Source organism: Pilimelia columellifera subsp. columellifera, assembly GCF_039532605.1.
Taxonomy (GTDB): domain Bacteria; phylum Actinomycetota; class Actinomycetes; order Mycobacteriales; family Micromonosporaceae; genus Pilimelia; species Pilimelia columellifera.
On sequence record NZ_BAAARY010000006.1, the window covers coordinates 1 to 169701 of the forward strand.

The 169701-nt window shown below is 71.8% G+C and carries 165 protein-coding genes, 1 tRNA gene and 4 pseudogenes; 113 read left to right on the forward strand and 57 right to left on the reverse strand.

The window, feature by feature from the left end; genetic code table 11:
* Positions 1-107: 107 nt before the first annotated feature.
* From ABD287_RS08740 to paaN, 8 genes are all read left to right on the forward strand, one after another.
* Complete coding sequence (locus ABD287_RS08740) at positions 108-1628, forward strand: NAD-binding protein (protein WP_344171044.1); 1521 nt, start codon at positions 108-110, stop codon at positions 1626-1628.
* 10 nt (positions 1629-1638) lie between these two features.
* Positions 1639-2355, forward strand: coding sequence for a phosphatase PAP2 family protein (locus ABD287_RS08745; RefSeq protein ID WP_344171047.1), 717 nt, complete (start codon positions 1639-1641; stop codon positions 2353-2355).
* A gap of 132 nt (positions 2356-2487) precedes the next feature.
* Complete coding sequence (locus ABD287_RS08750; RefSeq protein WP_344171050.1) at positions 2488-3273, forward strand: DeoR/GlpR family DNA-binding transcription regulator; 786 nt, start codon at positions 2488-2490, stop codon at positions 3271-3273.
* A 68-nt stretch (positions 3274-3341) separates the two neighbouring features.
* A complete protein-coding gene (locus ABD287_RS08755) occupies positions 3342-4289 on the forward strand; it encodes an ABC transporter ATP-binding protein (protein WP_344171053.1) in 948 nt (315 codons plus the stop codon).
* Entirely contained in the window at positions 4286-5290 is a 1005-nt protein-coding gene (locus ABD287_RS08760) for an ABC transporter permease subunit (protein WP_344171056.1), read from the forward strand. The genes ABD287_RS08755 and ABD287_RS08760 overlap by 4 nt, the downstream gene beginning before the upstream one ends.
* The gene (locus tag ABD287_RS08765) at positions 5280-5618 is read left to right on the forward strand and encodes a DUF3263 domain-containing protein (RefSeq protein ID WP_425565550.1); all 339 of its coding nucleotides are present in this window, start codon (positions 5280-5282) and stop codon (positions 5616-5618) included. The genes ABD287_RS08760 and ABD287_RS08765 overlap by 11 nt, the downstream gene beginning before the upstream one ends.
* A 567-nt stretch (positions 5619-6185) precedes the next feature.
* The gene (locus tag ABD287_RS08770) at positions 6186-7202 is read left to right on the forward strand and encodes a GNAT family N-acetyltransferase (protein WP_344171059.1); all 1017 of its coding nucleotides are present in this window, start codon (positions 6186-6188) and stop codon (positions 7200-7202) included.
* 23 nt (positions 7203-7225) lie between these two features.
* Positions 7226-8884: a phenylacetic acid degradation protein PaaN gene (paaN, locus tag ABD287_RS08775; RefSeq protein ID WP_344171062.1), complete on the forward strand. Its 1659-nt coding sequence runs from the start codon at positions 7226-7228 to the stop codon at positions 8882-8884.
* 43 nt (positions 8885-8927) lie between these two features.
* Here the strand turns inward: paaN and ABD287_RS08780 are convergent, their stop codons facing one another.
* Complete coding sequence (locus ABD287_RS08780) at positions 8928-9455, reverse strand: GNAT family N-acetyltransferase (RefSeq protein WP_344171065.1); 528 nt, start codon at positions 9453-9455, stop codon at positions 8928-8930.
* A gap of 25 nt (positions 9456-9480) precedes the next feature.
* A complete protein-coding gene (locus ABD287_RS08785) occupies positions 9481-10398 on the reverse strand; it encodes a hypothetical protein (RefSeq protein ID WP_344171068.1) in 918 nt (305 codons plus the stop codon).
* 162 nt (positions 10399-10560) lie between these two features.
* Between ABD287_RS08785 and ABD287_RS08790 the strand changes: the two genes are divergently transcribed.
* From ABD287_RS08790 to ABD287_RS08800, 3 genes are all read left to right on the forward strand, one after another.
* Complete coding sequence (locus ABD287_RS08790; RefSeq protein WP_344171071.1) at positions 10561-10764, forward strand: cold-shock protein; 204 nt, start codon at positions 10561-10563, stop codon at positions 10762-10764.
* A gap of 455 nt (positions 10765-11219) precedes the next feature.
* Positions 11220-12842, forward strand: coding sequence for a chaperonin GroEL (gene groL, locus ABD287_RS08795; RefSeq protein ID WP_344171074.1), 1623 nt, complete (start codon positions 11220-11222; stop codon positions 12840-12842).
* A 151-nt stretch (positions 12843-12993) separates the two neighbouring features.
* Complete coding sequence (locus ABD287_RS08800; protein ID WP_344171077.1) at positions 12994-14133, forward strand: dipeptidase; 1140 nt, start codon at positions 12994-12996, stop codon at positions 14131-14133.
* 15 nt (positions 14134-14148) lie between these two features.
* Here the strand turns inward: ABD287_RS08800 and ABD287_RS08805 are convergent, their stop codons facing one another.
* Positions 14149-16608, reverse strand: a complete 2460-nt coding sequence (locus ABD287_RS08805; RefSeq protein WP_425565551.1) for a S8 family serine peptidase — start codon at positions 16606-16608, stop codon at positions 14149-14151.
* 39 nt (positions 16609-16647) lie between these two features.
* Between ABD287_RS08805 and ABD287_RS08810 the strand changes: the two genes are divergently transcribed.
* From ABD287_RS08810 to ABD287_RS08825, 4 genes are all read left to right on the forward strand, one after another.
* The gene (locus tag ABD287_RS08810) at positions 16648-18459 is read left to right on the forward strand and encodes a glycerol-3-phosphate dehydrogenase/oxidase (RefSeq protein ID WP_344171083.1); all 1812 of its coding nucleotides are present in this window, start codon (positions 16648-16650) and stop codon (positions 18457-18459) included.
* Positions 18460-18481: 22 nt separating this feature from the next.
* Positions 18482-19009 (forward strand): hypothetical protein, encoded by a 528-nt coding sequence (locus tag ABD287_RS08815; RefSeq protein WP_344171085.1) that lies wholly within the window; start codon positions 18482-18484, stop codon positions 19007-19009.
* 23 nt (positions 19010-19032) lie between these two features.
* Positions 19033-20556 (forward strand): PrsW family intramembrane metalloprotease, encoded by a 1524-nt coding sequence (locus tag ABD287_RS08820; protein ID WP_344171088.1) that lies wholly within the window; start codon positions 19033-19035, stop codon positions 20554-20556.
* A gap of 82 nt (positions 20557-20638) precedes the next feature.
* Positions 20639-21904, forward strand: a complete 1266-nt coding sequence (locus ABD287_RS08825) for a serine hydrolase domain-containing protein (protein ID WP_344171090.1) — start codon at positions 20639-20641, stop codon at positions 21902-21904.
* On the opposite strand, the gene ABD287_RS08830 is transcribed toward ABD287_RS08825, so the two are convergent.
* Positions 21895-22233 carry a GroES family chaperonin gene (locus tag ABD287_RS08830; RefSeq protein ID WP_344171092.1) on the reverse strand — a complete coding sequence of 113 codons (339 nt, stop codon included), beginning with the start codon at positions 22231-22233 and terminating at the stop codon, positions 21895-21897. The two genes, ABD287_RS08825 and ABD287_RS08830, sit on opposite strands and share 10 nt — an antisense overlap.
* Before the next feature lie 86 nt (positions 22234-22319).
* On the opposite strand from ABD287_RS08830, the gene ABD287_RS08835 reads away from it, so the two are divergent.
* Positions 22320-23570 (forward strand): AI-2E family transporter, encoded by a 1251-nt coding sequence (locus tag ABD287_RS08835; RefSeq protein ID WP_344171094.1) that lies wholly within the window; start codon positions 22320-22322, stop codon positions 23568-23570.
* A 60-nt stretch (positions 23571-23630) separates the two neighbouring features.
* Here ABD287_RS08835 and ABD287_RS08840 read toward each other — a convergent pair whose 3' ends face one another.
* Positions 23631-25676, reverse strand: coding sequence for an ATP-dependent DNA helicase (locus ABD287_RS08840; protein WP_425565553.1), 2046 nt, complete (start codon positions 25674-25676; stop codon positions 23631-23633).
* Between the two features lie 94 nt (positions 25677-25770).
* Between ABD287_RS08840 and ABD287_RS08845 the strand changes: the two genes are divergently transcribed.
* The 5 genes from ABD287_RS08845 to ABD287_RS08865 all read left to right on the forward strand — a co-directional run bounded on the left by ABD287_RS08845 (position 25771) and on the right by ABD287_RS08865 (position 29494).
* Positions 25771-26277: a DUF402 domain-containing protein gene (locus tag ABD287_RS08845; RefSeq protein ID WP_344171096.1), complete on the forward strand. Its 507-nt coding sequence runs from the start codon at positions 25771-25773 to the stop codon at positions 26275-26277.
* 253 nt (positions 26278-26530) lie between these two features.
* The gene (locus tag ABD287_RS08850) at positions 26531-27157 is read left to right on the forward strand and encodes a DUF47 domain-containing protein (protein WP_344171098.1); all 627 of its coding nucleotides are present in this window, start codon (positions 26531-26533) and stop codon (positions 27155-27157) included.
* A gap of 4 nt (positions 27158-27161) precedes the next feature.
* The gene (locus tag ABD287_RS08855; protein WP_344171100.1) at positions 27162-28163 is read left to right on the forward strand and encodes an inorganic phosphate transporter; all 1002 of its coding nucleotides are present in this window, start codon (positions 27162-27164) and stop codon (positions 28161-28163) included.
* Positions 28164-28352: 189 nt separating this feature from the next.
* A complete protein-coding gene (locus ABD287_RS08860) occupies positions 28353-28583 on the forward strand; it encodes a hypothetical protein (RefSeq protein ID WP_344171102.1) in 231 nt (76 codons plus the stop codon).
* Positions 28584-28687: 104 nt separating this feature from the next.
* Positions 28688-29494, forward strand: coding sequence for an NUDIX hydrolase (locus tag ABD287_RS08865; RefSeq protein ID WP_344171355.1), 807 nt, complete (start codon positions 28688-28690; stop codon positions 29492-29494).
* Between the two features lie 152 nt (positions 29495-29646).
* On the opposite strand, the gene ABD287_RS08870 is transcribed toward ABD287_RS08865, so the two are convergent.
* The 8 genes from ABD287_RS08870 to ABD287_RS08905 all read right to left on the reverse strand — a co-directional run bounded on the left by ABD287_RS08870 (position 29647) and on the right by ABD287_RS08905 (position 36562).
* Complete coding sequence (locus ABD287_RS08870) at positions 29647-30132, reverse strand: metal ABC transporter solute-binding protein, Zn/Mn family (RefSeq protein WP_344171104.1); 486 nt, start codon at positions 30130-30132, stop codon at positions 29647-29649.
* Between the two features lie 125 nt (positions 30133-30257).
* Positions 30258-30584: an SCO4225 family membrane protein gene (locus ABD287_RS08875; RefSeq protein WP_344171106.1), complete on the reverse strand. Its 327-nt coding sequence runs from the start codon at positions 30582-30584 to the stop codon at positions 30258-30260.
* A gap of 199 nt (positions 30585-30783) precedes the next feature.
* Entirely contained in the window at positions 30784-31653 is an 870-nt protein-coding gene (gene pstB, locus ABD287_RS08880; protein ID WP_425565566.1) for a phosphate ABC transporter ATP-binding protein PstB, read from the reverse strand.
* Between the two features lie 53 nt (positions 31654-31706).
* The gene (pstA, locus tag ABD287_RS08885) at positions 31707-32618 is read right to left on the reverse strand and encodes a phosphate ABC transporter permease PstA (RefSeq protein WP_344171108.1); all 912 of its coding nucleotides are present in this window, start codon (positions 32616-32618) and stop codon (positions 31707-31709) included.
* A complete protein-coding gene (gene pstC, locus ABD287_RS08890) occupies positions 32615-33562 on the reverse strand; it encodes a phosphate ABC transporter permease subunit PstC (RefSeq protein ID WP_344171110.1) in 948 nt (315 codons plus the stop codon). Before pstC ends, pstA begins: the two co-directional genes overlap by 4 nt.
* A 1-nt stretch (position 33563) precedes the next feature.
* Positions 33564-34520 carry a PstS family phosphate ABC transporter substrate-binding protein gene (locus tag ABD287_RS08895; protein WP_344171112.1) on the reverse strand — a complete coding sequence of 319 codons (957 nt, stop codon included), beginning with the start codon at positions 34518-34520 and terminating at the stop codon, positions 33564-33566.
* Between the two features lie 348 nt (positions 34521-34868).
* Positions 34869-35861 carry a mycothiol synthase gene (gene mshD, locus ABD287_RS08900; RefSeq protein WP_425565567.1) on the reverse strand — a complete coding sequence of 331 codons (993 nt, stop codon included), beginning with the start codon at positions 35859-35861 and terminating at the stop codon, positions 34869-34871.
* Positions 35861-36562, reverse strand: a complete 702-nt coding sequence (locus ABD287_RS08905; RefSeq protein ID WP_344171116.1) for a winged helix-turn-helix transcriptional regulator — start codon at positions 36560-36562, stop codon at positions 35861-35863. The genes mshD and ABD287_RS08905 overlap by 1 nt, the downstream gene beginning before the upstream one ends.
* A 105-nt stretch (positions 36563-36667) precedes the next feature.
* Here ABD287_RS08905 and ABD287_RS08910 point away from each other — a divergent pair, with 105 nt between their 5' ends.
* From ABD287_RS08910 to ABD287_RS08920, 3 genes are read left to right on the forward strand one after another with little or no spacing between them, the layout of a single operon-like run.
* Positions 36668-37771 carry a hypothetical protein gene (locus tag ABD287_RS08910; RefSeq protein ID WP_344171118.1) on the forward strand — a complete coding sequence of 368 codons (1104 nt, stop codon included), beginning with the start codon at positions 36668-36670 and terminating at the stop codon, positions 37769-37771.
* A complete protein-coding gene (locus ABD287_RS08915; protein WP_344171120.1) occupies positions 37764-38573 on the forward strand; it encodes an LmeA family phospholipid-binding protein in 810 nt (269 codons plus the stop codon). Before ABD287_RS08910 ends, ABD287_RS08915 begins: the two co-directional genes overlap by 8 nt.
* The gene (locus ABD287_RS08920; RefSeq protein ID WP_344171123.1) at positions 38570-39358 is read left to right on the forward strand and encodes a hypothetical protein; all 789 of its coding nucleotides are present in this window, start codon (positions 38570-38572) and stop codon (positions 39356-39358) included. The genes ABD287_RS08915 and ABD287_RS08920 overlap by 4 nt, the downstream gene beginning before the upstream one ends.
* 11 nt (positions 39359-39369) lie before the next feature.
* Here the strand turns inward: ABD287_RS08920 and ABD287_RS08925 are convergent, their stop codons facing one another.
* On the reverse strand, positions 39370-39744 hold the full coding sequence (locus ABD287_RS08925) for a DsrE family protein (protein WP_344171125.1): 375 nt from the start codon (positions 39742-39744) through the stop codon (positions 39370-39372).
* Positions 39745-39791: 47 nt separating this feature from the next.
* On the opposite strand from ABD287_RS08925, the gene mtfM reads away from it, so the two are divergent.
* Together mtfM and ABD287_RS08935 are read left to right on the forward strand one after the other, a co-directional pair.
* Positions 39792-39917 (forward strand): small membrane protein MtfM, encoded by a 126-nt coding sequence (mtfM, locus tag ABD287_RS08930; RefSeq protein WP_344171127.1) that lies wholly within the window; start codon positions 39792-39794, stop codon positions 39915-39917.
* A 42-nt stretch (positions 39918-39959) separates the two neighbouring features.
* The gene (locus ABD287_RS08935; protein ID WP_425565556.1) at positions 39960-40547 is read left to right on the forward strand and encodes a heme-binding beta-barrel domain-containing protein; all 588 of its coding nucleotides are present in this window, start codon (positions 39960-39962) and stop codon (positions 40545-40547) included.
* Here the strand turns inward: ABD287_RS08935 and ABD287_RS08940 are convergent, their stop codons facing one another.
* Complete coding sequence (locus ABD287_RS08940; protein WP_344171131.1) at positions 40548-41987, reverse strand: M20/M25/M40 family metallo-hydrolase; 1440 nt, start codon at positions 41985-41987, stop codon at positions 40548-40550.
* A gap of 64 nt (positions 41988-42051) precedes the next feature.
* Here ABD287_RS08940 and ABD287_RS08945 point away from each other — a divergent pair, with 64 nt between their 5' ends.
* On the forward strand, positions 42052-43266 hold the full coding sequence (locus ABD287_RS08945) for a cytochrome P450 (protein WP_344171133.1): 1215 nt from the start codon (positions 42052-42054) through the stop codon (positions 43264-43266).
* A gap of 47 nt (positions 43267-43313) precedes the next feature.
* On the opposite strand, the gene ABD287_RS08950 is transcribed toward ABD287_RS08945, so the two are convergent.
* Entirely contained in the window at positions 43314-44165 is an 852-nt protein-coding gene (locus ABD287_RS08950) for an aminotransferase class IV (RefSeq protein WP_344171359.1), read from the reverse strand.
* Between the two features lie 59 nt (positions 44166-44224).
* Here ABD287_RS08950 and ABD287_RS08955 point away from each other — a divergent pair, with 59 nt between their 5' ends.
* Together ABD287_RS08955 and ygfZ are read left to right on the forward strand one after the other, a co-directional pair.
* Positions 44225-44635: a Fur family transcriptional regulator gene (locus ABD287_RS08955; protein ID WP_344171135.1), complete on the forward strand. Its 411-nt coding sequence runs from the start codon at positions 44225-44227 to the stop codon at positions 44633-44635.
* Between the two features lie 2 nt (positions 44636-44637).
* Positions 44638-45762 carry a CAF17-like 4Fe-4S cluster assembly/insertion protein YgfZ gene (gene ygfZ / locus ABD287_RS08960; protein ID WP_344171137.1) on the forward strand — a complete coding sequence of 375 codons (1125 nt, stop codon included), beginning with the start codon at positions 44638-44640 and terminating at the stop codon, positions 45760-45762.
* On the opposite strand, the gene ABD287_RS08965 is transcribed toward ygfZ, so the two are convergent.
* Both ABD287_RS08965 and ABD287_RS08970 read right to left on the reverse strand, forming a co-directional pair.
* A complete protein-coding gene (locus ABD287_RS08965; RefSeq protein WP_344171139.1) occupies positions 45759-46517 on the reverse strand; it encodes an SDR family oxidoreductase in 759 nt (252 codons plus the stop codon). The genes ygfZ and ABD287_RS08965 overlap by 4 nt on opposite strands.
* Positions 46514-47002, reverse strand: coding sequence for an SRPBCC family protein (locus tag ABD287_RS08970; protein ID WP_344171141.1), 489 nt, complete (start codon positions 47000-47002; stop codon positions 46514-46516). The genes ABD287_RS08965 and ABD287_RS08970 overlap by 4 nt, the downstream gene beginning before the upstream one ends.
* Positions 47003-47086: 84 nt before the next feature.
* Here ABD287_RS08970 and ABD287_RS08975 point away from each other — a divergent pair, with 84 nt between their 5' ends.
* From ABD287_RS08975 to ABD287_RS09010, 8 genes and pseudogenes are all read left to right on the forward strand, one after another.
* Entirely contained in the window at positions 47087-47638 is a 552-nt protein-coding gene (locus ABD287_RS08975) for a TetR/AcrR family transcriptional regulator (protein WP_344171143.1), read from the forward strand.
* Between the two features lie 5 nt (positions 47639-47643).
* Entirely contained in the window at positions 47644-48924 is a 1281-nt protein-coding gene (locus ABD287_RS08980; RefSeq protein ID WP_344171361.1) for a protoporphyrinogen/coproporphyrinogen oxidase, read from the forward strand.
* Between the two features lie 111 nt (positions 48925-49035).
* Positions 49036-49881 (forward strand): beta-keto acid cleavage family enzyme, encoded by an 846-nt coding sequence (locus ABD287_RS08985; RefSeq protein ID WP_344171145.1) that lies wholly within the window; start codon positions 49036-49038, stop codon positions 49879-49881.
* A 28-nt stretch (positions 49882-49909) separates the two neighbouring features.
* Complete coding sequence (locus ABD287_RS08990; RefSeq protein WP_344171147.1) at positions 49910-50869, forward strand: asparaginase; 960 nt, start codon at positions 49910-49912, stop codon at positions 50867-50869.
* A gap of 115 nt (positions 50870-50984) precedes the next feature.
* Positions 50985-51362: pseudogene (locus ABD287_RS08995) on the forward strand (helix-turn-helix domain-containing protein); the annotation flags it as partial.
* A gap of 47 nt (positions 51363-51409) precedes the next feature.
* Positions 51410-51859, forward strand: a complete 450-nt coding sequence (locus ABD287_RS09000) for a hypothetical protein (protein ID WP_344171149.1) — start codon at positions 51410-51412, stop codon at positions 51857-51859.
* 9 nt (positions 51860-51868) lie between these two features.
* Entirely contained in the window at positions 51869-52231 is a 363-nt protein-coding gene (locus ABD287_RS09005) for a DUF2516 family protein (protein WP_344171151.1), read from the forward strand.
* On the forward strand, positions 52228-53115 hold the full coding sequence (locus ABD287_RS09010) for an alpha/beta fold hydrolase (RefSeq protein WP_344171153.1): 888 nt from the start codon (positions 52228-52230) through the stop codon (positions 53113-53115). Before ABD287_RS09005 ends, ABD287_RS09010 begins: the two co-directional genes overlap by 4 nt.
* Positions 53116-53169: 54 nt before the next feature.
* On the opposite strand, the gene ABD287_RS09015 is transcribed toward ABD287_RS09010, so the two are convergent.
* The gene (locus ABD287_RS09015; RefSeq protein ID WP_344171155.1) at positions 53170-53934 is read right to left on the reverse strand and encodes a maleylpyruvate isomerase family mycothiol-dependent enzyme; all 765 of its coding nucleotides are present in this window, start codon (positions 53932-53934) and stop codon (positions 53170-53172) included.
* A gap of 78 nt (positions 53935-54012) precedes the next feature.
* On the opposite strand from ABD287_RS09015, the gene ABD287_RS09020 reads away from it, so the two are divergent.
* Positions 54013-55074 (forward strand): UDP-N-acetylmuramate dehydrogenase, encoded by a 1062-nt coding sequence (locus ABD287_RS09020; RefSeq protein ID WP_344171157.1) that lies wholly within the window; start codon positions 54013-54015, stop codon positions 55072-55074.
* Here ABD287_RS09020 and ABD287_RS09025 read toward each other — a convergent pair.
* Together ABD287_RS09025 and ABD287_RS09030 are read right to left on the reverse strand one after the other, a co-directional pair.
* Complete coding sequence (locus ABD287_RS09025) at positions 55058-55864, reverse strand: class I SAM-dependent methyltransferase (RefSeq protein ID WP_344171159.1); 807 nt, start codon at positions 55862-55864, stop codon at positions 55058-55060. The two genes, ABD287_RS09020 and ABD287_RS09025, sit on opposite strands and share 17 nt — an antisense overlap.
* Positions 55861-56625: an SDR family oxidoreductase gene (locus ABD287_RS09030; protein WP_344171161.1), complete on the reverse strand. Its 765-nt coding sequence runs from the start codon at positions 56623-56625 to the stop codon at positions 55861-55863. Before ABD287_RS09030 ends, ABD287_RS09025 begins: the two co-directional genes overlap by 4 nt.
* 190 nt (positions 56626-56815) lie before the next feature.
* Here ABD287_RS09030 and mshA point away from each other — a divergent pair, with 190 nt between their 5' ends.
* From mshA to ABD287_RS09045, 3 genes are all read left to right on the forward strand, one after another.
* Entirely contained in the window at positions 56816-58174 is a 1359-nt protein-coding gene (gene mshA / locus ABD287_RS09035) for a D-inositol-3-phosphate glycosyltransferase (RefSeq protein ID WP_425565557.1), read from the forward strand.
* 29 nt (positions 58175-58203) lie between these two features.
* On the forward strand, positions 58204-58749 hold the full coding sequence (locus ABD287_RS09040) for a type III secretion system chaperone family protein (protein ID WP_425565558.1): 546 nt from the start codon (positions 58204-58206) through the stop codon (positions 58747-58749).
* 327 nt (positions 58750-59076) lie between these two features.
* The gene (locus tag ABD287_RS09045; RefSeq protein WP_425565559.1) at positions 59077-59838 is read left to right on the forward strand and encodes a phosphoglyceromutase; all 762 of its coding nucleotides are present in this window, start codon (positions 59077-59079) and stop codon (positions 59836-59838) included.
* A 117-nt stretch (positions 59839-59955) separates the two neighbouring features.
* Here the strand turns inward: ABD287_RS09045 and phoU are convergent, their stop codons facing one another.
* The gene (gene phoU / locus ABD287_RS09050) at positions 59956-60612 is read right to left on the reverse strand and encodes a phosphate signaling complex protein PhoU (RefSeq protein WP_344171167.1); all 657 of its coding nucleotides are present in this window, start codon (positions 60610-60612) and stop codon (positions 59956-59958) included.
* Between the two features lie 201 nt (positions 60613-60813).
* Between phoU and ABD287_RS09055 the strand changes: the two genes are divergently transcribed.
* Both ABD287_RS09055 and ABD287_RS09060 read left to right on the forward strand, forming a co-directional pair.
* A complete protein-coding gene (locus ABD287_RS09055; protein ID WP_425565568.1) occupies positions 60814-62127 on the forward strand; it encodes a sensor histidine kinase in 1314 nt (437 codons plus the stop codon).
* Between the two features lie 13 nt (positions 62128-62140).
* A complete protein-coding gene (locus ABD287_RS09060; protein WP_344171169.1) occupies positions 62141-62824 on the forward strand; it encodes a response regulator in 684 nt (227 codons plus the stop codon).
* Between the two features lie 48 nt (positions 62825-62872).
* On the opposite strand, the gene ABD287_RS09065 is transcribed toward ABD287_RS09060, so the two are convergent.
* Positions 62873-63040, reverse strand: a complete 168-nt coding sequence (locus ABD287_RS09065; protein WP_344171171.1) for a hypothetical protein — start codon at positions 63038-63040, stop codon at positions 62873-62875.
* Between the two features lie 239 nt (positions 63041-63279).
* Between ABD287_RS09065 and ABD287_RS09070 the strand changes: the two genes are divergently transcribed.
* Both ABD287_RS09070 and ABD287_RS09075 read left to right on the forward strand, forming a co-directional pair.
* Positions 63280-63489 carry a type II toxin-antitoxin system Phd/YefM family antitoxin gene (locus ABD287_RS09070; RefSeq protein ID WP_344171173.1) on the forward strand — a complete coding sequence of 70 codons (210 nt, stop codon included), beginning with the start codon at positions 63280-63282 and terminating at the stop codon, positions 63487-63489.
* The gene (locus ABD287_RS09075) at positions 63486-63860 is read left to right on the forward strand and encodes a type II toxin-antitoxin system death-on-curing family toxin (protein WP_344171175.1); all 375 of its coding nucleotides are present in this window, start codon (positions 63486-63488) and stop codon (positions 63858-63860) included. The genes ABD287_RS09070 and ABD287_RS09075 overlap by 4 nt, the downstream gene beginning before the upstream one ends.
* Here ABD287_RS09075 and ABD287_RS09080 read toward each other — a convergent pair.
* A complete protein-coding gene (locus ABD287_RS09080; RefSeq protein WP_344171177.1) occupies positions 63840-64685 on the reverse strand; it encodes a DUF3109 family protein in 846 nt (281 codons plus the stop codon). The genes ABD287_RS09075 and ABD287_RS09080 overlap by 21 nt on opposite strands.
* A 54-nt stretch (positions 64686-64739) precedes the next feature.
* Between ABD287_RS09080 and ABD287_RS09085 the strand changes: the two genes are divergently transcribed.
* The 3 genes from ABD287_RS09085 to ABD287_RS09095 are packed head-to-tail and all read left to right on the forward strand — an operon-like array spanning position 64740 to position 67510.
* Positions 64740-65681 (forward strand): Ppx/GppA phosphatase family protein, encoded by a 942-nt coding sequence (locus tag ABD287_RS09085; protein ID WP_344171179.1) that lies wholly within the window; start codon positions 64740-64742, stop codon positions 65679-65681.
* 56 nt (positions 65682-65737) lie between these two features.
* Positions 65738-66580 (forward strand): sugar phosphate isomerase/epimerase family protein, encoded by an 843-nt coding sequence (locus ABD287_RS09090; protein WP_344171181.1) that lies wholly within the window; start codon positions 65738-65740, stop codon positions 66578-66580.
* Between the two features lie 9 nt (positions 66581-66589).
* Complete coding sequence (locus tag ABD287_RS09095) at positions 66590-67510, forward strand: proline dehydrogenase family protein (RefSeq protein WP_344171183.1); 921 nt, start codon at positions 66590-66592, stop codon at positions 67508-67510.
* Between the two features lies 1 nt (position 67511).
* Here the strand turns inward: ABD287_RS09095 and fabG are convergent, their stop codons facing one another.
* Positions 67512-68246: a 3-oxoacyl-ACP reductase FabG gene (gene fabG / locus ABD287_RS09100; protein WP_344171185.1), complete on the reverse strand. Its 735-nt coding sequence runs from the start codon at positions 68244-68246 to the stop codon at positions 67512-67514.
* A 240-nt stretch (positions 68247-68486) separates the two neighbouring features.
* Between fabG and ABD287_RS09105 the strand changes: the two genes are divergently transcribed.
* The 4 genes from ABD287_RS09105 to ABD287_RS09120 all read left to right on the forward strand — a co-directional run bounded on the left by ABD287_RS09105 (position 68487) and on the right by ABD287_RS09120 (position 71003).
* The gene (locus ABD287_RS09105) at positions 68487-68699 is read left to right on the forward strand and encodes a helix-turn-helix domain-containing protein (protein WP_344171187.1); all 213 of its coding nucleotides are present in this window, start codon (positions 68487-68489) and stop codon (positions 68697-68699) included.
* A gap of 221 nt (positions 68700-68920) precedes the next feature.
* Positions 68921-69022, forward strand: a complete 102-nt coding sequence (locus ABD287_RS09110; protein ID WP_007465623.1) for a 30S ribosomal protein bS22 — start codon at positions 68921-68923, stop codon at positions 69020-69022.
* A 51-nt stretch (positions 69023-69073) separates the two neighbouring features.
* Complete coding sequence (locus ABD287_RS09115; RefSeq protein WP_344171189.1) at positions 69074-70144, forward strand: NAD-dependent epimerase/dehydratase family protein; 1071 nt, start codon at positions 69074-69076, stop codon at positions 70142-70144.
* A complete protein-coding gene (locus tag ABD287_RS09120; protein ID WP_344171191.1) occupies positions 70137-71003 on the forward strand; it encodes a lysophospholipid acyltransferase family protein in 867 nt (288 codons plus the stop codon). The genes ABD287_RS09115 and ABD287_RS09120 overlap by 8 nt, the downstream gene beginning before the upstream one ends.
* Before the next feature lie 22 nt (positions 71004-71025).
* On the opposite strand, the gene ABD287_RS09125 is transcribed toward ABD287_RS09120, so the two are convergent.
* The 4 genes and pseudogenes from ABD287_RS09125 to ABD287_RS09140 form a co-directional block, all read right to left on the reverse strand.
* Positions 71026-72189: a hypothetical protein gene (locus ABD287_RS09125; RefSeq protein WP_344171193.1), complete on the reverse strand. Its 1164-nt coding sequence runs from the start codon at positions 72187-72189 to the stop codon at positions 71026-71028.
* A complete protein-coding gene (locus tag ABD287_RS09130; RefSeq protein WP_425565569.1) occupies positions 72186-72923 on the reverse strand; it encodes an HAD family hydrolase in 738 nt (245 codons plus the stop codon). The genes ABD287_RS09125 and ABD287_RS09130 overlap by 4 nt, the downstream gene beginning before the upstream one ends.
* 355 nt (positions 72924-73278) lie before the next feature.
* Positions 73279-74373, reverse strand: a complete 1095-nt coding sequence (locus ABD287_RS09135) for a DUF5667 domain-containing protein (RefSeq protein ID WP_344171197.1) — start codon at positions 74371-74373, stop codon at positions 73279-73281.
* 172 nt (positions 74374-74545) lie between these two features.
* A pseudogene (locus ABD287_RS09140) lies at positions 74546-75437 on the reverse strand (ECF subfamily RNA polymerase sigma factor, BldN family).
* Between the two features lie 452 nt (positions 75438-75889).
* Between ABD287_RS09140 and ABD287_RS09145 the strand changes: the two are divergent.
* The 9 genes from ABD287_RS09145 to ABD287_RS09185 all read left to right on the forward strand — a co-directional run bounded on the left by ABD287_RS09145 (position 75890) and on the right by ABD287_RS09185 (position 84748).
* Complete coding sequence (locus ABD287_RS09145) at positions 75890-77236, forward strand: class I adenylate-forming enzyme family protein (protein ID WP_344171199.1); 1347 nt, start codon at positions 75890-75892, stop codon at positions 77234-77236.
* Complete coding sequence (locus ABD287_RS09150) at positions 77233-77481, forward strand: glutaredoxin family protein (protein WP_344171201.1); 249 nt, start codon at positions 77233-77235, stop codon at positions 77479-77481. The genes ABD287_RS09145 and ABD287_RS09150 overlap by 4 nt, the downstream gene beginning before the upstream one ends.
* A gap of 68 nt (positions 77482-77549) precedes the next feature.
* Complete coding sequence (locus ABD287_RS09155) at positions 77550-78131, forward strand: HAD family hydrolase (protein ID WP_344171367.1); 582 nt, start codon at positions 77550-77552, stop codon at positions 78129-78131.
* A 303-nt stretch (positions 78132-78434) separates the two neighbouring features.
* Entirely contained in the window at positions 78435-79187 is a 753-nt protein-coding gene (locus ABD287_RS09160; protein WP_344171203.1) for a redox-sensing transcriptional repressor Rex, read from the forward strand.
* Positions 79184-80569: a glutamyl-tRNA reductase gene (locus tag ABD287_RS09165; RefSeq protein ID WP_344171205.1), complete on the forward strand. Its 1386-nt coding sequence runs from the start codon at positions 79184-79186 to the stop codon at positions 80567-80569. The genes ABD287_RS09160 and ABD287_RS09165 overlap by 4 nt, the downstream gene beginning before the upstream one ends.
* Positions 80566-81591, forward strand: coding sequence for a hydroxymethylbilane synthase (gene hemC, locus ABD287_RS09170; protein ID WP_344171207.1), 1026 nt, complete (start codon positions 80566-80568; stop codon positions 81589-81591). Before ABD287_RS09165 ends, hemC begins: the two co-directional genes overlap by 4 nt.
* Positions 81588-83198 (forward strand): bifunctional uroporphyrinogen-III C-methyltransferase/uroporphyrinogen-III synthase, encoded by a 1611-nt coding sequence (locus ABD287_RS09175; RefSeq protein WP_344171209.1) that lies wholly within the window; start codon positions 81588-81590, stop codon positions 83196-83198. The genes hemC and ABD287_RS09175 overlap by 4 nt, the downstream gene beginning before the upstream one ends.
* A complete protein-coding gene (gene hemB, locus ABD287_RS09180; RefSeq protein WP_344171211.1) occupies positions 83195-84205 on the forward strand; it encodes a porphobilinogen synthase in 1011 nt (336 codons plus the stop codon). The genes ABD287_RS09175 and hemB overlap by 4 nt, the downstream gene beginning before the upstream one ends.
* Before the next feature lie 174 nt (positions 84206-84379).
* Positions 84380-84748 (forward strand): hypothetical protein, encoded by a 369-nt coding sequence (locus ABD287_RS09185; RefSeq protein ID WP_344171213.1) that lies wholly within the window; start codon positions 84380-84382, stop codon positions 84746-84748.
* A gap of 42 nt (positions 84749-84790) precedes the next feature.
* On the opposite strand, the gene ABD287_RS09190 is transcribed toward ABD287_RS09185, so the two are convergent.
* Complete coding sequence (locus tag ABD287_RS09190) at positions 84791-85780, reverse strand: GNAT family N-acetyltransferase (protein ID WP_344171215.1); 990 nt, start codon at positions 85778-85780, stop codon at positions 84791-84793.
* 60 nt (positions 85781-85840) lie between these two features.
* Positions 85841-86812 (reverse strand): lytic transglycosylase domain-containing protein, encoded by a 972-nt coding sequence (locus tag ABD287_RS09195; RefSeq protein ID WP_344171217.1) that lies wholly within the window; start codon positions 86810-86812, stop codon positions 85841-85843.
* A 228-nt stretch (positions 86813-87040) separates the two neighbouring features.
* Between ABD287_RS09195 and ABD287_RS09200 the strand changes: the two genes are divergently transcribed.
* The 3 genes from ABD287_RS09200 to ABD287_RS09210 all read left to right on the forward strand — a co-directional run bounded on the left by ABD287_RS09200 (position 87041) and on the right by ABD287_RS09210 (position 92621).
* Complete coding sequence (locus ABD287_RS09200; protein ID WP_344171219.1) at positions 87041-89737, forward strand: ATP-binding protein; 2697 nt, start codon at positions 87041-87043, stop codon at positions 89735-89737.
* A gap of 62 nt (positions 89738-89799) precedes the next feature.
* Positions 89800-91503, forward strand: coding sequence for a hypothetical protein (locus ABD287_RS09205; RefSeq protein ID WP_344171221.1), 1704 nt, complete (start codon positions 89800-89802; stop codon positions 91501-91503).
* Between the two features lie 23 nt (positions 91504-91526).
* A complete protein-coding gene (locus ABD287_RS09210; RefSeq protein WP_344171223.1) occupies positions 91527-92621 on the forward strand; it encodes a hypothetical protein in 1095 nt (364 codons plus the stop codon).
* 41 nt (positions 92622-92662) lie between these two features.
* Here the strand turns inward: ABD287_RS09210 and ABD287_RS09215 are convergent, their stop codons facing one another.
* Positions 92663-93694: a 2-oxoacid:ferredoxin oxidoreductase subunit beta gene (locus ABD287_RS09215; protein ID WP_344171225.1), complete on the reverse strand. Its 1032-nt coding sequence runs from the start codon at positions 93692-93694 to the stop codon at positions 92663-92665.
* Positions 93687-95615, reverse strand: coding sequence for a 2-oxoacid:acceptor oxidoreductase subunit alpha (locus ABD287_RS09220; protein WP_344171369.1), 1929 nt, complete (start codon positions 95613-95615; stop codon positions 93687-93689). The genes ABD287_RS09215 and ABD287_RS09220 overlap by 8 nt, the downstream gene beginning before the upstream one ends.
* A gap of 490 nt (positions 95616-96105) precedes the next feature.
* Here ABD287_RS09220 and ABD287_RS09225 point away from each other — a divergent pair, with 490 nt between their 5' ends.
* The 3 genes from ABD287_RS09225 to ABD287_RS09235 all read left to right on the forward strand — a co-directional run bounded on the left by ABD287_RS09225 (position 96106) and on the right by ABD287_RS09235 (position 100197).
* On the forward strand, positions 96106-97866 hold the full coding sequence (locus tag ABD287_RS09225) for an alpha/beta fold hydrolase (protein ID WP_344171227.1): 1761 nt from the start codon (positions 96106-96108) through the stop codon (positions 97864-97866).
* Positions 97867-97951: 85 nt separating this feature from the next.
* The gene (locus ABD287_RS09230; RefSeq protein ID WP_344171229.1) at positions 97952-99733 is read left to right on the forward strand and encodes an alpha/beta hydrolase; all 1782 of its coding nucleotides are present in this window, start codon (positions 97952-97954) and stop codon (positions 99731-99733) included.
* Between the two features lie 89 nt (positions 99734-99822).
* Positions 99823-100197 carry an NADH-quinone oxidoreductase subunit A gene (locus ABD287_RS09235; RefSeq protein ID WP_344171231.1) on the forward strand — a complete coding sequence of 125 codons (375 nt, stop codon included), beginning with the start codon at positions 99823-99825 and terminating at the stop codon, positions 100195-100197.
* A 13-nt stretch (positions 100198-100210) separates the two neighbouring features.
* On the opposite strand, the gene folP is transcribed toward ABD287_RS09235, so the two are convergent.
* Positions 100211-101080, reverse strand: a complete 870-nt coding sequence (gene folP / locus ABD287_RS09240; RefSeq protein WP_344171233.1) for a dihydropteroate synthase — start codon at positions 101078-101080, stop codon at positions 100211-100213.
* 69 nt (positions 101081-101149) lie between these two features.
* Between folP and ABD287_RS18530 the strand changes: the two are divergent.
* The 3 genes and pseudogenes from ABD287_RS18530 to ABD287_RS09255 all read left to right on the forward strand — a co-directional run.
* Positions 101150-101731, forward strand: a pseudogene (locus ABD287_RS18530) (DivIVA domain-containing protein); the annotation flags it as partial.
* Positions 101732-101913: 182 nt separating this feature from the next.
* The gene (locus ABD287_RS09250; RefSeq protein WP_344171235.1) at positions 101914-102396 is read left to right on the forward strand and encodes an SRPBCC family protein; all 483 of its coding nucleotides are present in this window, start codon (positions 101914-101916) and stop codon (positions 102394-102396) included.
* A gap of 57 nt (positions 102397-102453) precedes the next feature.
* Positions 102454-102648, forward strand: a pseudogene (locus ABD287_RS09255) (hypothetical protein); the annotation flags it as partial.
* Positions 102649-102761: 113 nt separating this feature from the next.
* On the opposite strand, the gene ABD287_RS09260 reads toward ABD287_RS09255, so the two are convergent.
* Both ABD287_RS09260 and ABD287_RS09265 read right to left on the reverse strand, forming a co-directional pair.
* Positions 102762-103553, reverse strand: a complete 792-nt coding sequence (locus ABD287_RS09260) for an enoyl-CoA hydratase-related protein (protein ID WP_344171237.1) — start codon at positions 103551-103553, stop codon at positions 102762-102764.
* Between the two features lie 2 nt (positions 103554-103555).
* On the reverse strand, positions 103556-104350 hold the full coding sequence (locus tag ABD287_RS09265; protein WP_344171239.1) for a PaaX family transcriptional regulator: 795 nt from the start codon (positions 104348-104350) through the stop codon (positions 103556-103558).
* A gap of 174 nt (positions 104351-104524) precedes the next feature.
* On the opposite strand from ABD287_RS09265, the gene ABD287_RS09270 reads away from it, so the two are divergent.
* Positions 104525-104692, forward strand: a complete 168-nt coding sequence (locus ABD287_RS09270) for a DUF3117 domain-containing protein (RefSeq protein WP_344171241.1) — start codon at positions 104525-104527, stop codon at positions 104690-104692.
* 149 nt (positions 104693-104841) lie between these two features.
* Entirely contained in the window at positions 104842-106296 is a 1455-nt protein-coding gene (locus ABD287_RS09275; RefSeq protein ID WP_425565562.1) for a leucyl aminopeptidase family protein, read from the forward strand.
* Positions 106297-106351: 55 nt separating this feature from the next.
* Here ABD287_RS09275 and ABD287_RS09280 read toward each other — a convergent pair whose 3' ends face one another.
* The gene (locus ABD287_RS09280) at positions 106352-106960 is read right to left on the reverse strand and encodes an O-methyltransferase (RefSeq protein ID WP_344171243.1); all 609 of its coding nucleotides are present in this window, start codon (positions 106958-106960) and stop codon (positions 106352-106354) included.
* 135 nt (positions 106961-107095) lie between these two features.
* Here ABD287_RS09280 and ABD287_RS09285 point away from each other — a divergent pair, with 135 nt between their 5' ends.
* Positions 107096-108328, forward strand: a complete 1233-nt coding sequence (locus tag ABD287_RS09285) for a S1C family serine protease (protein WP_425565563.1) — start codon at positions 107096-107098, stop codon at positions 108326-108328.
* 46 nt (positions 108329-108374) lie between these two features.
* On the forward strand, positions 108375-108833 hold the full coding sequence (locus ABD287_RS09290; RefSeq protein ID WP_344171246.1) for a twin-arginine translocase TatA/TatE family subunit: 459 nt from the start codon (positions 108375-108377) through the stop codon (positions 108831-108833).
* 54 nt (positions 108834-108887) lie between these two features.
* Here the strand turns inward: ABD287_RS09290 and ABD287_RS09295 are convergent, their stop codons facing one another.
* From ABD287_RS09295 to ABD287_RS09305, 3 genes are read right to left on the reverse strand one after another with little or no spacing between them, the layout of a single operon-like run.
* Positions 108888-110036: an Mrp/NBP35 family ATP-binding protein gene (locus ABD287_RS09295; protein ID WP_344171248.1), complete on the reverse strand. Its 1149-nt coding sequence runs from the start codon at positions 110034-110036 to the stop codon at positions 108888-108890.
* 36 nt (positions 110037-110072) lie between these two features.
* A complete protein-coding gene (locus tag ABD287_RS09300; RefSeq protein WP_344171250.1) occupies positions 110073-110594 on the reverse strand; it encodes a DUF1003 domain-containing protein in 522 nt (173 codons plus the stop codon).
* A complete protein-coding gene (locus tag ABD287_RS09305; RefSeq protein WP_344171252.1) occupies positions 110587-111879 on the reverse strand; it encodes a magnesium transporter MgtE N-terminal domain-containing protein in 1293 nt (430 codons plus the stop codon). The genes ABD287_RS09300 and ABD287_RS09305 overlap by 8 nt, the downstream gene beginning before the upstream one ends.
* A gap of 46 nt (positions 111880-111925) precedes the next feature.
* Between ABD287_RS09305 and ABD287_RS09310 the strand changes: the two genes are divergently transcribed.
* Together ABD287_RS09310 and ABD287_RS09315 are read left to right on the forward strand one after the other, a co-directional pair.
* Positions 111926-112804 carry a PhzF family phenazine biosynthesis protein gene (locus tag ABD287_RS09310; RefSeq protein ID WP_344171254.1) on the forward strand — a complete coding sequence of 293 codons (879 nt, stop codon included), beginning with the start codon at positions 111926-111928 and terminating at the stop codon, positions 112802-112804.
* A gap of 115 nt (positions 112805-112919) precedes the next feature.
* Positions 112920-115379, forward strand: coding sequence for a hybrid sensor histidine kinase/response regulator (locus ABD287_RS09315; RefSeq protein ID WP_344171256.1), 2460 nt, complete (start codon positions 112920-112922; stop codon positions 115377-115379).
* Here ABD287_RS09315 and ABD287_RS09320 read toward each other — a convergent pair.
* The 3 genes from ABD287_RS09320 to ABD287_RS09330 all read right to left on the reverse strand — a co-directional run bounded on the left by ABD287_RS09320 (position 115356) and on the right by ABD287_RS09330 (position 117422).
* Positions 115356-115883, reverse strand: coding sequence for a hypothetical protein (locus ABD287_RS09320; protein ID WP_344171258.1), 528 nt, complete (start codon positions 115881-115883; stop codon positions 115356-115358). The genes ABD287_RS09315 and ABD287_RS09320 overlap by 24 nt on opposite strands.
* Before the next feature lie 38 nt (positions 115884-115921).
* Entirely contained in the window at positions 115922-116629 is a 708-nt protein-coding gene (locus tag ABD287_RS09325; protein WP_344171260.1) for an HAD family hydrolase, read from the reverse strand.
* 133 nt (positions 116630-116762) lie between these two features.
* A complete protein-coding gene (locus ABD287_RS09330) occupies positions 116763-117422 on the reverse strand; it encodes a DUF4190 domain-containing protein (protein WP_344171262.1) in 660 nt (219 codons plus the stop codon).
* Positions 117423-117569: 147 nt separating this feature from the next.
* Here ABD287_RS09330 and ABD287_RS09335 point away from each other — a divergent pair, with 147 nt between their 5' ends.
* Positions 117570-118406, forward strand: coding sequence for an SDR family NAD(P)-dependent oxidoreductase (locus ABD287_RS09335; protein WP_344171264.1), 837 nt, complete (start codon positions 117570-117572; stop codon positions 118404-118406).
* Between the two features lie 23 nt (positions 118407-118429).
* On the opposite strand, the gene ABD287_RS09340 is transcribed toward ABD287_RS09335, so the two are convergent.
* Together ABD287_RS09340 and trxA are read right to left on the reverse strand one after the other, a co-directional pair.
* Complete coding sequence (locus ABD287_RS09340) at positions 118430-119302, reverse strand: hypothetical protein (RefSeq protein WP_344171266.1); 873 nt, start codon at positions 119300-119302, stop codon at positions 118430-118432.
* Between the two features lie 107 nt (positions 119303-119409).
* Positions 119410-119769, reverse strand: coding sequence for a thioredoxin (trxA, locus tag ABD287_RS09345; RefSeq protein ID WP_344171268.1), 360 nt, complete (start codon positions 119767-119769; stop codon positions 119410-119412).
* 136 nt (positions 119770-119905) lie between these two features.
* Here trxA and ABD287_RS09350 point away from each other — a divergent pair, with 136 nt between their 5' ends.
* From ABD287_RS09350 to ABD287_RS09400, 11 genes are all read left to right on the forward strand, one after another.
* Positions 119906-120322 (forward strand): thiol-disulfide oxidoreductase DCC family protein, encoded by a 417-nt coding sequence (locus tag ABD287_RS09350; protein WP_344171270.1) that lies wholly within the window; start codon positions 119906-119908, stop codon positions 120320-120322.
* 443 nt (positions 120323-120765) lie between these two features.
* Entirely contained in the window at positions 120766-121338 is a 573-nt protein-coding gene (locus ABD287_RS09355; RefSeq protein ID WP_344171373.1) for a TrmH family RNA methyltransferase, read from the forward strand.
* 16 nt (positions 121339-121354) lie between these two features.
* Entirely contained in the window at positions 121355-122044 is a 690-nt protein-coding gene (locus ABD287_RS09360) for a DUF6758 family protein (protein WP_344171272.1), read from the forward strand.
* Between the two features lie 140 nt (positions 122045-122184).
* The gene (locus ABD287_RS09365) at positions 122185-122343 is read left to right on the forward strand and encodes an HMG-box domain-containing protein (RefSeq protein WP_344171274.1); all 159 of its coding nucleotides are present in this window, start codon (positions 122185-122187) and stop codon (positions 122341-122343) included.
* Between the two features lie 8 nt (positions 122344-122351).
* Positions 122352-123227 (forward strand): PH domain-containing protein, encoded by an 876-nt coding sequence (locus ABD287_RS09370; RefSeq protein WP_344171276.1) that lies wholly within the window; start codon positions 122352-122354, stop codon positions 123225-123227.
* 48 nt (positions 123228-123275) lie between these two features.
* Complete coding sequence (locus ABD287_RS09375; RefSeq protein WP_344171278.1) at positions 123276-123890, forward strand: MarC family protein; 615 nt, start codon at positions 123276-123278, stop codon at positions 123888-123890.
* Positions 123887-124648, forward strand: a complete 762-nt coding sequence (modA, locus tag ABD287_RS09380) for a molybdate ABC transporter substrate-binding protein (protein ID WP_344171280.1) — start codon at positions 123887-123889, stop codon at positions 124646-124648. Before ABD287_RS09375 ends, modA begins: the two co-directional genes overlap by 4 nt.
* Positions 124645-125439 carry an ABC transporter permease gene (locus ABD287_RS09385; protein ID WP_344171282.1) on the forward strand — a complete coding sequence of 265 codons (795 nt, stop codon included), beginning with the start codon at positions 124645-124647 and terminating at the stop codon, positions 125437-125439. Before modA ends, ABD287_RS09385 begins: the two co-directional genes overlap by 4 nt.
* The gene (locus ABD287_RS09390; RefSeq protein WP_344171284.1) at positions 125436-126494 is read left to right on the forward strand and encodes a sulfate/molybdate ABC transporter ATP-binding protein; all 1059 of its coding nucleotides are present in this window, start codon (positions 125436-125438) and stop codon (positions 126492-126494) included. The genes ABD287_RS09385 and ABD287_RS09390 overlap by 4 nt, the downstream gene beginning before the upstream one ends.
* Before the next feature lie 170 nt (positions 126495-126664).
* Positions 126665-127516, forward strand: a complete 852-nt coding sequence (locus tag ABD287_RS09395) for a RecB family exonuclease (RefSeq protein ID WP_344171375.1) — start codon at positions 126665-126667, stop codon at positions 127514-127516.
* 31 nt (positions 127517-127547) lie between these two features.
* Positions 127548-128009 carry a DUF2231 domain-containing protein gene (locus ABD287_RS09400; RefSeq protein WP_344171286.1) on the forward strand — a complete coding sequence of 154 codons (462 nt, stop codon included), beginning with the start codon at positions 127548-127550 and terminating at the stop codon, positions 128007-128009.
* Positions 128010-128016: 7 nt separating this feature from the next.
* On the opposite strand, the gene ABD287_RS09405 is transcribed toward ABD287_RS09400, so the two are convergent.
* A complete protein-coding gene (locus ABD287_RS09405; RefSeq protein WP_344171288.1) occupies positions 128017-128349 on the reverse strand; it encodes a hypothetical protein in 333 nt (110 codons plus the stop codon).
* Positions 128350-128413: 64 nt separating this feature from the next.
* On the opposite strand from ABD287_RS09405, the gene ABD287_RS09410 reads away from it, so the two are divergent.
* On the forward strand, positions 128414-128620 hold the full coding sequence (locus ABD287_RS09410; protein WP_425565564.1) for a hypothetical protein: 207 nt from the start codon (positions 128414-128416) through the stop codon (positions 128618-128620).
* 21 nt (positions 128621-128641) lie between these two features.
* Here ABD287_RS09410 and ABD287_RS09415 read toward each other — a convergent pair whose 3' ends face one another.
* Positions 128642-129031: an FmdB family zinc ribbon protein gene (locus tag ABD287_RS09415; RefSeq protein ID WP_344171290.1), complete on the reverse strand. Its 390-nt coding sequence runs from the start codon at positions 129029-129031 to the stop codon at positions 128642-128644.
* Positions 129032-129090: 59 nt separating this feature from the next.
* Positions 129091-129729, reverse strand: a complete 639-nt coding sequence (locus ABD287_RS09420; RefSeq protein ID WP_344171292.1) for a 5-formyltetrahydrofolate cyclo-ligase — start codon at positions 129727-129729, stop codon at positions 129091-129093.
* Positions 129730-129878: 149 nt separating this feature from the next.
* On the opposite strand from ABD287_RS09420, the gene ABD287_RS09425 reads away from it, so the two are divergent.
* The 6 genes from ABD287_RS09425 (at position 129879) to ABD287_RS09450 (ending at position 135999) form a co-directional block, all read left to right on the forward strand.
* Positions 129879-131969, forward strand: coding sequence for a GGDEF domain-containing protein (locus ABD287_RS09425; RefSeq protein WP_344171294.1), 2091 nt, complete (start codon positions 129879-129881; stop codon positions 131967-131969).
* A gap of 165 nt (positions 131970-132134) precedes the next feature.
* Entirely contained in the window at positions 132135-133022 is an 888-nt protein-coding gene (locus ABD287_RS09430) for a UTP--glucose-1-phosphate uridylyltransferase (RefSeq protein ID WP_425565570.1), read from the forward strand.
* Complete coding sequence (locus ABD287_RS09435; RefSeq protein ID WP_344171298.1) at positions 133019-134281, forward strand: molybdopterin molybdotransferase MoeA; 1263 nt, start codon at positions 133019-133021, stop codon at positions 134279-134281. Before ABD287_RS09430 ends, ABD287_RS09435 begins: the two co-directional genes overlap by 4 nt.
* Positions 134281-134955 carry a GNAT family N-acetyltransferase gene (locus tag ABD287_RS09440; protein ID WP_344171300.1) on the forward strand — a complete coding sequence of 225 codons (675 nt, stop codon included), beginning with the start codon at positions 134281-134283 and terminating at the stop codon, positions 134953-134955. Before ABD287_RS09435 ends, ABD287_RS09440 begins: the two co-directional genes overlap by 1 nt.
* Positions 134956-135125: 170 nt before the next feature.
* Positions 135126-135842 (forward strand): divisome protein SepX/GlpR, encoded by a 717-nt coding sequence (gene sepX / locus ABD287_RS09445; protein WP_425565565.1) that lies wholly within the window; start codon positions 135126-135128, stop codon positions 135840-135842.
* 83 nt (positions 135843-135925) lie between these two features.
* Positions 135926-135999 (forward strand) — tRNA-Ala (locus tag ABD287_RS09450).
* 308 nt (positions 136000-136307) lie between these two features.
* On the opposite strand, the gene ABD287_RS09455 is transcribed toward ABD287_RS09450, so the two are convergent.
* Positions 136308-137102 (reverse strand): alpha/beta fold hydrolase, encoded by a 795-nt coding sequence (locus ABD287_RS09455; RefSeq protein WP_344171304.1) that lies wholly within the window; start codon positions 137100-137102, stop codon positions 136308-136310.
* Between the two features lie 94 nt (positions 137103-137196).
* Here ABD287_RS09455 and ABD287_RS09460 point away from each other — a divergent pair, with 94 nt between their 5' ends.
* Positions 137197-137952 carry a death domain-containing protein gene (locus ABD287_RS09460; protein ID WP_344171306.1) on the forward strand — a complete coding sequence of 252 codons (756 nt, stop codon included), beginning with the start codon at positions 137197-137199 and terminating at the stop codon, positions 137950-137952.
* 119 nt (positions 137953-138071) lie between these two features.
* Here the strand turns inward: ABD287_RS09460 and ABD287_RS09465 are convergent, their stop codons facing one another.
* A complete protein-coding gene (locus ABD287_RS09465; protein WP_344171308.1) occupies positions 138072-138710 on the reverse strand; it encodes a peroxiredoxin in 639 nt (212 codons plus the stop codon).
* A 595-nt stretch (positions 138711-139305) separates the two neighbouring features.
* On the opposite strand from ABD287_RS09465, the gene ABD287_RS09470 reads away from it, so the two are divergent.
* From ABD287_RS09470 to ABD287_RS09485, 4 genes are all read left to right on the forward strand, one after another.
* On the forward strand, positions 139306-142485 hold the full coding sequence (locus tag ABD287_RS09470; RefSeq protein ID WP_344171310.1) for a M20/M25/M40 family metallo-hydrolase: 3180 nt from the start codon (positions 139306-139308) through the stop codon (positions 142483-142485).
* Between the two features lie 132 nt (positions 142486-142617).
* Entirely contained in the window at positions 142618-143253 is a 636-nt protein-coding gene (gene bluB / locus ABD287_RS09475) for a 5,6-dimethylbenzimidazole synthase (protein ID WP_344171311.1), read from the forward strand.
* Between the two features lie 106 nt (positions 143254-143359).
* Positions 143360-143728, forward strand: a complete 369-nt coding sequence (locus ABD287_RS09480) for an MCP four helix bundle domain-containing protein (protein ID WP_344171313.1) — start codon at positions 143360-143362, stop codon at positions 143726-143728.
* Between the two features lie 71 nt (positions 143729-143799).
* Positions 143800-143940 carry a hypothetical protein gene (locus ABD287_RS09485; protein ID WP_344171315.1) on the forward strand — a complete coding sequence of 47 codons (141 nt, stop codon included), beginning with the start codon at positions 143800-143802 and terminating at the stop codon, positions 143938-143940.
* Positions 143941-144073: 133 nt separating this feature from the next.
* Here ABD287_RS09485 and ABD287_RS09490 read toward each other — a convergent pair whose 3' ends face one another.
* Both ABD287_RS09490 and ABD287_RS09495 read right to left on the reverse strand, forming a co-directional pair.
* Positions 144074-145210: an RICIN domain-containing protein gene (locus ABD287_RS09490; RefSeq protein WP_344171317.1), complete on the reverse strand. Its 1137-nt coding sequence runs from the start codon at positions 145208-145210 to the stop codon at positions 144074-144076.
* Between the two features lie 378 nt (positions 145211-145588).
* Positions 145589-147070, reverse strand: a complete 1482-nt coding sequence (locus ABD287_RS09495; RefSeq protein WP_344171379.1) for a dolichyl-phosphate-mannose--protein mannosyltransferase — start codon at positions 147068-147070, stop codon at positions 145589-145591.
* A gap of 171 nt (positions 147071-147241) precedes the next feature.
* On the opposite strand from ABD287_RS09495, the gene rsmI reads away from it, so the two are divergent.
* Both rsmI and ABD287_RS09505 read left to right on the forward strand, forming a co-directional pair.
* Positions 147242-148099 (forward strand): 16S rRNA (cytidine(1402)-2'-O)-methyltransferase, encoded by an 858-nt coding sequence (gene rsmI / locus ABD287_RS09500; RefSeq protein WP_344171319.1) that lies wholly within the window; start codon positions 147242-147244, stop codon positions 148097-148099.
* A 95-nt stretch (positions 148100-148194) separates the two neighbouring features.
* Positions 148195-149049, forward strand: coding sequence for a serine hydrolase (locus ABD287_RS09505; RefSeq protein WP_344171321.1), 855 nt, complete (start codon positions 148195-148197; stop codon positions 149047-149049).
* 24 nt (positions 149050-149073) lie between these two features.
* Here the strand turns inward: ABD287_RS09505 and ABD287_RS09510 are convergent, their stop codons facing one another.
* A complete protein-coding gene (locus tag ABD287_RS09510) occupies positions 149074-149829 on the reverse strand; it encodes a hypothetical protein (protein ID WP_344171323.1) in 756 nt (251 codons plus the stop codon).
* Between the two features lie 141 nt (positions 149830-149970).
* On the opposite strand from ABD287_RS09510, the gene metG reads away from it, so the two are divergent.
* Both metG and ABD287_RS09520 read left to right on the forward strand, forming a co-directional pair.
* Positions 149971-151755, forward strand: coding sequence for a methionine--tRNA ligase (gene metG / locus ABD287_RS09515; RefSeq protein ID WP_344171325.1), 1785 nt, complete (start codon positions 149971-149973; stop codon positions 151753-151755).
* Between the two features lie 129 nt (positions 151756-151884).
* On the forward strand, positions 151885-154305 hold the full coding sequence (locus ABD287_RS09520; RefSeq protein WP_344171327.1) for a carboxypeptidase regulatory-like domain-containing protein: 2421 nt from the start codon (positions 151885-151887) through the stop codon (positions 154303-154305).
* Positions 154306-154315: 10 nt separating this feature from the next.
* On the opposite strand, the gene ABD287_RS09525 is transcribed toward ABD287_RS09520, so the two are convergent.
* Positions 154316-155359: a hypothetical protein gene (locus ABD287_RS09525; protein ID WP_344171329.1), complete on the reverse strand. Its 1044-nt coding sequence runs from the start codon at positions 155357-155359 to the stop codon at positions 154316-154318.
* A 151-nt stretch (positions 155360-155510) separates the two neighbouring features.
* Here ABD287_RS09525 and ABD287_RS09530 point away from each other — a divergent pair, with 151 nt between their 5' ends.
* From ABD287_RS09530 to ABD287_RS09560, 7 genes are all read left to right on the forward strand, one after another.
* Positions 155511-156254, forward strand: a complete 744-nt coding sequence (locus ABD287_RS09530) for a Clp protease N-terminal domain-containing protein (protein WP_344171331.1) — start codon at positions 155511-155513, stop codon at positions 156252-156254.
* 83 nt (positions 156255-156337) lie between these two features.
* A complete protein-coding gene (locus ABD287_RS09535) occupies positions 156338-157228 on the forward strand; it encodes a TatD family hydrolase (RefSeq protein ID WP_344171333.1) in 891 nt (296 codons plus the stop codon).
* Positions 157225-158085 carry a 16S rRNA (adenine(1518)-N(6)/adenine(1519)-N(6))-dimethyltransferase RsmA gene (gene rsmA, locus ABD287_RS09540; RefSeq protein ID WP_344171381.1) on the forward strand — a complete coding sequence of 287 codons (861 nt, stop codon included), beginning with the start codon at positions 157225-157227 and terminating at the stop codon, positions 158083-158085. The genes ABD287_RS09535 and rsmA overlap by 4 nt, the downstream gene beginning before the upstream one ends.
* 164 nt (positions 158086-158249) lie before the next feature.
* Positions 158250-159197, forward strand: coding sequence for a 4-(cytidine 5'-diphospho)-2-C-methyl-D-erythritol kinase (locus ABD287_RS09545; RefSeq protein ID WP_344171335.1), 948 nt, complete (start codon positions 158250-158252; stop codon positions 159195-159197).
* A gap of 85 nt (positions 159198-159282) precedes the next feature.
* Positions 159283-161106, forward strand: coding sequence for an ABC-F family ATP-binding cassette domain-containing protein (locus tag ABD287_RS09550; RefSeq protein ID WP_344171337.1), 1824 nt, complete (start codon positions 159283-159285; stop codon positions 161104-161106).
* Between the two features lie 138 nt (positions 161107-161244).
* Positions 161245-161796 carry an EF-hand domain-containing protein gene (locus ABD287_RS09555; RefSeq protein WP_344171339.1) on the forward strand — a complete coding sequence of 184 codons (552 nt, stop codon included), beginning with the start codon at positions 161245-161247 and terminating at the stop codon, positions 161794-161796.
* A gap of 141 nt (positions 161797-161937) precedes the next feature.
* Positions 161938-163572, forward strand: a complete 1635-nt coding sequence (locus ABD287_RS09560) for a copper resistance CopC/CopD family protein (protein WP_344171341.1) — start codon at positions 161938-161940, stop codon at positions 163570-163572.
* 63 nt (positions 163573-163635) lie between these two features.
* Here the strand turns inward: ABD287_RS09560 and ABD287_RS09565 are convergent, their stop codons facing one another.
* Positions 163636-164061, reverse strand: coding sequence for an MmcQ/YjbR family DNA-binding protein (locus tag ABD287_RS09565; protein ID WP_344171343.1), 426 nt, complete (start codon positions 164059-164061; stop codon positions 163636-163638).
* Between the two features lie 103 nt (positions 164062-164164).
* A complete protein-coding gene (locus ABD287_RS09570) occupies positions 164165-165973 on the reverse strand; it encodes a class I SAM-dependent methyltransferase (RefSeq protein ID WP_344171345.1) in 1809 nt (602 codons plus the stop codon).
* A gap of 268 nt (positions 165974-166241) precedes the next feature.
* Between ABD287_RS09570 and ABD287_RS09575 the strand changes: the two genes are divergently transcribed.
* Complete coding sequence (locus tag ABD287_RS09575; RefSeq protein ID WP_344171347.1) at positions 166242-166628, forward strand: hypothetical protein; 387 nt, start codon at positions 166242-166244, stop codon at positions 166626-166628.
* Between the two features lie 11 nt (positions 166629-166639).
* On the forward strand, positions 166640-168763 hold the full coding sequence (locus ABD287_RS09580) for an NACHT domain-containing protein (protein ID WP_344171349.1): 2124 nt from the start codon (positions 166640-166642) through the stop codon (positions 168761-168763).
* A 78-nt stretch (positions 168764-168841) separates the two neighbouring features.
* Here the strand turns inward: ABD287_RS09580 and ABD287_RS09585 are convergent, their stop codons facing one another.
* Complete coding sequence (locus ABD287_RS09585) at positions 168842-169288, reverse strand: RICIN domain-containing protein (protein WP_344171351.1); 447 nt, start codon at positions 169286-169288, stop codon at positions 168842-168844.
* Positions 169289-169701: the final 413 nt, after the last annotated feature.

Here is a 169701-nt window from a genome sequence, read left to right on the forward strand (position 1 = left end):
GCATTCGTTGCTGCTGCATGCGCTGTCATCTGCTACCGCCGCGCCGTCCGCCTCGACCTGTTGACCAGCAACAACCCCAACTGACACACGGTCTAAGGGGGGTCCGGGTGGTGCGGTGCGAGCGGGTTGACGAGGCCGCGCTGCGGGCGGCGGGTCTGGAGACCGCTGAGGCGATCGCGGTGACGGAGCCGGACGACGCGGGGAATCTGCACATCGCCCTGTGCGCGCGGGAGGTCAACCCCACGGTGCGGTTGGTGGTGCGGATGTTCGACCCGCAGCTGGCGCAGGGCGCCCGGGAGCTGCTGCCGGACTGCGCCGTGGTCTCCGACGCCGCGATGGCGGCGCCGACGTTCGTGGCGGCCGCGTTGGGCGAAGTGGAGCCGACGCATGTGCGCCTGCTCGGCCGTACGGTGGTGGTGGCCCGCCGCGCGGAGGCGCGTCCGCGTGACGTGATCTGCGGTCTTGCCGCGCACGGCCCGGACGGGTCGGCCCGCGTGTTGCCGTCGGTCGAGGACGACGCTGATCTGGTGCTCGCCGAGGCGACGGGCCCGGCGGCGACTTCAGCGGCAAGGTGGCGTCGGGCACGTCCGCGACGGCGACGTCTGATCATGTCGACGTGGTTGGCGGTGCGTGCGTTGTTGCGGCTGCGGACCGGGATTGCCCTGGTGCTGGCGTTGTCGACGGTCGCCGTGGCCGGCACGACCCTGGCGATGATCAAGCACCTCGGTTGGGCGGAGGCGCTCTATCTCGTGTTGGCGACCGCCGCCGGCGGCGCGGAGCCGGAGCCGGGGACGGTCGACGCCGCGAAGGTGGCGCAGGTGGTGTTGGCGGTGGCCGGGCTGGCCCTGGTGCCGTTGTTCACGGCGGTGGCGGTCGAGACGATCGTCAACATGCGGTTGGCTCGGGAGACCTGCCAGCTGAGGAAGCCGTGGGCGGACCACATTGTGGTGGTCGGGGTCGGAAACGTCGGCATCCGGGTCATCCGCGAGTTGCGGGACCTCGGTCTGGACGTGGTCGCGATCGAGAAGGACCCGGCGGCCCGGGGGCTGGATGTGGCCCGTCGGCTCGGCATCCCGGTGATCATCGGGGACGGCACCCAGCAGGATGTGCTGGAGCGGGCGTGGGTCGGCCGGTGCCGCTCGTTGGTGGTGTTGTCGACTGACGACAAGGCGAACCTTCAGGCGGCGCTGGCGGGCCAGACGTTGCGCCGTGACCTCCGGGTGGTGTTGCGGCTCTTCGACCACGACTTTGCGGCCCGGGTGCAGCGGGCGTTCCGGACGACGGTGTCCCGGAGCGTGGCCGCGGTGTCCGCGCCGACCTTCGCCGACCAGATGATGAACCGCGAGATCCGGGCGACGATCCCGGTCGAGCGGCATGTGCTGCTCATCGTCGACGTGCCGGTCGATCCGGGCTCGGCCCTGGCTCACGCGACGGTGCGTGACGCGGGTCGGGCCGGGTTGGTCCGGGTGGTGGCGGTGCGGTCGGCCGACGGCGCCGCGGTGTGGAATCCCGGGCCAGGCCGGCCGCTCGCCCCTGGCGACCGGGTGGTGGCGGTGGCGCGTAGAGCCGGCTTGGCCTGGTTGACGGGTCAGGCCACCGCCTCGGACGGGGCGGCGCCGGCCGGCTAGCGTGGGCTGAATGGTGCGGTGGGTGCGTCCGGCTGGGGTGTGGTGGTGGGTGGCTCAGGTGGCGCTGCTGGCGGCGGTGGCGGCGCTGACGGGCGCGCTGGCGGCCGGGTCGCTGCTGGATCTGGACGTGGCCGTCCGAAACTGGATCTGGGACCACCGCCCGCCGGCGGTGTTCAACGTGGCCACCGTTCTCAACTATCTGGGCCAGGGTGGTTGGGTGTTGCTGCCGTTGGCGACGCTGCTGGCGGCGGCGTTGGCGCGGCGGACCCGTTCGGTCCGGCCGCTGCTGCCGGTGGCCGGGGCGTTCCTGGTCACCGGCCTGACGATCGGTCCGATGAAGCTGTTGCTGGATCGCGGCTTCCCGGGCAACGACAAGCTGGCACACCCGGAGCGGCTGTTCAGCGATCCGATCAGGGGCCTCGCCTACCCGTCGGGCCACGCCGCGAACGCCGTCGTCTGGTACGGGGTGATCGCGTTGCTGGTGGCGGGGTTGTTCCGGGCCGCCGGGCGTGAGCTGCCGGCGGAGGCTGGTTGGTTGATCAGGGTGGTTCCGCCGCTGGTCGTGGTGTGTACCACCACCCTGTTGACCCATCACTGGCTGACGGATGCCGTCGCGGGGGTGCTGCTGGGGGTGTTTCTGGACGGGCTGCTGCGCCGGGTGGACTGGGACGCGGTCCCGTTGCCGGCCCGGCTCGGTCCGTGGCGGGGGTCCGCGAATCTGTCGTAAGGCTGCTCGAAGCCCCGGTGTTTCACGCAGGTGACGTTTGCCTTGCTGTTGTTTCGCGCACTAGGCTGCGCGATCAGTCATCGTTGCAGCAGGTAGCGTCCCGTGCCTGTCGTTGGTCGGCGGGGGAGCCGGATGGACCGTTACGCGCGTTGGAACTCGCTGCTTGAGCTGCTTGCCGAGCATGGCCGGATTACCGTCGAGGACGCCGCCGAACGGCTCGTGGTGTCCCAGGCCACGATCCGCCGGGACTTCGACCAGCTCGCCCAGCAGCAGATGATCACGCGGACGCGGGGCGGCGCCGTCGCCAACGGCGTCTCCTACGACCTGCCGCTGCGGTACAAGACGGCCAAGCACTCGGCCGAGAAGCAGCGCATCGGCGCGGCGGCGGCGTCGCTGGTGAACCCGGGCATGGTCGTCGGCCTCAACGGAGGCACCACCACCACCGAGGTCGCCCGGGCGCTGGCTGCCCGCCCCGATCTGGCCAGCGGCGCGGAGACCACGCCGTTGACGGTCGTCACGAACGCCCTCAACATCGCCAACGAGCTGTTGATGCGATCGCGGATGAAGGTCGTCGTGACCGGCGGCGTCGTCCGGCCGCAGTCGTTCGAGCTGGTCGGGCCGTTGGGGGGCGGCATCCTGCGCGAGGTGACCCTCGACGTCGCGCTCCTGGGGGTGGACGCCTTGGACGTCTCCCTCGGCGCCGCCGCCCACCACGAGGGCGAGGCGGCGATGAACAGCCTCATGGTGGCCCGGGCCCGCCGGGTTGTGATCATCGCGGACTCCTCCAAACTGGGCGGTCACGCGTTCGCCCGGATCTGCCCGGTGGACCGGATCGAGACGCTGGTGACCGACTCCGGCGCGCCGGCGTCCGTGGTGGACCGGTTCGAGGCCGCCGGCGTCCGGGTGCTCAGGGCGTGACCCCCGAACATTGACCGACGCCGGTAGAGTCCGGCGGGTGTCCATCCGCGGCTGATCGGGGGAAGCGCGTGACCGGCGTTCTGGAGATAACCGATCTTCGCAAGACGTACCGGAGCCGTCGTCGCGGCCGGCGGCAGGCGCTGGACGGGTTCTCGATGAGCGTCGAGCCTGGTCAGGTGCACGGTTTCCTTGGCCCCAACGGCTCCGGCAAGACCACCACGCTGCGGATCCTGCTCGGTCTCGTCGCCGCCGACAGCGGCGAGATGACCGTCCTGGGCGAACGGCTTCCTGACGCGCTCCCCCAGGTCATCGGCCGGGTCGGCGCGTTGGTGGAGAGCCCGCAGTTCTTCCCCAACTTCACCGGTCGCCAGACGCTGTCGCTGCTGGCGACCGCCGGCGGCGTCCCCGCCCGGCGGGTCGACGACGTGTTGGAGCTGGTCGGGCTGGCCGACCGGGCCGGCGACCGGGTCAAGGGCTACTCGCTGGGGATGCGGCAGCGGCTCGCGGTGGCGTCCACGCTGCTCAAGCAGCCGCAGGTGCTCATTCTGGACGAGCCCGCCAACGGCCTGGACCCGAGCGGCATCCGGCAGATGCGTGAGCTGATGCGCTCGCTGGCCGGCGCCGGCATGACGATCGTGCTGTCCAGCCACATCCTCGGTGAGGTCCAGCAACTGTGCGACTCGGTGACGATCATCGCCGCCGGGCGGCGGGTGGTCAGCGGGACGGTGGCCCAGGTGCTGGCCGCCAACACGGCGGACGCGCTGCGGGTGAGGCTGGCGCGCGAGGAGCTACCTGGGGCGGCGGCGCTGCTCACGGCAGCCGGGGCCGTCGTGAACAGCTACCACGACCACCTTGTCGTCACGGGAATCACGACGCCCGAATGGATCACGCGGACGCTCGCTGAGCGGCAGATGTACGTCTCCGAGCTGACGCCGCTCCCGGTCGACCTGGAGAGCGTTTTCCTCCAGCTCACCGGCGACCCCGCAACGGCTTCTACGACTGAGGTGTCCCAGTGAGGTTGGCCCAGGCGGAGCTCCGGCGGCTGTTCCTACGGCGGTTCACCCGCTGGATGTTGCTGATCGCCGTCCTCGTGTTGTCCGGCGTCGCGGTGACTGCGGCGGTGAGCAGCACGCCGAACACCCCGCAGACGCAGGCGGCGGCGCAGGTGCAGGCTGAGCAGCAGGCACGGGAGATGGCTGAGCAGCACCGTCGGGACGTCGCCGAGTGTGAGGCGGCCCGCGCCCGCGGCGAGGACGTTACCCAGAGCTGGCCGCCTGACTGCGACATCTACGACTACAGCGGCGAGGTCCAGGCGAGTTGGTTCCTGCCGTACGAGTTCGTGTTCCGGCAGGAGTTCGGCAGCTACCTCGCGGTGTTCTTCGGGGTGCTGACGCTGGTCGCCTTCCTGGTCGGCGCGTCGTTCGTCGGCGCCGAGTGGAGCAGCGGGGCGATGACGAACCTACTGCTGTGGCAGCCCCGCCGACTGCGGGTGCTGTTCACGAAGCTGGGTGTGCTCCTGGCGGCCATGACCACGCTGACTCTCGCCTCAGGGGCGTTGTGGACGGCCGGGTTCTGGCTGGTCGGCCGCTTCGGCGGGCGGCTCGGAGAGTTGACGCCCGGAGCCTGGCGTTCGTTCGGGCTCGACGGGCTGCGCGGTCTGACGTTCCTGCTGCTGGTGACCGTTGCATCGTTCGCGATCGCGTCGATCGGCCGGCACACCGCGGCGGCCCTGGGCGCGGTCGTCGGGCTCGGCATGATCAGCGAGGTGGGCGTCCGCATCCTGGTCGAGTCTCTTGAGACGCCGTTCGGCGAACGGTACGTCCTGTCCAGCTACCTGTTGGCTTGGGTACAGAAGTCGTACACGATCGTCGACTACTTCGGCTGCCCGGACGGCGCCGCCTGTCCGGAGCGGACGCTGGTGTTGACCTGGCATGACTCGTTGCTGGTGTTAGGCGTCGGCGCGGGCCTGACGGTGCTGGCGGCGGCCTTGTCGATGCGGCGGCGCGATGTCGCCTGACCTGCGCGCGACGCAGCCCTCCGGGCCGGCTGAATCATCCTGTCCGGTCGAGCCGCCGGGGCCGACCGAACTGTCGGGACACGCTGATCTGTCCGATCGGGACGTGCGGATTCTGGACTTCGAGCGGAAGTGGTGGCGGCATCCTGGCGCCAAGGAGCAGGCTATCCGTGACGAGTTTGATATTTCAGGCATCAGGTACTACCAGTTGCTCAACCGGCTTCTCGACGATCCCCGGGCGCTGGCGCACGATCCGGTGTTGGTTGGTCGGCTACGCCGGCTACGCGCCGGCCGACTGCGGCCACGAGCCGCGGACGCCGCCCTGAGTTGACGCGTGCGGCTCGCGCGTTGCTGGCTGTCGTCGACAAAACGATATGTGATACTAAAAGTAGTTTGCCGAAACTAGGGCATTCGCCCCATGACATCCTCCGAATGGTTTGTCAGTATCCTCCAAACACAGGAGGTTAGGTTGCGCTGTGTGAGGATGATTTTGCCCTGCGTTGAGAAATGGCCCCTAAAAAGTCTTGACGGGCGTTTCGGGGGAGCGCAGGATGGATCTGCGGGAGGATGCATCGCCGTAACACTTTCCGAAGCTGAGCCTTCAGAAGTAGCACGACCCCAGCGCCGACGAGCCCCGCGCCGAAGGTGCTGAGCGAGCATCCTCCCGACCAAACGTCACACCGCACGGCCTCCCCCTCGCGCGACCCGGACGGGTCGCGCGAGCCGTCGTTTACAGGCCACTTCGGCGTTGCGCCCCCTCCAACATCCCTGCTGCGTCAGCGGGCCTCCCCGCGCTCATGGTCCGCAGCGGGCCGCGCCGCGCTGCGCTGCGCATCTCGGGTCGCGCCGCGCCGTAAATCGGTTCCGCGGCTGCCCGCGGTCCGCCCATGATGCCGCCATGACAATCGCGCTCCGCCCGTTCGATGCCACCGACCCTGACGCCGTCGCTGACGCCCATCGGATCATGGCCGCCAGCTGGGCCCATGACGCGCCGGACCTGCCGGCGATCGACCTGGAAACCTTCACCCGGTTCCGGAGGCATCAGCGGCCGGGCTGGGAAGCCGTGCTCATGCTGGCTGAACTGGACGGTCGTCCAGTCGGCTTCCTCGACGTCGGTCTGCCGATGGTGGACAACCGGTCCATCGCCGATGTCACCGCGCTGTTGGTCCTGCCCGAGCACCGTCGGCGGGGCGTGGGGGGCACGCTGTTCGGCGCCCTGCGGGGCATAGCCGCCGAACGTGGACGCACGACCGTCATCCATTCGGTCGCGGCCCCGCTCGGCGACCAGGAGAACTGCCCGGCGAGCCGGTTCGCGCGCGCGATGGGCGCCGCCCCGGCGCAGCACGACCTGCGCAGCCGATTGGACGTCGTCGCGGTCGACCACGGCGAGCTGACCCTTCGGCTGGCGCAGGCATGGTCACATGCCTCGGGGTACTCGGTCGTGACGTGGCAGGACGCGACGCCGGACGAGTTCGTAGCGGACGTCGCCTACCTGGAGGGCCGGCTTCTCGCTGACGCCCCGATGGGTGATCTGGCGTTGGAGCCGCATCGCGTCGACGCCGACCGGATTCGAGCGATGGAGGATCGAGCACGCCTGGTGGGTCGCCGCAGTTACCACGCCGGAGCGCGACACGACGCCTCCGGCAAGCTGGTCGCCTGGACGCTACTCACCCGCGACCGCCTGATCGACTGGCATGCCTGGCAGCAGATCACCCTGGTCGACCCGGAGCATCGCGGGCACCGGCTCGGCACGATTATCAAGATCGAAAATCTGCGGCAGACGGTCGTCGCCGAGCCTGGGCTGAGGTTCATCGACACCTACAACGCCGAGGTCAACGAGCACATGCTCGCGGTGAACCGGCTGCTCGGCTACCGCCCGGTCGAGGCGAGCATCGACTGGCAGCTCATCTTCTGACCCGGCTGCGGCATGATGGCCTCATGACGCACCCGTTCTTCACGGCCCACGCCGACACGCTGAACCGCGCCCTGACCGCGATCGCCGAGCGGACGTACTGGTCGGCCTATCCGGAGTCGCCCAGCCCCCGCGTCTACGGGGAGACCGCCGCCGCCGACGGGCAGGCCGCCTACCAGGCGCACCTTGGCGTCCGGTTCGCGATCGACCAGCCCGGCGCCGGCGATTGGGTCTCGACCGAACGCAGTCCGTTCGGCGTCGAGCTGAACGTCAGCTACCCGCACAGCTCCGTCGACGCGCTCGTCGACGCCGCCTCGGCAGCGCTGCCGGGCTGGCGGGACGCCGGGCCGCAGACCAGGGTCGGGGTGTGTCTGGAGGTGCTGCACCGCATCCACCAGCGGATCTTCGAGCTGGCCAACGCGGTGCAGTTCACCACCGGCCAAGCGTTCGTCATGGCGTTCCAGGCCGGCGGGGCGCACGCGTTGGACCGGGCGCTGGAAGCCGTCGCCTACGCGTACGCCGAGCAGACCCGGCACACCGCGACCGCCCGCTGGGAGAAGCCGGCGGGCAAGGGCGACCCCCTGGTCATGAACAAGACGTTCCACGTCGTGCCGCGCGGCGTGGCGTTGGTGATCGGATGCCGGACCTTCCCGACGTGGAACTCGTACCCAGGTCTGTTCGCGTCCCTGGCCACCGGCAACCCGGTGATCGTCAAGCCGCACCCGGGCGCGGTGCTGCCGTTGGCGCTGACCGTCCAGATCGCCCGTGAGGTGCTCGCCGAGGCCGGCTTCGACCCGAACCTGGTGACGCTGGCCGCCGAGGCGCCGGGCGAGGGCATCGCCTCCGCGCTGGCGACCCGGCCAGAGATCAAGATCGTCGACTTCACCGGCTCGACCGAGTACGGCGACTGGCTGGAGGACCACGCCCGCCAGGCGCAGGTCTACACCGAGAAGGCCGGCCTCAACGCGATCATCATCGACTCCACCGACGACTTCGCCGGCCTCTGCCGCAACCTCGCCTTCACGCTGTCGCTGTACAGCGGCCAGATGTGCACGACCTCGCAGAACATCTTCATCCCGTCGGCGGGCATCGCCACCCCCGACGGCGTGAAGACTTTCGACGAGGTCGCCGCCGGGATCACCGGGGCGGTCGCCAAGCTCACCGGCGACGCCGCACGCGCCGTCGAGCTGATCGGGGCGATCGGCGACGAGCGGGTGCTGGAGCGGATCGAAGCCGCCGGCAAGACGGGCGAGACGCTGCTGGATTCGAAGGCGCTGGAGCACCCGGCGTTCCCGGACGCCGTCGTCCGGACGCCGGTCATCGTCAAGCTCGGGGCCGACGCGGACGCGGTGTACGGCGACGAGTGGTTCGGGCCGATCACCTTCCTCATCGCCACCGACGACACCGAGCAGAGCATCGCGCTGTTCCGGAAGACGGTCGGCGCCAAGGGCGGCCTCACCGCCGGGGTGTACTCGACCGACGAGTCGGTGCTCGACGCCGTCGAGCGGGCCGCCATCGACGTCGGTGTCCACCTGTCGTGCAACCTCACCGGCGGGGTGTTCGTCAACCAGTCCGCGGCGTTCTCCGATTTCCACGGCTCCGGCGCCAACGCCGCCGCGAACGCGGCGCTGACTGACGGCGCCTACGTGGCGAACCGGTTCCGGATCGTGCAGTCCCGTCGCTGATCCTGACGCTGGTCTGACGCGCCACCGGATCCCGGGTGGCGTGTCAGACCGCGCGGCGGTCTCCGGCGGCGCGGCGCAGCCGCGTCTCGGTCAGCCCGGGGATCACCGGATGCGGCAGACCGGTCTCGGTGACGACGAAGCCCAGCTTCTGGTACGCCCGTAACGCCCGGTCGTTGCCGTCGACCACCTCGAGCCGGAGCCGGCCGCGTCCAGCGCCGCGGGACCACGCGGCAACCGGTTCGACGAGCTGCCCGAGCAGCCCGGCGCCCCGGCAGTCCGGCGCGATGTAGACGGCGGCGACCACCGTCTCGCCGGGGTCGCTCGTGGCCAGCCCGACCACCTGGGCTACCAGCTGGCCGTCGTTCTCGGCGACGAAGGCGGCGCTGTCCGGGCCGCTCGCGTTGCGCACGCAGCGGTCGACGTAGAGCTGCCGGGGCGCCGCCGCGGCGTCGGCCAGGGTCTCCAGAAACGCCAGCGGGGTGTCGGCCAGCATCTGAAGCCGGAGCGACCAGACGGCGACAGCGTCCTGTTCCCGGACCCGCCGCACGACGAAACCACGATGCTGGGTCATAGCGGATGATCGTGCCACAGTCGGGTCAGCCGCCCACCAGTTGCGCCCCCACGGACCGGCACAGGCTCTTGCCGTAGCCCAGACCCAGACCGGCCGGGTAGCGGGCGAGCACCCCCACCACCCACCGTTGCCCCACCGCGAGGCAGCTGATGTGCCAGTTGCCGTCGCCCTCCCGCAGAATCCACCCGTTCTTGACGGCCACCGTCGTGGCGACCTTGGGCGGCAGCGCGGTGCGCAGCCCGAAATCCCCGTCGCCGCGCACGGATCGCATCTGGATCAATACCCAGTCGGTCCACCGTGGCCCGGCCGCCCGGCCGTCGGCGATGCACAGGCCGATCCGCACCGTGTCCCGAGCGGAGACGACCGTGTTGCTCCACAACGCGCCGGACGGCCGGCTGTCGGTGAGGTCGCACAGCGCCACCATGCGTCGGATCGACGCCTCCTGCCCCAGCTCGGCGTACAGCTGGTACGTGGTGCTGTTGTCGCTGTCGCGAAGGATCGCCTGGAGGACCCGGAGCCTGGTCGCTGCGGGCTGCCGGTCCCGGGCGAACGCCAGACGGAGGTAGTCGGCGACCAGCCATGCCTTGACCATGGACATGGTGTCGCTGGGCGCTGCCACATTCGCCGACCCGGTGACCCGCCCGGTCTGACGGTCGAGGAATGCCCAGGAGAGGAATCCCTGGCTGCGTACCGACACCGGCCCCGGGCTGAACGGGGCGTGATCGAACGTCGGACGCGGCGAGCCTGTCGGAACGGTCGCCGGGGCGCCGACCGCGTCCGGGTTCGCCGACCGCTCGGCCGCCGGCGTTCCGAAATAGACACTGGCTCCGATGCCGACGGCGATGACGCACAGCAGCGCGAGGGCGCCGTGCAGGGCCTGGTGGGGGAATCGGCGCTGATGAGCGGGATGGCGGTGCGCGGGGGAGTGGTAAGCCGTTGACACATTGGCCTAACGAGCCGTGGCCCCAGGGGCCACGGTGTCCGATTTGTGGGAGTGCGTGAGCTGTGGGCCTCGTGTAGCGTGCGAGTTCGGTTGGCCCGGCTCACGAAGGCATGAGCCGGGGGTCGGCGACGACCCGGCACGATCGAAGTGAGGAAGTGCACCGTGGCGCAGGGCAGTGTGAAGTGGTTCAACGGCGAGAAGGGCTACGGCTTCATCGCGGTCGACGGCGGGCAGGATGTCTTCGTTCATTTCTCGGCGATCGAGATGGACGGTTACAAGTCCCTTGAGGACGGGCAGCGAGTCGAGTTCGAGATCGCCCAGGGCCAGAAGGGCCCGCAGGCTGAGCACGTTCGGCTGATCGCTTGAGCTTCCGTCCGTAGTTTCGGACGAGATCGACAAGACGCTGGGTCTGGGGTTGTCCCCCGCCTGGCGTCTTTGCCGTCTCCGGGCTGGTCAGCGGTCCGGTCCCGGCGGTCCAGCGGGGTTCCGCGCCGCTCATGGACGTCACTGGGCGAGCCGCGACGGGCGGCGCGGGTTGGGTCTCTGTCGTGAACGGCACCCTCCCGCGCGCTTGCACTCGCATGGCGTGAGTGCTAAACAAGGTACTGGCACTCGTTACTGCTGAGTGCCAATTCCATGGTCGGGACGGTGGGGCCACCACGCCGGCGCCTTCGGGCGTCAGCGGGAGTGGCCGGTCGTCGCGGGCTTATCCGGCCCGGCCTACGCCCCTGCCGCCCCGCGGCGGGGGTCGAAGGTGCGTGAAGGATGCGGCGCACGGGGGGTCCCGTTGCCGTCGCTGACGTCCAGGAGGACAACGCCGTATGGCCAAGATCATTGCGTTCGACGAAGAGGCCCGTCGCGGTCTCGAGCGTGGCATGAACCAGCTCGCCGACGCCGTCAAGGTGACCCTCGGCCCGAAGGGCCGCAACGTCGTGCTGGAGAAGAAGTGGGGCGCCCCCACGATCACCAACGACGGTGTGAGCATCGCCAAGGAGATCGAGCTGGAGGACCCCTACGAGAAGATCGGCGCCGAGCTGGTCAAGGAGGTCGCCAAGAAGACCGACGACGTCGCCGGTGACGGCACGACGACGGCGACCGTCCTGGCCCAGGCCCTGGTCCGTGAGGGCCTGCGCAACGTCGCCGCCGGCGCCAACCCGATGGCCCTGAAGCGGGGCATCGAGGCTGCCGTGGCGAACGTCGCCGAGGAGCTGGCCAAGCTGGCCAAGGACGTGGAGACCAAGGAGCAGATCGCCTCCACCGCCTCCATCTCCGCCGGTGACTCCACCGTCGGCGAGATCATCGCCGAGGCGATGGACAAGGTCGGCAAGGAAGGCGTCATCACCGTCGAGGAGAGCAACACCTTCGGGCTGGAGCTGGAGCTCACCGAGGGCATGCGCTTCGACAAGGGCTACACCTCGGCCTACTTCATGACCGACGCCGAGCGGATGGAGGCTGTCCTGGAGGACGCCTACATCCTCATCGCGGACTCCAAGATCGCCTCGGTCAAGGACCTGCTGCCGATCCTGGAGAAGGTCATGCAGTCGGGCAAGCCGCTGCTGATCATCTCCGAGGACGTCGAGGGCGAGGCGCTGGCCACCCTGGTCGTCAACAAGATGCGTGGCACCTTCAAGTCTGTCGCCGTCAAGGCGCCGGGCTTCGGCGACCGCCGTAAGGCCATGCTCGGTGACATCGCCATCCTCACCGGTGGTCAGGTCATCTCCGAGACCGTCGGCCTCAAGCTGGACAACGTCGGCCTCGACATGCTGGGCCGCGCCCGCAAGGTCGTCATCACCAAGGACGAGACCACCATCGTCGATGGCGCCGGCGACGCCGAGCAGATCCAGGGTCGGGTCAACCAGATCCGCGCCGAGATCGACAAGAGCGACTCCGACTACGACCGTGAGAAGCTGCAGGAGCGCCTGGCCAAGCTGGCCGGCGGCGTCGCGGTGATCAAGGTCGGCGCGGCCACCGAGGTCGAGCTCAAGGAGCGCAAGCACCGCATCGAGGACGCCGTTCGCAACGCGAAGGCGGCCGTCGAGGAGGGCATCGTCCCCGGTGGCGGCGTCGCGCTGGTCCAGGCCGGCAAGACCGCCTTCGAGAAGCTGGACCTGGTCGGCGACGAGGCCACCGGCGCCAACATCGTCAAGGTCTCGCTGGACGCCCCGCTGCGCCAGATCGCGGTCAACGCCGGCCTTGAGGGCGGCGTCGTCGTGGAGAAGGTCCGCAACCTCGAGACCGGCTTCGGCCTCAACGCCGCCAACGGCGAGTACGTGGACATGCTTGCCGCGGGCATCATCGACCCGGCCAAGGTGACTCGTTCGGCGCTGCAGAACGCCGCCTCGATCGCCGCGCTGTTCCTCACCACCGAGGTCGTCGTCGCGGACAAGCCGGAGAAGGCCTCGGCCGCTCCGGCCGCCCCCGGCGGCGGGGACATGGACTTCTAGTCCACCCAGCTCACACAGCTCCACCAGTTCGTAACCGGGGCCGGTCCGCGATTCGTGGACCGGCCCCGGCGCGTCCCGGCCTGAGCGCGTCCCCGCGGCCCTGCCCGCCTGCCGTGGCGGGGCGGGCCGCCTCCTGGCATAGGGTCGGGCCATGGAAATCGCGCGGGTGCGGGCGCTGCTACAGCAGGCGCCGGTTTTCGACGGCCACAACGACCTCGCCTGGGAGATGCGCCTGCGGGCCGGATACGACCACCGGGCGCTCGACCTCGCCGCCGACCAGAGCTGCTGCGGCCTCCACACGGACCTGCCCCGACTCGCGGCCGGCGGCGTCGGTGCCCAGTGGTGGTCGGTGTGGGTCCCTGACGACGGGACGGTCGCCTCGCCGGTCGCGGCCACCCTAGAGCAGATCGACTTCGTCCGTGGCTGGGCGGCCGCCAACCCCGGCCGGATGGCCCTGGCCACCACCGCGGACGACGTGGAGCGGGCCAGGGCGGCCGGCCGGATCGCCTGCCTGATCGGGATGGAGGGCGGGCACAGCATCGGCGGCTCGTTGGCGGTGCTGCGGATGATGCACGCGCTCGGGGCGCGCTACCTGACGCTCACCCACGTCCGGAACACGCCGTGGGCCGACAGCGCCACCGATGTGCCCGCGGCCGGTGGTCTCACGGACTTCGGGCACGACGTGGTCCGGGAGCTCAACCGGCTCGGCATGCTCGTGGACCTCTCGCACGTCGCTCCGGCCACGATGCATGACGCCCTCGACACCTCCACGGCGCCGGCGTTCTTCTCCCACTCCAACGCGCTGGCCATGTGCGCGCACCCCCGCAACGTCCCCGATGACGTGCTCCGGCGGGTCCGGGACACTGACGGGATCGTCATGGCCACGTTCGTGCCCTGGTTCCTCACCGAGCCGTCCCGTGACTGGCTCGACGAGGTGTGGCCGGAGTACCAGCGGCTTCTCGACACGCACCCGCTCGGTGGCTCGGACTTCATGGCCGCCCGCAGGGAGCTGCTGCGCCACCGACCCGCCCCGCCGTGCGGCGCGGTGGACGTCGCCGACCACCTTGACTACCTGCGGGAGACCGTCGGCGTCCGGGGGGTCGGGCTGGGCGGCGACTTCGACGGCGTGCCGTTCACGCCGTTCGACCTACCGGACGTGGCCAGCTACCCGACGTTGCTGGCCGAGTTGGCTCGCCGCGGCTGGTCCGATGCCGAGCTGCGGGCCCTCACCTGGGACAACGCCCTGCGGGTGCTGCGTGACACCGAGTCGGCGGCCCGAGCGTCGCGCTGAGCCGCCAGCTGCGGATCACTGCCCGCGGGCCGCCCGGACGGCGGCATGGGCGTCGACCAGCCCTGCGCCGGTGAGCCGGGCCTGGTCGCCACAGGTGTTCGCGCCGGGGGGCACCAGGATCGGCGCCGCGGTGCCGGTGAGGATCGCGCGGGTTCTGGCCAGATCGCCGATCAGCGACGGCTGTGCCGACCACAGCAACGCCACCACCCCGGCGACGTGCGGGGCGGCCATCGACGTTCCGTCCTGACTGGCGTACCCGCCGCCGGGCATGGCCGAGACGACATCCGAGCCGGGAGCGGCCAGGTCCGGTTTGCCGCTGCCAGGGCCGCCGCGGCTGGAGAAATCGGTGACCTCCCGGCCCCGGTCGACCGCGGCCACCGACAGCGCGTCACGGTAGGGGGCCGGCGGGTCGCTGATCGAGCCGCAACGCGGCCCGGAGTTGCCGGCCGCGGCCACGAAGAAGACGCCGGCGGCGGTGAACGCGGCGACTGCCGGCGCCAGCGCCTGGCGGTCGCACCCCTCCAACGGCGGGCAGCCCCACGAGTTCGTCAGCACGTGCGGCGCCCGGTCGGGGCGTCCGTCCCGCAGCGGGTCGGCGCCGGGCGGGAACGGGGCGAGCAGGAACTGGAGGCAGTCCAGGTACAGCGCCGGGTTGCCGAGGTTGCGGTCGAGATTGACGCAGCCGACCCAGGCGGCGTCCGGGGCGACGCCGACGCCACCGCGACCGACCGCGGTGGCCAGCGTGTGGGTGCCGTGGCCAGCGTGGTCCTGCGGGAACCGGCTGTCGTTCCACGGGTCGCGCCAGGAGTCGTCGCCGCCGCGGAAGCCGCCGGCGAGCGTGGGGTGGGCGCCGTCCACGCCGGAGTCTGACGTGCCGACGACGATGCCCCGTCCGCGCACGCCGAACTCGTTCCACACCCGGTCAGCGTTGATCATTCTGAGGTTCCAGGTCGGGCCGGTCGGGGCGGTCCGGTCGCCACGTGCGGTCCCGACCGGCGCGGGCAACGGACGTAGCCGTGGCGACAGCAGCACCCGGTCGACCCCGGGCAGGCTCTCCAACCATGGCCGCAGCGCCGGGCCGGCGTCCACCTCGATGGCGTTGACCAGGTAGTACGGAGTGTGGGCGAGACGTTTGCCGTCCAGCTCCCGGCGCAGGTCCCGCTGGGTACGGTCGGCGTGCGCGACGAGGCGGTCGTAGACCGCCCGGACCCGGGTAGGGTGCCCGGCCGCCCCGGCCGGACCTGCGGGTAGGCCCACCAACGACGCCTGGTCGTCGAGGATCACGAACAGGCGCTCGCCGTGCAGCCCAGGTTGCCCGGCCGCCAGGTGCACCCCGGCCCCGGACGCCACCAGCACGATGGCCGTCGTCACCGCGCCCAGACGCCGCGACGAACCCCATGCCGGCGCCCACCCCGGCCCGCCAGCCGGCGCCGGCCGGCCCGCCAGCCACAGCACCCCGCCCAGGAGCCACGCCAGCGGCAGCGACACGAGCGCCGCGACGAGCGTCCAGAGCGGAACGTCGCGTCCCAGCAGCAACAACGTCATCTCTTCGTTGTCGACCAGCGCGAGCGGCCCGAATGTCGTAGCGGCGACGAGCGGCCCCACACCCCGCCCGGCCAGCGCGGCGGCGGCGAAACCCAGCGCTGACAGGGCGGCCATCGTCGCCAGGTGTGGACCCGGTAGTCCCACGCCGGCGCCGACCAGCAGGAGGGCGATTCCGGCGACGAGACCGCCGAGCAGGACCCGCCGGGCGCCGCCGCCCGGCGCGAAGTGGGGCCACACGGGGCGCAGCAGACCGGCGCAGAGCCAGCCGAGCGCCGCGGCCGCCAACGCGGCCGCGAGCGTCTCGACGATGCCGCCGAACGCTCCGAGCCAGAGCCACGGCGTCACCATCAACGCCCCGGCGGCCAGTCCCGGCCACCACGAAGCGTCGCGATCCGCCGGGGCCGAGGCCGAGGCCGATGCCGCCGGGGGCGACGGAGGCGTCGGGGGCGGCACGGACGGGCGGGCCCGCAACGCCAGCGCGCCCAGCGCGGCGAGCGCCGCCGAGGCGAGCAGCTGAAGCTCCGCGGCGTGCGGCGGGAACGCCCGGGTCAGCGACAACCCGCCCAGGACGGCGGCGCCGAGCAGCCAGACCCGGCCGGTGGCGCGGGCCCAGGGCGCGCGCGGAACCAGGGCCAGCAGCAACGCCGGGAGGATGATCAGAGCCGCTGACGCCACCCCGCTGACCGGCCACAGCCACCGCGTGGAGACCCCGGTGGCGAGCTGCGCCTGATCGGTCACCCAGATCGCTGACTGGCCGATCCAGAGGACGCTGACAGTCCAGACGCCGACCGCGATCACCGCGAGCGCGGTCCCCACGGCCGATCCGTTCTCCCCGGCGGGTTGCCACGCCGACGCGCCGGGCCCCCGGGCCACAGGTTGCGGCCAGTACGGCCCCGCCGAGGGCTGAGACTGTGGAGTCTGATCGACCATGGGCGCACAGTACGCCGTCTAGCTGGCTACGGTGGAGCGGTGCGTGATCCCGCGGTGTCCCGTTCCGCAGCCGGTCGGTTGTCGCCCCGGCGGCGGCGGGCCGATCTGAGCCGGCTCCGGGACGAGGTCTTCGACGTCGTCGTCGTGGGCGGCGGGGTGACCGGCGCCGGCGCGGCCGTCGACGCCGCCTCGCGTGGCCTGAGCGTGGCCCTGTTGGAGGCCCGGGACTTCGCCGCGGGCACGTCCAGCCGGTCCAGCAAGCTGATCCACGGGGGTCTGCGCTATCTGGAGCAGTTGGAGTTCGGACTGGTCCACGAGGCGCTGACCGAGCGGGGGCTGCTGCTGTCCCGCCTGGCCCCGCACCTGGTGCGTCCGGTGCCGTTCCTGGTGCCGTTGACCGGGCGCCGTGGTCCGTCGGGGTGGCCGGCCCGGGTGGGTCGCCGCGGCTACTACGGGCTCGGCCTGGCTCTGTACGACGCGTTCGCGACGGCGCTCGGGGGCAGCCGCGGGGTGCCGCTGCACCGGCACCTGTCCCGGGCCGGGGCGCGCCGGCTGATGCCGAGCCTGCGCCCGGAGGCGCTCACCGGGGCGATCCGCTACCACGACGCCCAGGTCGACGACGCTCGGATGGTGCTGGCGTTGGCCAGGACGGCGGCGTCGATGGGCGCGGCGGTCCTCAACAGCGTGCGGGTCACCGGCATTGACCGTTCGGTACGGGAGGTGACCGGGGTCCGGGCGCGGGATGTGGAGACCGGCGAGGAGCTCGCGGTGCGCGCCCGGACGGTGGTGGTGGCCGCCGGCGTGTGGAGCGACGACATCTCCGGGATGCTCAGCGACATCGGCGTCCGTCCCGGGCTGCGGGTGCGGGCCTCCAAGGGCGTCCATCTGGTGGCGCCGCGCTCGGCGATCTCGGGGGAGGCCGGGCTCATCCTGCGGACGCCCAGCTCGGTGCTGTTCGTCATTCCCTGGGGCGGCCACTGGATCATCGGCACCACCGACAGCGACTGGCGCCTGGACCGGGAACACCCGGCGGCTACCGCCGGCGACATCGAGTACCTGCTCGGGCAGCTCAACCCGGTGCTGGACCGGCCGCTGTCCACTGCCGACATCGAGGGGGTGTACGCCGGCCTGCGTCCGCTGCTGACCGGGGAGGCCGAGTCGACGTCGCAGCTGTCCCGCGAGCACGCGGTGGTGGAGCCGATGCTGGGCCTGTTGTTGGTGGCCGGCGGCAAGTACACGACGTACCGGGTGATGGCCGCCGACGTCATCGACCGGGCGGCCCGTCGGATCGACCGGGACATCCCGGCCTCGCGCACCGGGCAGCTGCCGTTGCTCGGCGCGGACGGGTTCCGCGCGGCGTGGCGGGACCGGGCCGACACCGCCCGCCGGCACGACATGTCGGTGGGAGTTCTGGAGCACCTGTTGGAGCGTTACGGCACGGTCGCCATCGAGCTGTTGGCGCTCATCGCCACCGATCCGGCGCTGGCCGCGCCGCTGCCGGGCGCCCCGGAGCACCTGGCGGCCGAGGTAGCCTACGCGGTGTCGGCCGAGGGCGCGCTGCACCTGGACGACGTGCTCACCAGACGCACCAGGATCTCCATCGAGACCACCCACCGGGGGACGGAGTCCGCCGAGGCGGCGGCCGGGGTGATGGGAGCGGTCCTGGGCTGGGACGATGACACCCGCCGCCGGGAGGTGGACCGTTATCTGGGGCGGGTCGCCGCGGAGCGGCGCTCGCAGCGGGCGGCTGACGACGCGGCGGCCGACCGGATCAGGCAGTCGGCTCCGGACTCGCGGGAACTGGCGTCCCGGGGCGTGGGAACCGATCCTGGAGACGCCTCGTCGCAGTGACATGAGTCGATACCGACGGGCGATGAGCGCTGCCCTGGCGACGCTGGGCGTGGCGCTCGGGGCGGCAGGCTGCACGAGCAGCGAACCGGCCGTCTGGTCGGCGGCGCCCACCCCGACGTCGTCGGCGTCCCCTGAACCCACCGCGACCCCGAGTCCCACCCCCACGGCGAGCACGTCCCCGAAGGCGAAGCCGAGACCGAGCGGCAGCACGGCGGCGCCCGGCCGGTCGGTCCTGGTGCGGCGCGCGGGCGGGTTCGGCGGCGTGAACGAGGCGCTCACCGTCGATGCCCAGGGGCGGTGGCTGCACCGGAACCAGAGGCGGGACCGCCGCGGTGTGCTGACGGCCCGGCAGCGGGACCGCCTTCAGGGGCTGCTGGCGGACCGGGCGCTGGCCCGCGAGGCGCAGCGCCGGCCCGGAGGCTGCGGCGACACGGTGCTCACCGCTGTCGTCGTCGGACGGATCAACGTGAGTTGGCGCGAGTGTGGCGTCGGTCGGCCGCCGGTGGCCCAGCGGATCATCGATGTCCTGACCGAGTGGACCTCGCTGTAGGCGGCACTGGCTAGGCTGGCGGGATGGTCGAGCAGACTCCCGGGCCCGGTTCTCCGCACCCGCCGGCGGTTCACCCTCCGGCTGGAGCGCCAGCGGGCGCGTCGCTGGGCGGGCCGCTGGGCGGCGGCCAGTGGCCGTACGGACCGTATGGGGAGTCCTCCCGGCAGCGCGGCCGGGGCCGGATTCTGCTGCTCGTCGCCGTGATCGGCGGGATCGCCGCGTGCGCTCTGGGCATTCTTGGGTTTCTGGGGTTCTCGATCGGACCGGTGGCGCTGACGATCGGCATCGCGGCCGCGGTCCTGCCGGTGCCCGTGCTGGTCGCCTGCTTCCTGTGGCTGGACCGGTACGAGCCGGAGCCCGTCAAGTACCTGCTCTTCTGCTTTTGCTGGGGCGCTTTCGTCTCGACGCTGGCCTCCCTGGGCGTCAATTCGGGAGCGTCGTGGCTCTTCGACCGGGTCGGTCTGCCCGATTCGCTGGTGGCGGTGCTGGTCGCCCCGTTCATCGAGGAGCTGACCAAGGCCCTGGGTCCGCTGCTGTTGCTGTGGCGGCGTCGGCGTGAGATCTCCGGCATCACCGACGGCATCGTCTACTGCGGTCTGGCGGCGACCGGTTTCGCGATGGTCGAGAACATCCTCTACCTGGGCGGGCACGGCTACGCGGCGAACGCTGACGAGTTCGGGCCGGCGTCCGGGGCGCAGGCGGTCGTCGCCATGTTCATCGCCCGGATCCTGCTCACCGGCTTCGCGCACCCGCTGTTCACCGCGCTCACCGGCGTCGGCATCGGACTGGCCGCGCGCTCTCCCCGACGCTGGGTGCGTTGGGTGGCGCCGGCGGTCGGCATGGTCGGCGCAATGATCCTGCACGGCGCCTGGAACCTCATGGCCACGTTGACGGCGGAGGCCGGCGAGCCGCTGGTCTTCCTGTACGGGTACTTCACCGTCATGGTGCCGATCTTCTTCGGGATGGTCGGTCTGGCGATCTGGCTGCGGGCCTGGGAGGGCCGGCTCACTGAGCGGATGTTGCCCCGGTACGCGACCGCCGGTTGGCTGAGCCCGCCGGAGGTCGCCGCGATGGGCTCGCTCGGCCGCCGGCACGCCGCCCGGGCCTGGGCGCGGCGGGTCGCCGGCGAGCCCGGTCGGCGGGCGATGCGGACCTTCCAGTTCACCGCGATGCGGTTGGCATTGTTGCGCGACGGGATCGAACGGGGCCTCGACACCGACCATCAGCAGGTCATGCGCAGCGCCGCCGAGGAGTGGCGGCTGCTTCAGCAACTGTCGGCGTCCCGTGGCGTGTTCACCGGCCGGGACCCGGTGACGCCGCCCGCGCTCTGGGACGGGCGTCAGTACCTCATCGTCTTCCCGGACGGGGTGCGCCGCGCGGTCGCCGCGCCGGCCGCGCCGGTCGTCCCGCTGCCGATGGCTCCGCCAACGCCGGCGTATGCCGGCTTCGCCCCTTTTCCGGGCGCGCCCGGCGGCTACCCGGCCCCGACCGGCCGCTACCCGAACCCGCCCGCCGGTCACCCGAACCCGCCGGGGGGGTGGCGCTAATCTCGCTCGGCGTTGGCGGCCATCGGCTAGCGTCGACATTGGTCGCCGGCCGACGTGGCCGGCGGTTCGATGAGGAGACCGCATGAGGAAAGCGTTCCTTGGGGTCCTGGTTGGCGCATTGGCGGCCTCCCCGGTCGTTGTCCCCGTCGTGGCCGTGGCGGCGCCCGCGACCGACACCGACATCGTCGCCGGTCGGTCAGGCGACACGTCCGCGAAGTACGACCGGGCAGCCCACCTTCAGAAGCTGCTCGACGCCGAGCACGCGGCCGGGATGATCGGCGTTCTCGCCCGCGTCCGGGACAGCCGGTGGTCCTGGTCGGGGGCGGCGGGGGTGGCCCGTCTCGACGACGGCGCGCCGATGCGCCCGCGCCTGCGGCACCGGGTCGGCAGCATCACCAAGAGCTTCGTGGCCACGGCGGTGCTCCAGCTCGTCGGCGAGCGCCGGGTCCGGCTCGACGAGCCGATCGCCACCTACCTGCCAAATGCCCTCCCGACGGAGCTCGGCGCGAAGATCACAGTGCGTCACCTGCTCCAGCACACCAGCGGCCTCGGCAACTACACGAGCGCGCTGCTGACCGGCCCGGAGGCGATCGAGAAGGCGCAGATCACCACGTACCGTCCGGCTGAGCTGATGGCCATGGGCCTGACCCTGCCGGCGACGAACGAGCCCGGGGCAGCCTGGTCCTACTCGAACACCAACTACATTCTGCTCGGGATGCTCCTCGAGCGGGTCACCGGCCGATCGGTGGCCACCGAGGTGCGACGGCGGGTCCTGTGGCCGCTGCGGATGCGCGACACGTACTTCCCGGGCACGCAGCCGCGGATCCGCGGGCCGCACGGCGGGGCGTACGTGCCGTGGACCGATGACAAGCCGCGCGACTTCGTCAACTTCAACATGTCATGGGCGGGGGCGGCCGGCGAGCTGGTGTCGACCGCCAAAGACCTGGACCGGTTCTACGCCGCGCTGCTCGGCGGCCAGCTGCTGCGTCCGGCGCAGCTCACCGAGATGCTGCGGACGGTCCCGTTCGACCCGGCCCGCCCCGAGCTGGGCGGATACGGCCTGGGCGTGTTCAACACGAACCTGCCGTGCGGCTCGTTCTGGGGCCACAATGGCGGCGTCATCGGTCACACGACGGTATCGCTCCACAGCCCCGACGGCCGGCGAGGGGTCACCCTCGGCGAGAACCTGAACTTCTACGGCGAGGGCGACGAGCACCCGATCGACGTCGCGCGGGCGAAGTTCATCACGACCGCGCTGTGCGGATCCGAAGCGCCGACGGGCGCGGCCCGTTCGCTGGGTGAAGCGTTGCGTGCCACCGCCGACGGATCGCCGTCAGCTCACAGGTAGAGGCCGGTGGCGTCCGGTTCGACCCGTCGGGCGGCGACCGCGTGGACGTCCCGCTCGCGGAGCAGAACGTACTGGCTGCCGTGCAGCTCCACCTCGGAGCGCTCCTCCGGGTCGAACAGGACGCGGTCGCCGGCGACGATCGACCGGACGTGCGGCCCGACGCCCGCCACCGTCGCCCAGGACAGTCGACGGCCGACGGTGGCGGTCGCCGGGATGACGATGCCCGCGGCGGACCGCCGCTCGCCGTCGACGCCCTCCAACTGCACCAGGACGCGGTCGTGGAGGAGGCGGATCGGCAGCCCGTTGTCGGTCTTCGCTTCGGCGGTCACCGAAAAACCGTATCAACGATGGGCGGGACCAGTTCGGCCTGGCGGTCTACGGTGTCGGTGAACGTCGTCCGGGAGGGGAGTGCGCCGTGAGCTGGTTCGAGCGTGTGTGGGGGGCGGCGCGGGCGGTCGTCCGTCGACGTCCCGGCTCGCCTGCGGAGAGCGCCTCGGCGGCTGGTCCGGACGAGATCACGGAGCCGTTCCCGGTCGTCGCTCCCGCCACGACCGAGAATGTGGTGACAGTTCGGGTCGAGCGTGATGTTCCGGACGGTGTCCGGGTCGCCGCCGCCTGGTCCTGGCGGCTCATCGTCATCGGCGTCGTCGGCTACTACCTCATCGAGCTGATCAGCAACCTGCGCATCGTGGTGGTGCCGTTGGTGGTGGCGCTGCTGCTGACGGCCCTGCTGGCGCCGGCGGTTGACGCGCTGCGCCGGTCCGGCGCCCCCCGGTCGTTGGCGTCCGCGATCGCGCTCATCGGTGGATTGGGCGCCGTCATCGCCACGATGACGGCGGTGGTGAGCCGGTTCATCGAGGGCGTTCCTGAGCTCAGCCGCAACGCCAGCGCCGGCATCGTCGAGATCCAGCAATGGCTCAAGCAGGGTCCGCTGCACCTGTCCGACGCGCAGCTCGACCAGGCGGTCCAGGTGGGCCAGGACTGGCTCGACACCAACACCGGACGGCTTACCAGCGGCGCGGTCTCCACCGCGGCCACCCTGTTCGAGCTGCTGGCCGGCGCGGTGCTCGTCCTGTTCGCGATCTTCTTCTTCCTCCGCGACGGGGATCGGATCTGGCGGTTCACCGTGCGGCTGTTCCCGTCGGCGTCCCGGCCCCGACTGCACCTGGCGGGCACGGCGGCGTGGGCCAGCCTGGGGGCGTACGTGCGGGCGACGGTGCTGGTGGCGATCATCGACGCGATCGGGATCGGGTTGGCGTTGTACGTCCTCAAGATTCCGTTGGCGCTGCCGTTGGCGGCGTTGGTGTTCCTCGGCGCGTTCGTGCCGATCATTGGCGCCGCGTTGTCGGGCACGGTCGCGGTCCTGGTGGCGCTGGTGGCGGACACCGGTGGGCCGGTCAAGGCGTTGCTGGTGCTCGCCGCGGTGGTCGTCGTCCAGCAGTTGGAGGGGCACGTCCTCCAGCCGTTGATCATGGGTAAGGCGGTGGCGATCCACCCGCTCGGCGTCATCGTGGCGATCACCGCGGGCGTGGTGCTGGCCGGGATCGTCGGCGCGCTGGTGGCGGTGCCGTTGGTGGCGGTGCTCAACACCGGAATCCGGCAGCTCGCCCAGCCCTACCCGGTTCCCGAGCCGGACGCCGTCGTCGTCAAGGCCGCACCGGGCTGACGCCACGACGTCGCGGGCCGCCCGCCACGCCCGCGTACGGCGGGTCTGGTCGCGTCGCGGTCAGCCGGTAGCGAGGCGACGCAGCGCGCCGTGTGCCACCGCGGCGTCGGTGGTGTACCAGAACGGCGGCAGCGACTGGCGCAGGAACGCGCCGTAGCCGCGGGCGGTCTCCAGACGCGAGTCGAGCACCGCCACGACCCCCTTGTCGCTGCCGGAGCGGATGAGGCGCCCAACGCCCTGGGCCAGCCGGATCGCGGCGATCGGCACGCTCACCGAGGCGAACCCGGAGCCGCCGGCGGCGTCCACCGCGGCTGACCGGGCGGCCGCCAACGGCTCGTCCGGCCGGGGGAACGGCAGTCGGTCGATGACCACCAGCTGGCAGGAGTCCCCGGGGACGTCGACGCCCTGCCACAGCGACATGACTCCGAACAGGCAGGTCGCCGGCTCGGCACGGAAGCGGCGGACCAGCAGCGGCAGGGCCTCCTCCCCCTGGAGCAGCACCGGTAGTTCGGTGCGGGCCCGGACCAGCTCGGCGGCCTGTTGGGCGGCCTTACGGGACGAGAACAGCCCGAGCGTGCGCCCACCGAGCGCCCCGACGAGGCGTAGCAACTCCTCGCCGGCGGGATCGGCCAGCCCGGAGGCGGTGGGCCGGGGCAGGTGCGCGGCGACGTACAGGATGCCCTGTTTCGGGTAGTCGAACGGCGAACCGACGTCGAGGCTGCGCCAGCCCGGTCCGTCGCCGTCGGACGGGGCGCCGGCACGGTCGGCGTCGACCGGCAGGCCCAGTGAACGGGCGACAGTGTCGAACCGTCCGCCCAGGGTCAACGTCGCGGAGGTCGCCACGACGGTCCGCTCGATGTACAGGCGGCTGCCCAGGGTGCCGGCGACCGACAGCGGCGCGACGACCAGGGCCTGGCGGGTCGAGCCGGTGAACTCCGGGCGCTCAACCCAGGCGACGTCGTGTTCGTCGCCGGCGAGCAGCCGCTGCGCGGTGTCCGACAACTCGTCGAGGCCGGCCTTGGCGCTCTTTTTGGCGACCGCGTCGCCGTCGTCGGCCTTGATGTCGCCGAGGTCCTCCAGAGCGCCCCGGGTGGCGGAGTCGAGCAGGGTGCACGCCTCACGTAACGCCGGCGGCAGGCCCTCGACGAGTCGTCCGGCCGGGGTCTGCCCGAGGCTGGCCGCGAGCGCCCCGCCGGCCTCGGCGAGGGCCTCGTAGGCGCCGCCGGGGGCGTGTGGCCGGATCCGGCGCGCGGCCCTTTCGACCAGATCGGGGGTCAGCTCGGCCTGTGCGGCGGAGGAGACCCGCTCGGCCAGCTCGTGCGCCTCGTCGATGATGAGGAGCTGGTGCGGCGGGATGATGTTCCCGCCGGCCATCATGTCGGCGGCGAGCAGGCTGTGGTTGGTGACGACGATGTCGGCTTCCCGGGCCCGGGCGCGGGATGCCTCGGCGAAACACTCGTCGCCGAAGGCGCAGCGGCTGGCGCCGACGCACTCGCGCGAGGGCATGGAGACCAGTCGCCACGCCTGGTCGTCGACGCCGGGGTCCAGCTCGTCGCGGTCGCCGACGGCGGTCTCCGTCGCCCACTCCCGCAACCGCTGCACCTGGCGCCCGAGGCGCCCGGCCTCGCCGAGCCACTTCGTGCCGCCGGCGGGCCCGGGGGCGTCGAAGAGAGTGCCGCCGGGCTCGTCCTCGGAGGAGGCTTCCAGCCGGGCCAGGCACAGGTAGTGGTGGCGACCTTTCAGGACGGCGAAGGTGGGCCGGCGGCCGAGCAGCGGTCTGACCGCGTCGGCCAGCCGGGGCAGGTCATGGTCGACGAGCTGGGACTGCAGGGCCAGGGTGGCGGTGGAGACGACCACCGGCCCGTCCTGCAGCAGCGCCGGCGCCAGGTAGGCCAGCGACTTGCCGGTGCCGGTGCCGGCCTGGGCGAGCAGGTGTTCGCCGGTCGCGACGGCCTCGGCGATCGCCAGGGCCATCGCCCGCTGGCCGGGGCGATCGGCGCCTCCGGGGACCGCGCCCACGGCCGCGGCGAGAACATCCTGGGTGGTGGCGGTGGGCCGGGCTCTGCGACGCGGTGCGGGGGCGGCGGGGCGCAGGAGGTCGGTCACCCGATGACGGTAGCGGGTCGGTCGGACAGCGCCGACCGCGGCGCGGCGGCCGGTTGGAGCGGTCCGTGACGCCCGGTCCCGGTTAGGGTTGGCCATGGGCGGCGACCTGGTCCGGGTGATCTACACGAAGTTCGATGGCAGCGCGCACCGCGACTATCCGGCCTGGCGGTTGGCCGAGAATGAGCACGGCGTGTGGCTGGGCGTGCGGGCCGGCACCGATTCGATCTACCACGGCAGGGCGCTGCGCCAGCAGCATCCGTACGTGGTGCTGGTGCCGCGGCACGCGTGGTGGACGGCGATGTTCAGCCCGGAGCCGCGGACGGCCGAGGTGTACTGCGACGTGACAACCCCGGCGAGGTGGCCGGATCCGGGCGCCGTCGAGCTGGTTGATCTTGATCTTGATGTGGTGCGGCGCCGCGGCAGCGGGCTGGTTCAACTGCTGGACCAGGAGGAGTTCGCCATGCGCCAGGAGGACTGGTCGTATCCGCCGGAGGTGGTCCGGCGGGCCCGGCAGGCGGCGGGCTGGCTGTACGGGACGGTGGGCGCCGGCGTCGAACCGTTCCACAGCGCGTACCGACCGCTGCTCGACCAGATGGTCTGAGCCGTTTGCGCAGGTCAGCCCGGGTGCGTGACTGCGGCTACGCCGATCACTTTTGGTCATCTCGTGACTGCGTACGGCTGCGCTGACGGGCGACTGGTGAATGAATAGTGAACAGATGATGAACCAACCTTGGGGGAGGGGGATTGGATTTCTTGTCGGCGGCGGCGTTACCTAGCATTCGCAGCGAGTTCACTCGACATTCGATCGCCGGAGCCCCGGGGATCTCACCGATGCGGCTATGAGGTGCTCCGCTGTGAAGTTTTCCTTCCGCCCTTCCGAGGGCGCGTTCTACGAGCTGTTCACGAAGGCGGCGCAGAACCTCGTCCGGGGCACGGAGCTGCTGACCGAGCTCGCGCTGCCCGGGGTGGACGTCCAGTCGGTCAGTGAGCGGCTGGTCGAGGTCGAGCACGACAGCGACGACTTGACCCACGAGCTCTACAACAAGATCAACTCGACGTTCATCACGCCGTTCGACCGGGAGGACATCTACCGGCTCGGTTCGCTGCTCGACGACGTCATGGACCACCTCGAAGGCGCCGGCAGCCTCATCTACCTGTACGGCCTCACCGAGCTGCCCGCGCTGCCGCGCGAGCTGCATGAGCTGGTCAACGTCCTCGACCAACAGTCCAAGGTCACCGCCGCCGCGATGCCGCGACTCAAAGCGATGAAGGACATGGCCGACTACTGGGTCGAGATCAACCGCCTGGAGAACGAAGGCGACCGCGCCTACCGGATGCTGCTGGTCCGGCTCTTCTCCGGCGAGTACGACGCCCTCACCGTGCTCAAGATGAAGGAGGTCGCCGACGAGCTGGAAGCGGCCTGCGACGCCTTCGAGCACGTCGCGAACACCGTCGAGACCATCGCGGTCAAGGAGTCCTGACCGCATGAGTCCCGAGTTCATCGCCGTCGTGGCGGTGATCGTGGCGGCGCTGGTGTTCGACTACACCAACGGCTTCCACGACGCCGCCAACGCCATCGCCACCTCAGTCTCCACCCGGGCGTTGACGCCCAAGGTCGCCCTCGGGGTGGCCGCGATCGGCAACCTCGCTGGCGCGTTTCTCGGGGGTAACGTCGCCAAGACGGTCGGGTCCGGGATCGTGGATCTCCCCACCGGCATGGAGAGCCTGGGCATCGTCTTCGCCGGCGTCATCGGCGCCATCGCCTGGAACCTCATCACCTGGTACTTCGGGCTGCCGTCCTCCTCGTCGCACGCCCTCATCGGTGGGCTCATCGGCGCGACGCTGTTCGCCTCGGGAATCGTCCAGTGGGACGTCATCGTCGCGAAGGTCGTGGTGCCGATGGTGGCCTCGCCGCTGGTCGGCCTGGTGCTCGGCGCCTGCGTCATGCTCGCCGTGATGTGGATCTTCCGTCGGGGCAACCCGGCGAAGCTCAACCGCGGGTTCCGGCTCGCCCAGTCGGCCTCGGCTGTCGCGATGGCCTTCGGTCACGGCATGCAGGACGCGGCCAAGACGATGGGCATCATCGTGTTGGCCCTCTACACCGGCGGCTACCAGGACAACAACACCGACATCCCGCTCTGGGTCTTCTTCTCCTCTGCCGCTGTGCTCGCCCTGGGCACCTATGCCGGCGGGTGGCGGATCATCCGCACCCTGGGCCGTCGAGTGATCCACCTCGACCCGCCGGCGGGCTTCGCGGCGGAGTCGGTCGCCTCGGCGGTCCTGTACACCGCGGCGGCCTTCTCGATGCCTATCTCCACCACCCACACCATCACCTCGGCGATCATGGGCGTCGGCGCGACGAAGAAGTTCTCGGCCGTCCGTTGGGGCGTGGCCGGGAACATCGTCACCGCCTGGGTCCTGACGATCCCGGGGGCGGCGGCCATCGCCTGCGTCGTGCACCTGGCGGTCGTGCCGCTGTTCGGCTGACAAGCTCCTGCGGAGAGGTCGTGGTCGTCGGCCGGCGGCCCGGAGGCCGGCGGATCCGGGCTGAGGACCTCCGCCGAGAGTGACGCCACCAGATGATGACTATGCCGTGGGCATGACCGGACGTTCGGCCGGGTACTCACCTTCACCGGGTACTCATGGCCCGGACCGAGCGAACCGGGGGTGACCGGTATGCCGCACCAACAGCCACATCAGCGACCGTGGACGGCGAAGCGGAACGACCAGTTCCAGCACATCAAGGACAGCGCGAAGGTCCGGGACAAGTCACAGGCGTCGGTTGACGAGTCGGTCGCCCGCCGCACGCACGCCCGCAGCGGACCGCCGGAGCCGTCGGCCCGGCATGAGGCGCCCGCGGCTCACCACGACGTCGACCCGATCGTGCACATGCCGGAGGGCCAGTAGGGAAAGCCCCGATCGTAGGAAGGGCTGTCGGGCCCCGACGAGCGGCGCCTCCGCCAGCCGGACTGCACTACAGTGGCGCGGTGACCGAGCGCAACCGCTGGCCGATGCCCCACTCGCTGGCCGAAAAGTACGACGCGTACGTCGCGTCAGGGGCATTGCCAGCGGCGCCGCGGGTCGCGGCGACCGTGTTGCTGCTGCGCGCGGCTGATGCCGGCTTCGAGGTGTACGCGCTGCGTCGGGCGGCGACGATGGCGGCGTTCGGTGGCATGTACGCGTTCCCGGGCGGCAGCGTCGACCCGGCGGACGCGGACGCCGCCGTGGGTTGGGCCGGCCCCCCGCGGGCCGAGTGGGCCGGGCGGTTGGCGCTGCCGGCGCCGCAGGCTGGGGCGGTGGTGGCCGCCGCGGTTCGGGAGGTCTTCGAGGAGGCCGGCGTGCTGCTGGCCGGACCCACACCTGACACGGTCCTGGCGGACGTGGACACGCCGGGCTGGGAGGCAGCCCGGCAGGGTCTGCTGGCCCGCGAGCGCAGTCTGACCGGCGTGCTCACCGATGCCGGTCTGGTTCTACGGTCGGACCTGTTGCGGCCGTGGGCACGCTGGGTCACGCCCAAGTTCGAGCCGCGCCGTTTCGACACCTATTTCTTCGTGGCGCTGCTGCCGGAGGGCCAACGACCCCGGGACGTCTCCGGCGAGGCGGACGAGACTGTCTGGATCGCCCCTGACCAGGCCGTCGCCCGGCATGAGCGCGGCGAGATGCCGATGTTGCCGCCGACGCTGACGACCTTGACCGAGCTGGCAGCCTGCCCAGATCTGACGGCGGCGTGGTCCGCGTCGGGGCGGCGGGACGTCTCCCGGCCGATCGAGCCCGTCGTGGAGCGTGGCTCGGACGGCGCCGCGTTCGCGGTCTTCTGAGCCACGTCCGGTCGCGTTGATCAAGCGTGCCAGCGGACGGAACTGACCCGCCGGCACGCCCAGGCGACCGACGCCTCAGGCCAGGCGTCGGCCGATCCGACGAGCGGCGAAGCCGGCGGCGACCAGTAGCAGCCCGGTCGCGATGATGGCGGTCAAGCCGGCGCAGGTGCTCGCGAGGGCCGGTGGCCGCCAGCCGGGCTTCCCGGACCCGACGCCGTCCGTCGAGGGCTTCCACATGCGAGTTGGTGATCACCGTGGTGGCCGGCGCGGCGGCCGCGGCGGCGGGACTGATGGACAGCGGTAGGCCGCTGAGCGTCAACCCGACCGCCAGAGCCAAGGTGGTTGGTGAACGCCACGTCGGCTCGGGCGACGACGGCCGCGTCGGCCGGGCTCGGCTCGTAGGAGTGTGGGTCGCCGCCGGGTGGCACGACCGACGCGACCCGGACGCGTTCGCCGCCGACCTGTCTGGCCAGGTCGGCGATGATCTCGGTGGTGACGGCGACGGCGATCCGGTCGTCGTCGCCGTCGCGGACCTCGCAGCCTGCGGCGCCGACGAGGGTCAGCGCCACAGCCAGCGACGCCCAGCGCGGGGTGCGCTGCATGGGGTCCTCCGGGAACAGAAATCGATGAATTCCCATGAGGCTATCGCATATGAAATCGGTTTTCAGTATGGTGGTCGTGGGGACGGGCGGGGTCGTCGCCGTGCGGGCGCTCCCACAGCGACAACCCCGTCACTTCACCGCCTGCGCCACCGGGATGCCTGTCAACCAGCGACGGCGGGCGACGCGCCACGGCGTGCGCGGCGGGTCCGGATCGCGGCCGCGCAGGCGCCGATGATCGTCAGGTTGAGCAGCGCGCCGACGGCGCCGCCGACGAAGACGGCGGCGGCGGAGCCCGACAGGCTCATCACCGCGACGCTGCCCGGCGCGGTCACCACGACGAGCCAGAAGTGCTCCCAGCCGGTGGCGGTGTCGCTGCGGAAAGTCCAGATGAGGGCCGGGAACGCGGCGGCGAGCAGGACCAGTCCGACGTAGATCTTGGCGACGAGGGAGCCGAGAAGGAAGGCGCTGATCCGGCGTACGGCGTTCATGGCTGATCCCAACCTGGAGGGGTTCCGGCGCTTCCCGCCGGTCACCGATGATCCTGCCGCGGCCACGCCCCGCTGGCCATGAGTATCGATACCCATCTTCCAAGCGATCGTGGCCTGAGCCGGCGGATTCCTGCTTCGCCGGCTCAGGCCACGATCATCGAGAGGCGGCGCCGACGGAGGGGTCGCGCCGCCCGTCGCGTCAGCCGAAGCGGCCCGTGATGTAGTCCTCGGTGCGCTTGTCGGCCGGGTTGGTGAAGATCTTGCCGGTCTCGTTGAACTCGACGAGCCGGCCGTGCCGCACCTCGGCCTCGTCCAGTTCGGCGGTGAAGAACGCGGTGTAGTGGCTCACCCGCGCCGCCTGCTGCATGTTGTGTGTGACGATGACGATCGTGTACTGGTCCGCCATCTCGTGCATGAGGTCTTCGATCTTGCTGGTGGCGATCGGGTCCAGCGCCGAACACGGCTCGTCCATGAGGATGACGTCCGGCTGGACGGCGATGGTGCGGGCGATGCACAGCCGCTGCTGCTGACCGCCGGACAGGGCCAGGCCGGAGGTCCGGAGCTTGTCCTTGACCTCGTCCCACAGCGCGGCGCCGCGGAGGGCCTGCTCCACCAGGTCGTCCATGCTGTCGACCTGCATGCCGGTGACCCGCGGGCCGTAGGCGATATTGTCATAGATCGACTTGGGGAACGGGTTCGGCTTCTGGAACACCATGCCGATCCGGCGACGGACCTCGATCGGGTCGACGTCCTTGGCGTACAGGTCCTGGCCGTGGTAGGTGACCGAACCCTTCACCCGGGCGCCCGCTACCAGGTCGTTCATGCGGTTGAGCGACCGCAGCACCGTCGACTTGCCACAGCCCGACGGGCCGATCATGGCGGTGATCTGGTTCTGCCGGATCTGCATCGACGTCCCGCGGACCGCCTCGTAGTCGCCGTAGAAGACGCTGACGTCGCGCAGCTCCATCACCGGCGCCGCCTCGGCGGACCGGTGTCCGCCCGGGGCGGACAGCGGGGTGGGCACGTGGGTGGCGGGTCGGTTCGGGGTGGTGGCGGTGGCGGGAATCATCGAGGTCACCTCTTCGGCACGACGGGGCTTGATGGGTTCGGTCATGGCCGGGGTCACCACCGCTTCTGGAACTTGTTGCGCAGGAAGACGGCCGCCGAGTTCATCACCAGGACGATGACCAGCAGCAGCACGATGGCGCCGGCGGCCAGCTCCTGGAAGGCCGCCTGGGGCTGCACCAGCAACGAGTAGATGTGGATCGGCAGGGCGGTGTAGGCGCTGTCCAGACCGGTCGGGTTGAACGTCACGAAGCTGAACGCGCCGAGCATGATCAGCGGGGCGGCCTCGCCGATGGCCCGGGACAGCGCCAGGATTGATCCGGTAGCCATTCCGGGGATCGCCGCCGGCAGCACCTGCCGCGAGATCGTCTGCCACTTGGTGGCCCCGAGCGCGTACGAGGCCTGCCGGATCGACTGCGGGACCGCCCGGATCGCCTCGCGGCTGGAGATGATCACAATCGGCAGGACCAGCAGGGCCAGGATCAACGCGGCGCTCTTGATCGAGAAGCCCCAGCCGAAGCCGCGGACGATGATGCCCAGTCCGAGAATGCCGAAGATGATCGACGGCACGCCGGCCAGGTTCTGGATGTTGAGTTCCAGCAGCCGGTTGTACCAGCGTTCCCGGTTGGCGTACTCCTCCAGGTAGATCGCGGCCGCGATGCCGGTCGGCAGGCAGAGGGCCGCGGTGACCGAGATGATCCAGAGCGTTCCGGTGATGGCGGACTGAACGCCGGCCTGGTCGATCCGGCTGATCCGGCCGGTGGGCATGTTCGTCCACAATCGGGAGTCGAGCCGGCTCCAGCCCTTGTAGATGGCGTAGCCGATGAGCCAGGCCAGGAAAAGTCCGACGATTCCCAGGCAGGCCACCAGAGCGACGCGGAACACCGTGTCGGCCGGACGGGACTTCTTCTGGGTCAGCACCTCGCCCAGCGGGGTGGCCCGCTGGACGGGGGCGGCGGTCACGCTCACTCGTACACCTCTCGGAACTTACGCACCATGCGGATCGACACGGCGTTGAGGACGAAGGTGAAGACGAACAGCAGCGCGCCGACGGCGAAGATGCTGTCGTAGTCCAACGTGCCGACCGGCAGGTCGCCCTGGCCGATGTTGGCGATGAACGCGGTCATCGTCGCCGCGCCCTCGCTGAGGTCGAAGGTGACCCGGTCCGAGCGCAGACCGCCGGCGATCGTCACGATCATCGTCTCGCCCAACGCCCGGGACAGCCCGAGGACGAAGGAGGCGACGATGCCGGAGATGGCGGCCGGCACGACGACCTTCATGGCGACCTGGCGCTTGGACGAGGCGAGCGCGTACGCGCCCTCGCGCAGACTGCGCGGCACGGCGCTCATCGCGTCCTCGGACAGGCTGGCGATGGTCGGGACGATCATGATGCCCATGACGACGCCGGCCACCAGCAGGTTCTGGAACTCCGGCGGCTCGCCGCCGGGCCAGATGTCCCGCAGGATCGGGTTGAGCGCGTTGAGGGCGAAGAAGCCCAGCACGACCGTCGGAATGCCGGCCAGGATCTCCATGATCGGCTTGAGCGTCCGGCGCGCGCTGTCCGAGGCGTACTCGGCCAGGTAGATCGCCGAGCCGAGGCCCAACGGCACCGCGATGGTGATCGCCACGGCCGTGCTCAGCAGGGTGGAGACGACCAGCGGCAGGACGCCGTAGTGCTTGTCGCTGAACGTCGGCGTCCACTTGCCGCCGGTGATGAACTCGACGAAGCTCACTTCCTGGAAGAAGCCGAGCGTCGGGCCCACCAACGACATGACGATCCCGATGGTCGTCAGGACCGAGACGGTCGCCGCGACGACGAGCAGTGCCGTGATGATGATTTCGAGTGGGCGGCTGCGGCGCCGCAGGGACGGTCCCGCCCCAGCGGCGCCGCGTGCGGTGTCAACTGTGGACACGTCAGCCCTTCAGGCCCGCGAAGTCGGTCTTCAGTTTGGTCTTCTGCGCCTCGGTCAGGGGCACGAACTTGACCTCCTTGACGATCTCGTCAATGCGCTCGATGTAGAAGTCGATGAACGCCTTGACCTGCGGCTTGGCCGCGCCCTTGTCGCTGACGTAGATGAACAGCGGGCGCGACAGCGGCTTGTAGGTGTTGGTCTGGGCCGTCTCCAGCGTCGGCGCGACGCAGCCGGCGCCGCCGTCGACCTGGATGGCGGTGAGCTTGTCGGCGTTCTCCTCGAAGTACGAGAATCCGAAGTAGCCGATGCCGCCCTTCTCGCCGCTGACGCCCTGGACGAGGACGTTGTCCTGCTCCGAGGCCGTGTAGTCGGTGCGGCTGGCGCCCTCCTCGCCGTTGATCTCGTCGGTGAAGTAGTCGAACGTGCCGGAGTCGGTGCCCGGACCGAACAGCTTCATCGGCTGGTTCGGGAACTTGGGGTCGACCTGGTTCCAGTTGGTGACCTTGGACTTGGGGCCCCAGATGGTCTTGAGCTGGGGGACGGTCAGGCAGGTAGCCCAGGTGTTGGCCTTGTTCACCACGACGGTGAGGGCGTCGTTGGCTACCGCCAGCTCGACGAATTTGACGCCGGCCGCCTCGCAGGCCGCCTTCTCGGTGTCCTTGATCGGACGGGAGGCGTCGGAGATGTCGGTCTCGCCCTTGCAGAACTTCTCGAACCCGCCGCCGGTGCCGGACGTGCCGACGGAGACGTTCACACCGGGCTGCTCCTCCTTGAAGATCGAGGCAGCGGCGGTGCTCAGCGGGGCGACCGTGCTGGAGCCGTCCACTGAGACGGCGCCGGACAGCTTGTCGCCGCCGCCCTCGTCGGCGGACTCCGCGTTGTTCGAGCAGCCGGCCAGCGCGAGCGACGCGAGCGTCATGCCAGCGACTACCCGCCGGGAAAGCACGTTGCGGTTCACCTCAGAAAGCCTCTCTGTCGGGGGTCCAGCCGTGGCTGGCCCATCGAAAGCGAAGCTAGGGGGCGGAGGTGACCTTCGTGCCCGCCACAGTTGAACGGCGAGTGAACAGGCGAAACCTTCTGTATAGCTGAACACTGAGAGCAAGATGTCCGTTACGTGAACCGATTCCCGACATACGTGTCAAGAGGTATTTCAGGCAAAGCCGGACGCCTACCCGCCAAAGTGGACGATCCGTGCGGCGATGGTTACGCCCCCCACGGGTGAGAACGGAGCAGCACGTCAAAAGGTGACGGGGGCGGCCGGTGTTTCGGCCGCCCCCGTCAGGGCGTATTGAGGTTTCGACCTGCCTCAGCCGGTGGTCGCCCGGGCGTACGAGACGTCGATCGACCAGCGGGCGAAGCCCAACCCCAGGTACAGCGCCATCGCCGCGGCGTTCGACTCGTCCACGTACAACATCGCCTGATCGAGGCCCCGCTCCCGCAGGTGGCGCAGGCCAGCCAGTGTCAAGGCCCGTCCCAACCCCTGCCCGTGGGCCGTCGGCGAGACGCCGAGCACGTACACCTCGCCGATCGGCTCGTGGGCGTGGGCGGCCCCGTCGCTCGGTCGGACCGGCCGGTCACCGTGCACCTTCGTCCAGTGGAAGCCCAACAGCGCGCCGTCGGCCACGCGTTCGGCGAGCAGGAAACCCGCCGGGTCGAACCACGACTCGGCCATCCGGGCCCGCAGCTCCGCCGCCGTCCAACCGCCCTGCTCCGGGTGGTCGGCGAACGCCGCCGCGTTCAGCGCCAGCCACGCCGCGTCGTCCTCGCCGGGCCGGAACGCCCGCACCCGGACGCCCTCGGCGAAGACCGGGGCGTCCACCGGGGCGAACAGCGAGCGCCGCAGCTGCCACAGCAGCCGCATCCTCGCGAAGCCCAGCCCGCCGGCCAGCGCTGCGGCGTCCGGATGGTCGCCGTGGGCCCACAGCCGGAGCCGGCCACGAGGATCCGACTCCCCGGCGGCCACCAGCGCCGCCTCCACCAGCTCCCGGCCGATGCCGCGGCGCCGCCACCGCGGGTCCACCACCAACTCGGCGGAGGCCCCGGCCACCTGATCGGTGACGTCCAGATGCGCGTAGCCGACCAGGGCCCCGCCGTCGGCGTCCCGGGCCAGCAGGTGGGCCGCCGGGGACTCCCCGCCGTGCCGCAGGTGCAGCACCACGTGCTCGCTCAGCGGATACGACTCGTCCACGTCGCTCGCACGACGGGCCAGGTCCAGGACTACGTCCACCTGATCGGGATCAAGGTGTTCGGCGAGCACGACGGTGAAGGTCACCGGGTCACGGTAACCGCACCGCCCTATCAGCGTCTGAGGGCGGGCTCGTTGTCCGGCGCGTGCCGGACCGGCGGGGCGACGAACTTGTACCCGACCTGCCGCACTGTGCCGATCATCGACTCGTGTTCCGGGCCGAGTTTGGCCCGCAGGCGCCGGACGTGCACGTCGACGGTGCGGGTGCCGCCGTAGTAGTCGTAGCCCCACACCTCCCGCAGGAGCTGGTCCCGGCTGAACACCCGGCCCGGGTGCTGGGCCAGGAACCGCAGCAGCTCGAACTCCTTGTACGTGAGGTCCAGCGGCTGGCCGCGCAGCCGGGCGGCGTACGTATCCGGGTCGATGGTGAGGTCGCCGGCCCGCACCGCGCCGGTGACCTCCTGAGCGGCGGGCGACCGCTCCATCGCCAGCCGCAGCCGGGCCTCCACCTCGGCCGGGCCGGCGCCGGTCACCAGCAGATCGTCCAGGCCCCACTCGGCGTTGACGGCGATGAGACCGGCCTCGGCCACCACGGCGATCAGCGGCGCCCCCAACCCGGTGTTGCGGAGCAGGCGGCACGTCGCGCGCGCGTCCGCCAGGTCGAGCCGCGCGTCGACGAGCAGGACGTCGTGACCCGGGTCGTCCACGAGCGCTCGGATATCGACAGGCGCGAGGCGCACCGCGTGCCCGAGCAACTCCAACGCCGGCAGCACGGCGGTGGCCGACGACGCTGTCGTCACCACCAGCAGCCGCACAACACACCTCCGTCCCAGGTCAGGGGCGTCGCCAGCAGGCCAGGGAACGAGGATAGCCGCCGCGCCGGTGGGCCCGCGGTCGGCGGCGTCTGGCACCATCGAAACGTGTTCCCCTCCAGAGCAGGCGATCCTTCCCGGTCCGGCGAGCCCACCGACACGGGCACGTCGCCCGTCACCGGCGGCAGGTCCGGTGATCCGGCCCGGCCCGACCCGGCGACGGGCCCGACCCGCGACCCCTGGCTGGAGGACGACCCCGCGGACCTCGCTGAGCGCCTCCCGGCCCGGCACGCCGAGACGGTCGAGGACGTCAAACTCGCCGACGAGACCAGCCGGATCGCGGCCGCCCGACGGGCCAAAACCCAGCCGGACGTTCCGGTCGACCGGCGGTTGTCGCTGGCCGTCGCGGCGTTCGCGGTCCTGCTCACCGGCGGGCTGATCCTCGGCGTCTACACAGCCGGCCTGGGCATGGGTCGGATCTCCTTCGCCATCGTCATCCTCGGCGTGCAGTTCCTGTTCGTGCTCGCCTCCGCGATGGCGATGCGTCCACCTGCCCTGCCTGCCGTGTTCGGGGTCTCGATGCTGGTCGCGGCCGGCGCCGATCTCGCCGCGGTGCTGTCGCGGGAAGCGTCGCTGACGGCGGTGTCGCTGGTCGCCGCCGGCGGTTTCGGACTGGCGGTGCTGGCGCAGCTGATGCGTCGCACCGACCGGCAGCGGGTCACCGAGTCGCTCGCCGCCACGCTCATGATCGTGATCGGCGTGGTGGCCTTCGCCACGATGATCGTCCTGACCCGGGTCCCGGCCGGCGCGCAGAGTCTCATGATCTGCCTCGCCTCGGTCGGCGCCGCCCTGGTCGCCGCCCGGCTCCTGGACACCGTCGTCTCCAGCCCGCGGATGGCCCCGCAGGTGCCCCGCGGCGTCGTCGGCGTCATCGTCGGCGCCATGGTCGGCACGCTGGTCGGCGCAGTCGGCGGCGCGTTCGTCGTCGAACCGTTCACCCCCGCCCGCGGCGCCATCCTCGGCCTGCTGTGCGCGTGCTCGGCCGTCCTGGCCGACCTGGCCGCGAACTACGCCGAGGCCGGTCGTCGGATGGCCGGGGACGCCCCCACCATGTGGATCGCCCGGCACATGCAGGGCCCCATCGGCGCCTTCGCGCTGGCCGCGCCGGTGGCCTACCTCGCCAACGCGATCATGGTGCTGCCCAATGTCTGAGCCGATGAGCCCCTGGGACCCCGCGCGGTCGTCCGCCGTCCGGCCGCGCCGACGCCGGTGGCCGCGCCGGCTCGTCATCACTCTCGTCCTCGTGCTCGGACCGCTGCTGGCCATCGGGGCGCTCGTCGACCGGTTCGCCGTCGGCGCCGCCCAGGACCGCATCGCGGCGCAGGTGGGCGCCAACCTCACCAGCCGCGGGGTGGAAAGCGCCCCGCCCCAGGTGAGCATCGACGGTTTCCCGTTCCTCACCCAGGTCGTCGCCGGCCGCTACCCGAGTGTCCGGATCGGGCTGCGGGACGTCACCACTGACGGTGGCGCTGCGGGCCGTGCCCCGGTGGCCGTCCCGCGGCTGGACCTCGTCGCCAACGACGTGCGGGCCCCGCTGGCGGCGTTGCGTTCCGGGCAGGGGACGGTCGTCGCCGGGACCGTCACCGGCAAAGCCCTCGTCGGCTACGCCGCCGTCGGCGACCTGGCCAACCTGCCCGACCTGCAACTGGCCGAGAAGGACGGCAGGCTCCTCGCCGAGCTGCCCGTCGATATCTTCGGGCGGAAGGTCACCGTCGTCGGCACGGGTCGGCTTGAGCCCGGCGCCGGGACGATCCGGATCCGGTTCGACGAGCTGACCGTGAAGGGCCAGCAGGCCACCCCGGCGCTGCGCCAGGCGCTGTCCAGCTACGCCCGGCAGATGGCTATCGACGTGCCGATGCCGGCCACCCCGTTCGATCTCACCGTCCGATCCGCCGAGGCGACGCCCGACGGGCTGCTGGTCACAGCCGAGGCGACCGAGGTGGCATTGCGATGACCCGCCGCGGCCGGCTGCTGCTCTCAGCCGTGGCCGCCGCGTGGGCGGTGGTCCTGCTGGGGCTGGGCTACCTGTCCGCGCGCAACAGCCCGCCGACGGCCCGGGAACAGCGCAGCGTCGCCCAGGCGGCGCCGATCGTGGACCGCGCGGCGACGCTCGTCGTCACCGCCGCCTGGGCCGATGCCGTCTTCGCCGTCGCCCCGGCGCGTCTCGTCGCCGGCTGCCGGCTCACCACCTTCGTCGACGGCGCCCGGCTCAGCCGTGTCGTCACCCTCTACACCGCCGCAGAACGCGGCCCTGACCTGCTACGACAGGTGGCCGGTTCGCTACCGCCGTCGTTCGGGGCGCGGGTGCGCGGGCGCGGCGGCGTCGCCGAACGGATCTCCGCCGACGCCGGCGAGTTTGTCGCGGTGTCCGGGCAGACCCTTGAGCCGGGCGTGCTGCGGTTCACCATCCACACCGGCTGCCGCCCGGCCTCGCCCGACCTACGGCTCGACGCCGACACCGGCCCGCCGCCGGCGGCCGGCGTGCTCGGCTCAGCCGCCGCGCTCCTGGGCCGGCCGGCTGAGCGGGGCCACGTCAGCGGCGACGGCGCCACCGCCTCGACCCAGCGGTGGGACGTGCCACGAGCGCCGATCGTGGACGCTCTCGCCGTCCTGCCCGGCGCGCGTGAGGTGGTCCGGCGCGACGGGTTGGTGGCGCTGCGGCTGGCCGACGAATCGGTCATCATCGACCGCCGGGATGGCCGGACGAGCGTGGCGGTCAGCTCGCTGCGCCGTCAGTAGACCGGCGGCCGTCAGTAGATCATCGCCTGGGCGCCCTCGGCCAGCGACTCCTCGACGAACACTGCCGCCCCCGCGATCCGCACCCCGGGCAGGAGATCGGCCACGGTGAGATCACGCCGGGCCGCGCACTGGGTGCACACCGTCACCGAGCCCTCGGCCAGCACCGCGGCGAGCAGCTCAGCCAACGGCGCCGAGTGCGGCAGCGTGAACTGCTCAGCCCGGCCAGGGACCGCGAACCAGGACGCCTCCCCGGTCAACCACAGGGACACGTCGACGCCGGCGGCCACGGCGGTCGCGGCGACGGTGAACGCCTGGGCGCACCGCTCCGGGGCGTCGTCGCCGGCGGTTGACTTCACTACGAGTGGGCGGGTCATGCCAGACAGCATAGGATCGCCGACAGCGTCGTGACACCGGCGCGGGACGGGGTGAAATCGTGGTCACCGAGCTGGGGTTCGTCAGCGTTCTCGTCGCTGGGCTCGGGGCCCTCGCCGGAGGTCTGGTGCTCCTGGCCGTCCGGTTGCTCCGGGGCGCCGCCGGCCCGCCACGCCGGGACCGTTGACCGGCGGCGGATGAGGCCCCGGGGCTGGCTAGGGTGTCGGACGTGAGCGACAACCCTCTACAGCCGCCCTGGCTCAACGCCCCGCCGGTCGAGCCCTACCCGTTCGAGGACACCTACGATCTGCGCAGCGGTCCCGACCTGCACCCGTCGCTGCTCGGCCTGCTGCCGTACGTGGGTCTGTGGCGGGGGCGTGGCCGCGGCGGCTACCCCACGATCGAGGACTTCGACTACGGCCAGGAGATCCGGATCAGCCACGACGGCCGGCCGTTCCTGTCGTTCGAGTCGCGGGCCTGGGTGCTCGATGAGCAGAGCCGTCCGGTGCGTCCGGCCGGTCGCGAGTCCGGTTGGCTGCGCCCGGTGATCCGCGACGGCAAGACCAGCGACGAGGTGGAGGCGCTGCTGAGCACCCCGACCGGCATCTTCGAGCTGTACGTCGGGAGGCTGGACGGACTCAAGCTTGAGCTGACCACCGACGTGGTGTTGCGCACCGCGACCGCCAAGGAGGTGACGGCGGGTCACCGCCTCTTCGGCATCGTCGAGGGAGCGCTGTTGTACGCGCACGAGATGGGCGCGGTCGGGCACCCGCTGGGGCCGCACCTGTCCGCCCGTCTACTCCGGGTCGGCGGCTGATCAGCCGGGCGCGGCGGCTGGACTGCGGTGCCCGTCGCGACCCACCGCCCGGACCGCGAACTGCACATTGTCCTTGGACAGATCGATGGTGCTGGACGTCACGTCGCCCACCTCGATGACGTGCGTCCACTCCGACGCGGTGCTGTCCCGCCACAACACCTCGTAGCCGGCGAGGTCGGGCTCGGCGCCCCGTGCCCACCGCAGGGTGGTGGTGTTGGTGAGGCCGGAATTGTCGATAACGACCTCGCGCGGCGTCCCCGGCGCCCGTGCCAGCGACCACAACGCGGCGCCGTTGACCCGGGCCACCCGCGCGATGTACGGGTAGTCGCAGAACTCCGGCAGATCGCCGTGCTGCACGCCGTCAACGACCCGGACGTCCTGGTGTTGGTGGGCGAAGTTCTCCCGCGGCTCGGAGAACCGGGCGGCGGGCCAGCCCTGGCGTAGGAACGAGATGTGGTCGCTGCCGCGCAGGTAGCGGTCGCGCCGCCACACGACCCGGACGTCCATGCCGGTGACCTCCCGGCCGGCGACCTCGCGCACGTACCGGCCGAGCTGGCGGGACGCGCCGTCGTTCTCGCCCCCGATGGACTGTCGCGTGCTGGCCTGCGCCGGGGTTTCCGCGGTCGGTACTCCCTCGACGAACAGCCGCACCGTCCGCGGGTCCGGGGGAGTGCCGTCGAAGGCGTTGCTGGCGCCGATGATGTCGTTGCTGAACATGCCCTGCACGTCGACGCCCGCGACCTTGAGCTGTTTGGCCAGGTGCGCCGAGCCGAACAGGCCCTGCTCCTCTCCGGCGACGGAGGCGAAGACCACGGTGGCCGGGAACTCGTGGCTGGCGAACAGGCGTGCCAGTTCCAGGACCGCCGCCACCCCGGAGGCGTCGTCGTCGGCGCCCGGCGCGTCGCTGACCGCGTCGAGCACGTCGGAGGCGCGGGAGTCGTAGTGGCCGGAGACCACGTAGACCCGCTGTGGGTGAACTGTCCCGCGCAGGGTGGCGATGACGTTGGTGATCGTGGTGGCGACCGGCAGCCGCGGACCGGCGGGTTCCACGAACGTCTGGAGCTGGACGGTCATCCGCCCGTCCGAGGCCGCGGCGATGCCGCGCAGCTGGTCGTGGATCCAGTCCCGGGCCGCGCCGATGCCTCGTGCGGGGTCGTCCTGGCTTGACATGGTGTGCCGGGTGCCGAACGCGGCCAGGCGGCGTACGGTCGCCTCGATCCGACGGTGGTCCACCCGGCGGAGCAGGGCCGCCAGGTCCGGATGGGGGCGACGGGGACGGAGCGGACGACCGGGCCCGGGACGGGCCGTCGGAGGCGCGGCAGCAACCGCTCCGCCAGCGGGAATGACCAACGGCGTCGCCGCGGCGGTCACCGCCCCGGCGAGCAGCGCGCGGCGACTGGTTCGGGGCTCACGGGGCGCAGGAGATCGAGGCGAGTCCATACCGCATCCTGGTCTCTACACGCTGTCCCTGTCCAGACCGACCTTCCGCATGGACAATGGCTGAATGGTCTACTCAGGAATTGACGCCGTGGACGAGGTGCTCGACTACCCATTTCCCGACGATGGCAAGCCCGGTATCCCGGCGGAGTTCCACCAGCTGCGCGCCACCTGCCCGGTCCAGCGGGCCCGCCTGCCGTTCGGCGGGGAGGGCTGGCTGGTGAGCCGGCACGCGGACGTGAAGGCGGTGCTCGGTGATCCGCGCTTCAGCCGGGCCGCCACGGTCGATGCCGACATCCCGCGCACCACCCAGTGGCGGACCCAGCCCGGCAACCTCATGGCGATGGACGCGCCGGACCACACCCGCGTCCGCCGCCTGGTCGCGGGCGTGTTCTCCCGCAAGGGCGCTGAGCGACTACGCCCGCGCACGACGGAGATCGTCGAGGAGCTGGTCGGCGGGATGCGCGCCGCCGGTCCGCCCGCCGACCTCGTCGAGCGCTTCTCGGCCCCGCTGCCGGTCATGGTGATCTGCGAGCTGCTCGGGGTGCCGTTCGCGCAGTGGCACCTGTTCCGGGGCTACTCGGAGACGATGCTCAGCGGCGGCACGACAACTCCGGAGGAGGTCGCGCGGGCCTCGGCTCAGCTGGACGCGTTCCTCCGGGAGCACGTCGCCAGCCGGCGCCTGGAGCCCCGCGACGACCTGCTCTCGGACATCATCCGGGCCGGTTCCGGCGACGACGCCCCGCTGACCGAACATGAGCTGGTCACCCTCGGGGTGACCATCCTCGTCGCCGGCCACGAGACCACCGCCCAGGCCATCGCCAACTACGTCCACACCCTGCTCGTCCGCGGTAGCTGGGCGGAGCTGGCGGCGCATCCTGAGCGCCTGCCGACCGCGGTGAACGAGTTGCTGCGGTACGTGCCGATCGGTGGCGCCGAGACGATGCCACGAGTGGCGACCGAGGACGTGGAGGTCGCGGGGGTGGTGGTCCGCGCCGGGGAAACCGTCCTCCCGGTTCTCGGATCGGCCAACCTCGACGGGGCCGTCTTCGCCGATCCGGACGACCTGAACCTGGAGCGCACCGCCAACCCGCACATGGCGTTCGGCTTCGGCCCGCACTACTGCCTCGGCGCGCAGTTGGCGATCATGGAGCTGGAGGTCGGCCTGGGGGCGCTGCTGCGGGACTTCCCCGACCTGCGCCTGGCCGTCCCCGAAGCCGAGATTCCCTGGCGGTCGAACAACCTGGTCCGCGGCCCGCGTCAACTGATGGTCGCCTGGTAGGCGGACCCCGTAAGCGCCGTCCGGCCTGACACTGCGCTTCGCGGACGTCAGGCCGGCGGCGGGGTCGCGAAGCCGAGCAGGTCCAGCAGCTGCCGGGTGCGCGTCGAGGGTCGTAGCGGCGCCCCGTCCAGGGAACGGATCTCGGCGAGCCCACGCACCGACGAGGCCAGCCACGCGCCGTCCAGGTCGGCCAGCGCGGCCGGTCGGATCATGCGTTCGGCGCCGGTGAGCCCGATCGTGGGCGCCGCGGCCAGCAGCGCCGCCGCGGTGCAGCCGGGCAGGATGCCGGTGTCGGCTGACGGCACGGTGCACAGCGCGTCGCCGTCGAGCCAGACGAGGGACGCGGTCGGGGCCTCCAACGCCCAGCCGTCGGCGGAGACCCACAGCGCGTCGTCGACGCCCTTGTCGGCCGCCCAACGCAGGGACGCCATGTTCGTCGCGTACGACAGGCTCTTGACCCCGCCGAGCAGCCAGGGGGCGTCGGGTCGGGCGCCGGCGGCCAGGCCGAGGCTTGCGGTGGCCACGGCGACGCCGTCGCGGCGAGCCCGTAGCTGACCCGGCCCGACGGCTGTGAGCAGGGCGTAGGCGGTCAGTGTGCCGCCGGCCTCGGGGCCACGCGTGCAGACCAGGCGTAGGGCGCCCTCTCGCTGGGGCGGCCATGCCGCGCACACCTGGCTGGTCAGCTCGGTCAGCTCGTCGGCGTCGGGCAGGGGCAGGTCGATCCGGCGGGCGGAGGCGCGCATCCGGCCCAGGTGCTCGGTGAGCAGCCAGGGCCGGCCGTCTCGCACATGCATCGTCTCGAAGACGCCGTCTCCGCGCAGCACGCCCAGGTCGTCGGCGCGCAGCACCGGGGTGTCGGCGGGCACGACGCCCCGGCCGAGCAACGCCAGCACGCGCATCGTGACCGGTTGATCGTTCACGCGTAGGAGCTTATCGGGCGCCGCCCTATAATCGGACAGTGTCCGATCTCGCTGACGCCCTACGTACCCGCGGCCTGCGGCTGACCGCGCAGCGCCAGGTGGTGCTGGACGCCGTCCGTGAGCTGACCCACGCCACGCCCGAGCAGGTCCATGCCCTGGCCCGGGGTCGCGCCGCCGGGGTGAACATCACCACCGTCTACCGGACGCTGGAGCTGTTGGAGCAGCTCGGCCTGGTCACCCACACCCACCTGTCCCACGGCGCGCCGGCCTACCATGCGACCAGCGAACCGGCGCACGTCCATCTGGTCTGCCGGGCCTGCGGCGGCATCCAGGAACTGGCGCCGGACCTGTTCACGCCGCTGGCCGGCGCGTTGCTGGCGAACCACGGCTTCGCGGTCGACATCGACCACGTCGCCTTCTTCGGCGCCTGCGCCGACTGTCGGGAGTAGAAATGATCGAGATTTCTGGCGCGGTGCCGACCGATGTGGTGGAGCCGGACACACTGGACCAGCCGACGCCGGAGCAGCGGGCGGCCGGTGTCGGCTCGGTGGCCGCTCACTACGGCGACCCGACGCGCGAGCAGCGGACTCTGGAACGCGCCGTCGGCGTGGTGGACCGCTCACACCGCGGGGTGCTCGTCGTCGCCGGCGCGGAGCGGGCATCGTGGCTGCACAGTCTGACGACCCAGCACGTCGCCGATCTGCTCGCCGGCCAAGGCACGGAACTGCTGGTGTTGTCGCCCAACGGCCACGTCGAGCAGCACGCCATGGTCGCCGCCGACGCTGACCGGATCTGGTTGGACACCGAGCCCGGGCGGGCCGGCGACCTGCTGGGGTTCCTGGAGAAGATGCGGTTCCTCACCCGGGTCGAGCCGTCCGATGTGACGGCCGACTTCGCCGTCCTGTCCCTGGTCGGGCCGGAGGTCGACGCCGCCCTGGCGGTGCTGGGCGTGCCAACGCTGGCAGCGGCGGAGGTCGATCCCGCGCCGGGCCCGAAGTTTCCCGCCGGCACGGTGCGGCCGGGGCCGACCAGTCGGTACGCCGTGGCGGCGCTGCCCGCCGGTGGCTGGGCCCGGCGCGGTCGCCTCGGCGTCGACCTGCTCGTTCCGCGTGCCGACCTGGCGTCGGTGGTCGACACGTTGGCGGCGGCCGGCGTGCCGGCCTGCGGGCTGTGGGCGTACGAGGCGCTGCGGGTGGCGGCGCGGATCGCCCGGGTGGGCTTCGAGACCGATCACCGGACGATCGCCGCTGAGGTGGATCTCCTGGGCCCGGCCGTGCATCTCGACAAGGGCTGCTACCGGGGCCAGGAGACGGTCGCCCGGGTGCACAATATGGGCCGCCCGCCGCGTCGCCTGGCATTGCTGCACCTTGACGGCGTGGTCAGCGACACACCACCGCCGCGGCACGCCGAGGTCATTGCCGCGGAGGGTCGGGTCGTCGGGTTCGTCGGCACGGCGGTCCGCCATCACGAGTTGGGCATGATCGCCTTAGCGGTCATCAAGCGCAACGTTCCCGGCGACGCCCGGCTCACCGTCGCCGGCCAGGCCGCCGCCATCGACCCAGGGGCCGGCGACTAACGCTCACCGTCGGCTTGCTCCGCTGCGGCCCGGACGTGGTCGGTGTAACTGAGTTCGCCGTGGGCGGGGCCGGGGACCAGGCCGTGACCGTCACGGATGGCGCGTGCCGTCGCGCCGGGGACGCGGATGGTTATGGATCGTTGTCGCGGCCGGTGGGCCGCGCCCCATAGCGCCGACGCCTCACTCCAGGTGATCTGCTGCGGGCCGCCGAGGTCGGGCTGCCGGCCGGCCGGCAGTTGCGCCACCAGGGCGGTGATGCGTTGGGCGACGTCCCGCGCGGCGATCGGCTGTACCGGCAGCGCGGGCGCCAGGCGTAGGGGCAGTCGTCGCTGGGCGTGGAAGAAGGCGTCGAGGAGCTCGTGGAACTGGGTGGCCCGCAGCACGGTGGCCGGGGTCCGGGAGTTGAGGACGATCTGCTCGGCGGCGAGCTTGTGGCGGTAGTAGGCCAGCGGTATCCGGTCGACGCCCACGATCGAGAGCAGCACCAGGTGGGACGTTTGGGAGCGTTCGGTGGCGGCGGTGAGCGTCCGCGTCATCGTCGTGTCGGCCGAGCCGTTGCTGGTGGCCAGGTGGACGACCGTCTCGACGCCGCGCAGCGCCTCGTCGAGGCCCCTGCCGGTGCGTAGGTCGACGGTATGGTCGCCGGCGCCGTCGCGCCGGCTCATCGTCCGGACGTCGTGCCCGGCCAGGGTGAGCATCGGGACGAGCATCCGACCGAGCCGCCCCGACGATCCGGTGACCGCGATGGCGCTCACCGCGTCGGCCTCAACCACCACCGCAGGAGGCGGACCCAGGGGGACCAGCGGGCGGGACGGTGGGCGAGCGTCCCGGTGGCGGCGAGTTCGGCGTTGTCGAGGAGATCCTGGACGAGGGCCTCGTGGAGCCACCGGACGGCCAGCGGCCACCGCCACCGCATCGGGCCTGTGGTCCGGGCCTCGATGGTGTGGACCAGCGTCGGGCGCCCGTTCTCGCCGGTGGTCACTGTCAGCTCGTGCCATCCGTCCAGGCCGGTTTCCTGGTTGAACGCGAAGGCGAGCCGACGACCGGGTTCGTAGGCGGTGACGGTGTAGCGGATCGTGCTGTGGCCACCGGACGAGCCGGGCGTCGGCCCGTTGTCGAGGCGGAGGTCCGGCCAGGCGGGACGTGGCCAGACGGACCGGCCGGGGTCGGTGATTTCGTCGATCACCTGACCCAGCCGTTCGGGTGGCGCGGGGATGACCCGGCGCTGCACGTTCTTCACAGTTGTTCCCTCCCCAGCCTGCCGGCAGGACATCGGCCTTGCCCATGTTCCATAACATGATTTATGTTATGGAACATGGGGCGGATGACGCAAGAGGACTGGTTCCGCATCGCCTGTGAAGGGCTGATCCTGGAGGGTGAGGCGGGGCTGACCCTGCACGCCCTCACCACCAGGGCAGGTGTCACACACGGCTCCTTCTACCACCACTTCAAAGGCCAGGCAGGCTTCGTCACAGCGTTCCTGGAACACCTGGAACGTCGCGCCTTCATCGACGTCCCGGCGGCCGAGGACCACGACCTCGCCACCCCTGTGGGGGCACAGGAGGCGTTGCGTCGTCTCGTCGAGATCATCGCCGCCGAGGACCTGCATCTTGAGGCCGCCGTACGCAGGTGGGCGCAGAGCAACCCGACCGTCGCCGTGGTGGTGAACGAGATCGACGCGCGCCGGGCCGAGCTGCTGTGCCGGCTGTTCCTCGCCGCGACCGGCGACGTGGCCAGAGCTGCATACCTGGCCCGCCTCAACGGCGCCCTTTACCTCGGGGCGGTGCACTCCCGACCGCCGATCCAGGGCGCCGAGTACGCCAGGATGGCCACCGACCTTGCACGGCTCCTCGCCGAGGAAGGGCAGGTTTCGTGAGAATCATGGTGATCGGCGCCGGGATCGCCGGCCTGGCCGCGGCCTGGACCCTGCGGTCGCAGCAGGTCAGCGTCCTGGAAGCTGGCGATAGCGTCGGCGGCCGGATGCGCTCCGAACTGATCAACGGCTACCCGATGGAGACGGGCGCCCAGTTCCTCGGCTCCGGGTATACGGTCGTGCCGCGGCTGGCCGCAGCGGTGGGCCTGGCCACCTCGCCCATCCGGGCGGGCGCGGCTGTATTCCAGGGCGGCGCCATGCGGCGGTTCCGCTCCGATCGTCCACTGAGCCAGTTCACCGGCGGCCTGCTGCCCTGGCCGGCGGCGCCCCGAGCCGCCGCCGGGCTGATCAAGGCGGCAGCGGCAGGCCGCGGCCGGGCGACGAGCGACCTGACCTGCTGGACCGACCTCGACACCGAGCCCGCCCGCGAGTGGGCCGAGCGGGTGCTGGGCCCCGACGTCACCGACCGGGTCCTGATCCCCACCGTCAGCGGCTTCTACTTCCAGTCCCTCGACCAGTCCAGCGCCGCGCTCCCGGCGGCGGTGTGCGCGTTCGCCGCCCGGCCCGGACCGGCGTTGACCATCCGCGGCGGACTGGGGAGGCTGACCCGGTCGCTGGCCGCCGAGGTCGACGTCCGGATCAACACGACCGTGACGTCCGTGCGGCGCGACGGCGCCCGCGCCGTCGTCACCACGACCGACGGCGAGGAGGTGGCCGACCGGGTCATCCTCGCCGTGCCGGCATCGGCTGCCCGGGCGATCCTGCACGACCCGACCGACCTGCAACGGCGCCTGACGGCGACGCCCTACAGCCGTGGGCTGCTGGTAGGTGTTCCGCTCAGCGCGGCGCTGCGGCCACACCAACTCGCCGGCGCGTACGGGATCCTGGTCCATCCGGGTGAGGAGAACCCGGTCGCCGCGGTCGCGGTGGCCAGTCGCGCCCATCCCGCAGCCGCCGACCGGGATCTCCTCACGGTCATGCTCAACCAACACGCCGCCGACGCGCTGCGTGCCGCCGACGATGCGACCGTCGTCAAGGCCGCCCTCGCGGGGCTGCGTCGCCTCGACCCGACCGTCGAGCCGCTGCTGCCGCCCGACACCGACACCGCACGGGTAGTTCGCCACCAGGAGGCCATGCCGACCGTCCCGACCGGCCACGCCGCCGCGGTCGTCGCCTACCGAGACCGCCCGCGAGCCGACCCGATCGCCCTCGCGGGCGACTACCTCGGCTTCCCGTGGACGGATTCAGCGGCTGCCACCGGTGTGTGGGCAGGGCGGCGACTCCGCTGACCCGGTGGGTGGCGGTCCGAGCGCGCCGCCACGACGGCATCGGCAAGCGCGGCTCCCTCGCGGCACGGGCCTCACCATGTCCTCACCGCGTGACATGCGAGGATTCCGGGCATGAGCGGAACGTTGATCACCGTGGCGCCGACCGGCGCCGAGTCGGCCAAGGCGGACGTTCCGGCCCTGCCGGTCACCCTTGAGGAGCTGGTGGCCACCGGCCGCGAGTGCCAGGCCCTGGGCGCCAGCGTGATCCATGTGCATGTCCGGGACGAGCGGGCGCTGCCCACCCTGGACCAGGGCCGGTTGCGGGAGACGGTGGCCGCGCTGCGCTCGGAGACCGGTCTCATCGTCCAGCTATCCAGCGGCGGGGCGGTGACGGACCCGGAGGAGGCCCGGCTCGCCGTGGTCGGGGCCGGCCCGGACATGGCCTCGTGCACGATGGGGACGGTGAACTTCGGCGACGACGTCTTCATGAACCGGTGGGAGTTCATCGTCGCGTTGCACGCCCGGATGCAGGACGCGGGCGTCGTCCCGGAGTATGAGATCTTCGACCTAGGGCAGCTCGCAACGCTGGCCCGGCTGCTGGACCGGCACGGTCTGCCGTTCGGGGGCCGGGTCCATGTGGACTTCGTCATGGGCGTGCCCGGCGGGATGCCCGGAACGACGGAGGCGCTGGTGGCGTGCAAGTCGGCGCTGCGTGATCTGCCGGTCGGGGCGACGTTCTCGGCCACCGGCGTCGGCCGATCGACCCTGCCGGTCCTGCTGGCGTCGTTGTCGGCCGGTGGGCATCTGCGGGTGGGCATGGAGGACACCACCTCGTACGCGCGCGGGCGCAAGGTCGAGTCGAACATGCAGTTGGTGGCCCGGGCGGTCGGATTCGCCCGGCTGGCCGAACGCCCGCCGCTGAGCCCCGCCGACGCCCGGGTTCTGCTCGGTGTGCCGCCGCATGGTTCGTCGGCCTGATCAGCGCCCGGGTAGGTACGGTCGAAAAATGGCAAAAGCGTATGAAGGCGGCGTTCCGCTTGTTGAGGTGGTCCGCTCCGGATTCACCGAGAGCGTCCACCGCGGATCGGTCGTCGTCATCGACGCCAGCGGGGATATCCTCGCCGCGGCCGGGGACGTCCACGGCCCGATGTTCCCCCGCTCCACCAACAAGCCCATTCAGACCATCGGCATGCTCCGGTCCGGGCTGCGCCTGGCCGACCCGGCCGACCTCGCCCTCGTCAGCGCGAGCCACAGCGGCGAAGACTTCCACATCGCCCGGGTCCGCGCCCTGTTGCGCAGCGTCGGGCTCGACGAGACCTTCCTGCGCTGCCCGCCCGACCTTCCGCTCGGCGAAGCCGCCAAGGCCGCGCTCTACGCCGCCGGCGGCGGCCGCGCCCGGGTGCTCATGAACTGCTCCGGCAAGCACGCCGGCATGTTGCTGACCTGCCGCGAGGCCGGCTGGCCGCTGGAGGAGTACTACGACCCGGAGCATCCCCTCCAGGAACGCATCCTGCTCGCCTTCGAGGAGTTCACCGGGCAGTCGCCGGTCGCCACCGGCGTCGACGGATGCGGCGCCCCGGTGCTCGCCGCGCCCCTGACGGCGCTCGCCGGCGCCTACCTGCGGATCGTCAGCGGCGAGCCCGGCTCGGTCGAGCGGCGGGTCGCCGACGCGATGCGCGCCTACCCGGAACTGGTCGCCGGCACCGGCGCCGAGGACACCGTCCTCATGTCCCGGGTTCCGGGCCTGTTGTGCAAGAGCGGGGCCGAGGCGGTGATGGCGGCCGCTGTCCCCGGGGTCGGCGCCGTCGCGGTGAAGATCGATGACGGCGGCATGCGCGCCCGGACGCCGGTGCTCGTCGCGGGCCTCCGTCGCCTCGGCCTGGACGCGCCGGTGCTCGCCGAGCGCGCCCAGACCGCGCTCCTCGGCGGGGCCGCGCCCGTCGGCGCGATCCGCACGATCTGGTAGGCGGATCGGCGCGGGTCCCATGCGGACGTGGCCCGTCATGTGACGTGACCTGCGTTGCTTGCTTTTGTTAGCGAAGTGCTAGCAGGAGCTAGCGGGGCGCGGTAGCGTCAGGGACGTGTCCACCGAGAACGACTCCCCGCGCGATGTCGGCGACTTCATCCGGGACCTGCGCCACAACGCGCGCATCTCGCTCCGCCAACTGGCCCAGCAGGCCGGCGTGAGCAACCCCTACCTCAGCCAGATCGAGCGTGGGCTCCGTAAACCCAGCGCCGAGGTGCTCCAGCAGCTGGCGGCCGCGCTCCGGGTGTCGACTCCGCTCATGTACCTGCGGGCCGGTCTGCTCGACGGCCGGGACCACCCCGGTGTCCTCGCCGCCATTGCCACCGACCCGGACCTCACCGCCGCGCAGAAGCAGTCCCTGAGCCAGATCTACGAGACCTTCCGCCGGGAGAGCAACCGCCCGGACGCCACCGATCTGGATGCCACCGCGCCAGATCCCGACCCACGCCCGTCCGACCGTCCTGAACCTGAGGAGAAAAGATGAACACCGAACACAAGCGCCGCGTCCCGAACCCGCTGTACGCCGCCGCCGGCGCCGGCGACCTCGCCTATCAGCAGTTGCGCCGCCACGTGCCGACCATTGTCGCCGAGCTGCGCGAATCCGCCACCGCGCTGCGCGAGCGCGCCACCAACGGCGAGCTCGAGGCCGTGCGCGCGGACGTCCGCACCGTGCTGAGCCACGCCCGCGAGCGGGCCAACGCCGTGTACCGGGAACTGGTCGAGCGCGGCGAGCAGGTCGTCGGGCATGCGTCTGCGCCCAGGTCCGGTTCCCCGAAGCCGGCGAAGGCGAAGCCCCGGGCCCCGAAGCCGGCCCAGGCGAAGGCCCAGTCGTCGAAGCCCGGGCCGAAGAAGTCCGGGCCGAAGAAGTCCGTCCAGCGCGCGTCCGGGCGCGGCCACTCACCCGCAGCGCCCGCGGAGCCGGCAGCATAAGCTCGCGGTATGGCTACCACCGCGCCGATTTTCTACCTCGCGATCCAGCACATGCTCGATCTCGTCGTCGGGTTGACCGCGTGCGCGGTCACCGTCGGCGGATTCGCCCACTGCCTGGCCCAGCGGCCGTCGGCGTTGGCCGCGTTGGGCACCCTCCCCAAGGGCGGATGGCTCGCGTTGTTGGGCGTCACCGGACTGCTGAGCCTGCTCCAGACGTACCTGACCGCCGTCGCCCTGCTGTTCAACGCCGGTCCGGCGGACATCTTCCTGGGACTGATGGCCCAGCTCATCGGCATCGCCGCCGGCATGGTGTACCTGCTCGATGTCCGGGCCGGTCTGCGCGGGATGAGCGACGGCCGGGGCATCTGGTGAGGGACTTCCGCTGGCCGCCACCCCCCGAGGGCGGGCCGCGGGTGTTCGGACCGGGCCCGACGGCGCCACGCAGCGGGCGTCCCGCGTTGCCGCAGCCGCCCAGCGACGTGGTGGCCACGCCGCACGGCGTCGGGCTGGAACAGGTGGTGTCCGGCGCGGGCGAACCGGTGACGATCTTCGCGCACGGCCTGGCGAACGGCATCGCCGGGACCCGTCCGTTGGGTAGCGGCGTGCGTGGCCGGCGGGTCTTCTTCCACTTCCGTGGCCACGGCCGCTCGGACGCGCCGCCCGGCCCGTGGGGGTACACCGACCTCGCCCGGGACCTACGTTCGGTGGCCGACCTCGCGGGCGCCACCCGGGCGCTCGGGGTGAGCCTCGGCGCGGGCGCGTTGACCAGGCTGCTGGCGGACAGTCCCGAGCGTTTCACCCACGCGGTGTTCTTCCTGCCCGCGGTCATCGACCGACCGCGTGGCCCGGCGACCCGGGCACGGTTGGCTGAGCTGCTGTCTGCGGTGGAGAGCGGGGATCTGGGCGCGGTGGCCGACGTCGTCGCCAGCGAGTTGCCGGCCTCGGTGCGCAATACGCCGGCGGGCTGGGCGTACCTGCGGCAGCGGGTCGAGCAGCTCACACAGGACGGGCTGGCGCCGGCCCTGGCCAGCCTGCCCGACGAGGTCGCCATCGGGGACCGGTCAGCGCTGGCCCAGGTGACCGCCCGCACCCTGGTGATCGGCTGTCACAACGACGACCTGCATCCGACCGCGGTGGCCGAGGAGCTGGCGGCGGCGCTGCCCTCGGCGACCCTGCATGTATACGACCGCCCGGCCGTGCTCTGGACGGCCCGGGCTGATCTGCGCGACCGCATCTCGACGTTCCTCAACGACTGAGCGGCGACGACTGAGCGCGACGACCGGGCGGCGGCGACGGTCAGCGGCAGGGCGTCAGCCGGCGTGCAACGCCCCCAACAGCGACGCGTCGCCGGTGACCGCCAACGACCGGGACGGGACGCGCCCGAACAGGCTCAACAGCAGATCGCTGGCGGCGCCGGCGGCGTGTGCCCGCGGATGGTGGTCGTCGGTGTCCAGGATCGTGTCGGTGTCCAGCAGCGAGATCCCCTCGCCGCGCAGCCGGACGTACCACTCCTGCGCCAGGTCGGTGGCGACGAGGTGGACGACGCCGTTGAGGTCGGTCGGGCCTTGGCGGCGTCCGGCCGGGAGCCAGGTGTCGAGGATCTCGCTGACGCCGTCAGCGGCCAGTTTGGACTCGATCGGCTGGGCGGCGCCGGTGGCGCTCTGGAGGTCCCAACGGTGGACGGCGGTGTCGAGGGCGGTGCGTCGGAACCAGAAACCGGCCTTCTTCGCCTGCGGCGCCCAGTTCCAGGCGGGGGTGGTCGGGTCCAGCGGCTCCAGGCACGACATGAGCATGAGGTGCTCGTCATCCCACCAGCTCAGCGTCGCAGGCCACGCGGGGACGTCCGCGCGGTGGTCGGCGAACGCGGACGGCGGCTCGGTCACGCCCCGCTCGACGTGCTGACGCACCCACGAGTAGAAGCTGCCGAGATGGGCGGTCAGCGTCTCGACGGTCCAGCCCGGGCAGCCGGGGACGACGACATCCGGTGGGGCGGTGGTGGCAGCGGCGCGGAACGCGGCGCCCTCGGCACGTAGACCGGCGAGCCAGAATTCCTTGTCGCCGTGTAGTCGGTGCATTCGCGGCCTCCTCACGGTCCCGGGCCGACCGGGCGGGCAGCGCCCGCCCGGCATACCCCACCCGCCTAGGGTGGTGATGTGTTTGACGATATCTCTGAATCCGCGCTCGCGCCGGCTACGCCACTCAGTACGGTCACCACCCTGCGCCTCGGCGGCCCGGCGCCGCGGCTCGTCAGCGCCACCACCGATGCCCAGCTCATCGACGCGGTCCGGGGCGCGGAGACGTTCCCGCTGATTCTGGGCGGCGGCAGCAACGTCGTCGTCGCCGATGCCGGGGTTGCGGTCCCGACGATACTCATCCGCACCCGCGGCGTGGAGTCGGCGCTGGTCGGCGACGAGGCGATCGTCTCAGTCGCGGCCGGCGAGCCGTGGGACGAGGTCGTGGCGGCGATGTGCGCGGCCGGGCTCGCCGGTCTGGAGTGCCTGTCGGGGATCCCGGGGGCGGCCGGCGCGACCCCGATCCAGAACGTCGGCGCGTACGGGCAGGAGGTTGCGGAGACGATCGTCGCGGTGCGGGCGTTCGACCGGGTCGCCGACGCGGTGGTCACGATGACCGCCGAGCAGTGTCGGTTCGGGTACCGCGGCAGCGTCTTCAAGCGCAGCTCCCGCTGGGTGGTGCTGGGGGTGGACTTCCGGCTGGCCCGGTCGACGCTGTCGGCGCCGGTCCGGTACGCCGAGCTGGCGGGTCGGCTGGGCGTGGCGGTGGGGGAGCGGGCGCCGCTGGCGGATGTCCGGTCGGCGGTGCTGGCGCTGCGCGCCGGCAAGGGCATGGTGCTGGACCCGGCCGACGCGGACACCTGCTCGGTCGGATCGTTCTTCGTCAACCCGGTGCTCGACGCCGCCGCCTACCAGGCGTTGGGCGTGCGGCTGGCGGGAGGCGAGGTGCGGGCGTGGCCGATGGCAGGCGGCGGCGCGAAGGTCAGCGCGGCCTGGCTCATCGAACAGTCCGGCTTCGGGCGTGGCTTCACTCTCGGCGGCGGGGTCGCGGTATCGGGCAAGCACACCCTGGCGTTGACGAACCGGGGCGGCGGCACGACCGCGGCCCTGCTGGAGCTGGCCCGGCACATCCGCGACGGGGTGCACGAGCGGTTCGGCGTGACGCTGCGTCCGGAGCCGGTCCTGGTCAACTGCGAGCTGTGACCGGCCCGCCGGGCGCCACCGCCGACCAGGCGACGGTCACCTCTCCGAGCCGCCACCGCGCCGGCCGGTCCAGCACCGGCCATCCGGACTCCAGTATTGATGCCACCGCCCGCTGCCAACGTTGCCGGGGGCCGAACGCAGCGTAGGGCGCGGCCGCCGCCCACCCGGAGTCGAGCGCGCCGAGCAGCGCGTGCACGCCCTCGCCGGGCACATTGTGGTGGATGAGCGCCTTGGGAAGCCGCTCGGCGAGGGTCGCCGGACGGTCGAGCTGGTTGAGCCGGGCGGCGAGCGTCAGCGACCGTGGTCCGACCGCGTCGACGCTCACCCAGGCGGCGAGCCGACCCAACTCGTCGCAGGTGCCTTCGACCAGCGCCCCGCCAGGGGCGAGAGCGCCGACGATCGTCTGCCAGGCCCCGGCAACGGCGGCCTCGTCGTACTGGCGAAGGACGTTCGCGGCACGGGCCACGGTCGGGCGCAGGCCGGCCAGCTCGAAGCCGCCGCGCCGGAACTCCAGCAGCGGCGGTCGCGCCGCCGACTGGGCGGACGCCACCCGTTCCGGGTCGATCTCCAGGCCGACGACGCGCAGGTCGGGTCGGATCGCGGCCAGCCGGGACCGCAGTTCGAGGACCGTGACCGGGCTGGCGCCGTAGCCCAGGTCCACGACCAGGGGATCGTCCGCCTCGCGCAGCAGCGGGCCGAGCCAGTGGGCGATCCAGCGGTCCATGGCGCGTAGCCGGTTCGGGCTAGTGGTGCCCCGGGTGACGACGCCCTGCGGGCGGGGCGCTCTCACACGCGGTGCACCTTGTGCTGGGCGGCCTGGGCCAGCGGGCGGACCACCAACCGGTCCACGTTGACGTGCCGTGGCCGGGTGGCGCACCAGGCGACGCAGTCGGCGATGTCGTCGGCGACCAACGGCTCGGCGACCCCGGCGTAGACGGCGGCGGCGGCCACGGCGTCGCCGCCGGTCCGGTTGAGCGCGAACTCCTCGGTGCGCACCATCCCCGGGTCGATCTCGATGACCCGGACCGGACGCCCACACAGCTCCAGCCGCAGGGTTTCGGTCAACGCCAGTTCGGCGTGCTTGGCGGCGGTGTAGCCGCCCCCGCCCTCGTAGGTGACCAGACCCGCCGTGGAGCCGATGACGACGATTGTTCCGGCGCCCGAGCGCTCCAGCGCCGGCAGCAGCGCCTGGGTGACCCGCAGCGTGCCGAGCACGTTGAGGTCGTACATCCACTGCCAGTCGGTCGGGCTCGCATGCTCGACGTGGTCGACGCCCCGGGCGCCGCCAGCGTTGTTGACCAGCAACGACACCGGACCGCCGAGGTCGGCTGCCCGGGCGGCGAGCGCGGCCACCGACGCGTCGTCGGTGACGTCGCAGGTCACCGCGACGGCGGCGCCGCCGTCGGCGGTGATCCGCGTGACGAGGTCGGCGAGCCGGTCGGCGCGGCGGGCGGCTGCAACGACGCGGAATCCCTCGTCGGCCAGGCGTCGGGCGGTGGCCGCTCCGATGCCGCTGGAGGCGCCGGTGACGACGGCGATGGGTGAGCTCATACCCGTCATTGTCGCCCGCAACGACGGCCATGCGACAGCCGGTAGTCGACGCCGGACGAAAGCGGACAAGACGCCAGGTCTGTCGCGAGAGCTGTGTCACGTCTGGGAGGCGGTCATTCACAAGAACGCATGCCGGCGGGAAGATGTGCCGCGGCGCGGGCGTTGCGTGGCAGGAGCGAAGCTGGCGGCGATGGGAGCGAATGTGGCGAATTGGACAGATGGACGTCCTGGTGACGTTCCGTCCGGGCTTCGCCGGATCGCCACCCTCACAGTCCACACCTCGCCGCTCGACCAGCCCGGCACCGGCGACGCCGGCGGGCTCAACGTCTACGTCGTCGAGGTCGCCAAGCGGCTCGCCGCCGCGGGCGTCGAGGTGGAGATGTTCACCCGGGCCACCGCCAGCGACCTTCCGCCGGTGGTCGAGCTGGCCCCCGGCGTCCTGGTCCGCCACCTGGTCGCCGGACCCTTCGAGGGCCTGGCCAAAGAGGAGCTGCCGGCGCAGCTGTGCGCGCTGACCACCGGCGTGCTGCGGGCCGAGGCGGCCCGCCCGCCCGGCTACTACGACCTCATCCACTCCCACTACTGGCTCTCCGGCCAGGTCGGCTGGCTCGCCAAGGACCGTTGGGGCGTGCCGTTGGTGCACACCGCGCACACCCTCGCCAAGGTCAAGAACGATCAGCTCGCCGACGGGGACCGGCCCGAGCCGAAGGCCCGAATCATCGGCGAGGAGCAGGTCGTCGCTGAAGCCGACCATCTCGTCGCCAACACCACAGTTGAGGCCGGTGACCTCATCACCCGGTACGGCGCCGACCCGTCCCGGGTGTCGGTCGTCGAGCCGGGCGTCGACCTGCAAACCTTCCGGCCGTCGTCGGCCGGGTGTGAGCGGACCGTCCGTCGGCGCTCCCGCCGGCAGCTGGGCCTGCCCGAACACGGCCAGGTGGTGGCGTTCGTCGGACGTATCCAACCGCTCAAGGCCCCGGACGTGCTGCTGCGCGCCGCCGCTGACCTCGCCGCCCGGGACCCGGAGCTGGCCGGCCAGCTCACCGTCGTCATCGTCGGCGGTCCCAGCGGCAGCGGGATGGACCGGCCCGCCGCCCTCATGGAGCTGGCCGCCGCGCTGGGGCTCGCCGACAGCATCCGCTTCCTGCCTCCGCTGCCACCCGAAACGCTGGCCGACCTGTACCGGGCTGCGGACCTGGTGGCGGTTCCCTCGTACAGCGAATCCTTCGGACTGGTGGCGCTGGAGGCGCAGGCGTGCGGCACGCCGGTGGTCGCCGCGGCCGTCGGCGGCCTGGTCACCGCGGTCCGGGACGGCCACAGCGGGCTGCTGGTCCCTGGCCACGAGCCGGCCCAATGGTCGGCCGCGTTCGCCGGCCTGCTGCGCGCGCCGACACGGCTGGCGGAGTTGGCCAGGGGCGCGGTCGACCACGCGCGGGACTTCTCCTGGGACCGCACGGCCGCCGGCCTGCTGGCCGTCTACGGTGGGGCGATGGCGCAGCGACAGGCCCAACGCCAGGCCGACCAGCCCGTCGGGGCGGTGGCCTGGTGACCGCGGCGCGGGCCGCTCAGCGCTCCGCGGTGGGCGAGCTGATCGCGCGGTTCTGCGCCGAGCGTGACCTACCGCTGGAGCGGACCGGCGAGCACGCGTACGCCGTGACGCTTCCGGGCACGCACAAGCTCAGGACCGTCTGCCATCTCATCGTCGGCGAGCACGCGTTGCGGATCGAGGCGTTCGTCATGCGGCAGCCCGACGAACGTCGGGAGGACGTCTGGGCGTGGTTGCTGCGACGTAATTCGCGCATGTACGGGCTGGCCTTCTCGATCGACGCCGCGGGGGATATCTATCTGACCGGTCGGGTCGGCCTCGGCGCGCTCGCTGAGGACGAGCTTGACCGTTTGTTGGGGTCCGCCCTCAGCTATGCGGATGGATCTTTCGACACGCTGTTGGAGATCGGCTTTGGCTCGGCCATCCGACGGGAATGGCAGTGGCGGGTCAGCCGCGGCGAGTCGGTGGCTAATCTGCGCGCCTTTGCCCATCTATTTCCTCAGGAATCGCCCGCGGACGAGCGCCATGACGAGGGCTCACCTCGCGAATCTGACGCCTCGGGTAAGCCATCGGTGTGACGGGGGGAACAAGCCGTCGCGTTGTGTTGGGCCCCTTCGGTAACTAAGGTTTGGGTCAGCACTTGTGCTTCGACGCCTCGCAAACGTTCGCCTGGGGAGTATTCCATTCGCTTCCAGCGGACGTGGGCATTCGACGGAGACGGTGGGGGAAAGAGCGGAGACGCTCGCCGTTGGGGAACGGCATCGTGAGGCCGGCTGATCCGGACAGCGCTTATGGGGATGGGCGCTCGGATCCGCCGGCTTTTCGAGTTCTCTGGATCGCCGCGACGTTTCCGGCCGGTATCCGTCAGGCGCCTCCGCCCGCCTGACCGGCCCGGGTGCGGCAGGATGTCAGTCATGACTCTGGGAACCCTGGTGCTGCTGCGGCACGGCGAGAGCGAGTGGAACGTCAAGGGCCTGTTCACCGGATGGGTGGACGTGGACCTGACCGCCAACGGCGAGACCGAGGCCCGTCGTGGCGGGGAACTGCTCGTCGAGCACGGCCTGCTGCCGGACGTCGTCCACACCAGCCTCCAACGCCGCGCCATCCGAACCGCGAACATCGCGTTGGACATCGCCGACCGGCACTGGATTCCGGCCCGGCGGTCGTGGCGGCTCAACGAACGCCACTACGGAGCGTTGCAGGGCAAGGATAAGAAGCAGACCCTCGTCGAGTTCGGTGAGGAGCAGTTCATGCTCTGGCGCCGCTCCTACGACACCCCGCCACCGCCGCTCGCCGACGACGACGAGTTCTCACAGGTCGGCGACGCCCGTTACGCCGAGCTGGCGCCCGAGCAGCTGCCCCGCGCCGAGTGCCTCAAGGATGTCGTCGGCCGGATGCTGCCGTACTGGCACGACCAGATCCTGCCGGACCTGCGGGCCGGCCGGACTGTTCTGGTAGCGGCCCACGGCAACTCGCTGCGGGCCCTGGTCAAGCACCTCGACCAGGTCTCGGACGAGGCGATCGCCAGGCTGAACATCCCGACGGGTATGCCGCTGCGCTACGAACTGGACCCGGGCACGCTGCGTCCGCTGACGGCCGGTGGCGTGTATCTCGACCCGACGGCGGCGGCCGCCGCGGCCGCCGCCGTAGCCAACCAGGGCCGCTGACCCGACAAACCCCGGCCCGAGGACGGCGCCGACCATGGACGCTGCGCGTGAAACTCCGCTGACTTGCGGCTGACTCGCGCGCAGCGTCCAGGTCACCAAGTGCGGCGTCGCGGCGGATCAGTCGGTCGCCGAGGTGGGCTGTTCGCCGGTGATCAGGTACACGACGTGCCGGCCGGCGTTGACGGCGTGGTCGGCGTACCGCTCGTAGAAGCGGCCCAGGAGCGCCGCGTCGACGGCGGGCTCGACGCCGTGCGGCCAACCGGGCCCGAGCACGATGCCCAGCAGCTGTCGGTGCAGGGTGTCCATGGCGTCGTCGGCGTCGTCCATCCGGGCGGCCTGGGTGGCGTTGGGGGCCGAGAGCACGCGTCCCATCTCGCCGGCCATCCGGTCGGCGACGTTCGCCATCTGCCGGAACACGCCGACCAGCTCCTGCGGCAGCGCCGACGCCGGGTGCCGGCGGCGGGCGGTGCGCGCCACATGCCGGGCCAGGTCGCCCATGCGCTCGATGTCGCCCGCGATGTGCAGGGCGCTGACCACCATGCGTAGGTCCCCGGCGACCGGCGCCTGCCGGGCGAGCACCTCCCGAACCTGCTCCTCGACCTGCCGGTACAGGTCGTCGATGTCCTGGTCCCGGGCCACCACCGACTCGGCGGCATCGAGGTCCGCTGAGATCAACGCGTCGGTGGCCTGGCTCATCGCGGCCCGAACCGCGTCGGCCATCGATACCATTAACCGGCCGATCTCCAACAGGCTGGCGTCGAACTCCTCGCGCATAAGGCTCCTCAGATTGTCGTTACGGCGCCACCGTAGGCCCGCTCACGCGGCCGCCGGGTTAACTGCGGTGAACACATGTCGGCGGGAAAGTGAACAGTACGGCCCTCGCGTCCGCTTCGTGTCGCTCGCTGCCCGGATGCGCGAAACAATGAGCCGTACGATCGTCTTGTGGATCTGGCAGCGGCAACCCTGGCTGAGCCGATGGCGTTGGCCGTCGGCTCCGGGCTGTTGGCTGGCCTGGCCTTGGCCACCGTCGCATGGGCGGTCCACAGCCGCCGATCGCGTCCGGCCGGCTCCCTCCGCGCCGTACCGAGCGGCGCAACCAGGGGGAGGACCATCATCGGCGCGCTCACCACCGACGTCCATCGCCGCTGTCTGGACGCGCTCCGGGCCGGCATGGTCGTGCTCGACGCCGACGACGAGCCGGTGCTGGTCAACCCGGCGGCTCGGGCGATGGGCCTGCTCCGTGCGGCCGGTCCGGGCATCGTCACCGCGCACCCCATCGTGCGGACCATCGCCGGGCAGGTCCGCCGCACCGGCGTCCGCCGTGAGGTGGAGCTGGACCTGCCGCGTGGTCGGGCGCCCGGGGGCTCGGACGCCCTCGGGGTGCACCTGAGCGCGGTCTCGCTGGGGGAGGGCTACGTCGCCGTCGAGGCGTCGGACGTCACCGAGGCGCACCGCGTGGCCAGGGTGCGGAAAGATTTCGTCGCCAACGTGAGTCACGAGCTGAAGACCCCGATCGGGGCGTTGCAGCTGCTCGCCGAGGCGCTGCTCGACGCCACCGAGGCGCCGGTCGACGACAACGCCGTCGCGCAGCCCGAGGCGACGGCCGCGACGCGTCTGAGCGCTCTCGGCGTCGCTGACGATGTGGCCGCCGCGCGGCGCTTCGCCGAGCGCATCCAGATCGAGTCCACCAGGCTCGGCAGGCTCGTCAACGAGCTACTGGAGCTGTCCCGGCTACAGGGCGCGGAGCCGCTGCCGGACCTGGTGCCGGTCTCGCTGGACTGGGTGATCGCCGAGGTGATCGACCGCAGTCGCACCGCCGCCGCGGCCAAGCACATCACGGTCGAGGTGACCGGGGACAAGAACCGCACCGTGTACGGCCGGGACAGTCAACTCGCGACCGCCCTGGCGAACCTCGTGGAGAACGCCATCGCCTACGCCAGCGAGAACACCACGGTCGCGGTGACGGTCGGCGGGGACGCCGACGAGTTGACCCTTGAAGTCACCGACGAGGGCATCGGCATCGCCGCCGGCGACCTCGACCGGATCTTTGAACGCTTCTACCGGGCCGACCAGGCGCGTTCCCGCGCGACCGGCGGCACCGGGCTGGGGCTGGCGATCGTCAAACACATCGCCACCAACCACGGCGGCCGGGTCGAGGTGCGCAGCAGGCTCGGTGAGGGGTCGACGTTCACGCTTCGGTTGCCGGCGCGCCCGCCGGAGGAGAGCCTGCCGATACCGATGTCTGCTGAAGTCGCGGCTGGCCGTGCCGCTGGCGGCTCTGCCGCCTGACGAAAGGAACAATGTGTCCCGGGTGCTGGTCGTGGAGGACGAGGAGTCCTTCTCCGATGCTCTGTCCTACATGCTGCGCAAAGAGGGGTTCGAGGTCGCGGTGGCGGCGACCGGGACGGCGGCCCTCACCGAGTTCGACCGCGCCGGGGCGGACATCGTCCTGCTCGACCTGATGCTGCCCGAGATGGCCGGCACCGAGGTGTGCCGGCAACTGCGGCAGCGGTCCCAGGTGCCGATCATCATGGTCACCGCGCGGGACAGCGAGATCGACAAGGTCGTCGGGCTGGAGATCGGCGCCGACGACTACGTGACCAAGCCGTACTCGCCGCGGGAGTTGGTGGCCCGGATCCGGGCGGTCCTGCGCCGGCAGGGCTCCGAGCCGGTGGAGTCCGACGCGGGCTCGCTCATCGCCGGTCCGGTGCGGATGGACGTCGAGCGGCATGTGGTGACCGTGGGCGGGGCGCCGGTGGCGCTGCCGTTGAAGGAGTTCGAGCTGCTGGAGCTGCTGTTGCGCAACGCCGGCCGGGTGTTGACCCGGGGGCAGTTGATCGACCGGGTGTGGGGCGCGGACTACGTCGGCGACACCAAGACGTTGGACGTGCATGTCAAGCGGTTGCGTTCGAAGGTCGAGCCGGAACCGTCGAGCCCGCGGCACATCGTCACGGTGCGAGGTCTGGGCTACAAGTTCGAGCCGTGACCAACACGGCTACGACGTCTGCGGTCGGACCGCGGCCCTGTCGGTGGCTCAGAGCTGGCGGATGATCGCCCAGCCGCCCCACAGGATGGACAGGGAGAGCAGGCCAGCGACGGGCATCGCCCAGAAGCCGACTTTGCGCTGCCCGACGAGCCACATGCCGCCCCAGCCGACGGCGCCGGCGGCCAGCAGGAACACGAACCAGAGTAGGTATTTCACCTTGTCCCTTTCGAAGGATCGAGAGAGACGAATCTGATACGTGATCGGCTTCGGGGTAAAGGCAACTGTCGGATATCTGACTTACTGGCCAGGTCTGGGCCGATCGTGGAGGAGGCCACCCACCTTGTCTGGGGCTGCGTCACGCAAGTCCGACGCGATCTGTACGGTGGTTGTACAGTTGGCTGATGACTGCGCACCCGACGCCTCAGCCCCCTGGGTCTGAGCCCCCTGAGGCCAGCGTGGCCATCAGCGACGCCCGGGCCCGGCTCGCCGAGCTGGTGGAGTCCGCCGAGGCCGGCACCGTCACCTACCTGACCCGGCACGGGCATCGGGTGGCCGCCATCGTGCCGGTTGATCTCCCGGCGGAGGCGGGCAGCGCGCGGGTCCGGGCCTTCGCCCGGGACTTCGCCGATCGGCGCCGCGGGCTGCTCGACCGCCTCGCGGAGTGACGCGTCACCTGACGGTCGAGGATGTCCTGGCGATCGCCGAAGAGATCGGCGCCGGGGCGGAGCTGCGTGATTTCGGCCTGCTCGATTCGGCCGTGGGAAGGCCCCGGGCGTCCCTGTTCGGCGCGGACGCCTACCCGGACTTCTGGTCCAAGGCGGCAGCGCTCATGCACTCGATCGTCGCGAACCACCCGTTCGTCGACGGTAACAAGCGCACCGGGCTGGTCTCGGCGTTGGCGTTCCTGGACCTCAACGGCGTCCCCATCGCAGCATTCGACGAATCGGATGCCTACGACTTCACCATCGCGGTCGCTTCGGGCGCGCTCACCGAGATCGACGCCATCGCTGACCAGCTACGGCGCGTTTTCGGCTGACGGCGTCGCGGCGACCGTGGCCGGGTGGGGGGCGATCTGGCCGGTGGCGACGCGGGCCGCGCACAGCCGTTCCAGCTCCCCGTATGCCGCCGACCCGATGAGGGCGGTCAGCTCCGCCGCGTACGACCGGTACATCGGCTCGGCGCCGCCGTGCGCGTCCGGCGACGAGGTGCACCACCAGTCCAGGTCGTGCCCGCCCTCGCCCCAGCCGCGCCGGTCGAACTCGGTGAGCACGGTCAGCAGCACCCGGGAGCCGTCGGGGCGGGTCGTCCAGTCCTGGTCCCGCCGGACCGGCAGCTGCCAGCAGACGTCCGGTTTGTAGGTCAGCGGGTGGACGCCGTCGCGCAGCGCCTGCCCGTGCAGGGCACAGCCGCCGCCGCCGGGGAAGTCCGCGTCGTTGAGGAAGACGCACGGCTCGTCCTCGCCCCGGGTGGCGGTGCGCCGGGCCGGGGCGTCGCCGTCCGCGCTGTCCACAGTGGTGTAGTTGGCGAAGCCGCGCCGGTAGTGTTGCCAGGTGGCGCGGCGGAGGCGGCCGGTGGCGGCACGGACCCGCTTCTCGTCGTCGGCGTCGGTGAAGAAGGCCCCGTGCGAGCAGCAGCCGTCGCGGGAGCGGCCGGCGATGATCCCGTGACAGCCCCTGCCGAAGACGCAGGACCATCGCGACAGCAGCCAGGTCAGGTCCGCCCGGATCCGGTGTTCGGCGTCGGCCGGGTCGGCGAACTCGATGAACTCGCGCGGGAAGTCCAGCGCGGTCTCGCGCGAACGGGGGGTGTTCGCGGACGTGTCGGACCCGCCCCTTACCGGAGCATCCGCCTGATTTGCCATCCGTTCAGGGTACGGCGCTCGGTCACGTCCGCCGCGCCGCAGTAGGGTCGGCCCATGCGACTGGGTGTGCTGGATGTCGGTTCGAACACGGTCCACCTGCTTGTCGTCGACGCCCATCCTGGCGCGCACCCCTGGCCGGCCCGGTCAGAGAAGACGTTGCTGCGACTGGCCGAGCGGATCGGCGCCGACGGCGCCCTGGCCAAGGACGGCGCCGACGACCTCGTCGCGGCCGTCGCCCGGGCCCGGGAGTCCGCCACCGCGATGGGCGCCCAGGAACTGCTGGCCTTCGCCACCTCCGCGGTGCGCGACGCCACCAACGGCGCCGAGGTGCTCCGTCAGGTGCGCGAGCACGCCGGCGTCGCCCTGTCGGTGCTCTCCGGCGCCGACGAGGCCCGGTTGACCTTCCTGGCCGCCCGACGGTGGTTCGGGTGGTCCGCCGGCCGGTTGCTGACCCTGGACATCGGCGGTGGCTCGCTGGAGCTGGCCGCGGGCGTCGACGAGGTGCCCGATCTGGCGCTGTCGGCGCCGCTGGGCGCCGGGCGCCTCACCCGCCGGCTGGGGATGACGGCCGACAGCCAGGAAGCCCCGGACCAGGACGCCGTCGAGGAGCTGCGCCGATACGTCGAGCTGGAGCTGGCGCCGGTGGCGAAGCGGCTCGCCGTGGTCGACTGGGACCGCGCTGTGGTGACCTCCAAGACGTTCCGCAGCCTGGCCCGGCTGGCCGGCGCGCCGTCGTCATCGGCTGGCCTGTGGGCGCCCCGTCGACTGACCCGGACCGGACTGGGGCAGGTGCTCGGGTTCATCCGGCACATGTCGCCGGCGGCGCTGGGCCGGATGGACGGGGTGAGCCCAGGGCGGGCGCACCAACTGCTGGCCGGGGCGGTGGTCGCCGAGGCGACGTTGCGGCTGTTGGACGTCGAGCTGGCGCATGTCTGCCCGTGGGCGCTGCGCGAAGGCGTCATCCTGCGCAGACTCGACCAGTATGGCACTGGATGATCCATTTTGGGGTGCCTTATCGCGCCTGGCAGGCGCTCCGCCGCTAGGCTGACCCCGTGGTCCCGGTCCTGCTCTCAAGCTCCTCGGTCTTCCCCGAGCCGACGGCCGCCGCCTTCGAGCTGGCCGGCGCCCTCGGCTACGACGGGGTCGAAGTCATGGTCTGGACCGACGCCGTCAGCCAGGACGCCCGCGCCCTGGCCGGCCTGGCCGAGCATTACCACACGCCGGTGCTGTCGGTGCACGCGCCGTGCCTGCTGGTCACGCAGCGGGTGTGGAGCCCTGACCCGTGGGTGCGGCTGCGCCGCGCCGCCGAGTTGGCCGACGACCTCGGCGCCCCGACCGTCGTCGTCCATCCGCCGTTCACCTGGCAGCGCGACTACGCCCGCCGGTTCGGCGAGGGCCTGGCCCGGCTCGCCGCCCGGTTCCCGCACATCAAGGTCGCCGTCGAGAACATGTACCCGGTGCGGCTGGGAAAGCGCGAGTTCGTCCCGTACCTGCCCGGCTGGGACCCGACGGTCCCCGGCTACGACGCGTACACGTTGGACATTTCCCACTGCGCCGCCGCCCGCACCGACCCGATCGCCATGGCCGACGCGATGGCCGCCGGGCTGGCGCACCTCCACCTCGGCGATGGCACCGGCGAGGGCCGTGACGAGCATCTCGTCCCGGGCCGGGGCGCCCAGCCGTGCGCGGAGCTGTTGTCCTCGCTCGCCGCGCGTGGTTTCGCCGGCTCGGTGGCCATGGAGGTCGCCACCAGGGGAGCGGGCAGCCGCGCGGTCCGCGAGGCGGACCTGGCCGAGGCGCTCGCGTTCGCCCGCACCCACCTCGGCCCGACGCCGACTCAATCGACCAAAGTCGATCGGGGTGGTCTCGTCGACCAGCCACCGGCGGCGGGTTAGTCTCAGCGGATGCTCCGAAAGCTGATCCTTGCCGCATCCAGGTCCCCGCGCCTGGAGCGGGTCATCGTCGACTCCCCGGTCAGCGGGGACGTGGTCCGCCGCTACGTGCCCGGGCCCGCCATCGACGACGCCGTCCGTGCCACCCGGGACCTCACCGGGTCCGGCCTCACCGTCACCGTGGACAACCTCGGCGAGGACACCACGACGCTGGAGCAGGCGACAGCGGTCCGGGACGAGTACGTGGCGCTGCTTCGGGCGCTGTCGGCGGCCGAGCTGACGCCGGCCGCCGAGGTCAGCGTCAAGCTGTCGGCGGTCGGCCAGCGGCTCGACGAGAAGCAGACCCTGGAGAACGCCCGCGCGATCTGCGCCGCGGCGACCGAAGCCGGGACGACGGTGACCCTCGACATGGAGGATCACACCACCACCGACTCGACGCTGGAGATCCTCGGCGAGCTGCGTAAGGACTTCCCGACCACCGGGGCGGTCGTCCAGGCGTATCTGCGTCGCACCGAGGCCGACTGTCGTGAGCTGTCGGCGGCCGGATCCCGGGTGCGGCTCTGCAAGGGGGCCTACGCCGAGCCCGAGTCGGTGGCCTACCAGTCGCGGCTTGAGGTCGACAAGTCATTTGTTCGCTGCGTCAACATCCTCATGGCCGGCGACGGCTACCCGATGCTGGCCACCCACGATCCGCGGCTCATCGCCATCGGTCAGGACCGGGCCCGTTGGTTCGGCCGTAGCGCCGACCAGTTCGAGCTGCAGATGCTGTACGGGGTCCGCCCGGCCGAGCAGCGCCGGCTCGCCCACGACGGCTACACGATGCGGGTCTACCTGCCGTACGGCACTGAGTCGTTCGGATACCTGGTGCGGCGGCTCGCCGAGCGGCCAGCGAACATGGCTCTGTTCGCCCGGTCCCTGGTCGCCCGCGGCTGACTCAGCGGGGGCGGGGCGAGGCGCCCGCCCGGTGGGCGTCGCCGTCGATCGGGAAGGTCTGCCCGGAGATCGTCCGGGCGTGCGGTCCGGCCAGGAACACGGCGAGCGCGGCCACGTCCGCCGGGTCCACCAGTCGGCGGATCGACTGGTGCTCAACCGACGCGGGGGACTCGTCGCCGGCCCGTCGCGGGTCGGCCAGCGGGCCGGGGTTGATGGTGTTGGCGGTGATGCCGTGCTGGCCCAGCTCGACGGCGAGCGTGCGGGTGAATCCGACCAGGCCCCACTTGGTGGTGGCGTAGGCGATCCGGCCCGGATGGCCGAAGCGCCCCGACAGCGACGACATGACGATGATCGCGCCGCGCCCGGACTGGCGCAGCAGCGGAACGGCCGCCTGGGTCACCAGGAACGTGCCGGTGAGGTTGAGGTCGAGCACGGCTGACCAGGCGGCGGCGCTGAGCGCGTCGACCGGCGCTTTCGGGCCGGTGACGCCGGCGTTGTTCACCAGGACGTCGAGGCCGCCGAGCCTGCCGTGGGCGTCGTCGATGAGGCGGACGGCCTCGGTGGGGTCGCTGAGGTCGGCGACAGTGCCGCTGAGCTGGCCACGGCGGGTCGCGGCGGCCACCGCCACGGCGTCGATGTCGGCGATGTGGACGCGGGCGCCGTCGGCGGCGAAGGCCCGGGCGATTGTCAGGCCCACCCCGTTCGCCCCGGCCGTGACGAGGACCCGCTGCGCCATATCTGATTCCCATCCCAGGCGTTCAGCCCCTCGCGGGGGACGAATGTCGTTATCGACGTTCCGGGCATCTTATGGGCATTTCATGAACGGCCGACGAGCGGTAGTGATCTCGTTCTGATGGTTCGGCTGACGATTCCGGCGTGGCGACTTGACCGTTTGGCGCGACTTGTCGCCGCAGTCACAGCGGTCCCGCTACCGTACAGAAGACGCGCGACTGACGACCGGACGGGAAGGTGCGCCATGACCAGATCACCGCAGGTCGACGGCGACCTCGCCGATGTCCGTTTCCTCACCGTGGCCGAGGTGGCGACGCTGATGCGGGTCTCCAAGATGACCGTCTACCGGCTCGTGCACAACGGTGACCTCACAGCGGTGCGGGTCGGCCGTTCCTTCCGGGTCCCCGAACACGCTGTGCACGAGTACCTGCGCGCCGCGTTCGACGAGTCAGCCTGACCGCCCGTCATGGCGCTCGGGGCCGTGTTGGCCCGCGCGATACCGGCCGGCTACCCTGATGGTCGACCGCAGTCCGTCGCACCCACATATCGGCTCGCGCCCCTGGAGCCGGTAGTCCCGCGTGCGGCTTGTCCTCGGTCGAGTGTCCAGGATCCAGGGCTGGCCGTCGCCGCCGCGTGTGCGCGTCGCCGGGCTCCCGTTTGTGTGAGGAAGGCTTTCGTATGGGCTCGGTGGTCAAGAAGCGCCGCAAGCGTATGGCGAAGAAGAAGCACCGCAAGCTGCTGCGCAAGACCCGCGTCCAGCGTCGTCGTCTCGGCAAGTAGGCCGGATCCGGCTCACCGGCCCGCGGCGCCGCCCGTGGTGAGGTTGCGGCCGTGACGGCCGCTCCCACCCCGGGCTCGCCCGGGGTGGTCGTCGTCACCGGCGTCAGCCGGTTCCTGGCGGCCACCGTCGCCGGCCGGCTCGCCGCGGATCCTTCCGTTGGTCGGGTCATCGGCCTCGACTCGGTCGCCGTCCCTGACGCTGTCGCGCCGTTGCTGCGCGGCGTCGAACGGATCAGCGCCGACGAGCGCGACGCCGCCAGCGCCATCGCCGATCTCGGGGCCACCGCGGTGGCGCACCTGGCGATCACCGCAGCGCCCGACCGCACCGACGACGACGGCGTCCACAAAGAGCGCAACATCATCGGCACCATGCGCCTGCTCGCCGCCTGCCAGCAGGCCCCGGGCCTGCGTAAACTCGTCGTGCGCTCGTCCACCGCCGCCTACGGCGCCTCCTTCCGTGACCCGGCGGTGTTCACCGAGGAGACCGAGCCCCGGGCGGTGCCCCGCGGCGGATTCGCCCGCGACATCCTGGACATCGAGGGATACGTCCGTGGTTTCTGCCGCCGCCGCCCCGATGTCGTCGGCACCGTGCTGCGGTTCGCCCCGGTCATCGGCTCCGCCGCCAACACCACCCTGACCCGCTACTTCTCCTCACCGCTGGTCCCCACCGTCTTCGGTCGCGACCCCCGGCTCCAGTTCGTCCACCTGGACGACGCCATCGAAGTGTTGGTGCGGGCCGTCACCGGCGACCACCCCGGCACCTTCAACGTCGCCGGGCCCGGGGTGCTCACCCTGTCCCAGGCGATCCGCCGCGCCGGGCGGATCGGCGTGCCGGTCTGGGAGGGTGGCCTGTCCGCCGCCGCCGCCCTGGCCCGCGGCCTGGACCTGCGCGGATTCAGCTTCGACCAGCTCGACCTGTTCGTCCACGGGCGGGTGGTCGACACCGACCGCCTCATCGCCGAGTTCGGCTTCCAACCGCGCTCCACCGCCGAGGCGTTCGACGACTTCATCAGCGCCCACCGCGGCGGCACGGTCATCCCGGCCGCCCAGGTGGCCGCCGCCGAACAGGCCATCCTGGACGGCATCCGCCAGGCACGCCGGGCCCGGAGTGGACATGTCTGAGATCGCGCCCCCGCCGGGCGACCTCTGGGACCAGCGGGTCGCCGCCGGCCTGGCGTTCCTGCGTGGACGGTTGACCGGCGACTACGAGGTTGACGAGTTCGGCTTCGACCCGCAGCTGTCCGACCACGTCTTCCAGCCGATGCTGCGGTTCCTCTACCACCACTGGTTCCGCACGGAGGTGCGCGGCGTGGAGCACCTGCCGGAGAAGGGCGCGGCGTTGGTCGTCGCGAACCACTCCGGGACGATCGCGCTGGACGCGTTGATGCTGTCGGTGGCGATCAACGAGGCGTACCCGGTCGGACGGAACCTGCGCCTGCTCGGGGCGGACCTGGTCTTCCGCACCCCGATCCTGTCCGAGTTGGCGCGCAAGTCCGGGGCGACCGTCGCCTGCCACGCCGACGCCGAGCGGCTGTTGGAGACCGGGCGGCTGGTCAGCGTCTTCCCTGAGGGCTTCAAGGGCGTCGGCAAGGGCTACCTTCAGCGGTACCGGCTACAGCGGTTCGGTAGGGGCGGCTTCGTGTCGGCTGCGCTGCGCACCGGCCAGCCGATTGTCCCGGTGGCGATCGTGGGCGCCGAGGAGGCGTACCCGATGCTCGCCGACATCCAGCCTTTGGCCCGGCTGCTCGGCCTGCCGTACTTCCCGGTCACGCCCACGTTCCCGTGGCTGGGTCCGCTGGGTCTGCTGCCGCTGCCGAGCAAGTGGCTGATCGAGTTCTGCCCACCGATCCCGACCGACGAGCTGGCCGGCCACGCCGACGATCCGATGGCGGTGTTCGATCTGGCGGACCAGGTCAGGGAGACGATTCAGGTCGCGGTCCGGCAGCTGCTGACGCAACGCCCCGACCCGTTTGGCGGCTGACCTAGCAGTTCTGGGGCTGACCCTAGCGGAGCGAGCGTAGGTCGAGCAGGCGCCAGGCGGTCGTGTCATCCTGGCCGGTGGACCACCACAGCCAGCCGCCGCGGCTGTTCACCATGCCCACCCCACGAGCGACCTCGACGGTGCGGCGTCCGGCCGCGTCGTACAGCAGCAGGTCCTGCTGGCTGTCGACGGCGCCCTGGCCCCCTACGCGGGTGAGAACCTCGTACCGGTCCAGCACGGCCACGTCGGTGATCGCCGCGGTGGCGCCCGGCCCGGCGACCCGACGACGCTGCGACCCGTCAACGCGCATGAGGTCGAGCTGGGTCGGCCCGTCCGCGCCGACGACCTGCACCCGGCACCACGCGGGGGAGCAGGTCACCAGCTCGGACGCCGACGACGGCACCCTGATCTGGCGGTTCTCGACGAGATTGTGCAGCTGCGCCTCGCCGGTGCTGGCCGACACCGCGCTCACCAGCCACGGCCACGCGGACAGCGCCCACTGCCCGGCCAGTTTCTGGATGGCGACCGCGCCGCCGGTCAACGGCGTGGACCGGATCTCGGTGACCGGGGTTTCGCCGGCGCCCAGCGCGACCCAGTGGACGCGGTTCTCGGCGACGGTCAGGTCGTGTTGGGAGTTGAAGAACGCCAGCGCGCCGGTGGCGGTGGTGAGGCGGCGCGGCGGAACGTCCCGCCGCCAGTCGGCGGACCACAGCTCGCTGATCGCGCTGCCGCCGCCACCGCTGATCGTCTCCGCCCACAGCAGCGTGTCGCCGCTGGCGGTGACCCCCGCGAACAGTGGATCGTCCGCCAGCGGCAGGGTTTTGAGGACCCGGGGGACGCTGGCGGTGTCCCACACGACGAGCCGGCTGGCGGCGCCGTCGGGGGTGGGCGCGGTGCCGGCCGAGACCGTCGGCGTCAGCACGTAGAGGGGGTCGTAGGCAGGGCCGTCGGGCATCGCGGCCGGAACGCTGCCCACGACCGCCTTCGGCCACGCCGCCGCCAACGGCTGCGGCTCGGTGGTGGCCGGCTGGCGCAGGTTCGGAAAGAGCAGGAGACCGACGGCGAACAGGGCCAGGACCAGCACCAGCACGCCGGGCGACCAGGGCGGGAGCAGGCGCCGCCAGCCGGTCCGCCGCGCCGGTGGTGTCCCTTCCCCGGGTTCGTCGGTGGCCGGGTCCGTGGTCATCGTGGGGCGGTCCGCCGCTTGCGCACGGCCAGGCCCGCGGTCACCGCCCCGACGACCGCCCCGGCGGCCAGCGCGGTGGGCACCGCCAACCGGACGGCCTTACGCCCGGTGCGGAAGTCCCGGACCTGCCAGCCGCGCTGCCGGGCCTCCCGGCGGAGCGCCGCGTCCGGGTTGACGGCCACCGCCCGCCCGACTACCGAGAGCATCGGGATGTCGTTGGCGGAGTCGCTGTAGGCGACGCAGCGGGTGAGGTCCAGCCCCTCGGCGGCGGCGATCGTACGGATCGCGTCGGCTTTGGCCGGCCCGTGCATGAGCTCGCCGACGAGCCGGCCGGTGTAGGCGCCGTCGCGGATCTCGGAGACCGTGCCGATGGCGCCGCTGAGGCCTAGCCGCCTGGCGATGACCCGCCCCAGCTCGACCGGGGCGGCGGTGACCAGCCACACCTGATGTCCGGCGTCCAGGTGCAGCTGCGCCAGCGCCCTGGTGCCCGGCCAGACCCGGTCGGCCATCAGCTCGTCGTAGATCTCCTCGCTGAGGCGCTCCAGGTCGGCGACGCGCCAGCCCTGGACGAAGGCGAGCGCGGTGTCCCGGGCCCGGTTCATGTCGCCCGCGTGCTCGGTGGCCAGGATGCGGAAGCGGAGCTGACCGAGGGCGAACCGGGTCAGGTCGCCGGCGGTGAAGTACTTGCGCGCGGCGAGCCCTCGGGCCAGCCAGTAGATCGACGCGCCCTGCATGATCGTGTTGTCGACATCGAAGAACGCGGCCGTCGCGAGATCCTGCGGCACGTCCACCGGCTCGTGAGTGAGCGCGGCGAACGGCAGTGGGGCGACGGCCTTCTCGGCCTTCTCCCGCCCTCGGACCACCGGGTCTCCTCTCGCCGCCGTCATCGTGCCGATTCTCCGGCGAGACTATCCGGCCGGACCGGCGAACGGGCTGATGCGCGCTGGCGGCGGTATGTCCAGGTGGTGACGGTTCTCGTGCCGGAGCCCGGTCGCGGCGCGACGAGGTGGCTGTCGCGCCGCGACCGGGCCCTGACGCTCGGGACCGACTGGCCTGGTCGGGAGGGGCTGGCCCGCTCGGAGCGCGGGCCTAACCGTCGGTTGGTTGGAGGTCGGTGAGTGTGACGCCCGGGGCCGGAGCGGTGCTGCCCTCGGCCGGGCGCTTGTCAGGGCTGGCGGGGGCCTTGTCGGCGGGGCCGCTCTCGTTCCTGGCCGCCGGCGCCTCAGCGGGGGCTGGCGTGGACGGCGCGGCCGTCCGGGTGGGCTGCTTGGGCCGGTTCTGTCGGGGCACGACGGGCTCAGGCTCAGCGGGCGCGTCGGCGGTGCAGGAGCGGGGGCGTGGGCCGTAGGCGTCGCTGCCAGCGGAGACGACTCCGCAGCTCATCGAGGTGCGCAGCGCCTGGGCGCGTTGGGTGACCCGTTCCAGCAGCTCCAGCGTCCACAGGGCCCGATCCTGATTGATCTTGTCGAGTCTGCCCATCATCGGGCCGAGTGCGAGGCGCTGACCGGCGGCGAATGTCTCGATCGCGTCCAGGGGCTCTGGCTCACGATCGTTGACGGCGGCCGTGGCCAGCAGCCGGACCCCCTGCCGGATGTCGTTCTCCATATCGAACATGACCCGGTCGAAGCTGGTGTGGTCCTGGCTGACCGCGAGCGCCTCGCTGACCCGGGTGCGGGCCCAGGTGAGGTGCCGGTGTCCGCGTTCGGTGTCCGATGTGGTGAGCGCGATCGACGCGCGTTCGGTGGTGCGCTTGATGCCGTAGAGGGTGTCGCCGGGGACGGCGCTGTCGCTGGCGGCGGAGATGCCTGAGAGCACGACCGCGCCCAGGGTGATGCCGGCGAGCGCGGTGACCCGGGCCTGGGTGCGGGTCAGCCGTGGGGCCAGGCGGCGTCGGTGCGAGGTCGCCGCCGGGGTTTCGTCGACGTGTTGCGCGGTCGCGCCGATGCCCTCGCGTTCCGCGGTGGCCACGAGCAACGCTCGCAGCCCGCTGCGGAAGTCGTGATCCAGCTCGACCGGGAGGGACACCTCCGCGGTGCGGTGGGCGAGCGCGAGCAGGTCGGCGAGCCCAGCGTCGGGAGGCGCCGGTCGGTCGGCGCGGCTGCGCCGACGACCGCCGCCGGGGGTGTCGTCGAGGAGTTGATGGAAACGCTCGGCCCGCCAACGGCCGAAGATTATCGTTTTCACCGCGGGCACCTGTTTTCGCTGATTTCTGCGGTGACGGCGAGGGCGCCGCCGTGCAGTGGGGGGGTGAGGTGTTGGGGTTGTGACTCGATCAACGCTCGCCGCGAGGGGGTCGTTACGGGCGTCGGGGTGGCTGGTCGGCGAAGCGCGCCAGCTATTCGTCCTATATCGGCACTCACCGGCGGAAACCGTCAGGCAGCAGTCGCGCTAACGCCCGCACCGCACGGTACTGCAACGCCTTGATCGCCCCTTCGTTCTTACCCATTGCCCGGGCCGTCTCCGCGACCGAGAAGCCCTGGAGGAAGCGCAGGACGACGCACTCCTGCTGCTCCGGGTTCAACTGCTTGACCGCCGTCAGCAGCGCCACGTTGGTGATGTGGTCCACCACCGCCGCCTCCGGACTGCCCTCGGGGCCGTGGTCGGCCCGGTCGGCGTCCAGGACGTCTCCGCTGGTGACCTCCAGCCGGTACCGGCCGGACTTGAAGTGGTCGGCGACGAGGTTGCGAGCGATGGTGACCAGCCAGGCGCCCAGGTCGCGCCCCTGCCAGGTGAAACTGCTGATCCGCTTGAGGGCCCGCAGGAACGTGTCCGAGGTGAGGTCCTCGGCCAGCTGGCGGTTGCCCACCCGGAAGTAGATGAAGCGGAACACGGTGTCGACGTAGCGGTCGTAGATGAGCCCGAACGCCTCCGCCTCGCCGGCCTGGGCGCGTTCCACCAGCCCCCACACCTCGGCGGCGGCGTCGGACGGGTCCGGACGGCTCGGCGCTCCGGTCGGCGCCGCCGCCCCGGTCGGCCCAGCCGGACCGACCGGGGCGTTGCGCGCTGGCGGCGGCGCGACGCGGGCGGTGCCGATGGCCGGGCCGTCGGCCGCGGGCGGGGTCGCCTCGTCGGGGCTCTGGACGGGCCCTGGCTGCACCGGCATCGTCGGCCGGGCCGGGGTCCGCCAACCGTCCATTGAGCGGCTTGGGCGCGTTGGCCGGTCCCGACCTGATCGGACTGTCCGCCGTGTGCGGCCGGTTGCGGGTGCGTCGGGCCCCGCCCTCGCCCCGGACGGTGGCGGTGAGCAGCTGGGACAGTGTGGACCCGAGCGCGGAAAGGGCAGGACGCAGGGACTGCCGGGCCGACTGGCCCGACTCGATGCCTGGCGTCAGCTTGAATCCGCCGGTATGGACGTACCCGGTCATGCATGCACCTCGCTGGTCCGCTCGTTTGGAACCCGTCGCGGCTGCGAGCGGTCCGGGACCATCGGCCTTGGGACGACGGGTCTGACTTTCACGTCCAGGCGGCACCCGCCGATGGCGAGCGAGTGCGGCACGAAAACGGGCACGACGGCCTCCTCGGTATGAGGGATGGCAACTCGAATGAAAAGGGGCGAGTCGACCTAAAGATGATAGGTCACGCGTCACCCGTGTGCGTAGTGTCCACTTGCTGAGAGCGCGATTGTTCACCCGTTCTTGGCGGTGTTGTCGCACTCGTTGTGCGTCCCACCGTCAGAAGTCCGCGACGGCATCGTCCCGGCGTGTGGTACTTCCGCGAAGCCATGCGATTCGCCGATATGCCCGACGACGGCTTCGTGCCAGACTCACTCCTCGTGGAGGATGCCGTGCCGACGAGCCTGAGCGACCGGGTACGGATGACGGCCGCCGCCGCCCCGGACCGGATCGCGTTACGGGCCGGCCCGGAGTCGGTGTCCTGGGCGGCGCTGGACCAGCGGATCGACCGCCTCACCGCCGACCTGCGGTCCTGCCACGACGGTGCCCGGACCGATGACCCGCACCGCCCGCGCGTCGTCCTCGATCTGTCCGATCCGGTCGAGTTCGCCGTGGCCTACCTGTCCTGCCTGCGGTCCGGGCTCGTCGCCACCCCGGTGGATCCTGACGCGTCATCGGGCCTGGCCCGTCGGGTCATCGCCGACAGCGGCGCCGTGGCCGTGGTCCGGACCGGGCCGGACGGCCGGGCGGCGGTCGGCCACCTGGCCGCGGCCGGCGGGCCCGCTGCGCCGACCGGCGGGCCGAACGGCACGGGACCGGCCGCCCCGCCGGCCGCCGAGGACCTCGCCGTGCTGCTGTACCCCGCCCGGGGCTCCGGCGGCCCGGCGGTGATGCTCCCGCACCGGACGCTCACCGCCAACCATGAGCAGCTGGCCCGGATCGAGCCGCCGATCATGCGGGGCGATGACACGGTCCTCATCGCCGCGCCCCTGTGGGGCGCCTATGGACTCACCTGCGGGCTCGGCGCCGTGGCGTACCACGGCGCCTCCGGGGTGCTCGCCGATCCCGCCGACCCTGTCTCCGCCCGCGGCCTGGTCGCCGGGCGCCACGTCACCACTGTGGTCGGTGTGCCGCAGCTCTACGTCGGATGGTCCCGGCTCGACGCGCTCGCCGATGAGCTGAGGACGGTCCGGGTCGCGGTCTGCGGCCCGGCGCCCCTGGACGCCGACGTGGCCCGCCGGTTCACCGACGCGAGCGGGCACCGGGTCTTCGTCGGCTACGGAACCCGGGAGGCGCCGATTCTCACCTCGACCCTGGTCGGACCGGCCGCGCTCACCCCGCACGGGCGGCCGATCGGACGCCCGCTGCCAGGCGTCCAGCTGCGGCTGTCGTTCCCCGACGGCGTCGTCCTCGCGGTCGACGACGAGCCCGCGCGCTGGGACACGGTCGCCGTCACCGGCGGATTGACCGGCGCGGGCGCGATCGCGGTCCGTGGCCCCAACCTGTTCACCGGCTACTGGCCGGACGGACGCGACGGCCCGGACCGGGACGGCTGGTGGGCCACCGGCGACCTGGCCTTCGCCGACCCGGACGGCCTGCTGTACCTGGCCGGCGCCGGCCCGACGCCCGGACGACGAGAGGCAGGCTACCTGTGACCGGATCCCGGCTGACGCTGCTCACCCGCGACGGCTGTCACCTGTGCGATGTCGCCCGCGAGGCGATGGACCGGGTGGCCGCGGCCACCGGCGAGAGTTGGCGGCAGGTCGACATCGCCAGCGACATCGAGCTGGAGCGCGAGTACGGCGACCGGATCCCGGTCGTCCTCCTCGACGGACGGGAGCACGGGTACTGGCGGGTCGAGGAGGATCGGCTCCGACGGGACCTGGCGGCCAGCCGGTGAGCGTCCCGGCCGGTCGTCATCTGGTATGGGACTGGAACGGCACCCTGCTCGACGACCTCTCCCTGGTCATGACGGCGACGAACGTCGCCTTCGCCAGCGTCGACGCCCCGCCGGTCACCCCGGATGACCACCGTAGACGGTTCCGTCGGCCGATTGTGGACTACTACGGTGAGGTGCTCGGCCGCGTCGTCACGCCCGAGGAGTTCGCCCAGCTCGACCGGATCTTCCACGACGCCTACCGGCAGGGGCTGGTGAACGCGGCGCTGGCCGCCGACGCCGAACACGCGATGCGCTCCTGGCCGGGTGGGCAGTCGCTGCTGTCGATGTGGTTCCACGACGAGCTGGTCCCGTTGGTCCACGGCTTCGGCCTACAGTCGCTGCTGGCCCGGATCGACGGGCTGCGCGCGACGGTCGGCGGTGGCCCGAAGGCCGGGCACCTGGCCGAGCACCTGGTCGCCCTCGGCCTGTCGGGCGGTCAGGTGGTGCTCATCGGGGACTCGCTCGACGATGCCGACGCCGCCGAGGCGGTGGGCGCGGGTTGTGTCCTCTACACCGGCGGGCTCACCCATCCGGAGTTGCTGGCGGCCCGGGGCGTTCCGGTGGCGACGACTCTGGTCGAGGCGGTGCGGTTGGCCGCCCGGCTCGACTGAGCAAACCGTTCGGGGCGCCGCCATGACGGGCTGGCCGGACGAAGCGCCTCGACCGGGCCGGCCGGAGGACAACGGTCACCACGTGCCTGCGCCCAGCGGGGTGATCCGGGCCGACTTGTCAAGATCGCGATTTGTGCGTGCGTTCACAAGCGCCTACGCTGTAGATCTGTTGGGCCCCGCTAGCACAGCCACCGCACGCACCTCGTCGCGGGCGCCGTGATTGGCGTCGGCCCGCCGGCAACGGTCGGCCGGGCTTCCGGTCCGTCCGCCCGATGACCTAGCGTTTCGTCGGCACGGAGTCGTATGAGCCAGCTATCCCCCGGAACCGGTTCGGGTAGTCCCGGCGCCAGCGTCGGACCGGACTTCCCGGATCTTCCGGAGGCGACGGTCGCGCGGCTCCCGGAGTACCTGCGGGCGCTCAGCAACCTCGCAGAGGCCGGCAACGACACCGTCTCCAGCGAGGCCCTCGCCGCCGCCGCAGGCGTGAACTCGGCGAAACTCCGCAAGGACCTCTCCCACCTGGGCTCCTACGGCACCCGTGGCGTCGGCTACGACGTCGCGCTGCTCGTCGGCCAGATCGAGCACGTCCTCGGGCTGACCCACCGTCGGGCCGTCGCGCTGGTGGGCGTCGGCAACCTCGGCCACGCGCTCGCCGGCTACGCCGGGTTCGGCAGCCGCGGCTTCCGGATCACCGCCCTGTTCGACGCCGACCCCAGGCTCGTCGGCAAGACGATCAACGGCCTGATGGTGCGGCACATCGAACACCTCGCCGACGTGGCGGTCCAGGAGGCGATCGCCATCGGCGTCATCGCCACCCCCGCCTCCGCCGCGCAGCCCGTCGCCGACGTGCTCGTGCGCGCCGGGATCACCAGCATCCTCAACTTCGCCCCGTGCGTCCTGTCCGTCCCGGACGGTGTCGACGTGCGGAAGGTCGATCTGGCCATCGAGCTACAGATCCTGTCGTTCCACGAACACCGTAAAGCCTCCCTCACCGGCGTCGCCCTCACCGGCGTCGCCCAGAACGGGGTCGCGCCGGTCGAAGGAGTGGGCGGATGAGTCTGCTGGTGGTCGGGATCTCCTACCGTTCCGCGCCGGTGGCGCTGCTGGAACGGGTCGCCGCCGCCGCCGGCGAGCTGCCCGGCCGGCTGCTCGCCCAGCCATACGTCAAGGAGACGGTCCTGCTGTCGACCTGCAACCGGGTCGAGGTCTACGCGGCCGTCACCGGTTTCCACGGCGGCGTCTCCGATGTCTGCTCGGCGCTCGCCGAACAGGCCGGCGTCCCGGCCGTCGAGTTGGCTCCGCACCTGTACGTGCACTTCGACTCGGCGGCCGTCCGGCACGCCTTCCGGGTCGCGAGCGGACTCGACTCGATGGTCGTCGGCGAGGCACAGATCCTTGGGCAGCTCCGGGACGCGTACCACGCCGCCGCCACCAGCGACGCCGCCGGACGACTGCTGCACGAGCTCATGCAGCAGTCGCTGCGGGTCGGTAAACGGGCACACGCCGAGACCGGCATCGACCGGGCCGGCCAGAGCGTCGTCAGCGCCGCGCTGGAGATCGCGGGCGCCACGCTGAACGCGCCCGCCGCCCCCACCCCAAGCCTGGACGCCGCCGTCGGCCCGTCCGGCGTGGTCGGGCTGGCCGGTCGTCCGGCGCTGGTCGTCGGGGCCGGAGCGATGGGCGCGCTCGCCGTCGCCACCCTCAGCCGGGTCGGCGCCGGCCCGGTGGCGATCACCAATCGCGGGATCGACCGGGCCGCCCGGCTCGCCGACGCGTACGGCGCGCACGCCGTTCCGCTGGCCGGGCTCGCCGACGCGCTCGCCGCGGCGGATGTCGTCATCACCGCCACGGCCGCCGTCGAGCCGGTGCTGGACGTCGGGACTGTCAGCGCGGCGTTGGCCCGCCGCGCCGCCGACCGTCCACTGGTCATCCTCGACCTGGCGGTCCCCCGGGACGTGGTTCCCGAGGTGGCGTCGCTGCCCGGGGTCGCCCTGTTCGACATCGCGGCGATGGCCGGCCACCTCGACAGCCGGGGCGCCGCCGCCGCGGCCCGCGCCGTCGAGGAGATCGTCGACGGCGAGGTGGAGACCTTCCTCACCTGGCTGCGCGGCAGCGAGATCGCCCCGACGGTGGCCGCGCTGCGCGCCCGCGCCGAGGACGTGGTGAGCGCCGAGCTGGGCCGGCTCGGTCAGCGCCGCCCCGAGCTGACCGACGATCAGCGCGCCGAGGTGGCGCGCACCGTCCACCGGGTGGTGCAACGACTGCTGCACTCGCCGACGGTCCGGGTGCGTCAGCTCGCCGCCGAGCCCGGCGGCGACCAGTACGCCGCGCTGCTGCGCGAGCTGTTCGACCTCGACCCGTCGCGGATCACCTCCGCCGAGGCGGTGCCCGAGCTGGCCACCGACCTACCCGACCCGCTTGAGGAAGGCGCCACATGAGCGCGCACAACGGTCCGCTACGGCTGGGAACCCGCGGCAGCGCGTTGGCCCGGACCCAGTCCCAGCACGTTGCCGACGCCCTCCGCGCCGCCACCGGACGTCCGGTGGAGCTGGTGGAGATCGTCACCGCCGGCGACCGCTCCGCCGCCCCGGTGGAGCAGCTCGGCGTCGGCGTGTTCGTCTCCGCGCTGCGCGACGCGCTGCTCGCCAAGGAGATCGACTTCGCGGTCCACTCGTACAAGGACCTGCCGACCGCGCCCGCCGACGGCCTGGTGATCGCCGCGACGCCAGTCCGCCAGGACCCCCGCGACGCCCTGGTCGCCCGCGACGGCCTGCACCTGTCGGAGCTGCCGCCGGGGTCGACCGTCGGCACCGGGGCGGTCCGCCGGATCGCCCAGCTGCACGCCCTCGGGCACCAGCTGGACGTGCGTCCGATCCGCGGCAACGTCGACAGCCGGCTGCGCAAGGTCACTGACGGCGAGCTGGACGCCGTGGTGCTCGCACGCGCCGGACTCGCCAGGATCGGCCGGCTCGACGCCATCACCGAGACCCTCGACCCGATGCTCATGCTGCCCGCGCCCGCCCAGGGCGCGCTGGCGGTCGAATGCCGCGACGGCGACGGCGACCGCGAACTGGTCCGCCTGCTCGCCCACCTCGACGACGCCGACACCCGCCTGACCGTCGCCGCCGAGCGGGCGCTGCTGGCCGCGCTGGAAGCCGGGTGCAGCGCGCCGGTGGCGGCGCTCGCCGTCCTCGCCGAGGACGAGGACGGCGCACTGGAGCTGTATCTGCGAGGCGCGGTGATCAGCTTGGACGGCGTTCGCGACGTCCGGCTGTCCCGCAGCGCCCGCCTGTCCATCACGGACCCCGAGACCACGGCCGAGTCAATCGGTCGAGAACTGGCCGCCGACCTGCTGGAAGCCGGGGCCGACGACCTTCTCGCACCCGGTGCGGGAGCTGACGAGATCCTTCGGCCGGGCGACGCGCCTGGCGACGGATCGCAATCTGGGAGCGCAAGATGAGTCGCAGCCGTAAGCCCGCTGGTCGGATCGCGTTTGTCGGGGCGGGACCCGGCGACCCCGGCCTGCTGACCAGGCGGGCCCACGAGGCGCTGACCGGGGCCGATCATGTGGTCTACGACCGTTCGCTGCCCGAGGCGCTGCTGACGGCGTTGCGGGAGGAGTCGGCGGTGGAGGTCGCCGCCGGCCGTCGGGACGAGGCAGCCCAGTTCAGCCCGGCCGAGGGCGGCGCCGGTGACGTCGCCAAGGTGCTGCTGTCGGCGGCCCGTTCCGGGCTGACCGCGGCCCGCCTGGTCGCCGGTGACCCGTTCGGTCAGGAGTCGACGGTCAGGGAGGTGCAGGCGGTCACCCGCACGGCGGTGCCGTTCGAGGTGATCCCCGGGATCAGCCAGGCCGCCGGCGTCGCCGCGTACGCGGGCGTGCCGCTGGCCTCGGTGCGGGTCACCGCCGACGTCGACGACCTGTCCACGCTGGACTATCCGGCGTTGGCCGCCGCGGCGGCCCGCAGCGCGGCCGCGGTGGCTGTCGACGCCGCTGACCTGGGAATGGTCCGGGACGGGCTGCTGGCCGCAGGCGTCGATCCGACCTGCCCGGTCGCGGTGACCGGCGACGGCACCGGGGAGACCCAGTACACGACCGCCTCGACGGTCGACAGTGTCGTCAACGCCGCGCTCGGCTTCACCGGCCGGGTCGTGCTCACCGTCGGCGAGGGCGTGACCCAGCGCGACAAGCTGGGCTGGTGGGAGTCGCGGCCGCTGTACGGCTGGAAGGTGCTGGTGCCGCGCACCAAGGAGCAGGCCGGCGCGATGAGCGCGATTCTGCGCGGCTACGGCGCGATCCCGTGCGAGGTGCCGACGATCGCCGTCGAGCCGCCGCGCACCCCGGCCCAGATGGAGCGGGCGATCAAGGGCCTCGTCGACGGCCGGTACGCGTGGGTGGTGTTCACCTCGGTCAACGCCGTCCGGGCGGTGTGGGAGAAGTTCGCCGAGCACGGCCTGGACGCCCGGCACTTCGGCGGCGTCAAGATCGCCTGTATCGGCGAGGCGACCGCGGACGCGGTGCGCGCGTTCGGCATTCAGCCCGAGCTGGTCCCGGCGGGGGAGCAGTCCAGCGAGGGTCTGCTGGCCGAGTTCTCCCCGCACGACGAGATCCTCGACCCGGTCGGCCGGGTGCTGCTGCCGCGCGCCGACATCGCCACCGAGACCCTCGCCGCCGGGCTCACCGAGCGCGGTTGGGAGGTCGACGACGTCACCGCCTACCGGACCGTGCGGGCGGCCCCGCCGCCGGCAGACATCCGCGACGCCATCAAGTCGGGCGGGTTCGACGCGGTGCTGTTCACCTCGTCGTCCACGGTGCGCAACCTCGTCGGCATCGCCGGCAAGCCGCACGCCCGCACCGTCGTGTCGGTGATCGGGCCTAAGACCTCGGAGACGGCCGTCGAGTTCGGTCTGCGGGTGGATGTGCAGCCGGCCAACGCGAGCGTCCCGGATCTGGTCGAGGCGCTGGCCGCCTACGCGGTCGAGCTGCGCGAGAAGCTGGCGGCGATGCCCGCCAAGCAGCGGCGCGGCTCCAAGGTGCAGGGCCCCACGGCGCTACGTTTCCGGGCATGAGCGACGCAGGCGTCAGCGGCGCGGGCCTCGGGGCGTTCCCGCAGGTGCGGCCACGTCGGCTGCGGCGTACGGCGGCGATGCGTCGGCTGGTGGCGCAGACGCACGTCGAGCCGTCGCAGCTGGTGCTGCCGTTGTTCGTGCGGGAGGGCCTCACCGAACCTCGACCGATCTCCTCCCTGCCGGGGGTGCTCCAGCACTCGCGGGACTCGCTGCGTAAGGCGGCGGTCTCGGCGGCGCAGGCCGGTCTCGGCGGCGTGATGCTGTTCGGTGTCCCCGCCGGGCGCGACGAGCACGGCTCCGCCGGCTGCGACCCGGACGGCGTCCTCAACGTCGCCATCCGGGATGTGGTGGCCGAGGTCGGCGACGCGGTCGTGGTGATGAGCGACCTGTGCCTCGACGAGTTCACCTCGCACGGGCACTGCGGACTGCTGGCCGCCGACGGCACGGTCGACAACGACGCCACGCTCGCGGTCTACGCGCAACTGGCCGTCGCGCAGGCGCAGGCCGGCGCGCACATGCTCGGCGCCTCGGGCATGATGGACGGCCAGATCGGCGTCGTCAGGTCGGCGCTGGACGCCGCCGGTCTGACCGACACCGCGGTGCTGGCCTACGCCGCCAAGTACGCCTCGGCGTTCTTCGGCCCGTTCCGGGAGGCGGTCGAGTCGGCGCTCACCGGCGACCGGCTCGGCTACCAACAGGACCCGGCGAATCTCACCGAGTCGTTGCGTGAGGTGCGGCTGGACGTGGCCGAGGGCGCCGACATCGTTATGGTGAAGCCGGCGTTGCCGTACCTGGATGTGATCTCGGAGGTGCGGCGGATCGTCGACGTGCCGGTGGCCGCCTACCAGGTCTCGGGCGAGTATGCGATGGTCGAGGCCGCCGCGGCGAACGGCTGGCTGGAGCGGGACCGGGTGGTGCTGGAGACCTTGACGTCGATCCGGCGTGCCGGCGCGCAGATCATCGTGACGTACTGGGCGGTGGACGCGGCCCGGCTCCTCACCCGATAGGGGGCAGCGCGTTCGGGGACAGGCGGCCGACGATGCCATTCTGACCAGCGGGAATGCCCCCGATGCGCCCCCGATTGGGTGGTTGGGCTCGTTGGGATTGTCGGCTCTTCTCGCTGCACACTAGGGACCGAAGTTCCAAAACGGACTTTGTCCTGTGAGGAGAGGAATCCCCCCGTGCGTCTTCGTCAGGCATTCACCGCGCTCGCCTTCGCTGGTCTCGCCGCTCTCGGCGTCGCTGGTCCGGCCGCTGCGGACCCTGGACTGATCAATGGCGGTGTGCTCAACGGCGGTCTCGTCAACGGCGGTGTCGCCAACGGCGCCGGCAGCCCGGCCGTCGTCGCCACCGACCTCATCCAGGTTGTCACCCAGGACCTGGCGAGCGGTAACCAGGCAGCCACCGTCCAGAACGTCACCACCTCCGTCGCCGCGGTGCTCTGTGGCACCACCGTGGAGGCGCTGACCAGCAGCCTGGACCGGACCGGCATCGCCGACTGCCCGCTGGCCACCACCGGCGAGCAGCTCTCGTTCATCACCGAGGGCTGAGCCTGAGCGTTCCGGGCCGCCCGCGCGGGCGGCCCGGAACGCTCAGCTGTCGAGCCGAGCCAGCAGGGTCGCCACGTCCGCCTCGAATTCCAGCCACTGCCGGTCCGGGCGGAAGCCGATGTCAGAATTGATCTTCAGTAGGGCGTGGTCGTCCGGGGCGTTCCAGGTCTGGACCTGACGCACCTGCGGCGCCGCCGTCCGCAGCTCCAACAGCATCCGGGCCTTGATCGCCCGGTCGATGCCGTATCCCCGATGGTCCGGCACGATGATGGTGTCGTACTGGTCGGCCCGCTCCGGGCGCTGGGCCGGCACCACCACCTCTGTCAACCCGGCGACCTCCCCGGTCCGCAGATGCAGCGCCACCACCACATGCGGCTCCAGACCGCGGCGGCGCAGGCAGGCGATGCTCTCGCGGAGCAGCGCCGCGGCGTCCGGGTCGGTGGGGGACCCGCCGCCGGCGCCCGGCAGCTCCGACTTCGCCGTCGCGTACGAGGCCAGCAGCTCCGGCGGCGGTCCGCCGGCGTGGTACTCGAGCCGGTACCCCGACCCGACGCCCTCGGCCATCTCGCCGATCATCGGCCAGTCCATCGCGGCGACCGTCAGCACACTGCGGATCTCCGCGTACGCAAGGCGGAAGCCCAGGCCCTCGTAGAAGGCGACCGCCGGAGTGCCGCCGGGCACCTCGACGCCCAGGGAGGTGTACCCGTTGGCCGCCGCCCACCGGGTAGCCCCGGCGAGCAGCTGGCGGCCGAGGCCGTGGGTTCGACGTCGCGGGTCCACCAGCAGCTCGATCACCCCGGCGTCAGCCATGCCCAGCAGGCTCATGTGACCGACGAGGCTGGCGTCGCTCTCGGCGATCCAGCTCTTGCGCCGCTGGCCGGGCATCAGCTCGGCCATGTACTCCCGGAAGTGGTCCGCCTGCCACTGTGGATCGTCCGGCAGGTCGACGGCGAGGCCGGCGTTGAGCACGGCCAGCAGGCTGGCGATCTCGTCGGCCGGGGCGGTCCGGACATCCCACTCGCGAAGTTTCACCAGCACAGCTTGCCTGGGACGGGCCCTCGACGGAAGCTTCGGCGCAACCCGGGCGAGTGGTCAGCCCCGGCTGAGTCGTCCGTACTCGTTCGCGGCGTCGTGGACCTGCTGCGCGTATGAGGTCAGATTGTTGTACCGGAGAACCGCCTGCCACCACTGGTCGGCGTTGGACAGGTCCTGGCCGGCGCCGCACAGGTAACCCCCGGCCGCGAGGGCGGCGTCGTCCAGGTCGTTGGGGTCGCGCTTGGCGTCGCCGTCGGCGTCGACGCCGGAGACGCTCCACGTCGAAGGCAGGAACTGCATGGGTCCGACCGCCCGGTCCCAGGTGGTGTCGTTGTCGAGCGCGCCGCGGTCGGTGTCCCGGATGGCCTTGTTGTTGTTCGTGCCGTCCAGCGGGGGGCCGATGATCGGAGGCTGGACGGCGCCGTCGATGTTCAGCCGGGCGCCGCCGAAACCGCCGTGCGACGACTCGACCTTGCCGATCGCGGCCAGGGTCGTCCAGCTGAGGCGACACCCGGGCTTGGTACGGGCCAGGACCAGCTCGGCGTAGGCGTAGGCCTCCAGCGCGGTGGTCGGGATCTGGAGCCGGGCGCCCAACGGCGTGGCCCAGTCACGCAGCGAGTCGGCGGGGCGCCCGCCGGCCGCGGGCGCGCCCGGCCCGGCGCCGGGTAGGTCTGGCAGCGTCGGTCCGGGAACGGCCGAGGCTGGCGCGGGACCGCCGGCGCCGGCGCCGGACCGCGACGGCTGCGGTCCGGCCGCGGACGGGATGATCACACCTCCGGCCAGCACCGCGACCGTGGTCAGCGCGATCATGACCAGGTAAGGGGAGGCATGCCGCACCCCAGGCCGCCGCAGCACGCCCAGGAGCCGCCGTTTCGGACGTTCCTGCCGGTGTCGGGAGGCGACCGGCGGGGCAAGCTGATCGGGTCGCGGCACCCCGGAGCGCAGCCGGACGACCGCAGGCAGGTCCGGGATCTGGGGATCGTCGGCGTCGCGGTTGTCGGCGTCCAGCGTCGCTCCCGTCCCAGGCATGTCACGAGTATCCCGCACCGGTCCCAGCGTCGCTGGCCCGGCCGGCGCCGCAACCGTCCCGCCGTCCGGTCGTTGTCCATCTCGGATTCGTCCCCGACACACAGCGCAAGCGAAACCCGCCGCCACCTCGTTGTCACGGCCCGCGACGGGCCGTTCAGATCTTGGATGCGGCGTCTTGCGAAGATGTGATCTGCTGGGCCAGCGAAACGCAGGGCGGAGGTGTCTCCATTGCCGATACGGTCGGTGCTGCCCACCGGGCTGGTCACGTTTCTCTTCACCGACATCGAGGGCTCGACGCGGCTGGCCCACCGTCTCGGCGACGCCTACCACGACCTGCTCGGCACCCATCGCACGCTGCTGCGCCGCACCCTTACCGATCACGGCGCCGAGTTGTTCACCGAGGGTGATTCGTTCTTCGTCGTTTTCGGCAGAGCTGACCATGCCATCGTGAGCACCCTGGCCGCTCAGCGGGCCCTGCTCACCCATCCGTGGCCCGGTGCTGGCCAGCCCCGGGTCCGGATGGGCCTGCACACCGGTTGGGCGCGGCCGCGTGGTGGCGAGTACGCCAGTCCCGAGGTGCACCGGGCGGCCAGGATCGCCGCTGCCGGCCACGGTGGACAGACGCTCTGCTCGGGCGAGACCATCCGACACGCTCACGGTATCCCCGCCGCCGCGCGGGTCACCGACCTCGGCCTGCACCAACTCCGCGGGTTTGACGGCCGGTCCCGGCTCTACCAGGTGGACGCCGAGGACCTACCGGGCCGCTTCCCGCGGCCGCGCACCTGCGGCGTCGTCCGGCACAACCTGCCGGCCGAGCTGAGTCCGCTGATCGGCCGCGAGCAGGACCGTAGGGAGCTGACCGGCGCCCTGGCGCAGCACCGGCTGGTGACCCTGACCGGTCCGGCGGGGGTGGGGAAGTCCCGGCTCGCAGTCAGCGTCGGCGGGGGGCTGTCGGAACGCTTCGCCGACGGCGTGTGGCACGTCGACCTTGCCCAGGCGACGACCGCGGGAGCCATCGTCGCGTCGGTCGCCGCCGCGCTCGGGGTCCGGATCGACCCGCACCACGCCGACCGGGGCGGCCTGGGCTTCCTGGCCACCGGCGCGGAGCTGCTCCTGGTCCTGGACACCTGCGATGTCGCCCCGGCCGCCGCCCGGGCGGCGATCGCGGGGCTGCTCGCCTCCGGCGGGGGACTGCGGGTGCTGGCGGTCGGCCGGTCCCCGCTCGGGCTGCCCGGCGAGTGTGTCTGGCGGCTGGCCCCGTTGAGCCTGGTCCCCGCCCGGCACGGCGCCCGCGACGATGCCACCCGTTTGCTGCTGGCCCGCGCCGAAACCGCCCGGGGCGGCCGACCCGTCGACGGGTCCGAGCTGGCCGCGTTGGGCACGATCGCCGCACGGCTGGACGGGCTCCCGCAGGCGTTGGAGCTGGCCGGGTCGGCGCTGGGCGCGACGACAGCGCACGAGCTGGGCGACCGGCTCGACTCGCTGCTCGCGCCCAGCCCGCCGGACGACGTCGGTGGGGGTCGGCTGACCACCGCGGCCAGCGTCGCCTGGTCGTACCGGCGGCTGCCCGCGTCCCAGGCGCGGTTGTTGAGGTGGTTGGCGGTGTTCGCCGCGCCGGTGTCGTTGGACCGGGTGCGGTGGCTCGCCCAGGGCGAGCCGGGCGCCGCGCTGGCCGGTCTGGTGGACGCCTCGCTCGTCCAGTTGGAGCAGGGCGCGGACGGCGCCAGCTACCGCCTGCTGAGCCCGATCCGGGCGTACGCCGCGGCAGCGCTGGCCGCCAGCGGCGAGGAGGCCGCCGCCCGGGACCGGCACGCCGCCTGGATCTGCGGGGAGCTGGAACGGATGGCGCACGGGACATCGAGCCGATCGCCAGCGGTGCCGTTGCAGTCGTTCGATCCACTGGTCCCGGACGCCCGCGCCGCGCTGCGCTGGTGCGCGGTCCGGGCCCGCTGGCGCGGCCTGCGGATCGTCCGGGCCCTAGGGGTCTGGTCGCTGGAACGCGGCGACGCGGCCGAAGCCCGGCGGTGGCTCTGCGAGCTCTATGACGGGCTCGGCGGCGTGCACCGGCTGGCCGACGGGGCGTCCCGGACCGAACTCGCCGCGCTCTCGCCCGCTTTCATGCTGCACAGTCAGCTCGCGGCGGTCGGCGGCGCGCAGATCGCGCGCGCGGTGTTCGCCGGTCGGGCCGTCCTCGCCGGCGCCGCCAGCGGCGACCCGACGTTGTCGGCCCGGGTCCGGCTGTGGGCGCCAGCCGCGGCCGAGCACCTCGACGAGGCGGCCTGCCAGGTGCTGCTCGACCGCGCCGACAGTCAGGACCGGCCCCTGCCGGTGGAGTTGCTGCCGGTGGCCAGCCGGCTCGCCGAGCGTCGATGGCGGCGCGGCGACCTCGACGCGGCGGCCGCGCTGATGGCGGCCGCGCGACCGGCCGAGGCCGCACAGCCGTTGACCCGCGGGCGCCGCGACGTGGACATGCTGCTAGGCGTGGTGGCGCTCGGGCGCGGGGACCTCGTCGCGGCGCACGACCACCTCAAGGCGGCGCTGCGCTCGCGGGTGGCGTTCGGGTTCCGCCGGGCCGCCTGCGAGACGATCGCCGCGGTCGCGGTCCGGTGCGCCCTAGGCGGGGAGCCGCTGCGCGCCGCCCGCCTCCTCGGCGCGGCGGCAGCGGGCCTTGCCGACCTGGGCGGCGTTCCCGGCCCGTTCGCCGGCTTCGTGGCGTGCCAGCAGGCGGCCGCTCGGGCGGTGGCCCCGGACGACTTCGACGCCGCGTTTGCCCAGGGCTCGACCTGGAGTCTCATGGAGGCAGCTGATGTGGCGTTGGCGGTGGAGCATCCCGATCTTGCGTTGGGTTACGCGCGCTTCGTTGAGATGACGTTGCCGGGGCCACAGGGGCAGCGGGCCGACCCGTCCGGGGCGTCGGTGGCCTGAGCCCGCCGTGTCCCGGCGCCGCCTGCCGCGTTAGTCCGGGCGTGCGGGTCGACGTTGATCAGGTGACTTACCAGCGGTTTCTCGCGGACGCGGGGGCCTTCTGGCGGTCCGAGACGCGCCCGACGGACCCCGGAGCGTGCGTCCTGGCCGACGCCCGTCACCATGACCTGAGGGTGCTGCTGCGCACCCTGACCGTCGCGAACGCCCTGCGGCGACTGACGCCGGCCCGGCTGGTGGTGCTGGCGAATCCGGCGCCGTGCTGGCCGCTGGCGTGGGGCGTGCCGTACGACCTCGACGCTGTCATGGAGCTGGCCGCCGCGTTCGCCGCCGACGAAGTCATCGATGTGGACGCCTTCGCCGAGCGTCGCCTCGCCGAGCTGGCCACGGCCCGCGCCACGCCGACCGTCGACGAGCTGGCCCCGGACGTTGACGCCGCCTACCGTCGGATCACCGGCGCGCCGAGCGTGACCGAGGCGGCCCGCCGGAACCAGGACTACCGACGACTGCATGCCCGCATCCGGGTCCTGTCCAGGTTCTACGCCGAGCTGATCGCCGAACGGGCGCCGGTCGCGCTGGTCACCAGCGAGGTCGACTACGACGAGTGGGGCGCCGCGGTGCTGGAGGCCCGCCGGGCGGGGGTGCCGGTCATTCAGCCGCTGGCCGGCGGGGCGCTCCGCGCCTACGCGCTCTTCCCCGAGCAGGACCACGGCGCGCCGACGTTCGGCGCGGCGCTCACCCCGCTGATCGGGGAGTTCTTCGGCGCCCAGGTGTGGCCGCGCCGGGAGCATTGGCGGCGGGGCGTCCGTCGGGTGCTGGCCCGGGACCGGGCGGGCCGTGGCCGTCCGACGGACGCCCGCACCGGCCCGAACGCCGCCGTCGAGATCGAGAACCCCACCCAACGCCGCCAGGTCCGGCAGCATGTGGCCCGCCGGCTCGGCTTCGACCCGAACCGACCGGTCGCGGTGGTGTTCCGGCACCGTGCGCAGGACCCGGTCGACGCCCGCGCGGCGGCGTTCCCCGACGGTGACGCGTGGCTGGACGCGACGGTCGCCGTCGCCCGCTCCGCCCGAGAGATCAACTGGCTGTTCCTGGACGCCCCTGACCCGGCGCCCCCGGCGGCCCCGCCGACCACCGCCCGGCCTGAGGACCGGTTCGCGGCAACGGCCCGCGAGTGCGCCGGCCACACCCACCTGGCGTTCCGGCCCGCCGCGGCGTTCAGCCGCAACGCCCTGCTCAGTCTGGCCGATCTGGGCGTCACCCTCCACGACCCGGTCGCGGTGGAGTTCGTCGCCTACGGGCTGCCGGTGGTCCAGGCCGGATGGTCGCCGTGGAGCGACTGCGGCCTCGGGCCGGTCGTCACCGACCCGGATCAGCACCGGCGCGCGCTGGTCGCGGCCGTCGCGGAGCTGGCGGCGGACCGTCCGCCCATGACGGGCGAGCAGATCGAGCGGGCCCGGCTGTGGCTGTGGCTGGACCGCGCCGGCGCGGACGTCGCCGGGCCGCTGGTCCCGACCTGGGCGGCGTGGCCGGCCGAGCATCTGCTGCGTCCGCTGGGCGCCTACCTGCGTCACGTCGACCCGGACGGCGACCCGGTCTTCGCCGCCGTGGAACGCCTCTGGCGGACCCGGGCGCCGCTGCTGACCAGGGCTGATGTCGCCGTCGAGGTTGACCGCTCCCCGCGTTCCGACGCCGCGCCGACGGTCGTCGGCGTCGGCATGGTGCCGCAGACCCGATCCAGCCGCGCCGCCGCGGCGGCGCACGAGTGAGAACCCCGGGCGGGAGCGGTGTGGTGAGCCACGACTACCCGGCGCTGACCGCCGGCGCCTGGTTCGGCGAGGACGACGCGCTGGCGCCGATGGGCGTGCCCGGATGCGTCGTCAGCGGACTGGCGCCCCAGGTGCGGCTGGTCGACCAGCTGACCCGCGGCCGTCGGTCGGTTGGCCGGTGCGCGGCCGCGGCCAGCCTGGTCGGCGTCCGGGTGCACGCCTACGGGGCCCCGGTGCACGTCACCGTCGATCTGCGGCTGGAGATCAGCGCCGAACACCGACGTCGCGGGTCATCCCTCGCCCGTCCTCGGTTGCTGCTGGTCCTCAGCCAGGGGACGCCCCGGCAGGCGGTGTTGTTGGCGGCCGACCGTCCCGACGGCGGCGGGGACGGCGTCCGGGCCAGGGTCTCGTTCACCGTGCCCGCCCGGGACCTGCCTGACGGCGGCCTGCTGCTCATCGAGATCCTGGACGGCGCCGCCCGGCTGCCGAGGGCGGACGCCGCCGGGTTCGCACCGGCCGGACCGGTGGGGGTCCGCGTCGATCGCATCGACTTCGCGGCGATGCCGGTGGCCGCCCCCACGCTCAGCGGGGCGGTCGACCGGCGCACCGCCGAGTGGTCGGGGCTGGTCAGCTCGGGCGGCCTGCTCCTGACCGCGGGCGCCTCCGGCGACCATCCAGGGATGGCGCACAGCCCCAGTCTGGTGGTGAACGAGGCCGACGGCGCCCTACCCGTGATCCGGGTGCGCTGTGGCGAGCCGCTGCGTTGGTCCGGTCCATCAGCTGGCGCGGCGGCCTCGTCCAGTGGCGGCGGTCCTTCGTCAGGCCCGGAGCGTCGGGGCGGCCCTGGCACACGGTTCGCGGCGGCGCTGGGACCGGCGCTGCGGCGGGCGCTGCCGCCCCGGGTCCGGCCGCTCTCCGCCGACGAGGTGGAGTTCCGCGCGGCGTCGGTTCTGGACGGGCGGTCCGTCCCACTCGCCGTCTCCGGGCAGGGCGCCACCGCCTCGCTGGCGTTCCCGGCCAGCCAACGCGGACCGGTGCTGGTGGTGGCGTCACCCAGGGACGTTCCGGGGGCGCCGCGCCGCGCGGTGTGCGAACTCGTGGACGCCAGCCACGGCTGACGCCCCGCCCGGCTGTCGCGCCCCGCTCCGCCGTCGCGGCGCTAGTTGATTGTCCAGGTGTCGCCGCTGCGCAGCAGCGCCGCCAACTCGTCCTCCGGGGTCGCGTTCCGGCCGGTGACCGCATGGTCGATCTGCTCGGTGACGAGCCGGTCGTAGGTGGGCCGGGCCGCGGACCGGAACACGCCGATCGGGGTGTTCCGCAGGTCCGGCTGCGGGAGCCGGGACAGCGCGAACGCGTACGACGGGTCGGCGATCGTGACATCGTGGGTGACGATGTCGGTGGCGGCGACGGCCTCGGTCGGCCGTACCTCCAACCCGAAACCGCCGGCGGTGCGGGCCACACACCACTGACCCTCGTGGCCGAAGGTGAGCGGCTGTCCGTGCTCCAGCCGGATGAGGTAGTCATCCCGGGTGTCGGCGTCCTTGAGCTGGTCGAAGGCGCCGTCGTTGAAGATGTTGCAGTTCTGGTAGATCTCCACCAGCGCCGAGCCCTCGTGCTCGGCGGCGGCCCGCAGCACCGACTGGAGGTGCTTGCGGTCGGAGTCGATGGTCCGGGCGACGAAGGACGCCTCGGCGCCCAGGGCCAGGGACACCGGGTTGAACGGGGAGTCCGTCGAGCCCGACGGCGTCGACTTGGTGATCTTGCCCAGTTCGGAGGTGGGCGAGTACTGGCCCTTGGTGAGTCCGTAGATCCGGTTGTTGAACAGCAGGATCTTGAGGTTGACGTTGCGGCGCAGCGCGTGGATGAGGTGGTTGCCGCCGATGGACAGCGCGTCGCCGTCGCCGGTGACCACCCACACTGCCAGGTCCGGACGCGACACCGACAGCCCGGTGGCGATCGCCGGGGCCCGTCCGTGGATCGAGTGCATCCCGTAGGTGTTCATGTAGTACGGGAACCGGGACGAGCAGCCGATGCCGGAGACGAAGACGATCCGCTCCCGCGGAATGCCCAGCTCGGGCATGAAGCCCTGGAGCGCGGCGAGGATGGCGTAGTCCCCGCAGCCGGGGCACCAGCGCACCTCCTGGTCGGACTTGAAGTCCTTCTGCGTCAGCTTGACCGGAATCTCAGCCATTGTTGACCACCTCCTCCCGGTAGGTCTCCGGCAGAACGCCGGAGACGACGCCCGTCAACATGGACTCCAGTTCGGCGGCGGTGAACGGCAGCCCGCGGACCTGGTTGTAGGGGATCGCGTCGACCAGGTACCGGGCCCGGATGACGTGCGCGAGCTGCCCGAGGTTCATTTCCGGGATGACCACCCGTTCGTAGCCGGCGAGCACGTCGCCGAGGTTCGCCGGCAGCGGCGACAGGTGCCGCAGGTGCGCCTGGGCGATGTCGAGCCCACGTTGCCGCAGCGTCCGGCAGGCCGCGCCGATCGGACCGTAGGTGGAGCCCCAGCCGAGCACCAGGACGCGCGCCGCGCCGGCCGGGTCCTCGACCTCGACGTCCGGCACCGGGATCGCCGCGATCCGGGCGGCCCGGATGCGAACCATGTGGTCGTGGTTGGCCGGGTCGTAGGAGATGTCGCCGGTCCTGTCGGCCTTCTCCAGTCCGCCGATCCGGTGCTCCAGGCCCGGGGTGCCGGGCACCGCCCAGGGCCGGGCCAGAGTCTGCGGGTCCCGCAGGTACGGCAGGAACTTCTCGCCCTCGTTCGGGCCGGTGGCGAAGTCGACCCGCAGGTCGGGCAGGTCGGCGACGTCGGGCAGCCGCCACGGCTCGGAGCCGTTGGCGACGTAGTTGTCCGACAGCAGCATCACCGGGGTGCGGTAGGTGAGGGCGATCCGGGCGGCCTCGATGGCCGCGTCGAAGCAGTCGGCGGGGGAGCGCGGGGCGATGACCGCCAGCGGGGCCTCGCCGTGTCGGCCGAACAGCGCCATGTTGAGGTCGGCCTGTTCGGTCTTGGTCGGCAGCCCGGTGGACGGGCCGGCCCGCTGCACGTCGATGACGACCAACGGTAGTTCGAGCATGATCGCCAGGGAGATCGTCTCGCCCTTGAGCGCCACGCCGGGTCCTGATGTGGTGGTGACCCCGAGCGAGCCGCCGTAGGACGCGCCGACGGCGGCGCCGACCGCGGCGATCTCGTCCTCGGCCTGCATGGTGACGATGCCGAACCGCTTGTGCTTGCTCAGCTCGTGCAGGATGTCCGAGGCCGGGGTGATCGGGTACGCGCCGAGGAACATCGGCAGCCCGGAGCGGACCGTCGCGGCGACCAGTCCCAGCGCCAGCGCCCCGTTGCCGGTGATGTTGCGGTAGTCGCCGGCCGGCATCGTGGCCGGGGCGATCTCGTACCGGACGGCGAACGCCTCGGCCGTCTCGCCGTAGTTCCAGCCGGCCTTGAACGCGGCCACGTTGGCGGTGACCAGATCCGGACGTTTGGCGAACTTCTTCTCCAGGAACCGCATCGTAGAGTCGTACGGCCGCGAGTACATCCAGGAGAGCAGGCCGAGGGCGAACATGTTCTTGGCCCGTTCGGCGTCCTTCTTGGACACCTCGTGTACGGCCAGGGCGCCGATCGTCATGCTGGCCAGCGCCACCGGGTGCACGGCGTAGGCGTCGAGCGAGCCGTCCTCCAGCGGGTTGGCGGCGTAGCCGACCTTCTTGAGGTTGCGTGGGGTGAACTCGTCGGTGTTGACGATGACTGTCGCCCCGGCGGGCAGGTCGCCGACGTTGGCCTTCAGCGCGGCGGGGTTCATCGCGACGAGGACGTTCGGGGAGTCGCCGGGGGTGAGGATGTCGTAGTCGGCGAAGTGCACCTGGAAGCTGGAGACGCCCGGCAGGGTGCCGGCGGGCGCCCGGATCTCTGCGGGGAAGTTCGGCAGCGTGGAGATGTCGTTGCCCAGCTGCGCGGTTTCGGAGGTGAACCGGTCGCCGGTGAGCTGCATGCCGTCGCCGGAGTCGCCAGCGAACCGGATGATCACGCGATCGAGACGCTCGACCCGTTTGGCCGGTCCGTCCGGATCGAGTGGGGTCGCGGCCGACTGACCTGGCCCGCCCAGCGGGCCTGGCTCGTCCCGTAGGCCTGGCGTGAGCTGCCCGGACTCCTTTTGCTCGGTCACCTGTGCCGACCTTTCCGACGCGACGTGTGGCTAAGGCAAGCCTACGTCGGGTGGGGTGGCGGCTACGGGGTGGGTGGGGCGTGGGGCCGCCGAAGAGAACTGGGCCACATCGACGACGCCGGAGCCGCCCCTTCGGGTAGAAAGCGGCACTTTCGTCACTTCGGGTGCCATTCACGCCGAGCTGCCACCCGGTGGCGTGGTGTGGTCGCGCTCTGGCGCTCGGTCAGAAGGGGAGACCTGCGCCACATCGACCAGACACTATGGTTGGTTGATGGCGTTTGGTGTGGAGATTTATGACCTTCTCTGCATTCCAGCGCCCGACTGGTGGGGTTCTACGGGCCCCCACGGGTGCGCGACGGTGATAGAGATATGGCGGCGCGACGGAAATCCGCGCGCTTCAGCACGTTCACCCCCACCGAAAGGCCAGTGCATGTCGCTGATTGCCCGATCTCTGCGTGTCGGCATCGCAGGAACTGTCGCCATTGGTCTGTTGACCACCGGCGCCGCCGCCTACTCCGCCCCCGGCGCAGCCCGCCACTCGTCCGCCCCCGAACAGGTCAAGGTGGACAAGGTCCCCACCCCGAGGCTGTCCTGGTACGACTGCGAGGACTTCCAGTCCTCGCCGATCATCCCGCAGTGCGCCACGGTGAAGGTCCCCCTCGACTACGACGACCCGACCGGGCCCACCACCGAGCTGGCGGTCCTACGGCTCAAGGCCACCGGAAGCCCGGCCCAGCGCAAGGGCACCCTGTTCGTGAACCCGGGCGGTCCGGGCGGGGCGGGCACCATGTTGGCCGCGATCGCCCCCGCCTTCCTCAGCCCGAAGGTCCTCCAGAGCTTCGACGTCGTCGGCATCGACCCGCGTGGCGTCAACTTCAGCGACCAGGTCCGCTGCTACTCCTCGCCGGGTGAGCAGCGTGCCGCCTTCGACGGCTTCAAGGAGCCGTTCCCGATAAGTCCGGCCGAGACAAGCGCGTTCTTCGCCAGCTCCCGCAGTCTCGGCAAGGCGTGCGACACCACCGGGGCCCCGCTCACCCGGAAGGTCTCCACCGCCGAGGTCGCCCGCGACATGGACCTGATGCGCCGGGCCGTCGGTGACGAGAAGCTTACCTATCTGGGCTTCAGCTACGGTACGGCGCTCGGCCAGTACTACGGCAACATGTTCCCGGACCGCGTGCGCGCCATCGTCAACGACGGCGTCCTCAACCCGGTCAACTGGGTCGGCGACCCGGCCAGGCCCAGCGAGCTGGACTCCCGGATCCGTTCCGGCCTGGGCGCGGTCAAGGCGCTCAACGAGATCATGAAGCGTTGCAAGGACGCCAAGAAGAAGTGCGTCCTCGGCGCCACCGCGCAGGCCAAATGGGACCGCGTCATGACCGACCTCAAGAAGAAGCCGGTCGTCATCGACGACGGAGGCGAAAAGCTCACCGTCACCTACGCCATGGCCGTCGGGACCGTGTTGGGCGCGATGTACGACCCGGCCGGCTGGGAAGCCGTGATCGACATCACCAACCTGCTGTACAAGGCCGTCACCAAGAAGACCGCCGATGTCGACCGGTCCGCCCTGCGGCAGCGATTCGCGCCGAAGCGGGCCGGCATGGCGGGCTTCCCCTACAACAACGGCCTTGAGTCCGGCCTCTCGGTCGTCTGCAGCGACACCACGAACCTGCCGCGACTGGAGGACTACCCGGCCGAGGCGCAGCTGGCCGACAAGCGGGCGCCCAACTTCGGTCCGGCGTGGATGTGGTACAGCGCCCCGTGCGCCCAGTCGACCTGGACCGCCCAGGACGACGACGCCTACCGCGGCCCGTTCAACGTCAGGACCGCGTCCCCGATGATGTTCGTCGGCAACACCTACGACCCGGCCACCTACTACTGGGAGGCCCTCGACTCGGCCGCCCTCAGCCCGGGCGCCTACCTGGTCAAGAGCCAGAGCTGGGGTCACACCGCCTACGGATCGTCGGCCTGCGTGACCGGCAGGGTCGACGCCTACCTCCTCGCGCTGACGGAACCGGCGGCCAAGGCCTGCCTCGGCGACGTCCAGCCGTTCGTGACCAACTCCTCCTCGGCCGGCGCCCGCGCCACCGTGGCGGGCCCGCTCACCCCGGAGACGGTCGTGCGCATCCTCAAGAGCCGGAAGCAGATCATGCCGCCGGTCGCCAACCCGTGGCTGGCCAACGCCGGTCGCTGATCGGCCGCTGAACACCATCGAGTAGCGGTGGCGGCGGCTCCAGCCGCCGCCACCGTCCTTGTCCACACCACCAGGGGGAGCACAGATGTCGCCGATCGCACGGCTCGGGACCATGGCACTGGCCGGGGTCCTCGGCGTGGGTCTCGTCGGTGTCCAGTCCGAGCAAGCCGCCGCGCGGGCCTGGGCCGCCGGCGCCGGCGCGACACTGGGCCGATCCGTCGCCTCGGACGTGACGTCGCCCGAGGAGGCCCTCCGCGTCGACCGGGTGCCGACGCCGGTCCCGGCCTGGGCCACGTGTCATGGCGGCCGTCTCGACTGTGCCAAGGTCACATTGCCGCTGGACTACAACTCTCCGAACGGCGCCACGGTCACCATCGCGCTGGCCCGCCTGCGGGCGACGGCGCCGGCCGGGAAACGCTCCCCCAGCCTGTTCGTGAACCCAGGCGGTCCGGGCGGGTCCGGAATCGCGCTGGTGGCGCGGCCGACCACCTTCGCCAGCGCCGCGCTGCGCGCGACCTTCGACATCGTCGGGTTCGACCCGCGCGGCGTCGGCGCCAGCCAGGCCGTCCGCTGCCACGCCACGAACAACGACCAGGCCAAGACCCGGGCGAAGTCGGCGTTCCCGTTTCCGGTCACCAAGGCGCAGGAGCAGCGGCATGTCGCCTATTCCGGCCTGCTCGCCAAGAACTGCTCCGGCGCCGGCCGCCTCCTCGCCGGCGCGATGTCGACCGCGCAGGTCGCGCGCGATCTCGAACTGCTCCGCCGCGCGGTCGGCGACGACAAGCTCAACTATCTCGGATTCAGCTACGGCTCGGTGCTCGGCCAGCAGTACGCCAATCTCTTTCCCGACCGGGTCCGCACCATGGTCATCGATGGTGTGGTGGACGCCCGCCAGTGGGCCGGGACGAATGACCGGCCGATGTTCGACCGCATCCGGTCGGGCGAGGCCACCGCGCGAGGCCTCGCTGAGCTGCTCAAGCGCTGCGCCGCGGCCGGGAAGGAACGGTGCCCGTTCGCCGCGGCGGGCGCCCCGGCATCGAGTTTCGAGACGATCACCAAACGGCTCACGGCGGAACCGCTGAAGGTTCCCACCGGCAAGGCCACGTCACTCACCTACCGGTACAACGAGCACATCGCGTTGACCACCGCGGCCCTCTACGACGATCCGGTGCTGGCCACCACCCTTGCCGCCGAGGTATGGACGGCCACCAGCCCCTCGGCGTCGGCCGCTGCCAAGAAGAAGGCCCTGGCCGCGATCGGCAAACTGGCGGGCAGTCTGGGCTTCGGCGTGGCCAGGACCGCGGCGGCGGCGTCGTACGACAACACCGAGGAAGCCCAGCTCGGCGTCATGTGCTCCGACGGTCGGCATGCCGCCAAGGCGACGGCGTGGCCGGCCCTGGCCGCCGCGGCCGACAAGGGCGCTCGGCATTTCGGACGAATGTGGTCCTGGATGGACAGCCCGTGCGCGACGAGCGTCTGGAAGGCCAAGGACGAGGACGCCTACCGGGGTCCGTTCGACCGGGTGACGGCCGGCCCGGTGCTGGTGGTCGGGAACACCTGGGATCCGGTGACCCATCCCGCCAACGCGGTCGCCATCGCCACGCTGCTGCCCAACAGTCGCATGTTGGGCAGTGACAGCTGGGGCCACACCGCCTACGGCACGTCCCGCTGCGTCACCCGCGCCATCGACCACTACCTTGTCACCGGCGCCACCGACACCGTGCCACGTCCGGACGCGCTCCCGCCGCCCGGCCTGGTCTGTATGGGCGACCGCCAGCCCTACGCCTCACCGACCCTCTTCGACCCGCCCGGTGGCCACCGGCCCGCGCTGCCCGCCCCGTTGCCGCTCATGGCGGTCCGTGGCTGAGCTGCTACCGGCTGAGCGGCCCGTGGCTGAGTCGTCCGCTGTTCAGGCGTCGTCCCAGGGCGCGTGGTTGCGCGTAATAGGCTGCGGCGGTGAGCTATCTCGGCACCTACGCGACGCTCGGGCTGGCGCTGCTCGTCGGGACGGTCCTGTTCCTGGCGGCCTTTGGCCTCAACCGGCTGTTACGGCCGGCCCGGCCGGCGACCTCGCCTGGGCGCTTCGAGCCGTACGAGTGCGGTCTGGACGCGGCGCCGGGCCCGTGGGCGCAGACCCGCATCAGGTACTACGTCTACGCGTACCTGTATGTCCTGTTCGCGGTCGAGAGCGTCTTCCTGTTCCCCTGGGCGGTCGTGTTCGCCCGCCCGGAGTTCGGCGCGACCGCGGTCGTCGAGATGGCGATCTTCGTCGCGGTGCTGGCGCTGGGTCTGCTGTACGCCTGGCGCAAGAAGGTCCTGCGCTGGGAGTAGCCCGGCGAGCCGCTCAGGCCAGCCCTCGTCGGGACACCGCCGGCGGACGGTCGCCGCGTACCGCAGACACCAGATCCAACGCCTGACGGGTCTGCCGCACCTCGTGCGCCCGGAAGACCCGGGCGCCCAGCCAGGCCGACAACGCGGTGGCCGCCAGCGTTCCGGTGACCCGCTCGTCCACCGGCAGGTCCAACGTCTCGCCGATGAAGTCCTTGTTCGACAGCGCCACCAGCACCGGCCACCCGGTAGCCGTCAGCTCGCCGAGCCGGCGGGTGATCGCCAACGAGTGCCGGGTGTTCTTGCCGAAGTCGTGCGCCGGGTCGATGAGGATGCCGTCGCGCCGCGCGCCAAGGCCCACCGCCCGGTCCGCCAGGGCCGTCACGGTCGTCAGCACGTCGGACACGACGTCGGTGAACGCTGCCCGGTGCGGCCTGGTCCGCGGCTGCAGTCCGCCGGCGTGTGAGCACACCAGCCCGGCCCCGGTGTCCGCAGCGACCTGCGCCAGCTCCGGGTCCGCACCGGCCCAGGTGTCGTTGAGCAGGTCGGCGCCGGCCGCCACGGCCTCCCGCGCCACCTCGGCCCGCCAGGTGTCGATGGAGATGACGATGTCGGCGAAGCGTTGTCGGACCGCGGCCACCGTGGCGACCGTCCGGCGGATCTCCTCAGTTGTGTCGACCGCGGCGCCGGGCCCCGCCTTGACTCCGCCGATATCGATGATGTCAGCGCCGTCGGCGACGGCCGTGTCGACGGCGCGCAGCGCGGCGTCGGCGGCGAAGGTGGCGCCCCGGTCGTAGAACGAGTCGGGGGTGCGATTGATGATCGCCATCACCACGAGATCGGTCGGCTGGAACACTCGGACGCCCAGTCGCAGCGGCTGCCCCATTCGATCTTCTCCTCATTCGGGTGGGTGGCGCGGTCGCCCCGAGCGCGCGGGCGTGCCACGATCAGGCGCATGGGTCAGTATCTGCTCGGGCTCGTGGCCGCGTTGACGGTGGGGGCGATCGTGTTCGCGGTCGCGGCGCTGGTCTCCGGTTCCGACCCCGGTCTCGACGAGGTGGAACCGGACGGTCGGTCATTGCCGCTGCCCACCGACCGTCCCCTGGTGGAGGCGGACGTGTCACGGGTGAGGTTCGACACCGGCGCCCGGGGTTACCGGATGGCGCAGGTCGATGCCGCGTTGGCACGGGCCGCCTATGACATCGGGTACAAGAACGAGCTGGTAGCGGTTCTTGAGGCGGAGGTGACGGCGTTGCGCGCCGGACGCGCCGACGAGGCGGACGCGCTGCGGACGGCCCGCGAGGCCGCCGAGGCCGCCGCGTCCGGTCCGCCCTCGGACTCGACGCAGCCGGCGGCGCCGGACCGGCCCGCCGACGCGCCCGGGGGCGCCGAGGCAGATGTCGCTGCGCCCACCCAACCCGACGGGCCGTCCGATGCCGGCCCCGCCGGCGCCGAGTCTGAGCTTGTCCCGCCCGCGGCCGCGCCGGCTGTCGCGCCGTCCGGGAACGCCGACATCGCCGTGTCCGGACCGCCCGGGGAGCCCGACGTCGCCGTGTCCAACCCGCCTTCGGACGGGACCGCGCGGCCGACACCGGCGACCGCGCAACCAGACCTGGCGACAGCGGCCCCGACCCCGTCGACCCCGCGGCCGTCCCAGGCAGGGGAGCGGGCGGTTGACCCGGCCCCGCGGCAGTCTGACGACCGCGCGAAGGACCGCACATGAGCGGGGACCTGACCGAGGTTTCCCGTCCCGGCTCCGGCGAGGTGACCGCGACGATGATCGTGCGCGCCCCCGCCGCCCGGGTCTATGACGCGTTCGTGGCCTGGGAGCGGCAGTCCGAGTGGATTCCGTTCACCAAGGTACGGCTGACCTCAGGCGACGGCGGCGAGGGCAGCGTCGTGGAGGCGGTCACCGCCATCGGTCCGGCGGTGTTGCGGGACGAGATGCGCGTTCTGCGACTTGATCCGCCGTACGAGGTGCGGGTGGTCCACTTCGGGCGGCTCCTTCGCGGTCCCGGGGTGATGCGCTGTACCCCGATGACCGGCGACCGGACCCAGGTCGTGTGGCACGAGTGGTTCCACCTGCCCGGCGGCGCCGCGGGTCGGGCGATGTGGCCGCTGGTGTGGCCAGGCTCGAAGCTGGCCCTGAAGCAGGCGCTGAAGCGGTTCGCCCGGCTGGTGGAGGCCGGTCGTCTGCCCTGACGCGGCCGCACGGGCGGCCATGGGACATGGTGTGATGGGCCGATGAAGGCAATGGGAACCTGGCTGGTCAGCATCGATCTGCCGATCGAGGCGGCGAGCCCGGGCGAGGCCGTAGACCAGTTCTGGACATACGTGCGCGAGCTGGGCCCGTCCGAGCTTCCGGTCTTCGTGGCCCCCACCGACGACGAGCTGGCCATGCTCGCGTACGTCCAGGGTGAACAGGTCAACCTCGACCCTGAGGAGGCTCCCTGATCAGCCTCGCCCCGCGCGTCGGGTGTTGACCACGACCTGTGCGCGTGAAGCGTCAGATTCATGCGCACAAGCCATGATCACTACGCGGTTGGCGGGGCCGGGTGGGCCGGGCGTCAGCGGCCGTCGAAGACGGGCTTGCGTTTGTTGACGAACGCGTCGGTGGCGCTGCGGTGGTCGGCGGTGGCGCCGCAGATCGCCTGGGCCTGGGCTTCGGCGGCGAGCGCGTCCGACAGGGTCCCGGCGTCGCCGACGGCGAGCTGGCGCTTGATCGCCCCGTACGCCACCGTGGGGCCGCTGGCCAGCCGGGCGGCGAACTCCTGGGCGGTCGGCAGCACGTCGGCGTCGTCGCCGACGACGCGGGTGAGCAGTCCCAGCCCCAACGCCTGCTCGGCCCGGACCGGCTCGGCGAGCATGAGCAGCTCGATCGCCTTGGCGTGGCCGACCAGCCGTGGCAGCGACCAGGAGATCCCGGTGTCGCCGGCCAGGCCGACGTTCGCGAACGCCATGAGCAGGCTGGTCTTGGGTCCGCCGATGCGGAAGTCCGCCAGCAGCGCCAGCGAGGCCCCGGCGCCGGCGGCTGTGCCGTTGACGGCGGCCACCACGGGCTTGGGCAGGTTCGCCAGCTCCTGGGCGATCGGGTTGTAGTGCGCCCGGACGGTCGCCAGCGGGTCGGTGTCCCCGGCGGCCAGGGTGTCGGCGTGTTCCCGGAGGTCCTGGCCGACGCAGAAGGCCCGTCCGGCGCCGGTGAGCACCACCGCCCGGATCGACCTGTCGGCGGCGATCCGACCCAGGGTCTCGCGCAGCGCGACCTTGAGCGCGACGTCGAGGGAGTTGAGCGAGTCGGGCCGGTTGAGCGTCAGCGTGCCGACGCCGTCGGAGCACTCCAGCAGCAGGGGCTCGGTCACAGTCACCATCCTTGGGAGGGAGTCAGACACCGGTCAACGTACCGGTCCGCCGCCGGTCGTAGCTGCGCGGCGTGGTGTCCGAAGAACGTCGCGGCCGCCACACCTGCCCAGTCGGCGGGCAGCAGGGTCGGTGGCAGGGCGGGGTCGCGGAACAGGAACGAACGCCAGGCGTGGACGAGCTGGAACCGGGCCGCGTAGGCGTCGACGTCGTCGTCGCCGAGGTCGGTGACGACCGGGGTCAGCTCCTGTTGGAAGTCCCGGTAGGCGGCGGAGAGGGCGGGCAGGTCCCACGCGCGGTCGACGAGTCGGGCGGCGGCGCGGGCGCCCTGGGCGTGCCGTGCGGTGAGTCGGTCGTGCCGGAGGCCGCTCTCGGCGAGGACGGCGTCGACGCCTTCCCCGGGGCGGGCCGCGACCCAGGTGAGGTCGCTGAGGGCGCCGTAGCCGAGGAAGGCGAGCTGGGCGGCGAGGCGCCGCCGTTCGGTACGGGCCAGCGGCGGGGCGACGATGACGAGATCGAATTGTCCGTTCCAGCTGACTGCGTTCGTTCGGTAGATCCGCGCGGCGGCGTCGTCGAGCCGGCGCGCGGCCCGGTCGGAGAGCGCGTACCCGGGTCCGGCGCTGAGCCGGACCGGTCGTAGCCACCCCTGGCGGGCCATGCGGGAGATGGCGGTACGCACCGCGGGACCGGTGATGCCGAGGGGTTGAAGGAGGCGGACCAGCGCGGCGACCGGGGCACGCCCGCCGCGCGGGCGCAGGTGATCTCCGTACAGGTCGAACAGCGCCGACCGTGCCTGCATGACCGCACATTGTGACACCCGTTACCGGGATATGCTAGAAGGTGTCACAACATCGGCTCGCCGGTTTGGGTGTACGGGGCGCCATCAGGGAAAATCAGTGACCGGCGCGAGGGACTGGGCGGCCAGCCCCCTCGATGAGTCTGAATTCCCGATGTTTTTGCGAGGGGAGACAACATGGCGGCGATGAAGCCGCGGACGGGCGACGGTCCGCTGGAGGTCACCAAGGAGGGCCGGGGCATCGTCATGCGGGTGCCGCTGGAAGGCGGAGGCCGGCTCGTGGTCGAGATGACCCCGGACGAGGCGACCGCGCTGGGTGAGGCGTTGAGGTCCGCAGTCGGCTAAGGCGACCCACCCGCGCGCGTCGACCGGGCTGTTGGTCCCGATGCGCCCGCATTCCGTGTTGGATGCGTGATACTCGCCGGCATGGGGTTCACCACCCATGTCGGCGAGCTTGTATGCCCGGGCCCGGTCCGTTCCAGGAAAGGTAACGCGTGCTCACCATCCGTCTTGCGCCCCGGCGGGCCGTCTCAGGAGTGCTGGCGTTGCCAGTGGCCGGGAGCGGATCGACCGACCTGGCCCGACCACGCGACGACGTCGCGCTGCTTCCCGAGGACGCTGCTGCCGAGGCCGCCGCGCTGGTGGACGACGCCGACAACCCCGGTCGTGCCGGGGCGACGCAGATCCTGCCGCGCCCGCTGCGCCGCCCCGAGCGCCTGCTGCTTGTCGGCGTCGGGGCGGGCGATGAGGCTGGCTGGCGGGCGGCCGGCGCGGCGCTCGCCCGGCAGTCCGAGTCCACGGCGCGCACGGTCGCCCTGCCGCCCGACTGCGACCCGTCGGTGGTCCGGGGGCTGGCCGAGGGGTTGTGGCTGGCGTCCTACCAGTTCGTGGCCGGCGGGCGGCGCCGACGGCGCGGCGCGATCACCGTCGCGGTCGATGGGCACGAACGGTATGCCGACGCGCTTACCCAGGCCAAGGCCACAGTGGAGGCCAGCTGCCTGGCCCGTGACCTGACCAACACCCCTTCGTCACGCAAGAATCCGGCCTGGTTCGCCCAGCAGGTTCAGCAAGCGGCGACCAGCCGCCCGGAGTTGAGCGTCACGGTGCGTGGGCCCCGGGAACTGGCGGCGGAGGGCTTCGGCGGCATCCTCGCCGTCGGCGGCGGCTCGGCGACGCCGCCCCGGTTCGTAGAGTTGAGCTACCGTCCGCGCGGCGCGCGGACCCACGTCGTCCTGGTCGGCAAGGGCATCACCTTCGACACCGGCGGCATCTCGATCAAGACGCTCGACGGCATGAAGCTCATGCGCAAGGACATGGGCGGCGCAGCCGCGGTCGCCGCCGCGACGATCGGCGCCGCCGACCTAGGGTTCAGGACCAGGATCACCACGTTGATCCCGTTGGCGGAGAACGCCGTCAGTGGCGGATCGTTCCGCCCCGGCGACATCATCCGGCACTACGACGGCGCCACCAGTGAGATCACCAACACCGACGCCGAGGGGCGATTGGTGCTGGCGGACGCGCTCGGCTACGCCGTCAGGCGGCTCCGCCCCGATGTTTTGGTCAATCTGGCGACTCTCACCGGCGCCAACGCGGTGGCGCTCGGCAAGCGGACCGCAGCGATGTACAGCGACAACGACACGCTTGCCGGGGCGTTCGCGGACGCGGCCGCCGCCGCCGGGGAACGGGTCTGGCGGATGCCGCTGCCGGAGGACTACGTCGCGTACCTGGCCAGCGACCTGGCCGATCTGTACAGCGCGCCGACCCAGGGCGCCGGGTCCGTCGTCGCGGCGCTGTACCTGCGCGAGTTCACCGGGGACCTGCGCGACCGTTGGCTGCACCTGGACATGTCCGCGCCGTCGTGGTCCGACCGGCCGGTCGACGAGTTGGCCAAGGGCGCCACCGGCTGGGGCGTGCGGACCCTTCTGCGCTGGTTGGCAACCGTCGACTGACGGTCCACGCTGACCCCCAAAGCGGCAGCCACGGTGAGCGGGGCCACGCCCGGGCTCAGCGGCGGATGGCGGTGAGCAGCCCGTCGCCGACCGGCAGTAGCGCGGACACCCAGATGTCCGATTCGCGGACGTTCTTGGTGAGTTCCCGACGCGCCACAGTGTCCTGGTCGCGGGCGGCCGGGTCGGCGATCCGGCCGCCGGTGAGCACCCCGTGGACGGCGACGACGCCGCCGGCCCGCAGCAGCCGCCCGGCGGCGCCCACACAGTCGCCGGCCTCGGTGGGGTCCGCGTCGACCAGCACCAGGTCGTACGCGCCATCTGCCAGCCTGGGCAGCACGTCCAACGCCCGCCCGGCGATGACCCGGGTCCGGGAGGCGCTGAAGCCAGCCTGCTGGAACAGCCGTCGGGCGATGCGCTGGTGTTCGGCCTCGACATCGATCGTGGTGAGCACTCCGTCGGGGCGCATGCCACGCAGCAGCCACAGCCCGGAGACGCCCGCGCCGGTGCCGATCTCGACGACGGCCTTGGCGTTGCTGGCCGCCGCCATCAGCCGCAGCGCCGACCCGGCGGCCGGGCTCACGGAGCCCACACCGACCTCATCGGCGAGAAGACGGGCGGTTTGTGCCACCGCGTCCTCTGTGGCGTAGGCCTCGACGAATTGCACGAGCTGAGCCTAGTGCCCAGCGGGTGAGGGCTGTCGCGGCCGGTGGCGGCGCCCCTTTCGGCGCGGTCCGCCAACTGCCGCCGGTCCGTGTCACGATGGAACGGCGCGGCATCGGTGGCTGGCGCGTCAGGAGGCATGGTGACCCAGGTCGGCGACGGGTCTCGGCCCGCCGTGGAGCGCTCCGGCGTGCCCGAGCTGTGGTGGTCGGACGCGCCCAATGACCCGTGGCGCGATCCCTGGTCGCCCGCAGCGGTGCTGGCGCCGGCGCTGGCGTCGGCGCCAGCGTTGGAGCCGGCGCCGGACCCGGACCGGCCGCGGCGTCCGCTCGCCGCCGGCGCCATGGTCGCGCTCGTCGCCGCGGTGGCGGCGCTGGCCGGAGGGGTCGGTGGGGTGATCGGTTTCGCCGCGGCCCGCGAGGGCGCGGGGCCACAGCTGGGAGAGGTGACGCCGGTGGCCGCCGAGCGGCCGCCGGGAAGCTCCGCCGCGCTGGTGCGCGCGGTGTTGCCGAGCGTTGTCACGATCCAGGTCGACGAGGCCGGCGCGACGAGCGTCGGTTCGGGTTTCGTCGTCAGCGGGGACGGCCACGTCATCACCAACGAGCATGTGTTGACGGACGCGGGGCGCGAGGTGGCGGTGATGTTCGCCGACGGTCGCAGGTCGTCCGCGGCCATCGTCGGTCGGGACCCGGAGTCTGATCTGGCGGTTCTCAAGGTGCGGCAGCCGGTTGGCCTGCGTCCGGTGCGCTTCGGCGACTCGGACCGGTTGGCGGTCGGGGACCCGGTCTTCGCGTTCGGCTCCCCGTTGGCGCTGCGGAACACGGTGACCTCGGGCATCGTCAGCGCGCTCGACCGTCCGTTGCAGACCGGCGGGTCCGGGGAGCAGGTCCGGTACTACGCGGCGATCCAGACCGATGCGGCGGTGAACCAGGGCAATTCGGGCGGCCCACTGGTGGACGGGGCTGGCCGGGTCGTCGGGGTCAACTCCGTCATTCAGTCGTTGGGTGGCAGACGGGAGGAGGCCGGCAATATCGGATTGGCATTTGCGATACCGGTCAACCAGGCTCAACGCGTTACCAAAGAGATTATTGCGACAGGGCGGGCACATCGGACTGTCTTCGGCGCGAGCGTCGGCGCCGACGAGTCCGGCGGCGTCCGGCTGTCGGCGGTGCCGTCCGGTGGTCCAGCCGCCGTCGCCGGCCTTCGCGCCGGCGACGTGGTGAGCGCGCTGGATGGTCAGGTGTTGGCCGAGGCAGTGGACCTCATCGCGTTGGTGCGCAGGCGGGCGCCAGGCTCGGTGGTGTCGGTGGCGTATCAGCGTGGCGGCGATCGTCGCATGGCCTCGGTGACCCTTACCGCTGACGCAAAGTGACCGTAGGCTGGGCGGCGACCATGAATGAGGCAGCGGGAGTGCGACAGTGTTCGACAACCTGAACATGTGGGAGCTGGGCGCGCTGTTCCTGCTGGCGTTCCTCATCTTCGGCGACCGCCTGCCAAAGGTGATCGCGGACGGGCTGCGGATGCTGCGCAACCTGCGTTCGATGGCTAACGACGCCACCGGCGACCTTCGCCAGCAGTTGGGCACCGACATCCAGCTTGAGGACCTCAACCCGAAGGCGTTGCTGCGCAAACACGTCCTGAGCGAGGCCGACGAGGAGGCACTGCGTCGGCCGCTGCGCGGCCTCTACGACGAGGTGCGCGCCGATGTCGGCGGCGTCCGCGACGACGTCGAACACGTCCGCTCCGGCCTGCGTAGCGGGAGCGGCGGCGTGGGCACACCCGCGGCGTCGGCGGAGACCGGACCGGCCGAGATCCCGCCGACGGAGGTCAGTCCACCGCCCGTCGCTCCCCGTGGCGCCGACTACGACGCGACCTGATCGTCGTCCGCCCCTTCCGCGGGAGCGGCGGCAGCCGCTGGGTCGCGGGCAGGCTCAGGCGGGGCTGAGGCCCAGCGAACGACCGACCAGCGACTCGCGTCGGACGGCCAGCCGCGTGGCCACCGCATCCAACGCCAGCGCTGCCGGGGCCTGTGGGTCGGCGAGCACGATCGGCACCCCGTTGTCGCCGGACTCCCGCACCCGGGTGTCGAGCGGGATCTGCCCGAGCAGCGGCACCGGCGCGCCGATCACCCTGGTCAGCGAGTCCGCGACGGTCTGCCCGCCGCCCGCTCCGAAGATCTCCATCCGGGAGCCGTCGGGCAGCTCCAGCCAGGACATGTTCTCCACGACGCCGACGATCCGCTGGTGGGTCTGGAGCGCGATCGCGCCGGCCCGCTCGGCGACCTCGGCGGCGGCGGTCTGCGGAGTGGTGACGACGAGGATCTCGGCGTTGGGGAGCAGCTGCGCCAGCGAGATCGCGATGTCGCCGGTGCCGGGCGGGAGGTCCAGCAGCAGCACGTCCAGCTCGCCCCAGTAGACGTCGGCGAGAAACTGCTGCAACGCCCGGTGCAGCATCGGCCCGCGCCAGACGACGGCGGCGTTTCCCGGGGTGAACATCCCGATCGAGATGACCTTCACCCCGTGCGCCTGCGGCGGCATGATCATTTCCTCGACGCGGGTCGGCCGGGCCTCGGTGCCCAGCATCCGCGGCACCGAGAAGCCGTAGATGTCGGCGTCAACGACCCCGACGGACAGGCCCTTGGCCGCCAGCGACGCGGCCAGGTTGACGGTCACGCTCGACTTGCCGACGCCACCCTTGCCCGAGGCCACCGCGTAGACGCGGGTCCGGGAGCCAGGCTGGGCGAACGGAATCACCGGCTCCTCGCCGGCCGCGCCGCCGGCGCCGCCGCGCAGCCGGGTCTGCAACTCCTGGCGCTGCTGCGGACTCATCACGCCGAAGTCCACGGCGACCGAGCTGACGCCAGCCACCGCGGACACCGCGGCGGTGATGTCGCCGCGCAGCGTGTCCTTCAGCGGACAACCGGCGACGGTCAGCAGCAGCTCCACCCGTACCGCGCCGTCGTCGACGGTGACCGCCTTGACCATGCCCAGATCGGTGATCGGACGCTTGATCTCGGGGTCGTCGACGGTGGCCAGGGCCTCATGGATCGCCTGGTCAAGAACGCTGGTGGGGGCTGCCATGCCGCTCATGCTACGTCGGCGCGTCGGCCCCGCCGATCAGGGCGTCCCGGACGGCGACGCGGGCCGCTGCTCCCGGTCGTGGCGGCGTCGGGCGGCGTCGTCCAGCTCCTCGGCCAGCCGGCCCAGCTCGGACCGGACGAAGTCACGGGTGGAGACTTCGCCCAGCGCGATCCGCAGCGAGGCGATCTCCCTGGCGAGGTACTCGGTGTCGGCCTTCTGCATGGCCGCCCGTCGCCGGTCCTCCTCCATCGTCAGCCGGTCCCGGTCGGCCTGGCGGTTCTGCGCGAGCAGGATCAGCGGCGCCGCGTAGGAGGCCTGCAACGACAGCGCCAGGGTGAGCAGCCAGGTCTCCTCGTCGAAGCGCAGGTCCTCGGGGCCGAGCTTGTTCCAGGCCAGCCACATCGCCACGAAGACCGTCATGTAGACCAGGAAGCGGGCGGTGCCCATGAACCTGGCGATGCCCTCCGACCACCGGCCGAAGGCTTCCGGGTCGAATTTCGGCAGGCTGATCCGGCCAGGCTCGCGCGGCTGGTCCAGCCGCTGCCGACCCTCAGCCATCGCCGCTGCCCACAGCCATCGTCATCTCGGCGCCGCTGCCAGCGCCGGAACTTGCCCGGTCGCGCCAGTCGCGGGGGAGCAGGTGGTCGAGCAGGTCGTCGACGGTGACCGCCCCGACGAGCCGGTCGGTGGCGTCCACGACCGGCATGGCGACGAGGTCGTAGGTGGCCATCCTGCGGGTGATCTCCGGCAGCGGGGTCGCGGCGTCAAGCGGGTCGATGTCGTTGTCGATGACCCCGCCTAGCAGGCCGGACGGCGGCTCCCGGAGCAGTTTCTGGAAGTGGACGACGCCCAGGAAACGGCCGGTCGGGGTGGCCATCGGGGAGCGGGTGACGAACACCTGCGCCGCGACCGCCGGGGACAGCTGGGGCTCCCGGATCCGGGCCAGCGCCTCGGCGACCGTCGCGTCCGGCGGCATGACGATCGGCTCGGACGTCATCACCGAGCCGGCGGTGCCGGGCAGGTAGTGCAGGAGGGCGCGGACCGGGCTGGCCTCGTCGGGCTCCATGAGGTCCAGCAGCACCTCCTGTTCCACCTTGGGCAGCTCGGCGAGCAGGTCGGCGGCGTCGTCCGGGTCCATCTCCTCGAGCACGTCGGCGGCCCGTTCCCGGTCCAGCGCGGCCAGGATCTCCACCTGGTCGTGTTCGGGCAGCTCCTCCAGCACGTCGGCGAGGCGCTCGTCGTCCAGGGCCGCCGCGACCTCGTTGCGGCGGCTGGCGGGCAGGTCCTGGAGGACGTTGGCCAGGTCGGCGGGTCGCATCTGGTCGAGGACCGCGAGCAGGCTCGCCGTGCCCTGGGCGTCGGGGAGGCCGAGCAGTCCGCTGACCTCGCGCCATTCGAGCTGCTGGAGGTGGCCGCGGCGGGTCAGCCGGCCGGTGATCTCCCGGACGGCCACCCGGTGCAGCGTCCACTCGCCGACCCGGCTGGCCTCCATCGCCACGTCGACGACGGTCGCGGCCTGCCCGGAGCTGGTGATGGTGACCCGACGGTCGAGCAGGTCTTCGATGACCAGCAGCTCGTCCGGGCGCTTGGAGAAGCGGCGCAGGTTGAGGGTGCCGGTGTGCAGCACCACCGAATCGGCGTCCAGGGAGGTGATCCGGCCGATCGGCAGGAAGATCCGCCGGCGCATCGGCATCTCGGCCACGAGGCCGACGACCTGTGGCGGGCGTCCGCCGACCCGCATCCGGGCCACCGTGTCCCGGACCCGGCCGACCAGGTCGCCGTTGGGGTCGAAGACGGGCAGCCCGGCCAGCCGGGCCACGTAGATCTTCGAGGCGGTCGTCACCGGCCCAGCCTAGTGGTCGCCCTCGGATGCTCTAGCGTTGAAGCCCATGTCCCGACTTGCGTACGACATCGTCGATGTCTTCACCGATCGTCCGTTCACCGGAAACCCGCTTGCGGTGGTCTTCGGCGGCGATGACCTCGACAGCGCCCAGATGCTCACGCTGGCGCGCGAGTTTCACCTGTCCGAGACGGTCTTCCTGCTCCCGACGACGGCGCCCGGCGCCGGCTACCGGGCCAGGATCTTCACACCGGCCGCCGAGCTTCCGTTCGCCGGCCACCCGAGCATCGGCGCGGCGGTGGTGGCCGTCGCCCATGGCCTGTGTCAGCCGGACGCCGTCAATGTCGTCATCCAGGAGTGCGGGATCGGCCTGCTGCCGATCGAGGTGTCCGACACCTCCGCCAGGGTCACCGGCGGCCAGCCCCGGGTGGGCCCGCCGCTCGACCCGGCGCCGCTGCTGGCCATGCTCGGGCTGCCCGAATCGGCGTTGGCGGGACCGCCGCCGCGGCTTGCCGGCTGCGGTCTCGACTTCGTCTACCTGGCTGTCGCGCCCGACGCGGTGGCGGCCGCCGAGATGAACACGGCGCAGGCCCGCCAGCACGGGGCGCCTGAGCTGAGCGTCTTCAGCTGGGATGTCGCCCGGCAGACCGCGCACGCCCGCGTGTTCTGCCCTGGCGCCGGGGTGCCGGAGGACCCGGCCACCGGCTCCGCCGCCCTCGGCCTGGGCGCCTACCTGGTGGCCGCGGGGCTGTTGCCGGAGGACGGGGAGTCCCGTTACCTGGTGCGGCAGGGAGCGGAGCTGCGTCGGCCCTCTCTGCTCGACGCCACCATCACCGCGCGCGACGGCGCCGCCACCGTGGCGACGGTCGCCGGCGGCGTTGTTCCGATCGCCAGCGGGCACATCGCCACACCGCCGTTCGTCGGGTGATCACCAGAGCGTCTGGGTACCGTGGCGGTACCTGCCCGATTCGTGCCCACGGCGGGTCGCCGACGTCCCGGGTCGCCGGCATCAGGGACGGTGCGGGCGCGGTGGCAGGTGACGTGTGAGCAGCGATGTTCTCCTGGTGTTCGCGGCTCTCTTCGCCGCGACCGTCTTCGGTCACGCGCTCCGGACCTACCTACGCACCCGTGACCCGATGCACCGGCTGTTGGCCCTCATCTTCGCGCCGACGGCGGCGTTCGCGGTGGTCCTCGCGCTGAGACTGGCCGGCTTCGCCCCGCCGTCGGTGGTCGGCGGGGCGCTGACCGCGATGTACCTGTTCCGGCCGTACTTCACCCTCCGCCTGGCCGGCGCCGTGCGTCCGGGCCCGCGCTGGCGGGCGCATGCCGCGTTGGCGGTCGCCGTCGCTCTCGCGGGACCGGCCCTGCTGCTGCCGCGTCCGTACCCGCCGTGGTTCGGCCTGATGCTCACGCTCAACGTCGTGCTGGTGGAGGCGTTGGCGGCTCGGGCGTTCCTGGCCGAGAGCAGGCGCCGCACCGGCACGTCGGCGGTGCGGCTCCAGCTGGCCGCCTGGGCCAGCTACCTCACCGCCGGCATCACGATAGCCGCCGCGTCCGGCCGTGCGGCGGGGTGGACCGTGGACGACCGCTACACCACGCTGGCGGCGCTCCGGCCGGCCGGTGAGCTGGTCGTGGCCCTGTACGCGTTGCTCATGCTCCTCGCCTCGGTCGGGTACCTGCTGGCGTTCGTCCCCCCGCTGGCGGTGCGGCGGATCTGGTCGGCCAACGCGATCCACGCTGTCGGCGCCCGGGTCCTGGACGCCTCGGCGACGGAATCGCCCGAGCACGTCTGGCAGCGGTATGTCGACGTTGTACGCGACATGACCAGCGCCGACGGCGTCACCCTGGTGCTGTCCGATCCGTCGGGCCGGCTCCTCCACGCCGCGTGCGCCGGCGGCATCGACTGCGACGGCCCCGGCGACGGGCGGGTCGTGGACCTGGTCGCGCTCATGGACGAGCACCAGCCGGTCGACCTCGGCTCCCGGGGGGCGCGCCGGCTTCCGCTGGCCGCCCACTATGCCGAGCGGGTCGGGCCGGCGCTGCTCACCGCGACCCGCCTGCCGGCCAGCCTGGGCCCAGGGGCGCTGCTGGTCGCCAATCGCCATCGGAGCCTGTTCGGCGAGGACGATGTCCGGTTGCTGGCGGATCTCGCGCCGCAGGCCAAGGTGCTCGCCGACCGCAGCGCGGTGCTGGCCGCCCGGGAGAGGGCGCTCGACGAGCGCGGACAGGCCCTGACCGAGCAGCGGCGGCTGGCCGAGGAACTGGCGGCGTCCGTTCATGCCCTCACCGCCGCCAACAATGCCAAGAGCGACTTCCTCGCGGCGATGAGCCACGAGCTGCGCACACCCCTGAACGCGATCATCGGCTTCTCCGACCTGCTCAAGTCGGAGCTGGCCGGTGACACCACCCACGGCCAGTGGGTGGGCCACATCTACAGCAGCGGCCGGCATCTGCTGGTCCTCATCAACGAGCTGCTCGACATCGCCAAGGTAGAGTCCGGCCGTTTCGATCTGGATCGGCGCTGGACGCCGCTGGACCAGGCCGTCACCGAGCTGGTGACCGCGATGCGTCCGCTGTTCGACCAACGTCGGTTGACGGTCGAAGTGCGGGTGCCGGCCCTGCGGGCATTGGTGGACCCGTTGCGGTTCCGCCAGATTCTGGAAAACCTGCTGTCCAATGCGGTCAAGTGCACCGGAGCGGGCGGCGCGGTCACCGTCGAGGCCGAGGCGCTCGGCATCGACCTCAAAGTCCGGGTGATCGACACCGGGGTAGGGATCGCGCCGGCCGACCTCGACCGGGTCTTTGACGAGTTCACCCAGGTCGGGGACCATTCGCGCCGCTGCGGCGGCACTGGCCTGGGGTTGGCGCTGGTCCGGCGGATCGCGCGGGCCCACGGCGGAGACATCACAGTGCGGTCTGTCGTGGGCGAGGGCGCCACCTTCACCGTCGTCCTACCGGGCGTCTTCGACCACACCGCCCCGGACGGCGACGCCACCGACGGCGACGGCGGCCGGCCGCCGATGCCTCCGGTCCTGGTCCAGGAGCAGGTGGACGTGGCCGGGGTGGCCAGCTCCGCGACCGCCCGGGGCCGGATTCTCGTCGTCGACGACGACCCACGCGCCGCCGAGGTCGTCTCCACCCAACTGCACGCCGGCGGCTACCAGGTCTTCCTCGCCGACACCGGGGAAGGCGGCCTCGAGGCGGCGCTGGGTATCCGGCCCGATGCCGCCTTGCTCGACGTTCAGCTGCCCGGGATCAGCGGATGGGAGACGCTGCGTCGGTGGCGCGCGGACCCGGGCCTGGCCGCGGTGCCCGTGGTCATGCTGACGGTCAGCGACGAGATCCACATCGGGGTGGAGCTTGGCGCGTCCGACCATCTCGTCAAGCCGGTCAGTCAGGAGCGTCTGCTGGAGGTCATCGACCGGCTGGTGGCCCGGCCCGCCCCGCCGCGTGACCTGGCCGAGTCATCGCCGGCACGGTCAGGCGCCGCGGACCCGGTGTAACCGGAACGGCTTACGGGTGGGCCGCGCGGCCGGCGTGGGTCGGGGCGCCTCGCTCCCGGACCCACGCGGCAGCTCGGCGCCGGTGGCCGCGGCGCCGGTCGGGCTGAGCCGGAAGATTGCGCATTCCCGAGCCCAGCGGCCGACCAGCTGGTCGGCCGGGCCGCTGACGTTGAGTCGCTTGGCTGCCAGCTGCGGCGCCGCCACGGCCCACCCGGGGTCGTCGGGACCGATCCGCGACGCCGACGCCGTCCAGGTGACGATCTGACCCCCGTGGTCGCCTCGCAGCGTCACCTGGGCCGCGACGCCGTCGGCGAGGCCGGGCAGTCGCTGCTCGCCAGGCCCGCAGACGACATGCAGCACGCCGTCGACGCCCAGGCACCAGGCCGCGGTGGCCGGCGCCCCCGCCACCGTGATCCACGCGATCGACGCCTTCCGCAGCGCCTCCTCGACCACCGCGGTGGCGTCCGGTCGGGCCTGCTGATGCGGCTGGGTGGGCTCGGTCATCAGATCATTCTGCCACCGATCGGGCCGGCCCCGGCAGCTCAGGCAGGCGCCGGCAGCCGCGCGGCGCCCGACGCCATCGGCAGCACCTCGGACAGGGCGTTCACCGACGGCCCGTCGAACTGCTCGTCGGCGTCGAAGACCAGATGCCCGGCCAGGTCGGGCGCCGTGAGCCGGACCGCCCGCATACCCACCGCCGCCGCTCCGGTGAGCTCCCGACTGCCGCCGTCGCCGACGTAGAGGCATTCCTGCGGCCGCACGCCAAGGCGACGGCACGCGGTCAGGTACATCTCCGGGTCGGGTTTGCAGCAGCCGACCTCGACCGAGAAGATCCCGGCGTCCAGCAGACGCGCGATCGGCAGCGACGGCAGGAACGCCGGCAGCTCGTGCCCGCAGTCGCTGACGACCGCGGTGCGTAGCCCGCCCGACCGCAGCGCGAGCAGCGTCGGCAACGCGTCGGGCCGTAGCCGGGTGTCCGCGGCGACGGCGCCGATCCGGGCCGCCGCGGCCCGCCGCAGCCGGGCCGCGGCGGGGCGGACGCCCTGCTCGGAGCAGAGCCAACGCAGCGACGTGACCGCGTCGCCCCGGGCCCCGCTGGCCCGCTCCCGGAACGACCGGTCGAGCGTCGTCCGCATGGTTGACGGGTCGCAGCCGAGGGCGCGGGCGATCCGGTCGTGGCGTGGTCCACGCTGGATGGCCTGAGTGAGGGTGCCGAAGAAGTCGAACAGCACCGCCCGGATTGCGGGCATGGTGGATCAGCCTCCGAAGTCGGAAAGGCGGGCAGCGGTCGCATGAGGAAACCACGTCGGCATCCAATGTGCGCGCTGAGGCCCCGTCGGAGGGTTGCCCGGCGGCCCGGGACGGTATCAGGCCGCCCCTGGCTCAGCCGTCAGCTCCGAACACCGCGAACATCGCGTCGTAGTCGCCGCTGTACGTCGAGCCGCCACTGCTCGTGCTCGACACGACGAGGAGGCCGATGATCGCGAGCGTCGCCAGGACGCCGAGCGCGGCGGCGATCCAGCCCACGATGATGGCCGCCTTGGCCACGCCGGCGCCGTCCTCGCCGCGTTCCTGGATCTGTCGACTGGAGACGTGGCCGAGAATCGCTCCGACGGCGCCGAGGAGCCCGCCGACGCCGGAGCAGCTCAGCGCTATCACGCCGGTCGCCGAGACGATGAGCGCCGCGATGGCCATGCTGTTGTTCGGGCGTGGTGGATATTGCGGCAGGTACCCGTACGGGGCGGCCCCACCGGGGTAGCCGGGCGGGCCGTACGGCGACGGCTGGCCGTATGGAGCGGACGGCTGAGCGTACGGCGACGGCTGGCCGTACGGGCCCTGCGGCGGGTGGCTCGGGTCGGCGTACGGACCTTGTTGGGCGTACGGGTCTGGCACGGCCGGACCGGCCGAGGCGGAGTCGCCCGGGGCCGGCATGGAGGCGTCCGGGTAGGCGGCCGTCGGCGGCCATGGCGGCGACGCTGGCGGGCCAGGCAACGCCCCGGGCTCCGGCTGGTCCCACCCCGTGGGCTTGTCGGGCTGGCTCATCGCGTAGGTCTCCGATCGGGAGGAATGTCGGCAAGCCTAGTCAACGGGTGGCTGATGACACGTCGTCCACGGGGCCGGTGTCAGCTACCCGACCGGGATTCGCTGTTGGCGTTGCCGCTGTCCTGTCGACCGGGCAGGATTCTCGGCATGGCTACTGACCGGACCCCCGTGACCCCTTCCGTCGTCTCCAGCCCTGCCTCGGACGACGCGCCCGGGGGCCGCTCACCCGATCGGTTGGACGGTCGGGTCGCCCTGGTCACCGGGGCCGGCAGCGCTGAGGGCATCGGGTACGCCACCGCCCACCGGCTCCGTGCGCTCGGGGCGAGCGTGGCGATCGTGTCGACGACGCGGCGGATCCACGACCGCGCTGGCGAGCTGGGCGTCACGGGTTTCGTCGCCGACCTCACCGACGAGGCAGAGGTGGGGGCCCTGGCCGACGCGGTGGCCGACCAGCTCGGCCCGGTCGAGGTCGTCGTCAACAACGCTGGCCTGGCCAGCAAGGCCAGCCCTGAGGTGCTGCGGCCGGTGGCTCAGCTCACCTACGACGAGTGGCGTGCCGAGATCGACCGTAACCTCAGCACGGCGTTCCTGGTCAGCCGGGCCTTCATTCCCGGCATGGCCGAGCTGGGGTGGGGCCGGATCGTGAATCTCGCGGCCACGGCCGGCCCGATCAACGCGCTGCCGGCTGAGGCGGGCTACGCCGCGGCCAAGGCCGGGGTGGTCGGCCTGACCCGCGCGCTGGCGATGGAGCTGGTCCCGGACGGCATCACCGTGAACGCGGTCGCGCCGGGCATCATCCACACTTCGTCGTCGACGCTGGTCGAGCTGAAGCAGGGGTTCGGCACTCCGATGGGGCGCCCGGGCACTCCGGAGGAGGTCGCCGCGGCGATCGGGTTCCTCTGCACGCCCGCGGCCTCCTACATCACCGGTCAGATGCTGGTGGTGGACGGCGGCAACAGCGTCGCCGAGGCGTCGTTCCGCTAGCCGGCCGCGGCGCCCGCCGGCCGTCAGGCCGGTGTGGTTTCCTCGCTGTCCGCGGCCCGTTGCCTGGGGATGGCGTCGACGATCGGCCGCGCCAGGGCGGCGTGCAGTCGGCGGAGACCGGCGTCCGAGCCGATGCTGTCCCGTTCGGCTGGGTGGGTGGCGTAGTGCCGTAGCGCCACCGCCAGGAAGGTCGGATCGACCCACAACCAACTGAGCGGGACGACGCCGGCCCGGCTGTCGGCTGCCAGCGGGAGCCGGCGCGTGCGCAGTCCGCTGGCCCAGGACAGGTCGATGTCATCCCAGGCGATGACCCGTTCCCTGGCTGCCAGCGCCGGCCGCAGCACCACGCCGTCCGGGGTCAGGGCGACCTGCGGCCCGCGCGTCGTCATCCATGCCACGAGGCCGGCGAGGGGGGCCATCAGGGCGAGCAGCCCGAGCCAGGTTCCGGGGCCGGTGGTGAGCCCGTCGCCGTCTGGCGTGAACGGGAGCACGCCGACGCCGACGGACAGGTACCCGAGCGCCAGGACCGCCACCCATGGTGTCGGGAGGACGATGAAGCCCGGGCCGGCGCTCCAGCCGCCCGGCCACGGACCGGGCGCCAACGCGAACGTCGACGGCGGGGGCTCGCCGCGCAGCCTGCCGGCCATCAGCCCTACCGGGATCGACGCCGCCAAGAGCGTCGCCCCGACCAGGCCGGACACTCCGAGCCATCCGGGCAGGTCCCAGGTGAGCGGGCGCAGCCACAGCTCGACGAGCAGCCGCAGCGCGACCGCCGCGACCGCCAGCGCGCTGCCAGCCGCCCAGAGCAGCGCCCAGTGGCGCAGCATCGTCACCGGGTCACGCAGCGGGGAGGCCGCGTGCCGGTTCTGTTGGTGGTGTGAGCTTGCCGTAGGCACGCCATGACGGTACGTCGGCAGTGACCCCGAACGGAATGGCCGGTTGGCTCGCCCTGACACCCGTACGCCCCTGTTTGTGCTCAGGCGCTGAGCCGGGCCGCTGCGGGTCAGCTCTTGGCGGCGATGCGGCTGCGCACATCCTCCATGTCCAGCTCACGGACCTGGGCGATGAGGGATTCGAGGGCTGACTCGGGCAGCGCCCCGGCCTGGGAGAAGACGACGACCCCGTCCCGGACAGCCATGATCGTCGGAATCGACCGGATGTTGAACTTGCCCGCCAGCGCCTGCTCCGCCTCGGTGTCGACCTTGCCGAAGACGATGTCCCCGTGCGCCTCCGCTGCCTTCTCGTAGATCGGGGCGAAGCGCAGGCACGGCCCACACCAGCCAGCCCAGAAGTCGACCAGGACGATGCCGCCCCGACCAGTGATCTCGTCAAAGTTGCCTGCGGTCAACTCCACGGTGGCCATGATTGTCTCCGTTCCCAGGCGGCGGGCCGTCCGGTGACGCGCCGTGTCCAGCAGAACGGTACCCAGGTTGTGGGCATTCCCTCGGTGTGATCAGCCTCAACTGTCCTTCGGGCTACCCGAGGCGCAGGATGGTCGTATGGACCCCACTTCCGCCCGTGACGTGCTCGTGTACGACGGCGACTGCGGCTTCTGTCAGTGGCTCACCGACCGGGCGTCGCGCTGGGTGCGCCCGGTGGCGGATTTCACCCCGTGGCAGCGCGCGGACCTGGAGCGGCTGGGCCTGACCGCGGACGAGTGCGTCGAGGCGGTGCGTTGGGTCGGCCGGGATGGACGCGTCGCCGCGGGTCCGGTGGCGGTGGCGCGGGCGTTGCGGGGCGCCACCGGACCCGCGGGCTGGGCGTTCCGGGCGCTGGGCTGGCTGTTGGAGCGACGGATGGTGCTGCCGGTCGCCTGGCCGGTGTACCGGTGGGTGGCGAACCGGCGGCATCTCATGCCCGGTGGCACGGCAGCCTGCGCGTTGCCGCCGCCTCCGCAGGGTCCGTCGACCGGCTGACCGACCCCGAGCGGCGTTCGGCAGGTCCATCAGGTTAACCCGTGAGTAACTCACCGTTATCGATTGAAGCGGCTCGGTTGAAGAATGCTCACGGTTTGATAACCGTATGTCAATCCATTGATCTGTCTATTGGCCCCGGCCTGCGGCTGGGGCAGACTCATCTGCATCAGAGCGTGGGCGGCGGGTGCCGGGGAGGGCCCCGCCGCTCATTGCGTCCGTCGAACATTTGACGGGTGATTCCCACTTCTGGCGCCGGGTGAATCCCGGCCTCGGCGGCCGTCCGATCGGTGCGATGTCGCATGTCGGTGACCGGGTGGCTGTCGGTACCGTCATCGCCCGTGACCCAGCACCGCGTCGACGACCCGGCCCGCCGCGACCACCCCGACGACCGGACCGGGACGGAGCGTCGCGTCGGCGTCGGCCCCTGGCCCGGCCCGTGGCCCGTGGATTCCCGCTACGATCCGGACCTCCTCGCCGCGGGCGACCGGCGCAACGTCGTGGACCGCTACCGCTACTGGCGCCTTGAGGCGATCGTGGCCGACCTGGACGCCCGGCGGCACGAGTTCCACGTCGGGATCGAGAACTGGCAGCACGACATGAACATCGGCACCATCGTGCGCGCCGCCAACGCGTTCCTGGCCGCCGAGGTGCACATCGTGGGCCGGCGCCGTTGGAACCGGCGCGGCGCCATGGTCACCGACCGGTACCAGCACGTCCGACACCACCCCGAGATTGCCGATCTGACCGCCTGGGCCGCTGCGGCGGGGTTGGCCGTCGTCGGGATCGACAACCTGCCGGGGGCCAACCCGCTGGAGCGGGTGACGCTGCCGCGGCGGTGCCTGCTGCTGTTCGGCCAGGAAGGGCCCGGCCTGTCCGAGGCGGCCCGACAGGGGTGCGACGAGGTGTTCTCGATCGCCCAGTACGGCTCGACCCGTTCGATCAACGCCGGTGTGGCCGGCGGCATCGCCATGCATGCGTGGATTCGCGCCCACGCTGCTCCGCCGGGGGCCGAATAAGCTGGTTCCGCTTGACGTGGCCACCCCGACGCCGCACCGTGAGGTGGTGGCGGTGGCAGTGAGTTGTCCGCGGTGCGGTGGCCCGGTTCGGGAGCCGGACCTCATGCACAGCGATTGGCGGTGCTCGGACTGCGGTTCGGTGGCGCCCCTGCACATCGCCGAGCACATCAACCAAAGCATCACCGAGTCGGTGAGCCAGCGGATCGCCCGCGGCGGCTCACGGATGCCGCTGTGGTCGCTGTGGCCACTGCCCACCGGGTGGACGGTTACCGGGGTGGCCTGGGTCGGCGACGAGCGCGGCGGCGTTCTCGGCACGGCGGTCGCCTGTAGCGGGCCGGGCCCGTTGGGCGACGGCCCTGGCGACATCCTGCTTGTCGCCGAGGAGCCTGGCCTGGGGCTGGGAACCCGCTTCGCCGGGATCCCGGGGCCCGATCCAGGGCCCTTCCTCGCCGACGTGATGACCGAGGCGCCGCACGCCAAGGTGAAGGCGGGCGGGCATCCGACACCGTTGTGGTCGGTGAATTCGCCCAAGGACCGCAGCGCCTTCGCCGGAGAGGCCCGGGGCGTGTGGCTGTACGCGGTCGCCTGGCCGGCCCAGGCCGGGTACCTGCTGGCTGACGACGTCGTGTTACATGATCTCGTGGAGCACACGCCATCGGAGTTGGTCTATGGGGCGCCGTCGCCGTACCTTCACGGAAGGGCCTGAACTACGCGCCGGGGCCACCTGGGCATCGGCGGGACGGGCTACTCATTGCGTCGATCGGGCCACATACGGCCATACTCTTGGTACGCTCAGTGGCAGCCGTGGAAGGGTTCCCGGCGCCTGATGGAGAGGGATGGACCCGGATGGTCAAGAAGGTCCTCACCTGGGGTGGGCTCGCCTTCCTCTTGTTCTTCGTGGCGTTCCGTCCCGAGTCGGCCGCCGAAGTCTTCAAGTCGATCGGCGCGGCTATCGGAGACATCGCCCAGGGTCTCGGTGAATTCTTCACCAACCTCGTCGCCTAGCGACAGCGATGACCACCCCTCCCGACGGGACGGCTGACGGCGCGAGCCGTCCCCGTCCCGGTGGCGAGCCGTCCGCCCGCGACGGCGGGCAGCAGCCCAACGACGACGGCGAGCGTCGCGAGCCCGGCCCGGGACAGTCCGGCGGCGACGGCGACGACAGCTGGCTCTTCGGCCTCGGCGCCACCGGCCGCGAGTCGGCCCGGTCGGAGCGGGAACGACAGGGCGTCCCGATCGGTGGTCGCACGTACGTCAAGCCGGAGTTCTCGCGTGAGGAGCTGGCCGGCCTGGCCGCCGGGCCCACCGTCGCGCCCCGTCGGGTGCTGCCGTTGGACGACGAGCCGAGCTCCCTGGTCGGGCGGTACCTCTTCCCGACGGAGCGCTACCGCGGCGAGTGGAAGCGGCACCCGATCCACCTCATCAAGCCGATCTCCATCGCAGCCGGCGCCACCCTCGCCCTGGGGTTCCTCTCCGGCCTCCTCGCCGGCGACGGGAACGAGAACATCACCGCCATCCTGTTCATCGCCTGGCTGGCCGTCATGGGCTGGGTCGGTTGGGAGGTCGTCGACTGGTTCTGTGACCGCTTCATCCTCACGAACAAGCGGGTCATGGTGATCAATGGGATCGTCACCCGCAAGGTCGCGATGATGCCGCTGGCCCGGGTCACCGACATGAAGTTCGGGCAGTCGCCGCTGGGTCGGATGCTGAACTACGGCACCTTCGTCCTTGAGTCGGCGGGTCAGGACCAGGCGTTGCGTGAGGTCAAACACCTGCCGAACCCCAACGAGCTGTACCTTCGCGTCGTCGAGGAAATGTACGAGCCGAACGCCGTCGAGGCGCGGCTCAGCAGCAGCAACGACGATGGGGAAGAGGACGACGGCATCTGAGCCGCCGGCCACGTCCCGTGGCTCAACGGCGGTAGGGAGCAGCAACCGGTGGACCTCAAACTGTTCGGTGAGGCGTTCGTCACCCTTCTGGTGATCATCGATCCTCCCGGCATGGTGCCGATCTTCGTGGCTCTCACCCGTTCGTTGCCGGTGCGCGAGCGTCTTCGCGCGGCCTGGCAGGCGGTCGCTCTGGCGTTCGGCGTCATCGTCATCTTCGCCGTCGGCGGACAGACCATCCTCGACTACCTGCATGTCGACCTGCCCGCGCTCCAGGCCGCCGGTGGGCTGCTGCTCATCCTCGTGGCGTTGGAGCTGCTCACCGGAAAAGCGGACGAGTCCGGTCAGCAGGCGACGTCGAACGTGGCGCTGGTGCCGTTGGGGACCCCGTTGCTGGCCGGCCCCGGCGCCATCGTGGCGACAATGCTGTTCGTGCAGCGTGCCGACGGCGGCGCCGACTACATGGCGATCGGCGCGGCGATCGTCGCGGCGATGATCGCGGTCTGGCTGGTGCTGCGGTACTCGAACCTGCTCGTCAGAGTGCTCCGACCGGGCGGCATCGAGGTGCTGACCCGGATCGCCGGCCTGCTGCTGGCGGCGATCGCGGTGCAGCTCATGGCCGACGCCATCGCCGCCTTCGTCACCGAGTACCAGGCCGGTCGATGACCGGACGGCCTCGACCCCGCCGGTGGCTGGCCGCCCCGCTTGCCGCTGTTCTCGCGGTTCCCGCGTGCGCTGCCGGCGGGGGACCCGAGGAGGTCATGGTGCTGGCGGCCTCGTCCCTCACCGAGGTGTTCGACCAGATCGGCGCCGACTTCGCCGCGGAGAACCAGAGCTACGCGGTCCGCTTCGCCTACGCCGGCAGCTCCGTCCTGGCGGCCCAGGCGCGCAACGGCGCCCCGGCGGACGTCATCGCCCTGGCCAGCGCCGCGTCGTTGGCGCCGATCCTCGATGAGACGACGCCGGAGAGCCGTGGGGTGACGTTCGCGCGCAACCAGCTCGTCATCGCCGTGCCGGAGGGCAACCCGGCGCGGGTGACCCGGCTGGCGGACCTCGGGCGCCCCGGGACGCGGGTCGCCCTCTGCGCCGAGCAGGTTCCGTGCGGGGCGCTCGCCGTGCGGGCGCTCGCTGCGGGCCGGGTCATCGTACGGCCAGTGACCCTGGAACAGGACGTCAAGGCAGCGCTGTCGAAAGTGGCGTTCGGCGAGGCGGACGCGGCGCTGGTCTACCGCACGGACGCCGCCGCGGCCGCGGACCGGGTCGACGCCGTGGAGTTCGCCGAGGCGTCCGACGCCGTGACGGACTATCCGATCGCCGTGCTCCGTGGGGCCCCGCATGCCGCAGGGGCCCGGGTGTTCGTCGACTTCGTCCTGTCCGAGTCGGGCCGACAGCGACTGCGGGCAGCCGGGTTCGGGCTCCCGTGACCGGCCGGCGGGTCGGCGGCGCGCCCCTGGCGCTGCTGGCGCCGGCGGCGCTGGGCGTGGCGTTCCTGGTGGGTCCGTTGGTCGCCCTGCTGGCCCAGGCGCCGTGGTCCACGCTGCCGCGGCGGCTCGTCGCCGCCGAAACGCTGGTCCCGCTGTGGCTGTCGTTGCAGACCGCGACCGTCGCCACCGCGCTGTGCCTCCTGCTCGGGGTGCCGCTGGCCTGGACCCTGGCCAGGGTGGAGTTTCCCGGCCGTCGGCTGGTGCGGGCGCTTGTCACCGTCCCGCTGGTCCTGCCCCCGGTGGTGGGCGGCGTCGCGTTGCTGCTGGTGTTCGGGCGCCGGGGCGTGGTCGGGCAGTGGCTGGAGTCACTCGCCGGGATCACCATCGCGTTCACCCCGACGGCGGTGGTGCTGGCCGAGACGTTCGTCGCCCTGCCGTTCCTCGTGCTCGCCGTCGAGGGCGCGCTCCGCGCCGCCGACCCCCGGTTCGAGGAGGCCGCCGCCACGCTCGGCGCCAACCGCTGGACGGCGTTCCGTCGCGTCACCCTGCCGCTGATCGCCCCCGGAGTGGCGGCCGGAGCGGCGCTGGCCTGGGCCAGGGCGCTCGGTGAGTTCGGCGCGACGATCACCTTCGCCGGAAGCTTCCCCGGTCGGACTCTGACGATGCCGTTGGCCGTCTACCTGGCGATGGAGCAGGACCTGGACGCCGCCCTGACGCTCAGCCTGGTCCTGCTCATCGTCTCGCTGGTGATCCTCGTCGCCCTACGTGGACGCTGGCTGGGTCGCGCATGACGACCGTTCTCGACGCCCAGCTGCGGGTCGACCGACCAGGGTTCCGGCTGGACCTCGCGTTCACCCTCGCCGCAGGCGAGGTCGTCGCCCTGCTCGGGCCGAACGGCGCCGGCAAGACCACGGCGTTGCGGGCGCTCGCCGGCCTGTGCCCGCTGACCGACGGACGGATCATCCTGGACGGTCGCGCCGTCGACGAGCCCGCCGCCGGCCGGTGGGTCCCGCCGGAACGTCGGCGGGTCGGGGTCGTGTTCCAGGACTATCTGCTGTTTCCGCATCTGACCACCCTGGACAATGTCGCCTTCGGGCTCCGGGCCGCGGGCGGATCGGCCCGGGACGCTCGGGTCGAGGCCGCCGGCTGGCTGGACCGGATGGGTTTGGCGACGTTGTCGGCCAGCCGGCCGGCGCGGTTGTCCGGCGGCCAGGCCCAGCGGGTGGCGCTGGCCCGGGCGCTCGCCCCGGCGCCGCGCCTGTTGCTGCTCGACGAGCCGATGGCGGCGCTGGACGTCGACGTGCGGGCCCGGACCCGGGCCGAGCTGCGTCGCGGGCTGGCCGAACATCCCGGGGCCACGCTGCTGGTGACCCACGACCCGCTGGACGCCCTCACCCTGGCCTCCCGGCTGCTCATCGTCGAGAACGGCCGGCTCGTCCAGTCCGGTGACGCCGCCACGGTCACCGCCCGTCCGCGCACCGAGTACGTGGCCCGCCTGGTCGGCCTCAACCTCTACCGGGGCCGGGCTGAGGGCGTCACGGTGCGGGTCGCCGAGGGTCTGGCCCTCACTGTCGCCGCTCCGGTCCACGGGGACGCGTTCGTGGCGATCTCCCCGTCCGCGGTGGCGTTGTACGCCGAGCGTCCCTCCGGCAGCCCGCGGAACTGCTGGCCGGCGACTGTGGTCGAGGTTCGCGGCCACGGCGACCAGCTGCGGGCGGAGCTGACCGGGCCGGTGTCCGTCGCCGCCGACCTCACCCCGGCGGCGGTGGCGCAGCTGCGGCTCGTCCCGGGGCTTCGGGTGTGGGTGGGGGTCAAGGCCGCCGAGACCCTGGCGTACCCCGCCTGAAGCGGCGCCGGGGTCGGCGTGCCGGCGCCAGCGGTGTCACACCGTGGTGTGAGGATGCTGCGGTGCCTGATTCCTCCCTCCCCGCTCCGGTCTCCCCACGGTCCGCCACCCCACGGTCCGCCTCCCCGCCGACGACGCCGCCGCGTCCACGTCAGGACGAGCAGCTCGGCATCTTCGGCGAGCCGCGGCGCCTGTTCGTCTGCACCCCCAGCAAGCTGAGCGCCTACACCGACTGCCCACGCCGGTACCGCTTCAGCTACGTCGACCGCCCGCGCCCGGTCAAGGGGCCGCCGTGGGCGCACAACTCGCTCGGCGCCAGCGTTCACAACGCCCTCCGGTCCTGGTTTGACCTGCCGCCTGGCCGCCGGATTCCCGAGGCCGCCGCGACGCTGCTCAAGGCCGGCTGGATCACCGACGGCTACCGGGACGCCGCTCAACAGCGCCTGGCGTTCCGCACCGCCCTGGACTGGCTGGAGTCGTACGTCGCGCGGCTGGATCCCGCCGCCGAGCCGGTCGGCGTCGAGCGCACCGTGGCCACCACCACCGCGACCCTCTCGGTACAGGGCCGGGCCGACCGGATCGACGAACGGGTGGGACCGGACGGCCGGCCCGAGGTCGTCGTCGTCGACTACAAGACCGGCCGGACCGGCCTGGACGCCGACGACGCCCGCGGGTCGCAGGCCCTCGCCCTCTACGCCGTCGCCGCCAGCCGGACCTTCCGCAAGCCCTGCCGCCGGGTGGAGCTGCACCACCTGCCGACGGCGACGATCGCCGCGCACGAGCACACCGTCGAGTCGTTGGAACGGCAGGTGCGGCGGGCGGAGCAGACCGCCGCCGACATCGTCGCCGCCGAGCGGTCGGTGGCTGGCGGCGATGACCCGGACCAGGTATTTCCTCCTAGTCCGGGCTCGTTGTGCGGTTGGTGTGACTACCGTCGGCACTGCCCGGAGGGGTCGGCCACGCCGGGTCAGGAGCCCTGGGCCGCCGTCGAGCGGGCGCTGACCGGGCCCGGGTCCGGCTGAGCCGGCCGCCGCTGAGCACGAAGGGCAGATCATGGATGAGATCATGGGCATTCCGACCCACCCGCTGGTGGTGCACGCGGCTGTCGTGCTGACGCCGATGCTGGCCCTCGCCGCGCTGGTATACGCGCTGGTCCCGCGGGTGCGTCCGGCGATGTGGTGGGCGGTGGCGGGTCTCGCGGTCGCCGCGCCGCTGGCCACCCTCGCGGCGACGTTCACCGGGGAACGCCTGGTCGCCTCGATGCCGGGGATCGAGACGTTGATCGGACCGCACGCGGAGGCCGGCGAGATCACCAGGAACCTCACCGGGCTGCTCGGCCTGGCGTCGCTGGGCCTGTGGCTGACGCACCGCGCCGCCGCCCGGGCGCAGGACCGACCGGCGCTCCGGTGGCAGGCGCTGGCCCTGACCGTCGTCGTGGTGTTGACCGCGGTGGCCGTCCTCATCTTCGTCGTCCGCGCCGGCCACTCAGGTTCGGACGCCGTCTGGGGCTCGTGACCGGAGGTCAGCCGACGAGCGTGGCGCCCCAGACGCAGAACAGGGCCAGGGTGATGACCGCGGCCGCCACGGCCATGAGCATCGTGAGACGGGACGCGCGCTGCTCCTGTTCGTCCAGGGCCGGGTGGTTCTGCGCGGGCAGCTGCCGCGGGGGCGGCGGCGGCGTCACCCATGGCGGGCGCCAGTGGGCGGGCGCGGGCATCATCGGCGGCGGTCCCGGGTAGCCGGCGGTCGGAGACTCGGGCGGGGCCGGTGTGGGCGCCGGGTCGGCCGGGCGCCCAGTCGCCGTTCCGCCGGTCGGGTCGGGTCGGCCCCAGGGCGAGTCGGGATCGGTGCTCATCGCCGCTGACGGTACCGCGGCCGGCGCTTCCGGGCGTTCAACTGCCGGCGGTAGGCTCCGGCCCGTGGGAAATGACGCCGAACACCTGCCGACGGCGCCGCCGCGCAGCGACGACGACCGCACCGTGGACCTCTCCGACGAGGGCCCGCTACTGCCGGACCAGACTGCTGACGACACTGACCACGGCTGGGGCGAGGCCGTGGGCCACGCCCGCCCAACCGGCGACCGCGACGACTGGCTGCTGGCCGAGCGTCCCCCGCACTGGGACTGACGGGTTCGCCGGAGCTGACCGTCAGGCTGTGGCCGCGCCGGCGGGCTTGGCCGAGCTGCCTGATCCAGACGATCCGCTCCCCGAGCCCGACGACGTCCCGCTGGCGGAGCTGGTCGACCCGGCTGAGCCGCCGGACGCGCCTGGGGCGGACTTGGAGCTGCCGCCGTCCGCGGCCGTCGCCCCTTTGGCGGCATCGTTCTTGCCGCTGGGGGCCGGTTCCGCGCTCGCAGCTTTACCGCGGCTGTCCGTGCGGTAGAAGCCGGATCCCTTGAACACCACGCCCACCGCCGAGAAGACTTTACGGAGCCGACCGGCGCATTGGGGGCATTCGGTCAGCTGGCCATCGCTGAACGACTGGACGGCCTCCAGCTCGTGTCCGCAGGCGGTGCAGGCGTACTGGTAGGTGGGCACTTTTCCTCCGTGGGCGAGCCAGCTGCCTGGCGCTCGTTCTCTTCTGGCTGGCACTCGTTCTATCCGAGTGCCAATGATGCGTCATCCCCCAGGGCGCCGTCCAACCGGACCAGGCCGGTCGCCGGGGTGACGGCGGCGGTGACCCGCCGGTCGTGGGCCTCAGCCGGGGCCCGGTCGAGCAGCTCGCCGTCGTGCAGCAGCGCGACGATCGGCACGCCGGGCCGGGCCCGGATCAGGGCCCGGTCGTACGAGCCGCCGCCACGGCCGAGGCGATGCCCGACGCGGTCGGCGGCGAGCGCCGGTGTGATGATGAGGTCGGCGTGGCCGATGGCGTGGCGGCCGAGCAGCGGACCAGTCGGTTGGCGTAGGCCGCGGCTGGCGCGGGCGAGCGGCTCGCCGGACCAGCGGGCCCAGTCGAGGTCGAGGTCGTCGCGGAGCACCGGCAGCAGCAGGGTGGCGGTGCCATCCATGCAGGCGGTGAGCAGGGCTTGGGGCAGATCCGGGCCGCCGGGCTCGTTGCCGACCGGCACGTAGGCGGCGACCGTCGTGGGCCGCCGGGTCTGGATGAGCGCGGCGACCGCCTGTGCCACCGCCAGCGCCGCGGTGGCGCGGGCGGCCGGGTCGAGGGCGCGGCGTCGGGCCAGGAGGTCGGCCCGGAGGGCGACTTTCGCGGCGAGGACCGCAGAAAGATCAGACAAGGGACACTCCAACCCAATTCGCCCATACTGCCCTGGTTGTGCAAGCATCGTCACCGACAAGCGGTGATGGCGTCGGCGGGCAGCGTAGCGCCCATGCCTCGGCTGCCAGCCGCTCACCGCCGGTGACGGCGTGTGGCGAAGGGAATCAGGTGAGCCTGCGCGGCCGGTTGACCACCGCGTTACTGCTGGTGCTGCTCGGGCCGGTCCTGCTCGGGGTGGTGTTCGTCGGGCTGACCGTCGGCGCCGTGGCGAACCAGCGGGTTGCCGAGCGGCTCGACCGGGCCAGGGCAGCCACCGTGACGTCGGTCGGCGCCATGTGCCGGCAACTGCACGCCGCCGCCGGCGCCGTGGCCGTCGTCGCCGACCCGGCAGCCCGGATGGCCGCCGCCGAGGAGCTGGTCGACGCCGGACTGACCAGCGCCGTCCGCATCGTCGACGCCGTCGGCGTCACCGTCCTCACCACCCGGCACGCGCCAGCCCCGCCCTGGGCGCCCTGCGCGGCCGAGATCGAGGCGCCCGCCAGCTACACCGCGTTGTCGGCCCGGGTGGAGCTGCGGGACCAGCGCGGGATCTCCCTTGGCGCGATCGTCGTCGCCCAGGTCGTCGACCGGGACTTCATCGTCCGGCTCGCCGCGGCCAGCGGCGCCGCCGTCACGCAGATCCGGGCCGACCCCGCTGGGCGCCTCACCACCGGGCACAGCACGGAGAGCCCTAGGTACCGTCCGGGCGTCCTGGCGGCCGCCCAGCGCGGCGCCGGTGGGGGCGGCGCCCACGAGGTGGACGGCCCCGCCGGCCTCCGCTACGTCAGCCACCTCGGGCCCGCGGACGGACAGCCGCTGCGGCTGCTGCTGTCCGTGCCGCAGGAGGAGACGTCGCTGCTGTACCCGGCGTTGGTCACGCTGGTGCTGGTCACCGGCGCCGGCTCGCTCATCGTCGCCTCCTGGCTGGCCCGCGACACCACCGGCCCGCTCGCCGCCCTCGCCGCCGCCGCCGACCGGTTCGCCGACGGCGACCTGGCGGCCCGGGTGCCGGTACGCGGCCACGACGAGGTCGGCCGCCTCGCGGCGACGTTCAACCGGATGACCCGCCAGACCGAGGCATACGTCGAGGCGCTCACCGCCAGCCGTGACCAGCTCCGTGGCCATCTGGAGATCCTCGGCGACACCCTCGCCAGCACCCACGACCTAGACCGGATCCTGCGCGTCATCCTGGAGGCCGCGATGGCCGCGACCAGCGCCCAGGCCGGAGTGGTGCTTCTGGTTGGCGAGGACGGGATGCTCGTCGGACGCTGCGCCGAGGGACTCGCCGGCAGGCTGCCGGGCCGTCCGGCCGACGCCGACGTGACCGAGCTGCGGATCCCCGTCGGCGCCGGTGTCCTCGGCGCGGTGGCCGCGACCGGGGCCTCCCGGCGCGGAGCCGACGGCGACGACCCGATCCTGCTCGCGCCCGACGAGCCACGCTGCCGCAGTTACATGGCGGTCCCGTTCTCCATGCGGGTGGCCGACGACCCCCCGGAGTCGCGGCTGGCAGTCGGCGGGGTGCTCGCCCTCTACGACCGGCTCGGCGCGGCCGAGTTCGACGACGCTGACATGAGCACCCTGCGCACATTCGCCGGGCAGGCGGCCGTCGCAGTGGACAACGTGCACGCCCACGAGGAGGCCCAGCGGCTGTCCCTCACCGACCCGCTCACCGGCCTGTGGAACTACCGCTACCTCCAGGAGTCGGCTCGGCGGGAGATCGAACGGGCGATCCGGTTCGACCGGACGCTGACCTTCCTCGCCCTGGACATCGACCGGTTCAAGAAGATCAATGACACCTACGGGCACGGCGCCGGCGACGAGGTGCTCACCGAGTTCGCCCGACGGCTGCGGCTGGGACTGCGGGAGGTCGACTCGGTGTTCCGCCGGGGCGGCGAGGAGTTCGTGGTGCTGCTGCCGGAGACCGACACCGACGGCGGGGAAGTGGTGGCCCGGAGGCTGGGGGCGCTGGTCCGCCAGGCGCCCATGACGGTGCACACCGCCGACGCCTCCGCGCCGGTCCGCATCCCGGTCACCACCTCGATCGGCGTGGCCGTCTTCCCCAGACACGCCGGGGGCGCCGCCGAGGCGTTGGGGGCCGCCGACCGGGCCCTCTACGACGCGAAGGCCAACGGTCGGGACACGTACCGGATCGCCGTCGAGCGCCCGGTGGTCGGCGCGTCGAGCGGGCCACGCCCGCCGCGACAGGCCGGTGGCCGTTAACCTCGGGGCATGTCGGAGCAGAACCAGCCCAGCGCGAACAGCCCCAGCACGAGCCGCAGCATGCGTCAGACGAGCCCCCCCGCCAGCGAGTCCGACGCAGGTCAGGCCGGCGGCCGGGCACAGCTGGGACGGCGTGCCGTCAAGGCCGTCATCCCCGCCGCGGGCATGGCCACCCGGTTCCTTCCCGCGACCAAGGCGGTGCCCAAGGAGCTGCTGCCCGTCGTGGACCGCCCGGTTCTCCAGTACATCGTCGAGGAGGCCGCGGCTGCCGGCATCGGCGACGTTCTGCTCATCACCGGGCGCGGCAAAACCTCCATGGTGGAGCATTTCGACCGGCAGCCCTACCTGGAGCAGCGGCTCGCCGAGAAGGGCGACACCACGCGGCTGGAGGCCGTCCGGCGGATCAGTGACCTCGCTGAGATCTACACCTGTCGTCAGGGCGAGCCGCTCGGGTTGGGCCACGCCGTCTCCTACGCCGAGTCGCACGTCGGGCAGGACCCGTTCGCGGTGCTCCTCGGCGACGAGTTCGTCGCCGAGAACGATCCACTGCTGCCGGCGATGCTCGACCTCCAGGCCCGCGCCGGCGGCATCGTCCTCGCGTTCATCGAGGTGGCGCCGGACGAGACGAGCCGATACGGCATCGGCTCCGTCGCTGCCGCCGCCGCCGAGCTGGCCGATCCCGACCACGAGGTCGTCCGGGTCACCGGCCTGGTGGAGAAGCCACCCCCGGCCGAGGCGCCGAGCAACCTGGCCGTGGTGGGCCGGTATGTCCTCCCTACCGGGATTTTCGACGCGATTCGTCGGACGAAACCGGGCAGCGGTGGTGAGATTCAACTGACCGACGCGATGGCGTTGATGCTGGCCGAAGGCGCGCCGGTGCACGGCATCGTCTACCGCGGCATGCGCTACGACACCGGCCTGCCGCTCGGCTACCTACAGGCGGTGGTGCAGTTGGCGTCCCAACGCGCGGACCTGGGACCGGAATTCCGGCAGTGGCTCGCCGAGTTCGTCGCCGGCGCGGGCGCAGCGTCCGCCGGGAAAGCCACCGGATGACCTACACGGCCGAGCCCGAGGCGACGCCGGGCGAACTGACGCCCCTGGCCGACTACCTGGGCAGCGTGCTGCGCAGACTCGGCGCGTTGCCTCCGCTCGACCTCGATCTCACCCAGGCGTACGGCAACGTGCTCGCCGAGGACGTCTACGCCCCGCACGACTACCCGGCGTTCGACCACGCCGCCATCGACGGCTACGCCGTCCGCTGGGAGGACCTGTCCTGCGGGGCACGGACCCGGCTCAACGTCGTCGGCGACATCGGCGCCGCCAGCTGGCGGCCGGTCCGGCTGCACCCCGGCGCCTGCTTCTCCATCGCCGCGGGCGCGGCGCTTCCGGTCGGCGCCGACGTCGTCGTCCCCAGTGACTGGACCGACCGCGGCATGGCGTCCGTCGAGATCTACCAGAGCCCCAAGCGGGGCTACGGCCTGCGCCGAGCCGGCGACGAGTTCCCCGCCGGCTCGCTGCTCGCCCGGGCTGGCGGCGACGTCTCCCCGGCGCTTGTCGCGGTGCTCGCGGCCACCGGCATCGGCCATGTCGTGGTCCGCCCAAGCCCGCGCGTGGTCATCATCGCCACCGGCGACGAACTCGTCGACGTCGGTCGGGTGAGCCAGCCTGGGCAGGTCGTGGACGTCAGCTCACACGCCCTCACCTCCGCCGCGGTGGAGGCCGGGGCGCTGGCATACCGGGTCGGGATCTGCGACGACGACCCCGAGGCGCTGCGTGGCCTGCTCGAAGACCAGGTGCTGCGTTCGGACCTCATCGTCACCACCGGCGGCACCGGCAACGGGCCGGGGGACATGGTGCGCCGCATCCTCTCCCGGCGCGACGGCGGACGCGGCGCCGTCAACTTCACCGAGGTCGCCGTCTACCCGGGCGCGGTCCTGGGCTTCGGCACCGTCGGCGCCGAGGAGGTGCCGGTGGTCTGCCTGCCCGGGGACCCCGGAATGGCGATGGTCGGCTTCGAGGTGCTCGTCCGCCCGGCCATCCAGCTGTTGGCGGGCGCGGAGCCGGTGTTCCGGCCGAGCGTGCGCGGGCACCTGTTGGAGACGGTCTCGTCGCCGTCGGGATTGCGCGAGTTCCGGCCGGCCCAGGTCGCGGAGCGGCGCGGCGGCGGCTACACCGTCCAGCCGCTGTCGGGTGGCCCGTACACGTTGGCGGGTCTGGCCGAGGCGAACGGCCTGCTGGTCCTGGGGGAGCGGGTGACGGCGGCGGCGGCCGGCTCGACCGTGGACGTGCTGCTGCTGCACCGCCGTCGCTGATGTTCGGTCCACCCCGGGCGCCGGGCTGGCCGGCTCTCCTGCGCGACGGCGATGTCCTGCTGCGGCCCTACCGGCGCGCTGACGCCGACGCCTGGGCAGGCGTCCGCCGAGACAGCGAGCAATGGCTGGCGCCGTGGGAACCCACCCCGCCGGGCCGGTGGTCCACCTACAACTCCACCCGGGCTTTCCACCGCCTGCGCCGCTCGCACAACCGCTCAGCGGCCACGGGCCGGAGCCTTCCGTTCGCCGTCGTCCTCGCCGACGACGGTGCCGAACGCCTGGTCGGCCAGCTCATCATCAGCAACATCGTGCGACGCGCGTTCTGCTCGGCGACGGTCGGCTACTGGGTCGACCACCGGGCGGCAGGCGGCGGCATCACCCCGACCGCTCTCGCGCTGGCCGTCGACCACGCCTTCGGGCCGGGTCGGCTGCACCGGATCGAGGTCAACATCAGGCCCGAGAACGTCGCCAGCCGGCGGGTGGTCGAGAAGCTCCGGTTCCGTGAGGAGGCGTTCCACCCCCGGTATCTCAACATCGACGGCGACTGGCGGGACCATATCGGATACGCCCTCACCGTCGAGGATGTGGAACCGGACGGCGGCCTGCTCGCTCGCTGGCACGCCGTCGTCGCTCAACGTCGACAGAAGTCGGCCGGAGGCGTCGCCGACCAGTGATCAGTCCGCGTGGCGTGCCGTCGGAAAACGGCACCGCACGTAGCCTCAAGGGTTGATGATGATGCGGTTGGCCATCTCATTGGCCGTCCCCATCGCCTGGCGTGCCCGACGCGCCATACACGACCACCTCGACGTTGCTGCGGACGTCGGATCGGTAGAGAGGGGTGGGGGTGCCGACCTCGGTGCTCCTCGCCGTCCTGGCCGCGGCCGGGTTGCTCGCGCTCGCGCCGGCGTTGGTTCGCCGGTACGACGCCACCGAGCGCCTGGTCGCGGAGCGGACGTCGTCGACGGCGCGAGTGCTGGACCGCACCCGCCGTCCGCGAACCGTGCCCGGCCGCCGTCCGATCAACCCGCCGCGCCACGGGGGGGTTACGCCGACGGCGGTTGATCCCCCGAACGGGGCGGCCCGGCCCTGGTGGCGCCGGTCCGACCGCGCTGGCCGCGCTCCCGCCGTGTACCGGCGGCGGCGGGTCCTGGCCGCCTTGATCCTTCTCAACCTGGTCGAGCTGGCTGGGGTGGCGCTCATCGGACCGGGGTTCTGGGTCGGCGTTGTGGTGACCGGCACGCTGCTGTTGATCTACCTCGGTCACCTGCGCAGCCGGGCGTTGCGCGCCCGTCGGGCCAGACGGGCCAGGGTCCGCGAACAGGCGTGGTTGGCCGCCCGGCAGGCCGAGGTGAGGCAGCGCCAGGCGGCCCGCGCGGCGGCGCGCCGGCAGATGCAGCGGCGGCTGGCCGCTGAGCGGGAGGCGCTGCGACGCAACGCCCTGGACGCCGACGCCGCGGAGTTGCCGGCGGCGGCCGGCGGGGGCTCGGTCTCCTATCGGCGGCTCAACGGTGTGCGCGGCCGGGCCTACGAGGCGGGCCGTCCCGGGTCCCGCCCGGCGTGAAGGTCGGCGCGGCAAGGCGCCGCGCCGACGCTGGGGACTGGTTCGCGTGCGCGTTCCTTTACCTGTTAGCCTGGATGCCGCAAGGGGCTGTGGCGCAGTCTGGTAGCGCACCTCGTTCGCATCGAGGGGGTCAGGAGTTCGAATCTCCTCAGCTCCACCCCAGAAGAAGGGCCGTTTCCCGTCTCAGGGACGGCCCTTTCTCAACCCCGTACAGCAGGGAAGCACAGCAACGAACCGCTACCATCCCAACTGCCCACCTCGAAGGCAGTTCGCTGCCTGCCGCGCGGTGAGTCTTCCACCGCTGTCTGGAATCACCGCCCCTGACTCTGGTCGTCTCGGGCGCTGACGATCCCTTTTCGATTCCCGCGCCGGGCGTGACCTGGCACAGCAAATCCCGTCAGCCGAGGCCGACGCCGCCAACGGCCGCCGTCCGGTCGTCCCGAGTTGAGAGCCCCGCGTGACGAGTCAGCGATTGAGACACTTCTCCAGCACGCGCACCCATGCGTGAGGCTGTTCCAGGTGCGCGTCATGGCCGGACTCAGGAATAACGATGTGCTGAACATCGTGGCGCGACGCCAGCATCCGTTGAACCTCGGCTGCCGCCAGACTGCCATTTTGACCGCAAACCAGCGCAGTGGGCGCCTTCACCCTCTGCCACTCATCCCATCGCGCCTCTTCCGCTACTGCGGCGATCGCGCCTTGCATGATCTCAGGCTCGAATCGGGGCCACAGTCCATCGGAGTGTTCCTCAAGATCCTGGGCCCACGACAGCGCAATCGGGGACGACCCGAGGAACTCAAACGCGGCTGACAGATCGGGAAACGGAACCGGCCAGGAAGCGAACCAATCTCCCAATTCCGCCGGGGAATGCTCGTCGCCCTCACCGCCAACCCCGGCCTCCAATAACACCAGCCCCCGCACCAGCTCCGGATACCATGCCGCTGCCAGCATCGCCGTGTGCCCACCCATCGACTGGCCGACCAGAAACACCGGCCCCCCACCGGCAAGCTGCTCCACGACGGCTACAACATCATCGACGTAAGCCCGACGCGAGACATCAGAGGGGCGACGCGTGGAGAACCCATGTCCACGCTGGTCCACCGCCACGACGCGGTAGCCCCGCCGTAGCAAGAACTCAGCCGTAGGCAGCAACTCTCGCGCGCTTCCGGCGAGGCCGTGAAGCAAGACGACCGACCTGCCTGACCCAGCGCAAAGGCAGGACAGCGAAACTCCATCCCGGTGCACCTCGATCCGCTCCACCCAGGCGTTGAACCCGGCCCCGTGGGCATCGTCAATCGCCGTTGTCCGAGTGCTAGGACATGGTCCTCTCGACGGTCGTGGTTAGCGTGCCGGGGTGTGGATATCGCCCGCGCTTTCCTTGTCGAGATCGATGCTCGGCAACCCGGAGCGCTCGTCGGACTGGTTCCTGCACGGTTCGCTCTGCTGGGGCGAGTTCTTCGCCGACAGCGATGTGGACTTCGTCGGCGTGTGGGCCACGGCGCCCGACCATGCTGTCTTGGCCGATGCCCACTACGCGACCAAGATCCAGCAGCCCGATGTCACCTTCGATGGCTTCCACTGTTCGCCGGGGGACCTGGCCGTCTCCGCCTTGACCCTCGGCCCGCGGCCGGCGTTCTTTCGAGGCGAGTTCGACCCGGACGGCGGGGTCGATATCAATCCCGTGACGTGGCACGAACTTTCCGAACGCGCCGTCGTGGTCCGCGGCGAGCTGCCGCCAGTCCACCTCGACTGGGCCGAACTTCGCGAGTTCACGCGCAACAACCTCGACACCTACTGGCGGTCACTCATCCCGCAGATTGAGGAAGGCGGTGTGACGGCGGTCGGCGAGCATGAGGCGGCCGTCGCATGGATCGTGCTCGGTGTCGCGCGCCTGCATCACCTGCTGGCCAAGGACGAGATGACCTCCAAGAGCGGCGCTGGTCGCTATATCGCGGCGGAATTGGATGGCTCCTGGCGCCAGCTTGCCCTCGACGCCCTGCGCATCCGCGAACACCCACAGGAGCACACCACTTACGCCAACATGTCCGACCGCGGCCAGCAAACCTACGACTTCCTCTGCTGGGCGATCGAGGACGGAATGCGCCGTTAGCGGTTCCGGCACTCCAACACCAGCGGCCCTGCTGGCGGATCGACATCGGTTCGCAGCGAGCGGTCAGGTCAGTCGGAATGGCCACTTCCCGCGGCTGGAAGTGGCCATTCCGATGGCCCTTATCTGTTGGGCTGGGGCGTCACGCGCAGGTACGGCTTGCGGGTCTCGAAGCCCTTGGGGAACCGCTGCCGCGCTTCGTCGTCCGAGAGGGCGACGGCGACGATGACGTCCTCGCCGTCTTTCCAGTCCGCCGGGGTAGCCACCGAGTACTGGGCGGTGAGCTGCAGCGAGTCGATGATCCGGAGGATCTCGTCGAAGTTGCGTCCGGTGGATGCCGGGTAGGTCAGGGTGAGTTTGACCTTGTTGTCCGGACCGACGACGAAGACCGAGCGCACGGTCAGGGTGTCGTTGGCGTTCGGGTGGATCATGTCGTAGAGATCGGCGACCTGGCGGTCCGGATCGGCGATGAGCGGGAAGTTGAGCGCGTGACCGGTGACGTCGGCGATGTCGCCGACCCAGGCGCGGTGGTCTTCCAGCGGATCGACCGAGACACCGATCACTTTGACGTTGCGCTTGTCGAACTCGGGCTTGAGCGCGGCGACCCGGCCCAGCTCGGTGGTGCACACCGGAGTGAAGTCCTTCGGGTGGGAGAACAGCACCGCCCAGCTGTCGCCCTTCCACTCGTGAAAGCTGATCGTGCCGTCGGTGGTGGGGGCGGTGAAGTCCGGAGCTTCGTCGCCCAGTCGCAGGGTGGCCATGGTGGTTCCTTTCGCTTTTCGTAACGGGGTTCCGGGCGGAACTTAGCGCGTTCTGCCGGCAATTACATCCTTTTGCTCGATTGGGCCCGGAAAGGCCAGGTCAGACTGGCTGCGCACGGCCTTGGGCGACCGATGTCCTGCTGGGTGTGATCGGGCGTGCGAGTCAGGATCGGGCGACTCGCCCTCATTGCTTCCAGGCGCAGAAAGTCGCTTGTCTTTTATTTCGGATTTATCGCAAAAGCCTTCCCAATCAACACGGATTTACTGGTGTGACGGTGCACACAGTCGTTGCTCTGACACGCGCCGTAGGGCCCTTGAGGCGCGGCTAGGAAATCGGTCGCGGTCGCTATCGACAAGGCTTGACGCCCCGTAGATGCATCGCCTTTACTCCTCACCTACTTGGCTTACTCGCAGCATCGACGCTCCAGCACGGCGTTCGGTTCCCAGAGGCGGCCGAGCGGCAGTACCCCCAACTCCGCGGGCCGACAGAAAGCGCCTATTTCCGTCAGTCCGGGAGCCCACTGTCGCCCACCGGCAGGTAGCGGTTTCCGCAACCGATCGTCCGGTGGTTCCCACCCCCATTGAAGGAGCGCCTGTGAGACGCAAAGCTGCGTGGGCAGCCGGAGCGGCGATCGCCGTGACCGGCGCCGTCGCTCTCACCGCACCCACGGTGTTCGCCGCGACCGGCAACGCCCCCACCCCCAACCCGCAGGGCCTCGCGCCCGCACTCATGGCCGCCAACGCCGCCGACCGGCTGATCTCCGCCAAGCCCGAGCTGTTCCTTAAGTCCGAGCAGGACGTCATGGAGCAGCGCTCGGTCGTTCGCGGCGACGACATCCAGTACGTGGCGTACGAGAAGACCCACATGGGTCTCCCGGTCGTCGGCGGCGACTCCGTCGTCGTCACCAACTCCCGCGGCGACGTCCTGGACACCCGGATCGCCCAGACCCGCGCCCTCGATGTCGCCACCGTTAAGGCCCGGATCTCGGCCGTTGCCGCTATCCGCACCGCACGCGGCGAGCTGAGGACGGTCGAGGGCGCAGGCAAGCCGCGCCTGGTCGTCGTCGCCGACGGCGCGGGCAAGCTGGCATACGAGGTTGTCGTTGACGGCGTTCTGGCCAACGGCGACGCTGCCCGCCTGCACGTCCACGTCGACGCCGACACCGGCAAGGTCCTCAAGGACCGGTCCTGGAACGAGATCGTCCACGGCACCGGCAACGGCGGCTACTACAAGAACGTCACCTTCGGCACGACCGGCTCTGGCGGCTCGTTCAGGATGGTCGACCCGCAGCGTCCGGGCGCCCAGTGCGGCGGCCAGGACGGTCAGGCGTTCACCAACACCTCTGACAACTGGGGCAACGGCAGCGGCACCGACATGAAGTCGGCCTGCGTCGACGCGATGTACGCCGCGACCAAGCAGTGGGACATGCTCAAAAACTGGTTGGGCCGGGACGGCGTCACCGGCACCGGCAAGGTGTTCCCGATGCGGGTCGGCCTCCAGCAGGTCAACGCCTTCTACAACGGGTCGTTCACCAACTTTGGCCATTCGCAGGACAATAAGCGCCAGCTCACCAACATCGACGTCGTGGCGCACGAGCAGGGCCACGGCATCTTCCAGAACACCCCAGGCGGCTCCGGCGGCGGCAACGAGGCCGGCGGCCTCAACGAGTCGACCGGCGACATCTTCGGCGCCCTGACCGAGTTCTACGCCAACGACCCGAACGACAAACCTGACTACGAGGTTGGCGAGATCGCCAACCTGGTCGGCAAGGGCCCGATCCGGGTCATGTACGAGCCGTCGAAGGTCGGCGACCCGAACTGCATGTGGACCGGCAGCGCCCCCGAGGTGCACGCCGGTGCGGGCCCGCAGAACCACTGGTTCTACCTGCTCGCCGAGGGAACCGACCCGACCAATGGTCAGCCCAAGAGCCCGACCTGCAACAACAGCAAGGTCACCGGCATCGGCATCGAGAAGGCCGGCAAGATCTTCATGGGCACGCTGAACCGGAAGACCTCCGGCTGGACCCACGCCAAGGCGCGCGCCGCCTCGGTCAAGACCGCCGCTGAGCTCTTCCCGAACGGTCGTGAGTGCAGTGTCGTCAAGGCGGCGTGGGACGGCGTCAAGGTCCCCGCGGCTGCCGGCGAGACCGCCTGCCCGGCGGCCGGCCCCGACGCCGGCGCCGAGCTGTCGTTGACACTGGCCCCGGCCTCGGCCGAGCTGAAGCCCGGCAAATCGATCGACGTCAAGGTCAGCGCGGCTGGCAGCGTCACCGAGGAGGTGACCCTGTCGGTGTCCGGCCTGCCGGCGAACGCCACCGCCACGTTCAACCCGACCACGGTCAAGGGCAACCAGTCGTCCACAATGACGCTGGTCACCACGGACAACACCCCGACCGGCGCCCACCCGGTCACGGTGACGGGCAAGTCCCGCTCCGGTGAGAAGACGGTTCAGTTCTCGCTGACCGTCGGCGCCGCGGGCCCGGGTCAGACCCCCGGCCCGACGCCGACCACGCCGGCCCCCGGTCCGGTCACGGTGCCTAAGATCGACACCGCGAAGGTCAAGGCGCACCTGCAGAAGTTCCAGCAGATCGCGGACCAGAACGGCGGCAACCGTCGCTCCGGCCGCGCCGGCTACACGGCCTCGGTGAACTACGTGGTCGAGAAGATGAAGGCGGCCGGTTACGACGTCACCACCCAGGCCTGCCCGAGTCCGGACTGCACCGGTGGCTCCAACGTGATCGCTGAGTGGAAGGGCGGCGACGCCAACCAGGTGATCATGTTCGGCGCCCACCTGGACGGCGTCGCCGCCGGCCCGGGCATCAACGACAACGGTTCCGGTTCGGCGACCATCCTCGAGGTGGCGCTGGCCCTGGCCGAGAAGAACCCGGCCATGGCCAAGCGGGTCCGCTTTGGCTGGTGGGCTGACGAGGAGCAGGGCCTCAACGGCTCCCGCTACTACATCAAGCAGCTCGGGGCCAACAAGTCGAAGATCAAGGGCTACCTGAACTTCGACATGGTCGCGTCGGTCAACGGCGGGTACTTCATCAACAACATCAACACTGAGCTGGGCAAGTCGTTCAAGGAGTACTACGACAAGGCCGGCATCCCGACCGAGGAGAACACCGAGGGTCGGAACCGTTCGGACGATGCCTCGTTCACCAACGCCGGCATCTCAGCCAGCGGTGTCGCGGCCGGCGCCAGCGCCACGCTGACCGCCGCCCAGGCGCAGAAGTGGGGCAAGAAGGCCAACGCGCCGCGCGACCCCTGCTACCACGCCGCTTGTGACACGATCAAGAACATCGATGACACGATCCTTGGTCACTCGGCGAACGCTCAGGTCACCGCGCTCTACAAGCTCGCGGTGAGCGCCACCTCCGCGCCGGAGCCGGGTCCGTCCAACCCGCACCCGAACCCGCAGCCCGGCGGTCGCACCTTCGAGACCGTCACGGCTTCGAAGATCTACGACCACCTGACGACCTACAGCCGGATCTCCGTCAACGGCGTCGAGGGCAACGCCAACGCGACCGTCTCGGTCAAGATCAAAGCTGCGCATGCCTGTGCCCAGGACCTGCGCATCGAGCTGTGGTCGCCGGAAGGCCGTAGCTACAACCTCCAGAGCTCCCGCTCCACCGCAGGCGACTGCGCGTCGTTCGGCAGTCGGACGTTCGAGGCCCGGGGCGTCACGTCCCGCGCCAACGGCTCCTGGGAGTTGCGGATCAGGGACGACTACCGCAACGACGAGGGCACGCTGACCGGCTGGACCATCACGCTCTAGTCAGTCCGCTACCGCTCCTCACGCATCGGGCCCGGTGACCGCTACGGCGGCCACCGGGCCCGATGCGTCGTTCGGGGCGCCAGCGTCCGGCCGTAGAGTTCCCGGGCCGTCGCCGTCGTCGAAGGGACAGTCATGACCGAAGGCTTCTACGAAGTGCTGCACCGCCGCCGGGACGTTCGGGCGGAGTTCACCGGCGCCCCGGTGGACCCGCCGGCCCTGCGTCGGGTGCTCGACGCCGCTCACGCCGCCCCCAGCGTCGGCCTGTCACAGCCGTGGGACTTCGTGCTCATCGAGGACCGGGCCACCCGGCAGGCCTTCCATGACCACGTCCGCGCCGAGCGGGACGTGTTCGCGGCGACGCTCAGCGCCGACGAGGCCGCGAAGTTCGCCCGGATCAAGATCGACGGGGTGCTGGAGTCGAGCCTGTCGGTGGTCGTCACCTATGACCCGGACCGGGGCGCGCCCGCAGTCCTGGGGCGGCACGCCATCGCCGACGCCGGCCTGTACTCGGTGTGCCTGGCGATCCAGAACCTGTGGTTGGCGGCCACCGCCGAGGGTCTGGGCGTCGGCTGGGTGTCTTTCTACCGCGAGCCGTACGTGCGGGAGCTGCTCGACATCCCTCACGGCATCCGTCCGGTGGCGTGGCTGTGCCTGGGTCCGGTCACCCGGCTGGCCGACACGCCGGATCTGGAACGGCACGGTTGGCGCTCCCGCGCCCCGCTGGAGGCAGCGCTGCACCACGACCGCTGGCAGCGCCGGACGGACTGAGGCGCGGTCCTCCGGTCACCGTCAAGCCGCGATCTTGATTGGCTCAGCAACGCTCGCACGCCTCCGAAGAGTCCCGGCGTCGTTGGCGTACAGGGGAGATGGCGGGATGAAGACAATCGGTGGGTTCTTGCGGGACCGGCCAATCGCGGTGAAGTTGGGGCTGGTGACCGGCATCGCCCTGGCATCGTTGGCGGTCACCGGCGTCGTCGCCGCGGTGAGTCTCGACCAGGCCACGGACCGAGCGCTGACCCTCCAGAGCGCCGCCCTGCACGCCCAGGCGCAGATGGAAGCCGACATGGCCCACGACGCGGTCAGCAGCGACCTGCTCCGCGTGATCGTCGCGACCAACGCCGCCGAACGTCAGTCAGCCACCGAGGACCTGTCAGCGTCCAGCGAGATGCTTCGGGACAAGCTCGTCTTGTTCCGCTCGACCGACGTCTCGCCGTCGGGGCGATCGCCCAGATCGCGTCGATAATCGAGCGGATCAACACCTACCAGACGACAATCGCCAGCGCAGTCACTCAGCAGACGGCGACGGCTGCCGAAATGAACCGTGGGATGGCGGAGGCGGCCGGCGGCGGCGAGGAGATCGCCCGCACGATGGCCGGACCGTCCCAGGCCGCCGCCCGCGAACTGGCTGAGATGTCCGAACAGCTGGTGAGCCTGGTGGGTCGATTCCGCCACTGAAGCGCCCGTCGGGCGCCTGACCGCCGGGTGGTGGCGGTTCTGGGCGCCTGATGGCGAATGGCCGGCAGGTCTGACCGTCACACGTGCGGTCGGGCCTGCCGGCTCATCTCCGTCAGCTGACGACTGGTCCCGGTCAGACGACGACCAGCTCCCAGTTCTGGGCGGTGCTGCCGTTGCAGCGGAACTGGGAGATCCGCAGGCCCTCGATCGCGGTTCCCGCCGGCACGTCCAGGCACTTGCCGGTCCGTTCGTTCCGCAGCGTGAAGACGTTGCCGGCCACGCTGGCCACCCAGCGCTGGTCGGCGTCGCCGGAGCAGCGCGTCAGCGCCACGGTGGCCAGGTCGAGCCGGTTGGGTGACTCCAGGCACTGGCCCGTGCCACGGTTGATGGCCACGAACCCACTGTCTTCACGAGCGAGCAGCCACTGCGGGTCGCTGCCGTCGAGGGCACAGCTCCGCTGGGTCACCTGGCGGCCCCGGGTCTCCCCGAGGCACATGTCGGTGGCCGCGGAGCGCAACGCGCCGATGCGGTCGCCCTCGTCCTGCGCCCGATCGGGGACCGGGGAGCTGGTGGGGCTGGGCCGGGCCGACGGCGACCGGGACGCTGTCCGGCTGGGTGTCGGCGAGGCGCTGGCCGATCGGCCGGTGTCGGGCGTCGCCGCGGGGCTGCTGGTCGGCTCGGCCGCGAACGGCGGAGCCGGCTCAGCGGCCACGCCGCCGTCGACCGCTGACTCAAGGTCGACCAGGCCGGTGACCAGGGCGACCCCGCCGAGCAGACCCAGCGCGCACACCCCGGACAGCAGCCAGGTCGACCGGGAGGTGGCCTTCCGTCGCCGGCCGATGACCGGGGCTTCCGCGGCGGCGGGCACAGCGGCGGCGACCGGCGACGGCAGGACGATCTTCGGAATCTCGGCGGTGTCGGAGATATCGCGGTCCGGCACGGACGCGGAAGCTCTGACAGTCGGTGCGCTTGGCGTGTCGGTAATGCCTGGCGCGCCGTCAGGTGTCGTGCCGCCGGCTCCGGCCGCGTCCGACTGGCCGGCGGGCATTCCGTCGAGGCCGCTGTGCTCGGTTGGGGCGTCCAGCGGCCGCGGGGTGGTGGCGTCCAGTCGCGGCGTGGAGCCGACAGCGGACGTCACGGGAGTGGCCGTCGCGGGCATCGGCGGCTCGGCTGTGGCGGCGGAGGCCGCCGACGCGCTGTCGGCCGCTGGCCTCCCGGGGTCGCCGATCTCCGGCTCGGTCGCGTCGCGGTCAGGGTTCTGGGTCGCCATGGCGATATCGTCGCCTGTGCTCGGCAAGCGCTGCTACCAGCGAAAACGTCTTCCTGGACGGCGCTGGTGCGGGTCTGGGCCGCCGACCGGCGGGCGGATGGGTCCAGTTGGCCGACACGATGACGAGACCGGCCAAACAAATCGGATGACATCACACATCGGGCATTCCGGTAGACCAGGGCCGCTCGCCGGGTCGCGCGGCGTGGTTGTGAATACCCCGGCCCACCGGTAAAGTCGGCGTGCGCGCCCCTATCGCCCGCTTCCCCCGTGGCTGGCGATCGGGGCGCGTCTTTACTTTCAACCTCATCTCCGGCAGTCCGCGCCGCGACCCGACCCGACCAAAGCTCGGGAGCGTACTCGCGGAGGGCAGGGCAGCGGTCAGACCCAGCGGTCTCCCAGGAGCATCCGCAGTTGCCAGTCCTCGTAGGGGATGGGCGTGCCGACGAACACCGGGTAGTACCAGGCGAAGCAGACCGCCACCGCCAACACGTAGGCGCCGGCGACCACCGCCCCGACCCGCCGCCGCGCCGGCGCCTCGTCCGTCCCGGCTCTGCCGATGAGCGCGCCGATGACGTAACACACGGCGAGGACGAGGAACGGCAGCGAGGGCAACGCGTAGAACGAGAACATCGTCCGGCTCTGGAACGCGTAGTAGAACCAGGGGAGCAGACCGGCGGCGACGCCCAGACCGATCGCGCCCGCGCGCCAGTCGCGCCGGGCCACGCCCAGCCAGGTCAGCGCCCCGAGAGCGGGCAGGAACGACCACCAGAGCAGCGGCGTGCCCAGCAGCAGCACCTCGGCGGCGCAGGACGCCGCCCCGCACGGTCCGTCGCCGGACCAGTAGAACGCCACCGGGCGTCCCAGCAGCAGCCACTGCCACGGCCACGACTGGTAGGTGTGTTTGCTGGACAGCCCACTGTGGAAGTTGAGCGCCTCCTGGTGGTAGTGCAGCAGGTTCTGCAGCGCGCCCACCACCGCCGGCTCGGAGCGTCCCTCGCTGGCCAGCCAGTGCCGGTAGTACCCGTCGTCCGACAGCAGCCACCCGGACCAGGACGCCAGGTAGACGGCGAACACGACGAGGCCGCACAGCGGGAGCCAGATCAGGCCGTCGCGCAGCGCCCGACGCCAGGGTCGTGTCGCGCCGGCGGTCCGGTAGGTGGCGGCGTCCCACCACAACACCATGACGAGGAGCGCCGGCACGAAGAACAACGCGCTCCACTTGACGGCCAACGCCGCCCCCAGCAGCACCGCGGCCAACAGCCGCCACCAGGGCACGCCTCGCAGACCACGGGCCGGGCCGGAGCGCTCGGCGTCCACGCCGGACGCGAGCGCCGCGAGCCACTGGCCCCGCCTGGCGTCGCGGTCGCGCAGCAGGGCGCCGAACGCGGCGAGCAGGAACAGCATGAGGAAGATGTCGAGCAGCGCGACGCGCGAGAGCACCATGTGGAAGCCGTCCAGCGCCATCAGCAGCCCGGCGGCGCAGCCAAGCACCGTCGAACGGAACAGCCGGCGGCCGATCCGCGCCAGCAGGACCACCGACACGATGCCCGCGACGGCGGCGGAGATCCGCCAACCGAACTCGTCGTAACCGAAGGCCTTCTCTCCGAGCGCGATCAGCCACTTGCCCAGCGGCGGGTGGACGACGTACTTGACCTCGTCCTTCTCCAGGTCCCACTCGACGCCACGTTGGAGCAGCGCCCACGCCTCGGTCGCGTAGTAGACCTCGTCGAAGATCTTTCCTTTGGGCTCGGCCAGGCCGACCAGGCGGACCACCGCGGCGATGGCCGCGACGCCGGCGGTGGCGGCCCAGGACCACCAGTAGCCGGGGCCGCGGTTCGGCGGCGCGACGAGCCGTCGCATGGTGATCGCCGGGACACCGTCGACGGGCGCGCCGTCAGGGGTGGCGGGCGGCGTCTGCGCCTGGGGCGCCGTCGGGGCCTGGGTTGCCGGTGCCGAAGTCACCCAGCGATCGTAGGCTGCGCAGCGGTGATCGCGTCGCACTCAGGGGCGCATACGTCGATGGAGGTCACGGTGTCGGACACGAACGTCGGCGGGCGGCTGGTGTTGCTGGGGGCGCCGCTGGGCAATGTCGGGGACGCCTCGACGCGGCTTCGTGAGTCGTTGGCCTCCGCCGATGTGGTGGCGGCCGAGGACACCAGACGGTTGTCCCGGCTGGCCCGTGACCTGGGTGTCGAGATCACCGGGCGGGTGGTGTCGTATTTCGAGGGCAACGAGTCCCGCCGCGGCGGCGATCTCGTTGCGGCCGTCGCCGGCGGGTCGACCGTCGCGGTGATCACCGATGGCGGGATGCCCAGCGTGTCAGACCCGGGTTTCCGGCTGGTGCGGGCGGTCCTGGACGCTGGCCTGCCGGTGTCGGTGGCGCCGGGACCATCCGCGGTGACGACGGCGTTGGCGCTGTCGGGGCTGCCCTGTGACCGCTTCTGTTTCGAGGGTTTCCTGCCGCGCAAGCCGGCCGAGCGCCGTGCGGCGCTACGCGCGCTGGCCACCGAACCGCGCACCGTGGTGCTGTTCGAGGCCCCGCACCGGCTGGCCGGCGCGTTGGCCGACCTGGTCGGGGCGTTCGGGCCGCAGCGCCCGGCGGCGGTCTGCCGGGAGATGACCAAGACCTACGAGGAGGTTCGCCGCGGCCCGCTCGCCGAGCTTGCGGAGTGGGCCGGCGCGGCTCAGGCCAGGGGCGAGATCACGCTAGTGGTGGGTGGCAGCCCGGCGGCGCGGGCGACGGCCTCGGACCAGGAGCTGCTGGCGGCGGTGGCGGCGCGCGAGGCCGCCGGGTCGTCGCGCCGGGACGCCGTCGCTGAGGTCGCGGAGGCGTTCGGCGCGCCGCGTCGGCGGGTCTACGCGCTCGCCCTGGGGGCATCCCCGGCGTGACGTCGGTTTGCCGATCCTGACTCTGGGGCAAGGCAAAGAGGATTCTCTCTTCCGCGGGGCTGGGCCTTCCGGTCCCTGAGCGGACGGAGTCAGCGATGCGCACAGGACCACAGCTGCTCGCCGCCCTCATCCTCAGCGGGTCGCTCGTCGCTCCGGCGCCGACGGCGGCGGCCGGGACCGGCGCCGTCCCCGGCCCGACGCTGCGGGCCGGGCCGGTGCGGTTGCCGATCAGAGGGTTCGCCTCATGGGCCTTCCTGGACCGCCGGACCGGACAGGTCGTCGGATCGCCCAACCGGGCCGCGGTCTCATCCACCGAATCGATGATCAAAGTCTGGATCATCGCCGACTACCTGCGCCGGCGGGCCCGCGGCAACTGGCTCACGCCCGTCCAACGGCGCGACACCTCCCGGGCGATCATCTGGAGCGACGACAACGCCGCCGAACGGCTCTACCGGGCCGGGGGCCGCGACAAGGTCATCCAGCGGCTCGTCATCACCTGCCGGCTCACCGACACCTACGTCGGCTACCGGGGCTGGTGGAGCCGGACCCAGATGTCAGCCCGGGACGCCGTCCGGATGGGCGACTGCATCCAGCGCGGCTGGGCCGCCGGTCCGCGCTGGACGCCGTACCTGATCGACCGGATGCGCCGGGTCCAGGGCTCGATGGCCACCTACCGGCCGTGGCGGACCTGGGGCGGCGGCCGCTGGGGCATCATCACCGGCGTGCCGCGGGCGGTGGTCCCCCGCACCGGGATCAAGAACGGCTGGACGCAGATCGGCAACGACCCGGTCCGCGGTCCGTACCGGGACCGGCACTGGCACGTCAACTGCCTCGCCGTGCATCCCGACTGGTCCGTGGCGGTGCTGCTGCGGTACCCCAGCCGGTACGCGCTCTCCTACGGGGCCCGCCGTTGCGCTCTGGTGGCCCGCCAGCTCAGCCGGCCGGCCTGAGCGCTCGAACCGGTCCGTCGGGCGTCACCAGGCGTAGCCGATGAAGCCGATCGTCAGCACGACCGGTCCGGCCAGGCAGCCCAGCAGCAGGTTCCGGCGGGCGTCCGGGTCCGGCAGCCGGCCGGCGCCGGTGGCCCAGGCGGCAGCGGCGCCGCAACCCAACGCCAGCAGCAGCGCGATGATCCAACGCAGGTGCAGCCCGGCCCCTTCGCCCACGTACGCGTGCGGCTCGTCCCGGTCCAGGATGCGGGCCTGGACCACCCGGCCGGCGTCCCCGTCCGCCGCGCCCAGCAGGCCCACCTTCTCGACGACGAACCCCGGCGACTCGAACCTGCCCACGCAACGACGGCCGACGCCGTCCCCGACGCATGAGGTGACAGTGGCCGTGCCCACCTCGCCGTGTCCCGCGGCCAGCAGCAGCGGGGTTGCCGCGACCCAGCTGAAGAACGCCGCCAGCAGGGCTAGCGGCACCAGGGCGGCCAGCGCCACGGCCGTCCGTGGCGGCCGGGCGGGGTCGGCGGCCCGCCGCGCCTGCGGCGCGGGCGGCAGCCCGGCATCCTCGTCGTCGCCGCGCCACCACTTCTCGGCGCCGTCCATCCCGCCCCACGGACCCGCGCCGGTCGCCGCCGAGCCGTTTCGCGGTGGCCCGGCGGGGCTGTCCGAGTTTTCGGCCGGCGGGTCGGCGCCTGGTGTGTCGGGCGTGTCCGAGGCCTCCGCCGAAACCGCGGTGGGGACCTCGTCCGGGGATGTTTCGGCAGCTCGGGACGCAGATGTACGCACGATCCTCATTGCACTACGCTCAGTCGCCGCGCCGGGGGACCCGGGCCGCGTGTCGCCGCACTTATCCGACCCGGGGTCGCTGGCGTCCGCCTGACGGACCTGCTCGCCGTAGTCGCGTCCAGGTCACTAGGGTGAGCTGTCATGAGCAGTGTTCTGGCAGCGGTGGCCTGGCCCTACGCCAACGGCCCCCGCCACATCGGCCACGTGTCCGGCTTCGGCGTTCCCTCCGACGTGTTCAGCCGGTACATGCGGATGGCGGGGCACGACGTGCTCATGGTCTCCGGCACCGACGAGCACGGCACCCCGATCCAGGTGCAGGCCGACGCCGAGGGGCTCACCGCCCGGCAGGCCGCCGACAAGTACAACCGGTACATCGTCGAGGACCTCCGGGCGTTGGGCCTGTCGTACGACCTGTTCACCCGCACCACCACCGGCAACCACTACGCCGTGGTGCAGGAGCTGTTCGAGGCGCTGGACGCCAACGGCTACATCGTCGCCAGGACGGCGATGGGCGCGATCTCGCCGTCCACCGGGCGCACTCTGCCGGACCGGTACATCGAGGGCGCCTGTCCGATCTGCCGCTACGAGGGCGCCCGTGGCGACCAGTGCGACAACTGCGGCAACCAGCTCGACCCGGCCGATCTCATCAACCCCAAGTCCAAGATCAACGGGGAGACGCCGGAGTTCCGCGAGACCGAACACCTCTACCTCGACCTGGCCGCCTTCTCCGACGCCCTCGGCCGCTGGCTGGACGGCCGCGAGGGCTGGCGTCCCAACGTGCTCAAATTCTCCCGCAACCTCGTCGAGGACCTGCGCCCCCGCGCCATCACCCGGGACCTCGACTGGGGGGTGCCGATCCCACGCGACGGCTGGGACACCAAGCGCTTCTATGTGTGGTTCGACGCCGTCATCGGCTACCTGTCGGCCTCGATCGAGTGGGCCCGCCGCAGCGGCGACCCCGACGCCTGGCGCCGCTACTGGCAGAGCCCGGACGCCCGCAGCTACTACTTCATGGGCAAGGACAACATCGTCTTCCACTCGCTCATCTGGCCCGGCATCGTCCTGGGCTACAACGGCGAGGGCGCCAACGGCGGCAAGCCCGGCGCGCGTGGGGCGCTCAATCTCCCCACCGAGGTCGTCTCCAGCGAATACCTGACGATGGAGGGCCGCAAGTTCTCCTCGTCCCGCCGGGTCGTCATCTACGTCCGTGACTTCCTCGAACGCTACGACGCCGACGCGCTGCGGTACTTCATCGCCGTCGCCGGACCGGAGACCACCGACACCGACTTCACCTGGGCCGAGTTCGTCCGCCGCAACAACGACGAGCTGGTCGCCGGCTGGGGGAACCTGGTCAACCGGTCCGTCGCGATGGCGGCGAAGAACTTCGGCGCCGTGCCGCCGGTCGACGCCGCCGGCCTCACCCCCGAGGACGAGGCGCTGCTGGCGTTCGCCCGCTCCGGTTTCGACGCCGTGGGCGATCTCATCGCCCGGCACCGGCACAAGCAGGCCGTCGGCGAGGCGATGCGGGTCGTGGCCGAGGCCAACCGGTACCTGTCGGACCAGGCGCCCTGGAAGCTCAAGGGCGAGGACGACAAGCCACGGATGGGGACCATCCTGCACGTGGCGCTCCAGGTCGTCCGAGACGCGAACACGTTGCTCACCCCGTTCCTGCCGCATTCGGCGCAGCGGGTTCACGAGCTGCTCGGCGGTCAGGGCGTGCACGCCCCGATGCCGCGTATCGAGCAGGTCGAGGACCTCGACGGCGGGCCTGCCTACCCGATCATCACCGGCGACTACACCGTCGGCGCGCGATGGGAGTCGCAGCCGATCGTGGCGGGCGCCCCGCTGGCCGCCCCGACGCCGGTGTTCCGCAAGCTCGACCCGTTGGTGGTCGAGGAGGAGCTGGCCCGCCTCGAACCTGCCTGACCACCAGCGGCGATCAGGGCTGATTCGTCCCGCTCGCCTGCTGGTCGTTCGGCCAGTTCCAGGCGTCTGGGATCGACGGCGGGCAAGTTTATCGATATAACCGTCGGTAGCCCCCACGATTGGAACGCGATGCGCCGATGCACGTCGAGCCGTCTCGTGCTCGTGCTCGCCGCCGTCGTCCTGACGGCGCTCGGCGCCATCCTGCCCGCCGTGGCGGCTGCGGCGTCCACCGCCGGCACGCTCGTCGTGTTCGTGGTCGAGAGCGCCGAGCGCCCCATGCCCAACGCGCGGGTCATGGTCTTCGACGACGACGGCGTCACCAAGCTTGACGAGCGGTCGACCAACGACGTCGGCGGCGTCGTCTTCCCGGATCTGGCCGACGGCCGGTACAAGATCTTCCTGCGGGCCCACGGGATGGACATGTGGGCGCCGGGCGTCGAGCAGGTCGGAGACGCGGCCACCTACACGGTGCGGGGCGGCCGGCAGACGACCGTCACCGTCACCGCCCTCCCGCACGCGGTGGTCTCCGGCGAGCTGGTCGGCGGTGACGGCTTCCCGATCGTCGTCGGGTCCTTGGTGGTGGAGCCCCTCGGCGATTTCGGCTTCCGGATGGAGGGACGGCTCGACGGCGAGGGCAAAGCCACCCTGCGGGTCGCCCCCGGGACCTACCGCGTCGGGTTCGCCACCGGCGGCGCCGTCCAGTGGGCGCCCGGCCGGATCGCCGCTGACCAGGCCGCCGAGCATGAGCTGGCGGTCGGCGATCGGATCGAGGTCCGCGAGGTGACGTTGCCGGTCGGGTCCCTGCGGGGCACGGTCGTGGACGCCGCTGGGGAGCCGGTTCCCGGCGTCGCGGTGCGCCTGCACACCGGCACGGTCCCCATGCACGAGGCGTTCACCAACCGGCGCGGCATCTACGAGATCGAGCGGGTGTATCCGGGCTCGTACCGGGTGTCGTTCGACGCCAGTCGCGGGATGCCGCAGTGGGCGCCCGGCAAGACCCGCCCGGCCGAGGCGACCACGGTCGCCGTCGCCGCCGGCGCGGCCCGCACGCTCGACGAGACCCTGCTGCCCACCGGGGACATCACCGGCACGCTTCTGGACGCCGTGGGCGCGCCGATCCAGGGCGGGATCGTGACGGTCATCGCCCGCCCCGACGCCGGGGCCTTCGACCACACCGTCGAGACCACCGACGAACGGGGACAGTTCACCGTCCGCGGGATCAGCGTCGGCGAGTACACACTTGGTTTCGCCACCCCGCAGGGGCGTCGCCAGTACAGCCGCGGCCGGCTGACAATCGATACCGCCGATCCGGTCACGGTCCGCGCCGGTGAGCCCACCGTCGTCGAGGAGCGGATCGTCCCCGGGCGCACGCTGGAGCTGGTCGCGGTGGACGCCAGGTCCGACCAGCCGGTCCCGAACTTCTGCGCCTCCCTCGTCGGCCCGGACGTCAGCCGCATCCCCGACGACGCCCCCGGCGGCCCGCCGGGCGGCTGCACCACCTCGGGCTCGCTCATCCTCACCGATCTCGCGCCCGGCGAGTACCAGGCGACGGTGCGCCCGCGCGACGGCCACCTGCCGGTCGTCCGCGCGGTCCGGGTGGCCGCGGAACGGCCCGGCAAGAGCGCCCGAGCCGTCGTGCGGGTCCCGCGCGGGGGCCGGATCGCGGTGGCCGTCACCGCGGCCGAGACGGGCGAGCCGGTCGTGGGCGCCGAGGTGTACGCGACGCCGGTCCACGCCACCGTCGACCGACCGGCGCCGTTCTCGACCGCCGCCGCCGGCACGGCGACCAGTCAGGCTCTGTCCCCCGGCCGGTACCAGCTGTTCGTGGAGCCACGCAACAGCGCCCTCGGCCGCCAGTGGGTCGGCCCGTCCGGCGGCGTGGGCCAGCGGGGCGCCGCTGCCGCGATCAGCGTCACCGCCGGGGGAACGGTGACGGCGCCTCCGATCGTGCTGGACCGGGCGGGCGTCATCCAGGGGCGGGTGACGTCGGAGGCCACCGGGAAACCGATGCCGGCGGTGGTGACGTGGCGCGCCGAGGTCGGCAGCGGCGTACGGGTCGACTCCGTCAACACGGACGCTTTCGGCCGCTTCGTCGCCGGTGGCTTCGGACCCTACGCCTGGCCGCTGCGCTTCACCAACGGCTCGGTCGCCCGCCAGTGGTCGGGCGGCGTCGCGGACGAGGCGGCCGCCGCGACCGTCGAGGTGGTCGCCGACGACACCGTCGGGTTGGACGCCGGGCTTGTCCGGGGCGTGCCGGTTCACGGTCTGGTCACCGCCCACGACTGGGCCGCGACGACGGTGACGGCGGTCAGCGCCACGACCGGTCTGCCGTTGGACACCGTCCGGGCTGATCCGATGAGCAACGGTTACCGGCTGCGGGTTCTGCCGGGGCAGTGGGTGAAGCTGCGGCACACGGTGCAGACCGCCACCTGCCGGGTCACCGCCTGGCACGAGCGCGCGGACAGCTTCCGCCGGGCCGTGGCGGTCCAGGTCGGGTCGGACGGGGCGAAGGTCCGGCTGGTCACCTCCCGCCCGCCGGGCCGTCGCTGAGCCGACCTGGTCACAGCGGATAGTGGTGGTCGGTGGTCCAGCGTTCGTTGATGTCGCCGACCGGGGCCCAGGTCTCGTAGACGCCACGTTCGTGGCACTGGGCAGCCAGGGTGGCGACCTGGTCGGCGTCCGGCTGGCACAGCCGCAGGCGGGCCCAGCCGCCGTCGTCGCTGACGACCGCGCAGCGGACGCCGCGCCAGTTGGCGTAGCGGGTCCGCCGGACCAGGGACTCGACCGGGTACCGGGCGGCCCGTGACATCGCCAGCACCCGGAACTCTGGCGGGTCGGCGACGGTGTCGTGTTCGTCGCCGCGGAACTGGCCGATGAGCCGGCTGGTGCCCCGGTCAGCTGTCGGCACGGGCAGGTACTCCTGGTCGGCGGCTGGTCCCAGCGCGGCGAGCAGGCCGCGCCACCGGGCGCCGGCCATCCGCAGCCAGCCGCGCTGCTCGGGCTGGTAGCTGTAGAGGGTGACCTCGTCGCCGTCGGCGGTGTGGGCCAACAGCGAGGCGTGCGCCGGCATCGGGAGGTCGAGCAGGTCGGTGGTGAGGAACTCGGGGATGAGGTGCTGCGCGCTGGGCGTGAAGCCGGTGCCGAGCACCGGCGGCCCGACCCGGTAGCCGGACGGCATGGTGATGAGTCCGAGGTGGTCGGCGGGCGTGGGGACCGTGTAGTCGGACGGGTCGATCGCCCGCCACCGTAGGACGTAGGCAATGTCCGGCCGGTCGGTGTGGCTGTCGTTGTCGGTGCGGAGCAGTCGTAGCCCGTCGGGGGAGCGGAGCAGCTCGGCGGCGTCCCATTCGCGGTAGCAGAAGCCGGTGGCGAGCCAGCCTTTGAGGTAGCCGGTGACCTGCCGGGCCGAAAGCACCTTCATCATCCGGGTTCCGCGGCGGATGCCCGCGGTCTGGCGGATCAGCTCCAGATGCGGGTCGGGTTGCCGGGTCGGAGTCTGGGAGAGTCGGTGGACGTGCTCCCAGCCGCCGCTGTCGCGGCTGACAGGGGCCATGAGCGGGACCTCCGCCGGTCCGTCGTACGTCGCGGCGGCACTGCTGCGCATTACGGAGCCTACGGTCACCGGCGCAACGTATCGGCGTTCGGCGGCGGGGGGGTTAACAGTGGATGGACCGGGCGGATAGCCGGACCCGGCACGCCTGGCAATCGTCAACTCAGGGTTGACGAGACGCCACCCGTCAACTTAGAGTTGACGAATGACTGAGCCTGTGGGAAACCCGCACCCGATCCGCCTCGACGACCTCATCGACGGCATCAAGAAAACCCGTACCGACCCGTTGGAACAGCTCTCCGACGCGGTCATGGTGGCCGACCACCTCGGCGACGTCGCCGACCACCTCATCGGCCACTTCGTCGACCAAGCCCGACGCTCCGGCGCATCCTGGACCGACATCGGCCGCAGCATGGGCGTCACCAAGCAGGCCGCCCAGAAGCGGTTCGTCGCCAAAGACCCCGGGGAACCCTCCGACCTGGACCCAAACCAGGGCTTCCAGCGGTTCACCGTCAAGGCGCGAAACGTCGTCATGGCAGCCCAGCACGAGGCCCGCACGGCTGGCAACGCCGAGATCGGGCCCGCGCACCTGATCCTCGGGCTGACCAGCGAGCCGACGGCCATCGCCATGACGGCGCTCGCCGCGCAGCGGATCACCACCGACGCCGTCCGCGCCGCCGCCACCGCCGCCCTCCCGCCGGCCACCCAGTCACCGGAGCTCATCCCGTTCGACGCCGGGGCGCGCAAGGCGTTGGAGCTGACCTTCCGCCAGGCCCTGCGGCTGGGCCACAACTATGTCGGCACCGAGCACATCCTGCTGGCCCTGCTGGACCAGGAGAACGGCGACGGCGTCCTGACCGGCCTCGGCGTCGACCGGGCCGCCGCCGAAGCCCACGTCGCCGCAGCGGTGGCGGCCGCCGTCGCCGCGAGCAAGCAGGCCACACAGTGACGCCAGCGGGCCCACGCGTCACCGCCGGCCGGCAGCGTCCCGGCCGTGTTCGGGCCCTCGGGCATGTGTGATGCTGGGCGGCGATGAGTGAGCCCACTGAGCCGCGCCAGCAGCGCGCCGCCCGCCGCGCCGGCGAGTTCCCGCCACCCCCGCCGCCGCTGGCCGTGCCGGTCCCCGACAGCCACACCCACCTCGATCTGACGGTCGCCGAGCCCGGCATCGCCGCCCTCGCGCCGGGCGACCGCGAGCCGGTGCGCGCCGCGATCGACGCCGCCGCCGCCGTGGGGGTCGACCGGCTCGTGCAGGTCGGCGTCGACGTGGCGTCGTCGGCGTGGGGCGCCACGCTCGCCCAAACCCATCCCGAGATCGTCGCCACGGTGGCGCTGCACCCCAACGAGGCCCCCAGGCTGGCTGACCTCGACGCCGCGCTGCACGAGATCGAGGCGCTCGCCGCCCACCCGCGGGTCCGCGGCATCGGCGAGACCGGCCTGGACGCCTTCCGCACCGGCGAGCAGGGCAGGACCGCCCAGGAGGCCAGCTTCCGCGCCCACATCGCCATCGCCAAGCGGCACGGCAAGGCGCTGGTCATCCACGACCGCGAGGCGCACGCCGACGTGCTGCGCGTCCTCGACGACGAAGGCGCGCCGGACACCGTCGTGCTGCACTGCTTCTCCGGTGACGCCGACTTCGCCGCCGAGTGCGTCCGGCGCGGCTACCTGCTCAGCTTCGCCGGCGTCGTCACCTTCGGCAGCGCCGAACCGCTGCGGGCGGCGGCGGCGATCACCCCGTTGGACCAGATCCTCGTCGAGACCGACGCCCCCTTCCTGACGCCGACGCCCTTCCGGGGGCGGCCCAACGCCTCCTATCTGCTCCCGCTTACCGTGCGGTCGCTCGCCGAGGTCAAAGGCGTCGACGTCGACGAGCTGTGCGCGGCGGTCTCGGCCACCAGCGACCGGGTCTTCGGGCCGTGGTGACGCCGCTGCTGGGCCCGGCGGAGATCCGCCGACTGGCCGCCGCCCTCGGGGTCGCCCCGACGAAGAGACTCGGCCAGAACTTCGTCCACGACGCCAACACCGTCCGCCGGATCGCCGCCGCCGCGGAGCTGACCGCCGACGATGTCGTCGTCGAGGTGGGCCCGGGGCTCGGCTCGCTGACCCTGGCGCTGCTGCCGCTGACCCGACACGTCTACGCGGTGGAGCTGGACGCGGCGCTCGCCACCGCGCTGCCCGGAACGGTGACCGAGTTCGCCGGCGCTGAGGCCGCCGCCCGCCTCACCGTCCGGCATCTCGACGCCCTCAGACTCACCGCCGACGACCTGCTTGACGCCGGCGAGCCGACGGCGCTGGTGGCGAACCTGCCGTACAACGTGGCCGTCCCGGTGGTGTTGCGGCTGCTGGCCGAGCTGCCGTCGCTGCGCCGCGGCCTGGTGATGGTGCAGAAGGAGGTCGCGGACCGGATGGTCGCCGGACCCGGGTCGAAGGTGTACGGGGTCCCCAGCGTCAAACTGGCCTGGCACGCTGAGGCGCGTTCGGCCGGCAGGGTGCCGCCGAACGTTTTCTGGCCGGTTCCCAACGTCGACTCCGGGCTGGTGGCCTTCACCCGGCGTGAGCCGCCGCCGGGGGCCGACCGGCGGGCGGTCTTCGCGGTTGTCGACGCGGCGTTCGCGCAGCGGCGCAAGATGCTGCGGGCCGCGTTAGCCGGCTGGGCCGGCGGGTCGGGGGCCGCAGTCGCCGTGCTGGAACGTGCGGGGGTGCCGCCGACGGCCCGTGGCGAGGAGCTGACGGTCGTCGAGTTCACCGCGATCGCCGCCGCCCGGCAGCGCGCGGGCTGACCCGGCCGTCGGCCCTGCCCGATGCCCTCGTCCGAGTAGGCTGAGCGACGTGTCAGCGAGGAGGAGGCGATCATGATCGCGCAGCCCGTGGCCCCGGCGCGTGTTGATGACCGGTCGACCGATCCGACGCGCCAGGGACTGCTGCCGATCCGGGACCTCGTTCCGTGACCGAGGCGTGGCGGCCGGACGACGACCGTCCGCGTCGGCCCTCGGGTCCGGTGCGCGTCCGCGTCCCCGCGAAGATCAACCTTCACCTCGGCGTGGGCCCCCTGAGGGCCGACGGCTACCACGAGCTGACCACCGTCTACCACGCCATCGGTCTGTACGACGAATTGACCGCCCGCCCGGGAGACACCCTGACGCTGACCATGGCCGGCGAGGGGGCCGGCGAGCTGGTACTGGACGACAGCAATCTCATCATCCGGGCGGCGCGGGCGTTGGCCCGGCGCACCGGTCTGCCGGCCCTGGCACGGCTGCACCTGCGCAAGCACATCCCGTTGGCCGGCGGCCTGGCCGGCGGCAGCGCCGACGCCGCCGCGGCGCTCGTCGCCTGCGACGCGCTGTGGGGCGCCGGACTGTCCCGCGAGGAGCTGGCCGAGGTGGCCGTCGAACTGGGCTCGGACGTGCCGTTCCTGGTCTACGGCGGCACCGCCCTGGGCACCGGTCGGGGCGAGATCGTCAGCCCGGTGCTGGTGCGTCCGGCGAACTGGCACTGGGTGGTCGCGGCCGCAGACGGCGGCCTGTCCACTCCTGAGGTCTACCGGGAGCTGGACCGGCTCCGCGGCGCGGGGGCCGCGCCGCCTCCGCTGGGCAGCACCGACCCGCTGCTGGCGGCGCTGCGGCAGCGTGATCCCGGGGTGCTGGCCCAGGCCCTGGGCAACGACCTCCAGGCCGCCGCGCTGTCGCTGCGCCCCGACCTGGCCGACACTCTCGCCGCGGGGGTCGCCGCCGGGGCGCTCACCGGGCTGGTTTCCGGTTCTGGCCCGAGCTGCGTCTTCCTGACCCGCACCAGCGATGCCGCCACCCGCATCGCCGCCGCGCTGAAGGAGTCCGGGACGTGCCGTTCGGCCGAGGCGGTCCAGGGCCCGATGGCCGGCGCCAGGGTCGCCTGACCTACCCCTCGTCGTAGGTGGTTGCTCATATGGCAGCGTCGCCGCCGGTCGACGAACCCAGAGCGGGCAGTAGTCTGATCCGGATATGGCTAACATCATCAACCTGGACCGGGTTTCCAAGGGCTACGGGCCGGTCGGGCAACTACTCACTGACGTGTCGCTCGGTATCGCCGATGACGACATGATCGGCGTGGTGGGTCTCAACGGCGCCGGCAAGACCACCCTCCTGCGCATGTTGACCCGCCAGGAGGAACCCGACGACGGCCGGGTCACCCACCGCCGAGACCTACGAGTCGCCTCGTTGCCGCAGCGGTTGGATCTTGGGGCGACCGCCACCATCCGAGACATCGTCCTCGGAACGGCCTGGCTGGATGAGGGCTTCGGCGCCGAGCATGAGTGGGCGGGCGACACTGGAGTGCGCACCATCCTCGACGGCCTGGGTATGGGATACCTCGGTTTGGACAGCGCGGTCGGGCCGATGTCCGGCGGCGAGCGCCGCCGTGTCGCCCTCGCCGCACTTCTCGTGCGGTCAGCTGACCTGCTGATTCTGGACGAGCCGACCAACCACCTCGACCTCGCCGGTGTCGCCTGGCTCGCCGGGCATCTGAAAAGCCGTCGGGGCGCGGTCATCGTGGTCACCCATGACCGCTGGTTCCTCGACGAGGTCTGCAACGCCACCTGGGAGGTCGTCGACCAGACCGTTCGCGCCTACGAAGGCGGCTTCGCCGCCTGGACCCTGGCCCGCATCGAACGCCAACGCGTCGCCGCCACCACCGAAGCGCGCCGCCAGAACCTGCTGCGTAAGGAAATCGCGTGGCTTCGGCGCGGCCCGCCAGCGCGCACCTCGAAACCGAAGTTCCGCATCGACGCCGCCAACGCGTTAATCGCCGACGTGCCCCCGGTGCGGGATTCCGTGTCCCTGCGACGCATGGCCACCGCCCGCCTCGGCAAGCAGGTCTACGACCTCAAGGACGTCAGCCTGCGCGGCGGCGACAAGGTCCTGCTCACCGACGTGACGTGGCAGGTCGGCCCAGGCGAACGAGTCGCCATCCTCGGCGCGAACGGAGCAGGAAAGACGACCCTGCTGCGGCTGCTGGCCGGGCAGCGCGAACCGGACGCCGGAACCTGCAAAGTCGGCGCCACCGTACGGGCGGCGTTCCTGTCGCAGGAACTGACCGAGCTACCCGGCCACCTACGGCTACTGGAAGCGGTCGAAGACGTCGCCCGGCGGGTGAAGCTCGGCGACCGTGACATGTCAGCGTCGCAGCTGGCTGAAGTATTCGGGTTCACCGATCGGCGCCTCTGGACACCTGTGTCGGACCTGTCCGGCGGTGAACGCCGTCGGCTTCAGCTGCTGCGCCTACTGGCCACCGAACCGAATGTGTTGATCTTGGATGAACCGACCAACGATCTGGACACCGACACCCTCGCCTCGCTGGAGGACCTGCTCGACTCGTGGCCGGGAAGCATCATCGTGGCCAGCCACGACCGTTACCTGATCGAACGAGTAACCGACAACGTGTTCGGGATGCTCGGCGACGGCCGCCTCACCCACCTACCCGGCGGAGTGCAGGAGTACCTCACCCGCCTGGCCAGCGGTTCGGCGGCCCAGTTCGGCGTGGGCGAATCACGGTCAACCCAGCCCGGCGGCCAGGCTGACCGTGCCGCCGAAAGCAGCGGGCTGACCCCGGCGAAAGTCCGCGAGGGACGTAAAGAGCTTTCCCGCTTAGAGCGGCAGGTCAGTAAGCTGACCCAGAAACAGAAAACCCTCCACGAACAACTCGCCCAGGCCGCCGCTGACTTCAGTCAGCTAGCGGTCCTTGACGCGCAACTCAAAAGCGTATCGGCGGAGATCCAGGCCACCGAGGAACAGTGGATGGCGCTCGCCGAGCAACTCCCTGACCAGTAGCCGGGCAGCCGTCGGGGCCGCTGTTCTGACCTCAGCCGGGACAAACAGAGGACGATTAGTCGCCGAACTGGGTTTAGTCCGCGTCCATGGGGGTTCTTCTACTGAACCGGTGGAAGACATCATGGAAGGAGTCGGCCCTTGACCAGGACGATGCAGGACATCATCAGCATCAAGCTCGAACGTAGTTTCGACACCATGGACGCCAACCACGACGGCTACGTGGATTGGACGGACTACCAGCAGCTCGCTGACCGCTACATCCAGGCATACAGGCTCGATAAGGGCGACCGCCGGTCGCGGGCGCTCCAGACCTTCACCCAGATCTACTGGCTGGAGCTGCTGCGCCACTCGGGCGTCGAAGCGGACCGGCTCACGAAGGAGCAGTTCGTCACGGCCAACCGTCTCGCGGTCATCGATACCAGCCGCCTCAACGTGGTCGAGGGCGGCGGCCACGCGATCTTCGACGTCATCGACGGCGACGGCGACGGCGAGATCAGCAAGGACGAGTTCGCCCGCTTCCTGAGGGACGTGTGGAGGAGCGACGCGCCCGATGCGATGGACTCGTTCACCAGGTTGGATACCGACGGCGACGGCGCGATCTCACGGCAGGAGTTCATCCGCTCGATCCGTGAGCACTATCTCTCCAACGACCCGGACGCGCCTGGCAGCCTGTTCTTCGGGCATGTCTGACCCACCGATGCCAGGATTCTTCCGGTCTGACCGGAAGCCTCTACGGCCACCCCTGGACCCTTGTCCAGGGGCAGCCGTCGCCGGGACGTGACCCGTCTCCGCCGACCGCCGCGACTGCCACGATGGGCTGCTGCTGCCGCGTTGGCGATCGTCGGCGCGCTGTCGGTCCTGGTCGGGCCGGCGCAGCCGGCAAGCGCGCACGCGATTCTGACGGCGACGACGCCGACGCGGGGATCGGTCATCCCACAGGCCCCATCGACGGTTGTGCTGGTGTTCAACGAACCGGTCGTCCCGGCGCCGGGCAGAACCCAGGTGGTGGCGCCCGACGGGAAGCGGATCAGCGTCGGCGACCCTGTCAGCGAAGGTCGGCGCTTGTCCATCGCGATCCGGGCGGCGGACCGGCCGCTTGGCACGTACGTGGTGAGCTACCGCATCGTGTCGGTCGATAGTCATACGATTTCCGGCGCGTTCGCTTTCTCTGTCGGCGCCCCGTCAAAAGCTCGACCGCCTGCCGAGGACGCGGGGGTGAACCCGACCGTGGAGACAGCAGCCGCGGTCGCCAGGTACCTCGGCTACGTCGGCCTGACCCTCGCGATCGGTCCGTTCCTGATACTGCTCGTCATGTGGCCGCGGCGGTTATCCAAGCGTGGACCGTTGCGCATGGTTGGGACCGGGTTCGGGCTGTTGACGGTCGCGACCCTGGCGTCGCTGTGGCTACAGGCGCCGTACAGCTCCGGGGCGGCTCTGTTCGATGTCTCGGCCGCGGAACTGCGTCAGGTTACGCTCAGCCCGTTCGGGACGGTGCTGCTCGCCCGCCTGGTCCTGATCGCCGTCGCCGCCGTGCTGGTCCGCCAGGTCCTCCGGGCAGAAAGATCGAGCCTCAGGGCAGACAGATCGAGGCTGACGCGGATCGGCCTGGTCGCGGTCCTGCTCGCCGGGTCAGCGACGTGGCCGTTGGCAGGCCATCAGATCGCCTCTCCGCTCTCCGCGGTCATGGTGGCAGCAGACATGGCCCATCTGATCAGCATGGCGGTGTGGCTGGGCGGCCTGGCGCTACTGGCCGGTTTCCTCCTGCGCCGGGCCGACCCTCGGGAGCTGCACATCATCCTTCCTGTCTGGTCAGGTTGGGCCGCCGCGGCGGTGTGCTGTCTGGTCGTGGCCGGAGTCATTCAGGCCCTCGTCCAGGTCGGCGCACCACAATTTCTACTGAAGACCGATTACGGACGGCTCATCATCGCCAAACTGGCGTTGACGGCCGGCGTACTGGCTGTCGCGGTCATTTCCCGGCGGCTGGCGCGCCGACGCAGGGGCTCCTCCTACGCGACGTCGCTTCGACGGTCGGTATGGGGCGAGTTGGGCCTCGCCGCGGTGATCCTGGCAGCCAGCGCCGCGCTGGCGCAGACCACACCCGCGCGATTGGCGGCCATCGAAGTCACCGCGCAGGCGAAAGCCAAAGGATTCGTGACCACTCTCAACAGCCCGCTGTACGCCGTGCAGTTCGAGATCTTCCCCGTGCAGCTCGGGGAGAACAACACCTTCCACGGCTTCGTCTACACACCCGACGGCAAGCCACTCAACGTGGCCGAGTGGAAGGTCACCGCCGCGCTGCCCAGCAAGGGCATCGAGCCTATGGACAACCCGGTCGCGCCCCTGCTCGGCAATCAGGGCCTTGGCGGTATCAACTTTCCGGTGCCTGGCGACTGGCAACTCAGATTGACCATACGCACTTCCGAGATCGAACAGGCGACCGTCACTACGACCGTGTCGGTCGAATAGCCAGTATCCGTCGAGGTGATCGTCATGGAGGGGTGGGCGGGCGCACCTGTCGCCGAGCGTCGATCACGTCGGCGGGTGCTCGTTCAGCCACGCTGCCGGTCGGCGTGCTGACGCGCGCGACAGCCACGCGTCCTGGACCACCTCGGCCAGCTCCGTGTGGGTCAGCTCGCCGACGCGGGCGGCCCGCAGCAGAACCGAAGGGTGGCCGTTGAAGTGCGCGGTGGTGAAGAACGGCGACGCTTCATCTTGCGTCAGCGCCTGCTTGTCCGCCTCGGACGGAACCCAAAAGACGATCACGTCCGTATACCGCCCGCCGGTCGTCGGGTCGATCGCGTCCGGCCGCGGATTACGGAAGAAGACGAACGACTTCCCGCCCACCTGGTAGACCGGATTGTCGCCACTGCCGCAGTCAACGGTGACGTGTGGCATGGCCAAAGCCAGCTCATGCACGTCCCCCACCCGAGCGGGCCGACTCCTGTCGTCTGTCACGCCTCCAGGGTAGTTAACGACCCGTCTTGCCTGCATCAGTGTGCTCAGCGGGGCCGACAAGGTCGGGCCGGCGGTGGCCACCTGCCGGACGACGGCAGGCTGGTCAGTGTTTGACGCCGTACGCCATCACGGCGGGCATCGGGACGACCAGTTCCCCGTCCCCGCCCGCCAGCTCCCGTGCCGAGTCGTCCACCCGCGACCGGATCCGCTCCTGCGCCGCCGGGCTCTGCTGTCGTAGCAGGCCGCCGATACGCGCGGTGCCGGCGTGGAACGCCGGGTACACCGCACGTGACGAGGACAGTCGCCAGTCCAGGTCCAGCCGTACGACGTTGACGGCCGCGAACCCCGCGGTGGTCAGCGCCACCCGGCATTCCGAGGCCCGGCCGAAGTGGAAGAAGTCCGGCCCGTGCGGCACCGTCGCCTGCTCGCCACAGTCGGCGACCGCCCGGAGGATCCAGTCGAAGGCGACCGCCTCCGCCGGTTCCGCCCAGACTGTGAAGGCGAACCGGCCCCCCGGCCGCAGGACCCGATACGCTTCGCGCAGCGCCGCCTCGGGGTCCGGGACGTGCAGGAGGCCGAAGTTCATCGCCACCGCGTCGAAGCGCTCGCTGCCGTACGCCAGCTGCTGCGCCGCCTGCCCACTGAACGTCAGCTCCGGGCGCCGCTGCCTGGCCAGTCCAAGCATCGCCGGGCAGAAGTCGACGCCGGTCGCGGTCCCGCCGCGGTCGGCCGCGGCGGCGGTCAGGTCTCCGACGCCGCAGGCCACGTCCAACAGCGTGGTGTCCGCGTCGGCCGCCAGAGCGTCCAGCACGCTGTCGTTGCTCTGCCGGGTCAGCGGCGACCATACTTTCGCGTAGACCGGGGCGGCTCGCTGCCAGCCGCTCCGCTCGAACTCGGTGAAAGCGGCCGGTTCCCGGGACACCGCCACGGCGCAGGGGCCGCCGATCTGGCGGGCGGCCGCCAGGCCCGGCCGGTAGGGCTCGGCCATGTTCCGAATCTGGTCGAACAGCTCCAGATAGCGATGGGTGTCGACCTGGTTGGCGGTCACCTCGAACGAGGTGATCTGGTCGTCGGGGCCGCGCAGCGCCTCCCAGGCGAAGGCGCCGGAGGCGGCCGCGAAGAAGAACCGGTGGGTGGGCACAGGCGCCCGGGACACGTCCAGAACCGATACCCGAACCCCCATCTCGGCATGCGCATCGATGATCGCCCGGCACTCCGGGTCGGCGAGGGTGTCGGCGCCGTGGGGGAGGAAGAACACCCGCTCCATGATCCCGCCGCCGGCCACGAATCCGGCCATCGCCCGCTCGACGTAGTCGGACTGCCAGAAGTAGCGCCTGGTGGGCAGGCTGGTGGCGAGGAAGTGCCCGCCCGGGTGCTGGTCGAAGGCACGCCGGTGGAAGCTGCGCTGCTGGTCCACACTCTCCAGTCGGAACCGCCCCTCGGTCAGCACCCGGGCTGGCGTCCGGAAGATGTCTTCCAGGTAGGGCCGGTAGATCCGCAACACCGAGGGCTCGGTCTGCTCCAGCAGCTCCGGGAGCTGCGCCACCACCGCCCGGCTGATGGCGGCGTGGTTGATCCGTAGCTGTTCGAGCAGCTCGACGCGTATGGCCGCCAACTGGTCGGCGGTCGCCCGCTGGAGCGCCGCGGCCTCCCGCTGCCCGGCCCGCTGCTGCCCGACGATCAGGTCGCGCAGCGCGGCCAGCCGCTCGTGGGTGAGGCGGCCGGCTGTGGTGAGAGTGCTGGCGACGATCATGAGGGTCATCCCGGATACCAGCAGCGCGAACTTCGGCGTGCTCCGGCTGAGTAGGGGCAGGTCGATGATTCCCGTCAGGTCACTGACGCTGAGCAGCACCGCTGCCGTGCCAGCGACCAACAGCCCGAGTCGGTCGAATTCATGGCGTAGCTTCTTCACACGCAGACCCCTCGCACGCGGAGTCCTCGACTGTACCGACGACGTACCACGCAGTCACTCCGAGTATCGAAAGATCCACAGTGACTGTGGTCCGGTCCAGCTAACTGGAGGCGCGGGTTCGCTCGAACCTGGCCTCCTCGCAGCGTCAGACCTGCCGCCAAGAACGTGGCGGGGAGCCGTAACCAGATGTCGACTGTGCATGTTGGACACCATGAGTGTGGCAGGTCTGGCCCCTATCGCTTCCACGGTTTCGCCCAGAGGATGTGGCATGGAACTCGCGAACTACGCCGACGGCGTGGACCTGATAGTCGGGGCGTTGGTCGCCGGCGGCGTCGCGGCGGTCACCGACACCGCGACCGCCGCGACGCGGGAGGCACTCGACCGGCTGCGGTCCCGGCTGATCACCCTGTTCCGGGGTGATCAGGCCGCGTTGGCGGCCTTGCAGGGTGAGATGACCGAGGCGCAGGCGGTGCGGCAGCTGCTGGAGCCGCACCTGCTGGCCGCGGGCGCCGTCGACGACCCCGAGGTGGTCCAGGCTGCCCGTCAGATGCTGATCTCGATCCATGGCGCCACGAACACGTCGATCGACGCCAGATTCAGCAAGGGCGCGATGTTCGGCGGCGTCGGCAACACCCAGAACGTCACGATCAACTAAGCGGCTGTCCGATGGCCCGGTCGTCGAGCCGCCACATCGACGCCCGGCACAGCCGGGGCGTCATCGCCGGGGGTGTCGGGCACACCCAGAAGGTGTATATCCAGGGCTCCGCCCGGGCATCCGACGCCAGTGATCCCCGGCAGCTCCTGGCCAACCGGGTGGTGCTGGTGGAGACCGCCGCTCTGGAAGCGGCGCGGCAGGGACACCCGCTGATCGAGTTGACCATGATCGGCCCGAACGGCGAACACCACGACTTTTACCAGGTCATGACGCGGCTGCGACCCTCGCGCGGAGGTAGCCGGCTGGTGCTCCTGGGCGCAGCGGGCGCCGGCAAGACCGTCACCTGCCAGCAGCTGGTGGTCAAACTCGCCGAGCGGGCCAGGACCCGTGCCGCAGCGCTGATCCCGGTACGCCTGAGCGCCGCCACCTGGACCGTCGGCCGGGACCTGCTCGACTGGTTCGCCGCCAGCATCCGCACCGACTACGGGGTCCCCGCAGCCGCGGCCGATGACCTGGTCAAGAACCGGATGATCCTGCCGGTCATCGACGGACTGGACGAGCTGGGCACTCTGGCAGGCGAGGACGACGCCGGCCGCCGGCACGGCGCTGGCCTGCTGCACGAACTGAACCAACTCCAGCGTGTCACCGCCCGGTACCCGGTGGTGGTCACCAGTCGGGAGGACTACTACCAGCAATTGACCGCGACGACTCCCGCGGCCGGAAACAGCGCCGCACGACTCGCTGGCGCCACCACCCTCACCATCTCGCCGATCACCCCCGATACCATTCGCGACTACCTGACCAGCACCTTCGAGCACGACACCGAGCAGCTGGCCGCCTGGCAACCGGTGATCAGCCAGCTCGGGTCGCCCGCCGGCCGCGTCGCCCGCAGCGTCCTGGCCACGCCATGGCGCCTGGTGCTCGCCACCACCGTCATGCCGACCCTGCTGGCGCCGTCGATCCTGCTCACCGACGACCCGACCGAGGACCCGACCACCGACGACGTACGGGCCAGCGAGCTGCACAGCACCCTGTTGACCCAGTTCATCCCCGCCGCTGTCGCCATCGCCGCCCGGAAGTCCCGATCGGCGCGACGGCGCCTGCCACGTCGACCCCGCTGGCCCCGACCCGCGCTGCTGGACCAGCGGTACCTATGGATACGACCGCACCCGGCGCCGGAGCGGGCAGTCAGCTGGCTACGCGCGCTCGCCCAGCATCAGCACCGCATGAGCGAGCGGCCAGACGCTCCGGCTGAGGCGCGCGGAGAACTCGCGCCGCACCTGCTCTGGGCGCTCACCTCGCCGCTGCGGCTACGGATTGTGCACCTGGCGTGCGCCTTCTCGCTCTCTCTCGGGGCTGTATTCGTGGGCTTGGCCGCCCTCGCCCTCAGCATGATCGGCGACTTCGCCATCGTTCAGGGCACCGGTGGCTGGTGGGCTTACCTGTCCGCCGCGACCGGCGGCATTGTCGGCGTGGCCGTCAGCGTTCGCTGCTACCGGCTAGCCTGGCCGCAGCTCCACGACGCGGCCCGGATTCAGCTCCCTTGGCGACAGCGCGTCCGGGCGTTCGGCGCCGGCGCACGAACCGGCTACCCGAGCTACCTGCTGTATCTGCTGGCCCTGTACGCCATCGGGACGGTGGTGCGCAGCCAGGGATTCGGCCTGGCCGTGGCTGTTGCTGCCGCGCTGGTCGGCGCCGTCGCCAACGGGTTCGCCCGGCTCGCCGCGTCCATGTCCACCTCGTGGGCCACCGACGTCAACGTGGCGACCCCGATCCGGGCGGTGCGCCGGGCCACCCGGGCCCAAGCGATCCACCTGTTCGCCCGCGCCTCGACCAGTGTTCCCACCTTCTGCCTGGTGGCCCGTCCCTGGGTGGCGGCAGTCATCTCGCTGGCGGGGTCCTGTGTGTTCTTCCTGGCGATGGAGCCCGGAACAGCCGTTCTCCGGTACCACCTTGGCCTCATGGTCGCGGCGGCCCATCGAGTGGCGCCGGTGCGAATGGGACGGTTCCTGGAATGGTCCACCGCCATCGGTGTGCTGCGGGTTTCCGGCGCCGCCTACCAGTTCCGCCACCGCGAACTGTACGAGTGGCTGCTGTGCCCGCCCGAGGTTACGCAAGACCCTGCGGATCAATGATAGGAAGCGGCAGAAGCCGGCCGCATTGGCGGCCGCCCTACGGCAGCTGTCCTCGCCACGCGACGGGGCCGGTTCTGGTCACCAGACCCAGCGCTGGAAGTTCCCGCCGTTGCAACCAAGCGTGTACACATGGCCGTTGGCGTTGCTGTCAAGGCAGAAGCCGGTGGCGACGTTCGTCAGCTCCCAGCCCCAGTGGAACCGCCGGACCCGCCACTCCTGATACGACCCTCCGTTGCACCCGAGGGTGTAGACGTGCCGGGCGGCGTTGCTGTCCAGGCACCGGTGAGTCTGGGAGTTGACGAACTTCGTGCCGTATGTCCCGCGGACCTGGCGCCAGTTCTGATAGTTGCCGCCGTTGCATCCCAGCGTGTAGACCTCGCCCGCGTAGTTGCTGTCCAGGCACAGCAAGGTGGCGACATCCCTGATTGTCGTGCCGGCGGGGTTCGCCTCCGCAGGCGCCGCGCCCAGCAGGGCTGCGGCGGTGGCCGCGCCGGCCAGGACTGACCCGATCGTCTTCGATCGCATGGAATCCCCCTCGTGGTGGTTGACCGAATCGTTCGGCCGCGCAGAGACGGCCAGTTCCAGGAGCGCGGTCGGCGGGCGCAGATACCGGGAGGGCAGCGGCGGCGGCAGTCCACGCGACCCGCGCGTAGCAGCCCACAGCGCACGGGCAACCGGTGGGCGCAGAACCTCGCGGATCGGAGTCCGCCATGAAGCTGGTCTGGACGATGCCCCGGTTTGCTAGAGCCGGGTAGGCGACCGTGGCGGCGTACGTCAACGAGTCCACTCAGAGGCTGAGCCCCCAGACTGCGTCCCCGGGGCATCACCTTCATGGCTGTCTAGTACGACAGCCGTACTTTTCGGTTACGTGATCAACTCGGCGGTCTCGCGGCGTCGGTAGTGGGCTTTTCGGGCTCGGTGTTGGTGTCGGCGTCGCC

Bases quoted from the DNA above. Each gene is read 5' to 3' on its own strand.
- ABD287_RS08745 (WP_344171047.1), top strand. From the start codon at position 1,639: ATGGTGCGGTGGGTGCGTCCGGCTGGGGTGTGGTGGTGGGTGGCTCAG.
- ABD287_RS08750 (WP_344171050.1), top strand. From the start codon at position 2,488: ATGGACCGTTACGCGCGTTGGAACTCGCTGCTTGAGCTGCTTGCCGAG.
- ABD287_RS08765 (WP_425565550.1), top strand. From the start codon at position 5,280: ATGTCGCCTGACCTGCGCGCGACGCAGCCCTCCGGGCCGGCTGAATCA.
- ABD287_RS08770 (WP_344171059.1), top strand. From the start codon at position 6,186: ATGACAATCGCGCTCCGCCCGTTCGATGCCACCGACCCTGACGCCGTC.
- paaN (WP_344171062.1), top strand. From the start codon at position 7,226: ATGACGCACCCGTTCTTCACGGCCCACGCCGACACGCTGAACCGCGCC.
- ABD287_RS08780 (WP_344171065.1), bottom strand. From the start codon at position 9,455: ATGACCCAGCATCGTGGTTTCGTCGTGCGGCGGGTCCGGGAACAGGAC.
- groL (WP_344171074.1), top strand. From the start codon at position 11,220: ATGGCCAAGATCATTGCGTTCGACGAAGAGGCCCGTCGCGGTCTCGAG.
- ABD287_RS08800 (WP_344171077.1), top strand. From the start codon at position 12,994: ATGGAAATCGCGCGGGTGCGGGCGCTGCTACAGCAGGCGCCGGTTTTC.
- ABD287_RS08805 (WP_425565551.1), bottom strand. From the start codon at position 16,608: ATGGTCGATCAGACTCCACAGTCTCAGCCCTCGGCGGGGCCGTACTGG.
- ABD287_RS08815 (WP_344171085.1), top strand. From the start codon at position 18,482: ATGAGCGCTGCCCTGGCGACGCTGGGCGTGGCGCTCGGGGCGGCAGGC.
- ABD287_RS08820 (WP_344171088.1), top strand. From the start codon at position 19,033: ATGGTCGAGCAGACTCCCGGGCCCGGTTCTCCGCACCCGCCGGCGGTT.
- ABD287_RS08825 (WP_344171090.1), top strand. From the start codon at position 20,639: ATGAGGAAAGCGTTCCTTGGGGTCCTGGTTGGCGCATTGGCGGCCTCC.
- ABD287_RS08845 (WP_344171096.1), top strand. From the start codon at position 25,771: ATGGGCGGCGACCTGGTCCGGGTGATCTACACGAAGTTCGATGGCAGC.
- ABD287_RS08855 (WP_344171100.1), top strand. From the start codon at position 27,162: ATGAGTCCCGAGTTCATCGCCGTCGTGGCGGTGATCGTGGCGGCGCTG.
- ABD287_RS08860 (WP_344171102.1), top strand. From the start codon at position 28,353: ATGCCGCACCAACAGCCACATCAGCGACCGTGGACGGCGAAGCGGAAC.
- ABD287_RS08865 (WP_344171355.1), top strand. From the start codon at position 28,688: ATGCCCCACTCGCTGGCCGAAAAGTACGACGCGTACGTCGCGTCAGGG.
- ABD287_RS08870 (WP_344171104.1), bottom strand. From the start codon at position 30,132: ATGGGAATTCATCGATTTCTGTTCCCGGAGGACCCCATGCAGCGCACC.
- ABD287_RS08875 (WP_344171106.1), bottom strand. From the start codon at position 30,584: ATGAACGCCGTACGCCGGATCAGCGCCTTCCTTCTCGGCTCCCTCGTC.
- pstB (WP_425565566.1), bottom strand. From the start codon at position 31,653: ATGATTCCCGCCACCGCCACCACCCCGAACCGACCCGCCACCCACGTG.
- ABD287_RS08915 (WP_344171120.1), top strand. From the start codon at position 37,764: ATGTCTGAGCCGATGAGCCCCTGGGACCCCGCGCGGTCGTCCGCCGTC.
- ABD287_RS08920 (WP_344171123.1), top strand. From the start codon at position 38,570: ATGACCCGCCGCGGCCGGCTGCTGCTCTCAGCCGTGGCCGCCGCGTGG.
- ABD287_RS08925 (WP_344171125.1), bottom strand. From the start codon at position 39,744: ATGCTGTCTGGCATGACCCGCCCACTCGTAGTGAAGTCAACCGCCGGC.
- ABD287_RS08940 (WP_344171131.1), bottom strand. From the start codon at position 41,987: ATGGACTCGCCTCGATCTCCTGCGCCCCGTGAGCCCCGAACCAGTCGC.
- ABD287_RS08945 (WP_344171133.1), top strand. From the start codon at position 42,052: ATGGTCTACTCAGGAATTGACGCCGTGGACGAGGTGCTCGACTACCCA.
- ABD287_RS08950 (WP_344171359.1), bottom strand. From the start codon at position 44,165: ATGCGCGTGCTGGCGTTGCTCGGCCGGGGCGTCGTGCCCGCCGACACC.
- ygfZ (WP_344171137.1), top strand. From the start codon at position 44,638: ATGATCGAGATTTCTGGCGCGGTGCCGACCGATGTGGTGGAGCCGGAC.
- ABD287_RS08975 (WP_344171143.1), top strand. From the start codon at position 47,087: ATGACGCAAGAGGACTGGTTCCGCATCGCCTGTGAAGGGCTGATCCTG.
- ABD287_RS08980 (WP_344171361.1), top strand. From the start codon at position 47,644: ATGGTGATCGGCGCCGGGATCGCCGGCCTGGCCGCGGCCTGGACCCTG.
- ABD287_RS08985 (WP_344171145.1), top strand. From the start codon at position 49,036: ATGAGCGGAACGTTGATCACCGTGGCGCCGACCGGCGCCGAGTCGGCC.
- ABD287_RS08990 (WP_344171147.1), top strand. From the start codon at position 49,910: ATGGCAAAAGCGTATGAAGGCGGCGTTCCGCTTGTTGAGGTGGTCCGC.
- ABD287_RS09000 (WP_344171149.1), top strand. From the start codon at position 51,410: ATGAACACCGAACACAAGCGCCGCGTCCCGAACCCGCTGTACGCCGCC.
- ABD287_RS09005 (WP_344171151.1), top strand. From the start codon at position 51,869: ATGGCTACCACCGCGCCGATTTTCTACCTCGCGATCCAGCACATGCTC.
- ABD287_RS09015 (WP_344171155.1), bottom strand. From the start codon at position 53,934: ATGCACCGACTACACGGCGACAAGGAATTCTGGCTCGCCGGTCTACGT.
- ABD287_RS09030 (WP_344171161.1), bottom strand. From the start codon at position 56,625: ATGAGCTCACCCATCGCCGTCGTCACCGGCGCCTCCAGCGGCATCGGA.
- mshA (WP_425565557.1), top strand. From the start codon at position 56,816: ATGGGAGCGAATGTGGCGAATTGGACAGATGGACGTCCTGGTGACGTT.
- ABD287_RS09045 (WP_425565559.1), top strand. From the start codon at position 59,077: ATGTCAGTCATGACTCTGGGAACCCTGGTGCTGCTGCGGCACGGCGAG.
- phoU (WP_344171167.1), bottom strand. From the start codon at position 60,612: ATGCGCGAGGAGTTCGACGCCAGCCTGTTGGAGATCGGCCGGTTAATG.
- ABD287_RS09055 (WP_425565568.1), top strand. From the start codon at position 60,814: ATGGCGTTGGCCGTCGGCTCCGGGCTGTTGGCTGGCCTGGCCTTGGCC.
- ABD287_RS09080 (WP_344171177.1), bottom strand. From the start codon at position 64,685: ATGGCAAATCAGGCGGATGCTCCGGTAAGGGGCGGGTCCGACACGTCC.
- ABD287_RS09085 (WP_344171179.1), top strand. From the start codon at position 64,740: ATGCGACTGGGTGTGCTGGATGTCGGTTCGAACACGGTCCACCTGCTT.
- ABD287_RS09095 (WP_344171183.1), top strand. From the start codon at position 66,590: ATGCTCCGAAAGCTGATCCTTGCCGCATCCAGGTCCCCGCGCCTGGAG.
- fabG (WP_344171185.1), bottom strand. From the start codon at position 68,246: ATGGCGCAGCGGGTCCTCGTCACGGCCGGGGCGAACGGGGTGGGCCTG.
- ABD287_RS09105 (WP_344171187.1), top strand. From the start codon at position 68,487: ATGACCAGATCACCGCAGGTCGACGGCGACCTCGCCGATGTCCGTTTC.
- ABD287_RS09110 (WP_007465623.1), top strand. From the start codon at position 68,921: ATGGGCTCGGTGGTCAAGAAGCGCCGCAAGCGTATGGCGAAGAAGAAG.
- ABD287_RS09120 (WP_344171191.1), top strand. From the start codon at position 70,137: ATGTCTGAGATCGCGCCCCCGCCGGGCGACCTCTGGGACCAGCGGGTC.
- ABD287_RS09125 (WP_344171193.1), bottom strand. From the start codon at position 72,189: ATGACCACGGACCCGGCCACCGACGAACCCGGGGAAGGGACACCACCG.
- ABD287_RS09130 (WP_425565569.1), bottom strand. From the start codon at position 72,923: ATGCAGGGCGCGTCGATCTACTGGCTGGCCCGAGGGCTCGCCGCGCGC.
- ABD287_RS09155 (WP_344171367.1), top strand. From the start codon at position 77,550: ATGACGGCGACGAACGTCGCCTTCGCCAGCGTCGACGCCCCGCCGGTC.
- ABD287_RS09160 (WP_344171203.1), top strand. From the start codon at position 78,435: ATGAGCCAGCTATCCCCCGGAACCGGTTCGGGTAGTCCCGGCGCCAGC.
- ABD287_RS09165 (WP_344171205.1), top strand. From the start codon at position 79,184: ATGAGTCTGCTGGTGGTCGGGATCTCCTACCGTTCCGCGCCGGTGGCG.
- hemC (WP_344171207.1), top strand. From the start codon at position 80,566: ATGAGCGCGCACAACGGTCCGCTACGGCTGGGAACCCGCGGCAGCGCG.
- ABD287_RS09175 (WP_344171209.1), top strand. From the start codon at position 81,588: ATGAGTCGCAGCCGTAAGCCCGCTGGTCGGATCGCGTTTGTCGGGGCG.
- hemB (WP_344171211.1), top strand. From the start codon at position 83,195: ATGAGCGACGCAGGCGTCAGCGGCGCGGGCCTCGGGGCGTTCCCGCAG.
- ABD287_RS09195 (WP_344171217.1), bottom strand. From the start codon at position 86,812: ATGCCTGGGACGGGAGCGACGCTGGACGCCGACAACCGCGACGCCGAC.
- ABD287_RS09215 (WP_344171225.1), bottom strand. From the start codon at position 93,694: ATGGCTGAGATTCCGGTCAAGCTGACGCAGAAGGACTTCAAGTCCGAC.
- ABD287_RS09225 (WP_344171227.1), top strand. From the start codon at position 96,106: ATGTCGCTGATTGCCCGATCTCTGCGTGTCGGCATCGCAGGAACTGTC.
- ABD287_RS09230 (WP_344171229.1), top strand. From the start codon at position 97,952: ATGTCGCCGATCGCACGGCTCGGGACCATGGCACTGGCCGGGGTCCTC.
- folP (WP_344171233.1), bottom strand. From the start codon at position 101,080: ATGGGGCAGCCGCTGCGACTGGGCGTCCGAGTGTTCCAGCCGACCGAT.
- ABD287_RS09250 (WP_344171235.1), top strand. From the start codon at position 101,914: ATGAGCGGGGACCTGACCGAGGTTTCCCGTCCCGGCTCCGGCGAGGTG.
- ABD287_RS09265 (WP_344171239.1), bottom strand. From the start codon at position 104,350: ATGCAGGCACGGTCGGCGCTGTTCGACCTGTACGGAGATCACCTGCGC.
- ABD287_RS09270 (WP_344171241.1), top strand. From the start codon at position 104,525: ATGGCGGCGATGAAGCCGCGGACGGGCGACGGTCCGCTGGAGGTCACC.
- ABD287_RS09285 (WP_425565563.1), top strand. From the start codon at position 107,096: ATGGTGACCCAGGTCGGCGACGGGTCTCGGCCCGCCGTGGAGCGCTCC.
- ABD287_RS09295 (WP_344171248.1), bottom strand. From the start codon at position 110,036: ATGGCAGCCCCCACCAGCGTTCTTGACCAGGCGATCCATGAGGCCCTG.
- ABD287_RS09300 (WP_344171250.1), bottom strand. From the start codon at position 110,594: ATGGCTGAGGGTCGGCAGCGGCTGGACCAGCCGCGCGAGCCTGGCCGG.
- ABD287_RS09310 (WP_344171254.1), top strand. From the start codon at position 111,926: ATGTCCCGACTTGCGTACGACATCGTCGATGTCTTCACCGATCGTCCG.
- ABD287_RS09320 (WP_344171258.1), bottom strand. From the start codon at position 115,883: ATGACCGAGCCCACCCAGCCGCATCAGCAGGCCCGACCGGACGCCACC.
- ABD287_RS09325 (WP_344171260.1), bottom strand. From the start codon at position 116,629: ATGCCCGCAATCCGGGCGGTGCTGTTCGACTTCTTCGGCACCCTCACT.
- ABD287_RS09330 (WP_344171262.1), bottom strand. From the start codon at position 117,422: ATGAGCCAGCCCGACAAGCCCACGGGGTGGGACCAGCCGGAGCCCGGG.
- ABD287_RS09335 (WP_344171264.1), top strand. From the start codon at position 117,570: ATGGCTACTGACCGGACCCCCGTGACCCCTTCCGTCGTCTCCAGCCCT.
- trxA (WP_344171268.1), bottom strand. From the start codon at position 119,769: ATGGCCACCGTGGAGTTGACCGCAGGCAACTTTGACGAGATCACTGGT.
- ABD287_RS09350 (WP_344171270.1), top strand. From the start codon at position 119,906: ATGGACCCCACTTCCGCCCGTGACGTGCTCGTGTACGACGGCGACTGC.
- ABD287_RS09365 (WP_344171274.1), top strand. From the start codon at position 122,185: ATGGTCAAGAAGGTCCTCACCTGGGGTGGGCTCGCCTTCCTCTTGTTC.
- ABD287_RS09370 (WP_344171276.1), top strand. From the start codon at position 122,352: ATGACCACCCCTCCCGACGGGACGGCTGACGGCGCGAGCCGTCCCCGT.
- modA (WP_344171280.1), top strand. From the start codon at position 123,887: ATGACCGGACGGCCTCGACCCCGCCGGTGGCTGGCCGCCCCGCTTGCC.
- ABD287_RS09390 (WP_344171284.1), top strand. From the start codon at position 125,436: ATGACGACCGTTCTCGACGCCCAGCTGCGGGTCGACCGACCAGGGTTC.
- ABD287_RS09400 (WP_344171286.1), top strand. From the start codon at position 127,548: ATGGATGAGATCATGGGCATTCCGACCCACCCGCTGGTGGTGCACGCG.
- ABD287_RS09405 (WP_344171288.1), bottom strand. From the start codon at position 128,349: ATGAGCACCGATCCCGACTCGCCCTGGGGCCGACCCGACCCGACCGGC.
- ABD287_RS09430 (WP_425565570.1), top strand. From the start codon at position 132,135: ATGGCCACCCGGTTCCTTCCCGCGACCAAGGCGGTGCCCAAGGAGCTG.
- ABD287_RS09435 (WP_344171298.1), top strand. From the start codon at position 133,019: ATGACCTACACGGCCGAGCCCGAGGCGACGCCGGGCGAACTGACGCCC.
- ABD287_RS09440 (WP_344171300.1), top strand. From the start codon at position 134,281: ATGTTCGGTCCACCCCGGGCGCCGGGCTGGCCGGCTCTCCTGCGCGAC.
- ABD287_RS09465 (WP_344171308.1), bottom strand. From the start codon at position 138,710: ATGGCCACCCTGCGACTGGGCGACGAAGCTCCGGACTTCACCGCCCCC.
- bluB (WP_344171311.1), top strand. From the start codon at position 142,618: ATGACCGAAGGCTTCTACGAAGTGCTGCACCGCCGCCGGGACGTTCGG.
- ABD287_RS09480 (WP_344171313.1), top strand. From the start codon at position 143,360: ATGAAGACAATCGGTGGGTTCTTGCGGGACCGGCCAATCGCGGTGAAG.
- ABD287_RS09485 (WP_344171315.1), top strand. From the start codon at position 143,800: ATGAACCGTGGGATGGCGGAGGCGGCCGGCGGCGGCGAGGAGATCGCC.
- ABD287_RS09490 (WP_344171317.1), bottom strand. From the start codon at position 145,210: ATGGCGACCCAGAACCCTGACCGCGACGCGACCGAGCCGGAGATCGGC.
- ABD287_RS09495 (WP_344171379.1), bottom strand. From the start codon at position 147,070: ATGCGACGGCTCGTCGCGCCGCCGAACCGCGGCCCCGGCTACTGGTGG.
- ABD287_RS09505 (WP_344171321.1), top strand. From the start codon at position 148,195: ATGCGCACAGGACCACAGCTGCTCGCCGCCCTCATCCTCAGCGGGTCG.
- metG (WP_344171325.1), top strand. From the start codon at position 149,971: ATGAGCAGTGTTCTGGCAGCGGTGGCCTGGCCCTACGCCAACGGCCCC.
- ABD287_RS09520 (WP_344171327.1), top strand. From the start codon at position 151,885: ATGCGCCGATGCACGTCGAGCCGTCTCGTGCTCGTGCTCGCCGCCGTC.
- ABD287_RS09525 (WP_344171329.1), bottom strand. From the start codon at position 155,359: ATGCGCAGCAGTGCCGCCGCGACGTACGACGGACCGGCGGAGGTCCCG.
- ABD287_RS09530 (WP_344171331.1), top strand. From the start codon at position 155,511: ATGACTGAGCCTGTGGGAAACCCGCACCCGATCCGCCTCGACGACCTC.
- ABD287_RS09535 (WP_344171333.1), top strand. From the start codon at position 156,338: ATGAGTGAGCCCACTGAGCCGCGCCAGCAGCGCGCCGCCCGCCGCGCC.
- ABD287_RS09550 (WP_344171337.1), top strand. From the start codon at position 159,283: ATGGCTAACATCATCAACCTGGACCGGGTTTCCAAGGGCTACGGGCCG.
- ABD287_RS09575 (WP_344171347.1), top strand. From the start codon at position 166,242: ATGGAACTCGCGAACTACGCCGACGGCGTGGACCTGATAGTCGGGGCG.
- ABD287_RS09580 (WP_344171349.1), top strand. From the start codon at position 166,640: ATGGCCCGGTCGTCGAGCCGCCACATCGACGCCCGGCACAGCCGGGGC.
- ABD287_RS09585 (WP_344171351.1), bottom strand. From the start codon at position 169,288: ATGCGATCGAAGACGATCGGGTCAGTCCTGGCCGGCGCGGCCACCGCC.